Consider the following 165,482-nt stretch of genomic DNA (forward strand, 5'->3'; position numbering starts at 1 on the left):
AGGGACTTTGATTGTTTTTTATCAAATTACAGCATTCAATTTTATATACCAAAAACTAGTGGCTGTTGAATTCTGCATATTAAAATATCAGATCTTTTTTCTATAAAAGAAATTCAACAGAAATTCTACTCGGCAGTTTTCTTGATTTTAACCATTATATAAATGAATGAAACGTGTATGTTTACTACTGTTTGATAATATAAATACAATTTTTAGTTAAAAAAATACAAGTAATTGTAAACTGCTTATTACTCATTAATTTATAGTTCTTTATGTTTTGAAAATCCCCATAAAACAAAAGAATTATAGCACTTATTAACTCATTTGCAAAGATATTTTAAAGAGAAAATAAAAAGAAAAAAAAGGAGAAATTCTTTTATGTGAAAAGAGAATAAATTTTGTGTACATTATAGATTGTGATAAAGTTAAGAATATAGATATACATAGATTGAAGAAATAAATGGAGTGATGAGAAGTGGAATATCAATACCCTATCTCCCTTGATTGGAGTACAGAAGAAATTATTGATGTAGTGAAATTTTTTGAAAGCATTGAACGTGCTTATGAAAAAGGTATTGAGCGTGATAACCTAATGGCAGTCTATCGCCGATTTAAAGAAATTGTGCCAAGTAAAGCAGAAGAAAAAACAATCTGTAACGATTTTGAAGACCAAAGCAAATACTCTTCTTATCGAACGATTCAAAAAGCAAAGGCTGCTTCTTCTGGAGACATTATAAAAATGTAAAAAATGGAGCCAAGCTTGGCTCCATTTTTTTATATCAATTCGTTAAAATTATGCATATGCTTTTTTAGTTAGTTCATATAATGGAGTTACCGTATGAAATGTTTGTTCAATACGAGCTATCCATTCTTCGCCGTTCATTGCAATCGCTTCTTCTTTTGGAATCGTAATGCCGCATAGGATCTCAGCTTTTTTAACCGTCTCTAGACGTTCAAACAAACTCTCTAAGTCTTCAGAAGATAAGTCGCCCATTTTTTCACTATCAGGTTTTGTATGATCTTTCGACCAAACAAACGAGGCTGGGATATCTTGACGAATCTCCTCAATGTTTTGTTTTAGCAGCTTTCCAAATTGCTCTTTAATAGGTGATTCGTAAATGACGGCGAACCACACAAAGACGTGTGTTTCCCAAAGGCCAATTTGAAAATGAGGGAGCTTTTTATACCCGCGTTTACTGTTAGCAAAGGCTACCCACGTATCTGCTGGCGGGTTAACTGTTCTTCGTGCATGTTTGGCAATGTGTACGAACATTTCATCTCCACAAAGTGAAGAAAGAGTAGGAGCAAAATGATTGCTCAATTGTTCAAATTTTGGGCGTATCGTTGTCTTGATGGCTTCCATACGTGCATCAAGCCCCTCGATACGGAATACGTTAAAGTCATCTTGTGAAAATCCTGAGAATGCCATGTGAAACCTCCGTTTTTTAGTGAATATGTATAGCTGCTGTGCATCTATGCAAGTAAGTATGATTTACGCGAAGATTCTACCACATGAAAAGCATAAACACCAATTAATTCGCATATGCTTGTCAAAACGTGTCTATCATTTTTTTATAGGTAATCACACAATTTAGTTACATGAGATTAGGTTTCGACATAGACTATATCAATCAAAATATCTGAAAATTTAGTTTTCTATAAGCAGGTTCAATAATTTGAGAGGGGTGTTTGAAACATGAAACAAGTGGTGAATATGTATAAGAAGAATGATGGACAAAAAAGATTAGGTGTAATTCGTTTGGAGTTAGATTACGAGTTAGCGACGTTATATGAAGCCATGATGGAGAATAATGAGGAACAAAAACAAAAATGCAAGCGAAAGCTCGAGAAACTTCGTGAAGAAATGATATCTCTTCAGTAGCAGATACGGGAATAAAATAGAACAAATAAGGGTAAACTGTAAAAAAGGATTAAACTGAATGAGCAGATTCATAAGTGGTAACAGAGCACGTGGGAGAAGAAGCGGCAGTTCTTCTCCCACGTGCTCTGTTAATTGACATCTTGCAGAGGTTTTTTTAAGCTTAAATAAGAGACGTATTTTTGAGGGGGAATTGAGATGACGCAACGCTGGAAAGAAATTGATACATACGTTAAAGAGTGGCTAAAAGAAGCTGGACAAAAAATTCAACAGTCGTTTAGTAAAGAACTTCTCATTCAAACGAAATCGAATCCAAATGATTTAGTAACAAATATGGATAAAGAAATTGAACAGTTTTTTATCTCAAAAATCAATGAAACCTTTCCGGAACATCATATTCTCGGAGAAGAAGGATATGGGGAAGAGCTTGAATCAGAAGAAGGAACGATTTGGATTATCGATCCCATCGACGGTACGATGAACTTTGTTCATCAGCAGCGAAATTTTGCTATTTCCATCGGTATATTCGAAAATGGTGTAGGACAAGCAGGTTATATTTATGATGTTATTCATAATGAGCTGTATCATGCTTTAAAAGGACAGGGCGCGTTTATGAATGACATCCAATTGCCGAAACTTGAACCTGTACCAGTTGAAGAAGCTATTATTAGCTTAAATGCAACGTGGGTGACGGAGAACCGCCGTATTGATCCTTCCGTATTAAGTCCGCTTGTACGTAAAGTAAGAGGGACCCGTTCATATGGATCCGCAGCTATTGAGCTTGCTTACGTAGCTGCTGGACGCTTGGATGGATACATTACTTTACGCTTGGCTCCATGGGACTTTGCTGCCGGTAAAGTATTGATTGAAGAAGTTGGAGGAGTTATGACGGATTTAGAAGGAAAGCCGTTAGAGATTCTTGAAAAAAGCAGTGTATTTGTAAGCAAACCAACATTACATGACGAAATCTTTCGTACGTACCTTGAAGGAAAGTGGAATAAATAAAATAGAAGTGAAGACTTACGTGTAGTCAAAAAATTTTGTGATGAAAAAACGTCATGAACCATTTTGATGTTGCAAATGGCCATGACGCTTTCAATCATCGCAAAAAAATTACAGCTGCCCTTTTTCTCGCATTTTTTTCTTAGTCGTAAAGCCAAGGCCCATTACAACAATTAAAGCTGCGATAGCTAAAATGACCCCGAGAGCGCTTCCTTCTCCGATAAATATGCCGATTGACATAATTGCCGCAGTTGCGATAAATGCATATAAAACAAATACCCACTTAATGTTTCTCATGTTGATTCCTCCCATTTATAACGGATATTTATAGTGTACAACAAAATCATTCTGCAATTCTAGAGTTAGTGTGATATAATAGCTTAGTTATTACAAGCATAGGAGTGAAATGCGTGAACATTCGTAAAGATTTACGTAATATTGCCATTATTGCCCATGTAGACCATGGGAAAACAACGTTAGTAGATAAATTATTACATCAGTCCGGAACATTCCGTACTAATGAGCATGTTGAAGAACGTGCGATGGATTCAAATGACCTTGAGCGTGAGCGTGGAATTACAATTTTAGCGAAAAATACAGCTATTAATTATAAAGATACGCGTATCAACATTATGGATACGCCAGGACATGCTGACTTCGGTGGAGAAGTTGAGCGTATTATGAAAATGGTAGACGGTGTTCTACTTGTAGTAGATGCATATGAAGGATGTATGCCTCAAACTCGCTTTGTATTGAAAAAAGCATTAGAGCAAAACTTGACGCCGATTGTTGTTGTTAACAAAATTGACCGTGACTTTGCTCGTCCAACTGAAGTAGTTGATGAAGTAATTGACTTATTTATTGAACTAGGTGCAAGCGAGGAACAAATTGAGTTCCCTGTTGTTTATGCTTCAGCAATCAACGGAACGGCTAGCACGAATCCTGAAAAGCAAGATGAGAACATGTCATCTCTATTTGACTCAATCATCGAGCACATTCCAGCACCAGTAGACAACAGCGACGAACCACTTCAATTCCAAGTGGCAATGCTTGACTACAATGACTATCTTGGTCGTATCGGTGTAGGTCGCGTATTCCGCGGAACAATGAAAGTAGGCCAGCAGGTTGCATTAATGAAGCTTGACGGTACGGTAAAACAATTCCGTGTAACAAAATTATTCGGTTTCCTAGGCTTAAAGCGTGTTGAAATCGAAGAAGCAAAAGCGGGAGACCTGATCGCTGTATCAGGAATGGAAGACATCAACGTAGGTGAAACCGTATGTCCGTTTGACCACCAAGATGCACTGCCAATTTTACGTATTGATGAACCTACTTTACAAATGACGTTCTTAGTAAACAATTCACCGTTTGCTGGCCGTGAAGGTAAATTTGTTACATCTCGTAAAATTGAAGAGCGCTTAATGTCTGAACTTGAGACGGATGTAAGTTTACGCGTGGAAAATACTGATTCACCGGATGTATGGGTCGTTTCAGGACGTGGAGAGCTTCATTTATCTATTTTAATTGAAAACATGCGTCGTGAAGGATATGAGATTCAAGTATCAAAACCTGAAGTAATCGTTCGTGAAATTGATGGCGTTCGCTGTGAGCCAGTTGAACGTGTGCAAATCGACGTGCCTGAAGAACATACGGGTTCTATTATGGAATCAATGGGTGCTCGTAAAGGTGAAATGGTTGATATGATTAACAACGGCAGCGGTCAAGTTCGTCTGATCTTTATGGTTCCTGCACGTGGTTTAATCGGTTATACAACTGAGTTCTTATCGTTAACTCGTGGATTCGGTATCATTAACCATTCATTTGATAGCTACCAACCAATGCAGCAAGGTCAAGTTGGAGGTCGCCGTCAAGGTGTACTTGTTTCTATGGAAAGCGGTAAATCATCTACTTATGGAATCCAAGGCGTAGAAGACCGCGGTACAATTTTCGTTGAACCAGGTACAGAAGTATACGAAGGTATGATCGTAGGAGAACACACTCGTGAAAATGATATCGTTGTTAACATCTGTAAAATGAAGCAAATGACGAATATGCGTTCTGCTAATAAAGATCAAACAACAGGTATGAAAAAACCTCGTATTATGTCTTTAGAGCAATCACTTGAATATTTAAACGAAGATGAATATTGTGAAATCACACCAGAATCTATTCGTCTACGTAAAAAAATTCTTGATAAAAATGAACGTGAAAAAGCAGCGAAAAAGAAAAAATACGCTGACACGAAATAATAAAAAAGTAAGTCGTTAGCTTTATTTGCTAGCGGCTTGTTTTTTATCTATTATATCAGAATTTTCTATTTTTTGAAAGCGTTTTATAAAGAAGGAATTTGGAAAGGAAAAAGGTGGCTTATATCGAATAATGTAAAGTAAGGAATAGGGGGAAGAATTATGGATGTAAAAGAACACCTTTCATTTTTTGCTGCTTTGTATCAAGTAGATGAACATGCAAAAATAGGAATGTGGCTGTTATACTTTACCATTTTAGGGCTATCTGTTCTCGTGTACAAACTTGGATTTGCAAAGAAGCTGCCGCTTTTAAAATCTGTTGTTATTTATCTATTTTTAGCTTTTGGATGTACGATCTTAACGTTTTTAGGCATTTTTTTACCTGTAGCTGAAGGGCTTGTGGTTGCAGCGCTTGTATTAATTATTTATAAAATACGGCTGTATCAGGCTAAAAAGCAAAACTCCACGTTGGGTTCATAAAAGACTACATAAAAAGACGCTTGTAGCTACAAGCGTCTTTTTAGTATGATATAGCCGAAGACAAGAGCGGCTGCGAAAATTAAATGGCCCGCTGTCCAATAAAAAATCGCTACTGCATCATCCACCGCAGGCGTAGGCTTGAGCGCAAGCAGCGTCAACGGAAAATACAAAGGAATGGTTGGAAGTGTTAACAAAAAGGAACACAATACGATTTTTCGAATAGACATATTGTTTAATTTACCTACTATGTAAACAAAAACGATCCCAATTACAAAGGCAATGAGTAAATGAAAAACAAACTCTACCCATTCACGCCATTGAATAAGGCCAATGATAGGAATAAAATCAACATTTAATAAAAGGGTATAAACTTGTTTGCCGGTTAGCCATTCTATCCATTTTAAACATAACCCAAGGATAATCCCGCTTAACATGCCAATACTTATTCCTAATCGGAGCACCTTACCAATCCTCCTCTGTCTTTTTCGACTCATATAGTTTAAAGTTACCGGTAGCTATGCGTTCTTTTGTTCGTTTTTCAATCCGTTCAGAACATTCATTGCACATATATGTATGGATAGGACGGTTGCGCAGTCGTTTTGCTACGAGTGTTTCATCCTCAATCGTTTCAATTTTATCGCACATGACACATTGTACTCTCATTTCTATCACCTCAACTTCTCTATACATCATTCTAGCCGAAAATTCTTGTTTTATAAAGTTTTTTTGCGGTGCTATCTCTCAGTAGAAAAGGAACGATAGGAAAACATTCCTAAAGAAGCAGGTAATTTTGCTTGTTAGCTCGAAGATAGTAACTAGTAAGTACATAAACAGTAGGAGGGATGAAAATGGCCAACGAAGTCGAGACTCAATTAGTAGATGCATTATACGATGAGCTACAGACAGAGAGATTTGCAACCATTTCAACTATTGATTTTGAAACAAACGCTCCAAATGTTAGTGCCATTTCGTGGTTAGTAGCTCCGACTAAACAAAAAATTCGATTTGCCGTAGATGTCAAATCGAGGATTGTAGAAAACATTAAACATACGAATAAAGCAGTGGTAAATATTCTTGCTAATGAATCATGCTACTCAATCAGCGGAATAGCTGAGGTAGTGCAAGAAAAGTTAGAAGGGGTAGCTTTAAAGCTGACGCTAATTGAACTAGATATTAATGAAGTAAGAGATGTCATGTTCTATGGTTCTAAGATTTCAGTAAACCCTTCATATGAAAAGACCTATGATCCAGTAGCAGCCGCTAAACTTGATAAGCAAGTAATTGAAGCGATAAAAAAAGCTTAGCAGCAGCCTGCCGCTAAGCGACTTTCTTATTCATTTTTTTGAAGATGATTATTAGATTGTTTTTCCTGCTCATTCTTTAAATTTTGCTCTTGTTTATTATTTAATTTTTGATTGTTTGTATCTGTTGAACTAGGATTTCGGCGAATTTCTTCTGCAAATTCAGGCATCACCCGGTTTACAATGGCCGCTAATTCATCTAAAAATCCTGTGACCGGCCGACCTTTGCGAATTTCATTTCCAATTTGTTTTAGCCGAGCCACCGTATCAGGATCTGCAATAACAACAGAATTAGCGCCGTACGGATCAGCTTTCAGACCTTCGGCAACTGTATATTTGATTGAACTTACTTCTGAACGATCAATATTTTTGCCGACGTCAATGCCTACGATTGCATACTTACCGAGCACAATGGCAGTAGCATCATTTACATTCGGAACGCTTGAAGCCAGTTCAACTAAATGCGCTGATATTTCATTAGCAGTACGCTTGTGAGAGCGTTCAGGAGATGAATTTTTGACCTGTACAATTCGATCTGTTTTTTGCCCTTCTTCAACGTCTGCTTGGTTATTATTGCAGCCGGTTAGTGTAATAAAACATAAGCTAATGGATAGAAAAAATTTGTTCATGTGGGAGACTCCTCCTTATGAATGACTCATTTTTTGTAGTAATTTGTATTTAGTTTCTAATAGTTCTTCTATCTTTATACACGTGTTCATATATTTAAAGAAAATGGTCCGTCCATTTAAGGTCACTTCACACATGTGCGTTACATAGTATATAAATGGATGGGTGCCTTGTTTCACTCCTTACAGGAAAAACAATCGGAGTAGGAGGCTGAATTATTGGGAAAAATTTATGTATTAGATACGAATGTTTTATTACAAGATCCGCATTCAATTTTTTCATTTGATGATAACGAAGTAGTGATTCCGGCCGTTGTACTAGAAGAAGTTGATTCGAAAAAAAGAAACATGGATGAAGTCGGACGAAATGCAAGGCAGGTATCCAAACTCATTGATAACTTAAGACAACATGGAAAGTTATATGAGAAAATCCCTTTAGAAAATGGGGGCCATTTGCGAATTGAACTCAATCATCGCTCTTTTCAACAGCTTCAAGAAATCTTTGTGGAAAAAACAAATGATAATCGAATTTTAGCTGTTGCTAAAAATCTATCTCTTGAAGAGGAAACAAAAGAAGATGGACGTGAAGTGATACTAGTGAGTAAAGATGTGTTGGTACGTGTGAAGGCTGACGCAATCGGCTTAAGAGCAGAAGATTTTTTAAGTGATCGAGTAGTGGAATTCAATAGTATTTATACAGGCTTTTCGGAAGTCTATATTGCAAAAGAACTGCTGAGTCAATTTTACGAAAAAGGAGAGCTGCTAACGTCTCAAATTGCGAACCACTCCTTTTTTGCAAATCAATTCTTAGTGATGAAAGATGCATTTGGGGGATCCGGATCAGCCATCGGCATTGTCGATCAAACAACAACAAAAGTAAAAAAGCTTTTATTTGAATATGATCATATCTGGGGAATCAAACCTCGAAATGTTCAGCAAATTATGGCTTTAGAACTTCTTCTTAGAGACGACGTTCAACTGGTCACGTTAATTGGAAAGGCAGGTACGGGTAAAACGCTGCTTGCTTTAGCTTCAGGACTTATGCAGACGGAAGATCTAGGATGTTTTAAAAAGCTGCTTGTAGCTCGTCCAATTGTTCCTTTAGGGAAAGATATTGGATTCTTGCCAGGAGAAAAGCAGGAGAAGCTTCGTCCATGGATGCAGCCAATTTATGATAACTTAGAGTACTTATTCAACACTAAAAAACCTGGAGAACTGGATGCGATTCTAGCGGGGCTGAGTTCAATAGAAGTGGAAGCCTTGACGTATATAAGAGGCCGAAGCATTCCGGAACAGTTTATTATTATTGATGAAGCGCAAAATTTAACGAAGCATGAAATTAAAACAATTTTAACAAGGGTAGGGGAAAAGAGTAAAATTGTGCTTATGGGAGATCCGGCTCAAATTGATCATCCTTATTTAGATGAGTATAACAACGGATTAACGTACGTAGTTGAAAAGTTTAAAGAGCAAAAAGTATCGGGCCACGTTCGGTTAATCAAAGGAGAGCGCTCCGGGCTGGCACAATTAGCAGCTGATATTCTTTAAAAAAAAGGGGGGTTCCTTTTGGAACCCCCCTTTTTTTATTATGTAACGATGATTTCTTCCACATATTTAATAGGGTTATTTCGGTTAGATCCGTCCGGTAAATAGACATAGATAGGCCCGTCTTCTCTAAGAGGCTTTCCGTCTTGGCTGAAACCAAAGATTAGTTTTTGCGCTTCTTCTAATGAAAAAGAAATCAGCGCGTCTTTTGTTTTAAATGAAACGTTGGTAGCGTCTTCAGTAGGTGAAGCGTTTGCTAGAAAAGGTGCAAATAAAATGCCAAATGTTCCATTTACTAGCTCCTGTTTTTTGAATTTCTTTTCGGTTTTTAACGTAGGAGGAAAGACGGCTCCTTCTTGAATTTCACGGTCCCAATGCTTCGAAACAGCCTTTGTGTACGCTTCTGTCTCGTCTTTTTGCTCGGGTGGATGTTCAAAGAAAACGTCCATATCGAGCTTGCGGTCATCGAAAATCCACACGCTTGGGTCGAGTGTCAGCGTATATTTTACTTTTCCTTTTAACATAATAATTGAATTCATCATAAATGCCCCCTTGCTAAAAGTATAAGCGCTTTCTCCTTATTTGTCACTTTGATGAAAAAATTTAGTTGAGAGTGATTCTCGTATGATATAATGTAAGAGTCAACGAAAGTGCGAAATTTCCTACATCTATGGTAACGGTTTTGAGAAAGTAACAGTATAAAAAAGACGGCCAGCCTCACGGACATGTTTATCCTTGCTTTTTTGGAGCATAGCCTTTAAAATTGAGAGATAGATTAGGTAATCGCTCGCGAACGGAGGGATTGAGTTTGACGCCTGAGACAATGATAGATCATCGTGAAAAAGCGTATGCGTTGTTAAAAGCTGATGCAGATAAGATTTTGCAATTAATTCAAGTTCAAATGGATAACTTAACAATGCCACAATGTCCTCTTTATGAAGAGGTTTTAGATACACAAATGTTTGGTTTATCAAGAGAAATTGATTTTGCAGTTCGTCTTGGTTTAATTGATGAACGTGTTGGAAAAACATTGCTAGACCGCCTCGAGCGTGAACTTTCTGCACTGCATGAAGCGTTTACAAAAAAATAAAAATCACGCGATCGAAACTCAAACTATATACAAACGTAGTTTGAGTTTTTTATTACAGGTGGTTGAAATTTCCTAATTTACTCAAATTTGTACATAAAAGATGAAACGAAACAGAAACACGTCATTTTTAAAGGAAGAGGGTTATGGTAAAAAAAATATTTAGGCATTTTGACTATTCAATTGTAATTCCAGTGCTGCTTCTTTGTGCGGTTGGACTAGTTATGGTTTACAGTTCAAGTATGATTGTAAGTATTACAAGATATCATACGTCAAGTGATTTCTTTTACAACAGACAAAAAATGTGGCTTGCTTTTACGCTTGTATTGTTCATTTTAACAATGCTAACACCTTACAAGCTGTATCCTAAAATACTGCCTTATGCGATTCTGGGCATTTTTGTACTGCTTTTGCTTGTGTTTGTAATGGGGCATACGAGTAACAATGCGCAAAGTTGGCTGCAGCTTGGCGGGGCAAACATGCAGCCGGCTGAGTATGCCAAGCTTGTTGTCATTTTATACTTATCGTATGTTTTGTCTAAAAGGCAAGAGTATATTGACAATATCAAAAAAGCTTTTTTTGGACCTATGGGTCTTGTATTTCTAATATTAGGCTTTGTAGCGATTCAGCCTGACCTTGGAACGGGCTCAATTATTTTTGCTATTGCCGTTACCATTATGCTATGTTCGGGAATCTCTAAAAAAACCTTTTTCCGCATGCTAGCACTAGGTATCATTTTGCTTACGGTTATTATTACGATTGGTTTTTTTACAGGGCAGTTTACTCCCAATCGAATCGGCCGTTTTACCGGTGCATCAGATCCGTTTACCAATGCTCAAGGAACCGGTTATCAGCTGGTTAATTCATATTTAGCAATAGGTACAGGAGGCTTAAAAGGCCTTGGTTTAGGAGAAAGTGTACAAAAGTATGGTTATCTTCCGGAGCCCCATACCGATTTCATTATGGCTATTATTGCAGAAGAATTAGGGTTCTTTGGAGTTATGCTCGTGCTGGGCCTTTTAGGCTTCTTAATTTTCAGGATTTTAATGCTGGCTAAAAAATCTCAGGATCCGTTTGCCAGCATGATTTGTATTGGAGTAGCCAGTATGATAGGTATTCAAACAGGCATTAACCTTGGAGGGCTTACGGGACTCATTCCGATTACCGGCGTCACGCTTCCGTTTATCAGTTACGGAGGGTCTTCGCTGCTAACGCTGATGGTATCTATGGGAATTATTGTAAATATTTCGTTTTTCGTAAATTATCAAAATAAAAAACAGAAAAATACGGAAAATATTGTGCTACATCCGAACAATACATCAACAACAAGCGATTGATTTTCGTGAAAAAATTGTGTAAAAAAAGCAAAAATTTATTGGAATTTTATTATTTTCCATTGATTTTTGCTTTTCTTTTATCCAATTTTGCTATATATTGAAGTTTATACGAAATTGAGAGGAGATTAGCAACATGAGTTTTGTAACTAAAAAAATCAAAAAAGTATTAGTAGCAAACCGAGGAGAAATTGCGATTCGTGTATTTCGAGCATGTACTGAACTGAATATTCGGACTGTTGCAATTTATTCGAAGGAAGACGCAGGTTCTTATCACCGTTACAAAGCGGATGAAGCCTATTTAGTAGGAGCGGAGAAAAAGCCGATTGATGCTTATTTAGATATAGAAGGCATCATCGACATTGCTAAGTCTCATGATGTAGATGCTATTCACCCTGGCTATGGTTTTTTGTCAGAAAATATCCAATTTGCGAAACGTTGCGAAGAAGAAGGCATTATTTTTATTGGCCCAAAATCCAAGCATCTTGATATGTTTGGCGATAAAGTAAAAGCACGTCACCAGGCTATTCAAGCAGATATTCCCGTTATTCCTGGTACGGATGGTCCTATTGATTCAATTGACGAAGCAAAAGAATTTGCTAATCAGCATGGATATCCTCTAATGATCAAAGCGGCTTTGGGCGGAGGCGGTCGAGGCATGCGTATCGTTCGCGATGCAGACAGCCTGAATGAATCTTATGATCGTGCCAAATCAGAAGCAAAAGCGGCTTTTGGTAATGATGAAGTGTACGTCGAGAAACTAGTTGAAAATCCAAAACATATTGAAGTGCAAATTTTAGGTGATGAACAAGGAAATGTTGTGCATCTTTACGAACGCGACTGTTCTGTGCAGCGTCGTCACCAAAAAGTAGTAGAAGTAGCACCAAGTGTTTCTATAGATGAAGACTTACGTCTCCGCATTTGTGAAGCAGCTGTGCAGCTGATGGAAAAAGTGCAGTACATAAATGCTGGTACAGTAGAATTTTTAGTATCAGGAAACGATTTTTATTTTATTGAAGTAAATCCACGTGTTCAAGTAGAGCACACAATTACTGAAATGATTACAGGTATTGATATCGTTCAATCGCAAATTTTAATTGCGGACGGTTACGCACTTCACAGCAAGGAAGTGTCTATTCCTGCACAAGATCAAATTCACGTACATGGATATGCAATTCAATCTCGTGTAACGACAGAAGACCCGTTAAATAACTTTATGCCGGATACGGGTAAGATTATGGCTTATCGTTCTGGTGGCGGTTTTGGCGTACGTTTAGATACGGGAAACAGCTTCCAAGGTGCTGTGATTACGCCGTATTATGATTCACTGTTAGTAAAAGTAACAACATGGGCCTTAACATTCGATCAAGCCGCATCAAAAATGGTACGGAACTTAAAAGAGTTTCGTATTCGTGGAATTAAAACCAATATTCCGTTTCTTGAAAATGTAGTAAAGCATGATAAGTTCTTAACAGGCGCTTATGATACATCCTTTATTGATACAACGCCTGAACTTTTTGTCTTCCCTAAGCGAAAAGACCGAGGAACTAAAATGCTTACATACATTGGGAATGTTACGGTAAACGGATTCCCAGGTGTATCCGAAAAGAAAAAGCCAATCTTTACGAAACCGCGTGTTCCTAATGTCGATATAAAACAACCAATTCCAAACGGAACAAAGCAGATTTTAGATGAAAAAGGCGCTGAAGGGCTAGTAAATTGGGTGAAAGAACGCAAGGAAGTGCTATTAACGGATACAACTTTCCGTGATGGCCATCAGTCTCTTTTAGCAACGCGTATTCGTACAAACGACTTAAAACAAGTAGCTAACCCAACTGCACGCTTGCTTCCAGATTTATTTTCTATGGAAATGTGGGGAGGAGCAACGTTTGATGTCGCTTATCGATTCTTAAAAGAAGATCCGTGGGATCGCTTGCTTACTTTACGTCAACAAGCGCCAAACGTTCTTTTCCAAATGCTTCTTCGTGCGTCAAATGCGGTTGGATATAAAAACTATCCTGATAATGTAATTAAGGAATTTGTTGAAAAATCAGCTTATGCAGGTATTGATGTTTTCCGTATCTTTGACAGCTTAAACTGGGTGCAAGGAATGACTCTTGCAATTGACTCCGTTCGTCAAACAGGGAAGATTGCAGAAGCAGCGATGTGTTATACAGGTGATATTTTAGATCCGACGCGCCGTAAGTATGATTTGGATTACTACAAGAACTTAGCAAAAGAGCTTGAGCAGTCTGGAGCACATATCCTGGGCATTAAAGATATGGCGGGTCTTTTAAAACCACAGGCAGCTTATGATTTAGTATCGGCTCTAAAAGAAACGGTTGATATTCCAATTCACCTTCATACGCATGATACAAGCGGAAACGGTGTATACACGTACGCAAAAGCAATTGAAGCAGGTGTAGACATTGTAGACGTAGCCGTAAGCTCAATGGCAGGCTTAACGTCTCAGCCAAGTGCTAACTCTCTTTATTACGCATTAGAAGGTGCGGACCGCAGACCAAATCTGGATATTAAAAATCTAGAACAGCTTTCGTACTATTGGGAAGACGTGCGAAAATATTACCAAGACTTCGAAAGCGGCATGAACGCTCCTCATACGGAAGTGTACGAGCATGAAATGCCAGGCGGTCAATATAGCAACTTACAGCAACAAGCAAAAGCAGTTGGTTTAGGAAACCGCTGGGATGAAGTAAAAGATATGTATTCACGCGTGAATTTGTTATTTGGTGATATTGTAAAAGTTACGCCATCATCAAAAGTAGTTGGAGATATGGCATTGTTCATGGTCCAAAACAACTTGACAGAAGAAACGCTGTTTGAGCGCGGTGAAACGCTTGACTTCCCGGATTCAGTTATTGAATTGTTTGAAGGGTATTTAGGACAGCCTCACGGGGGATTCCCTAAAGAGCTTCAGCGCATCATTCTAAAAGGCAGAAAACCGATTACAGTTCGTCCTGGAGAACTGTTAGAAGATGTGGACTTTGATGCAGTGAAAGAAAAGCTGTTTAAAGACTTAAATCGTCAAGTAACGAGTTTTGATGCCATTGCTTATGCGCTGTATCCAAAAGTATTTATGGATTATCACAAAGCAGTCGAACAATACGGGGACATTTCTGTTCTTGATACACCGACTTTCCTATACGGCATGCGTTTAGGAGAAGAGGTGGAAATTGAGATTGAAAAAGGAAAAACCTTAATTGTCCGCCTTGTATCCATTGGAGAACCGCAGGCAGACGGTACGCGAGCGGTATACTTTGAATTGAACGGTCAGCCTCGTGAAGTCGTGATTAAAGACGAAAGTGTCAAAACAACCGTTACGGCAAAACAAAAAGCCGACCAAGGAAATCCAGCCCACATCGGCGCTTCAATGCCTGGAACCGTTATTCGAGTAGTAGTAGAAAAAGGCGATAAAGTCTCAAAAGGTGATCACTTAATGATCACAGAAGCAATGAAAATGGAAACAACCGTGCAAGCACCATTTGACGGCGTGATTAAACAAGTACACGTGTCGAATGGAGATGGCATCCAGCCGGGAGATCTATTAATTGAATTAGAAAGCTAATTAAAAAAGGTACGAGCTCAGAGCTCGTACCTTTTTTGATCAATTATGTGTATGACGCGTTGCAAGTAAGGTTAAGTAGCTTAATACACCGAATAGGAAAGAGATAATTAAAGAATGCGCAAGCGCGAGCTCTAGCTGCAGACGTGTGACAACAACAAGCATACCGGAAACCGCCTGAAAAATAACTAGAATGAGAGCGGCTAACCATCCGTAAAAAATATTTTGTTGATGGCGATAATATTTAACTGCATGGATAAAGGCAGCTAAAATCCATACAAACGTTAAAACAGCAGCGAATCGATGTCCCATTTGAATCCACTGATTCAAATCAACAGGTAGCCAACCGTTTCCATTTGAACAAAATGGAACGTCTGAGCAAGCCAAGCTAGCTTCTTTATGGCGAACAAGAGCGCCCGTGTACACAACAGCATATGTGTACAAGATAACCCCGTAAATATGTTTTTTCATTTTAGAGCCTAGCTGTATATTAGTTGAGTCGAGCTTTTGATCCACTTCAAAGATAATGAGTGTTAACAGCAGCACCGAAGCAAACGAAATAAGGGAAATACCAAAATGAAGAGCAAGCACTGCGTCTGATTGCCCCCACATAACGGCAGCAGCCCCAATTAATGCTTGCAGTACTAGGAAGAAAAAAGAGATAAATGCTAAAGGTCTAACTTCTTTTATATGTCCTAGTGAAATCCATGCCCATACGCATAAAGCGAGCACAAGAAAGCCCGACACGCCAGAAACTAAACGGTGGCTTAGTTCAACAACGGTTTCAAATGTTAAAGGGTCAGGAATGAGCTGTCCATTACACAGAGGCCAAGAATCTCCGCACCCGTCTGCTGAACCAGTTTTCGTGACAAGGGCACCGCCAAGCAGAATAAGTAACATGGCCATGGTCGTCACAACGGATAAAAACTTTAATCCAAGTCGCACAATAATCACCATCCTAAAAGCAAAGTAAGTAAGATAACGAGCTAAACAATTTATCCTAATCTTTTTGTATATTAAACATAAATTTCATTTATTCTCCATAAACTTGATTGAATTTGTTATAATGGTAGAAAGTGTAAGGTTTGTTCATGAGTTTGACTCTGCAGATATGTAAAAGGTACCGTACCGAAAACTATTTTACTTGCACAAATATCTTTTAACAAGTGACAGGGACATGCATTTAGCTCATGACAAAAAAAATCCATATTTTTTTCATGAATTCTTCACAAAGTAACGGCAAAATATGGTTTAATAAACATGAGAAATAGATATTTCTCTACTGTTTTATCGTTTGCATGTGAAGCTTTTAAGTAGCTTTGGTGAGAGGAATATGACTTCTTTGTGAACAAAGAGGAGATTTTTGTAAAAATATGTTGAAAACGCCTTCATTTATAGACTCTTTATTTACTAGATAAAAGTCTGTGGATGAGTAAAGGAGGAAGCGCCATGGAAGATTCAAAAATGGTGGAAGATTCAACGCTTTCTGCATCGCCTAACACAGCTCATGTAAGCGAAAATAGTTCCGTTTGGTCAGATTTTTTAGCTACGATTAAAATTGGAATAGTCAACTCAAATTTCATCACCACCTTTACTGGTTTTTGGCTAGCTCTTTTCTTCAACGAACAACACTTCTTAGAAAACCTGGATAAAGCATTTTTTACTTTAATAGGTTCTTCACTTATCATCGCCGGTTCATGCAGTTTGAACAATTACATAGATCGTGACATTGACCCTCTAATGGAACGAACAAAGGGACGACCTACAGTGACAGGGAGTTTTACACCTTTGACGGTCCTTGGGATTGGGATCGGTTTCACGTTAACCGGCTTGCTTATGCTACTAGTTGTTTCTTCCGTAGCCGCCCTCATTGGATTAGCAGGAATACTTACATATGTAGTTCTTTACACCATGTGGTCCAAAAGACTATACACAATTAATACAGTAATCGGAAGTATATCAGGCGCTGTCCCGCCTTTAATTGGATGGGCCGCTATCGATCCCAATTTACATGTAGTAGCTTGGGTATTATTTTTAATCATGTTTATTTGGCAGCCGCCTCATTTTCTAGCTCTTGCTATGCGAAGATGTGAAGAATACCGGGCAGCGGGAATCCCTATGTTGCCTGTTGTACACGGGTTTGAGCTTACAAAACGACAGATTCTCATTTGGATTGCTTGTTTGTTGCCATTACCTCTTTATTTATACGAATTAGGCACTCCATTTCTAATTTTGGCCACTGTTTTAAACATAGGATGGCTATTTTTAGGATTTGCTCAATACAATAAACAAGAAGATACAAAGTGGGCTAGCATGATGTTTGTCTACTCACTAAACTATTTAACTATTTTATTTGTCTCAATGATTGTCGCAACGCTTTTTGCCTAGATAAAATCTTTCACTGAATGCGACACTGCACAAGGGGGATTTCTTCTACATGTAGAATTCATTATAGAAGGAATAAGTTTTATGCTCAAGAGGGCATAGATGAAATCACGTCAATGAAAGAGAGGTTGGGGAATGGTATGAAAAAATGGCGATTGAACTTTCGTGTTTTGTCGTTATTTACGCTGCTTGCATTCGTGTTATCGGCCTGTGGAAAACCGTTTTTGTCAACACTTAAGCCTGCAGGTGAGGTAGCTGAAGAACAATATTCGCTTATGCTGCTTAGTACAGCCATCATGGTTTTAGTTATTATTGTTGTCACCATTATCTTTATATTTGTTATTCTGCGCTTTCGTCGTCGCAAAGGCGAAGAAAATGTGATTCCAAAGCAAGTAGAGGGGAGCAGAAAGTTAGAAATTATATGGACAGTGATTCCTATCTTGCTGCTGATTATTTTGACTGTTCCAACGGTCATCTCAACATTTAAGCTAGCGGATGTAAAAGGAATGAAGGACAAAGATGCTGTCGTAGTAAATGTGCGCGCTAACTTGTACTGGTGGGAATTTGAGTATCCTAATCAAAAAATTATTACATCGCAAGATCTAGTTGTTCCAACGGATAAAAAAGTCTACTTTAACATTAAAGCTTCTGACGTCAAGCACTCATTCTGGATTCCTTCAGTTGGAGGAAAGCTCGATGCTAACACAGAAAATGATAATAAATTCTGGCTAGTGTTTGATTCTAAAAAATCGAAGGAAGCTAACGGGGTTTTCTACGGAAAATGTGCTGAGCTTTGCGGTCCATCTCATTCTCTTATGGACTTTAAAGTACGGGCTGTATCAAGCGGTGAATTTGATACGTGGGCAAAAGATTTGAAAAAGGCAAAGCCTGATGTAGAGACAGCATCCGCAAAAGCTGGTCAAGAGGTCTTTAATGAAAGCTGTATCGGATGTCATGCTGTTGACGTTAAAGACAATCGTCCAGAGCAAGCTCGTCAAGCACCAAACTTAGCCGGTTTTTCTGAACGTGAGCGTGTAGCTGGGGTGCTTCCTCACAATAAGGAAAATATCAAAAAATGGTTAAAAGACCCTGAAAAAGTTAAGCCGGGTAATAAGATGAGTGGTACATATCCTGACTTAACAGATGAACAAGTGAATGAGCTAGCAGACTATTTAATGAGTTTAAAAGAAAAATAAACGTCCAGTCGTTTTTAAAAGGGGAGGTTTAGCGATGAGTACACTCAGTCAAAAGAAGGGTGTAGGTGGAACAATTTGGGACTTTATGACAACCGTTGACCATAAGAAAATCGCCATTCTTTATTTAATTGCCGGCGGTATCTTTTTTCTAGTCGGAGGAGTGGAAGCGCTATTTATACGTATTCAGCTGGCTATACCAAGCAATGACTTTGTCAGTGCAGGAACGTATAATGAAATTTTAACAATGCATGGAACAACAATGATTTTCTTAGCCGCAATGCCGCTTCTTTTTGCCATGATGAATGCAGTTGTTCCGCTGCAAATTGGAGCTCGAGATGTAGCATTTCCATTTTTAAATTTGTTAGGTTTTTGGTTGTTTGCCTTTGGGGGACTCTTTTTAAATCTAAGCTGGTTTTTAGGAGGAGCACCTGATGCAGGTTGGACATCATATGCTTCGCTGTCTATTGCATCACCTGGTCACGGAATTGATTTTTATGCGATAGGTTTGCAGATTTCCGGAGCCGGGACATTGATTTCAGGTATCAACTTTCTCGTGACAATCATTAACATGAGGGCGCCAGGTATGACTTATATGCGTATGCCGCTGTTTACGTGGACGACGTTTGTTGCATCAGCTCTTATTTTGTTTGCGTTTCCAGCACTAACGGTTGGATTGTTTTTAATGATTTTTGACCGCTTATTCGGGGGAAACTTTTTTGACGCCACAATGGGTGGGAACACCATTATCTGGGAACATCTTTTCTGGATATTCGGTCATCCGGAAGTATATATTTTAATTCTTCCAGCGTTTGGTGTTTTCTCTGAAATTTTACCTACTTTTTCAAGAAAGAGATTATTCGGGTACTCGTCGATGGTTTTTGCTACCGTATTAATCGGATTTTTAGGGTTCATGGTGTGGGCTCACCACATGTTCACAACCGGACTTGGTCCAATTGCAAATGCCATTTTTGCTGTAGCTACGATGGCTATTGCCGTTCCAACTGGAATTAAAATTTTCAACTGGCTGTTTACGCTTTGGGGAGGAAGTATTGAGTTTACGTCTCCAATGCTGTATGCTGTCGCCTTTATTCCATCATTTGTTATCGGGGGAGTAACAGGAGTTATGGCAGCTGTAGCACCTGCAGATTATCAATTTCAAGATTCTTATTTTATCGTTGCCCACTTCCATTACGTTATCGTAGGCGGTGTCGTATACGCTATATTAGCAGGTGTCACATACTGGTGGCCAAAAATGTTTGGGAAGATGTTAGATGAAAAGTTAAGCAAAGCAACGTTTTGGCTCTTTTTGATTGGTTTCCACTTAACGTTCTTTATTCAGCATTTCTTAGGCCTAATGGGGATGCCTCGCCGTGTATGGACGTTCTTGCCTAATCAAGGTCTTGACCTTGGGAATGCAATCAGTTCATCAGGAGCTGCTTTCATGGCGGTTGCTACGCTCATTTTACTGGTTAATATTATAAAAACAACTGCCAAAGGACAAAGGGTAGGAGGAGACCCTTGGGGAGACGGACGTACATTAGAATGGGCTATTTCATCTCCGCCTCCAGAGTATAACTTTAAACAAACGCCGCTTGTACGCGGGTTAGATGCATATTGGATTGAAAAAATGGCAGGAAATAAAGAAATGACGCCAGCCGAACCTCTTGGTGATATTCATATGCCAAACTCGTCGTTTATTCCATTTATGATATCGCTTGGAATGTTTATTGCAGGGATTGGCTTTTTGTATCGAAATGATCATGCGTGGGGAGATATTGTAGGGATTATCGGAATGATCGTCATGTTTTTATCAATGTTCTTCCGTTCATGGATTGATGATCACGGCTTTCATATTCACAAAGAAGACTTAGTTGATGATGACAGGGAGGCGAAGATGTAATGGAGACTGAACAAAAGCTAACTGCTGAAACTTTCCCTGCTTCGCCTGAAAAAGCAACGCTTGAAGGGAAAAATAAATTTACTGGCTTTTGGCTCTTTTTAGGCGGAGAGACGGTTTTGTTTGCTTCACTTTTTGCTACTTATTTAGCGTTACGTAATTCAACGATGTCAGGACCTAAGCCAGAAGAATTGTTTGATATTAAGCTTGTTTTTGCAGCCACCATGATTTTATTAACAAGTTCACTAACAAGCGTATATGCTATGTATCATATGAAAAATTTTGAATTTAAAAAGATGCAGCTATGGTTAGGCGTTACGTGGCTTTTAGGTTTAGCGTTTTTAGGGCTAGAAATTTATGAGTTCAGGCATTATGTTCATGAAGGGCATACGTTTACAAGCAGCGCATTCGGTTCTTCGTTCTACGCGCTAGTTGGGACACACGGAGCCCACGTAACGTTCGGATTGCTTTGGATTGGTTCTTTGATGATTCGAAATGCGAAGCGGGGGTTAAACTTATATAACGCTCCTAAATATTATGTTGCAAGTTTATACTGGCACTTTATCGATGTTGTGTGGGTCTTTATTTTCACGGTTGTATATTTAATGGGAATGGTGGGATAAGCTGATGACGACAAATCAATCAAACTCAGATAACCCAAGGCTCAATTTAGATTATCGTAAAAAAAGAAACGCAGAAGATATGAAGATGCAAGTTATCTCTTTTGTGATGATGTTGTTTCTAACGCTAATTGCTTTTTTTGCGGTTTATCAAGAGTTTAGCGGATGGTACATTATGCCTGTGATCGTGCTCTTGGCCGTTGTTCAAGTCATCTTTCAACTTTATTATTTCATGCATATGAACCACAAAGGACATACCATACCAGCATTTTTCTTGTATTCAGGCGTATTGGTAGCTCTTTTAACCATTTTAGCTTTTGTAACCATTATTTGGTGGTAAAGAGAAGGGCTGGCATGCGCCAGTCCTTTTCATCATCTGTAGAAGGAGGAATAGACGTTGATTAACAATTTGCAGATGTTTGGTTTTGAAGCACTTTGGAGTCCTTACTATTTTTTAACCATTTGTCTGGTGACCGTCTTATATTTTTTCATCGTTGGTAGATGGAGAGGGAATTTTATAGGAGCGGTGGCCGTAAACAGAAAAACAAAAGCGTATTTTGTTATTAGCATGGTTCTTTTATATATATGTAAAGGAGGACCTGTAGATTTACTAGGGCACTTTATGTTTAGTGCTCATATGACGCAAATGGCAATCGTTTACTTGGTGATTCCTCCGCTTTTTATTTTAGGAATTCCGCCGTGGTTAGCTCGTTCTGTTATTTATGTAAAAGGGGTTAAACCTATTTTTAAATTCTTTACAAAGCCCTTAATTGCGCTACTATTATTCAATGGGTTATTTTCTTTGTATCATATTCCGCTGCTTTTTGATGTTATTAAAACGGATATGATGCTCCACGGAATCGTGAGTGTTGTATTATTTATCGCTGCATTTTGCATGTGGTGGCCACTCGTTAATCAGCTAGAAGAAGAACAAACGCTAAGTTCTTTAAAAAAGCTTGGCTACATTTTTGCAGATGGCGTACTCCTTACTCCAGCGTGCGCGCTGATTATTTTTGCAAATCATTCTTTATATGCGACATATACAGACTCAAGCGCTTGGGTACAAGCTCTTTCTCTTTGTGTACCGCCTTCTATGATTGCCAGTTTAGGGCAGCTTGCTCCCGAGATGTTTAATACGCTGCCGCCTGTGGAAGATCAGCAGCTAGGCGGCGTTATTATGAAGATTATTCAAGAAATTGTGTATGGAACGGTTTTAGGATTTATTTTTTTTCAGTGGGCTCGAAAAGAACGAGAGAAAGATACGTACATGCCCGATTTTACTGAGCCTCAAGATATAAAAACAAAGGAATTTCCGTCTACTCCTCCTTTGAATTAAAAAAAGCGCAGTCTGATTACTGCGCTTTTTCTAATTCTATAGCTGAACGGTTTCAAGCTGTGATTTGATTTGTGTTAATATCTTTTCACACTGTTCTACAAGGGATGGCGGAAAATATTCGCCGTCTCCATATTCTACACCGTGAGGATAATAATGTTTGCCTAGTAGAGGTGTCATAAGATGAATAACAGCATGCCTGCCCCCTACGTCGCCTGAAATAGCATGTCCTTGGACTCGCAAATAGAAGGTATCTCGCTGAAACTCGAATTTTCGATCGTACGTGACGCGTTCATAATCCCATTGTCCGGCGCGGACCAGACCAAATTGATGCATAATCTCATCTAATAAATCTAAATCAACCTTTAATGAATCAAATTTTGCATATTCAAATTTCATATGAACTCCCTCCCAAAACAGATATACCCCAATTAAATCATAAGCTGAATGGATAAAACTTGCAATATCTAATAAGGAAAAATGTAAACGTTATCTATTTTTATTTAAACGTTTTAAATGCGAAAGTTTACTAAAAAGTTGGTCACACTATAAAACGAGCACACGATGTAAAGGAGGATAAAACAATGAAAACTGTACAAGAGGTAATGACAGCTGATACGGAAACATGCACCACGCTTGATAACGTATATGAAGTAGCAGTGAAAATGAAGGAATGGAATGTAGGAGCAATTCCAATTGTCGATAGAGATCAGCTAGTAGGAATGATTACAGATCGAGACTTAGTTATAAAAGGCATTGCAGAAAAGAAGCCGAATTCAAGTAAAGTAACGGATGTTATGAGTGAAGAGCTTATAACTATTACAGCGGAAGCCTCTGTAGAAGAAGCTTCTAAGCTTATGGCTCAACATCAAATCCGTCGTCTTCCCGTTGTGGAAAATCAAAAGCTAGTAGGGATTGTATCGCTAGGTGATTTATCAACGTTTCGCTATGCAAATGAACGTGCAGGAGAAGCGCTCTCAGACATTTCACAACAAACGCATTAAAAAGCGAAAGTCAACTGTTTGCAGTATATTCGTAAATAGTTGGCTTTTTCTTTTGTTTCCTCCATACCGATAGCTATTTTTTTTTGAATGCATGTATAATAGAGATAAAAATAAGTTAAACAGGTAAAGAAAACAGGTGTAAGGAGAGGAAGAAAAGCTGAAAAAAGTTATTTTTATTCTCGTATTAATAGTGGCATTTGTATACGCGGAGGATTATTTACCTCAGCTAGAAAAATATCTAACGGGTCAAAATATTGAGCAAAACCAAACGGATTCCAAAAGTCAGCCCACACAAGAAGTGGCTTCTTATGAAAAACAAAGTGAAAATATGATGAGACTCATTGGAGATCATTCAGAACAGTTAATCGGAATGCTTGGAGAGCCGGATCGTATTGATTCTTCTGCATATGGCTATGACTGGTGGATTTACAAAAAGAATCGTCAAACGTATGCGCAGGTAGGAGTAGAAAATAATCAAGTCGTATCTGTATACGTCATTGGCTCAAAAACAAATACAGATCCTTTTGAGATTGGTGAGAAGCGAGAGGAAGTAGAAAAAAGAGTTTCACTTTCATCCGAACTCACGCTTCAAAAAGACGGAAATGAATACCGATTTCGTCTGAGTGAAGAGGATATGAAAATGCGTCCCATTATTAAATATGGAGATGTATACGTCCAACTATATTTTGATCAGTTCCTTAATACAATCTCAAGTATTCGAATTATGGACATGGACACGCTATTAAAACAGCGTCCGTACGAAATTGTTTATCGCGGCGAGCTTCCCACAGCTCCGTCATTGACATCGGAGGAGTGGAAAAGCGTCCAAGAAGGAGAAGAGCAGCAAATTATCGATATTACAAATGTAATTCGAGACCGGTTTCAGCTGTCACCTTTAGCTTGGGACGAAGCCACTGCCGGAGTAGCTTATTTACACAGCAAAGAAATGAGCGACTTAAACTATTTCTCTCACGTTTCACCAGCACAAGGTGATTTAGGCAACCGTCTGCAAAAAGGTGATGTAGTATACCGTATCGCGGGCGAAAATATTGCCTCGAATTATCAGGATGGAATCGCTGCGGTTGAAGGGTGGCTTAATAGTGAGGGACATCGTAAGGCTTTACTCAATAAAGAGTTTACGCGTCTTGGTGTAGGTGTATATGAGAAATATTATACGCAAAACTTTATCACTCCGATGAATGAATAGTAAGTTTAAAACTTCCTTTTGAAAATAGGTCTACTCTTGTCCTCTTTCTCATAAGTTTTAGTAGAGGTTAGAGGAGGGACGAGAATGAAAGGAAGAATAGTAGGAATATTGCTCGTACTTTTCTTTGCATATACGACTACTGTACATGCAGCTGAAGGGCAGTGGGAAAAGCTTGATAACTTATCTGATCAAACGCTATCGCTTGTAGAGCAAAAGGAGTATAAAGCAGCCCAACATTTGTTCAGAAACTTTTCGAATGAATTTACCAGTCTCAATACAGCTTCTTTGGGCGTATCGGCCGAAGATATACGTATTTTAACTCTTTGTTATGAACAGGTAGAAAGGTCTCTTTTATCTTCTGATTCCAGTGATGAAGAACGTCTTCAAAAAGCTACTCAATTTCGATTATTAGTCGATGCGCTGCACAGCAAGCATCAGCCTATGTGGACTGAGCTCGAAGGCAGTATGCTAGCAACATTTAAAGAGATGCGAAATGAAGCGGTAAAAGGAGAACAAGCGGCTTATGAAGCGCAGCTTAAGCAATTTTTGAAGGAATATGATATGATCTTACCGAGCGCGCAGGTAGACGTGTCGTCTCCCTACGTACAGCGTGTGAGCGCGGACGTTCACTTTTTACAAACTGAAGAAACGCTCAGTGAGATTAACGATGAGCAGTTTAACCAAATGGAACAAAACTTAAAAGATTTTTTTGAACAAGTAAAAGAAAATCGTACAGACCCGTCTTTTATTTGGGTTACAATTACCACCGGAAGTATTATTATTGCTACACTTTTTTATGTAGGAGCGCGAAAATATTTCGCTGACCAGAAAAGAAAGTCAGCTAGAGGGCGTAATGATTGACGTAAAAGCGCAGAATTGTCTAAAATAAAAGAGTAGTCAAACACATAATGAAAGGTGTGGGTAAATGAGCTTTTTGATTTATTTTCTCATTATTATCCTTGTGCCAATTTGGGCACAGTTTAAGGTGAGAAGTGCTTACAAAAAATATTCACAAGTAAGCAACTCATCAGGAATGACAGGCGCAGAAGTAGCAAGAAAAATTTTAGATGAAAACGGGTTGTACAACGTTCACGTAGAGCCTGTAGGCGGATTTTTATCGGATCACTACGATCCTCGTTCAAAAGTCATTCGTTTGTCAGAAGACAACTATTACGGAACGTCTGTCGCAGGCGCTGCCGTTGCGGCTCATGAAGTGGGACACGCGATTCAAGACAAAGAAAACTATTCGTTTTTACGTCTTCGCCACTCGCTTGTACCGGTGGCAAGCCTTGGATCAAACGCTTCTTGGATTTTAATTATGATTGGAATTATCGCGTCGATTAAGCCGTTGCTATTGTTAGGTATTATCTTCATGGCAGCAGCGGTCGTATTCCAAGTTGTAACACTGCCTGTTGAATTTAACGTTTCAAGCCGAGCGATGACGCAAATCGTCTCAGTCGGAGCGATTCGAAATGACGAAGAGCGCGAGACGCGCAAAGTGCTTAACGCAGCGGCTTTAACATATGTAGCAGCCGCAGCAGTAGCAGTTCTTGAGTTGGTTCGTTTAATCATGATTTATACAGGAATGAATAACGACGACTAATAAAAAAATACCGCATTAGCGGTATTTTTTTATCTTTCAAGCGGTTTTTTATTTTCATCAAGGGTAAATCCTTCGCCTAAGACATCATGAACATCCGTAACTGCAACGAATGCGTGTGGATCTACAGAAGTAATAACTTGCTTTAAACGGAAAATTTCATTTTTACTAACCACGCAGTATAGCACGTTGGTATCTTGCTTAGAAAAAGAACCTTGGCCTTTTAAAATCGTCACGCCTCGATCCATTTCTTTCATAATTTTATCCGATATGGCTTCGTTATGATTTGAAATGATCGTTGCTCCTTTTGCGGCATACGCGCCGTCTTGCATAAAGTCAATAACCCGTGCAGCGACAAAGACTGCAACAAGTGTGTACATAGCTTCTCGATAGGATAAATAAATGAGAGATGCACTAATCACAATAAAGTCAAAAAGAAACATCGTTTTCCCCATATTCCACCCGATATATTTTTGAACAACACGTGCGATGATATCGACTCCTCCTGTTGTTCCTCCAAACCTGAAAATAATACCAAGACCCACTCCAATAAAAACACCGGCAAAAAGAGCTGCTAGAGTCATATCATGACGCAGGGGCATATTCACCGGGAAGCGCTGGAATATCCATAAAAATAGGGATAAGCTGACGACTCCGAGCATGGTATAAATAAAGGCTGTTCTCCCTAATAGTTTCCACCCTACAAAAAACAAAGGAATATTTAACACTAAGTTAGAATAAGAGGGATCAATGTTAAATAAGAAAAATAAAAGCAGGGTAATGCCTGTGAATCCACCTTCAGCTAAATTGTTTTGCATGTTAAAATTAACAAGTCCAAACGCAAATATGGCAGCACCAAGCAGTATAAAAATAATATTTTTTAATCTGAGACCTTTCATACTTACAAACCTCCTATGACCGTTTTTGCACTACCTTATCATAAAGGAATATATTTCATTTCGTAAATAACTATCGAAAAGATTTTTGAAAATAGTAAAAAGTGATGATGTTTCTTCTAGTGCTATGTATTAGTAGTATCCTCAATTCGTAAAATATAGACAGATTTTTGAGAATTAAGGGAAACGTGAGGAATATCGTGAAAGAGCATCTGATAAAGGCTTGGTAAGAAGAAGTAATTACACTAAATAATTTGAAGTAAAGATGTTATAATAGTAAGCTGAGTGTACTTCTAAAAGAGGTGAAATAAAAAGATGTCAAAAAAAACGATGGAGCAAATGCAGCAAGAAGTTGATGCATATATTAGCCAATTTAAAGAAGGATATTTTAGTCCTCTTGCTATGCTTGCGCGCATGTCGGAAGAAGTGGGCGAATTATCGCGCGAAATTAACCACTATTATGGTGAAAAGCCGAAGAAAACGACTGAAGCAGAACGTACGGTCGAAGAAGAAATGGGCGACATTTTATTTGTATTAATTTGCTTTGCAAATTCATTAAATATCGATTTACAAGAAGCGCATGATCGCGTTATGAATAAATTTAATACGCGTGATAAAGATCGCTGGACGAAAAAAGAAGACTAAGGAGAGAAAAAGAATGGACAAAATTCGAATTGTACTTGCGGGACCAAGAGGTCGTATGGGAAAAGAAGCTGTGTTATTAATAGAAGAAACAGAGCATTTTGAATTAGTAGCAGCGGTAGATCGTATCAATGAAGGAAAATACATAAGTGATATTGAAGGAATGCCAAATGTACAAGCGCCAATCTACACGGATATTGAAAAATGTTTTCAAGACGTTAAGGCAGATGTTTTAGTTGATTTGACAACACCTGAAATTGGGCGCGTTCATACTAAAACAGCTCTAACATATGGAGTAAGACCTGTTGTAGGAACAACGGGCTTTTCAGAAGAAGATTTAAAAGAATTAAAGCAGCTTGCTGAAGAGAAGGAACTTGGCTGTATCATTGCACCTAATTTTGCGATTGGCGCTATTTTAATGATGAAGTTTTCACAAATGGCAGCTAAATACTTTGATGATGTTGAAATTATTGAAATGCATCACGATCAAAAGTTAGATGCACCATCAGGAACAGGCTTAAAAACAGCGGAGCTTATCAGTGAAGTTCGTGAAGCAAAAAAACAAGGTCATCCTGAGGAAAAAGAATTGCTAGAAGGGGCGCGCGGTGCAGATTATGAAGGAATCCGCCTACATAGCGTACGCCTGCCAGGACTGATTGCTCACCAAGAAGTGATGTTCGGAGGATTTGGACAAACATTAAAAATCCGTCATGATTCATACAACCGTGCTTCTTTTATGTCAGGTGTGAAGCTAGCCGTTGACACAGTTATGAACGTAGACACACTTGTATACGGGTTAGAAAATATTATTGACTAAGGAGCGAGAAAAATGAAAATCGCCTTAATTGCACATGATAAAAAGAAAAATGATATGGTACAATTCACAACAGCCTATCAAGCGATTTTACAGGAACATTCGCTGTTCGCAACAGGAACAACAGGAACGCGTATTTCAGAAGCAACAGGTTTGAAGGTTCACCGCTTTCAATCAGGACCGCTTGGAGGAGATCAGGAGATAGGCGCTTTAATTGCTCAAAATGAAATGGATATGGTTATTTTTTTCCGCGATCCGTTAACAGCTCAGCCTCATGAACCTGATATTTCAGCTCTGATGCGTCTCTGTGACGTCTATGCGGTTCCTCTTGCAACAAATATGGGAACAGCAGAGATTTTAATTCATGGACTTGAACGAGGCGATTTGCATTGGCGTTCAATTATAAAAAAATAGGGTGAAGATAATGAAAGAAACAATAGATATCCTTGCCTTTGGTGCTCATGCCGATGATGTAGAAATCGGCATGGGTGGAACCATTGCAAGAATGAGTGAACAAGGTTTGAAGGTAGTTATTTGCGATTTGACGCAAGCTGAACTTTCTTCAAATGGAACGGTTGAAATTCGAAAACAAGAAGCGTCCAAAGCTGCTGATGTCTTAGGTGTTCATGAGCGAATTCATCTTCATTTGCCAGACAGAGGTTTGGTTTTAAAGGCAGAGTATATAGCTGAAATTGCATCAGTCATTCGCATGTATCAACCAAGGATTATATTTGCTCCTTACTTTGAAGATCGTCATCCTGATCATGGGAATTGTGCAAAGCTTGTAGAAGAAGCCATGTTTTCCGCTGGCGTTAAAAATTATATCGATTATAAAAAGCAAAAAGCTCATCGTGCTGAGTCTCTTTATTTCTATATGATAAATGGATTTCATAAGCCAGATTTTATCGTAGATGTATCAAGCACGTTTCAAAAGAAAGTAGCTAGTCTAGAGGCTTATGAAAGTCAATTTATAAAAACAGCAGATACGTTTGATACGCCGCTGGTAAACGGATATATTGAAACGGTAGAGAGCAGAGAGCGATTATTTGGCAAAGAAGTCGGGGTAGCATACGGTGAAGGTTTTTTATCTAAAAAACCGATTTTGATGTACGACGATTTAGTAGGTGGAAAATAAATGAAGTTAAAAATTGGTATTACATGTTATGCTTCCGTTGGAGGTTCAGGAGTGGTAGCAACGGAGCTAGGGAAGCTGCTGGCTGAAAAGGGGCACGAAATTCATTTTATTTCCTCTAGCATGCCTTTTAGATTGACGAAAGTATATCCAAATATTTATTTTCACGAAGTAGATGTAAATCAGTACTCCGTCTTTAAATACCCTCCGTATGATCTTGCTTTATCCAGTAAAATGGCTGAAGTGGCTAAAAGAGAAAAGCTTGACATTATTCATACGCACTATGCAATCCCCCATGCCGTTTGCGGGATTTTAGCTAAACAAATGGTGGAGCACGAAGTGAAAATTGTGACGACTCTTCATGGGACAGATATTACGGTTCTAGGAGAGGATCCATCGTTAAAAGATTTAATTAAATTTGGAATTGAGAAATCAGATGCAGTGACGGCTGTATCTCAGTCACTTGTTGATCAAACTCACCATTTAATTAGTCCAGATAAAGAAATTGAAACGATGTATAATTTTATTGATGAACGAGTTTATCATAAAAAAGAAGTTCAGTATTTAAAAGCGGAGTATGGCATATTAGAAAGTGAAAAAGTCGTTATTCATATTTCAAACTTTCGTCAAGTCAAACGAGTTACAGATATAGTCAAAACGTTTGCTATTATTAATAAAAAGCTTCAGTCTAAGCTGCTGCTTGTAGGAGACGGCCCTGAAATGACGGTTGTGTCTCAATTAGTAAGAGAGCTAAATCTTCAAGATTCTGTGTTATTTCTTGGGAAACAAGAAAATGTAGCAGAATTATATTCGATTAGCGATTTAAAATTGTTATTATCTGAAAAAGAAAGCTTTGGGCTTGTACTTTTAGAAGCTATGGCTTGTGGTGTTCCATGCATCGGAACAAATATAGGCGGAATTCCTGAAGTAATTGAACACGAAAAAACAGGATATATTTGCGAAGTGGGAGACGTCGAAGAGGCAGCGAGCAAAGCAATTCAGCTACTTGAAAATGAACAGCTGCATCACCAAATGAGGGAAGCGTCTCTAAGCGCAGTTAATCATAAATTTCATTCAACAGAGATTGTGAGTCAATATGAAAAACTTTATTATAAATTGGTACAGGGTTGAAGAATGGAGGACGTTATGAAAGAACCGTTCATTCATCCGCTTTATATTATTGAAAAACTGGAGACAGCCGGTTACGAAGCGTATTTTGTTGGAGGAGCGGTCCGGGATCTCATTTTAAATCGGACGATTGGAGATATTGATATCGCTACGTCAGCTAGGCCTGAACAAGTGATGGAACTCTTTCCTAAGACGATTCATGTAGGAATCGAGCATGGTACGGTTGTCGTTGTCCATGAGAACGAGACCTATGAGGTAACTACTTTTCGCTCTGAGGGAGAATATGATGATTTTCGTCGTCCCTCGTCCGTTACGTTTATTTCGTCTCTGATAGAAGATTTGCAGCGTCGCGATTTTACAATCAATGCAATGGCTATGAATGCAAAAGGAGAAATCATTGATCCATTTAATGGAAGAGAAGATTTACGAAACCAGTTAATTCGAACTGTCGGAAATGCTAAAGAACGCTTTCATGAAGATGCTCTTCGTATGATGAGAGCCGTTCGCTTTGTCAGTCAGCTGGCGTTTTCGCTGTCTGATCAAACTAAAAGAGCCATTCAACAATACGGTGAACTGCTGAGGCACGTTTCTATTGAACGCATTACAGTTGAATTCGAAAAAATGCTGAGTGGAAAGCGTCCGTCTTTAGCATTAGCACTTGTAGCAGATACGGAGCTGTATCGCTACTTACCCCAATTGAATGTAGATCCGCAAAAATTCCGATCTGTTTGTGCACACGATTGGATGATGCTTCAGCGAGTATCGGAGTCATGGACACTTCTGGTACATCTACTCGACATTCAAGACAAGCAGGCATTTTTTAAAAGCTGGAAATTATCTAATAAGCAAATTAAAGATATTCAGCTTCAGTCTATTGGTCTTCGAGACGTTTTGGAAAATGGATGGTCAAAACGCATCATGTATACAATTGGAGAGCAGGCCAGCGTAAGCGTGAATCGTATTTTACAACTTCTTCGAAGCAATGAGCACATGAATGAACATGAGCTTCTTTACATCTATAGCGAGCTGCCTATTCATTCTTTAAAAGATTTAGATATAAATGGTCAAGATCTTTTAGTGTGGACAGGTAAAAAGGGTGGTCCATGGGTGTCTCAACTGTTAAAAGAAATTGAGGAGAAAGTTCTATACAATGAGTTAATGAACACGAAATCTTCAATAAGAAAGTGGGTGCAGTCTTGCAGTCAGATATAAGAAGAACGCTGCTTGAAATGTTTACGAACGCAGATGGGGACTATGTGTCCGGCCAAAAGATCAGCGATTTATTAGGCTGTTCAAGAACAGCTGTATGGAAGCATATCGAAGAGCTGCGAAAAGACGGCTATGAACTTGAAGCTGTTCGCAAAAAAGGCTATCGCATTGTTGGGAAGCCGAACAAAGTAAGCAGCAACGAGCTTTTATTAGGGCTCCAAACAACAAAAATCGGTCAGTATATTCATTATGAGGAAAGCGTACATTCTACTCAAAAAATTGCTCATCGAATTGCTCAAGAAGGAGCCAAAGAAGGAACGGTCGTAGTTGCTGAAGAGCAAACGGCAGGGAGAGGAAGACTTGATAGAGCGTGGTATTCCCCAAAATATACTGGTGCCTGGATGAGTATTATACTGCGTCCTTCTATCCCTCCGCAGCAGGCTCCTCAGCTGACTCTACTATCAGCAGTGGCTGTCGTACAGGCCATTCAAGAAGTGACGAACCTTTCTCCAGACATTAAATGGCCTAATGATGTTTTATTAAATGGGAAGAAGCTAGTTGGGATCTTAACAGAAATGCAGGCAGATTTTGACCGGATTCATTCGGTCATCATTGGAATCGGCATCAATGTGAATCAGCAGGAAACGGATTTTAATGAACAAATCAAACACATTGCCACATCTTTACGTATTGAAAAAGGTGAAGAAATTAATCGTGCAGCTTTGATGCAAGCGTTTTTCTTAAAGTTAGAAACCCTTTATGAAGAATACTTAAAAAATGGCTTTGGCTTAATTAAAGTTCTTTGGGAAACGTATGCGATCAGTATTGGCAAGCGAATTATAGCGCGCACGATGACTGCCGACATTGAAGGCTTTGCAAAAGGTATAACAGACGAAGGCGTTTTATTGATTGAAGATGATGAAGGAGTTATACACCGAATTCATTCAGCAGATATTGAGCTCTCTGCTAAAAAATAGTAGAAAAACAAAGAAATTTTTATTATAATACGAGTATCAAGGTAGTATCGTAAGAACTTCACTTGATACTCGTTTGTTTATTTTTAATACGACAATAAATCTGCCTTGATCCATTAAGGACTAGGACAGAGGGATGACGCGTAGGTAAGCACATTAGGTAAAGTGTGCTTTTTATAGATGAAGTCTGTCAAAGTCCTTCTTCCTTTTATAGGTAGAAGGGCTTTTTGTGTGCAGACGTGCGCTCATCTCCTCTGAGAAGGAGGAGAAAGTTAGTGAAAACAAAATTAGATTTTTTACGTATGAAACAAAACAATGAACCAATTGTGATGCTGACTGCGTACGATTATCCGTCAGCTAAGTACGCTGAGGAAGCAGGGGTAGACATGATTTTAGTAGGCGATTCTCTAGGAATGGTCGTTTTAGGATATGATTCGACGATTCCTGTAACGGTAGATGATATGATTCATCATACAAAAGCGGTTAAAAGAGGAGCTGCTGATACATTTATCGTCACCGACATGCCATTTATGTCCTATCACGTGTCGAAAGAAGACACGATGAAAAATGCTGCTCGCATTATGCAGGAAAGCGGAGCTCATGCTTTAAAAGTAGAAGGTGCAAACGATGTTCTTTATACAATTTCAGAATTGACGCAAGCTGGTATTCCAGTTGTTGCACATCTCGGGTTAACACCTCAGTCTGTCGGTGTCCTGGGCGGCTATAAAGTGCAAGGGAAAGAAGCGAAAGAAGCCAAACAGCTAATCCAAGACGCGATCAAGTGTGAGCAGGCGGGAGCTATTGCTGTTGTATTAGAATGTGTTCCTAAACAAGTAGCAAAACAAGTAGCTGAACGCTTAAGCATTCCCACAATCGGAATTGGAGCAGGAGCTGATACGGATGGTCAAGTACTTGTATACCACGATGTATTAACGTACGGCGTAGAGCGTGTGCCAAAATTCGTTCAGTCATTTGCGAAAATAAATGAGCCTATTTTACAGGGGCTTTCTCAGTATGTAAGTGAAGTGAAAAAAAGAGAGTTTCCGAAAGAAGCCCATACTTTTTCAATGAAAGAAGAGCAGTTAACGGCGCTGTACGGAGGAAAATAAGATGAAAGTCATTACAACAATTAAAGACATGCAGCAGGAGATGAAAAAAGAAAAGCAGCTTGGACGTTCAATTGGATTTGTCCCGACGATGGGCTATTTGCATGAAGGCCACGCTACTTTGCTTGGAGCGGCTCGCACAGAAAATGAAGTAGTGGTGCTAAGTATTTTTGTGAACCCGACTCAATTTGGACCAAATGAAGATTTTGATACGTATCCAAGAGATTTTGAACGCGATGAGCGCGTGGCAAAAGAAACTAACGTCGACTATTTATTTTATCCTTCAGTAGAGGAAATGTATAAGTCAAGCCGTTCAGTTGCTATAACCGTGACCGATCGTGTAGACGTATTGTGTGGACAGAAGCGCCCCGGCCATTTTGACGGAGTAGCCACGGTCCTAACAAAGCTTTTTCACATTGTAACACCAGATCGTGCATACTTTGGTAAAAAAGATGCGCAGCAAGTTGCTGTGGTAGATGGCTTAATTGAAGACTTTAATTTTCCTGTGGAGCTTAGAGCAGTAGATACGGTGAGAGAAGCAGATGGATTAGCTAAAAGTTCTCGTAACGTATATTTAACAGATAAAGAAAGAGAAGAGGCACCTGTTTTATTTAAGAGTTTACAAAACGCTTTGCAGCTTCTTGAAAGCCGAGAGAAGCAAGTAGAACTCCTTAAAGAGACCATTCGAAAAGAAATTGAGCAACATACGAGCGGTAAAGTGGATTATATTGATGTTTATACGTATCCAGAGCTAAAAACGATTAAGCAAGCCGCTGGAAAAATCATTATTGCTTTAGCTGTTCAATTCTCTAAAGCCCGTTTGATTGATAATGTAATTGTAGACGTACAGGAGGATAACTAAATGTTTCGCACGATGATGAATGCTAAAATACACAGAGCTCATGTAACTGAAGCCAACTTAAATTATGTTGGCAGTATCACCATTGATGAAGATATCATCGACGCAGTAGGAATCGCAGCAAACGAAAAAGTCCAAATTGTAAACAATAATAACGGAGCTCGCTTGGAAACGTATGTGATTCCCGGCGAACGCGGGAGCGGCGTAGTTTGTTTAAATGGAGCTGCTGCAAGACTCGTGCAGCCTGGAGATATTATCATCATTATCTCTTATGCGCTCGTGGCCAATGAAGAAGTAGCCCACCATCATCCAACCGTAGCGATTATGAACGAGCAGAATAAAATCCAACAATTGCTTAAACAAGAACCAGCTGGTACAATTCTATAAGAACAGTCCCCCTTTATGAGGGGGATTTTTATTTGAATACATACGCTAGTAAGTGAACGGTATAAACCTCTATACACACTAAAGTAAAACTTCTATGTATGAAAGCCTCTCTGTTTTTCACGAGAAGGAGTTGCGCTTTTAAAGCATATAGAGCAGGCTTTCACTTTATACTATAAAAAGACAGACTTGCGAGGTGTTGACCGTGAATAAACGCTTTGTTGTGGTAGATCTTGAAACGACGGGACATTCTCCAAAACAAGGAGATAAAATGATTCAATTTGCTGCTGTCATAGTAGAAGACGGCAAAATTGTTGAACGTTTTTCTAGTTTTTTAAATCCTGGTATGGATATTCCGCCTTTTATTACACAACTAACTAACATTCAAAATGATATGGTGAAAGATGCGCCTTTATTTAAAGAAATTTCACCTAAAATTATAGAATTGCTAGATGATGCTTATTTTGTTGCACATAATGTGGCATTTGATTTAACTTTTTTACAAGAAGAACTCTATCAGTGCGGAAGGGAGACGCTTTATAATTCAACCGTAGACACCGTCGAACTGGCCCGGATTCTGCTGCCTACAGTTGATGGGTACAAACTTAGCCAATTAGCTGAGTATTTACATATTGAACATGAAAACCCTCATCAAGCAGATAGTGATGCAGAAGTAACGGCACGTATTTTACTGTTACTAATTGAGAAATTAAAGAAGCTGCCTCTAACAACCTTAAAGCAGCTGTATGCGCTAAGCTTGCACTTTAAAAGTGAAATTGGAGAACTGATTCAACAAGTTATAGATGATAAAAGTTATGCTGAGGATGATTCTTATGAATTTATACATGGGATTGCGCTAAACAAATATCAGCCGCATTCAGCTAATGAAAAGCAGCACTCTCATACGTACGAAATATTTGAAACTGAAAAGCAAAAGCTGTTCCATCAGGCTCTGCCATTGTTTGAAGAACGAAAAGGGCAGTGGGAGATGATGAACTTTGTACAAGAGTGCTTTGCAGGTAATGAGCATGCTTTAATTGAAGCCGGGACCGGTATTGGTAAAACCTACGCTTATTTAGTTCCTGCCGTGTTTTATGCTTCTGTTCATCATCACCCAGTCATTATCTCAACCAACACGGTAACGCTTCAGCAGCAAATCATCGAAAAAGATGTGCCTATTCTAGAAAAGATTGTTCCATTTCCTGTTACAGCAGCTGTTTTAAAAGGAAGAGAACACTACATTAGTATAAGAAAATTTATTCAGCTCTTAAAAGAGCGCAATAATAATTACGATGCAATCCTCACAAAAGCGAAGCTGCTTATTTGGCTGACGGAAACGGAAACGGGCGACAGCGATGAAATAAACCTGCCTTCTGGCGGCAAACTTTTTTGGGAACAGCTAAATGAAAGCAATCCGTCTCCAAGTGACTTTAAGCATCCTTGGAAACTTTATTCTTTTTATGAACGAGCGCAGAACAGAGCGCAAAATGCCCACATAGTAGTGACAAATCATCGCTTACTGTTGATGGATGTGATGAGTAATCATGAGCTGCTGCCTGAGTATGAACAAATTATTATTGACGAGGCTCATCACTTAGAAGACATTGCTGGAGAAGAGCTGGGGGAGCGCTTAGATTATTTTGCGGTTCATGCACTATTAAACCGAATCGGCACCATTCAAGACAAAGGGCTGTTAAAAAAAGTTCATCATACCTTTGTAAAATATAGCATCGAGCTTAACACTGAACTTCTTCAAAACCTGTTTGTGCAGCTTCATTCTGAGTGCGATGACTTATTTCGTTTGATTCATTCTTTTGTCCAAAAAAGAATCGGCAATCAGCAGGGCGAGATTGGAAGAAGCAGCTATCGATATAAAGTGGAAAAAGAGCATGGGCATTACTGGACGGCTATTCAAGAAGCAGCGTCGCGCATTCGTTTTTTAATTCACGATCTTTTTACATGGAATGATGGGGCAAGACATTCCTTTGACGAACTATATGACAAAGTCACAAAAAATGAACAGTCGTCTCTTCATGAATTTCAAACGGCTGTTAAAGGATTTGAGCACATATCTCAGCAAATAGAAAAGCTTTTGTTCAAACAGCAGAGTCATCACGTAACGTGGTTTGAGATTGAACCAAAAGGAGCAGCGAATGCTACGTATATCTATAGTCAGCCTACTTCCATTGCCGATACGCTAGCTGATGAATTTTTCGCTAAGAAACAAAGCGTTATTTTAACATCGGCTACATTGACGGTGAATGGAACATTTGATTATTTAATTCAAGAGCTAGGGTTATATGACTTTCAGCCTGCTCAACTCATTCTCCCTTCCGAGTTTGATTATGAGAAGCAAGCTAGAGTCTATATTCCTCAAGATATGCCTGCTGTTAACGAAGTATCATTATATGAGTATAGCGCTATGATGGCAGAAAGTATTCTTGACGTAGCTAAAGTAACAAATGGTCGTATGCTGGTGCTTTTTACTTCATATGACATGTTGAAAGCTACGTATGGTTATTTAAAAGAGTTAAACGATCTTGAAGAGTTTGTACTGCTCGGTCAAGGAGTCACAACTAGAAACCGTAATAGACTGCTAAAAGACTTCAGCCAGTTTGAGCATTCCATTCTATTAGGTACAAACAGCCTGTGGGAAGGAATTGATCTGCCAGGAGATTTATTATCATGTCTCGTAATTGTCAGACTTCCTTTTTCATCTCCAAATCAACCTCTGCTGACAGCTAAATTTGAGCAGATGAAAAAAGAAGGAAAAAGTCCTTTTATGAATTATTCACTTCCTCAGGCCGTTATCCGTTTTAAACAAGGATTTGGACGGTTAATTCGTTCCAAAAGTGACCGAGGAGCTATATTTATTTTTGATAATCGTATTACGCGCACAGCATATGGATACCATTTTCTTCATTCACTTCCAAAAGTCAAGGTTGTTCAAAAGACGTTTTCGAATATCTTACTGGACTACAAAGAATGGTGGAATGAAAAGACTTGAGCATACGCTTAAGTCTTTTTTTTATGCATACTGTTTCTTCACTTGAGAGACGATAGTAATATACTATGATAAGCAAATGAGGACAGTGTATGATTAAAATATTGCTAAGTGCTGTACTGCTTTTTAGTTTTATGAACTGTTCGGTTTCAGCAGCCGTCATTAAAAACGTAGATTTTGGTTTGCAAGCTGATGAAGTAGTGATTACCTTTCTACCTCTTTCAGCTGGAGAAGCGAGTCTGATTCAAGATGGAAGCGGTAAGACTATTTTGATAAATACCGGTAATGCATCTTCCTATCACGAGCTAAAGAAGTGGTTGAAGCGATATAAAGTAAAAAAAATCAACCAATTAGTGATTACAAAACAGCAAAAGTACTATGATTCAAATGTTCAGCGAGCTGTGAATGATTATCATATAGAGCGTATTATTGTCCCAGCTCAGTACCAGGCGGAATTTCAAACAGAGAAGTGGAAAGAAAATGATTTATTTCAGTTAACAAATAATATACACGTTGATGTCTTGCATGCATCGAAGCAAAAAACAGCGGCTATGGACCTATTATTTACGATTGGAGAACATCGGATTCTATATGCAATGAGCAGCTCAGATGAAGTAGAAGAAAAGTTTTTACGCATTCCTCTTACCCATGTAGATGTATTGAAAATTCCTAATTTTGGAGAGGGAACGTTTTTTTCGAATGCATTTTTGAAGCAATTAGATACACAGCTTGCGGTTGCGTTTACGAAACCAGGCCGTTCCTATTCCCCTCGACTGCTTTCAAATTTAACAGCTGAATGGATTGAATTATATGACGTAAGAGAGGGGAGCGCTTACTCTATTAAAATGTCGCTAAAATCCTATGATGTGATGAAATTTTCTGCAAAATAAACAAATTTCCTTTTGCAAAAAGAGGTAAATTCCTTATAATATTATATATGTTTACTTATTTATTCGGTTTTTACGCAAAACGTACAGACGGGATTGATGAGTGAAAAAGATGACGATGGTTTTTGATACCTGTTATAATACGGATATCGTCATTTTTGCGTCGTGATAGACGAGCTAGGAGGTTTACAATGGAAAGTAGGATTGAAGTATTATCAACTGTCCGCGTGGAAAATTCCTCGGATTTATATAAAATTGTTGATAGTTTGAATCGCACGTTGAAAAAGCAAGATTTGATGTTCGGATTAGCGTTAGATGAAGAAGATCAAAGCAAAGCTGTATTTACAATTTATCGTACATAAGTAGGGATTTTATGAAAAAGTTAATTATTGTAGCCGTAGCTGCTGTGCTTTTAATTATCGGGGGCATTTCTTTTAGCATTTATCACTCGTCCGTGAAGGATGTTCAGTCTGCTGAGGAAAAAGCAGCATCCCAAGCAAAAAAAGAATTTAATTTGAAATCTGTCACAAGCACCCAGCCATATTTCGGCAATCATGCATTTTATGTAGTAGAAGGTACAAACCGAAGCAATCAAAAGGTAATTGCTTGGATGCCTAAAAGCAAAAAACAAACAGCAGTTTTAAAGAAAGCAAGCAGCGGGATCACAAAAGAAAAAGCCATTTCCATTGTGAAAAATGATAAAAACCCGCAGGAAATTAAGTCGGTGCGCCTAGGCATTGAAAATAAAAAGCCGCTGTGGGAAGTAACATATGTGGATAAAGATAAGAAACATTTAACATACTATTATCTTGATTTCTCTAGCGGTGAATTTATAAAACGATACAGCTTATCTCAATCATAAATCGTTTATACCATATGAAATACCATATGTGTCATAATATAAGATTTCAGCGCTTTATGAAAATGAAGCCAATTTTTTATCTATAATCAGCCCGCGGGCTGATTATAGCTTTAGTTCATAGGGGGAGATTTTAGTGAAGTTAGCAAAACGTGTATCAGCATTAACGCCATCATCAACATTAGCGATTACAGCAAAAGCGAAAGAATTGAAAGCGGCTGGTCATGATGTGATTGGACTTGGAGCAGGGGAACCTGATTTTAATACGCCGCAACACATTTTAGAAGCGGCTGTTACAGCAATGAATGATGGTCAGACAAAATATACGCCAGCAGGCGGCCTTGCACCATTAAAAGAAGCGGTAATTGAAAAATTCAAACGCGACCAAGGCCTGACGTATTCACCTTCTGAAATTATTGTTTGTACAGGTGCTAAGCACGCACTGTATACGTTATTTCAAGTTCTGTTAGACGAAGGTGACGAAGTGATTATCCCAACTCCTTACTGGGTAAGTTATCCTGAGCAAGTAAAGTTAGCAGAAGGTACACCAGTATTCGTTGAAGGTTCTGAAAATAACGAATTTAAAATCACACCTGAACAATTAGAAGCGGCTATTACTGCTAAAACCAAAGCTGTTATTATCAATTCACCAAGCAACCCAACAGGTATGATTTACACAAGAGAAGAGCTACAAGCTTTAGGAGAAGTTTGCTTGAAGCACGATATTTTTATCGTATCAGATGAAATTTATGAAAAGCTTGTGTATGGTCAAAATGAACATGTATCGATTGCACAGCTTTCACCAGCGTTAAAAGAAAAAACAATTATCATTAACGGTGTTTCTAAGTCACATTCCATGACGGGCTGGCGCATTGGATATGCAGCTGGTGATGCTACAGTTATTAAAGCGATGACAAACCTAGCGAGTCACAGCACGTCAAATCCAACATCTATTGCTCAATATGCAACAATTGCTGCTTATAACGGCACTCAGGAGCCGGTGGAAATGATGCGACAAGCTTTTGAAGAGCGTCTAAACGTGATTCATGAAAAGTTGATTAACATTCCAGGGTTCTCATGCTTAAAACCACAGGGTGCTTTCTACTTATTCCCTAACGCAATTGAAGCTGCAAAGTTAACTGGCTTTGATACAGTTGATGCTTGGGTAGAAGCTATTTTAGAAGAAGAGAAGGTAGCCCTAGTTCCTGGATCAGGATTCGGTTCACCTGAAAATGTACGTCTTTCTTATGCTACATCACTAGATCTGCTAGAAAAAGCAGTGGAACGCATCCATTCATTTATGACTCGTCATATGAAATAAAAAAGATTATATTTAAAAACAAAGGAGCCTTTTAGCACAAATCACACGTGTTAGAAGGCTCTTTTTGTTTGTTACTTGTTATTATGTTTGTCGAAATGTATAATAGGATGGCATACATAATTACGAAATGTAAGTTTTTTGGAGGGATATTAATCGTGAAAATTACGATTTCAGAAGCAAGCAAGCATGTAGGAAAAGAAGTAACAATGGGTGCTTGGTTAGCGAATAAACGTTCAAGTGGTAAAATTGCCTTTTTACAGCTGCGCGATGGATCTGGATTCATGCAAGGGGTAGTTGTAAAAGCTGAAGTAGAAGAAGAAACTTTTAAATTAGCTAAATCTATGACGCAAGAATCATCACTATATGTAACAGGTGTAGTACGTGAAGATGAGCGCTCACCGTTTGGCTATGAGTTAACAGTTACAAGTCTTGAAGTTATTCATGAAGCTGTTGATTATCCAATTACGCCAAAAGAACATGGCACAGAGTTCTTAATGGACAACCGTCATTTATGGCTGCGTTCTAAACGCCAACATGCTGTTATGAAGGTTCGTAACGAAATTATTCGTGCAACGTATGAATTCTTTAACGAAAACGGGTTTACAAAAGTAGATCCGCCAATCCTAACAGGAAGTGCTCCTGAAGGAACAACAGAATTATTCCACACGAAATATTTTGACGAAGATGCATATCTTTCTCAAAGTGGCCAGCTTTATATGGAAGCAGCGGCAATGGCGCTTGGAAAAGTATTTTCATTCGGTCCAACGTTCCGCGCTGAAAAATCTAAAACACGCCGTCATTTAATTGAGTTTTGGATGATTGAACCAGAGATGGCTTTCTACCAATTCGAAGATAACTTGAAAGTACAGGAAGAGTATGTGTCTCATGTTGTACAGTCTGTTTTAACAAACTGTAAGTTAGAGTTAAATGTACTAGGCCGTGATACATCTAAGTTAGAACAAATTAAAGCGCCATTCCCTCGTATTTCGTACGATGACGCTCTTAAATTCTTACATGAAAAAGGATTTACAGACATTCAGTGGGGAGATGACTTTGGAGCACCGCATGAAACGGCTATCGCAGAAAGCTATGACAAGCCGGTATTCATTACACACTATCCAACGTCATTAAAACCATTTTATATGCAGCCAGATCCAACAAATGAAGACGTAGTATTATGTGCAGACTTAATCGCACCAGAAGGCTACGGAGAAATCATTGGAGGCTCTGAACGTATTCATGATCAAGAGCTTTTAGCTCAGCGTGTAGAAGAGCACAAATTAGATACTGAAACGTATAAGTGGTATTTAGAGCTTCGTAAGTATGGCTCAGTTCCACATTCAGGATTTGGTTTAGGCCTTGAGCGTACGGTAGCATGGATTAGCGGCGTAGAACACGTTCGTGAAACAATTCCATTCCCACGCTTATTAAACCGTTTATACCCGTAAGGAAGTGAAAAAAGTATTCTGACTCTTGTAGTCAGGATACTTTTTTAGCTTTTTTTATGAATCATAAAAAGAAAAGATAAACGAGGCTTTTACTTATATCATAAGGAAACAAAGGCAAACATAGAAAAGAGTCTAACTTAAAAGGGAGTTGCAATTCTCGAAAAAATAAGTTAGTGTAATATTCTTGGAAGGAAGTCATCGTTCGTATATATTTTATATGTGCAGAGCAATGGTACGGTTTCAGCGGAAAGTTTTACATAGAAGCTTTTTTAGCTTCGAATAATTATTACTTTGACTATAAACTTCATGATATACTAACTACTGAGGTGTTCGGATATGAAAAAAGAAACGTTAATTGAATGGTTTGAACAAGGCACAGTTTCAATTCCGAAGCTGCTGTTTAATCACTATAGCGATTTGGGAATGAACGAAACGGAATTCATGACGTTAATGCATATTTATGTTTCCATTGAAGGCGGTGAAGGTTTCCCGACACCTAACGAATTGGCGGCAAAAATGAGTATTTCAAGTGCTGTCTGCATGGATACGCTGCGAGCATTAATTCAGCGCGGCTTTTTATCTATTGAACAAGATCAACAGCAAAACGCCCTTATTTGTGAACGTTATTCATTAAAACCGCTTTGGGAAAAGCTTATTCATCATATGATGCAAGAAACAAGAGAAGTAGAAAAAAACGAAGAAGAACAAGAAGAGCTTAATTTATATACAATGTTTGAAAAAGAGTTCGGCAGAGCATTGTCTCCGTTTGAATGTGAAACGCTAGCGATGTGGATTGATCAAGATCATCATGATCCCATTATTATTAAAGCGGCACTAAGAGAGTCGGTGATGTCTGGGAAATTAAACTTCCGGTATATTGATCGTATTTTATTTGAATGGAAGAAAAATGGTATTCGGACCATTGATCAAGCCCGCAAGCATAGCCAAAAATTTCGTCAAAATCAACAGCCCAAAAAACTATCTTCTGTTAACCCTTCTCAGTCTACATCAGCCATTCCTTTTTTTAACTGGCTAGAGCAATGACAGGATAAAAAGCTGCTTCAAGATCCAAGTAATTGAATCTTGAAGCAGCTTTTTTAAAAGAATATGGACAAGAGTAGCATTTGACAGGAACCCTATTGTAAAATAGGAGGGAACTACCTGTAAGAAGAAGGAGAACTAGTATGTTAACGTTAAAACAAATCAGACAGTGCCTAGATGCTATGGCAGAAATGTTTCCTGACGCTCACTGTGAGTTAAATCATCGGAATCCCTTTGATTTAGTCATTGCTGTAGCGCTATCTGCTCAGTGCACAGATGCTTTAGTCAACCGCGTAACAGCGGATTTATTCAAGAAATATCAAACGCCTGAAGACTATTTAGCCGTTTCGTTAGAAGAGCTGCAGCAAGATATTAGATCAATCGGCTTATATAGAAATAAAGCTAAAAATATTCAAAAGCTCTGCCGTATGCTCATTGATGAATACGGAGGAGAAGTTCCAAGAGATCGTGATGAGCTGACCAATCTTCCAGGAGTAGGGCGTAAGACGGCTAATGTTGTTGTATCCGTAGCTTTTGGAGTACCGTCCATAGCAGTAGATACGCATGTAGAACGTGTAAGTAAACGCCTTGGGATTTGCAGGTGGAAAGATTCCGTTTTGGAAGTAGAAAAAACGCTGATGAGAAAAATTCCGAAAGATGAATGGTCCGTTACGCATCATCGACTTATCTTTTTTGGACGCTATCACTGTAAAGCACAGTCTCCTCAATGTCATGTCTGCCCGCTTCTTGATCTTTGCCGAGAAGGAAAGAAACGAATGAAAGGAAAAGAGAAGAAGACAGATGTTACCGATTGAAGTACCGTCACATTTCATATGCGAACCATTCTATTCAAAAGAAGATCGAGTTCTTGAATTAGATGAAAAAAATGGAAGAAATTATTTTGCTTATGATATTTTATACGATGTACATAAAGAAACGAAAACACCTTGGAGGGATGTTCAAAAGAGCATACGGCCATTTTTTGAAAAGTGGGAAACTCAAAGGGAAGAACTGTATACGCTTTTTTCTCAGCGAAAAGCAAAAGAAGCAGCCCCTTGTATGAAACAAGCTGCTGCTATGTATATTAGTTTACTGTTTTGGATTAATGGACAGCCCGTTCGGCGTTTAAATCGGCTGCAAGCAGACATAGCGGACCTAACCTATAAGCCTATTAACTGTGCTGAGAGACTTATGTTTTTGCTGCAGCGAGTTTCTTCTTATCAAGCGTATATTCAGCTGACAGAATTATTTAATGAGCTGCGTAAGCAGTATGCAAAAATGCTTATTCTTCACAAGAAATAAAGCCCCTACACGTGTAGGGGCTTTTTACTGCTACGTTAATTTTCAGTTGTTGGCTCTTGCTGCGGTGTAGCAGGTGTTGACGGCGTCGATGGTGTAGCAGGAGTTTGTGGTGTTTGACTTCCTGAGTCACTTCCACCGTTGTCTGCTGGAGGAGGAGTTGTGCCTCCGTTATTATTGTTGTTGCCGCTATTACCATCGTTAGCATTGCCGCTATCATTATTGTTATTATCGGTATTGCCGCTATTGTTACCGCCGCTATTGCTTCCGTTATTGCTGTTTTGGTTATCATCCGGCTGAGTAGATGAATCGTCACCTTGATCAGAGCCGTTGTTTTGATCAGTGTTGCTATTGTCTTCATTTTGATTATCGTCCGTTGTTCCGCCATCTTCAGGCTTAGTAGAATCATCTTCGGTAGCTTGATCTGATGAATCAGGGACTTTTACAGAAGAACTAGCGCTTTCGCCCGTATTTGTTGTTACGGTGAAACTATACGTTGCGCCTGGTGCTGGGTTGGAAATTGTTTTTCCACCGGCTCCTGCCCCAGATGCGAGTTGTTCAGAACCGTTAGGAGATGACATTGTGACTGTAAAGGTCGTATCACTGGCTGCGTTTGACGCTGACCAGTTAACTGAAATTGCTCCTCCGCTATACGAAGCAGTAATTTTTGGCTTCACATCTTTATTGTCTTTTTTCTCTTTTTTGTCCTCTTTTTTATCTTCTTTCTTTTCTTCTTTTTCTTTCTTCACAAACGTTTGAGATACTTTTGTCGGTGCAGTACCGCGCACAAAGTATTCTTTAGTAATTAAGCTCGAAGGAGTAGAGCCGCTTGGGCGTTTTAAGTCTTTGCCCGTTGGTTTTTCCACGGAACGTTCAACTACGCTGTCCGGCTGCTTGAAACTTCCTTTAGGTTTGCCTTCAGAAATATGAGTAATAACATGCTTAAAGATATTTTTTGCCATGCCTGTTTCATTAGCACTTAAAATATAGCCGTCTTTAGCAGTTTCATAGCCTGTCCATACGGAAATCGTATAGTTTGGCGTAAACCCATTAAACCAAACGTCTTTTTCACCAGCGTCTGGAATATTGTATCGTTGCTTTTCTGCAGCACTAAAGTTCGAAGTTCCTGTTTTACCCGCAATTTCTAATCCTGGTGTACGAACAGCACGAGCTGTACCATATGATTCGTTTACAACAGATTTCATCATGTCCGTCATCATAAATGCCGTGTAATCTTGCATTGCGCGTTTTGGTTTTGGCGTTAAATCAATTTCTGTTCCATCAGGGAATTTTACCTTTGTCACTGTATGCGGTGCATTGTACATACCTTCATTTGCAAAAGCACTATAGGCTCCAGCCATTTGTAGAGGTGTAACACCTGTACGGAAGCCTCCGATAGAATAAGATTCAGAATAAGCTTCGCCGTCTTCTTCATCTAATTTTAGCCCAAGGCCTGTAGCGAACTCTTTTGCTTTATCCGCACCGGTTGCTTGAAAAGCTTTTAAAGCAGGGATGTTCAGTGAACGTCCTAAAGCTTCACGCGCTGAAACCCACCCTTTGTAGTTGCGTCCAAAATTTCGGATTGGCGTGCCGTTTGAATAATGATATTCTTCATCTTTTATCGGTTGTCCAGTAGACCACTTTAAGTTCTCAATCGCTGGACCGTAATCTAAGATTGGCTTAATTGTTGAGCCGGGCTGACGTCTCATATTTGTTGCAAAGTTTAAGCCGCCTGATACACGATTACGTCCGCCTCCAATTGCTTGAATACCACCTGTTTCATTATCTACAACGACAAGACCTGCTTGGAATTTATCGTTCGGGAAGTTGACTACTTTGTTATTCATCACATCATCCACATAGTCCTGAGCATTAGTGTCAAGCGTTGTATAAATTTCTAAGCCCGCAGAAAATGGATCCGCGTCTGTTTTCTTTTTTACTTCCTCGATTACTTGATCAATAAATACATCGTACTTAGATGTTGATTCAGTTTGTTTAGCTAAATGAGCCTGTACATCTACTTGTTTTGCTTTGTCGGCCTCGGCTTGTGTAATGAAGCCGTTTTTAGCCATTAAGTTTAATACTGTGTTACGGCGTTTAGTAGCATTCTCTGGGTTTGTAACTGGATTATAAGTAGTTGGCGCTTTTGGTAAGCCTGCCAACATAGCAGCTTCATCAAGAGTTAAATCTTTTACGCTTTTAACTCCGTAAAATTTCTCAGCTGCTCGTTCAATACCGTATACTTCACCTGATGCGAAATATATTTTGTTTAAATACATTTCAAGAATTTGTTGCTTCGAATATTTACGCTCAAGCTGGTAAGCTAACCACATTTCTTGTACTTTACGTTTAACCGTCTTCTTTGGTGATAAGAACGAATTCTTTACCACTTGCTGAGTAATCGTACTACCGCCCTCAGCACCGAAACCGTTTTTAAAGTTCGCCATTAATGCTCCGCCAATTCGGTAAAAGTCGACGCCGTGATGTTTATAAAAACGAACGTCTTCCGTAGCGATAAATGCGTTTTTGACGACTTGAGGGATTTCATCGTATTGCACATATGTACGTTTTTGAGCTCCAATTTCTTTTACAACTGTCTTTCCATCGTTTGCATATACTTTAGATGAAAAAGAGTTTTTTAATACCGAGTCATCAACTTTTGGAGCATCGCTTATCATAGCAAAAAAAGTTCCCACTCCGGCAATGAGCCCGATGATTCCTATTAGTAAAACCGCGGCAACAATTTTACGAAATAGGCCTCCTTTTTTCTTCTTTTTCGGTTTTCCTTGAGATTTACCTTCTGGTTTGTTGTCATTCATAGCTCTTCGTCGTTCTTCACGAGAGCGATAATTATCTGACATAAAAACTCCTACCTTTCAACGCATTGTAAGAGAATGATTTCCGTAAACATATATATCATACTCTTAAAAGTATAATTTATCTATAGTTTTTATGTAATCGATTCTCGGATGGTAACCAAGTTCGATGAAATGTCCTTTTTTTTCAATATCTGCCTTAGGGATTGATTTTCGTCCATCTTTTTTCATGGCATCCCAATAAGGAAAAAGGAACTGTGCTTCGAACAAGTATATTTCTTGTAAAGTAGAGAACATTAATATAACGAAACAAATCCCGTTTTGTTTCACAATTTGCTTCATATGTTCAATTTGATGTTCATGAAAATTACGCAGCGGAAATGAGGTTTTATTTCTCGTTTCTTTTGCTTCAAAGTCAAGGTGTTTTCCTTTATAGACTCCATTATAGTCTGTAGTAGAAGCCTGTTTAAAATAAGCTTCTTTGATAACAGCGGCACTTCTCTTCGGATAGTCTACTTTTACAATTTGAACAGGGGTTGGTTTTTTGTGAACAATGGCTATTCCTTTTGAAACATAGTATTCGTTTGTTTCGTTTAAATCGTCCTCCAGCGTCATACCACGATTGCTATAGCTAGCTTCTAGCTTTTTAGGGGAAGGACTGCTGGTATTCAATGGCTTATAGGCCTTTCCGTTAGGATAGCGAATCATAACCATCACTCCTTTAATGTAAATCTATTAAACAAACAAATTCTATTATACCAAATCCTACAAATAAAAATAGATGAAAGAAGATGAAGAGATGTCACTCAATAGTTCGGAACAAGCGCTGTTGACGGCGATTAAAAAAACCACAGACAAGCTGAATATTGATAATATATCAAGAACCCAGGCTTATGCAACTTTTTATCATAGATATCCTGAAGTAAAGTGGGCATTTCTCGCAAGTATGGTATCACGAAACGCAGGATGGAATATGTGTGATTTGCAAGGGGAAAACATGAAAAAAGCGTTATCAAAGCAAACGCGTGATTTATTATTTTTGACGTATGAAAGAGCAAATTGGCTTATTTTTAAAGATGCCTTCCCGCAATTACTATTGTATGCTGTTTCGCGTAAAAAACATGTCTCTTACGTTCATTTACTTCCCTATTTAAACGTTTCATCTTTTATCGAAGAGAAGTGGAGACAATTTATGCAGAGACCTTGTGAACTGCAGCTTATTCATGCGTTAATTGTGAATGAGCAGCATGTTATTCAAAATCCCGTTATTGAACAGCCTTTTTATCAAGATAAGGTATTTAAAAGTATGCTGTTTTTTTTTCAAGATATATTCCACTTTAGTTCCGTCCTTTTTCCTACTACAAAAGGGGAATTATACGGTTGTTCTGTTCATGATTTTACAAAAGTAAATAATCGAATTGATTTAGGGAAGAAATTAGCGGCTTTATTATTTCATAAAAAGTATCATCCCTTGTTTTATGAATTTTCTTTGAAAACAAAGCACACGGGTTCAAGATACGATTATGAGCAGTATTTTATGAATGAAACTAGCTGCCGTACACCTGCTCTTCGAATGGTGTATCCGGCTATTAGACATCATGAAAAGAAGAGAGAAGAGTGGTTTTTAACGAAAAAAGAGGAACGAAAGCTCATGAAAAAGCCGCCTTTTCCAAAGAAAGTTCATTTTACAAAGTGGTATCTTCAAAAGCAAAAGCAGCTGTATATATTAATGAAAGTAGCGCAAGTGTTTAATGTAAATAAAAACGGTCACAAGTGACCGTTTTGTTCTTAAGTAGAAGGCTGGTTAGGACCGTTTAACTTTTTAGGATCACCGTAGGTTTTTGTTTCAGGCTTATTTTTAGGCTGTGATTTTTGCTGTTTGTTGGCCATATCTAGGCACCTCCTATCATGTTGTAATAAACGTTCAGCAGCGGAATGTATCTGCTTAGCTGAAATGTCTATACTAGTGTTTTCAATATGCTCACTTTCGATTCACCATAAATGAAAATGTCGAAAACATCTTTCTTTGACGAATAGAAACTAGTTTTGTCATGTGTGAAGGGACAATGAAGAAAAGAGAGAATAAGTTATGCAAAGGAAAATTTGGAGGGATGGCGATGAAACAAAGTATGGTTAAAACAAGCGAAATGATGACTTTATTAGATAGCTTACTAGAGCAAGTAGATTTAGTGGATAAAACGATGTCTACATCTATAAATGAAGCATTTACACATTGTGAAGAAACATATATGGAACAAGTTCATCGCATTGACCAATCACTGCAAGAAATTGAAGTAGCTGTGTATGAAAGCATGCCTTCTGAAACAGAATGGAATAGAAGCCGAAGAGAAATGGTTCTTCATACAGTATAAAGACTGTTTATGTTACAATAGTCATCGTAGAGGTGACGAATAACGATGAATGAAGATGTGAAAAAAAGCACGGAGATCATGTTTCAATATAATGAAGTAGCTGTAGAACGATTAGCGTCTATTCAACAGGAAGAAAATTATGAAGTGAAATTTTTTGAAGAAGTAAAGCCTTATGGAGATATTTTCTTCAAAGAACTTGATGAATGGGCTAGTCTCGTAACGGAATGGCTGAAGAAAGAGCGACCAAAATATATTCATGTTAATCAAGTAGAGACGTTAAAAGAAAATTTACAAAACGTTGTACTACAGTCATTTTATCCCGAGACGCGAGAAAAGCGATTTAAAAAGATGTATCACTCAAATAAGTATGTGCTCGAGTCGATATTGAATAATTAATCCCGGCCTTCCGTTAAGATCTACAAGGTGGGGATTTTCTATGTGTGAGATTGTGACAAAAGTATTTTACACGAATTGAAAAACGAACTATCGATCAAAATTTTTGATTCGTAGTTCGTTTTTTTGATGAGAGGCATAGGTTTCATTTGTTTTGTTCCTTCTAGCAGTTGATTGGAGGGCAAGGCGAAGACTCCTGCGGGAAAAGCGGAACAGATGAGACCCCGCAGAGCGAAAGCGGCGAGGAGGCTCAGCGGCCGCCCGCAGAAAGCGAAGCCTTGCACGGAGGTCAACTGCGGTGTCATAAGCGGTTCAGCTCATGTATCCCATTTGTTCGTCTCTAGATTGGAATCATTTTGTTACGTCCCAGCCTCTTTTTATCATATCAATCAAAAAGTTAATCAAAATCTTTTTGAGATTGGATAGAAACAGCTGGGTGATCTTGTGAAGCGACTGTATCGATATGATAATCAACTTTTTCAGTATGTTTAGAAGCAACGGCGTTATTTGTTTTAGTTACTGCGCTTTGTCCTTGCTTTTTATGATCAAAATGTTTTCCGCGACTCATGAGATAGACCTCCTTTATTGAATACTACGTTAAAGCTTTTATAGTATAAACAAGTCAAAAAAGAAGTATGTGTCCACTTTACAGGAAATAAAGAAACCACCGATTTCTCGGTGGTAGTAAAAAAATTAATCGTCTTGTGCACTAAAATCGGGCTTAGTAGCTCCAATTTGTTCGAGTTCACGTACAGCGGCTTTGTAATTCATAGGAGTTAAAAAACCTTTTAAATACTGCTGCTGAGCAAAATCGAGTAATTCATTACTTGACTGCGGCTCATACTGTTTCACCGCAATAAAAGCTTCTTGAAGTTCGTTCACATACATGTAAATTCCCTCCTAATCCCCATTTGTGCCACTACGTATACGTAGTATCACTTGTTCTTATCGTACCATATATTTAAATAATCTCGTTTTTTTGAAAAATTTAAACTTTCGACAGAAACCTACATATTTTTGAATGTGTTCTCCAAAAGTACAAGTAGACGAACGTCACCTCTTATTTCTGCATACATACTATATATTATGTAATATTAAAAAGGAGGTATTGATTTTGCATGTATACAAGTAAGCATTATCCGTATTATGAGCAACATCAACCAGAACGTTTTGATTTAAGTCAGGTACATCCTTTTCCGCAGTATCATCAGCAGCCATGGACGGAAGCTTATATGCCGCAACATCCGTACGCTCAGCAACAAATGCCTTTTGGTCCTCAGCAAATTCCCTATATGAACGGAATGTACCAGCAGCCCATGTACAATAATGCAGGTGCGCCTTTTAATCCATACCCTAAAGCTCAGCAACAAAAGCCTCAGCCTTCTCAATTTCAGTCATTAATGTCTCAGTTTAAATCGAGTGATGGCAATTACGATATGAACAAGATGATGAATACTGCGGGGCAGATGATGGGAGCCATGAACCAATTAACATCCCTCGTAAAAGGGTTTTCCGGGATTTTCAAAGTATAGGGACTAGAAGGTATTTTCTAGTCCCTGCTTATTATTTTTTCTTTTGATTTTTCAAATAGGTCTCTCCAAGAAGTGTAAAGACTTCATTGTAAGTTAATCCAGACTTAGCATTTAAACGTTTGACTTCTTCGACATCTGTTGTTGATGAAGTTGAAATTTGATGCTGGCTTTTTTTCATAAAACCTCTCCTTCTCTATGTAAAATGAATAACATCCCATCTTAGTATATTTCCAAATGTGCTCCTTCTATAAGTGGAAAAAAACGCCGAAGACACTCATGGTTCTTCGGCGTTTTTTTGCAATAAAGATGGGTGTTTAGAGAAATTAAGAGCGACGTGAACGACGTGAACGGCGAGTAGAACGGCGAGAGCGGCGAGTAGAACGGCGAGAGCGGCGAGTAGAACGACGAGAGCGGCGAGTAGAACGGCGAGAGCGGCGAGTAGAACGGCGAGAGCGGCGAGTAGAACGACGAGAGCGGCGAGTAGAACGACGAGAGCGGCGAGTAGAACGACGAGAGCGGCGAGTAGAACGACGAGAGCGGCGAGTAGAACGACGAGTGCCACGAGTAGAACGGCGAGTGCCGCGAGAAGAGCGACGAGTGCCGCGAGAAGAGCGACGAGTACCGCGAGTAGAACGGCGGCTACTGCGGCCAGTGCTACGAGAAGAGCGACGCTTTCTTGTTAGTGGACCAGCAGTTGGCTCTTGAAACATAAAAGATTTTAATTCTGTACATTCTAGAGCTTCAGCAGCCTCTTTAATTTTTTCAGGTGTAATATGCAATATAAAAACCTCCTTGGCAATTGGACTAGGTCTTGCATTAATAGAATACGCGCTGATGCTTGTCCTTGATATGAGTCAAAAGTGGAGTTTGCGCAAATAGTTGATGCAGTGGGGTATCATGGAGAATTTACCCTTCATATACTTTAATAATTGAAGAAAGGTGGTCGAATAATGAATCAAAAAGAAATCCCTCAATACGCTCTGTTTGTGAATGTAAAAGATTTAAAGGAAATGCAAAGAGATATTTGGTCAGAAGAGGCGGTTCAGGCAACGATGAAGTTTAACAAAAAACGCTACGATATTGATTTGCTGCTAAGAGGCTCCCACATTCGGAAGATGAAGAAAAAGTCATATTATATTGAATTTTATTCTCCAAAAATATTTCAGCGTGCCAAAGAAATACACCTGAACGCTGAATATAAAGATCCATCGCTTATGCGCAATAAATTGTCCCTCGATTTTTTCTCCTCTTTAGACGTTTTATCTCCTCACTCTCAGTTTGTCACTCTTAAGATTAATGGGAAAAATGAAGGAATATATCTTCAGCTCGAATCGGTAGATGAACTATTTTTGAAAAAAAGAAATTTAGCGGATGGATCCATATTTTATGCAGTGGACGGAGATGCTAATTTTTCTTTGATGAGCGATTTGGATAAAAGGCCGAAAACAACTTTGTTATCTGGATATGAAGATAAAGCAGTAAGAGAAGGGGATGAGGAAAAATTAGAAAAGTTTATATTTAATCTTAATACGTGGACAAATACAGAATTCGAACAGAATATTGAGAAGTACTTGAACGTCGACCGCTATTTATCTTGGCTAGTCGGTATTATTTGTATGCAGAATTACGACGGTTTTGTCCATAACTATGCCCTCTATCTAAATCATGAAAGCGGACGCTTTGAACTGATTCCATGGGATTATGATGCAACTTGGGGAAGAGATGTAAATGGAAAAGTAATGGAAGGAGACTATGTCCGCGCACAAGGATTTAATACGCTTACAGCTCGCTTACTGGCGGTGAACAGCATTAAAAAGCGATATATTCAAAAAATGAACAATGTTCTAAATAATCAATTTACAATAGAATACATGAAACCAATCATTTATCAACTGCATGAGTATATTGCTCCTTATGTATTAAAAGACCCTTACGTAAAAGATAACTTGGAGCAATTTTATAAAGAACCCGAATTTATGCTGTCTTTTATAAAAGAACGAACAGCGTATATTGAAAATAACCTTTTGACTCTTTAAAAAGAGATAGATTTATAGGCAATTTATAGGCAACAGTGGATTTTGCTAATAATAGGCAAATGCAGGAAATCAATAGCTGTACATGATACGTATATATACAGTATGAATGACCAATAAGGATAACTAATAAGGAGGAAAAACAATGAGTAACTATTACTATGGCCAAGAACAAGGGCAAAATCAAAATCCACGCCAAAAATCAAGCCAAAAACGCAGCCAAAATGTACAAATGCCTGATAAAGGCTATTCTTCTCACTTCAAACCCCTAACAGGAAGAGTGGTGACCGTTTATCGTGGAGGACCTGAATCTAAAACAGGTTATTTGGTTGACGTGCAGTCAGATTATTTAATTTTAGCGGTAGAAAGCAATAATAACAATAATGGTGAAAATAACAACCAAAACAACCAAAAAAACCAAAACAATCAAAACAATCAAAACAATAATCAACAAGAATATACCCTTGTATATTATAACTTAGCGCATGTAAAGAGTATTACTGAAGATACTATGTCAAATTCAGCGCAAACCTTTACAGGGTTTAACGAAGAACTAGAATTATATCGAGGAAAAACTTTTGCTACAACTTTATCATTAATGAAAACTAAATATGTGCAGGTTAATCAAGGTGGACCTGAGAAAAAAGCAGGTCAGCTTCTTGATGTCTTAGGTTCATTTGAATCTGCTTATATAGTATTACTCACAGAGGACGACGGTGTCATTTATATTAATACTGAACACGTTAAGAGTGTGAGTGAATATCAAAACAACAATGGAGATCAAGCTAATCAATCTGCAAATGAACTCTTAGTGAGCCAAGAACCAGAATATATGAAATCCAAAAGCTTTAACGATCTTTTTGCCCACCTTTCTCATAAATGGGTATCAATCAATAATGGAGGACCTGAAGCTGTAGAGGGCGTGTTAGTACAAAGCCGAAATGGTACATTTACACTTGTGCAGAATAATCAAGTATTACGCTTACAGCCAAGACACGTTAAAACCATTTGTGTAGGAGCAAAAGGGGCTTTTAAGCAAAACGATAACAATCAAAATAATAATGAAGAAACAGAAGAAAATGGAGAGACTGAAGCTGCGAAGTCTACAGAAGAACGTACAGGAGAACGTACGGGAAGCCGCACAGGTGGACGTACAGGACGCCGCACGGGTGGACGCACAGGTGATCGTTCTCGAGGACGCCGCACGGGTGGACGTACAGGTTCACGCTCTTCAACACCGGCTGAGAAAGTTATTAAAACGAAAAATTATCGTTGGAAAGCATGATGAAATGGAACATAAAAGGTGCTTATAAAGCACCTTTTCTATCATATAGGAAAAAGGAGGAGAATCAGAATGAGTATGAATCATTATATCAATAAAATTGTGGAGTTAGATATTTCAGGAAAAACGACATTTGTTGGCAGACTTATTGATCTTGGATTAGATATTATGGTTTTGTATAATGGACATGATTATTTGTATATTCCTCTTTTACACATGCATCGTTTGCGGGAAGTATCGGAAGAAGACTATACGGTTTTACGTGAAATAGAAGAGAATTTAATAGAAGAAAGTCAGCGGATTTCTTATCGGAATATTTTACAGCAGGCAAAAGGGAAATTTATTGAAATTTATGTAACGGGAGGGAAATCATTGCATGGCTATATCACAAGCGTGCTGAATGATTATCTTGTGTTTTATTCTCCAGTGTATAAAAATGTCTTTGTTTCTCTGCATCATTTGAAATGGCTTACCCCTTACAGTAATGAGTTAACCCCTTATTCTTTAAGTGACAAAGAGCTCCCAGTAAGGCCCGCCTCTGCACCTTTTGTCAGAAACTTTGAAGAGCAGCTTAAAAAATATGAAAATCAACTGGTCGTATTAGATTTAGGGGATCAATCAGAAAAGATTGGTGTACTTAAAGAAGTTTCTAATAATATTGTTGAACTAATTACGGCAAATGGAGAAAGTATGTATTGGAAGTTAGCTCACGTAAAAGCTGTACACTTGCCTTAGAAAAAGAGACCTCCCTGTCGTCTCTTTTTTTTATGTGTTTAGCAAGACAAGTATATTGAATAAACAAATGAGATGATTTGAATTTTTTAGAAAATTATGTTGACAATAAAGAAAATCTTTATTAAAGTTAGTAACAACAAACGTTAACCACCAACAATTATATAGAACTCTTATCAAGAGTGGCGGAGGGACTGGCCCTGCGATGCCCGGCAACCATCAAATGAAACATTCATTTGAACGGTGCTAATTCCTGTGGAACATCAGTATTGTTCTAACAGATGAGAGAAATCGTGTATAAACGAACACTCTTCCATCTGTGAAGAGTGTTTTTTATTTTGAGTTAAGGAGAGAAATAGATGAAAATTGAAACTTTATTAGTTCGTTCAGGAGTAGGTCGTGATCCTTCAACAGGTTCTATTACAACACCCATTTACCAAGCATCAACATTTGCTCATCCTGCTTTAGGGCAAAGTACAGGATTTGACTATGCACGTACGGCAAATCCTACTCGTACAGCATTGGAAGAAGCAATTGCTGCTTTAGAAAAAGGAGAAGTAGGAGTAGCATTCGCTTCAGGAATGGCGGGTGTAATGGCAGTTTTAGCACTATTTAAAAACGGAGATCATTTAATTGTATCAGAGGATTTATACGGAGGAACGTACCGAGTACTAAATGAAATCTTTTCAGAGCAAGGAATTACTGTTTCGTACGTCAACACAGCACATCTCGAGCAAGTAAAAGATGCGCTTCGTCCCAACACGAAAGCTTTATTTATTGAAACACCTACGAATCCAATGATGCACGTGACTGATTTGCCAGAAGCAATTGCGTTAGCTAAACAGCATGATTTGCTTACCATCGTTGACAATACCTTCATGTCCCCTTATTATCAGCGTCCTTTAGAGCTTGGAGCAGATATTGTAATACATAGTGCAAGCAAATACATTGGGGGTCATAATGATGTAGTTGCTGGTCTTGTAGTGGCTCGATGTAGTAGCTTAGGAGAGAAAATTCGTTTTTATCAAAATGCAGCTGGGGCAATCTTAGGGCCACAGGACAGCTGGTTGTTATTACGCGGTGTTAAAACGCTAGCGCTTCGTATGGAAAAGCATAATGAAAACGCGCTGAAAATTGCAAATTGGCTTACTGCTCATGATCTCGTGGAAAAAGTGTATTACCCTGGTCTTGAAACACATCCAGGCTATGAAATCATGAAGAAACAAGCAACTGGATTTGGAGGCATGATTTCTTTTGCTGTCTCACACCCTGACATCGTGTCAGTACTTTTAGAAAATGTCAAAGTTATTACATTTGCAGAAAGCTTAGGAGGCGTAGAAAGTTTAATGACATTCCCAGCTCGTCAAACACACGCTGATATTCCGGAGGAAATTCGAAATCGTGTCGGAGTAACAAACTGTTTACTGCGGCTATCAGTTGGAATTGAGCACGCAGATGATTTAATTAAAGACTTGAAGGAGGCATTTGATGCATACCAACAATAATAAACATAGATTTGGTACGAACTTAATTCATGCAAATACAGGAATTGACGGTCATTTTGGAGCGGTTAACGTACCTATTTATCAGGTATCTACATTTAACCAAGAAGATGAGACGAACAACGGCCGTTATGACTATTCTCGTTCAGGAAATCCAACTCGTGAGGCTTTAGAAAACACCATTGCTCAGCTAGAAAATGGATACGCTGGTTTTGCTTTTTCATCAGGTATGGCTGCTATCTCATCGGTGTTATCTATTTTTGAATCAGGGGATGAAATTTTAGTTTCACACGATACGTACGGCGGGACATATCGTGTATTAACACGATTATTTTCAAAGTTTGGTATCAAAACAACTTTTGTTGATACAACGAAGGTTGAGAAAGTAGAAGAAGCTATCACAAAAGATACGAAGGCTATTTATATCGAAAGCCCTTCAAATCCATTTTTACAGGTAACAGATATTAAAGCAGTAGCAAGTTTGGCGAAGGAGCGCAATCTTCTTACAATTGTGGATAACACGTTTTTAACGCCTTATCTACAGCAGCCAATTGACCTTGGTGTAAACATTGTGATTCATAGTGCTACAAAATATATCAGCGGCCACAGTGACGTCATTGGCGGTTTAGTTGTAGTAAGCGATGAAAAGTTAGCAGAAGAAGTAAAGTTTGTGCAAAATGCTTTTGGTGCTATCTTGGGACCACAGGATTGTTTTTTACTGCTTCGGGGAATTAAGACATTAAAAGTTCGTTTAGATCAGCAGTTAAAAACAGCGCTGCAGTTTGCAAAATGGCTTGAAGAACAATCTCTAGTGAGCCGTGTATACTACCCGGGCTTAAAAAGTCATCCAGACCACAAACTGATTTCAGAACAAGCAAATGGATACGGAGCTATGATTTCTTTCCAAGTACAGGATGAAAAAGTAGCACGACATATTTTACAAGGAGTCAAATTAGCTTCAATTGGCGTTAGTCTAGGTGCAGTTGAATCCATTCTAACGCATCCTGCAACAATGTCTCATGCAAGTATCCCAAAAGAAGTACGTGAAGAAAAAGGAATTACTGATTCACTTCTTCGTCTTTCAGTAGGGTTAGAGGAATTCGAGGATTTAAAGCAAGACTTTAATGCTGTTTTTCAAAGCTTAGAAGAAAAGGCGTTAATTAAATAAAGAAAAGAGACTGGGACAAAAGTATTCTAGTTAAAGTTAAACAAGAACTATTAATCAAAATTACTGATTAATAGTTCTTGTTTTTTGTTGTCACGGTGAACGTAGGTTTCATCTATTTCGTTGCTTCTAGCGGTTGATTGGAGGGCAAGGCGAAGACTCCTGCGGGAAAAGCGGAAGGGATGAGACCCCGCAGAAGCACAAGCGACGAGGAGGCTCATCGGCCGCCCGCGGAAAGCGAAGCCTTGCACGGAAATCAACCGCGGTGTCACAAACGGTTCAGCTCCTTTATCCCATTTGTTCGTCTTTACACTGGATTGATATCCGTTATATACAGCTATCTAAAAGGTTTGTGTATAGGGACGTAAGCGCAACTTTTTCATCAGAGGAAAGACTGCTGTTTAGAATTCTTTTTATGCCAAGATGATATTTTACATACGGTGTTTGCCGGACGCGTGGATGAGTCATTTCATCTTTTAAATCTTTCATAATGGCTTCGTGAAGCTGATCTTCACTTGTCATGGCTTGTTTAGAAGCAAACGAACGGTTTAACCATAGGGTTTGATAAGCTGCTAGTAAATGTTCAGAAGTCATTGTGCAAAGAGCTCCTTTAGATTAGTTTCTTCATTAGAATAGTCTATAGTTTACCACAAGTATTAATACGTGTACGTAACTTTTACAGAAGCAGATACAGTCAAGGACTGAGCTTGAATAGGGGGAGAGGCCGCTAATAACTTAGGCGAGGAGCCAGATGACTGATAGACGGGGCCTTCTTCGATTAGAATGGGGGTTTGGTTAATAGGGAGCTGAAGCGTGTTGGCAATGGTAAAGGCCTTTTCTTTGGCATTCAATAAAGCTTTACTAATTGCTTCTTGTTCATATTTATCATCATTTGTAACGTGAAATTGAAGGTCTTGCGCTACGTTTGCTCCGCTTGAAAACGTAGCGTTATAGACATCGCCCGCTTGTTTTACATCTTGTACTCTTACTCTAAATAAGTGCTGTACTTCGTATCCTGTAAGAGTCGATTTTCCATCGCTGTAATCATATTTAGGATTTATGGTGAATGAAGCTGTTTCAATTTGCTGGTCGTTGATTCCAAGATTTTTCATCTCTTGCAGCAAAGTGTTTGAAACAGCTGAATTTTCTTTTAAGGCTTCTTGAACGTCTCGGTTTTCCGTACGAGTTCCAATCGTCATGGAAATTTCATTTGGAATGGCTGAAGCAGTTCCTTCACCAATTACTTTAATTTCTCTATTTTGTGTATCTACGCGCAGTTGTTGTGTAGGTTCATAAGGCAAATAAGAATGTTGCATACAAAAACCTCCTTTATTGATCTTTAATATATATATGATAAGCAAAGGAGATTAAAAACAAAAAGAGGTTGAGACATAACTAAATCAACCGCTAGACGCAACTATATACATGAAACCTATATTCACCATACCAATAAAAAAATCCGAACGAATTTGATTCTCCATCAAGAATCTCGATTCACCGTTCGGATCTTCCTTCAATTAGCATACTTTTTTTCAGCTTCTCTTTGTTTATTTCGATTCTTTTATTAAGATTTCTTTCATTTCAATGAATTGATTTTGAACATCGTTTGACGGTTTCTTTGTTAGTAAACTTACAATAATAACAGCTAATAAGCTTAAAAAGAAACCAGGAATCATTTCGTAAAGAGCATCCTTAAACGGAGTATTTACCCAAATTAATACCGTAACAGCACCTACAATCATCCCTGCAAGTGCTCCCCATCGAGTCATACGCTTCCAGTAAAGACTTAGTAAAATAGCAGGACCAAATGCAGAACCAAATCCAGCCCAAGCGTATCCAACCAGCCCTAAAATCGTATCACTAGGTTTTAAAGAAAGCAAAATAGCGATAATTGCAACACCTAAAACCGCAGATCTTCCGACCGTTACAAGCTCTTTGTCAGAGGCTTTGCGTCGGAAAAATGTTTTATAAAAATCTTCTGTAACAGAGCTTGCCGTTACAAGCAGCTGAGAAGAAATCGTACTCATAATTGCTGCTAGTAAAGCTGCATATAAAAATCCAGTAATTAACGGATTGAAGAGTATATCCGCAAATTTAATAAAAATAGTTTCAGGGTCTGCTAGTTTCATACCCGTTTTTTCTACATATGCAATTCCAACGAGCCCTGTCAGCATAGCACCAATAATAGAAATAATCATCCAGCTCATTCCAATACGGCGTGCGGGTTTTAATTCCTTAACAGAAGAGATAGCCATAAAACGGACGATAATATGAGGCTGGCCGAAATAGCCAAGTCCCCAGGCTAAGAAGGATATAATACCTAAAACGGTCGTACCTTTAAAAATGTCCAGATATGCTGGGTTAATGTCCTGTACAATATCCATTGTTGTGTTAACGCCTCCAACATCAGTGAAAGCAACAATGGGTACTAAAACTAAAGCAAGAAACATAATAACGCCTTGAACAAAATCTGTTAAACTAACGGCTAAAAATCCACCGAAAAGAGTGTAGGCAATAACAACAGATGCTGTTACAAATAAGCCAATTTGGTAATGTAAATCAAATGCTGACTCAAATAACCGTCCGCCTGATACCATACCAGCTGAAGTGTAAAGAGTGAAGAAAATAAAGATGACGATTGCTGATACTGTTCGAAGAATCTTGGCGTGGTCGCCAAAACGATTTTCAAAAAAGTCTGGGATTGTAATCGAGTCATTCGCTACTTCCGTATAAGTGCGAAGACGCGGAGCGAGGATTAAATAGTTTAAATAAGCACCTATAGACAATCCCACCGCTAGCCAGACGCTAGAAAGGCCAGTCACATACATGGAGCCAGGAAGCCCCATTAACATCCATCCACTCATATCGGAAGCGCCAGCTGAAAGGGCGGTAACGGCTGGACCTAGTCCGCGTCCTCCTAACATATAGCCAGCTACATCTTCAGTGGTTTTTCTATAGGCATACCATCCTATTCCAAGCATTCCCACAAAATAAATGCCGAGTGAAATATAAACTCCAATATCCACCAAATCTCCCCTTTATGCATTTTTTATGCATGAAACGAGCGCTGCTCGTCACGCAAACATCTTATGGTTTCTAAAACTAACAAACTTTTCCTATACTATCAACCCACAAAAACGTAAATTACCTAAGTCTAAAATCCCCTAAACCTTTATATTATAGAAATGAAAACGTTTTCAAAATAAAGTAAAATAAAAATATTCAGAAATTTATAAGAGCGCTTTTTATGCAATATTTTATGCAAAAAATAAAATAAAAAGAGCATTTTGTAAAATGCTCTTTTGACATTCATGTATATTAGCGTGAGTTCGGGAATACGCGGCGAACAACTTCTGAAAACTCGTCAAATAGTCCAGAAACTGGTTTACCCGTTTGAAGCTTGTCTACATATCCGTTCATACGATTCACAAAATCAGGGTTTGTTGATACAAACACTCGATGAACACTGCCATCAGCTTTTCTTACTTCATGTGCAATCTTATGCTCCATATCTTTTGTGAGATTGCCTTCTTTGTTATCGTCTAATACGGCTGCTACATAAGCTGTATGGTCGGTTACGATTACGTTAGCATCTTTTACGTTTTTTAACGCTACGATACGATCAGCTGCCACATCGGCTACTCTCATTCCGCCGGACTGATTGTACTGTTCTTTTTCATTACGCTGTACGTCTTGCGTATCGTTTACATCATTCATTTTCGTTTTATTGTTTCCATTTTCATATGTGACGTTGCGGACTGTATTATCGTCAATGACGCCATCTTTACCTTGATCTGCTGTGCTGCAGCCGAATAAAGAAAGGGTCGTCATGCAGCCTACAACAAACAAAAACGATTTCTTCATGATAGTATCACTCCTTATAAGTTTTAACCTTTCTTATAATTTGTTAAAAACGTGTGAAGCATACATGAAAAATATAAAAAAGCCTATACTATCGAAAAAGGAGGAATATGTATGAGTGGAATTCAACAAAGCATATTTGTGCTTCATACAAAAGAAGAAAACCATGAAGAAACAACAACGTTTGCACTGACTTCAGAAGAAGCTAAGTTATTATTTGAGACCCTGCAAAATAAACGAAAAGAAATTATCGACGCCCACATTGATAACATGTTGACGTAAGGAAGATAAATATTTTGCAAAACGGATGAGCCATATGTTAAGAATGGCTCAATATTTGCATTCTACATATAGGTATAGTATAATGTAAACGCAACCAAATTTAATAAATGTAATGAATACTACGTTTGAGCATACACTCGAATTAGATTTAGTGAAAATTCACTTGTTATAAAGGAGATCTACTTCGCGTAGGTCTCTTTTATAATATGTGAATTTTTTATTTACGGTATAAATGTAAATATAGAGTAACATATTAAAATTTTTACATTTTTTGGAGGTTTTTTACATGGCTACTACAGGTACAGTAAAATGGTTTAACAGTGAAAAGGGCTTCGGTTTTATCGAAGTACCAGGCGAAAATGACGTATTCGTTCATTTTTCAGCTATCCAATCTGAAGGCTTCAAAACATTAGAAGAAGGCCAAAAAGTTGAATTTGAAATCGTTGAAGGTCAACGTGGACCTCAAGCGGAGAATGTTGTAAAATTATAATTCAACGCTACATATGAAAGCTGCCGATAGGCAGCTTTTTTTATACAAATTTGTTTTATTTGTATGATTAAGAAAATAGATTAAAGTAGGGGAGAAGGGAAGGCATGAGTTCATTTCATTGCTGTGCCACATGTCAACATTTTCAAAGCATTAAATTGGATAAGGGAATGAAGTATCGATGCAAAAGACTAGGCTATGAAACCCGTCCTTCTTATCGGTTTACATGCTGGGAGCCAAAAGAAGTAGTTAAAAAGCTAATGGAAAAACGAAATCAAAAATGAGGCTGGGACATAACAAAATCAATTCAATCTACAGATGAACAAATGAGATAAACGAGCTAGTAGGGGGAATCGCTTATTACTTCCGTGCAAGACTTCGCTTTCCGCGAGCGGCCGGTGAGATTCCTCGTCGCTTTTCCCCACAGGAGTCTTCGCCTTGCCATCCAATCACCAGCTAGAAGCAGCTGCATACATAAAACCTACGTTCACTCGTTCAGATTTTCCTTCAACTAAAATACTTTGGTCCCAGCCTCTTTTAATTATTCCTCGTTATTTGTACCTTCCTCTGAAGGCAAATGCTTCCCGCAAAACTCTTTTACAGCTTCTTCTTCCTCTTCTTCAAGGTCGAAGTCTAATACTTTATTTGTTGAAACTTCGTAGAAATGAGTTTGGGCAATAGAAGTGTTATCGTCGCCTTTAATATATACTACGCGTAGTGCTAGGTCGTTGCCCGTATATAATTCATCATCTTCTTCTACCTCAATGTATAAATGAAATTCATAGCGTTCACCTAGAAGGAGACCAAATGGATCCTGCAATTGTTCAGCTGTATATTCTTTAATTGTAAACATATGTACGTCCTTTCCATATATCAGTAAAATACTTGCATCATCTATTATAGTTTTTCTTTGCAAAGAAAGAAAGTGCACGCGTAATTCATGCACGGATTTATTCCTTGATCATTCTATTTAGCGAATCTACCTGATGCGATGGCGCAAGGACTTCGATGATTTACTTAAAGGCGGAAGAAACGCGCGTATGTTTTTGCTTATACATGGCAGCATCTGCTTTTTGAATTAATGTATCTAGGTTGGTATCGTCTGAAGGCGCACATATAATAAATCCGTAACTCGCAGACAGTGCATACGGCTTGTTAAATTCTTTCTTTTTATCTTCTAGCTGTTTATTAATATTTTGCCACAGCTCTTGTACGTATTCTTCCGTTTGTTCAGGAGCAATTAATAAAAACTCATCGCCTCCGTAGCGAAAGAGCGTATCATCTTTGCCAATATAACCACTAATTGATTCTGCTATTGTTTTAATAAGCCAGTCGCCTTCTCTATGACCGTATTGATCATTTACTAGTTTTAAAGAATTAATATCGATAAAACATAATAGAAAAGATGCATGATTGGTTTTAGCTCTCAGCAGTTCCAACTGCAGCTTTTCCATTCCGCTTCTTCGATTTAAAATTCCGGTTAGCATATCAGTTGAAGCGTGCAAGCTCAATTCATGCTCAACCGCTTTTAAATCGGTTATATCGGTAATACCTGCGAGTATGCAGCTTTCGCTTTGATACTCTAGTAATTCATAATTGATCATAACCCACTTAGAATCTCCATGTTCACGTGCTTCTAGGATGTAGTTTTTTACATATTTCTCTTGTTGAAGACGTTTTAAAATCTCCTCTCGATCTTCATCGGTAGGATAGATTATAAATCCGTCTATTTGATCAAGATCTTGAGAAGCAAGATTGTAAAAATGAATAGCTTTATTATTAATGAGCAGCACTTTGTGGTCGGATAATCTCGTTAATAGTAAAGGATAGGGGTTAATTTTGAACAGCGTAAAAAAATTACGTTCGCTTTCTTTTAGCTGTAGATGATTCATATATTCTTTGTGACGGTATGTATAAAGAATGTATGAAATAAGTAAAGCGATAGCAACTGCTGCAGTTGTATTGATCTGCTTTGAAATAAGGGAAAAAGAATCTGGTACATATCGTGATAAGCCGTATAGTAAAAAAAGATGGTTAGGAATAAAAATGATGCACAGATGTTTTAATTTCATAGGACATAAAACAGCTGTGGAAATCAAAAGCATCATATACACGTCTACGCGACCTGTGAAAAGCTGACTGTTAATAGTAGAAAGTGCTGCAGCAAATACGTAATAAAATATATAGCCATATACAATGGTGCTTAAGTAGTTAGCAAACCGTTCTTTTCTCTTACTAAAATAATAGAACAATAAATAAAGAGAGGAGAGAGCAAAACTAGTGAAATGAATACCAATTAGTGTATGTCTAAACTGAGATGTCCCCGCATGTTGAAGTAAAGAAAAACCTATATAAATATAAATAGGATAGGAAACTACAAGAGCAAGTGAAACTAGCTTGACTCTCTGTTGAAGCATTTCTACATTCGTTTTATCGGACATTGTATCTTCATTAACTTCTCTCCCTGAAGGAAAACGAAATTTCTTCAAAAAGGAGAAAGGTAAAAGCGAAAGAAGAAATGACATGACCATCATCTCCATATCTTTTTTAGGTATTTTAGCATGTTTGTATAAGAAAAGACATGAATTTTTTAGATGAAAATGTCTGCTTTTCCATCAAGAAAAAGCATAAAGATTTATATGATTAAAGGTGAGGACAAAGAGCCTCACCTTTTTTATTGAAGTTTATTCGATTCAGCATGCCGTACAAACATGGTCTCATCTTCTACTAAGCCGCAAGCTCCGCACTGAATGCGTTTTTGCGGTCCGTTATAAGCAGCGTGAAAGGCATCGAGCGTATCGTTTGTGTATTCTTCTACGACGTCTCCGCTTCTTGGATCCATTTTTACAGGTTTTGCATTTTGTTCAATGATATTAAAACGCGTTCGATTTGTTTTGCAGCTAGGGCAAAGATAAGGGCTTCCCATTTTTAACATCTCCTTGAAAAATTTACTGTATTAATACCATGTCCGAATCCACCAAAAACATGCAAAAACTTATGGTTTTCTATCGAACGTTCATTCGTTAAAATAGAAGCAGGTGATGAAAATGAGAATACGAAAAAACTTACAAGAAGTAATGGATATTTTGCAAACGAATCCGTCATATCAGCAAAATATCGTTCATTGGCATACAATCGAAGAGAAAGAAGCTAAAACTGCGCCATTTCCAGCTTCTTTGCATACGAAACTGCGGGAAGCACTTGAGAAAAGAGGAATTGGTTCACTTTATACGCATCAAAAAACAGCATTTGATTTAGCAGCAGATAAGAAAAATGTTGTGGCCGTGACGCCGACAGCGTCGGGGAAAACATTGTGCTACAACTTGCCGGTACTACAAAGCATTATGGAGAATGATCAGGCTAGAGCTCTTTATTTGTTTCCAACAAAAGCGCTTGCCCAAGATCAAAAAAGTGAATTAAATGAACTCATTGAAGAAATGGAAGTGCCAATCAATAGCTATACGTATGATGGAGATACTCCGGCAAATATCCGCCAAAAGGTAAGAAAAGCAGGTCATATTGTTATTACGAATCCAGATATGCTTCATTCAGCTATTTTGCCTCATCATACGAAATGGGTATCACTGTTTGAAAATCTAAAGTACATTGTGATTGATGAACTTCATACGTACCGCGGTGTTTTTGGCAGCCACGTAGCCAACGTTATACGCCGGTTAAAGCGAATTTGCCGCTACTATGGAAGCAATCCTATCTTTATTTGTACATCAGCGACCATCGCTAACCCAAAAGAACTTGCTGAACATTTAACGGGAGCTCATGTTATTTTAGTAGATAACAATGGAGCGCCTAGCGGCCGCAAACATTTTATTTTTTATAACCCGCCTATTGTTAATAAACCTTTAAACATTAGAAGAAGTGCTACGCTTGAAGTGCGAAATATTGCAGGAGAGTTTTTGAAAAATAAAATTCAAACGATTGTATTTGCACGAAGCCGAGTACGAGTGGAAATTATTTTAACGTATCTGCAGGAGCTCGTGAAAAACCAGCTTCAACATAAGTCTATTCAAGGGTACCGCGGAGGATATTTGCCGAAGCAGCGACGCGAAATAGAAAGAGGACTTCGAGAGGGAAGTATTTACGGGGTAGTCAGTACGAATGCTTTAGAGCTAGGAGTGGATATCGGGCAGCTGCAGGTGTGTGTGATGACAGGCTATCCAGGCACGGTTGCAAGCGCTTGGCAGCAAGCAGGACGAGCAGGGAGACGTCACGGAGAAGCCGTCATTGTGATGGTCGCAAGTTCAAGCCCGCTTGACCAGTATATGATTCAGCATCCGGATTATTTTTTTAGCAGAAATCCAGAAACAGCTCGAATTAATCCTGATAATCTTGTTATTTTAGTCGATCATTTAAAATGTGCGTCCTATGAGCTGCCGTTTAAGCAGGGAGAAACATTTGATGGAGTAGAAATTGAAGACGTGCTGGAGTTTTTGCAAGAAGAGCGAGTGATTCATTTTAGCGGAGACAAATGGTACTGGATGAATGATTCGTTCCCAGCTCATAATATCAGTCTGCGCTCTGCATCCCAAGAAAATGTTGTCATCATTGATCAATCGGACGTTGCAAATGTGAAAGTAATTGGAGAAATGGATCGCTTTAGTGCCATGACGCTTCTTCATGATGAGGCGATTTACTTGCATCAAGGCATTCAGTATCAAGTAGAATACTTGGACTGGGATGAGAAAAAAGCGTATGTTCGTGAAGTCGATGTAGACTATTTCACCGATGCAAACTTAGCGGTTAACTTAAAGGTTCTAGAAGCTGATAAAGAACGACTGGAAGGGACATATTCAATCGGTTATGGCGATGTAATGGTCAGCGCCATGGCTACGATATTTAAAAAAATAAAGTTTGAGACGCATGAAAACATAGGGTCAGGCCCCATTTCACTTCCGGAAGAAGAGCTTCATACAAATGCCGTGTGGCTAAGCTTTGAAAAAGAACAGTTTTACGAATCTGAAGAACGATTGGAACAAGCGCTCATTTCTGTGGCAAATGCCCTTCAGTCAATTGCACCGCTTATGGTGATGTGCGATCCGTCTGATTTACATGTAGTGCCTCAGATAAAAGCGGTGCACAACGAACAGCCGACTATCTTCTTATATGATCGATACCCGGGAGGCATTGGGTTAAGTGATAAAGTATACGAACAAATGAATGATGTGCTAAATCAAACCAATCAATTAATTATAAATTGTTCTTGCGAAAGCGGCTGTCCGTCTTGTATCGGTATGGAAGCACAGGGAGAGCACGCAAAAAGCGATGCGCTCGTGCTGCTACAACAACTGCAAAGTAGGTGAACTCTTGTCTTTTAAAAATAAATTAAACCGTATGAAAAAGCATCTTCATGTTACAGAAGCAAAGCCGCCGGTTGAAAGTAACCCGCAGCGACCTAAGAGCGCATCTATTCCCTATGAACAGGAATGGAAGGGAAATCATTCTGTGCCTTACTTTGCGGAAGACAGCTACTGTATGATTAGAGAAGTGGTTTACCCGCTCGACTACAAGCATGGACATTATGAATTTAATGAGCTGAAAAAAGTAGTGGAAGTATGGAATCGGTCTACAGTTGCTCATCCGCTTTCATCAAAAGGCCACACTTATTCAGATTTATTTTTCTTTGATACGGAAACGACAGGGCTTAGTACAGGTACGGGAACGACTATCTTTTTGCTAGGATATGCAAGGGTGCTAAAAGATTCCGTCGTTTTTCGTCAGCATATATTAACGGAGCCAATTGGAGAAGTAGCATTTTACGAAAGTTTTTTAAAAGAAGTAGACTATACGACGCTTGTGACTTATAATGGGAAATCTTTCGATTGGCCTCACGTGAAGACTCGCCATACGCTATTGAGAGATCATTTGCCCAAGCTGCCTAAGTTCGGTCACTTTGATTTGCTGCATGCGTCAAGAAGGCTGTGGAAACACAAAATGAGTTCGGTTAAGCTTGCGAATGTCGAAAAAGAAATACTTGGAATTGAACGAGTTGATGACATTCCAGGTTTTTTAGCTCCCATGATTTATTTTGATTTTATTGAAACGAAAAATCCAAGAGGCTTATTCGATATTATGAAACATAATGAACATGATATTTTATCGCTTATTACCTTATACATTCATTTATCAAAGCATCTCCTTACTAGTGAGGAGTTTACAGAAAAAGAAACGTACGAAGTAGCAAGGTGGTACGAGCAGTTAGGGGAGAACAAGCACGCTTTCTCTCTTTATCAGGGCGTAGCAGAAAAAGAAAAAGAAGAGCATGAAAAAGCTCAGCTAGCGATGGCTTATCATTATAAAAAAGAGAAGAGTTGGAAAGAGGCAGTGGACATGTTTGAACCCTTGGTTCAAACATGTGAAGGTGACGTCGCTATAGAAGCATTGGTTGAGCTAGCTAAAATTTATGAGCATCGTCTCAAAGATGTTCATCAAGCACTTCTATATACTGAGCTAGCCTCGGAGAAGTGGAATCAACTCAGAGGAATGACTAAAAAAACGTCGAAGGAAGCGCTTGAAAAAAGACTTCTTAGACTAAAAAATAAATCAGCTAAAGCTTAGACTTCAGCTGGTTTATTTTAAAAAATTCAGAATTATTATTCTTTTGTTTTTGTGGATGTTTTATATTGTTCTATTTTTCAGTCATTGATAAAATTAGTCAATGTAAGACTTATTCTTACAGCTTAAAAACAGAACTTTGGTGAGATGGAGAGAGGCCCCATGAAAAATGTGATTTTAGTATCATTTTTCGCATTAATTTGTTTAACAGTAATTGTCTTAAGCAGTTTGAAAAATTCGTATAACTCCTTTATGTAGGTCAAAAATAGGTGTCTGTCTTAGTACATGTACACTGCCCTTCACATATTGTAATAGTGTAATAACTAAACAGTGAAAGGGGAAAAAGGATATGTATCCAAGACCAACAAAATGTATGCCACCAATTGTGCATCCAACAAAATGCTGCACGCAGTTTACTTCTCAGGAGGTAGTAGTACCTCACATTCATCCAAGTCATAATACATTGGTGAATCATACAAATGTGAAGCACGTACATTACTTCCCGCAAACGCAATCTGTTGTAAATGAAACTTCAAACCAACAGTTTTTTGGCGGCGCGCAGCAATATCCAACTCAAGTAGGAGGAGCAGGCTATCCAGGTCAAATGGGAGGCTATCCAAGTCAAGTAGCAGGTGCTGGTTACCCAGGTCAAATGGGAGGCTATCCAGGCCAAGTAGCAGGTGCTGGTTATCCAGGTCAAATGGGAGGCTATCCAGGTCAAGTGGCAGGAGCGGGCTACCCAGGTCAAGTAGCAGGTGCTAGTTATCCGGGACACAAAGGCTGCGGCCAAGGAAGCTGTCATACAAAAGGCGCGCATCAAGGACCAAATTCAGGGTATTTTAGATAATGTACGCTAATAGGAGCTGATTTCATCAGTTCCTATTCTATTTTGTTATAAAGGAGTTATATAATGAAGGTGCTAACAGTTACCGGTTATAAGCCATTTGAACTTGGCATTTTTAATGAAAAACATCAAGGTATTACATATATAAAAAAAGCGCTCTATAAAAAATTACAGGAATTAGTAGAAGATGGATTAGAATGGGTATTGATTAGCGGCCAGCTAGGAGTAGAAATTTGGGCAGCAGAAGTGGTATTTGACCTTCAGCTCGATTATCCCGAGCTTCAGTTAGCTGTTTTAACACCGTTTTTGGAGCAAGAAGAAAAATGGAATGACGTCAATAAAGAATTGTATGAATTCGTCTTAAGTCAAGCAGATTATGTAGATAGCATCACAAAAAAGAAATATGAAAGTCCAGCACAGTTTCGGTTGAAAAATCAATTTTTAGTAGAAAAAAGTGAAGGTATTTGTTTAGTTTACGACGAAGAGCACGAAGGAAGTCCTAAATATATGTTAGAAACGGCTAAAAAACGTGCTGAACGAGAAGAATACCCTATTATAATGGTGACGTCTCACGACTTACAGGATATCGTGGATGAAGAAAAATTTTCGTCTTTTTAATGCCACTTGGCGAAACATTTTAAAAGATAAATTGACATTTGAAGCTATTTTTGAAAAAATGAATTATAATAAAGATAAGGTTTATCGTATTCGAGGTGATAGAGATGTTAGCTGATAAAATCCGTTTAACGGCCAAAGAAATTTTAGAAAAAGAATTTAAAACAGGCATGAGAGGCTATAATCAAGAAGAAGTAGATAAGTATCTAGATTCTGTTATTAAAGATTATGAAGCATTTCATGAAGAAATTGAAGCATTACAAACCGAAAATTTACGCTTAAAAAAGCAAGTAGAAGAGTTATCTAAAAAGCCGCAACAACCTTCGTTTACCCCGCCGCCGGCTCAACAGCAGCAGCAAGCGGGTACGACAAACTTTGATATTTTAAAACGTTTGTCGAACTTAGAAAAACATGTGTTTGGAAGTAAATTATACGAATAACCTAAAAATAGGAGTTGCATTCAACTCCTATTTTTATTATACTAAGGAAAGTCGTTATCAATAACGTTCGGGTAATTGCTGCATCACATATGAGGATGTAGAGGAAAGTCCATGCTCGCACAGACTGCGATGTCTGTAGTGTTCGTGCCTAGCGAAGTCATAAGCTAGGGTAGCTGTTAAAAGCTAACGGCGGGGAAAAAGCCTAAGTCTTTTTAAGATATGGCTTGACTACTCTGAAAGTGCCACAGTGACGAAGTCTTATCAGAAATGGTAAGAGTGGAACGAGGTAAACCCCTCGAGCGAGAAACCCAAATAATGGTAGGGGAACTTTCTGGAAGGAACTGAACGGAAGGAAGGACAAAATGGTTACATTTTGTAGATAGATAATTGCCACCGGAGTACGAGGTAGCTAGCCGCTTGCAGTACAATGGTACAAAACATGGCTTACAGAACGTTATTGAAAAGCAATCGACACTTGTTGTTATACACTATATTTTAATCCAACCCAGCTCTTCGTATAACGGAAGAGCTTTTTTTATGTCAAAATGACAGCTTATCATAAGCTGTCATTTTTTTTTGTACAATCAGACTGAGCTTGTTGTAAGCCTCAGGTCTTAGGAGAAAATAAAGCTCTAGCTCGTTTTGAAAAAACGTCATAATCCTTAAACTAAGTATATAGATAAGCGAAAGGAGGAGACAAAATGAAAAAAGTTGGTTTGTTTTTGATTGGAGCGGTAGCTGCTATCGTTCTTCTTGCAAATGCCGGTCCGATGGTAGGACTTGCACTTGGCTTAGTTATTTTGTACGTAGCATTTAAAGGGTTTGTTAAAGCAGAGACCCCCTTTAAAAAATGGCTCTGGGGGTTTATAGGTGTTGTCGTACTCTTAACAACCGTTTCAAACCTCCCGGCCCTTGCTGGTATCATCGCAGCAGTCGTACTTTACATTGTATATAAAAAGTGGAACAGCAGCAGCCCTATAAAAACGGAAAAAGAAGATCCGTTTAAGCATTTTGAACGTCAGTGGGCTGACTTAAATCAAAAATAATAAAAGTTTACTTTATTATCTAAGGAGATGAACAAAATGAGAAACTTATTTACTCGAATGAAAGAAACGATTTCTGCAGACCTTCATCAATTACTTGATCACAAAGAACAAAAAAATCCAATTGCTGCACTAAACCACTATTTGCGTCAATGCGAGCAGGAGACCGAAAAGGTAAGGCAGCTTGTTGAGCGACAGCACACGTTAAAAGAACAGTTTAATCGCGAATACCATCTGGCCCTTGACATGATGAAAAAACGTCATGAGCAAGCACAAGTAGCACAAGCAGCTGAAGAAACGGAATTACATGAATTTATTTTAAAAGAACATGCTCACTACGAAGAGAGAGCGAAGCGTGTAAAAGAATCTTATGAAGATGCATCCAAGCAGTTAGAAGAGCTTGAACAAAAGTATGAAGAAATGAAGCATAAGGTAAAAGATATGCATATTCGCCGTATGGAACTAATGGGGCGCGAAAATATTGCTCGTGCGCATCATCGTATGAATTCAGTAATGAAAACAGAAGCATCTTATACGTCCTACAGCCAGTTTGACGAAATGGAAACCTATATTGACCAGCTTGAAAATCAAATTAATACAAATTACTATAGACAAACGGTAGACAGCAAGATTGCTGAATTAGAAAAAAGAGTAAAATCATCGTAAAAAATCAGTGTTTCTGCATAAAACATGGTATTCTAAAAAAGGCGTAGGTTTCTGCGTCTTTTTAAGGTGAGAGAAGATACCTGCAGCATCCAAAGAACGCTATGTCGTCTACGAGAAGAAAGGAGAGAGAGCTGTGCAAAGCGTAAACAAAACAGAATCTCTTATGTTCATTTTTATTTGCAGTTTATTTGTCCTGTTTATTGAAATTATGTTTTTTCACAGCGGCTTGATCTTTTCTGTATTAATTGCCGGTGCGTTCATGTATATTGGGCGAAAAAAAATGAGAAGAAAACTAGGGCGCATTTTATTTTGGATTGGCGTTATTGGGCTGGTGTTGAATATATTTAATACGGTTGCCTTTAAGTTTTTAGTTATTGCTCTTTTTCTGTATTTTTTACTTAGATTTATTCAATCAAGAAAGCATCCGGTTGAATTCAGACCAACTGACGAATTTACCCACCAGCCAAACCAAAGTTTGGTGCAGGTCCGCCCGGTTTTGACGAATAAACTTCTTGGTAGTCAAAGAACCGAAGATTCCGTATACGAATGGGATGATATTAATATTCAAAGCGTATGGGGAGACATTGTGGTTGATCTAAGCAATACCGTTCTGCCAAAAGGCGATGCGGTTATTTTTATTCGTCAAGTGTTTGGAAATATTAAAGTGCTCATTCCTTACGAAACGGAAGTATCTGTGAATCATTCTAAACTGGCAGGAAACGTAACGGTTTTTGGAAATCAGCGCGGCTTTTCGTTCAATGAAAATTTGTCTATCAAAACAGAGGAATTTGATCAATCTGCTCATAGGGTGAAGATTGTTACAACTGTTGTGATTGGAGATTTAGAGGTGCAAAGGATATGAGTATTCTTCAACGGCAGTTATTATGGGGGATTTTCTTAAGTTTTTTTGTATTTGTATCCGTGCTCCTTACCGTGTTTTTTGCATATCCTGTTTTTCAACTTAGCGACTTATGGAAAACAAGCGTATTTGGCATGCCTTTTGTGCTGTTTTCCTTCAGCTTAAGCCTGACGATTGGAAGCGTGATTGGAGGAATCATGGGGTTTATGTGGAGACAGCAGTGGACATATGTTGAAAACCGATTATATGAAATAGAAAATGGCCACCGGCATATGTCGGCAAATAAACCGCTTATTCAAGAAACGTCTCGAATTATAAGCCGTTTAAACAAAGTAGATCATAAAATGATTCTTCAAGCACAGCAATCCCAAAAGATGGCAACGGAAAAAGTGGAAAATCAGCAAAAGCAAGTGCAAGAAATTGTTTCTCAGGAACGAAATCGGCTTGCTAGAGAACTGCATGACTCCGTTAGTCAGCAGCTATTTGCCGCTTCGATGCTTATGTCTGCTATTACGGAATCCAATCTTACGCTACAAGATTCTGAAGCTAAGCAATTAAAGATGGTTGAAAAAATGATTAATCAATCACAGCTTGAAATGAGGGCTTTGCTTCTTCATCTTCGTCCTGCAGCATTAAAAGGAAAATCGCTGCAGGCTGGAATGAAAGAACTGATGAATGAGCTTGCTCAAAAAGTACCGCTTGAATTAAATTGGAAAATAGAAGGTTTTGAACTTGATAAAGGCATTGAAGACCACTTGTTTAGGATTTTGCAAGAATCCGTATCAAATACGCTGCGTCATGCCAATGCAACAGCTTTAGATGTGCTGCTGATTAAACGTGACTTTTCCATTATTTTACGTATCGTTGATAATGGAGTTGGTTTTGATGTGGAAAAGGAAAAAGTTGGATCGTACGGCCTTCAAAATATGTACGAACGCGCAGTTGAAATTGGAGGCCTATTAAAAATTATTAGTTTGCCCGACAAAGGAACAAAGCTAGAAGTGAAAGTACCGTTAGTAGAAAGAGAGGAGAAGCAAAATGATTAATGTACTGTTAGTAGATGATCATGAAATGGTTCGTATTGGCGTAGGAGCGTATTTGTCTGCTCAAGCAGACATTCATGTGATAGCTGAAGCAGCAAATGGCCAACAGGCCGTTGAATTAGGGCTTCAGCTGCGCCCGGATATTATTTTAATGGATTTAGTCATGGAAGAAATGGACGGGATTGAAGCAACAAAACAACTGATTAAACAGTGGCCAGAAGCGAAAGTGATCATTGTCACTAGCTTTCTAGATGACGAAAAAGTATATCCCGCTCTAGAGGCAGGGGCAACAAGCTACTTATTAAAAACGTCTAAAGCAGGAGAAATTGCAGCTGCTATTCGTCGTACATATGAGGGGCAATCTGTATTAGAGCCCGAAGTAACCGGTAAAATGATGTCTAAAATGAGAAAACCGTCGTTACCTCATGAAGAACTGACAGCTCGTGAAATGGAAATTCTACTGCTAATGACACAAGGCAAAACAAATCAAGAAATTGCAGACGAATTATTTATTGCGCTAAAGACGGTAAAAACACATGTGAGCAATTTATTAAGTAAGCTGGATGTACAGGACCGGACTCAAGCCGTGATCTATGCCTTTAAACACAAATTAGCGCAGTGAGAATCGTTATTCAAAAGAGAATAACGATTTTTTTTGTGAAAAACCTATTTTTTTGCATGTATTCATTATAAAATAGCGATATGCGTAAAGGCGAACGCTTACGTAAAAGCACTATTTTGAGGGGTTGAGCACATGGAAAAGAAATGGTGGAAAGAAGCTGTTGCGTATCAAATCTACCCGCGAAGCTTCATGGATTCAAACGGCGATGGAATTGGTGACATTCAAGGGGTTATTTCAAAATTAGACTATTTATCTGATCTTGGAATTGATGTCATTTGGATTTGCCCGATTTATCAGTCTCCTAACGACGATAATGGCTACGATATCAGTGATTATAAAGATATTATGAAAGATTTCGGAACAATGGAAGACTTTGATGAGCTGCTAGATGAAGTTCACCATCGCGGAATGAAGCTGATTATGGATTTAGTTATTAATCATACTTCAGATGAACACCCTTGGTTTTTAGAATCCAGGTCTTCTAAAGAGAATCCATATCGTGATTATTATATTTGGCACGAAGGTAAAGATGGCAAAGAGCCAAACAACTGGGAATCTATTTTTAGCGGATCAGCTTGGGAGTTCGACGAAAACACAAAAGAATATTACATGCACGTATTTTCTAAAAAACAGCCCGATTTAAACTGGGAAAACGAAAAAGTACGTCATGAGCTTTATGAAATGGTTAACTGGTGGTTAGATAAAGGAATTGACGGCTTTCGTGTAGATGCTATTTCGCATATTAAGAAAGTGGCCGGCTTCCCAGATCTACCGAACCCTGAAAAGCTAGATTATGTCCCATCGTTTGAAGGACATATGAATCGACCGGGAATTCAAGAACATTTAAAAGAGTTAAAAGAAAATACGTTTGCCAAATACGATATTATGACGGTTGGAGAGGCAAATGGTGTAACATCGAACAGCGCAGATGAGTGGGTAGCTGAAGATGGCGGAAACTTCAATATGATTTTTCAGTTCGAGCATATGGGACTGTGGGATAAAGGAGAAGAAAAACCGCTTGATTTAATCGAGTTAAAAACGATTTTAACTAATTGGCAAAATGGTTTAGAAAAAATCAACGGCTGGAACGCTTTATATTTAGAAAATCATGACCAAATTCGTTCTGTAAATAAATTCGGCAGCACAGCTTACCGAGTGGAAAGTGCAAAGTGCTTAGCTGCACTATACTTTTTAATGAAAGGAACACCGTTTATTTATCAAGGACAAGAACTTGGAATGACCAATGTTAAGTTTGATTCTATTGACGATTATGATGATGTTGGTATGATTAACTACTACCGTATTCAGCGTGAAAAAGGCGATTCACATGACGAGATTATGAGAGTGATTTGGGAAACAGGCCGCGATAATTCAAGAACGCCAATGCAGTGGAATACAGAAAGAAATGCAGGATTTTCTACTGGTACCCCTTGGATGAAGGTGAATCCAAATTACGTAGATATTAACGTAGAAGAGCAGAAAAGTGATAAGAATTCGGTACTGAATTTTTACAAACAGCTCATTAAAATCAGAAAACAGCATGATGTGCTGGTGTATGGAACTTATAAGCTGTTGGCAGAAGAAGATACCGCTATTTACGCGTATACGCGAACATTAGAAGGTAAAACAGCTGTTGTTATTTGTAATATGTCACCGAAAAATCAAACGTTCGAGTTTCCTTCAGAGAGCTCATTTGCAAACAGAGAAGTGCTGATTCATAATTATCCGTTGGATAAAAACGAAACGCTTGAAAAATGTACGCTGCATCCATATGAAACACGTGTATACTTACTTTCATAAACAAGTTGAGCAACCGATTGCGCAACTTTAAAGTGAAAAGCTTTTAAAAACGAATTTATATGCGACATAGGTGAAGAAACTGCTGGCTCTGTCAAGAGCGAGCAGTTTTTGCATTTTAATAAAAAGACGGAGAAAGCTTTGACTAAGGCGCATGTATATGGTACTTTTACACTTAGTGTAGATAATTAGAAACAAAATGAGGTTGAAAAATGGCGAAATATAAAATTATTGCAACAGCAGCAATGGGAATTGAAGCACTGGTCGCTAAAGAAGTGCGTGCTTTAGGATATGACTGTGAAGTAGATAATGGCAAGGTTATCTTTGAAGGAGACGAGCTCGCAATTGCTCGCTGCAATTTATGGCTTCGTACAGCAGATCGAATTAAAGTGCAGGTTGGACAGTTCAAAGCTCGTACGTTTGATGAGCTTTTTGAACAAACAAAAGCATTAAATTGGGGAGATTATTTGCCCGTAGATGCACAGTTTCCTGTATCAGGAAAATCAGTTAAATCTAAACTTTTCAGCGTATCAGATTGTCAAAGTATTGTGAAAAAAGCAATTGTTGACAGCATGAAAAAACATTATAACAAAACAACAGGCTGGCTCGAAGAAACAGGGTCAACGTTTAAAATTGAAGTAGCGCTATTAAAAGATGTTGCTACATTAACAATTGATGCAAGCGGTGCAGGACTTCATAAGCGCGGTTACCGCGTAGGACAAGGGGAAGCTCCTTTAAAAGAAACGCTGGCAGCGGCTTTAATTATGCTAACGCCGTGGAATGCGGATCGTCCGTTTGTCGATGTTTTTTGCGGTTCTGGTACAATTGCTATCGAAGCAGCGCTTATCGGTCAAAATATCGCACCAGGGTTTAACCGTGACTTTTTATCAGAAGAGTGGCCGTGGATGTCAGCAAGTATTTGGGACAAAGCGCGCGAAGAAGCAGAAGACTTAGCGAACTACGACCAAGTGCTAGATATTGCTGGTCATGATATTGACCATCGTATGGTAAAAGTAGCGGAGCAAAATGCATTTGAAGCTGGACTTGGAGATTTAATTCAATTTAAACAAATGCAAGTGCGCGATTTTACGACGCCGAAAGAATATGGAATCATTATTGGTAACCCTCCGTACGGCGAACGTTTAAGTGATCGTCCTTCTGTTGAAAAAATGTACGCTGAAATGGGCGAAGCGTTTTCTAAGCTTGATACTTGGTCGATTTATATGCTTACATCTCATGAACAGTTTGAACAGTATTACGGTAAAAAAGCGACGAAAAAACGCAAATTATTTAACGGATTTATCAAAACAGACTACTATCAGTACTGGGGACCTCGTCCTCCACGCAACGACCAATAATAAAAAGCCAAGCGGTGTAGAAACCGCTTGGCTTTTTTACGTTATTTCTTTTTTAAACCGCGATAAGCTAGCATTCCAAACATGCCTATCCCGAGCACGACAATTAATAAAATAAACCAGAACGTGGCATTAAGCAGGTATTTGTATAGTCCGTCATAATAATCATGCATGTACTCACCCCATTATGTTTTTTTATAGTATGGGCGAGTAGCAGGGCAATATATGTATTCATTTCTTTTCAATAGCAGGCTTAAAACGAGAAATGATTAGCTTATTTCTAACATATTTACGAAAGGAAAATCTCATACTAAAACCTAAGAGGTGATAACTAAGAGGTGATAAAATGAGAAAAAATCGATCAGCACGGGTTTTTGGCGGGATGATGCTTCTTTCATGGTTAACCATCCCTTTTATAGGACGACAGCATATTAAGCGTTATTTATCATCTACTATGTTTATTTCCTTTTTGATTATGGTTGAAAGCTATATTGCTGAAAAAAAGAAGTGGTGGATATTCCCTAATCCTCCTCATCCATATCTAACAGGTGAAGCTGCTTTACTTTTAGGTCCATTTTTAGCAGGTTCTTTATGGATTAAAAAGTTCACATACGGCCATTTTGGAAGGTATATGTTATTAAATGCAATCGTAGATACATTTTTTGTTTATCCTTTTCAACGAGCTATGAGCCGTGCAAAGCTTTTTAGGCTAGGCACATTTAAAGAGTACCATTTGCTAGGTATCTTTCTATTGAAAGCTGCTTTAATGTACGTTTACCAACATCTAGTAGTAGAGAAACCAAAACCTCAGCGTGATTTAAAAAATAATCCTATAGAATAAAGGGGCAGGCAGGGAAGCGTGATTTTCTTGCCTGCTATTTTAATGCCCCAGATGTCATTCCTGAAATGAAATGCTTTTGTAAAAACACGTACGCAATCAATAATGGAATAGAAGAAAGAACGACTGCTGAAAACAGCATAGGGTAATTAGTCAAAAATTCCCCTTGAAAGTCCAATAGTGCAATAGGCAGCGTTTTTACTTCTTTAGATTTTAACAATAGCAAAGGGAATAACAAATCATTCCACACAATCACAAACGAAAAAATTCCTACTGTAGCCATTGATGGTATTGAGAGTCGAAGAGCGATTTTTGAATATATTTTCCACTCTGACGCTCCGTCCATCCGAGCAGCTTCGAATAGTTCCTTTGGCAAAGTTTTCATAAACCCCGTTATAATAAAGACACCGATGGGAAGCAAGAAACTTATGGAGACGATAATGACGCCTGTTAGTGTATTGACGAGCCCAAGCTTATTCATCAGCAAAAAGACAGGAATCATATTGACTTGAGTAGGAACAATCATTCCGCAAACAAAAAAGCCGTATACAATCCATCCAAGCTTTTGAGGCAGCTGAATAATAGCGTAAGCAATCATGCTTGAAAACCATAGAATAAAAAACGTGCTAAAGACGGTAACAATCACGCTATTTTTAATATAGCCAAAGATGGGTTCATTGACGAGCAGCTGTTTATAATTTTCAATATTCCAGCCTGCTGGTAATCCGATTGGGTTGCTGTAAAGCTCGGGCGTTGTTTTAAAGGTTGTTAATACAACCAAGCTTAAGGGCAACAGAATGATTAAACCGTATATCCCTAAAATCAGTTGTCTGAATGGGTTTTGTTTCATAAAAGAATCTCCTTTTACATTTTGGTCAAACGAAGTACGCGAAATTGAAGAAACGTTAAAAGAGCAATCACAATCATAAATACAACTGAAATGGCAGAGGCATAGCCGAAACGAAAATTAATAAAAGCTTCGTGATAAAGCAGTGTCGAAAGAATTTCAGTTGAGTTGGAGGGACCTCCATTTGTCATTGCAATGATTAAATCAAATGCTTTAAAACTTTGTATGGTTGTATAAGCTACAACCATTGTTGTAGCTGGAGCTAAAAGAGGCCATGTAATGCGCTTGAATTTTTGCCATCTTGTTGCTCCATCAATACTAGCAGCTTCATATAACTCACTGGGAATAGCTTGAATTCCAGCTACAAAAATAATAAGCATTTGACCAGTATGTGCCCAAAATTGTACAAAAGCCAAGCTGTAAATGGCGATATGTCCATTTCCAATCCAAGACTGGGTCCAATGCTCAAGGCCTATTTTACTTAAAAATAGGTTAACTCCTCCAATGTTGGGGTCATACATAAAGTTCCACGTGAAGGCAATCGACACGGACGAAATAATCGTCGGTACAAAAAAGAGTGAACGATAAAATGTATTCCATGCAGAATTTTTATAAAGCAAAAGTGCAAAGCCTAAGCTCAATAATGTTTGAAAGATCAGCACGCCAATTGTGAACTTTAAGTTGTTTGTAAGAGACTGCGTAAAAATAGCATCGTTTGTTAAAATTTCTTTGAAGTTTTGAAACCCTACAAATGAGAACTGAGAAGACAACCCATCCCAATCAGTTGTGCTTAAAAATAAAGCAGAAAGCGTTGGCAATGCAAAGAAAACAGTATATATGATAAAACCGGGAAGTAAAAACAACCATAGATGCCTGCTTTTAGAGATACTTTTAAATGAAAAGAGAGGAAAAGAGAACGAAGGGGTTCTCTTTTCTTCTTCTTGAATAGACGTATTAGTTTTTAGCGACACGTTCTACCTCTCCTTGTGCTTTTTCAGCAGCTTTTTTCGCTGACATACCGGATAGTACGTCCTGTACAGATGTTTCAACAGCTTTTGATACGCGCTCATTTAAAATTGTAAATCGAGGTTGGAAGACCGTTTTTTTGTCTTTCCATTTTGCGCTTTCTTTGAGCTCAGGTGAATCATATTTCACGTCTTTGACCGTTAATAACTGGCCAGTAGCATTCGCATACTCAGAAGAAATCTTTGGATCTGCAAGGAAAGTTAAAAATTTCTTAGCAGCTTCTTTGTGTTTTGATTTTTCAGCAACACCTAATAAGAATGTCGTGGTATGAACACCTTCGTATTTTGCTTTATCTTGATCCACTGTAATCGGTGCAAGCAAACCTTGATCAATCTTCGGATTTTGCTGTTTGACTGTAGCCATCATATAAGAACCTTGAGCAAGCATTGCACCTTTTTCCTGAGCAAAAAGTGCTGCAGCACTTTCTTTTTTCGTACCAAGAGCATCTTTTTGGAAGTAACCCTTGTCATTTAATTCTTTAATTTGAGATAGGGTTTTGATAAACCATTCATCCGTTAGCTTGCGCTTGCCCGTTTCTACTTCGTGAAGGGCGTTGTTCGTAGGTTCATTATTCATAATCATTGGATTAATAAATTGAGAAGGACTTACGTCTCCAGAAAATAAAATCGGCGTGTATCCATTTTTCTTTAATGTTTCAGATGTTTTTAAAAAGCTATTCCAATCTTTAGGAACATCTAAATTTAGTTTTTCAAAAATCCCTTTGTTATAGACAGGGATGTTATAGACTAGCTGATAAGGAAGAGCATATTGCGTATTATCCGCTTTACCCGCTTGGATTAGCTTTTCGTCAAATTTGCTGAGTAAATTTTGGTCGTCCAGCTTTGCAAAACCGTTTGCTTTGCGAATCGTTTCAAATTGACTTCCTGGAAAACTAGCAAATACATCGATACCTTCTCCAGATAATAGAGATCCTTGAATTTGTGATTGATAGGAATCAGAAGGAAAGACGGTCATTTCTACATGGATATTTGGATTTTTCTTTTCAAATTGTTCAATGATAGAATCAAAAGCTTTCGAATCTTCTCCTCGCCAATGCGTAAAGTTAATGGTTACTTTTTTAGAAGAGTCGCTGCTGTCGCCGCTTGTTGAACTGTTTTTGCTGCAGCCGGCGATGATCACGGTGAGCATTGCTAACAAAATTAATAATTTTTTCATTTTAGTTCCCCCATTTATAGAATTCTCTTTAGATAGTTATTGGTCAATTTTGATACGGTTGGTAGATGCTTGCTCAAAGAAATGAGCATGATTCATTTGAAAATGAAATGGAAAGTGCTGATGAACTTGAATATGTTCATCCCCAGGGATTTTAGCCACAAAGAGCTGGTCTCCTAAACTGCTGTATAGTATGTACTCTGCTCCTAATAACTCAGACACATCTACCGGTAATGAAATATGAGGAGCATCAGAAGAGGCCCGCGTAATATGCTCAGGTCGAATTCCTATAGTAATGAACTGATTATTGTAGCCTTTTTCATGTAACGAATGCATTTGATTTTCTGTCAGTTGAAACTCATGTTCACTGATGTGCAGTTTGCTGTTCACCACTTTTCCTGTGAAAAAGTTCATTCCCGGTGATCCTATAAAACTGGCTACAAACGTATTCTCTGGAGCATTATATACTTGCATAGGTGAACCTATTTGCTGAATTTTTCCGTCTTTCATAACTACAATTCTGCTTGCCATCGTCATCGCTTCTGTTTGATCGTGGGTTACATAAATAATGGTCGTCTGCAGCCTTTGATGAAGCTTACTGATTTCAGCACGCATTTGTACGCGAAGCTTCGCATCAAGATTAGATAAAGGCTCATCCATTAAAAAAATTTGGGCATTCCGTACAATGGCTCTTCCTAAAGCCACCCGCTGACGCTGCCCTCCTGATAACGCTTTTGGCTTGCGTTTTAAATAGGGTTCTAAGTCCAAGATACGAGCCGCTTCACGAACGCGATCATCAATTTCTTGTTTTGGGACTTTGCGGAGCTGCAACCCAAATGCCATGTTGTCGTAAACTGTTAAATGAGGGTAAAGCGCGTAGTTTTGAAACACCATTGCAATATCCCGGTCCTTAGAAGGTAAATCGTTTGCACGATCTCCATTAATAAGCAATTCTCCTTCTGTTATCGATTCAAGGCCGGCGATCATTCGGAGGGTAGTGGATTTGCCGCACCCTGAAGGTCCTACAAATACAATAAATTCTTTGTCTTGAATACGAAGATTGAAATTATCAACTGCAAGACTATCTTTTCCGTATTTTTTATACACATGCTGTAACTGCAGTTCTGCCATTTTTTCTCCTTTCAGCAGGCTTTTAAAATAATAAAAGCCTCTAATTGCACAGACGGATTGTACGTGTATCTGGCAATTAGAGGCTATCGGTTGACCGGTAAGCCTGTATTATGTAGTTTTGAGTGATTGAATCTGTAAGTAATTTTAAAATATATTATTCCTATAAGTCAAGTGAGAATTGAAATATTTTAATAAGTTCGATTATTTTCTTAAATGAAAGAATCCATTTATTAAGCCAGAGATGCTGGTTTTGAGAATAAAATAAACAGCTGGTGTATAGAATGATAGTATTCACTTTTATAGTAAGCACTACAGAGAGAGGATGTTTATAAATGGATAGAAACACGCAGTTCACTATGATTCGGCAAGCGTTGGAAAACAGCTATCATTTAATGCAGCAGGGAATAGAAGTGAGCGGAGAGACGCTTACTCAGCTGGAACAAGCAAAAGCCGAGTATGAAGCGGCCTTTTTATTGTCTCAGTCCACGGACTCAAAATTCCGCTGTAATTAATTTTTTAATAGCACTTATTCCGTTTGCGTTCTATACACTCAGCTTTTATACAAAAAGGTTCTGTCCTTACAGGCAGAACTTTTTTATGTTCAGCTCTTTTTATTGACATTTTAGATAAAGTAGTCAATAATTAAGTTTTGCTTACATGAGAAATTTACTAGATAAAAAGAAGTGAAGCTAATTTTTATTGATAGATATTTACATAAATAAAGGAGTCAGTATCGATGATGAGAGAGCGGTTGCCTTTTACAATTGAGCGGGATGAAAACTTTTTTGACAAATTAAATGAATGGATAGGTGATGTTTTTTACGATCATCTTCCAGACGCAGGGTTAGAACTTCGGGATGAACAAATTTTTATGGCTTTTCAAATCGAACGAGCTTTTAAAGAAAAAAATGTAATTTTTGCAGAAGCAGGTGTAGGAACAGGGAAAACTATTGTGTATTTACTGTACGCTATTTGTTATGCAAGGTATATTGGCAAGCCAGCTATTATTGCCTGTGCGGATGAAACATTAATTGAACAGTTAGTAAAAGCGGAAGGAGACATTGCCAAGCTCTCTGGTATTTTAGATATTAACATGGATGTTCGCCTAGCAAAATCTCAAGATCAGTATCTGTGTTTAAAGAAATTAGATGCTGTGACAGCACGAACGGATAATGAAAACATTGAAGAAATTTACGATACGCTTCCTGATTTTGTTCATGATCATAGCGGTATGCAGTCGTTCTATCACTACGGAGACCGTAAAGAATATCCTCATTTAACGGATGAGGAATGGAATCAAATTAACTGGGATACGTTTCAAGACTGCTCTTCCTGTGAGCAGCGTCATAGATGTGGCTTAACGCTTTCACGTGAGCACTATAGAAAAGCACATGACTTAATTATTTGCTCTCACGATTTTTACATGGAACACATTTGGACATATGAAGCCCGCAAGCGTGAAGGACAGCTTCCGCTTCTTCCTGAAAGCAGCTGTGTTGTATTTGATGAAGGTCACCTGCTGGAATTTGCTGCACAAAAGGCTTTAACGTATCGCATTCAAGAAGATACGTTAGAAAACTTGTTAACGCGTCTATTAGAAAATGACGTGCGAGAAGAATTTGCTGTGAAGATCGAGCACGCTATCGATGTGTATGCAATGTTCTTTGACCGTTTAAGTGAAGCAAGCACAGAAATCGTTGGTTCTAGCCGTAAAGAAGTAGCCCGAACAAACGGATTACAAAGTGTAGGAAAAGAACTTTTATCGTTGCTTGAACATATCGGAAACGAGCTTGTGTTTGAGAGTGAGACCTATACAGTAGACGAATATACGCTGCGAATTGTAGATGAGTATCTAGATCAAATTGATTATTCGCTGCGCTTATTTATGGACAACGAAAATGCCATCTACTGGGTAGAAGAAAATAACTGGCAGCTGACGTTGGTTATTATGCCGCAAGCAGTAAAAGACGTCTTAAAAGAACGAGTATTTGCGAAGAAAATACCTTATATTTTCACTTCTGCGACTCTTTCAGATAACCAATCGTTCGATTATTTAGCATATAGCTTAGGAATTGCAAAGCCGCTTTCTTTTTCCGTTGAATCGCCATTTGATTATGATGAGCAAATGAAAATTGCGGTAAAAAATGTTTCGGATGATCAAGAAGAAGCGTTTGCTGAAAAATTTGCCTTTGCTGTTGCACAGCTCGAAAAAACGAACGGACGAGCACTTTTACTGTTTAACAGCAAAGAAGAACTAGAGATGTTCAAAGAAGTTTCCAAAGAGTTAAATCAGTACACATTTTTATTTGAAGGCGATCAAGAAATCAGTAAATTAGTATCTCAGTTCCAAAGGGAAGAAGAAACGATTTTATGCGCTGTTCATTTGTGGGAAGGATTGGATATTCCTGGACCTTCGCTATCTAATGTAATTATTTGGTCTCTGCCGTATCCGCCAAATGATCCGGTCTTTGAAGCAAAGCGCAATCAAGTAGTCGATCCATTCTGGGATGCAGATATGCCGTATATGCTTCTTCGCTTAAAGCAAGGAGTTGGAAGACTGATTCGTTCTCATAACGATAAGGGTCTAATCACGATCTTTATGCCAAAAAGCACAGATTCAAAAGTGCGTTCAATCATTGAACAAAATGTCCCAACGAAAATAGAAAACATATAAAAAAGCGCGGTTGTAGCCGCGCTTTTTTATATGTATAATAGATTGAATATTCAGTTATATACATGCCGTTACTATTATGATAAAATAATTTATGGTGAAATAAGGAAAGTAAGGAGGAAAAACAATGAGAGAAGACATACAGAAAATTGAGAAACAGTTTTATGAATACATGAATAAAATCAAAAGTTATCACGAGGCAATCGGAGTGATGTACTGGGATTTGAGGACGGGTGCTCCAAAAAAAGGGGCGGATCAGCGTTCTGAAGTTATTGGCATGATGTCATCAGAAGCGTTCAATCTTTCGGTTTCTGATGACATGGCAGGTTTTATTGAGAAATTAACGAACCCTGAGTCACAGCCTTACATAAACGATATTACGAAAAAAGCAGTGGAAGAATGTAAAAAAGAATATGACTTAAATAAAAAGATTCCTCCGCATGAATATAAAGAATACGTTACATTAACTTCAAAAGCTGAGTCGGTTTGGGAAGACGCAAAAGAAAAAGCAGATTTTGCTTTATTTCAACCGTACCTCGAAAAAATTGTAGCGTTCAATCAGAAGTTTGTGGAGTATTGGGGGTATGAAGGAAACAAATATAACCGTTTACTGGACCTTTTTGAACCGGGGATGACGGTTGAAATTTTAGACGAGGTGTTTGGAAAGCTACGGGAGCATATTGTGCCTCTTGTTCAGCGAATCGCCGGGTCAAATACAAAGCCAAATACGGAATTTTTATTCCGTACTTTCCCAAAAGAGGCGCAAAAGCAATTTAGTCTAGACGTGTTAAAAACACTTGGCTATGATTTCGAAGCGGGGCGCCTTGATGAAACAGTCCATCCTTTTGCTACTGGCTTAAACCCGGGAGATGTGCGCATCACGACTAAATATGCTGAAAACGATTTTCGAACGGCTATTTTTGGAACAATTCACGAATGCGGCCATGCTTTATATGAGCAGAATATTTCAAAGGATCTTGTCGGTACAGTTCTATGTGAAGGTACTTCAATGGGAATTCACGAATCACAGTCGCTGTTTTTTGAGCAGTTTGTCGGTAAAAATAAGGCATTTTGGCAGCATCATTACGACGTACTAAAAAAGCATGCGCCGGGACAATTTGACGATGTAGATTTAGAAGATTTTTACCGAGGAGTAAATGAGGCGAAACCGTCTCTTATTCGTATTGAAGCAGATGAGTTAACGTATCCTCTTCATATTATGATTCGCTATGAGATTGAAAAAGGGTTAATAAACGGAGAATATAAAGTTGCAGATTTACCGGAAATTTGGAATGAGAAATACGAAGAATATTTAGGAGTTCGTCCAAGTCACGATGGAGAAGGCGTGCTTCAGGATGTACACTGGGCCGGAGGAAGCTTTGGGTATTTCCCTTCCTACGCTCTTGGCTATATGTACGCAGCGCAGTTTAAGCATACCATGTTAAAAGACTTGCCCAATTATGATGAACTCCTCGAAAAAGGAGAAATTTCGCCGATTACAAATTGGCTAACAGAACATATTCATCAGTACGGAAAAATGAAAAAGCCTCTTGAAATTTTAAACGATGTAACGGGAGAAGGCTTAAATGTAGATTATTTAATTCAGTATCTAGAAAAGAAATATGGAGAAATTTATCACGTATAAAAAGCGCTATAACCGAATATTATGTTTTGTATCACAAGTAAATGTTCGAAAATATCGTTTTTAGATATTTTCAAATAAAAGATTTGCTGATATAATACAATTAACTCAATAACGCACTCATATAATGACGAGAATAAGGCTCGTAAGTATCTACCAAACTACCGTAAATAGTTTGACTATGGGTGAGCGATGAAGTTTGTTTTTCACTTTTGTGCGTAAAAGCTCAAAGACATTGCTCTACTCATATACGAGTGCAGCTATGTTTTTGAGCTTTTTTAATACAAACGTTGGAGGAACGAACTATGAAAGCTTTGCAAAACAAAATTTTAACAGATGGTATCGTATTATCAGACACGGTTTTAAAAGTAGACACATTTTTAAACCACCAAATGGATCCTGTATTAATGAAAGAAATTGGAGAAGAATTTGCTTCGCGTTTTGAAGATGCAGGAATTACGAAGATTTTAACGATTGAATCATCAGGAATTGCTCCAGCGATTATGACCGCATTGAAGCTAAACGTTGAGATGGTGTTTGCTAGAAAAAGAAAATCTTTAACACTTCAAGACGGACTCATTACATCAAAAGTATATTCATTTACAAAAAAAGAAGAAAATGAAATTTCAGTTGCTGATAAATTTATTCAAGAAGATGACGTGATTTTAATTATTGATGACTTTTTAGCAAACGGCCAAGCTGCATTCGGCTTGATGGATATCGTGCAAAAAGCAGGTGCTAAAGTAGGCGGCATTGGTATTGTTATTGAAAAAGCGTTCCAAGATGGAGGAAAACAAATTCGTAAATCAGGCGTTAAAGTAGAATCATTAGCACGCATTCAGTCTTTATCAAATGGTAAAGTGACATTTGTTGAAGATAAACCAACAGTGGAGGTTTAATATGAATAAAGGAAAAGTCTTTTCACTTGGTTTACAGCATGTTTTAGCTATGTACGGAGGTGCGATTGTTGTTCCGCTTATTGTTGGAGGAGCCATTGGCTTGACTCAGCAGCAGCTTACGTATTTAGTGGCGATTGACTTATTTATGTGCGGTGTGGCAACGCTGCTGCAAGTGTGGAAAAATCGTTTTTTTGGAATTGGTCTTCCAGTTGTATTAGGGTGTACGTTTACTGCCGTAGGACCTATGATTTCAATTGGAGGTTCTTACGGCGTTTCCTCCATATATGGTTCTATTATCGTCGCTGGTTTACTCATTGTCCTTCTTTCTGCTTTTTTAGGTAAATTGGTTAAGTTTTTCCCTCCTTTAGTTACGGGTTCGGTTGTAACGATTATTGGAATTACGTTAATTCCTGTAGCGATTAAAGATTTAGCCGGAGGAGAAGGAAGTAAAGATTTTGGCAGCTTGAGCAATTTAGGTTTAGGTTTTGGCGTTTTGCTATTAATTATTGTTTTGTATCGATTTACAAAAGGATTTATGCGCTCCGTCTCTGTGTTATTAGGATTAGTTGTTGGAACAATCGCAGCTTCTTTTATGGGAAAAGTCGATTTTTCCGGCGTAAAAGAAGAAGCGTGGGTTCATATGCCACATGTGCTGTACTTTGGGATGCCAACTTTTAATATTATGGCCATTCTGACAATGTTCCTTGTTTTACTTGTTGGTATTGTCGAGTCAACAGGCGTTTATTTTGCTGTTAGTGATATTTGTAAAAAAGAAGTGGATGAAAAAGATTTATCTAAAGGCTATCGTGCAGAAGGACTGGCGATTTTATTAGGCGGATTTTTTAACGCATTTCCTTATACAGCGTATTCTCAAAATGTAGGACTTTTACAATTGTCAGGTGTTCGCACAAGAAATGTTGTATTTGCAGCGAGTGGAATTTTAATCGTTTTGGGTTTTCTACCTAAAATCGCAGCGGTGACGACGGTTATCCCGAGCTCTGTCCTTGGTGGAGCAATGGTAGCTATGTTTGGAATGGTAATCTCTTCAGGTATTAAAATCCTTAGTCAAGTTGATTTAGCAAAACAAGAAAACCTTCTTGTGATTGCATGTTCGGTTGGCATGGGTCTAGGGGTGACGGTTGTACCTGAACTCTTCAAAAACTTACCAGAGAGTCTTCAAGTTCTTACTGGAAGCGGTATTGTAATGGGGAGTTTTACAGCAATCTTTTTAAATATTGTCTTTAATATGATGAAATCACCACGTACGCAAGTTGCAGAAACAAAGTTAACAAATGAAGTAGTATCGAAATAAAAAGAGGCTAGGACAAAAATATTTTAGTTGAAAAGATCCGAACGATTAATCGTTCGGATCTTTTCATTGTTATGGAGAACATAGGCCTAATTTGGTCGTCTTTTCTATTAAGACCGTGTTTTAAAAAACAGTGTATAAAGCATTTTCCCCACATCAGGGTTTTTTGCCACTAATGAAATTTCTCTTTTGAATTTGAAGTCTGTAATAGGTAACGCTTTAATGTTTGAGCTTTGTAAATGGCGCATAAAAATTTCAGGGAGAATTGAAATACCTAAATTAGCTGAAATAAATCCCATAATACTTTGAGCAAATTCAATTTCATTGGCAATGGAAATTTTTAAGTTATGACGATTGTACGCTTTTTCTACTAGTGTCCGAACATCGCACCCTGGGGGGAGAACTACAATGGGTTCTTCTTTGAAATCTTCAAATGATACGCTTTCTTTTTCGGCTACCGGGTGCTGATCATTCACAAATAAATAAAAGTCTTCTTTGAACAATAGTTTTGACCAGTAAGTATGTTGAATCTCTCGATCATCAAATAAAGCCCCGTCAATTTGATTGCTTTCTAACTGCTCTAACAAATCATAATAGTGATGCGAGGTTCTTATATCAATATGGCGATTGTGGTCTTTAGCAGAAGCCAGTTGATAAGGTAAGTAAAAAGCAGCCATACTCTGCCACGTTCCGATAGTTAAATCACAAGCTTCTTGCGTAGACACTAATTTTTTTTGAAGAGCATGAACGCTTGAAAGTATGGATTCACCTTCTTGTAAAAGAATTTCACCTGCTGAGGTTAATTCTACTCCTGTAGCGGAGCGAATAAATAATGTTACTCCTAAATCTTCTTCTAGTTTTCTCATTTGCTTACTGAGCGCGGGCTGTGTCATATGCAGCTGTTCGCTTGCTTTGCTTAAGCTTTTTGTTTTGGCTGTTTCAATAAAAGACTCAAGCCATTCTGTTTTCATATTTATCACCTATAACCTTTTGTTATACCCATAGTATAGAAGGGAAGTTCTCATAAATCAACGAAGATGCTAGTGTATATAGTGTAGTTAACACAGCACAAAGAAATTCACACAACTAGGAGGATGAATGATGTATCCAAACAAACTATATATTAACGGTGAATGGACAACAACGGAAGAGAAAATTGATGTGATTAATCCAGCAACAAAAGAAGTTATAGGGAAAATTCCAAAGGCAGGCGCAAAGGAAGCAGCACTTGCGGCTGATGCAGCGGCAGCGGCTTTTAAAACATGGTCGAAAAAAACCGCTCAAGAGCGCAGTGCTATTTTAATGAGATGGCATCAACTAATTGAAAATCATAAAGATGAACTAGCAGAAATTATGACAACGGAACAAGGCAAACCATTTGCAGAAGCAAAAGGTGAAGTGCAGTATGGCAATGATTATATTGCTTGGTTTGCTGAAGAAGGAAAGCGTGTATACGGTGAAACGATTCCAGCTCATCATACGCATAAACGTATTACGGTTAAAAAACAGCCTGTTGGCGTTGTAGCAGCTATTACACCATGGAACTTCCCTGCAGCAATGATTACGCGTAAAGTGGCCCCGGCTCTTGCAGCAGGATGTACAATTGTTTTAAAACCATCTGAAGAAACACCTTTTACAGCATTTCGGTTAGTAGAGCTCGCAGAAGAAGCGGGAGTTCCAAAAGGTGTGATCAATGTTGTTACTGGAGATGCAGCAGCTATTGGCGACACATGGCAAAAAGACGGACGTATCCGAAAATTAACATTTACTGGTTCAACAGCGGTTGGTAAACATTTAATGCGCGGTGCCGCGGATACTGTGAAAAAATTATCGCTGGAATTAGGTGGTCACGCACCGTTTATCGTAACAGAAAATGCAGATTTAGACGCTGCTGTAAACGGCGTAATTGCTTCTAAGTTTGTTAACGCAGGTCAAACGTGCATCTGCACAAACCGCGTATATGTACAAGAATCCATTGCAGATGCTTTTGTTGAAAAATTTGCAGCAAAAGCGGCGGAATTAACAGTAGGAAATGGATTAGAAGAAGGTACACAGGTTGGACCGTTAATTAACGACAAAGCGGTTGAGAAAGTAAAAGCACAAATTGCGGATGCAAAAAGTAAAGGAGCTAAAGTTGTGGTTGGCGGACAAGCTATAACAACTAAAAACGGTTTCTTTATGGAGCCGACAATTATTACAAATGTAACTGATGACATGAATTGCATGTTTGAAGAAACGTTTGGACCATTGGCACCTGTATCAACATTCAAAACAATAGAAGAAGCCGTAGAACGAGCAAACAATAGCCCTTATGGTTTAGCCGCTTACGTATTTACAGAAAACATTAAAGAAGCAACGTTTGTATCTGAAGAGTTAGAATACGGCATTGTAGGAGTAAATGACGGCTCTCCATCTGCAGCTCAAGCTCCATTCGGCGGCTTTAAAGAAAGTGGTCTTGGACGCGAAGGAAGTCATTACGGCATTGAAGATTATTTAGAAGTAAAATATATCTCAATGGGACTTTAATCAAAAGTAGAGGGACAAAAATATTTTAGTCGAAGTGAAACACGAACTAGCAACTAATAATCAAAATTATTGGTTGTTAGTTCGTATTTTTTTGTTGTGAAGACGGACGTAGCTTTCAGGTGTTTCGTTGTGTCTCAGCTTTTTTATGCACTTTTGTAAAGAAAATTTGGAATAATAGTTCTTTCACGCAATTAATTGCATTTCTAGGATGTCTGTGCAAGAATAAATATTTCAAAAATGGTTTAGCTTTGTTTAAAGCGTGGGTAATACAACAAATGCACATGATTGCTTGTTAGATGAAATGAAAAGCAGAACTTTACCACTGATAAATTACGCAAGCTAGAACCAAAATAGTAGTACTGAATGGTGAAAAATATAGGAGTTGATATAGATGATTACAGCAGAGAAAGACATAGTGAAATTTAAAGCAAAAGACGGACGTGAAGTCACTATTCGCCCTGCACAGGCAAGTGATGCAGAGCATATTACAACAGCGGTAAAAGAAATTATTGAGGCTGGGGAATTTATTCAAAAAGATGAGCCGCGCACAGTTCAAGAAGAGCAAGATTTTATTGCATCAGTAGAAAAGAACAATCACATGTACGTTGTAGCTGAAGTCGAAGGTGAAGTGCTTGGAATTGCACGTGTTCTTAGAGGCGAAATTAAAATGAAGCGCCACACGGGGCTCTTCCGTACATGGCTTATTTCAAAAGCACAGGGAATGGGAATAGGAAAACAATTTATGAATTATACGCTAAACTGGTGCAAAGAAAATAATCTTCATAAACTTTCTTTAACTGTGTTTGCTTCGAATAAAGTGGCATACGAATTGTATAAAAAGGTAGGATTTGAACAAGAAGGCGTTATGAAAGAACAAGCTTATTTCAACAATGAATATGTAGATGAAATCTATATGTCCATTTTCTTTTCATAAAAAATAAGCACTTATTTTCATCAATCCATAAATTGTATCTGTACATTCAGATTATTTGCGCTATAATAAAAGTGCACAACAAACATACACTTCTTCAAAACGTAGACTTTCCTGAGTTACAGGAAAGTTTTTTTATGTTTCGCCTCCATTCCACTAAAAAAGAATTGAATAAATCCCCAGCTATTACAAATGTTAAATGTAACGCAATCAAAGAGGTGAAGTGTATGCCAAAGATTATCTCAGTTGGATTTGGAGTTCCTCCTTATGAATTAACTCAGCAAGACACGCTGTTATTTGCAAAAGAACTTTTTTCCGAATCGTTTAAAGATATTAATCGTCTGCTAACCGTTTTTCAAAATGGTCAAATTGAGAAACGTAATTTTGCCAAAGATTTATCTTGGTTTCAAGAAGACCATACATTTGAAGAAAAAAATGATGCTTTTATAGAATCTGCTGTTGAATTAGGTACAAAAGCAATTGAAGACTGCTTAACAAATAAGAACTATGTAAGTACTCCTTTGCCATGTGGAGAAATTGAGGCTATTTTTTATGTTTCAACAAGTGGTTTAGCTACGCCTAGCATTGAAGCACGAATTATGAATAAGCTTGCGTTCTCAGATCATACAAAAAGAATTCCTATTTGGGGATTAGGGTGTGCTGGAGGAGCGTCTGGGCTTTCAAGAGCTTATGAGTATTGCAAAGCCTTTCCGCGCGCTAAAGTCCTTGTTTTATCTATTGAGCTTTGCAGTTTAACTTTTCAGCGAAATGATCGTTCAAAAAGCAACTTAATCGGTACATCTTTATTTGCAGATGGAGTAGCGGCTGCTTTAGTCGCAGGTGACGAAGCTGATACCACTTTTGCCCTTGCAAAAAGCTATCCTTACATTTTACATACACAATCGACGCTCATGCCTAATTCAGAAGATGTAATGGGATGGGAGATTAAAAATGATGGACTATTTGTGGTCTTTTCAAAAGATATTCCCACGATTATCGATTCGTGGTTAGGCGGAGAAGTTGAGTCATTTTTACAAACTCAGCATTTGACCAGTCGGGATTTAAAGCATTTTGTTGCTCATCCTGGAGGGAAAAAAGTGCTTGAAGCATATGTATCAACGCTGTCGCTAAACGAAAATATGATTGCTGATTCTCTAGATGTACTTAAAAACCATGGAAACATGTCTTCCGCAACCGTTTTGTATGTATTAGACCGCTTTATGAAGAAAGAAATTTCGAGTAAAGAATACGGTTTATTAACAGCTCTTGGCCCTGGATTTAGTTCTGAAATGCTTCTATTAGAGTGGAGGTAAAGCGATTGTTTTTTTATAGCTTTTTTGTATTTATTATCTTACAGCGTCTATGTGAATTGGTTATCGCCAAAAGAAATGAAGCTTGGATGAAGAAGCAGGGAGCATACGAAGCTGGTCAAAGTCACTACAAATGGATGGTAAGCATGCATGCCGCTTTTTTTGCTGCTCTTTTTACGGAAGTGTATGTATTAAAAGATGGAATGTATCACTTTTCTTTTTTGTTGTTTAGTTTTTTTGTGCTTGTGCAACTTGCAAGAATATGGGCTATTTCTTCGTTAGGAAAGTATTGGAATACAAAAATTATCGTTTTGCCTAATGCAAAGGTTGTGCTAAGAGGTCCTTATCGTTTTATGAAGCACCCTAACTATACAGTAGTAGCGGCAGAATTGGTGTTAGTTCCGCTTATGTTTCAGGCATACTGGACGTTAGCTGTTTTTTCTGTTTTCAATTTGTGTATATTAGCCGTCAGAATTCCCTTAGAAGAACAAGCGTTAACGAATGAAACAAATTACGGCGAAGTGATGCAAAACAGGGGACGTTTCTTTCCTATAAAAAAATCTTAAAACTAATTGAAAATGATTATCTTTCATGATAAGATGAAACAAATGATAAAGATTATCAATTTCATCAAGTAGAAACGGTGGTGGACGTAATGGTTAGTCTTTTTGTGATTGGAGCACTTGCTACATATGTTGGCGTCACAACGTATGTAATGAAAAATATTGAAAAAGCCCAAAAGGCGTAACATACATGCGATGAATAAAAAGTACGATGCAAAGCTGTCAAATTATTGACAGCTTTTTTTATTGTTTTTGTAACTAAAAATTCAGTTTTTTATGGGAAAATGCATGCGAATCAAGTAAAATAGAGAAAGAATAAGCAGAAGTGAAGCTGGATAGAGAACATTTAAATACAGTCTTGAATGAGGCAAAAGGGGTAGAGTAATAATGGGTAAAGTGAGTGTGAAACATCAAGAAAATCTCCGATTGGAAGCATCTCTTTTTCATTTACATAAGCAATTTCAAGCAGCTGGAGATGAACAGCAGGCAGCAAAAGCAATACAGCTGTTAAAAAAGTGGGTGAACGGTGAATTTGTTGTAGCATTTTGCGGACATTTTTCGGCTGGAAAATCGAGCATGATTAACGAATTGATGGGGCAAGCAATTTTGCCTGCAAGTCCTATTCCAACAAGCGCAAACTTAGTATCAGTAAAAGCTGGGGATGAGCATGCAACCGTTTATTACCGCAAACAGCCGCCGGTGCGTTATGAAGCGCCTTATGAGTATGAGCAAATTAAGCAGTTTGCTGTCGATGGAGATGAAGTAGAGTCCATTCATTTATCGATAGATACAGAGGCTATTCCTAAAAATGTTGTGGTGATGGACACACCGGGAATTGATTCAACAGATGATGCGCATCGTGTATCGACCGAGTCAGCTCTTCACTTAGCGGACGTTATTTTCTACGTGATGGATTATAATCATGTGCAGGCAGAATTAAATCTTCAATTTGCAAAACAGCTGCAAGAAGCTAATAAAACGCTTTATTTAATTGTAAATCAAATCGATAAACACCAAGAAGATCAGCTAACATTTCAAGCATTTAAAGAATCTGTAGAAACGTCATTTTTAAAGTGGAATGTGAGACCAGAAGGAATCTTCTATACGTCGTTAAAAGAGCCAACCAACCGTCATAACGACCTTTCGTACGTAAAATCTCTATTACTTGCTATGATGACGGAAAAAGAAAACCGACATCAGCATATTCAACATGCGATGCAAATGTTAATTGACGATCACCTTGCCTTTATTGAAGACCAAGAAGAAGAAAAGTTAACGATTCATGACGATCTGCGCCATAAGCTTACGCTTGAGAACCATGAAATGAATAAGCAGCAAAAAGAGCAGCTTCTCGAAAAAGAAGCTGAAATGAGGCGTGCTGAAAAGCAGCTAGCAGAAACGTACCAACAAGAAACAGGTAAGATACTAAGCAACGCCAATTTAACACCATATGAAATGAGAGAAAAAGCTAGGCTGTTTTTAGAAACGACAAAGCCTGATTTTAAAGTGGGTCTTTTATTTGCTAAGAAAAAGACCGAGGAAGTAAAAAAAGAGCGGCTGACGTTATTTTTTGATGATATGAAAGAACGAGCAGCTTCTCAGCTGCAGTGGCACTTGCAGCAATATGTGCAAGAGCTGGTGAAAAATCAAAATCTTACCGATCCGGATCTTATACGCCAGGTTCAGCAGTTTGAAATTCCGTTAGAGCCGCATGATTTAATTGAAACGGTAAAGGCAGGAGCTACGATTAATGGTGATTATGTTTTAACGTACGCAAAAGATGTAGCCGATCATATTAAGAAAAAAGCGACGCGATTATTATATGAGCTTTATGCGCAAATCGAACAGAGCAAAATCGAGCAAGATGAAGTAAAGCGTGAAAAAATTTATCAGCACTTGCAGGAATGTGAGGCATTTGAAGAAGCGTATACATCCCTTCAAGAAATGAAAGCAAAATTGGCACGTACAAAAGCTTTGCTTCAATTTTTACAGCACACTGACGACGACCTAACGGCAGAAGATACGAACGAGTTGTCATATATGTTACAAGAAGAATATGAAACGGGCATCATGAAAGCTGAAGAAAAGCAAGAAGCTGTGAGTGAGCAGCAGTTAGTTTCACAGCCTGAGGAAGCTGTGCATGAAACAGGAACAGAAAAGGTTCTTCAAGATGTATCAGCTGTTCTCGAACAGCTCCGTTCATTTGGAAAGTTAGACCGCTTTATTAACAGGCTTCAAGAAAAGCGTAAAAAGCTATCAAATCAAACGTTTACCGTAGCTTTGTTCGGAGCATTTAGTGCCGGTAAGTCATCTTTTGCTAATGCGTTGATTGGAGAAAGATTACTTCCAGTATCTCCGAACCCAACAACAGCAACCATCAATAAAATTATGCCTCCAACAGAAAAACGGCCGCATAAAACAGCTGTTGTGCAAATGAAAACAAACGAGCAGATGATCCAAGATTTAAATGGTGCACTTAAGCTGTTTCATCATGAAGTAGAATCAATTGACGAAGCGCTAACAATTATTCCAACCCTGCAGGCAACAGAAGAGCTGCAGCTGCATTTGTCGTTTTTACAGGCAGTAGAAAAAGGCTACGGCGAAGTCAAGCAGCATATCGGTTCAGAAGTAGTAGTAGATACAGAAGGATTTCATGATTATGTAGCCAAAGAAGAAAAAGCGTGTTTTGTTCAATTTATTAACCTGTATTATGACTGTGAATTTACTCGCTTAGGCATTACGCTCGTTGATACACCCGGAGCTGATTCAATCAATGCGAGGCACACTGGAGTAGCGTTTGAGTATATCAAAAATGCAGATGCCATTTTATTTGTAACGTATTATAATCATGCATTTTCAAAAGCTGACCGCGAATTTCTTATTCAGCTTGGCCGTGTAAAAGATGTATTTGCGCTTGATAAAATGTTTTTCTTAGTAAATGCAGCGGACCTAGCCAGCTCGGATACAGAGCTGCAGTTAGTTCAGACGTACGTAAAAGAGCAGCTTGAACAGTATGGTATACGCTTTCCGCGCTTATACCCGGTATCAAGCTTGCAGGCTTTGCAAAACCACGAGGATAAAATGTTTCTGCCATTCAAAAATGCGTTTTACCGCTTCATAAATTATGAATTACCAGAGCTTGCTATCCAAAGTGTCTATGCAGATTTCGAACAAATTTTAGCAGTTGCCAATGAAATGAAACAGGTGCAAACAAAATCAGAAGTAGATAAAAAGCGATACATTCAATCTCTTCACATAAAGAATGAGCAGGTAGCAGCAAAACTGCATGAAATTCATTTTGAATATGAACAACAGCAGTTTGACCGCGAATTAGAAGAGCTTTTATTTTATGTGAAAAAACGTCTGTTTGTGAGGTATGATGACTTCTTTAAAGAAGCATTCAGTCCGGCAAACCTAAGGGATGATCGAGGTGAAAAGCAAAAGCAGCTGCGCCTGTGTTTGCAGGAGTTGTTAACGTCTATTTCCTTCGACGCAACGCAAGAAGTGCGTGCGACCACTTTGCGAATCGAAAAATACATCGTAAAATTAATCGAAGACTGGCATCGAATGATCATTACAAAGCTACAGCGCTATGAACCGACGTTTACTCCAACGTTGAACTCGTTAGAGCCTCCAAATGGCAGTGAAGTTGTGACAAGTCATCAATTTGATGAGAATGAATCGTATCAAAAAGAGCTTTCACTGTATAAAAACAATAAAAGCTTTTTTGAAAAAAATGAGAAAGTAAAGCTTCACGCTGCTTTACTAGAACGTATTAAGCCCGATGTTAATCACTACATTGCGAAAGAAGAAGCCGCTCTTCATTCACACTATACCCATTTAGTGAATCAGTACGTCTTAGCGCATAAACAGTCTGTATCTGAAGAATGGTATGATTATTACAAACAGCTGCAAGCAGCGGTGTCTGAAGAATTTCCAATTCAAGAATTGGTAAGTACAATGACGGTGCTAGAACATGTATTGGAGGAAAGAAAGGGTCATTAATTTTTATGTCTACACACATAAATAAACGTTTACAGGAAATTGAAAAAGAATATAATGTAGAAATTTTGTTTGCATGTGAATCAGGCAGCCGTGCTTACGGACTCGACACGTCAGCGAGTGATTTTGACGTTCGCTTTATATACAAATATAAAGCATCACGCTATCTTCATCTCAATAGACCTCAGGAGGTCATTAATGTAGCAGAAGGCAATTATGATATGCAAGGGTGGGATTTGTACAAAACCATTTATTTGTTTACAAAATCAAACCCTTCGCTTTATGAGTGGCTATGGTCTCCTCTTGTTTATTATCAGAAGCCATCGTTTGCTGAGCCACTGCGGCAAATGATGGCTCAATCATATTCCTTAAAAGCATTGGGATATCATTATTTTAAAATTTTAACGATAAATAGTAAAAGAAATCTGACATCTTCTGTTACAATAGAGGATATAAAAGTGATGCTTCAACTGATTCGTGCATTTTTATCACTGAAAGTAGTAGTAAAGCAGCGCAGTTTCCCTGTCATTTTATTTGCCGATTTACGTAAGCAGGCAAATCTCGACGATAGGCAGCAATCCATCATTGAGCAATTTGTACAGTGCAAGATAAGCGGGAAAGTTGCTTTTAATGAAAAGATGAAAAACTTTTTGGACAGTATTAAGAAAGAAGCTGCAGCGATAGAAAGAAGCTTAAAAGAATTACCGGAAAAGCAAATCAGTTATGAGGACATTAACTTATTTTTACTAACTCAGCATAATATAATGGAGGAACGAACATGAGTGTACATAAAGAAATTTCAGCCCATTCTAAAAAACAGCACGAACTAGTACGTGCTTTTGCCAGCTTAGAAGCTCGACGCGAGCAAGCTATTGAGGCAGCTGTGCTTCTTTGCAAAGAAGGGAAACCCTTTTCTGTAGACGGCATTAATGCTGCAACAGCAGAAATTAATGAGCTGTCTCAAAAATATACCATCATTCCAGGCCGTAAAGTAGTGACAGAAGAAATGGTTAAAGAGTACGTAGCAAGAATATAAACGTGCTAAGCTCTGGTGTTTTTACCTTAATTTGAACAGGATATGACGTGCCGCTTGATCCATACTAATAGTGTACCAACGAGGTACAAATAGGAGGAGATAGCGATGGGTCGTCAAAAATTAGGTAATAAAAATGCGCAAGCGAATAACAATGCAAAGCATAATTATAACCAAGAGTTCTCTTCTGAGTTTAAAGCAAATCAGGCTCAAAAAGCAAAGCGTGCAAAAAGTGCAAATGACACTTATGCTGGGGAGTTTGCTTCTGAGTTCAACGTGCAACAAAACCAAAACAATTCTGTTAACAAGAAGTTAGAAGCTAATAAAAGTGCAAATAATCAATATGGCCAAGAATTCGGCTCTTATGCTGAAGTTGAATCTGCCAAAATGAATAATGCTGCACAAAAAAAGCGTAAAAAATAACAGAACTGTTTCCAAAAGCGCCGGGATTAGCCTGCTCTGTCAGCAGATTAGCCCGGCGTTTTTTGTTGGGCAATATTTGCTTGGGTACGAGATGTCAATCCATCGCAAACTATAGATGAGGTGAAGCAATATGAATAAAGGAATTGTCATTGCTCTTTCATCAATCGGTTTAGCCCAAGCGTTAAAAATCCCAATTAAAAAGTATCAAACAGGAAAGTGGGATATGCGGATGATTGCTGCGTCGGGTGGAATGCCAAGCTCTCATTCAGCAGGCGTATCTTCTTTGGCTACCTATGTAGCATTAAAAAGAGGTGTTTCTACGATTGACTTTGCGTTAGCATCTGTTTTTGGAATTATTGTGATGTACGATGCACAAGGAATTCGAAGGCAGACTGGCGAAATTACTATTAAAGTGAATACGTTAGATGAAGAAATTGAAAAGCTTGCGGGTCTTCCAGACGGAGGCTTTCACGATTTGACGGAACAGCGCTTGAAAGAAATGCTTGGGCACCAGCCCGAAGAAGTGATTGGCGGAGCCATTTTAGGAGTAGCACTTGGAGCAATTGGCTATTTTTTAGAAGGGAAATCATAGTCAAATAGCCAAAAGTAAGCTAAGATAAAGAAGAACCTTCACAAAAGGATGGGACGAAAAAGTGACAAAAACAGCTCAAACCGTTGAAGAGTATCTTCTTTATCTTGAAGAAAAAGGCTTTCATTTAGCAGAAGATGCACGTGGATTTATTTCATTTGGTCAGCAGTATACGCGTGCAGCTGACGAGATGGTCATATTTACAATTGAATGGACACTAAAAGTACAAAAAGAATTTGACGGCAGTTTTTTTGTATCGCTCCTCGAGAATTTGACATCAAATCGTATTAGCAATCAAAAACAAGCCATTCAATATTTAAAGTCATCAGGTATGATTTAAGCAGGATTACATTCCTGCTTCTTTTTGATTAATGGCTTGTCTGGCCAGCTGATCAGCACCTGCATTTTGAGAGCTAGGGATCCACTTTATAAAAAATAACTCAAATTGACTGGACAATTTGAGGGCTTCTTCCAGTAAAGGAGCGAACGCTTTATTTTTAACGTATTCTTGGTTCATTGCGCGGTCTACTAGCTGAGAGTCCGTTCGAAAAGATACGCTCGTATACTTGTTTTCTAAACAAATTTTTAATGCATGAAGAAGTGCATGGTACTCTGCTTCATGATTCGTCATTGTCCCAAGAGCAATAGCGTAACGATGATGTTCACCATTTCCTTTAATTAAAATACCAGCTCCAGAAGGACCAGGGTTGCCAGCAGTGGCTCCGTCTATATAAACTTCAATCATCATACAGCCTCCTTGTTAAAACAATATAAGCTTAAACCATGTTTTTTCATCAATAGTATTGTATCATAAGTACTTCAGCTATTTTATATTAGCACGTATAAACGCTAAAATCCGCTTATTAGGTAAGAAAACTGTCATGAAAAGACATAATAGAAGATAAAATACAAAAAAGCAGAAAAAGTGTTGAATTCAAAATTGCTGATGAAAGGAATGCTCGTTATGAATTTCCAAATTGAATGGCATTATAAATCCTCGAAACATAAACAGTTAATTTTCACATCCGATTTTACAGATGCGAATGAGGCGCTAATGATTGTGGGTGATTTAGAAAAAACAGGTCGAACGAAGGAAATTTTTCTACTTGATGAGCAGCAGCAAAAATGGACTGTAAAAGAAGCGAAAAAGCTCTTACAGGAAGTACAGACAGAGCCTCACGATATTGTGGCATATTTTGACGGAGGCTATGAGCATGATACGCTCTTAGCGGGGCTTGGGGTTGTGATTTATTTTAAACAGAACAACAACTCTTACCGAATACGACGCAACTCAAGGCTGCAAGAGATTGAATCAAATAATGAGGCAGAGTATGCTGCTTTTTATTATTTAATACAAGAGCTTGAGGAACTTGGTGTTCATCATATACCGGTAACGTTTAGAGGTGACTCTCAGGTTGTATTAAATCAGCTGGCTGGGGAGTGGCCCTGTTTCGAAGAAGAGTTTAATCGGTACTTAGATCGAATAGAAGATAAAATGCAGGAACTTGGTATCCGACCCGTATATGAGCCTATTTCAAGGAAGGAAAATGAAGAGGCTGACCAGCTTGCTACTCAAGCTCTTCAAGGGATACCAATTGCTAGCAGGAAGCAAGTGTAACACACAGAACGAAATGGAGATGAACGAGAGTGGAACGTAAACAATTATTAGAAGAAGTAACGGAGTTATTGGATTACTACTGTAGTGATTGTTTTGTAAAAAAAACGTTTAATAAAGAAAAGGGCAAAACATACGCTCAGACGTTTTGTATTAAAGAGTGTACCGTAGGAGAAAAAATTAAGCAGTATGGAGATTTGCTGACTAAAAAGTAAGCGTGTATAATTTGCCGGCAGCAGCTTCATTCTATCCATATGGAGGTGTTTTTTCAATGGATAAGTTTTCAAATGAAGAAGTAACAACAGGATATAATGATTTAAAACAAGTAGAAGTGTCTATTCAATCTGCTCAAAAGATGATTGGGACGGCTACGATGAGTATGAGTCCTCAGCAGCTTGAAGAGGCAACGAATGCGCTTAATGATGCAAAAGTACAGCTTCAATCTGCCAAAGCTCATGGCACAGGAGTAGACGAGCAATTTCTTCAGCAGTGCATGCAGTCTATTCAAACATGTGAACAGCAGCTTACTGAGGCCAAACGCTAGTATAACAAAAAAGAGACTCGGAAAAGAGTCTCTTTTACTATAAAATAAAAAGATCTATTTATGATAGCTTAGTGACATTAGCGGCTTGCGGGCCTCTATTGCCTTCTACAATTTCAAAAGATACCTCTTGTCCTTCTTCCAAGGATTTATAACCTTCGCTTTGGATGGCAGAAAAATGTACAAATACGTCGCTGCCGCCTTCAACTTCAATAAAGCCATAGCCTTTTTCATTGTTGAACCATTTTACTTTACCATTTTGCATAACTTGAATCCCCCTAGTACTGTGCAGCCTCATGCTGCTGAAACTCGAATTATCATTTCCAATAGAGGTAAATGATTGTTTATATTATATAATAAGAAGAAATAAAATTTCAACATAAAAATTTAACTTTTCTGAAAATTAAATTTTTATTTAACGTAGACTTAGACGTAGCACAATTATAACTAAAAAAATTTCTTATAAGATGAAAAATAACTGAAAATTTAGTTTATAATAAAAGTATAGTCAGCATAATTTTAACGCGGTGATAAGGAGTGGGTCGTGTATGTATCGTACACAAGTAAATGGAAAAGAAATCATTTTGTTATTTTCAACGCTCGAAGCAGCAAAGAGCCGCAGCAACCTAGAGAAAGAGCAAATTTATAAGCGCGTATTGCATTTAAATGAGCAGCTGCTAATGTTTCAAAATGGAACAAGCTTCACCATTGGCGATCCGTTAGGATTAATTGTAGCTCAAGTGAAAAAAAGTGATTTGACAACCATATATATCGAACATATCATTGATAAACAGTTTATGTATGATGGAGATGGTCATCGAGGTGAAGTAGTGTAACAAGATGACACCTATATATGAAGAAGCGTACGTAGATACTCGTACGCTTCTTCATATATAGGATTAAAAATATGTGATTTTACAAGTATTAACAGGGATAAAGAACAAAGTTCAATAAATTAAAGAAGAACAGTGAAACCATGAATAGCAATCACCTTTTTAGCTAAAAAATATAGATACACATCATCTTATGTAATGAGATAGTTAAGCTTTAAAATCAATGAACACGAGAAGTTTTATAAAGCTTAAATTGAAAAACGTGTGATTGTGACGTTAATTAGAAGTAAGGTTTGGAGGACGCTATGGAAAGTAGAAAAAAATTGGATTTACTTGCTCTTGCTTCTGTGCCACTTATCATGACCCTCGGAAATTCAATGTTAATTCCGGTGTTGCCGGTGATTGAAAAACGTCTACAGATAAGCTCGCTGCAGGTATCCATGATTATCACGGTCTACTCAATTTTCGCTATTTTTTTAATCCCGATTGCTGGTTATTTATCAGATCGATTTGGCCGCAAGAAAATTATTATTCCTAGTTTGCTTCTTGCTGCAGTAGGAGGGGCTTTAACAGGCTGGGCTTCATGGCAAATGGCCAATCCATTCTGGGTTATTTTAATTGGCCGTGCGATTCAAGGAATAGGTTCAGCAGGAGCTATGCCTGTTGTGATGCCTTGTGTAGGAGATATGTTCAAAGACGAGCAAGAAATTACAAAAGGACTAGGTTTAATTGAAACAGCTAATACGTTTGGGAAAGTACTAAGCCCAATACTGGGAGCTTTTTTAGCGGCTATGATTTGGTTTCTTCCTTTTTGGTTCATTCCTATTCTTTGCCTTATTTCGATTCTTTTAGTTATCTTTTTAGTAAAAGTTCCGAAAAATGATAGTTCTTCTGAATCTGAACAAAAAAAGAAAAGTATTACGCGATTTTTGAAGGATTTGAAGAAGACGCTCAAAGAGAATATTGGATGGCTTATGGCTATTTTTATTTTAGGCGCCATTATTATGCTTGTATTATTCGGGGTTTTATTTTACCTATCGACCATACTAGAAGAGCGTTATCATATTGTGAATACGAAAAAAGGTTTAGTAATGGCTATTCCCTTGCTCGCTTTATCTATTTCTTCTTTTGTGGCGGGGAAAAAAGTTGGCAACAATAAAATCGTTATGAAGTGGTCTGCTTTTTTTGGCTTTTTATTGTTAACATGTTCTTTCATCATTTTATTTTTTAATACGTCTCTTTTTAGTATTTTACTCACTTTAGTGCTTGGTGGAATTGGAATTGGAGCAGCTCTTCCCAGTCTTGATGCGCTTATTACAGAAGGAATTGAAAAGGAAGAGAGAGGAACCATTACGTCTCTTTATAGTTCGATGCGCTTTGTCGGAGTAGCAGCTGGGCCTCCTCTTTATACATTGCTTATGAAGTGGTCGGACATGGCTGTGTTCCAAACGTCTCTAGGGGTTAGTGCAGTAGGTGCCATTTTAGTTTTAAAAGCTATCAAACCAAAACCTGAAGGCGGCGTAAAACTGAAGAAAGCTGAAGTGTGATTTTATGGAGCTGTCTTATGATAAAAGACAGCTCTTTGCTATTTAAAGACCCGTCAATATGCTTAAATTTATATTGTGTCTAGAAAAAATCCTTGAAATTTCTTATACTTCAATTTATAGACAGCAGATGCAATAGTTCTTATTTTATTGAATAAGGTGGTTTTGAATTGAGTATAAATTATCAGAAATTAAAAAGCATGGTGGATCATTATCAAATATTTGATCTTGTAGCGTATATAACAGAAGAAGTACAAAGCCTTCAACCAAAGAGCCTCGCGGGGATTGTGAAAGAATGGTTAACAAACTTACAAACGGAAGAAGAGCTGTACGAGCTTATACGCTTTTGTGATGAAGCTTTATTAAATCGTTTAAGTCGAATGTTAACGACATATGGCTATCGTCGATTTGGCTCGATTCGAATGGTGACTCTTTATTGTGATGATCTCCTGCGAGAAGGCAAGATACTCGACGCTGATGATAGACTTTCTTTATTAATTTCTCAGCTGGATACGGAATCAGTTAAACAGGAACAGCTTGAGAAAATCTATTTTTTAAAGGTAAGAATTCTTTTAGAAATGAAACAAGTGGATGAAGCTTCTAAGTGGATGAAACAAGTAACGTCATATAATCAAAAGGGTATGGCTGACAGATGGGGCTATTTTTATTTGCAGCTCAACGACAGAATGAAAGCTGAAGCCTGCTTAAAAGAAGGGACAGCATATAAGGAAAATGGAGCTTTTTGCTATGCAATGCTCGCAGACTTATATGCGTATGAAGGGAAGCATGAACAATCGCTTGAAACAATTAACGAGGCTATTGTCCGCTATCCACAGCTTCCGTCTTTATATATGGATAAAGTGATGCGATTAAAAGATTTAAAAGAGTATTCTCTCTTGCTTGAAACGATTGAATTTATCGACTCAAAGTTACCCTATCACGATTATCAAGATTTTTTTACGCTGCTGCGCGCGGACATTTATTTTGAACAGCAGCAGCAATCTCAGCTTACGCATCTGCTCTCGACCAAGCGATGTTTAAAAGATTCACCTTATCAAAAATTAATCGGAAAGCATACAGACGATAAATGCAGTACAATCAAGCTTCCTATTGTACCAATTGTTCAAAAAGATAATTATTGCGTGCCAGCCAGTATGAGTATGATGTTAAGGCTTTTACATACCGAAAAAACACAGGATGAGATTGGAACTCGTATTTACGGAGGGTTAGGCTCCAAATTATCAACAGCGGTGAGCTACTTTGAATCTCTTGGCTTTGCAGCGATGTTTTTTACCGGCACAGTTGAACAGTTTAAAGAACTATTAGACAAAGGGCTGCCTATTTTGGTCAGTCTGGAATTTGAACAAGCTTCCCACGTTCAAGTTGTATTTGGCTATGATGATGAACTTGAACTTTTTCATGTACAAGATGCTAATTTTCTAAGTCCAACTTATGTAGAATATAAAAATTTTGATCAGCATTACGCTAATTCGGGGTTTTTATCAATTGTTGCTTCTAAAACGGCAGCGGATCTCTCTTCACTTTCTAAAGAGCAAGATGTGTTTATTCGTCAGCTGTATGACTTAATCGAACTAGTTGAAGCGGATGAAGAGGCACACATTAACCATCTCGTTTCTTTATTAAAAGCAAACGAGCATGTTCCATTTGCCGCTATTTACAGTATGAAGCATTTGTACAGAAAAGAGCATGAAGCCTATATTCGTACGTGTATTAATCATGTGTTAGAGAAATATAGCAATCATGATTATCTTAAGCTTCACGCCGCATATGCCTTTTTTAAACTTGACGACAGTAAGGGAGCATCTTCCTTGTTACACCACATAGATAACAAAAAGCATAGCTCTTTTTATCACTATCTTAAAGGGAGAATTGCGCTGGATGAAGAGAAATATGATGAGGCTGTTGAAGCACTGCGCAGCTCGCTGCAATTAGACGTAGAGCAGCATTTGAACTGGAGCTATTTAGCACTTGTATATATGTACAAAGGAAACCTCGAAAAGGCTTTTGAATGCTCGACTATTTCCTTAAATATGTATGGCGATGAATCTTATACACAAATCAATCACGGACTTATTTTAATGGAGAAAGAAAGATACGCGGAAGCCAGAAATCTTTTCGACGCGTTATTAAAAGAAAACCCAAAAGATGCGCACAGCTGGTTTGAAAGAGCCCGTTGTGATGAACATTTAAAAAAATTTCGTAAAGCTTACCGGGGATTTCAAGTAGCTAAACAGCTTTTGCCGACTGTTCCTTATCCATACCTTTCGATAGCTGATTTGCTACAATATCAACTAGAAAAAACGGACGAAGCTGAAAGTTATCTTAAAGAAGGCATGAAGCATCTTCCGAGCGACATGACAATTCGAGGAAGACTAGGCGATTTATACGTCGCGAATCAAAGGTACGAAGAAGCTATTGCTCTGTATAAAGAAGGCTTAAAAATAGAAGAAGATGCTCTTATGTATTTGGGCTTATCTTATGCGTATCTAGAAACAGGTGAACATTTAACGGCCGTTGATACGCTCACGCTTATTGCGCAGAAGTTTTCATCGAACAGCGACGTCCTGTTGGATGCAGGCAGCATGCTTTTAGATGCAGCAAAACAACAGGAGCTAGACAACCAAACGATAGAGTTTGGATTTGCTCTTTATGAAGAAGGAATTCATTTTGCTCAAACAGCGTTAGGTGAAGTGTTAGAGGCATATACGAGTTATTTAGAAGACACAGCTTTACTGACTCGTGGAATTAAGTTTTTAACTGCAGAACATCAAGAGCACCCTAATGAGATTTTGTACATGTGCTATTTAGGCATATTATACGAACAAGCCAAGCAGCTAACAAAAAGTGAGAAACTTTATCAACAAGCGCTTCATATCAAGCAAGATGCTTTGCCATATTATCGGTTAGGTGAAATATATCAATCAATGAATCGCACTGCTGAAGCAAAAGAGGCCTTCAAAAAATGCTTAACTCTTGATAAAACATTTGAAGCCGCTTGTATGAAGCTTGCCGAAATGGCTTGTGAAGAACAAAATCGTACGGCTGAAAGAAATTGGCTGCTTCAATGGATACAGCTGAATCCTATGGAAGTAAACATTGAGCACGTAGCTTCACTTTGTGAAACAGAGAAAGAGTATGGAGAGCTGTTAGAGGTATTAAAGAGCGTAGAGGAAGTCGTGCTACCCCAATGGCTCGCTGACAGCCATGCTCATGTGTATCGCCTAAAAGGAGATATTTCACAGGCTGAAACGTATCTAGAGAAGGCCCTTGAACTAGATCCACAGAATTCTGCTATTCGCCATCATCAGGCAAAATGGCTCATCATGGAGCAGAGATATGAAGAAGCTAGAAAAATTCTTACAGAGTTACTAAGTGAGGATCCGGAAGATTACGCTCTATTTCAAACGTTCATGTCTAGCTTTCCAAATGGAAAAAAACTGTCCGGGCTTACGGCAGATTTAAAAAAGATGAAAATGGAAAAACAAAGCAAAAGCTTGTTATTTAAAAACGCAGCCGAGGCTTTAAATGAGTATGCCGATTCGATCGTAGAAGAGCAGCAAGGATCTATCTTCAAACGAAGCTTAGCAAAGTTCAAAGCAAAAGCAAAAACGGTTACGCTGCTTGGCTTAACGATTGAACTGTATGAACTTGCTATAAAAACGGATCGGAATAATAAAGAGGCTGTGCATGCATTTGCGGCTTTTTATGAAGAGAAAGGATTAATTGAAGATAGCATCACCGTGCTGAAAAAATCTCTGCATCAGAGCTGGGATTTTGATGTTGCCTATCATTTAGCCAATATACTCGTTAACATCCATGAAAATGAACAGGCTGCACATGAAGCGCTAAACTTAGTTCAAAAACTTCTTGAACAGCAGCCATATCATATAGATTTGCAGATATACCGAGCATTTATTTTGAGTAGCCTTGAAGAGGTAGAAAAATCGGAGGCAGCTTTTCAAGAATTACTTCAGCAGGAGATTTATCAGCCTGACATATATGCAGGACTAGCAAAACTGTATAATAAAACGGAACGCTATCATAAAACTGTTCAGCTTCTTCAAAAAGCAATTGAACAGCGTCAAGAGTATGAAGGGATGTATACCGATTTAGGTATCGCGTATCATTTAGAAGGTGAAACGGAAGCAGCAGCTTCGCTTATGATAACCAGAGTAGAAAGTGGAGACGAAGATCTTTTTATTCGCTATAACTTGGCATGCTATCTAGCTGTTCTTGGAAAAACTGCTTCTGCTCAGGAAGAGTTGGATTATGTTTTAGCGCACGATGAAACGGGAGAATTTTATGAAATGGCTATGGAAGACGATGAACTAAAAGGATTAACGGTAAGAAGGTAAAAAAAAGAAGCTGAGTTTCAGCTTCTTTTTTTATCCCTCTTTTGCACCTTGTCTTTTCAAAGAAAGTGATTCGGAAATTTCCAGTGCAAGAATGATAATGGTGCCAAGAACTAATCCGTTGCTTAAAAACGTAGTAACTAAAGGTGGCAGTGTTGAAAAAGCTTGAGAAGGCAAAAACATAACCCCTATCCCCGACAGCAACGCAATACCGGCTTTTTTCATTGCTTTTTCGGGCTGTTTGGCATGCTTGAATTCTCCAATTCCAAGAGCCATCATCCCTGTAAAAACAGGAAAGATTGCCGCGTATCCGACTGCAGGAGGAAGAGCGGACATAATGGACGTTAAAGGAGTAAAGATACTCAGAAAAAGCAAAAGACACGATGCTACAATAAAAGGAACTCGGCTATAAAGATTTGTAGCTGAAATAAATCCACCGGAACCGGAAATAGGAACGGCACCGACACCTGAAAACAATCCTCCAAGCAGCTGACTTATACCCGAAACCATCCCGGAACGCTTAATATTGTCTTTTTCAACTTTTTCTCCTTTGTGTTTATAAACAGACTCAACAACACGAATAGAAGCGAGCATGTTTGTAATTAAAATGAGCGTCACAAAAAAAGCAGTAACAACCATATTCCATTCAACGCGAGGAGCTCCAAATACGAACACTTTAGGTATGTAAAATAACTGCGCCTGAAACTCGATAGGTTTAGCTAACCCTAGCATTGCAAATACTCCCCAGCCCACACCAATACTAATAATAATGCTGAGCTTATTTAACGTCCGGTGCGATAATAAATAAAAAGTCAGCAGCAAAATTGCAGCTGAAGCCAGCGCAATTGGAAGTTTAATAGCTGAATTCGTTTCTGTAATACCAAACATTCCTTTTAAAAAGGAACCGCTTAGCTGCGTCACTAATAAAATTAAATATGTACCGGTAACTGTCGGTGTAAAGTATTTTGCTAGTTTATCAATGAGACCAAGCAGGCTCATCAAAATAGCAATTATCCCGCTTATAAGGAGGGTGAACTGCAGCACGCGGAGCGTTTCAGAGTGAGAACCAAACAGAACGGTTCCAAGGCTCGCATACAGAGAAAAGACGCCCCACCAAACGCCAGCTGGTCCTTCCATGATTGGGTATTTATGCCCTATAAATACCTGCAAGAGCCCGGATAAAGCTAAAATAAATAACGTTCGCTGTAAAAATTGAATAGAATCCGCTGCGTTTAAATGAAACTGAGAAGCAATTACAATAGGAACAATCATACTATTAGAAATCATAAATAAAAACCATTGTAGTGAAGCAATGGAAACTCGAAACATTCTTAACACCTCAATTAATGCCGACGAGCGGCTGAATGAACCAACAGGCTACTCTATTATTTTACCATGGGATTTCCAATTTGTAAGCGATATCTTGTTAAAAGGAAGATGAGTAAAGTGTCAAAAAATTCAATATATTGTTGTAAAAAGAAGAAAGGTAATTTATAATTTTCTTACAATTATAAATTATAAACATAAGAATAATTTATAATGAACTGACTAACAGTCAAGGAAGGAGGAGGAATAAGACAAATGAAACTATACCTGTCGGTTGATATGGAAGGAATTACGGGACTCGTCGATCACACAAATGTTCTGCGACAGAAAGAAAATTATGAAAGAAGCCGCAAAATAATGACGGATGAAGCAAATGCAGTAATTTATGCAGGATTTAGAGAAAAGTGCTCAGAAGTTGTGGTAAATGACAGTCATTCGAGTATGAATAATCTCCTTGTTGAACGGCTTCATCCAGAAACTCAGCTTATTTCAGGGAGCGTAAAACCATATTCAATGGTACAGGGATTAGATCAGACTTTTGATGGTGCTATGTTTCTAGGGTATCATGCTAAAGCATCCATGCCTGGTGTCATGTCTCATTCGATGATATTTGGTGCTCGCAATATGTACATAGACGATACGAATATTGGAGAGTTAGGCTTCAACGCATACGTCGCAGGCTATTACGGCGTGCCAGTTTTAATGGTAGCCGGTGATGACCAAACGGCGCTGGAAGCACAGCAGCTTATTCCAAACGTGACGACCGCTATCGTCAAACAAGCCATTTCACGTTCTGCAGCCAAAACATTAACCCCTAAGAAAGCAGAACAATTACTTCAAGAAAAAACAGCCGCAGCTATTCAACACAAACACCTTATTAAACCTTTAATTCCACCTAAACATCCAACCTTACGAATAGAATTTGCAAATTATGGTCAAGCAGAGTGGGCGCATTTAATGCCGGGAACAGAAATTGAGCCTGGAACGACGACCGTTCGGTTTCAAGCAAAAGATATTTTAGAAGCTTATCAGGCCATGCTTGTTATGACTGAATTAGCTACGCGCACAACATTCTGTTAGAAGGTGGGATAAAGGTGAAAAGTTATATTCTGAAACGATTTTTATCCATGCTTGTTACGCTGTGGGTAATTGTGACCTTAACCTTCTTTTTAATGCATTCGATTCCTGGATCTCCATTTAATGAAGAACGAGCGACAAGCGATGCAGTTCAAAAAAACCTGGAATCATTTTATCACTTAGATGAGCCGCTAGCTGTGCAATATATTCTTTATTTAAAATCCATTGTTACCTTTGACTTTGGCCCTTCCATTAAACAGCCGTCTCAAACGGTTAACGACCTTTTAGGAAGAGGGTTTCCCGTATCATTTGAACTTGGAATGGTGACGTTAATTCTTGCGGTGATTTCCGGTATTACACTAGGCATTATCGCTGCTCTTAGAAGGAATGGAATAATTGATTACATGGCGATGAGCATAGCAGTTATCGGATTATCGGTTCCAAATTTTGTTATGGCCACGTTGTTAATTCAACAGCTTTCAGTTAATTTGAAAATTTTACCTGCCGCTACGTGGACGAGCCCTTTACATATGATTCTTCCGACTCTAGCTCTTGCCACAGGTCCTATGGCTATTATTGCACGTTTGACTCGCTCAAGCATGATAGAAGTACTAACTCAAGATTATATTCGAACAGCGCGTGCAAAAGGGCTTTCGCCAGTAAAAATTGTATTTAAGCATGCGCTTAGAAATGCTTTAATGCCTGTTATAACAGTTCTTGGAACGATTGCAGCCAGCGTATTAACCGGCACATTTGTTATTGAACAAATCTTTGCTATTCCTGGCATGGGAAAATATTTTGTGGACAGTATTAATACGAGAGACTACCCGGTAATTATGGGCACGACGGTCTTTTACAGTTCGATTCTCATCATTATGCTTTTTTTAGTAGACATTGCTTACGGAATACTTGATCCACGAATCAAACTGTATAAGAAGGAGGGATAACGTGCTGGAAAAACAGGAGTATAAGCAAATTCCTGATGAGTGGTTTACCCCAAAGAAAAAAAACAAGTCTGAAGCCGAAGCAGTTGTAAGGCCGAGCCTTTCTTATTGGCATGATGCTTGGCGCAGGCTGGTAAAAAACAAGTTAGCCATGCTGGGTCTCTTTTTTTTAATCATCCTAGTTGTGATGGCTATATTCGGCCCTATGTTTTCACCCTACAGTGTAACGAAAGCTTCTTTTACAGAGCAAAACCTTCCTCCTTCAGCTAGTCATTGGTTTGGAACGGATGACTTAGGAAGAGATATGTACACTCGGACATGGTACGGGGCTAGAATCTCTTTATTTGTAGGGCTGATGGCAGCGCTTATTGATTTTATCATCGGTGTCATTTACGGGGGATTCTCAGGCTATAAGGGCGGAAAAACAGATAATGTCATGATGCGCGTAATTGAAATTTTATACGGTCTTCCTTATTTATTAGTGGTGATTTTACTAATGGTAGTCATGGGCCCGGGGCTTTCTACGATTATTGTGGCACTTTCCGTTACAGGTTGGATCGGGATGGCGAGAATTGTACGGGGGCAAGTATTGCAAATAAAAAACTATGAATACGTGCTTGCATCCAAAACGTTTGGAACAAAAACTAGCCGTATCATTAAGCGGAACCTGCTTCCAAATACGATGGGACCGATTATCGTTCAAATGACACTAACCGTGCCAACTGCCATTTTTGCTGAAGCTTTTTTAAGCTTTTTAGGGCTGGGTGTACAGGCTCCTTATGCCAGCTGGGGAGTAATGGCAAACGATGGTTTATCAACGATTCTATCAGGCTATTGGTGGCGTTTGTTTTTTCCCGCTTTTTTTATTTCTCTTACCATGTTTGCTTTTAATGTCCTTGGAGACGGACTGCAAGATGCACTTGATCCGAAATTAAGGAGGTAAGCAAATGGAAAAAATGATCCAAATCAAAAACTTACACGTACAGTTTTCAACTTACGGAGGGCGAGTTCAAGCTGTAAGAGGCGTTAGTTTTGATTTATATAAAGGAGAAACACTAGCGATTGTCGGAGAGTCAGGGTGCGGAAAAAGCGTAACATCTCAAAGTATTATGAGGTTAATTCCGACACCTCCAGGCAGGATCACAAGCGGATCTATTTTATTTAAAGGCCAGGATTTAACGAAGCTATCAGAAAAGAAAATGCGAGACATTCGAGGCGCTGATATTTCGATGATTTTTCAGGATCCTATGACTGCGCTTAATCCAACTCTTCGCGTAGGTGAGCAAATTGCAGAAAATATTATGCAACATGAAAACATTTCAAAAGAAAAAGCCAAACAAAAAGCATTTGAAATGCTGGAGCTAGTCGGAATTCCAAATCCTAAAGAACGCCTAAAACAATATCCTCATGAATTTAGCGGGGGAATGAGACAGCGTATTGTCATTGCAATGGCTCTTGTGTGCAATCCCGAAGTGCTAATTGCTGATGAACCTACCACAGCCCTTGACGTCACGATACAAGCGCAGATTTTAGAGTTGTTTAAGGATATTCAGCAGAAAAAGGATGTCTCCATTGTTTTAATTACCCATGATTTAGGAGTAGTTGCTCAGGTAGCTGACCGTGTTGCCGTAATGTATGCAGGGAAAATTGTAGAAATTGGAACAAGAAGAGACATCTTTTATACGCCGCAGCATCCGTATACAAAAGGATTGCTGCGTTCAGTTCCTCGGTTAGATTTATACGAAAGTGAGCTTGTGCCTATTGCAGGATCACCTCCCGATTTATTTGCACCTCCATCCGGATGTTCGTTCGCGCCTCGCTGTCCTTACGTAATGGAAGTGTGTGATCGGATGTATCCTGCGTCGACGAAGCTGAAAGAAAGTCACCAAGTGCACTGCTGGCTTCAAGATGAGAGAGCCCAAAAATTTGTAACAACTATAAGCTAGATTTATAGATGAATAGAAAACTTATGAAAGAGGGGTAAATGATGAAAAAAATAGGGTCTTTACTAATGATGTGTGTACTTATATTTGCACTTGCTGCCTGTACGGCCACAAAAGACTCCGGCGCGGAGCCGGAAAAGAAGAGCAGTACAGCAAAAGAAGACGGTAAGGTCCTTTATATGAATAATGGCGCAGAACCTACGTCTTTTGATCCACCTATTGGATTTGATTCATATTCATGGAATATGCTTAATAACTTAATGGAGGGGCTGACTCGTTTAGGAAAAAGCGATGAGCCTGAAGGAGCAATGGCCGAGAAATGGGATATCTCTGAGGACAAAAAGGTCTATACGTTTCATTTACGAAAAAATGCTAAATGGTCAAATGGAGATGACGTGAAAGCAAGTGATTTTGTATTTGCTTGGAAGAGGCTGTTAGACCCTAAAACTGGTTCTCCAGCGGCATTTTTAGGTTATTTCATCCAAGGTGGGGAAGAATTTAATACGGGTAAAGGCAGTGCTGATCAAGTAGGGGTAAAAGCGCTAGATGACAAAACCTTTGAAGTTACGCTTAAAAGTCCTCAAGCTTATTTCTTAAGCGTAGTCTCCAATCCAGCGTTTTTCCCAATTAATGAAAAAGTAGCAACAAAAAATCCGAAATGGTTTGCAGAAGCAGATTCGTTTGTTGCAAATGGTCCTTTCAAATTAACTCAATGGAAGCATAACAGTAATCTAGTCATGGAAAGAAACGATCAGTATTGGGATGCTGAAAATGTAAAGCTCGACAAGGTAAAATGGGCAATTGTTGAAAATACAAACACAGAATATCAAATGTATCAAAATGGAGAACTAGATGTTTCTGAGATTCCATCGGATTTAAGTGAAAAGCTGTTGAAAGATGGAGATGTTCATATCGAAGACCAAGCGGGAACTTACTTCTACCGCTTTAACTTAGATAAAGAGCCCTTTCAAAACAAAAATATCCGTAAAGCATTTGCAATGGCTGTAGATCAAGATCAAATTGTTAATTTTGTTACAAAGAATAAAGAAAAACCAGCTCGCGGGTTCGTATCTTACGGATTTAAAGATGCAGATGGAAAGGATTTCCGTAAAACGGGCGGCGACTTATTAAAAACAGACGGCAAAGAAGCAAAAGCACTTCTGAAAAAAGGAATGAAAGAAGAAGGATATAAAAAGCTGCCAGCTATTACGCTAACATACAGTACAGACGATACGCATAAAAAAATAGCAGAAGCACTGCAGCAAATGTTCAAAGAAAATCTAGGCGTAGATGTGAAGCTTGCCAATATGGAATGGAATGTTTTCCAAGAAGAACAAAAAGCGTTAAAGTTTCAGCTGTCACGAAGTTCATTTTTAGCTGATTATGCAGATCCAATTAACTTTTTAGAGAGCTTCCAGACGGGTCATTCAATGAACCGTACAGCTTGGAGCAATAAAGAATATGATGAGTTAATTAAACAAGCTATGAACGAAACGGATAATAAAAAACATTTTGAGCTTATGTATAAAGCAGAAGGTATTTTATTTGATGAGATGCCGATCATTCCTATCCATTTCTACAACTATGTGTTTTTAATCAAAGATAACGTATCTGGAATTGTTCGTCATCCTGTTGGCTATTTAGATTTGAAGTGGGCAGATAAACAGTAAAGTGGAACTTTTCGTCAGAGGGGATTTCAATTCCCTTCTGACCCAAGTTTCACTTTCTTCATTTCTTTACACAAAAGGAGTGTCACAAATGATAAAACCAAAACCATTACAAAAAGGTGATACAGTAGCTGTTATTGCACCTGCTAGTCCGCCTAATCAGCACAATCTAAAAAAAGGAATAGAATATTTAAAGGAAATAGGATTAAACGTAGTAACAGGCGAGCATTTATATAAAAAAAACGGGTACTTGGCAGGGACTGATGAACAGCGAGCAGCCGATATACATTCGATGTTTGCCAATAAGCAAGTAAAGGCAATTATCTGTGCATGCGGCGGGTACGGGACTGCTAGGCTTGCATCGCAATTAAACTACGATTTAATTAAGCGAAACCCAAAGGTTTTTTGGGGGTATAGCGATATTACGTTTTTACATACGGCTATTCATCAGCGCACAGGTTTGGTTACCTTTCACGGGCCAATGCTTTCGTCGGATCTCGGAAAAGAAGATGTTCATATAGAGACGAAGCAAGCTTTTTATCAATTATTTTCTCACCGTTCTTTGTGCTATACGGATCAAATTAGTCCGCTCGACACTATTTGTGAAGGAGAAGCAACTGGTCAGCTGATAGGAGGAAATCTTACTTTACTCGTAAGCACGCTTGGCACACCATTTGAACTAGATACAAAAAATCGAATTTTATTTATTGAAGATATTGATGAAGAGCCGTATGAAATTGACCGCATGATGACACAGCTGTATATGGCCAATAAACTGCAGGATGCAGCGGGAATTATTATTGGAGATTTTCATAACTGCTATCCTAAAAAACGTACGGAGTCGCTTTCATTAGAAATGGCATTAACAAGTTACCTGACTTCTTTAAAAAAGCCTGTTATGAGAGGGTTTCGCATCGGGCATTGCTCTCCTCAAACAGCTGTGGCGATTGGAAGTTATGCCACGATGTCGACTTATGAACGAATGGTAGAATTCGAATCCGGTATTACATTACCAAAAGATAAAGTCGAACGCTGAAGGTTAAACCTGCAGGGAGGATAAATAAGTGGTGGATAAAAAAACGTATTACGTTTGTGTAGCTGTGGCGACTGTTTGGACTTCCTATGACTCTAGCAGAGAAATAGACGACAATGCAATAAGTTTCCCAGTAAAACTGGATAAATGGCTAGAACAATTAACGTATACACGTCGGTTGGAGCTTTGTGAGAAAAATTTAGTTCAAACGCAGCTGTTACTAGGAGAAGAAGTGTATGTAACAGAAATGAAAGGTAAATGGGCAAAAATCGTTATTCCTTCTCAGTTTTCTTCTAAAGATGAAAGAGGATATCCCGGGTGGGTTCCTTTCCACCAACTGATTTCTCAAGCTGAATATTCTCCATTGAATAAACCAACGGCAGTGGTATCAGCAGCGATTGCGACACTGCATCTAGCGGAAGAAGCCTTGCAAATTAGTTATCAAACGCACCTGCCTCTTTTAAAAGAAGATAAAGAATGGCTAGAAGTTCAAACGCCGGTTGGCAGTGGGAGAATAAAACGTCAAGATGCTGTTGTAATAGAGGATAGAAACCGTAAAGTAAAAGGAACTGGGGATATGATTATTGCAGCAGGAGAACAGTTTTTGAATCTTCCATATTTATGGGGTGGCATGAGTGCTTGGGGATATGATTGTTCGGGGTTTGCCTATGCTACTCATAAAGCAAACGGATATCTTATTCCAAGAGACGCCACCGATCAAGCAAGGCAAGGAAAAGAAGTAGGGTTAGACTCTATTCAACCTGGAGATTTGCTGTTTTTCGCTTATGAAAAAGGTGAAGGGTCTATCCACCATGTTGGTATTTATTATGGTAAAGGAAAAATGCTTCATTCACCTAAAACAGGTAAAACCGTTGAACTGATTGAATTAAAAGGAACGCTTTATGAAGAAGAGCTGTGCGCAGCCCGGCGCTATTATTAGGAGGTGGCAGTTATGACAACAAAGCATTTGTTAGAAGTAAAGCAGCTGAGCAAATATTTTCCGATTACGAATAAGCAGGTTTTGAAAGCAGTAGACGGGGTGTCTTTTCATATTTCAAAAGGAGAAACCTTTGGACTTGTTGGTGAATCCGGCTGCGGAAAATCAACTGCCGGGCGAACAATCATTGGGTTGTATAACCGCACATCAGGAGAGGTGCTTTATAAAGGGAAAAACGTGCATGAGCTATCAGAGAAAGAAAAATTCGCTTTTCATCGTAATATGCAAATGATTTTTCAAGATCCATATGCTTCACTAAACCCTCGTTCTACCGTGAAGGAGATTATCTCAGAACCAATGGAGGTTCATGGACTTTATTCGAATAAAAAAGAGATGCTGAACCGCGTGTATGAGTTGCTAGAAGATGTCGGGCTAAACCGTGATCATGCCAATCGCTATCCTCATGAATTCAGCGGCGGGCAGCGCCAGCGTATAGGGATTGCGAGAGCTTTAGCACTAAATCCAGAATGCATTATTGCAGACGAACCTATTTCTGCTTTAGATGTGTCTGTACAGGCTCAAGTAGTTAATTTATTAAAAAAACTCCAAAAAGAAAAAGGGTTAACTTATTTATTTATTGCACATGACTTGTCGATGGTAAAGCATATAAGCAATCGTATTGGAGTTATGTATTTAGGGCATTTAGTAGAATTAACAACAAGTTCGGAGCTGTATCAAAAACCGCTTCACCCTTACACTCAAGCTCTACTGTCAGCTATTCCTATCCCTGATCCTGACGTTGAGGATAATCGGAAGCGGATTGTTCTTAAAGGAGAATTACCGAGTCCAATTAACCCGCCTTCTGGCTGCGTGTTTAATACGCGCTGTCCTCTTGCAGTAGCAGCCTGTAAGACTCAAAAGCCAGAGTGGCAGGAAGTTGAAGACAATCACTTTGTAGCCTGTCACTTATACAATCAAAAGATAATGAGTAACAACTATATGGAAACAGCTGCGACAAAATGATGGAAAGAGCGAGAATGAAAATCGAAGATGCAGTTACTACATGGAAGCGGAGTAATAATGGACTTATACGTATTCATATTGAAGGAAAAGAATCCATACAGATTAATTCTTTTATCCAACAACGAGCAGCAAGTACAATCAAGCTGCTGGTTGCAATAGAAGCGTTTCGTCAAATTGATGCGGGCATCTTGGCTTTAACATCTGTCATTCAAAGAACGGAAAAAAACACGGTTGGCGGAGCAGGCGTACTTAGAGCTCTTCCGCGGTTAACATATATTAAAGTGGAAGAGCTGCTTACCCTTATGATAATTGTTTCTGACAACACAGCTGCAAATGAGCTCATTTCTTTAGTAGGATTTGAAAAAATTAATGAATGTGCTAAAAATCTAGGATTAAAGAAAACCGTTTTAAACCGCTATATGATGGACGAAATCGCTGTTGAAAAAGGGATTGATAATTATACATGTGCCTCTGACGTAGTAAAGTGTCTAAGGGAAATATACGAAGGAAACCTTTTGCAAAAATCTAGCCGCGAAAAAATAATAAGAATGTTAAAAATGCAGCAGTTTCAGCATAAGCTTCCAGCACGTATAGGATCAGTTTTTCAAGCTGTGAATAAGACCGGAGAACTAAAGGGAGCAGAACATGATAGTGCTATTCTCATGCGAGGTAACGAAACGTATTATGCCGTTGTTTTGATAGATGGACTAAGTGACAATGAACAGGGAAGGAGATTAATTGCTGATATTGGATACCTTCTGTCATCTAATATCTAAAAATCTTTTGACCATATACTTCAATAAGCGGAATTGGTTTGGTCCCGTTTATTTAATGTCTTCTATCAAAGAGAAACTCACATTTACTAATAATAAATGCTTGTCTTCTCAGATTTTAGCGAGACCCTTGTTTGCTGTGCTGGATTTGTGCTAGTAATAGATAAACATGTTCTTTTTCATAAAATTTTATGAAAAAATAATGATAAATCATTCATCCTATACCAACTTATTCATATTTTTTATATAATAGAATAATAGTATATATTTTAAACGAATAGTGAATGTCTATGCAAAGCAGCAAGGAGCATGAAATTATTCGATTCATAAATGGTGGTGTATGTATGGCAAACGAACATGTAATGATAGATATTATAAAAGCATTTAAACGTAATTCAACTGAATCCATTGCCATGGATTTAATTAAGGAAGTGCGAGGGACATTTAGTCCATTGCCTAAATATATAGCGGATTTAATTGATGAGCTGAGAAAATTAAATTTAAAAGACGAAGTGATCAGTGTAATCTTGTATCAATCTGTATATGTGGCAGATCATCAATTTAATATTAAAGATACCATTACCAATCGTCAGTTTGTAAAAGATACGATTGAAATGGGCAGAAGATGGGTGCATCAGTACGGCCGAATTGAGACAGTAGAAGAAGCGATTCATATTGCAGAGCAAGTGTCTACAAAAGAGGACTTGCCTCATCATTTGCAAACAGCAACAATTGACGAAAAAATTACGCTTGAGGTGCAGCTTGATCATCAAACGTATGAAATGTTAAAAAATATAGCAGTTTATTATGATCATCATTCCTATGAACAGTCAATGACCGTAGCAATTAATCGTTTATATACGCAGCTGCGCGATGCACAATCAAAAAATAGTTAAATGTCAAATCTCACATGTTCCGTGCACCATGTGAGATTTTTTAAGAGGTGAAAGAGGCGCAGATGAAAATGTCTTGCTCCATCATTCACCAAAAGGAGGGAGAACATGGATGAGGGTATATTTATCTCCTCTTCAAAAAAAAGATGCTTCTAAAGTTTTTGCATATTGGTCGGATGAAGAGGTTACTAGATATATGAATATTGAGCCCTTTACGACGCTTTATCAGGCGGAAAGCATGATTGCACTTCTCCAAAGTTTGACGAAAGAAGGGAAAGCAACACGCTATGCTATTCGATTAAAGACTTCCGATGAGATCATTGGAACCTGCGGTCTAAACCGTATTGATTATGTTAAAAAGCAAGCAGAGATTGGATATGATTTAGGCAGACCTTTTTGGAAAAAAGGCCTCATGACAGAAGCGCTCTGCCTTTTGCTAGAAAAAGCTTTTGAAGAGTTTCATATACAAGAAATTGAAGCAAAAGTTGATCCTAATAATAAAGATTCAATTACTCTTTTAAAAAAATTTTCGTTTCAACTAGAAGAGGGGTATGAGTCAGATGATTGTACTTGTTTATACACCGTCAACAAGGAAAAAGTGAGCGCGATATTGTCAGGACGTTCAAAAGGTAAGAAGTAAATCAAGCATAAGTTCTTTTGAAATAGTAAATATTTTTAGGCCTTAACCGATAACAAAGAAAAGAACGAATTGAAGGAAGGTCATGAATGAATCATCATACACATTTACTAGAAGGGACGTACAATGAGTTACTCGTTACACTCTCTTTCCTTATCGCCATTACTGCGGCGTACGCTTCTTTTGGGTTAGCTAATCGTGTGAAAATTTCCCGGGCAAAATTTATTCAGTTTTGGTTAATCAGCGGGGCATTTACATTGGGAATAGGCATTTGGTCAATGCATTTTATCGCCATGCTTGCTTTTCACTTGCCCGTAGATGTTTCATATAATTTATGGTTTGTTCTTCTCTCAATCTTGGGAGCGATAACGGGATGTTATATAGGCCTCTACCTCATTCACAAACAAAAGAAAAGTATAAAAGCACTTATCATTGCAGGGAGCTTTATGGGAGCTGGAATTGTTTTTATGCACTATTTGGGCATGATGGCTATGGAGCCAATTATGATTTCATATGATCCATTTATCGTTTTTCTCTCTATTCTTATTGCTGTTGCTGCTTCTAATACAGCTTTGTGGCTTGGTTTTTACTCAAAGCTAAATGAAGGGAAGCTTACCGTTTTTGCTAAGGTTATTTGTTCTACTATTATGGGCATTGCTATTGCTGGTATGCACTATACGGGCATGCAGGCAGCTTCTTTTTCAGGAATATCAATGTCTGAACACTCAAACGGTTTTGCCTTAAATCCAATATATTTATCCGTCGTTATTGTTTTTTTTATTGTCTGCCTATTTACGGCTGTGTTTTTAACCATCTTTATGGATCGACGCGTACAAAAACAAGAAGTTTTAAAATGGGCTTTTTTTGAATCCGCCCTGGATGCTATTTTGGTGATCAATGAAAAAAGACATGTTTTATCGCTCAACTATGCAGCGGAAACGCTTTTCTCTCTTAAAGCATCAGATGTAATTGGGAGTAATGTTGTTAAGCTGCTGCCCTTCTATAAATTTTCTTCTCTACAAGATGGACGAACTGAGCACTCCCTTTTGATAAGTAATAGAGAAGTTACGGTTGAAATAACGGTGATGGCGGTAGGAATTGAAGAGACGGTTGAGTATATGCTGTATATCCGCAATATGACGCAAGAGCGCGAAGCGGAAAAAACGTTGATTGAAGCAAAAAATCGCTATGAAAACTTGTTTTACTCCTCTCCATTGGCCATTATGGTTCATCGAGAAGAAGAGGTCGTGTCTGTGAATGATGCTATGATTCAGCTTTTAGGAGTAACGGAAGAGCAGCTCGTTGGTAAATCGTTATATGATTTCTTTTCATCTGAACAAGTTCCTGATATTAAAAAAGGATTGAAGGCAGTAAAGGATAGAAAAGATGAGCCAAGACCTCCATTAGCTCAGTTGAAAATGTTTAATGCGTTAGGTAAGGAACTCTTTTTAGAAGTAAAATCTACGCTCATTCAAATTAATGGAGAAACGCTATTTCAGACAGTAACTAGAGATGTAACGGAACAGAAAAAAGCTCAAGAATCGCTTCAATATATGGCTTTTCACGATATGCTAACAGATTTACCAAATCGAAGTATGTTTTCAAACATTGTAGAGAAATCCATTGATTCGGCAGCAGCTTCAGGAAAAAAGCTTCATTTCTTATTTTTAGACCTAGATCGTTTCAAACAGGTAAATGACACGCTTGGTCATCATGCTGGAGATCAGCTTATGCTTCAGGTTGTCGATCGAATGAAGAGCTGCCTAAGAAACCAAGATGTGCTTTCGCGTTTTGGAGGAGATGAGTTTTTAGTTTTACTGCATGATAGGACGGATGAAGAAGTGAAAAAAATCTGTCAATCATTAAATGACTGCTTATCCACTCCTTTTGTAGTGCTATCGAGAGATGTTTATTTAGGGGTAAGCATCGGAGTTAGTTTATTTCCTAAAGATGGAAATTCGCTTGAAGTGCTAGTTCGCCATGCTGATTTAGCGATGTATGAAGTCAAAAAACAAGGGCGTAATCATTATCTGTTTTATCAAAAAGAAATGCAGGTTCATACTACGCGACGAATGAGAATTGAAGATGGGTTACGCAAGGCTTTTGAGCTGGGCGAAATGGAGCTTCACTATCAGCCGAAAGTCAATATTCAAAGTGGCCATATTGTTGGAGTGGAGGCTTTAATCCGGTGGACTCATGCCGAGATGGGCGTCATTTCTCCCGCAGAATTTATTCCGATTGCTGAAGAAACAGGCGTTATTGTTACACTGACGAAATGGGTATTAAAAAAAGCGTGCCATCAAAATAAGTATTGGCAGCTTCAAGGACTTCCTCCCTTAAAAATGAGTGTGAACATATCAAGCGTGGATTTTGGTACAACTGATTTTGTTGATTATGTGTTAGGTGTCTTGCGTGAAGTAGAGTTAGAATCACGATATTTAGAACTTGAAATTACAGAAAGTGTTACGATGAAGCATGTTGAGCAAACAATCGAAAAGCTACAAATCTTAAAAGATGCAGGAGTATTTATTTCGATTGATGATTTTGGCTCAGGATACTCCTCGTTCAGCTATATTCAGAAGCTGCCTATTCATACGCTGAAAATTGACCGGTCTTTTATTAAAGATTTAGATCCTAATACAACGGAAGTATCGATTGTCAGAGCCATTATTACACTAGCAAAAAGTTTGCAGCTATCCGTCGTAGCAGAAGGTGTAGAAGAAGTTGAACAAGTAGAACTTCTTCATAAAGAAAAATGTGATGAAGTGCAAGGATACTATTTCTCCAAACCGATTTCAGCGGAGGAATTTTATGAGAAATTTCATAAAATCGAAGAGAAAATAGAATTTGTTCATTAAATGTAAAAAGCCGTTCTTATTTAAAAGAACGGCTTTTTACATTTAAGGTCAGAGCTAACAGTCTATACAATACATAGATTCCAAGGTATGCACCGGTTAATAAAAAAGCTGAATTTAAAAAGATTGCATGAATGCTCGTCATAAAAACAGTATGGTTTTTTAAGATACGATAGATAGAAGCAGCAGCTATATTTCCAAATACTAGCGCTGAAAGAAGGGCTAGTGTATTAAAAACTAGCTCTGCTCCTTTCCATTTGAGTGAGAAAAAGAGCATGATAATAGGAACAATAATACTTCCAGAAACCAGTAGGAAAATCAATGGACCATCTCCAATACTTTATCTTATTACAGTTACATAAGATAATGTTTTTGCTTATTTTTAGATAGTCTTCCCTTTTTATAGTCTGTTAAGCTTTTTTCTTCCATTTTTTACTTATATAAAAAAGCGAAAAAATGGATAAAACTACTAAAATGATTTTGCCTTGCATAGATCCTTGTGAAATATGATAAACCGAATAAACTTCAATAAAAAGCGCTGGAATTTTTCCAAGTGCGCTAGCAGAAATGAATACCGCAAAGGAGCCTTTTCCTACAGCGCTGAAGAATGTAACGAGGCCTGACGGAACAAAGGGAAGTAATCGCAAAGAAAGAATCAATATAAAACTCTCTTTCCCTTGTACGCGCAGCAGCTTTAGCCACTTGGATTGAGAAGGTGTTTTTGTATGAACAAGTGTACGGAAACCTTTTCGATACAGCCAAAAAGAGAGAGCTGCACCTAAAACTTCTCCAATAAAAGAAAGTAAAAATCCGTTCCAAAAACCAAATAACTTTACGTTTACGAACGTAAGGGGTGCGCTTGGAAATACGCCCGTAATGCTAATAAGAATGTTCAAGGCAATGCTAATAAGCTCTGCTGCTTCTAAATGTTCAAGCAGAAATGTTTGAAGATAGTCAGTCATGGTTATACTCCCATTTATGTTTTACCTGTAGGGCTATTTTAGTTGTTTTTCTACTATTATATAATTTTTGGCATGAAATAAGTAGGTAAGCAGTTTATAAAAAACGAAACAGGGTAACTACTTACTAATGAAAGATGATTTACTGATTTGAAGGGATGGACAACTCATGTTGAAATTTTTGCTTATTATTGTAGTCGTATTATTAATTATTATGATTTTTAAACGCTTTATCCGAAAATAAAAATGCTAACTAAGCAGCTCGTGAGATCTTTCTCACGAGCTCTTTTGCGGAGCTATTCAGTAGCTCAACAATACACTTTTTACCTGTGATGAATATCACTGCAGCTAGAGAAATGAAGGGGTAAGATAGAAATGGGAGGGAGGTATATGGAATTATTAGTCTATCTCAGCGCTTATTTATCAGGGGGAGCTATCGCACTATGGCTAATTAATGCAGCATTTAATGGATTATTAAAATAACAGAGGGAGAGAAAATGAACGATTCTAAAGGTATATTTAACGATAAAGAAAGAAAGCTTGCTCGCTATTTGGAGATGTACACAACTGAGCAGATTTTAACTGAAGCAGGCATGTCTTCGTCTGCTGCGCTATATGAGTTGAAAAAAATAAGATTACCGCGGGCAGTTGCTAATACGATTGTTTATTACGTACTGGCAACAAATAATCAAAAGCTGGTTATGTACAAACTGCTCATGTTAGCTGGCGTTTGTAAAAAGCTTGGCATTCAAGATGCACAGGCAGCCCTCACTTTTATCAAAAAATATTACGTTTGTCATCAGCATTTACACTAAAAAGTACATCTGTCTGAGGGGGAAAAGAGATGAATATTGTCCCGTTTAAGCAGCGTTCGTCTGCAAAAAATGATCAAGGCAGAGAACAGCCGTTTCAATGTTTCATTGAGGGAGATCGATTTCAGTTAGATTTGTATATGACATATTTATTTCATCGCTGCCATTCTAGCAGGTATAGATATAGCCGTGCTAACAGAAAGGGTAGGATGTAATGATAAGATACCAGTGGTAAGCGGCTTCATTTTTCCTGATGGAATAATGAAGCCGTTTGTTGTGTTAGAAAGAATGATTTACTATGATGTAGTTAATGATAAAAGAAAAAGGAAGGGAAGGAATGTAATGAATTTACATAAGTGGGAATATTGGATTTCAAAGCTCGAGCTTCAGCCTCATCCAGAAGGAGGGTTTTATAAACAAACCTATCGCTCCAATGATGAAATTTCTGATAAAGAAGTGTCATCGCAGTTTGATGATAAACGATTTCTATACACGAGTATTTACTTTTTATTAAGGTCTCAAGATGTATCGCATTTCCACCGGCTGCAATCAGATGAACTATGGTACTATCATGGGGGAAGCCCTTTAACCATTCATATTATTTACCGCGATGGAACCTATCAAGAAGTAAAACTAGGTACAAACTTAGAAAATGGAGAAGTTCCTCAATTTTTAGTTCCAAGAGATACGATTTTTGGTTCCTCTGTGGCAAATGAGAATACGTTTTCTCTCGTTGGATGCATGGTCGCACCAGGTTTTGATTTCCGTGACTTTGAATTATTCACAAAACAGCAGCTGCTTGATGAATTCCCCGAGCATGTTGTGATCATCGACAAATTAGGGTACGATAAATTGCCAAATGATTAAAAAGCATGCATCTCGGTTTGATGCATGCTTTTTTCATTTGAACCAGCCTTTTTCCTTAAAGCGAGTAATGGCTTCAATGCGGTTCTTTACTTCGAGTTTGTCCAGAATGGTAGAAATATAATTGCGCACCGTTCCAGTCTTAATAGATAGTTCGTCAGCAATTTCTTTTGTGTTTTTTCCATCAGCTACTAGAGCTAATACTTCTTTCTCTCTAGCTGTAAGAGGACTGGTAGATCCACTATATAAGTCATCCACTAATTCTGGAGCATAGAGGCGTCTGCCTGCCATCACGCTTCGAATGGAATTTGCGAGTTCTTCACTTGGGCTATCTTTTAGCAAGTATCCGCTTACGCCTGCTTTCAAAGCTCTTTGAAAATAGCCAGAGCGAGCGAACGTTGTCAAAATGATGACTTTGCAGTTTAAATCTTTCAGCTCCTCTGCAGCTTCAAGCCCAGTTTTAAGAGGCATCTCGATATCCATTACGCATATATCTGGCTGGTGCTGCTTAGCAAGTGATACCGCTTGTTCCCCATTTGAAGCTTTTCCGACAACTTCCATGTCATCTTCTAAATTTAACAAAGAGCCCAAAGCCCCTAACATCATTTGCTGATCTTCGGCAATGACAATTCGAATCATAATTGTTCCTCCTTAATATGTTTGACGATGTTTGGAACTGTAATATGAATAATCGTCCCCCCTTGACTGGAGATATCAAGATGGCCGTTTACAAACTCCAGCCGTTCTTTCATTCCTAAAAGACCGTTTCCTTTCCAGCAGGTTTTCTTCGTATTAATACCAACTCCATTGTCTTCTACCGTTATGCCAACTTCTTTTGCAGACTGATGTAAAGTAATCGTGCAAACGGTGGCTTGACTATGTTTGACCACATTGGTTACTGCTTCTTTTAAGCACATGCTAAGAATATTTTCAATGAGCAACGATACATTCTCTAATGAAATGGCCTCTTCTCCTACAAACTTAATTTCGGCAACTTCTAAAAGCTCTTGAACGCGTTTTAGTTCTTCACTAAGGCGAATTCCACGCATTTGAGAAACCATGTTTCTCACTTCATTAAGAGCCGTGCGCGCTGTTTGCTGGACATCTTTTAATTCTGATTTTGCTTTTTCAGGATCTTTTGTAATAAGTTTTCTTGCTAAATCACTTTTTAGACCGATAAGAGACAGCTTTTGTCCTAACGTATCGTGCAGATCGCGAGCTATCCGCTGGCGTTCTTCCTGTTTTACAAGCTCAGAAATACGTTTATTTGCATCTTCAAGCTGTTCTTCCAGCCGGTCTCGCTTCTTCCGATTATAAATGCTAAATGGCAGTACAATCACACTGATGGAAATTACAAAAATGAAAGGCAGCTGTTTTAAAAAGATCTCTTCTTGCATAACAACGTTAAAGTTTACCGAAATAACGGTGCTAATTAAATGAACAGCATACAAAGTGAAGAAAGCGAGCCGTTTTTGGATATTTCCAATAAAATAAGCGATAAAAAAAGCAAAGTAAAAGGCAAAGTAAATATAATTAAAAATAGTTGTGAGGGCTAAGGAAATAACGATTAACAAAGCCGTCCATACGTAAACGGACTTGTCTGTTGAAACAAATGCAAAACGATAGAAAATAAAAAATAAGATGGTGAGTAACGAACCAACAATAATGTGATTCATGGATGAAGACTGTAAAATAAAATAAAATGGTAAAATGGCGAATACCGTCCATATGTAAGGAGATAGCCCAGTGATTTTTTGGAAAAACGTATATTTTTTCATAAAGAACCTCGTTTATTTGTTAAAATACACTATTAGTTTACCACAAAGTAGAATGAAATAAATTTAGAGAGATAGATAAAACAGTCAAGCTTTTGAAAGCTTGACTGTTTTGTTTTATTAAAGTTCTGCTTTTGTTTGAGATGAAATTCTGCTTGCTTTTGGTGCAGCTGAGCGTGTTTTTATTTCTTTAAAGCTCACAAACATTTTGTTTTCTTCATCCCATAGACGGAATCGAAGAGAGCGAAGGCTTGTTGCGAGCGTAATGGTTGGTACATTTTGAAGAGGCTGTGTGTGTTGATGAACAGCTTCAAGCTTATAGTTGGGCACTCTTGGACTTAAATGATGTACATGGTGAAACCCAATGTTGCCTGTCAGCCATTGCAATAGTTTTGGAAGCTTGTAAAATGAACTTCCTTCAACGGCTGCTTTTACATAATCCCAGTGCTCATCTTCTTCAAAATAAGAGTCTTCAAACTGGTGCTGTACATAAAATAGCCAAATTCCAATTGAACCTGAAATGAAGAAAATCGGTCCTTGAATTAATAGAAACGCCTGCCAACCTACCAACCAGCAGGTCGCTGCCGCTAATGCAACGATCAATACATTTGTAAGGTACGTATTCATTCTTTCATTTTTCTTCGCATTTTTTTGATTGAATCGGTTTGTAATCAAAAATACATATATAGGTCCCACGCCGAACATAATGAACGGGTTGCGGTAAATTCGGTAAGCGATTTTTTTCCAAATAGAAGCTTCTTTATATTCTGTTACGGTTAACACCCAAATGTCACCCGTACCTCTTTTATCTAAGTTGCTGCTTGTTGCATGATGAATTGCATGGCTATGTCCCCATTGACTATAAGGAAACATCGTTAAGACACCGGTAATTGTTCCGAGAATTTTATTGTGTTGTCTACTCTTAAAGAAAGAGTAGTGACAACAGTCATGAAAAATAATGAATATCCTTACTAAAAACCCTGCTGCGATAACAGTTAGCGGAAATGCTAAAAAATAAGAAATTGAAAGGCTCTCATAAGCGAGAAACCACAGTGTGAAAAAAGGTAAAAAAGTATTGATCAATTGTCTTATGCTGTCTTTCATTACTGCTTTTTCAAAAGGTGCAACTTGTTTTCGTAAATTCTTTTGTTTTTGTATAGTCATATGAAATTCCTTTCATCACCGTATATTATCCTCAGTATAAAGGGATTTTTCTGACTATTTAAGACATACGTGTCATATAGAAACTATGACAGTTGTCATATATGCGTAGGGGGAAGTTGTAAAAAATGAAAAAAAGCGGTATTTAACAGTCTGCGGTTCTGATAAAATTATATAGTGAAGGCTTATTGTTACGAAGGATTTAAGAAGAAAAAAGGAGTTTGAAATGAATAAAAGAAATAGATGGGTATATCTGCTTCTAGCTATTGTTATCATGGGAGCAGGCCTTTTATCAAGAAAACTTACCGCGTATCTTCCTCACATCGTAAATATATATGCAGGAGATTCGTTATGGGCCTTAATGATTTTTGTCAGTGCGGGTTTTTTGTTTCCTGCATGGAAGACAAAAATGATTGGTATGTTTGCTATAGTGTTTTGTTACTTCATTGAATTTACACAACTGTATCACGCTCCGTGGATTGATAACATAAGAAAAACTGCGCTAGGAGGGCTCATTCTCGGGTATGGCTTCTTATGGAGCGATATACTAGCCTATTCGATTGGAGTCGGGGCAGGAATGAGCTGTGAGTATTATAGATATCGATTTAAAAGATCCGCCTAGCAAATAAGGTTCAATGAATCTTAGAACTCAGCTGAGGATGGAATAAGCCGTAGGGTTATGAAGCAGGATGTATGTACATAAAAATAAACTTGTGCATAAAAAATTTTCATTTAAAACCTATTGTCTATTTGTTGAACGAGAGGAAGAGAGGGGATTACTTGAATTTAATAGCCTGGATGATTATTGCATGTGAAATCGTTTTTTGGATAGTCATCATTTTAGGATTAGCAACAAGGTATATGTTTAAAAAACAAAAGCTAAGTTTTTTTATTTTAGCTCTAACACCTGTTGTTGATTTTGTTCTTCTGATTGTGACGAGCGTAGACCTTTACCAAGGTGCTACAGCGACCTATGCTCACGCTATTGCAGCCGTGTATATTGGAATTTCCATCGCTTTTGGAAAAAGTATGATTCAATGGGCAGACGAACGCTTTCAATATTATGTGATGAAAAACGGAGAGAAACCTCGTAGGCGCTATGGAAAAGAATATGCAAAGCATTATTTTAAGTCATGGATACAGCATCTCGTTGCTTACGCTATTGGGGCAGCTCTTTTAGCGGCGATGATGTATATAGTACCAAATGGAAAAACTAACGTGCTGCAAAATGTAGTGGAATTTTGGACAGTTATTGTAGGAATTGATTTCTTATTATCTCTTTCTAATTTCGTTTGGCCTAAAAAAGAAAAAGAGTCTGGTTATACCAACTCATAAAAAGGCATCGATGCTTGAAAAGCCAGTGAAAAAACCTCCCTGTAAGGAGGTTTTTTGTTTTACCATCCAGGGTATAGGTATATGAATGATGCTTGTCTGAGGTAGTTCAGTTTAGTTGCTTAAGCGGCTAAACTGCTTTTTGTGCAAATATATGTACATTTTATGTGGCATGCATGATAAGAATTCTGTGTATTCCATATACTACCTCATATGAAAGATAGGCAAGTGATACAATACAGTTTGTTTTTAGGAGAGCTTTTATGAAAAAACGCCGGTTGGACTTTATTTTTTTATTTATTATTTTACTTTCAATTTATGCTTTCTTTTTTACCTCTATTGATATTCATTGGAAGTATGCCTTAGTTGGATTATATGGTGTCATCATTTTCATTTGTATGTATTCACTTATGCTTGAAAATCGAACGCCTGAAAGTACGTTGGTTTGGATGTATGTCCTCTTTTTCTTCCCTGTTGCAGGCTTTTTCTTTTATTTGTATTCAGGACAGCTCTATTTAAAGGGGCATATGTTCAAAAAAAAGCGTATGCATAACCGAGAGATGCTTAGAAAGATGGCAGATAAAGAAACGACGCCTGATCTATCGACGCTTCAATCTCATCAGCGTTACTTTGCTCAGTATCTTCAATGTGTATCTTTGACAAAGATGAATGTTCATACAAAAACCTACGTCCTTAAGAACGGGCAAGAAACGTTTAATGAAATCAAAAAGCATTTGCAATCAGCCAAACATTTTATTCATATGGAATACTATATGTTTCACTCAGATTCTCTAGGAAAAGAAATCATTGATATTTTAATTAAAAAAGCAAGCGAAGGTGTAGAAGTACGCTTTACGTTTGATACAATGGGAAGCTTTACATTATCGGGTTCAGATATTAAGCGAATGAAGAAAGCGAATGTTAAAGTGCATCCTTTCTTACCTATTAAGTATGGATTTTTTAATCAAAAATTCAACTTTCGAAACCACCGTAAAATAGTTGTAATTGACGGGGAAGTAGGTTTTGTAGGAGGACTAAATGTAGGCGATGAGTATTTAGGGAAAAATAAAAAAATCGGTTTTTGGCGAGATACCCACCTGATGTTAAGAGGTGAATCTGTTCAAACGCTGCACTCAATTTTTATGTTTGACTGGGAATACGTTTCTGGAGAATGCTTAATTAATAATGAAGCGTATACAAAACCTCATCGTGTTGAAGGGGAAGGGTTCGTTCAGGTAGTGGCGACGGGGCCAGATACGCAGGAAAATATGAGCGACTATTACTATACAATGATTACAAGCGCGACGAAGTCAATTTGGATTTCTACCCCATATTTTGTTCCAAACGAAGCTATAAGAACTGCTCTTCGTATTGCGGCTAGAAAAGGTGTAGAAGTACGAATTATGGTGCCGGAAATTAATGATGGCTTTCTGACTCAATATGGAACGAGATCATATTTTGCTGAACTTCTTCGATGTGGAATTGAAGTATATTCGTATCGAAAAGGGTTTTTGCATCAAAAAATTGTGATTATCGACGGAGATATGGCTTCGGTCGGTACTGCAAATATGGATATGAGAAGTTTTCATCTGAACTTTGAAGTGAATGCATTTTTAATTGAGGGAGAGACGATTCAAACGCTCATGAAAAATTACGAAGAAGATATGGAAGACAGTCATTTGATCAAGCCGGTAGCATTTTACAAGCGAAGCTTAGTAGAACGTTCGAAAGAGTCATTTGCTCGCTTATTTTCAGGTGTTTTATAAAATAAAGTTTGTTTTCAAAAAGCAGGAGGAAACGTATGGGTGAATCTCCATTTGTTAAAAAAGATACGTTTTGTCGAAAGTTACATCGCTTAAAAGAACGTACTAAACCATTTGTCGTGCGTTTTTCACGGTTTGGTCATGTAGCTCAAGGTGTGGTCTATTTTGTCATCGGTATATTAGCGATTCAGACGGCTTTCGGATTAAAAGGCGATTTAGTTACTTCTCAAGGAGCCCTACACACAATTGCAAAGCAGCCGTTTGGATTTTTAATTTTAATCGTTTTGGCAGTAGGTTTAAGTGGATATGCGTTTTGGCAAATCATTTCTGCTATTTTTGATCCTCACCACGTTGGGCATGGTGTAAAAGGCATTTTTACTCGTTTAGGCTATTTAGTTGTAGCTACGTTTTATATTAGCCTTTGTGTGAGTTCGGTAAAAATTTTGCTTCATGCTCATGTTCATACGTCAGGTAAGCATTATCAAACAGTATCAGCCAAGCTGTTATCTTATCCCTTTGGGCAAACCATCATTGCGCTTACAGGTATCGGCGTTATTATCTTTGGGATTGGACAAGTATATTGGGCTCTTTCAGGACGCTTCCTAAAAAAACTAAAGAAAAACGAAATGTCAAAAGAAGAGTGGCGATGGAGCGGGCATATTGGAAAAGCGGGTATTATTGCTCGAAGTATCGTCTTTGGCATTATTGGCTTCTTTCTTATTCGCACGGCTCTTCAAGCGGATCCAGACGAAACGAAAGGGTTAGATGGAGCCCTTGCTGAAGTAGCGCAGCGTCCTTTTGGGTCTGTACTGCTGGCTATCGTATCAATCGGACTTATGGCATACGGAGTATATATGTTTGCAGAATCAAGGTATAAACGAATTGATCCTTAATAAAATTAAAAAGATGAAAAAGCTACTTTTTGGCCTTCTGCTCATATCCTATAGCAGATAGATAGTGAACAGGAGGAGAGGCAGATGCCATCGGTAGTAGGAGCCGTAAATATCTCGAATGTATTGGTTTCATCTTCAGTGGAGTTTGGTGATTGTCTGGCTATTAAGCCAAAAAGCACAGCTTTTACAACAGTCGGTTCTGGTAGCGGGAACACGGGGAATTTTATGAATATTACAAGCAGTGCTAGTACGGCTAATACAATTGATATGGATATTAAGGATCAAAATGTAGTGGGAAATGCATAAGAAACGAAAGCTTATCGTCATCGGACGGTAAGCTTTTTTATTTGAGTTTGACGTATACCCAGACGTTTCTTTACCACAATGTACCTCTAGGATTCTATCTTATAGGAGTAGTAAACTAGACAGGTGATGTCAAAAAGTGGGGAGTCGAGATTATAAAATGAAGAAAATATGTATGAGCCTACTTATTCTCTGTCTTTTCAGTGGAGGATTGGCCCCAATAAGTAAAGGAGACGCTGCTTCTTCAGTAGGCACTGTCAAAGGTGATAATGTAAACGTGTATCGTTCTCCATCTTTACATTCTTCGGTTGTTCAGACAGTGAAAAAAGGAGAAGAATTTCCTGCTATTTCATCTGACGCGGGAGATGCAGCTCAAGTTATCACCCATAAAGTAGTGCCAGGAAATACACTATGGTTACTAGCTAAACAATATGGTGTAACAGTCAGCGAGCTAATAAAACAAAATCAGCTAAAAACAACGGAGCTAACTCCGGGGCAAACGCTGAAAATACCACCAAAAGGCTTGTTACATAAAGTAGTCTCAGGAGATACGCTTTGGAAAATCTCTGTAAAGTACGGTGTAAAAGCGACTGAATTAACAAAGTTAAATCAGCTATCATCAACAAATATTAAGCCTGGACAAATGCTTATTATTCCTGATTACTATGTACAAGTACAGCTTTTGGAAGGGAAAAAGGGCTGGATCAAAAAATCTGATTTAGCACAAAAGAAGCATCAGCCCGTAGTTATGGGCTGGAGCTTTAATGAAAAAACAGCAGGCTATGCAGAATCGATGAAACAAAAGAACTTAGACGTTGTTTCACCACGCTGGTTTACGCTAACGCGGAGTGACAAAGTTGTTTCATCTTCTATAAATCCATCGTATGTTCAAACGGCTCACAAAAACGGCAAAAAAGTCTGGCCGCTCATCGGTAACAATTTCGATGATGTGCTGACAAGTGACGTCCTAGGCAATAAAGCAAAGCGGCAAAAGCTTGTATCGTCAGTCGAAAGTTCGCTTGTGAAAACAAACAGTGACGGTATTAACGTTGACTTTGAAAATATTAATATCAAAAACAAACAAGATTTTGTTTTATTTATTAAAGAATTAAAAGCAGCGTTAAAGCCTCATGGTATGACCGTTTCAGTAGACGTAACACGAGAGAATAATGATCCGTTTTGGTCAGGAAGCTTTGATCGAAAACAGATTGGTCAAGTGGCAGATTACGTCATTATGATGGGTTATGAAGAACACTGGGGAGGAAGTCAGGTTCCAGGGTCTGTGGCTTCGCTGCCTTGGGTGAAAGAAGGAACAGAACTTCTTATGAAAGATGTACCTGCACATAAAATCCTGCTGGGAGTTCCTTTTTATACGCGAGAATGGAAAACGAATCTATCGACCAAAAAAGTTGTCACAAAAGACTTAACGATGAAAGAAGCTGAATCTGTTATCTCTTCTAAAAAGCTGACCAAGAAATGGGATAGCCAAGCCTCTCAGTACTATGTAGAATACACCGAAAATGGTACGAAGCATCAAATATGGCTCGAAGACAAAGCATCTATGCAGCGCCGAGTTAATTTGATTAAGGACTATCATTTAGGCGGAGCGGCAGCTTGGTATATTGGTTCAGAAACATCAGATATATGGGAGTTATACAACTTCTAAATAAAAAACACACCTCATGCTTAATGTAGCTGGGTGTGTTTTTTTGTTCGAATCATGTGTAAAGCGTATACATCTATTTACAAACAAGATAAATTTTACAATATTTGTTTTTCTTGAGTTAATTTATAACTATATTCCAAAATGAGCCTATTTAACCTTTTTTTAGTTGAAAACGCTTAATGACTTTACGGTAAAGATAATTTATAGTAAATTCAGTTTCTATACAATAAATTTACTAAATGAATAATTAAGTCATTTAATAATTAACTAAGTGAAAGGAATGAATGTTATGGGAAATGTATTAGTAATAGGCTTTCCAGGTGAAGGGCATGTGAACCCTTCTTTAGGAATTGTAAAGGAATTAATTGCTCAAGGGGAAAAGGTCGTCTATTACGGCATTGAAGACTACGCTGAAAAAATTCAAAAATCAGGCGCGGAATTTCGTGAATACGAAGATTTTCGTCCAAGTCTTGATATGAGCAATCGAATGACCAAAGAAGAGTCTTATGATGGCTATGAAGTAATGAATTTGTTTTTAAATGAATCGGAGAATATTATTACTAAAATCATGAGTGAAACAAAGCATGAAACATATGATTATGTACTTTACGATTATCACCTTTTAGCAGGTTCCGCTGTGGCCGACCTTCTTCAGCTTCCGAAGGTTTCTCTTTGTACGACGTTTGCGTTAGATAAGGAGTTAGCAACTTGTATGATGCCAAGTGGTCAAACAGAGCCTGACCAATCTTCCTTTTATCCTCAATTCGAAAAATCATTAAATAAGTTCAACAACCAATATAATACTGAGTTAAAAGATTCCATGGACATTATGTCGAATCCAGGGGATATCACGTTAGTATTTACGTCAGAATTCTTTCAGCCACACGTATCTGAATTTACGAGTGAGTACAAGTTTATTGGTCCTTCAATTGTTAAAAGATTAGACATTGAAGATCCTTCTTACTTACAAAATGAAAATGAAAAGATTATTTTTGTTTCTATGGGAACTATTTTTAATCAGCAGCTAGAAATCTATAACTTATGTGTAGAAGCATTAAAAGATTTTGAGGGTAAAGTTATTTTATCTATTGGTAAAAATACAAAACCTGAAGAATTAGCACACATTCCAGAAAACTTCGTTGTGAAACAATATGTGCCGCAGCTGGAAATTTTAAAACGTGCGGATTTATTTATTACTCACGGCGGAATGAACAGCAGCAGTGAAGGTTTATACTACGATACGCCGCTTGTCGTTATTCCAATGGCAGTGGATCAATTTATGGTAGGCGATCGCGTACAGGAGTTAGGAGCAGGCGTGAAATTAGATAAAAATAATGTATCTGCTGAGCTCATCAAAAATACAGTTAACGACGTTTTAACTACTCACACATATAAAAAGCATGCACAACAAATCGGAGAATCACTTCGCTCAGCGGGGGGATACAAGCAAGGTGTGAAAGAAATTTTCAAGATGGTGCCTGTTAAAGCGTAATAGATGTAAGACAGCTAGATAACTAAAAGAGAGGAGTAAATCATATGCAGACTATAAAAAAAGCAGTTATACCAGCAGCAGGGTTAGGTACTCGTTTTTTACCTGTTACAAAATCTATCCCAAAAGAAATGCTTCCAATTGTAAATAAGCCCGTCATTCAATTTATTGTAGAAGAAGCCTTAAAATCAGGAATCGAAGATATTTTAATTGTTACAGGAAACGGGAAACAAGCAATTGAAAATCATTTTGATCATAATATTCAACTAGAACACTTGCTTCATCAAAAAGGAAAAACTGAACTATTAGAAGAAATGGAGCATATCTCTGAACTAGCGAATATTCATTACGTGCGTCAAAAAGAAATGAAGGGCCTTGGCCACGCGATTAACTGCGCTCGACAGTTTATTGGAAACGAACCGTTTGCAGTTTTACTTGGAGATGACTTAACAGACCCAGACCAGCCTTGTTTAAAACAGCTGATTGACCAGTATAACCAAACGGGATCGTCGGTTATCGGCGTACAGCGCGTAGAGGAAGAATCCGTTCATCGTTACGGGATTATAGATCCAAAAGTAAATAAAAACCGATTATACGAAGTGAATGGTTTTGTAGAAAAACCATCAGTCGAAGAAGCTCCGTCTAATTTAGGAATTATTGGACGCTATGTATTTACACCTGACATTTTTGATTATCTTGAAACGCAGGAAGCTGGAAAAGGCGGGGAAATTCAGCTAACGGATGCTATTCAGCGTATGAATATAGACCGTTCTATTTATGCTTACGAATTCGAGGGCGAACGTTATGATGCAGGGGAAAAATTAGATTTTATTTTTACGACCCTTGCTTTTGCATTAAAAGATGAAAAATTAAAAGCACCTCTTTTGAGCAAATTCAAAGAACTTATCAGCAAAGAAGAACAAAAAGAAAAAATCGCTGTGCAAATTGGAAAATAAGCTTTATTTACACACCTTTCTTCTACTTTTTCTTGAAGAAAGGTGCATTTTTTTGCGAAAATGGAACGTTTGACAGCTGGATAGAAAGGGTTGAAATGAGTTTATGTCGAAAGCAGAAAATTCGTTTGTATCAGGCATAAAGATTGTATTTACAGACCGGGATTTTCGAACGATTTTTATTTCATTATTTATTATTGGGTTGTCTGTTGGGAGCTTTATGCCTTATTTAACGGTTTGGGCAACAAATACATTGCACGCCACTTCGTTTCAAGCAGGATTTTTATTTGTCCCAATGAGCATTCTTGGTTTAATCGTCTCGTTTTATTTGGCTTCTTTATCAGACAAATGGGGAAAACGAAAGCCATTTATTATTTGGGCCTTACTGATTGGAACCATTTCAAGAGTTCCCTTAGCGTTTACGCATTCTTATACAATAGCACTCATTTTACTTGCTATAGGAGGGTTTAATGCGTTTTCTTTTTTCTTTGCTCTGCTGAATGATTTTATTGTTAAAAAGGAAGAAAGTAAATCGCAGGCAGGTACGATTACCGGTACTGTGCGAATGGCATTTTCACAAGGCTATATTTTTGGACCGATGCTCGGAGCTTTAATCATTGACCACGGAGGGTATACTCTTTTATTTTTACTATCAGGATTGTTATCTCTGGCAACTTTAGTGTGGGTTCTTTTTGCGCTTAAAGAAGACAGTATGCCTCAACCTTCAGCACATGCATCTTCAAAAGCGCCAGCTGGTATACCTTCTGTATTAATAGCTGTATTCGTAGCAGCTCTTTTCATTTTTGCGGGTGATTCCGGGCGTTCTATGTATTTGCCGCTCTACATAACGGATACGTTAAAACAATCCGTTTCGATTGTAGGGGTTCTCTTTACCGTTACATCTGTCTTTGAGCTAGTATTTATGCCGTTAGGGGGCTATTTTTCTGATAAGATCGGAGTTAAACGATTCTTTATCATTGGAATTGCTTGCCAAGTGCTTTATTTTGTTTTAACGAGCCTTCATTTACCGCTTAGTGGATTAATTGCGCTTCAGGTATTTTATGCCTTTATTCTATCCGCTACGATGGGAGTTGGAATGGTGTATGCTCAGTCACTGGCCCCACGTCAAATTGGACTAGCCACAACGGCATATATGACTGCTATACAAACTTCAGCAGTTGTCAGCAGCTTAGCTATGGGGTCACTAGTCAGCGTGATTCCGTTGCCTTCTACTTTTTACATTTTAGCTGTTTTTGCAGTTATTTCAGGTGTGATGTTTCTATTTATGAAGCAAAAATCAGCTGAGGAAATGAGTTGAAAAGTTAAGAAGAGGGTGAAAAAAAGTAGTTTCATTAAATAAAAACACGAACTATCTATCAAAAATGGATAAATAGTTCGTGTTTTTTTATAATCATGATGAACGCAGGTGCTTTTAGCTGTTGGTTGGAGGGCAAGGCGAAGACTCCTGCGGAAACAGCGGAACAGATGAGACCCCGCAGGAGCGCGAGCGACGAGGAGGCTCATCGGCCGCCCGCGGAAAGCGAAGCCTTGCACGGAAATCAACGGAGGTCGAGCAAGCAGTCCAGATCATGTATCCAGATTGTTCGTCTTTTGGTTGGATTTATTTCGGTATGTCCCAGCCTCTTTTTTATGAGGCTGTTTCTTGAATTTGTTCGCTGGGCTTTTTATTTAAAATTTTGCGGTAGCGGTAATTAACAAAAGCCGCCGCCGCCATACCTACTACTGAAAGCATCGCATCAAAGATAAAGATAATTGAAATATGTCCCGTTTTAGACATGAGCCCTGTTGCTAAAGGCAATAAAATTGCAGCTAATCCAGCAGCGGTCGCTACAATTCCCGTAACCGTTCCCTTTTTGTTCCAGAAAAGCTCGGTCATAACGGTAATCGCTAATTGAAAGACCCCAGCTGTAGAAAATCCCATGAAGAAAGCAGCTGCAATTGCGATAGCAGGTACTTTAACAAATAGAAGCGTAAGTACAGCGATAAGGGTAATCATCGGGTAAACGAGAATAACCGTTACAGGACGAAGCACTTTGCTTAATAATACGGCTAATACTAAAACAGAGATTAACGCTCCGATGCTGTAGTAGCTTAAAAGGCGAACCGAGCTGCTTTCAGCCATACCTAATACTTGTTGACCATAAGTAGGAAGCCAAATTTGAGCCACTGTAAACAGAGCTGTAGAAGTAAATCCAATCACAACAAGAGCGATCCCTTCTTGTTTCATGTTAGGGGGAGAGATAAATTTATTCTCTTCTGTACTTTGCTGTTGAACTGTATTCTGTTCGCGTTTATGATTGGGAAAAGGCAGTTTGAACATAAAAATCATATTTAGTAAATAAATAAGAGCGGGAAGGAAAAAAGCATACCCATAAAACAAATCACGATTCGCAAAAAAGGCAATCATAAACGGCAGAAGTGCTGCTCCAGCTGATATAAATGCTTTTACAAGAACACTGGCTGAACCTGAAGATTTAGGAAAAACTTCAATCAAAGCAGGGTATGTTCCAGCGTCCATAGCAGAGTTTGCAATACCAGCAATAATGGCAAAGATAAAGGCTGTTTGATAATTTGGCGATAATGGAATGCCAATTAAGAAAATAGCCATTGTCAGAGACGAAACAATAATCAAAGGTTTTCGTCCGACTTTATCAGACAAGATGCCTGATAGAGAATACGAAAGTAATTTTCCAATTCCGATAGCAGAAATGATATAGCTGATTCCAGCACCGTCGGTATTTAATTGTTTTGTCAAAAATGACATATTTGATGCAAGCATGATATTGACCATGCCAAGTAGAAAATAGTTAATATACATACCTGAAGCTGACAGCATGTACTTATTTTTCATCGTTTACACATCCTTACGTAAAAAAGCTTATATGAAAGGGATAAAAGTAATCACCCAGCCCTCCTTTTTTCAGCGTTATTTATAAACCTACTTCCATGATAAGTTTATGAAGACATTACCTTTACCTTTTATCATTGGATTTATTCAGTTCTTTTTAGTATGCGACTAAATGCGTGCATCTAGTGCTTCAAATCAATATGAAATCTATTCTAACATGTTTTTAGCGCTTTAAACCAAAAAAGTGATATTTTATAAAAAAATCCTGTCTTCTTTCGCGGCTTCACAAAAGAACCCCCACAAAAAATGTTCGCTTTAAAGCCAGGCTGCACAAGAAGTGCCTCCCAATGGTGGTTATTAAAAATGAGAAAAGGGTATTTAAAACTAAGGAAAAAGAAATAAGGGAAGAAAGGTGGAAACAATGAAGCACAAAGTATTTTTTGATGCGGAATGTCCTTTATGTTACAACGTAAAAAAAATAATTAAAGCGCTGGACTGGACGAACCAAATCCAGTGGATTCCAGTTCAATACATTGAACGAACGGAGTATAGCTACTTAAAAGAAGAAGGAAGAGACTTATATGATCAAATTCATATGGTCACCAAAAAAGGGGAAGTTCTAGCAGGATTTGAAACGGTCAGACGGCTTTTAACTGTTTTGCCTCTTACATGTCCAATCGGTGTGCTTCTGCATTTACCATTAATGAAAAAAGCGTTTAGTCCGCTATATAAATGGATCTCCACAAACAGGTACGACTGGTTTGGACGCTACGATTCACCGCGGACCACATGAACATACAAAAGGGACAAGCTTTGAAAAAGCTTGTCCCTTTTGTTTTGAAGACATTATAATTTATACATACTTTAATTTTTAAAAAACGTATGTGACTGAGACGCGTAAATTCTAGAAAAAAAGCTATAGCTGAAAGGGAGAACTTTATATGACACCAAAATGGACAGCTGAACAAATGTCCGATATGACGGGAAAAACAGCCCTTATAACGGGAGGAAACAGCGGTATTGGCTTTGAAGCTGCAAAGGCTCTAGCAGCTCGCGGAGCAGAAATCATTCTTGCTGTGCGTAATGAGGAAAAAGGGAAAGAAGCTGAGAAAAGAATTAAAGCGGATAACGGAAATGCTAAAGTGACTATTATGTCATTAAATCTTAGTGACTTGAGCTCTATTCGGCATTTTACCAATCAATTTCTTCAACAATACTCGTCTTTGGATCTTCTCATTAATAATGCAGGCGTGATGGTTCCGCCTCACAGCAAAACGAAAGACGGATTTGAACTGCAGTTTGGCTGTAATCATTTAGGGCATTTTGCACTTACCGGTTTGCTGCTTCCTTTACTAATGGCCACTCCACATTCAAGAGTCGTAACGGTAAGCAGTATAGCTGCTAATTCTGGAGAAATCTATTTTGATAATCTAGACGGGGAAAAAGGCTACAGTCCAATGAAGTTCTATAGGCAAAGTAAACTCGCCAACCTATTGTTTGCTAAAGAACTGCAAAACCGCTTAGAAGCAGCCGGATCAACGACAATTAGTGCCGCTGTACATCCGGGTATTTCAAATACAAACCTATTATCACGCGGTTCAGGTAAAGAGCCAAACGGCTTGCTGAAATTTTTAGTCAAGCTATTTAGTCAATCTGCAGAAATGGGCGCGCTGCCTACTCTTTATGCAGCCACTGAATCAATAGAAGGGGGTACATATATTGGGCCAGACGGAAAAAATGCTAAAAAAGGATATCCTGTAAAAGATAGGATGGGAGATGTTTTATTTAAACCGGACGTAGCGGAAAAACTATGGAGCGTATCTGAGAAATTGACAGGTGTTATGTATTCGTTCCGTGCGTAAGGTAACAAAGAGGTTGAGACATAACGAAATAAATCCAATTGAAAGACGAACAAATAGAATACATAAGCTGAACCGCTTGTGACACCGCCGTTGATTTCTGTGCAAGACTTCGCTTTCCGCGGGCGGGCGCTGAGCCTCCTCGTCGCATACGCTCCTGCGGGGTCTCACCTGTTCCGCTTTTCCCGCAGGAGCCTTCGTCTTTCCCTCCAATCAACTGCTAGAAAGACTTACACATATTAAACCTACGTTTACCATAACCAACAAAACGAACCACGAATCAAACATCTTGATTAATGGTTCGTTTTTTATTTCGTCTAAAATTCTTTTGTCCTAGCCTCTTTTTTGTTGTCCAAAAGCTGTTTGTCAAAGTCTTAAATAAAAAAAAGAATGTTGGATAGCATAATGATAGGTAAATGTACAATGAGTATGCTCTCTTTTCAAAGAAGCAGACGTACTCAACAAAGCTGAAGAAGTGGAGGGAAGTAACAGTGCCTGACAAACCTAGTATTACCTCAAGCGAAATTGGGACGCTGTGGATGACATATCAGCAGAAAACGTTAATTATTTGCTTGTTAGATTATATGATTGAACATGCGGATGATGAAGATGCTAAAACAATTATGACGGACTTGCGTGAGCAGCTTATTATATACATACGAAAAATAAAGACAATATTTGAAAAAGAAGGAGCGGTAGTGCCAACGGGGCTTTCATCTCAAGACGTAAATGTACAGGCTCCAAAACTATTTACTAACGGATTTGATATTATGTTTCTTCGTGTCATCAAAGAAATTAGTATGGGGATGTATACATTAAGTTTAGGCAAGGCCTACAGAGAAGATGTGGTGAAATTTTATCAAGATTTAACAAAAATTACGCAAGAGTGCTACGATTCCTGTACGCAGTACTTATTGAGAAAAGGAATTTTATCACGCCCACCCTATATTCCAATGCCAACTACCGTTGAGTTTGTTTCGGATAGAAAATATCTGAGCGGCTTAAATGTATTTGCGGACAAAAGAGTACTAAATACGATGGAGCTAGCGCAGATTTATCATGGAGTCGAAACAAACATTGTCGGGATGAAGTTAATGAAGGCTTTTTCTCAAACGGCCAAAGATACCGAAGTGAAAAAGCATTTTTTGAAAGGAAAAGAGATCAGTAAAAAAATTATTACGCGACTTGAAGAAATAATTATACAAGACGATATTTCACCTTCTGTTGCCTCAACAGGAAGCATAACGACTTGTGAAACGCCTGCTTTTTCGGATCGTTTGATGCTGACATGCGATATTTTACTAAGTAACTTCAGTATCGGAAGTCAGGCATTCGGAGCAGCATTTAGTTTTCGAAGAGATATTGTGGCTAAAATGATGCTGATAGGAGAAGATGCGTTTCAATATGCAAGCGAAGCAACAGAAATTATGATCAAAAAAGGGTGGCTTGAAGTTCCGCCAAGTATTAATTAGCTAAGAGGAAAGCCTCTTTCATGCATTGTAAATGGAAGTTTATATATCTTTACACACCTTTAACCTTTTATTTAAGTTGATTTAACAGACTGCGTGTACAGTTAAGTTATGTCAATAATAAACAGTAAAGGGTGTAAAAAATGAAAAAACGTGCAATTGGAGCGGCAGTATTATCAGCGGTAACTGTAGCAGCGCTGGCATTTGGAACAAATTCACCAACAGATGCTAAAGCAGCTAAAGGCGTAAATAACCAAAAAGCTAAAAATGTTATTCTTTTTGTTGGAGACGGTATGGGTACTGATCACCGTGACGCGATTCGATTAGCATCTGTAGGAGCAAACGGGAAATTAGCAATGGATGATATGCCGGCAGTAGGGAGAGTCCATACATCTTCAGGAAATTCATTTGTTACGGATTCCGCTGCAGCGGCTACAGCTATGGCTTCAGGAGTTAAAAGCTATAACGGTGCGATCAGCGTAAATATGAAAGGAAAGCCTGTCCAAACAGTTTTAGAAAAAGCAAAATTAGCAGGGAAGACGACGGGGCTTGTGACAACAAGTCAAGTAACAGACGCAACTCCAGCTGCTTTTGGCGCACATGTTAAAGATCGAAGTGCTCAAAGTGACATCGCGAAGCAGTATCTTGAAAATAGTAAAGTAGATGTGATTCTAGGTGGCGGAGAAGATTATTGGTACCCAAAAGGAAACAAAGGTGCACACTCAGATGCCCCGCCAGAAGATAAAACTGAAGGAAGCAAAGGAACCCAAGGGAACTTAGTAAACAAAGCACAAAAACTTGGGTATACGTACGTTAATAACGAAAATGAATTAAAATATGCTAAAGGGACAAAATTGCTTGGTCTGTTTGCTAATGAAGAAATGTTTCAACAAGCTCCTGAAGGCCAAGGTGATGTGTACAACCCTCGAGTATCTCTAAAAAACATGACAAAAAAAGCAATCGATACGCTATCACAAAATAAAAAAGGGTTCTTTCTTGTAGTAGAAGAGGAAGGCATTGATGAAATGGCTCATAATAATAATGCTGAACTTATGATTAAAGCGGGTAAGCAGCTTGATGGTACAGTGAAGATGGCAAAAGCGTATGCTAAAACACACCCAGACACTCTCGTATTAGTAACAGCTGACCATGCAACCGGAGGTTTAGCACTTGAAAAAGTAGACAATAAAGATAACGGTGGAGATGAAGCATCAAAAGAAGACGGGCCATTTGCAATCGCTCATTCAAAAGAGCAGTTCGTTGCGGATTGGACAACTGAAGAGCATACGTCATCAGACGTTCCTTTAAATGCAATGGGTGCCGGCTCAGAAAGATTTACCGGAGTATATGAAAATACGTATTTACATGATGCTCTTCTAAAAGCAATGAATTTAAAATAAGTGAGATAAAAACACGGTGTTGATTTAATGCACTTAGTATGTATATCAACACCGTGTTTTTGCTTTGTTTGAGCAAGTTATGATGGAAATTCTTCAAAGGTATGCTACGATAAGAATTATCTTGAATTGAAGAGGTGTCACGATGAAAATAGAAGTTTGGTCAGATTTTGTCTGTCCTTTTTGTTATATTGGAAAGCGTCGATTAGAGCAAGCGCTTCAGCAATTTGCACACAAAGATGATGTGCAGGTTGAATTTAAAAGCTTCGAGCTAGATCCGAATGCCCCAGTTAATACTGGTAAAACGATTAATGAAGCTCTTGCTGCTAAATATGGAATGACCATTGAACAAGCAAAACAAGCAAATGAAGGTATCGGACAGCAGGCAGCTAGTGTGGGCTTATCCTTTAATTTTGACGATATGAAGCCAACTAATACATTTGATGCTCACCGCTTAGCTAAATTTGCAAAAGCTCAAGGAAAAGAAGCAGCCATTACAGAAAAACTCTTATATGCATACTTTACTGAATCAAAACATTTAGGTGAAGAAGAGACGCTGGTTGCTGTTGCAGAAGATGCAGGTCTTGACCGAGAAGAAGCACGTCAAATTCTCGCGGATAAAAACGCATATGCAAATGAAGTGCGCAGTGATGAAGCAACGGCTCAGCAATATGGCATTAGCGGTGTTCCATATTTTGTTGTTAATCAAAAATATGCGATTTCAGGTGCACAGCCAGTCGAGACATTTGTAGGGGCTCTCCAACAAGTATGGGAAGAAGAAAATCCGACTCCCGCTTTGAAGAGTCTTTCTCCAGAAGGCGCAGATGATGCCTTTTGTGCAGATGGTCAATGTGCCGTTCCTGATTCCTCTAAAAACCAACAATAAATAAAAAGCAGAGGCGGAAATTTCGCTTCTGCTTTTTGTTTATTTGCAAAAAAAATTTACAAAAACACAAACATGTGTTCTGTTTTTATGTTATAATAATTTTAGAAGCAACAAACCTCGATGAGTAAGCTCCAAAAATAAGCGATTAAAAGTGATCCCACCATGAACTAGCTTCCATTTAATCCTGCAGGAGGAATCTGAATGAAGAGCAAAGTGCGCATTATTCCATTTCAAGTAGTTGAACAATTGAATCAATTTAATGAAGTCCCAGAAGGAGTCGCTCTAATTGGAGCAGAGCAAGCATGGAAGCAAACAAAGGGACGGGGAATAACCATAGCGGTTTTGGATACTGGCTGTGATGTTACACATCCAGATTTGCAGGAGCGAATTATTGGAGGAAGAAATTTCACGCACGATGATCAACAAAATCCTGATGTTTATCAAGACTATAATGGTCATGGTACTCACGTAGCAGGCACAATTGCAGCAGCTCATAATGGAACGGGTGTTGTAGGAGTGGCGCCGGAGGTAAATTTACTTATCCTGAAAGTACTTGATGGTAATGGTTCAGGTCAATATGAGTGGATTATTCAAGGTATTACCTACGCCATTCAGCAAAAAGTAGATATTATTTCAATGTCACTTGGAGGTCCGGCAGACGTGCCTGAGCTACATGAAGCGATTCAGGATGCTGTTGATCAGAATATTTTAGTTGTCTGCGCAGCGGGAAATGAAGGAGATGGAGAAAGCTCCACAGATGAGTTTGCGTACCCAGGCTCATATAATGAAGTGATTAGCGTAGGAGCGGTTGATTTAGAGAAACGTTCTTCGATATTTTCCAACTCGAACAACGAAGTAGACGTAGTGGCTCCGGGAGAGAGGATCGTATCAACTTACTTGAATGGAAAGTATGCCGCACTGAGCGGAACCTCTATGGCAACGCCTCACGTAGCGGGAGCTTTGGCATTGATAAAAGTTCTTTCAAATGAAATGTTTGGAAGAGAACTTACGGAACCAGAGCTTTACGCACAGTTAATCAGAAGAACACTTCCATTAAATGAATCACCAAGAGAAGTAGGAAACGGGTTTGTGCACTTGACCATTGTTGAAAAGCTATTGCGTGAAGTTCAACGTCAAAGGACTTCAGAGGTGATGGGATGAGAAGCAGTTTAGATATATTAATGGTGGAAAAACAGCAGGCAAAAGCCCTTTATCAGCAATACGTAAACAACCGAAGCTATTATGATGAAAAGACGGATGAAGAGAGTAAAAATCTTTATTATCGAGGTACTCCCTTTGAAAGAGAAGCCATGCAAGCTTTGTTAACGGAAACGCATCAGCATTTGCTGAGTTATTCGCCGCATAAATATGTATATCCATGGGTGGATCTACAGGAGAATGGAGAGCTGAAGAGTCTGTATTCAGGGAAAGGTATGGATCCGTTAGAAACGATACAACAAGATATTGATGCACTTCAGTCGCTTAGTAACTTATCTGTTTCAAGCAATGATATACTGCTAAACTGTGAGCACGTTGTCCCGCAATCTTGGTTTGGAAAACAAGAGCCTATGAGAGGTGACCTGCATCATTTATTTGCGTGTGAACCTTCTTGCAACAGTCGACGAGGTAATTCTTCTTATATTGACTTCCCGGATTATACACCGGAAGTTAAGCAATCAGATGTGAAAGAAGGGTGCGGCAAATCAGAAAAAGGTAAGTTTGAACCCGAATATGGAAAAGGAATTGTCGCTCGAGCTACGCTTTATTTTTTAATTCGCTATCATAATAAAATTGACTCTTCACGAGTAGATCTTCCTCTTTTACTAAAATGGCATGAAGAATTTACCGTTTCACTTTATGAAAAACATCGCAATGCAGCAATTTTTGAATTGCAAGGCAACCGAAATCCTTTTATCGATTTTCCTAACAAAGCAGCTACATTAATGAATTCGGCTTTCTAAAATAAAAAAGAGCTCCGTTTCCATTCGAAACGGAGCTCCTTTAGGTATCCTAATATGAAAATCCATATTTATCGCTCAAAAGGGCATCCATTTTATTTAATAAGCGAAAATATTCTTCTTGTTCTTCTACAGTTAGAGCTGCTAGCATATCTTTTAAAAATACATTTCGCTTCTCTGTAATCATTGAAACAAGTTTCTTTGATTCATCGGTCAATGAAACCCACACGACTCTCCGGTCTTTTTCGTCTCGCACGCGCTGAATGAGAGATTCTTCTTCCAATTGATTTAATAAGCTAGTTGTAGCGCCCGAGGTTAAGTGAAGTTTATTTGAAATATCTGCTACCATATACTTTGTGCCGCTGGCAATGTAGTTTAATATATAAAACTTAGTGGGTGTTAAGTGATAAGGCTGTGTTTTTAATGTTTCTTCGACTAAATGTCGCATATATTGAAAAAAAGATGTGTTAATTTGGTAAAGGTGCTCAATTTTTGACTCTAAATTGTTATCCATGCTAGCTTCCATCTCCTTGTACACTACGGACATATATAAACTAACTCTAAAATAAAATGAAACAATTGTAAAGGATGGCAATGATTATCTTTAACCATCGTTATTATTTTTAAATTAATATCTTTACGAAAAAATATCTTTATGATAAAGTTGTTTAGGTGGTTAACCAAATAGATGATTATAAAGAAACATATCTCCTAATAGATGGAGATAATATCTTTATGAAAAAGCTATATAAAAAAGTAATTTTATTAGTGAAGTATTAAGGAGGAGTAATGAATGTCTAGAAGTCGCTTAATGGTAACAAATTTTATTGGAATTATCGTTATTTTAGCTTTATTAATTGGAGGAGGATATTATTACGTTCAAAAATCGAACTATATTACAACGGATAACGCTAAAGTATCTGGAGATGTATACAATGTAGTTGCACCTGCAGCAGGTAAAGTAGCAAGCTGGACAGTAGAAGAAGGAAATGATGTATCAAAAGATGCTGAAATTGCTAAGATTCAAGCTGAAAAAGGCTCTGTAGCTGCTACAGTACCAGCAGATGGCAAGCTTATTCAAACAAATGTAAAAGAAAATCAAATGGTTCAAGCTGGACAGCAAATTGCAACCGAAGTAGATATGAAAGACCTATTTATCGTAGCAAATATTAAAGAAGATCAGCTTAAGGATATTAAAGAAGGCGACGATGTAGATGTAACGGTAGACGGAGATAGCAGTGCAAAAATCGACGGCAAAGTCGAAGAAATTGGATATGCAACCAATTCACTTTCATCTTTAACATCGAACTCAAGCTCAGATGGAAACTACACAAAAGTGTCTCAAACGGTTCCTGTAAAAATTTCTATTTCTAATTATTCAGAGCATGTACTGCCAGGTATGAACGCCGAAGTGAAAATTTCGAAAGACTAATTCTTACTACAACAGTTCAAGAAAGGAGGAAATATGATGACAGCCAGTATAGAAAACACAAGTGATGGATCCATCAAAAAGCATATTCCGCTATTGATTGTGTTAATGCTTGGTTTGTTTCTTGCGATATTAAACCAAACGTTACTGAACGTAGCCATCCCGCATTTGATTACTGAGTTTGGCGTAACGGCAAATACAGCTCAGTGGTTGTTAACAGGATATATGCTTGTGAACGGGGCGTTAATTCCGCTTTCAGCTTTTTTAATTGAACGATTTGGTGTGCGTCGCTTGTTCTTATTTGCAATGTTTTGTTTTACAGTAGGGTCATTGATTTGCGGAATTGCACCTACATTTTCGATTATGCTTACAGGCCGTTTAATTCAAGCTATTGGCGGAGGTGTCTTATCACCTCTTGTTATGACCATTATTGTGTTTATTTTCCCTCCCCACATGCGAGGGAAAGGGATGGGGATTTTTGGTTTAGCGATGATGTTCGCACCGGCTATCGGACCAACGTTATCTGGATGGGTTATTCAAAACTACGACTGGCACATCCTTTTTAACGGCATGGTACCATTAGGTGCCATTGTATTAATTATTGCTTTCTTTCAATTAAAAGACATTCAGCCTCCAAAGGATGTAAAAGTTCACATGCCTTCTGTTGTGACATCACTTGCAGGTATGGGATTATTGCTTTACGGATTCAGTGAAGCTGGAAATGACGGCTGGACGGATTCAGTTGTTCTTTCTACAATCATTGGCGGGGCAGTTCTTTTAATTATATTTGTTCTTCAACAAATTAAATCTGAAAAGCCGCTATTGGATATGCGTGTGTTTAAATATAATATTTTTTCACTATCAAATATAATTAGTATTGCGATTACAATCAGTATGTACGCAGGTATGTTCTTGCTTCCAATTTACTTGCAAAATATCCGCGGATATTCTGCTTTTGATTCAGGACTGCTGTTGCTTCCTGGCGCACTTGTTATGCTGGTTATGTCGCCGATTTCAGGTACATTGTTTGATAAAGTGGGACCTCGTCCGCTAGCAATCGTTGGTATGCTCATTACATCTATTTCAACGTTTGAATTTACGAAGCTGACGATGGATACACCATTTAATCATATTTTAGCGATTTATATTATCCGTTCGTTCGGTATGTCACTGTTAATGATGCCAATTATGACAGCGGGTTTAAATCAGCTTCCGCAGCGACTAAGCAGTCACGGAACGTCAATGTCTAATACGCTTCGTCAAGTAAGTGGTTCAATTGGTATTAGTTTAATGACGACCATTTTTACGAACCGTACAACGTATCACGTAAATGAAATCAGCAGTTCCATGAATACGTCTGATCCATTCTTTATGAATAGCTTTCATTTATTTGTACAAAAAGTAGCTGCTACTTTGCATTTATCACAAGATCAGGCTCAGCAGCAAGCGCTGACAATTTTATCTGGAAAAATGACGCAGCAAGGTACGATTCAAGGTATTAACGATGCCTTTTACTGGGCAACAGCGATTTCTGTTATCGGTTTAATTTTAAGTTTCTTCCTTCGTGATGTACGTAAAGATAAAGTAGTCGAAGAAAAGAAATCAGAAGCTCAAGAGGAAGATATTCGTATGCTTCCAGCTCCGAAAAGTATAAATTCATAAGGAGCTATAGAAATCTAAAGTTCATCATAAAACATGTTGGAGAGAAAGGGGGCAGTGAGGTGGATGGATTCATTGACATTTGGTGAAGAGATTCAAAGAATTTCAGTATCTTTAAACAAAAAAGTAATGACAAATGTAAAAAGCCTTTTACAGCATTACGGAATTACCCCTTTTCAATATCATATTTTACTGATTGTTGAACGTGCAGATACAATGCCTGTCACCAAAGTGGCAGACGAGATAAAGGCGAGCCCAAGTGTTATTACAGCATCGATTACACGTTTGTATGAACTGAATCTTGTGGAGCGCTACCATTCAAAAAGAGATCGGCGTAAAGTTATGGTCGAGCTTACAAACAAAGGGAAACAAGTGATTCAAGCTGCTGAAAAAGACATGCAGCAAGGGGTTGAAAAACTGTTTGCTTGCTATAAAGAAGAAGAACAGCAGCAATTTCTCACGCTCTGTCGGCAGCTAGATGAACATGTGACTTGAACTTGAGTAGAAAAAAGTATATTGAGTTAAGCGGAGTGAGTGTAAATGAATAAAGAAACGGTAAAAAACATTCGGAAAAACTACAATATGAATCAGCGAAACTTCGCTCAAGCAGTGAACTGCAGTTTTTCTTTAATTGCACTGGTTGAAGTGGGTAAGCGAAGAGTAACAAAAAACTTGGAAGACAAAATTAAGCAAGCATTTCAATTGAACGATCATGATTTAAAAACACTGCAAGGGTAATATAAAAAGTAGGTGTGAAACGAGCGCACCTACTTTTTTTCGTCTTGTTTTTTTGTAAGTGGATCTACCGTATGTTTGTAATCATAAGCTTTCGAAGTGGTAACCACGCACAGCAGTAAAATAACAAATACAATGATAATAGAGAGCGTAATAATGATGATCATATAAAACGTCCTTTCTTTTTCTTATTACGTATGCCTTCGGTCTTATTGGTAAAATTCCTTCTTTCTCCACATAGTGCAGAAACGACAAACGCATACTATTAACAGTCTAGAATAAAGGAGTGTTCATAATGAATGAAAAAGAGTTGAAAAAACAATTAAAAAAGGTAGCGGATTATCCTGCGTCTAAAGCAGATGGAGTAGATGAAGAGTTTTCTCGTGAATTAGCAGACCAAGACGATTTAGAAGCACAGGCTAGAGCGAACGCTGCAGATGAAAGACAAAAAAAATAATAACTAGACGCGCTTCTTCTAAGAAGCGCGTCTGTTTATTATTTTTTAAAAAGCAAATAAACAAAGTAAGGAGCACCGATTACGGCGGCAATAATTCCTGCCGGTATACCGTTGGGATCGGCAATGTTATGTCCTATTGTATCTGCAATCAGCAAGAGCCAGCCGCCAAGTAAAATGGCAACGGGAATAAAAAGCTGGTTTCTCGGTCCGACTAAGCCTTTGGCAATATGAGGAGCAAGAAGCCCAATAAAGGCAACGCCGCCTGTAACTGAAACTGCGGCTGCCGCTAATGCAACCGCGGCTAGAAGCAATGTGATACGCTCTTTCTCCATAGCGATGCCGACTCCAATAGCTGCAGCTTCATTTAAGTTAAAAATGTTTAATGAATTTGCTTTGTACAATATAAAAGGAATCAAGACAAGAAGCCAAGGTAGAAGTGCCCATATAAAAGGCCAGTCTGTCCCCCAAATGTTTCCTGCAATCCATTTAGCAATAAAATCAACTTTAGCATGATCAGCTGATGACATCATCACCACCATCATTCCAGAAAGAGCCATCAAAAAACCTACGCCTGTTAAAATAAGCTTTACAGGCTGCAGCCCTTGGCTTTTACTATATGCACAAAGATAGATAAGGCCAGCTGTAAACAAGGCGCCGATGAACCCTACTAACGGAAGAGCATACACGAAAGAGCCAGCTTCAATTGGAAAAAATAAAAAGAATACAGCAATTGCGACGCCTGCTCCTGAATTAATCCCTATAATTCCAGGTTCTGCTAAATCATTGCGCGTAACACCTTGTAAGATAGCGCCTGATAAAGCTAGAGCCATTCCTGCTAAAAGAGTAATGATAATTCGCGGAAGTCGAATTGAAAAAAGAACAAACTCATCCGCAAAATTCCCTTTGCCAAAAAGAGTAGGAAACACTTTATTATAAGGAAGGGAAGCATCACCAAGCCCCACTCCTATCACAATCGTTCCAAGAATCAAAACAGTGAGCAGCATCATAATTATTCGTTGTTTTCTGATAAGCGCTGGGTGGATCATGAGAATGCTTTTCCTCCTTTACGAACAATGACTAAAAAGAAAGGTAAACCAATCATGGATACAACTGCTGCTATCGGTGTTTCATAAGGCGCACTTACGGTTCGGCCCAACGTATCAGCGAGCAGCATAAACGCTGCCCCAGTGATAGCGGACATAGGGATAATATAACGATAGTCGGTTCCTACAATTCCTCGTACAATATGAGGAATCATCAAGCCGATAAACACCATGTTTCCGACTAGGGCAACAGAAGCACCTGCAAGAAGAACCATGACAACAAATAAAATGGTTTTGACCTTTGTTGTTTGCTGACCTAACCCCACAGCGACTTCTTCATTTAAGCTTAAAATAGTAAGCTGCCGAGAAAGCAAAAGGGCAATGAATATACCGCCGAGGATAAAAGGAACAATGATTTGAAGCTGTTCCCAAGAAGTGCCTACCATTCCGCCAGCAGTCCACATCGATACATCTTTTGAAATTTTAAAATAAATACCGACGCCTTCTCCAATCGCATAAAGAAACGCTGAAATGGCAGCCCCGGCTAGTACAATTCGAAGCGGAGAAAAACCACCTCTTTTTAGAGCAGCAATTCCAAACACCAAAATTGCGCCAACCGCAGCGCCGATAAAGCAAGCAATCGTAATACCTAAATAATTTACAGAAGGGATAAAGGCAATGGTTACAGCTAAAGCTGCATTTGCGCCAGAAGTTAAGCCTAAAAGTCCTGGATCTGCAAGAGGATTTCTTGTCATACCTTGCATAATCGCCCCTGAGACTGATAAAGCAGCGCCAACAAAAACAGCGGCGATTTCACGAGGTAAACGAATATCTCGGATAATCGAAATCTGTTCGTTTACACTGCTTGATGAAAGTGCTAGCCACACATCTTTTATCGATATGTCAGCAGCGCCAAAAACCATGGAAGAACCAAACATTACGATGAATACGAGCAGCATACCTATTAATTTATATAAAAAAGGAATGAAACGCTGATTGTCTATTTTCATAAAACACCCATCTTTTCATGTAAGAATAAATGTAGTAACACAAAGCAAGAGGAATTCTAAAAAGAATTCCTCTTGAATGAATTACTTGCCAAGAAATTTTTGAGTAAAGAAATTCAGTTGATAATCTAATGTGATTGGGTCATTAAAATAAAATTCTTTTGCATTTGCTTCAAATACGTGATGGTTCTTTACAGCAGGAATATTTTTGTACGTATCTGTTTTCTCAAATGATGTATCTCCATCTTGGTTTTTGCTAAAGATTAAATAATCTCCGGCATATTCAGGAAGAACTTCTGGTGAAATTGCATAGTAACCATCTTTCAAAGCCATGTCTTTTACTTTCTCCGGCATTTTTAATTTCATTTCTTGATAAAGAATTTCCGTTCCGCGCCCCCAGTTATCGCCAAACACATACAACTGCTTATCAAAGTTCTCAATAACTGAAACCGTGGTATCTTCGCCAATTTTAGCTTTGATGTCAGAACCAGCTTTTGCTGCACGCTTTTTAAAATCGTTTACCCATGACTGTGCTTCTTTTTCTTTATTTAATAGTTTGCCGATTTCTACATGCTGAGTAAGGTAATCTACTTTATCGTATGTATACGTAACGGTAGGAGCAATTTTTTTCAATTTATCAACGTTTTTTGTAGTAGATAAGCCAATAATTAGGTCAGGCTTTAATTTAATGATTTTTTCTAAATTTTCATCTGATACTTCTTCAACGCCTTTTAATTTCTTTTCAAAGCGGGGATTCATTTTAGACCATGAATCCACTCCGACAATATTGACACCTAATGACATGACGTTACCTGCGTAGGAGCCTAACACTACAACACGTTTCGGGTTAGCCGGAACTTTTACAGGACCGTCTTCCGATTGATATGTGATTGTCTCGGATCCGCTGTTTCCTTTATTAGAAGCGTTTTTGCTTTCAGTTGAACCGCTGCTGCAGGCACTAATAAGTAGTACGAATATGAGCATGAATGGAAGCAGTAATTTTTTCATTTAGTTATCTCCTCTTAATAAGTTATACGTGATGCACATTGGTTTATTGGTTCTCGGGTCTCGTCCGATTTCAGCGTCGATATGAAACACTTTTTTTAGAACGTCATGCGTAATGACTTCGTCACACGTTCCGGCTTTAACAATTTCTCCATCTTTTAAAGCGATAATATAATCTGCAAAGCGAGCGGCTTGATTTAAATCGTGAAGCACCATTACGACGGTACGTTCTTGCTCTTTGTTTAGCTTTTGAAGCAGCTCAAGCACTTCTAACTGATGAGCCATATCTAAGTAGGTAGTCGGCTCATCGAGGAATATAATATCGGTTTCTTGAGCTAAAGCCATTGCAATCCACACTCGCTGGCGCTGACCGCCTGAAAGAGAATCTACAGGACGAAACGTATAATCTTTTGTTCCGGTTACTTCAAGCGCCCAGTCAATCGTTTGATAATCTTCTTTTGATAGACGCCCAAACCCCTTTTGATAGGGAAATCGCCCATAAGATACAAGTTCTCCCACCGTTAAGCCTTTAGCACTTTCAGGGGTTTGAGGGAGAATAGCCATTTTTTTAGCGAGTGCTTTTGTATGTTCTGTTGAAATGTTTTCACCATCTAAAATAACGGAACCGGATTGATGAGAAATAATGCGGGTAATGGCTTTTAAAAGCGTTGATTTGCCGCATCCGTTTGAACCAATAATTGTGGTAATCTTTTGGTCTGGAATGTTAACGCTTAAATTCTTTACTATTAGACGTTCACCATAACTAATATGTAATTTCTCTGTATATAGGCGAACCATATCTGACCCTCCGTTTACATTTAATACAACAAATACTTGATAATGATTATCAGTATCGTTTACTTTACATACTATAATTCGAACGTTTCCGGATGTCAATAGTTATTTTTATTGTCAAAACGTTGAAGAAGATGTATATTTAAATGAGAATGATAATCAATAACAATTGATTACGAGGAGTGAACGTGCATGATACACAATGAACTTTTTGATGTGACAATTATAGGCGGGGGACCGGCTGGCCTTTATTCTGCCTTTTATAGCGGCCTAAGGGAAATGAAAACAAAGCTGATTGAATATCAGCCAAAACTAGGCGGAAAACTTCACGTTTATCCTGAAAAAATGATTTGGGATGTAGGGGGCCAAACGCCTATTTCCGGTGCGAAGCTTATTGAACAGCTTGTGGAACAAGGGCTGACGTTTGATCCAACTGTTGTTTTAAATGAGAAGATTGAATCCATTTCTCGCTTGAAAGATGGTATTTTCCAGCTGACGGGTTCTTCAGGTGAACATCATTACTCTAAAACCATTATCCTTGCTGTTGGAGGAGGTATTTTAAATCCGCAAAAGCTCAAAATTGAAGGGGCAGAACGATTTGAAATATCAAATTTAAACTATACGGTTAAATCTTTGCAGCATTTTAAAAATAAAACGGTGATTGTTTCCGGGGGAGGCAATTCAGCCATTGATTGGGCAAATGAGCTAGAGTCTGTTGCTAAAAAAGTATATATTACGTATCGAAACAGTGAACTAAACGGTCATGAAGCACAAGTGAGACAATTAATAAATAGTTCAGCTCGGTGTCTGCTTAACACATCTATTACAAAATTAGTGGCTGATGCGACGCATGAATTTATTGAAAAAGTTGAGCTGACTAATCATCAAACCGGTGAAATTTCTTATTTACCGATTGACGAAGTCATTATTAATCACGGTTATGAAAGAGATACAGAGCTGTTAAAAAACAGTGAATTACATATTAAAACCATTGATGACTGCTATATTGCAGGTAACGCAGCAAGCGAAACGTCTGTAGAAGGCGTGTATGCAGCGGGAGATATTCTCATGCACGAAGGAAAAGTCCATTTAATTACAGGTGCTTTTCAAGACGCTGCTAATGCCGTAAACAAAGCAAAACAATTTGTTCAGCCCTCGGCGGCTAAGACAGCTATGGTTTCTTCTCATAATGAAGTATTCAAAAAGCGCAATTCAGCACTAATTAAACAAATGATGACGTAAAGCGAGGTGCAGTGTGCATGTCGCTTCTTTTTCTAGGATGGAATTATCTAAGCAGGGAGGCAGGGAACGAAAAAAGAAAAGAGAAATATAATAAAAGAAAACGCTTACATTTTTAAAAAAATGACATAGTGCTTGTGTGCATAAGGGGGAAGCCGTATGAACGAAAAAGAGAAATATCAGTTTGAAACAAAAGCCATTCACGCAGGGTATGAATCAAAACATCATTTTGATAGCTTAGCTCCGCCTATTTATCAAACGTCTACATTTACATTCTCATCTCTAGAACAAGGTGCAAGCCGTTTTAGCGGAGCAGAAGATGGTTATGTATATTCCCGGTTATCGAATCCAACGGTCACCATTTTAGAAGAGCGTATGGCACAGCTTGAAGAAGGAGAAGCAGCTTTGGCATTTGGATCGGGAATGGCTGCAGTATCGGCTGTATTGATTGGACTTACAAAAGCAGGCGATCATATTTTGTGTTCTAAAGGAGTGTATGGATGCACGTTTGGTCTCTTAGAAATGCTTGAGGAAAAATATCAAATCCATCATTCTTTCTCCAACTTGGAAACTGAAGAAGAAATTCTTGCTGCTATCAGAAAAGATACAGCATGTATTTATATTGAAACACCGATTAATCCGACTATGACTTTAGTAGATTTAGAGTTAGTTGCTTCTATCGCCAAACAAAAAGGAATTCCTGTGGTAGTAGACAATACCTTTTCAACTCCTTATTTGCAGCAGCCGCTGAAGCTTGGATGCGACTTAGTCATTCATAGCGCAACAAAATTTATTGGTGGACACGGAGATGTTGTTGCAGGAATTGTAGTAGGGAACAAAGAGGTTATTTCCGTACTGCGCAAAACGACGCAAAAAGATATCGGAGGCATTCTTTCCCCGTTTGATGCGTGGCTGTTACTTCGCGGGTTAAAAACACTGGCCGTTCGGATGGATCGTCACTGTGAAAATGCTGAACACATCGCAAAACAATTAAGTCTTCACCCCAAGGTGAAAGCCGTTTATTATCCGGGTGATAAAAAGAGCACTGCTTATTCTCTCATGCAAAAGCAAATGAAAAAAGGAGGGGGGCTTCTCTCTTTTGAAGTGGAAGGCGGTTATGAAGAAACCGTAAAAGTGGTTAATCAGCTTAAGCTCATTTCCATTGCGGTGAGCCTTGGAGATGCTGAAACACTTATTCAGCATCCTGCCTCGATGACGCACGCAGTCGTGCCGGAAGAAGCTCGAAAAGAAATGGGAATCTCAAATGAACTCCTTCGCTTATCAGTTGGACTGGAAGCATGGGAAGATATTATGAGAGATTTACAGCAGGCATTAGATAGTATATAACAAACGCTCAAACAACGCTTGAAGTATCTTAAGGATATTTCAAGCGTTGTTTTTTGAATATCAACTGCATGTCATCACTCATAGATCTTTTTTTGCGAGTGGAACTTTACCTACATCTTTAGACAAATGTCCTAGACAGAAGAGATGCCTTTCAATAGACTAAAGGTTATCTGTAAAAATACAATATTTAGGTAAGGAAGGTGCTCTGCTATTATGCTTCATAATCCAACTGGAAAAAAACGTCTAGGATTGGCGTTTCTCCTCAGCACGCTTGCGATATTAGGTCCGCTTAATATCGATATGTATTTGCCAAGTTTCCCTGCTATTGCTGATCATTTAGATGCGCGAGCTTCACTTGTACAGCTTAGTTTAACATCATGTTTACTAGGCCTTGCCATTGGTCAAATCGTGATTGGTCCAATCAGTGATGCGAAGGGACGAAAACGACCTTTACTCATTTCCATCTCTTTATTTATGATATCGTCATTGCTCTGTGCTTTGGCTCCTACTATTACAGCTTTAGTCATCGCACGCTTTTTACAAGGGTTTACCGCTTCGGCAGGAGTTGTTCTTTCTCGCGCGATTGTCAGAGACGTTTTTAGTGGAAGAGAGCTTACGAAGTTTTTTGCTCTGTTAATGGTTATTAATGCCTTTGCACCAATGATAGCACCAATGGCCGGAGGTGCTATTTTGCTTCTTCCTTTTGCAAGCTGGCATACTATTTTCTTGTTTTTAAGTTTAATAGGCCTTTTAATTGTTTTAACAATTTCAATGCGTTTAAAAGAAACTTTGCCAATTGAAAATAGAACGCCAAGTTCAATTGGTCATTCCATTCGCACAATGGGCAGTTTATTACAAGACCGTTCTTTTATTGGGTATGCCTTAATTGTCGGACTGGTCCACGGAGGAAGCTTTGCTTATGTATCAGGCACTCCATTTGTCTATCAAGGGATCTACCATGTTTCTCCGCAAGTTTTTAGCATTTTGTTTGGCATTAACGGCTTGGCCATTGTGACTGGAAGCTTTATTATTGGGCGCTTTAGCGGAATTCTTCATGAAAGAAGCCTGCTTCGCATTGCCGTGATTACGGCTGTAAGTGCTACTAGCGTACTTCTTATCATGACCATGCTTAAAGGGCCGCTGGCTACGATTGTTATTCCCATTTTTATTTACATGATCTCTATAGGAATGACGATCACAGGCTCGGTGACATTGGCAATGAAAAATCAAGGACATAGAGCAGGAAGTGCGAGTGCCGTGTTAGGCATGCTTCCACTAACTTTAGGATCCATTGTTTCTCCTTTAGTGGGTATTAACGAAACCACAGCGATTCCGATGGCTGCTATTTTATTTAGTACGGCGCTTTTAGGTTTTGTAGCTTTCTTTACGTTAACTAAAAACAAGAAAGAAACAGAAAAGTGCGAAGTTAACGAGTTTAAAACGGAGGTCTCTCCGTAATCACTTTTTTGAATGTTTGAAAGCATCACTCCTTTGTAAAAATGAGTGATGCAAATTTATTCAAGTATTGGATAATATATGCTAACCTTAGGGCGTGATCGAAAGGAGTGGATAATAATGAGTAAAGTAATTCCTGAAATAACCCTTAATGACGGGGTAACCTTGCCTGCTATAGGTTTTGGTACATACAAGCTTAACGGAAATGAAGGAGTCAACGCTATAACGAGTGCGATTGATGATGAATAGCCCACAATTTAAAGGGAATATCCTCATATCGCCAATAAGCCACTCCTGTTGGGCTATTCTTAGCCTCATGGTCTAAGCTTACCTTCGCCAGTAAGAGATTAGGGCCTATGCCTGCCGTAGCTGTCAGGCGTGTCTTATGATAAATTTCGTCGATAATATTGTGGGCTAATTCTTCTGGTGTACGAGCGAATAGATGCAACGAAGCTGTTGCATCAATAAACAACTCATCAATACTATAGGCATGAAAATCCTCAGGAGCCACATACTGTAACACCAAGCTCGAAATATAGGTCGAAGCCTTGATATACCTCTCAATGGATGGATTCACCACATGGATATCTTTCCTTTTAGGAATGTCGAAAAGATGACTTCCTGTTTTGACCCCTTCTTTCTTTAATAAGGGTGTGGCAGCTAATACAACGGATCCCGACCGTTTGATATCTCCGACTACCGCAAGCTTTGTTTTCAACGGGTTTAATCCTCTTATGACAGAAGAAACTGAAGCATAGAACGCCTTCATGTCGATACATATAATGATTCTGTTTGGTAACTGTTCATCCTCCATTGAAAATACTCCTAAGATAAAAACTCTACATTTTCCCAATCATTGCTATCACTTGCATAGGATTTATTGTTACATTAACAGAAGTAACTACTACATAACGTAATGGTAAGAGTTCAAAAAGACTAAACCCTAAAGGGGGATAAATGTTGAAAAAAGAATATTTTGTGCAATATTCAGACCAAAGTATAATTGATAGTTTTGACTTTCCAGAAGATAAATTTGTATCTATTACTGTAGGGATTAGGGACATTAATCATGATCTGATCATCTCTTTAGTTCGAAAAATGTTTGGTTTACCTGTTTTTTTTGTTTTAGACTCAATGCTCTCTGGACATGAAAAAGAAACATTGATTAAAAATAAAACTCCTTTTTATGAGCATTCATCAGATGGTGCTATTATTAAAGTTGATTCTGAAAAAAAATTGAGCCATGTTAGTGGATTAGCAGAAGAATTAGTTAAGAATGGGCTCAGTATATTCATTTTCTACGGAGAAGGTATTGTAGAGCAGGATTTAATTCCTTCGAGACAATGGAATAAACCTATAGAATTTAAAAATGTCGATATAGATAAAGTCGATACATTTGTGGATGTGGAAGAGGTTGGATTTACGATATTCAGTAAGAGTGATCTATTTAACTCACCTGGAAAAGTCAAAAATTATATACCTCGTAGCTACTCACTTGATATTAATAGCAGCAATATTTAACATTTCTAAATTAAAAGGAGGAGGGTTTGTAGTCAATGAAGTATAAAAATAATAAGAGTATACTAAAAATGTTAGCTATCATCCTTCTTTCTATAGATCTATTCTTTTATCTTTTAGCACTAAAGAGCCTATACGTTTTCTCTTCAAAGGTTTCGATATATTTTCTGATATTTGTTCTACACTTTATCTATTTATACATAGTCCTTATAACCGTTAGCAAAACAAAAGAGTCTAAAGTTTTTTGGGGAGTAATTGGGCCGTTTTTTATTGTACCTATAGCAATCGTTGGGTGGTTCACGTTCTTTTATACTAATAAAGTTGACTATTATGATCTAAGTTCCCCTAAGAATACCCAAAAAATTATTATTGGTTATTCCAATTGGAGTCTTGGAGAAACTAACCATTACTATGATTTTTATAAACAAACGGAATTCCCTTTGGTGAAAAAACGAATAAATCAAGAACCTCTTCATGTCATGACACGAAATACGGATATGAGCGATTTAAATGTTTTAGGAGCTCATGATGCACAATGGGGAAATGAACAAACAGTAACTTTTACATCTCCATATCTAAATAAGGAAGTAACCTTTAATTTAAAGTAAGTACTTTTTTCTACTTAAACAACAGAGTTGAGAAAAAGCCTGTATCTAAGGAGATCCAGGCTTTTTATTTTCTAGTTTAGTTACGTCGGGTAGGCAGGCACTCTCACGAGCGCCCGCCCCCCTAAGAACCGTACGTGACAGATTTCCCGTCATACGGCTCAAGCCTTCTTTTTATCAAAACAACTTCTTTATTTAATACATGGTACATGTA

Annotated in this window: 171 protein-coding genes, 1 other RNA gene, 3 pseudogenes and 2 riboswitches; of the genes and pseudogenes, 130 read left to right on the plus strand and 45 right to left on the minus strand. The window is 38.3% G+C overall.

The window, feature by feature from the left end; genetic code table 11:
• The first annotated feature begins 475 nt into the window (after positions 1-475).
• Complete coding sequence (locus tag MMB68_RS15030) at positions 476-745, plus strand: UPF0223 family protein (protein ID WP_014460994.1); 270 nt, start codon at positions 476-478, stop codon at positions 743-745.
• 48 nt (positions 746-793) lie between these two features.
• Here the strand turns inward: MMB68_RS15030 and MMB68_RS15035 are convergent, their stop codons facing one another.
• The gene (locus MMB68_RS15035; protein WP_014460993.1) at positions 794-1,429 is read right to left on the minus strand and encodes a YktB family protein; all 636 of its coding nucleotides are present in this window, start codon (positions 1,427-1,429) and stop codon (positions 794-796) included.
• A gap of 267 nt (positions 1,430-1,696) precedes the next feature.
• Here MMB68_RS15035 and MMB68_RS15040 point away from each other — a divergent pair, with 267 nt between their 5' ends.
• A complete protein-coding gene (locus MMB68_RS15040) occupies positions 1,697-1,882 on the plus strand; it encodes a hypothetical protein (protein ID WP_013056063.1) in 186 nt (61 codons plus the stop codon).
• Positions 1,883-2,077: 195 nt separating this feature from the next.
• Positions 2,078-2,884 (plus strand): inositol monophosphatase family protein, encoded by an 807-nt coding sequence (locus tag MMB68_RS15045; RefSeq protein WP_014460992.1) that lies wholly within the window; start codon positions 2,078-2,080, stop codon positions 2,882-2,884.
• A 108-nt stretch (positions 2,885-2,992) separates the two neighbouring features.
• Here MMB68_RS15045 and MMB68_RS15050 read toward each other — a convergent pair whose 3' ends face one another.
• Complete coding sequence (locus MMB68_RS15050) at positions 2,993-3,178, minus strand: YlaF family protein (RefSeq protein WP_016763441.1); 186 nt, start codon at positions 3,176-3,178, stop codon at positions 2,993-2,995.
• A gap of 113 nt (positions 3,179-3,291) precedes the next feature.
• On the opposite strand from MMB68_RS15050, the gene typA reads away from it, so the two are divergent.
• Both typA and MMB68_RS15060 read left to right on the plus strand, forming a co-directional pair.
• Positions 3,292-5,130 carry a translational GTPase TypA gene (typA, locus tag MMB68_RS15055; RefSeq protein ID WP_013056066.1) on the plus strand — a complete coding sequence of 613 codons (1,839 nt, stop codon included), beginning with the start codon at positions 3,292-3,294 and terminating at the stop codon, positions 5,128-5,130.
• 159 nt (positions 5,131-5,289) lie between these two features.
• The gene (locus tag MMB68_RS15060) at positions 5,290-5,607 is read left to right on the plus strand and encodes a YlaH-like family protein (RefSeq protein WP_013056067.1); all 318 of its coding nucleotides are present in this window, start codon (positions 5,290-5,292) and stop codon (positions 5,605-5,607) included.
• A 26-nt stretch (positions 5,608-5,633) separates the two neighbouring features.
• Here MMB68_RS15060 and MMB68_RS15065 read toward each other — a convergent pair whose 3' ends face one another.
• Positions 5,634-6,068 carry a hypothetical protein gene (locus tag MMB68_RS15065; RefSeq protein WP_277448377.1) on the minus strand — a complete coding sequence of 145 codons (435 nt, stop codon included), beginning with the start codon at positions 6,066-6,068 and terminating at the stop codon, positions 5,634-5,636.
• 1 nt (position 6,069) lies between these two features.
• Positions 6,070-6,270: a YlaI family protein gene (locus MMB68_RS15070; RefSeq protein WP_013056069.1), complete on the minus strand. Its 201-nt coding sequence runs from the start codon at positions 6,268-6,270 to the stop codon at positions 6,070-6,072.
• A gap of 185 nt (positions 6,271-6,455) precedes the next feature.
• Between MMB68_RS15070 and MMB68_RS15075 the strand changes: the two genes are divergently transcribed.
• On the plus strand, positions 6,456-6,911 hold the full coding sequence (locus MMB68_RS15075) for a pyridoxamine 5'-phosphate oxidase family protein (RefSeq protein ID WP_028414102.1): 456 nt from the start codon (positions 6,456-6,458) through the stop codon (positions 6,909-6,911).
• A gap of 26 nt (positions 6,912-6,937) precedes the next feature.
• Here the strand turns inward: MMB68_RS15075 and MMB68_RS15080 are convergent, their stop codons facing one another.
• Positions 6,938-7,537: a YhcN/YlaJ family sporulation lipoprotein gene (locus MMB68_RS15080; RefSeq protein WP_074678412.1), complete on the minus strand. Its 600-nt coding sequence runs from the start codon at positions 7,535-7,537 to the stop codon at positions 6,938-6,940.
• Positions 7,538-7,753: 216 nt separating this feature from the next.
• Here MMB68_RS15080 and MMB68_RS15085 point away from each other — a divergent pair, with 216 nt between their 5' ends.
• A complete protein-coding gene (locus MMB68_RS15085) occupies positions 7,754-9,082 on the plus strand; it encodes a PhoH family protein (RefSeq protein WP_013056072.1) in 1,329 nt (442 codons plus the stop codon).
• A 38-nt stretch (positions 9,083-9,120) separates the two neighbouring features.
• Here MMB68_RS15085 and MMB68_RS15090 read toward each other — a convergent pair whose 3' ends face one another.
• Positions 9,121-9,621 carry a hypothetical protein gene (locus tag MMB68_RS15090; protein WP_014460988.1) on the minus strand — a complete coding sequence of 167 codons (501 nt, stop codon included), beginning with the start codon at positions 9,619-9,621 and terminating at the stop codon, positions 9,121-9,123.
• 281 nt (positions 9,622-9,902) lie between these two features.
• On the opposite strand from MMB68_RS15090, the gene MMB68_RS15095 reads away from it, so the two are divergent.
• From MMB68_RS15095 to pyc, 3 genes are all read left to right on the plus strand, one after another.
• On the plus strand, positions 9,903-10,169 hold the full coding sequence (locus MMB68_RS15095; RefSeq protein WP_370506486.1) for an Fpa/YlaN family protein: 267 nt from the start codon (positions 9,903-9,905) through the stop codon (positions 10,167-10,169).
• A gap of 143 nt (positions 10,170-10,312) precedes the next feature.
• Positions 10,313-11,503, plus strand: coding sequence for an FtsW/RodA/SpoVE family cell cycle protein (locus MMB68_RS15100; RefSeq protein ID WP_016763444.1), 1,191 nt, complete (start codon positions 10,313-10,315; stop codon positions 11,501-11,503).
• Between the two features lie 133 nt (positions 11,504-11,636).
• Positions 11,637-15,086 carry a pyruvate carboxylase gene (pyc, locus tag MMB68_RS15105; protein ID WP_221785651.1) on the plus strand — a complete coding sequence of 1,150 codons (3,450 nt, stop codon included), beginning with the start codon at positions 11,637-11,639 and terminating at the stop codon, positions 15,084-15,086.
• A 39-nt stretch (positions 15,087-15,125) separates the two neighbouring features.
• Here the strand turns inward: pyc and MMB68_RS15110 are convergent, their stop codons facing one another.
• Positions 15,126-16,028 carry a COX15/CtaA family protein gene (locus MMB68_RS15110; protein ID WP_264409018.1) on the minus strand — a complete coding sequence of 301 codons (903 nt, stop codon included), beginning with the start codon at positions 16,026-16,028 and terminating at the stop codon, positions 15,126-15,128.
• Positions 16,029-16,532: 504 nt separating this feature from the next.
• Here MMB68_RS15110 and cyoE point away from each other — a divergent pair.
• The 6 genes from cyoE (at position 16,533) to ctaG (ending at position 22,517) form a co-directional block, all read left to right on the plus strand.
• Positions 16,533-17,471 carry a heme o synthase gene (cyoE, locus tag MMB68_RS15115; RefSeq protein ID WP_016763447.1) on the plus strand — a complete coding sequence of 313 codons (939 nt, stop codon included), beginning with the start codon at positions 16,533-16,535 and terminating at the stop codon, positions 17,469-17,471.
• A 137-nt stretch (positions 17,472-17,608) separates the two neighbouring features.
• The gene (gene coxB / locus MMB68_RS15120; RefSeq protein ID WP_013056079.1) at positions 17,609-18,664 is read left to right on the plus strand and encodes a cytochrome c oxidase subunit II; all 1,056 of its coding nucleotides are present in this window, start codon (positions 17,609-17,611) and stop codon (positions 18,662-18,664) included.
• 34 nt (positions 18,665-18,698) lie between these two features.
• On the plus strand, positions 18,699-20,564 hold the full coding sequence (ctaD, locus tag MMB68_RS15125) for a cytochrome c oxidase subunit I (protein WP_221785649.1): 1,866 nt from the start codon (positions 18,699-18,701) through the stop codon (positions 20,562-20,564).
• A complete protein-coding gene (ctaE, locus tag MMB68_RS15130) occupies positions 20,564-21,184 on the plus strand; it encodes a cytochrome c oxidase subunit III (protein ID WP_013056081.1) in 621 nt (206 codons plus the stop codon). Before ctaD ends, ctaE begins: the two co-directional genes overlap by 1 nt.
• 4 nt (positions 21,185-21,188) lie before the next feature.
• Positions 21,189-21,521, plus strand: coding sequence for a cytochrome c oxidase subunit IVB (gene ctaF / locus MMB68_RS15135; RefSeq protein ID WP_195780784.1), 333 nt, complete (start codon positions 21,189-21,191; stop codon positions 21,519-21,521).
• A gap of 57 nt (positions 21,522-21,578) precedes the next feature.
• Positions 21,579-22,517, plus strand: coding sequence for a cytochrome c oxidase assembly factor CtaG (gene ctaG, locus MMB68_RS15140; protein ID WP_221785648.1), 939 nt, complete (start codon positions 21,579-21,581; stop codon positions 22,515-22,517).
• A gap of 36 nt (positions 22,518-22,553) precedes the next feature.
• Here the strand turns inward: ctaG and MMB68_RS15145 are convergent, their stop codons facing one another.
• Positions 22,554-22,913, minus strand: coding sequence for a YugN family protein (locus MMB68_RS15145; RefSeq protein WP_013056084.1), 360 nt, complete (start codon positions 22,911-22,913; stop codon positions 22,554-22,556).
• A gap of 185 nt (positions 22,914-23,098) precedes the next feature.
• Here MMB68_RS15145 and MMB68_RS15150 point away from each other — a divergent pair, with 185 nt between their 5' ends.
• From MMB68_RS15150 to MMB68_RS15165, 4 genes are all read left to right on the plus strand, one after another.
• Positions 23,099-23,518: a CBS domain-containing protein gene (locus MMB68_RS15150; RefSeq protein WP_013056085.1), complete on the plus strand. Its 420-nt coding sequence runs from the start codon at positions 23,099-23,101 to the stop codon at positions 23,516-23,518.
• 190 nt (positions 23,519-23,708) lie between these two features.
• Entirely contained in the window at positions 23,709-24,725 is a 1,017-nt protein-coding gene (locus MMB68_RS15155; RefSeq protein WP_029325123.1) for a CAP domain-containing protein, read from the plus strand.
• 84 nt (positions 24,726-24,809) lie between these two features.
• A complete protein-coding gene (locus tag MMB68_RS15160) occupies positions 24,810-25,586 on the plus strand; it encodes a sporulation protein YpjB (protein ID WP_221785647.1) in 777 nt (258 codons plus the stop codon).
• Positions 25,587-25,650: 64 nt separating this feature from the next.
• On the plus strand, positions 25,651-26,328 hold the full coding sequence (locus MMB68_RS15165) for a zinc metallopeptidase (RefSeq protein ID WP_277549145.1): 678 nt from the start codon (positions 25,651-25,653) through the stop codon (positions 26,326-26,328).
• A 29-nt stretch (positions 26,329-26,357) separates the two neighbouring features.
• Here MMB68_RS15165 and MMB68_RS15170 read toward each other — a convergent pair whose 3' ends face one another.
• Positions 26,358-27,224 carry a YitT family protein gene (locus tag MMB68_RS15170; protein WP_013082317.1) on the minus strand — a complete coding sequence of 289 codons (867 nt, stop codon included), beginning with the start codon at positions 27,222-27,224 and terminating at the stop codon, positions 26,358-26,360.
• A 312-nt stretch (positions 27,225-27,536) separates the two neighbouring features.
• Between MMB68_RS15170 and MMB68_RS15175 the strand changes: the two genes are divergently transcribed.
• The 19 genes from MMB68_RS15175 to MMB68_RS15265 all read left to right on the plus strand — a co-directional run bounded on the left by MMB68_RS15175 (position 27,537) and on the right by MMB68_RS15265 (position 45,331).
• On the plus strand, positions 27,537-27,866 hold the full coding sequence (locus MMB68_RS15175; protein WP_013056090.1) for a nucleotide pyrophosphohydrolase: 330 nt from the start codon (positions 27,537-27,539) through the stop codon (positions 27,864-27,866).
• 13 nt (positions 27,867-27,879) lie between these two features.
• Positions 27,880-28,680 (plus strand): 4-hydroxy-tetrahydrodipicolinate reductase, encoded by an 801-nt coding sequence (dapB, locus tag MMB68_RS15180; RefSeq protein ID WP_013056091.1) that lies wholly within the window; start codon positions 27,880-27,882, stop codon positions 28,678-28,680.
• Positions 28,681-28,692: 12 nt separating this feature from the next.
• Positions 28,693-29,091 (plus strand): methylglyoxal synthase, encoded by a 399-nt coding sequence (mgsA, locus tag MMB68_RS15185; protein WP_013056092.1) that lies wholly within the window; start codon positions 28,693-28,695, stop codon positions 29,089-29,091.
• Positions 29,092-29,101: 10 nt separating this feature from the next.
• Positions 29,102-29,812: a bacillithiol biosynthesis deacetylase BshB1 gene (gene bshB1, locus MMB68_RS15190; protein ID WP_221785646.1), complete on the plus strand. Its 711-nt coding sequence runs from the start codon at positions 29,102-29,104 to the stop codon at positions 29,810-29,812.
• Positions 29,813-30,940, plus strand: coding sequence for an N-acetyl-alpha-D-glucosaminyl L-malate synthase BshA (gene bshA, locus MMB68_RS15195; RefSeq protein WP_277549146.1), 1,128 nt, complete (start codon positions 29,813-29,815; stop codon positions 30,938-30,940).
• Between the two features lie 15 nt (positions 30,941-30,955).
• The gene (locus MMB68_RS15200) at positions 30,956-32,149 is read left to right on the plus strand and encodes a CCA tRNA nucleotidyltransferase (RefSeq protein ID WP_028407961.1); all 1,194 of its coding nucleotides are present in this window, start codon (positions 30,956-30,958) and stop codon (positions 32,147-32,149) included.
• Positions 32,134-33,123 carry a biotin--[acetyl-CoA-carboxylase] ligase gene (locus MMB68_RS15205; protein ID WP_221785645.1) on the plus strand — a complete coding sequence of 330 codons (990 nt, stop codon included), beginning with the start codon at positions 32,134-32,136 and terminating at the stop codon, positions 33,121-33,123. Before MMB68_RS15200 ends, MMB68_RS15205 begins: the two co-directional genes overlap by 16 nt.
• A 272-nt stretch (positions 33,124-33,395) precedes the next feature.
• On the plus strand, positions 33,396-34,229 hold the full coding sequence (gene panB / locus MMB68_RS15210; protein WP_025749372.1) for a 3-methyl-2-oxobutanoate hydroxymethyltransferase: 834 nt from the start codon (positions 33,396-33,398) through the stop codon (positions 34,227-34,229).
• 1 nt (position 34,230) lies between these two features.
• Positions 34,231-35,088 carry a pantoate--beta-alanine ligase gene (gene panC / locus MMB68_RS15215; protein ID WP_269871850.1) on the plus strand — a complete coding sequence of 286 codons (858 nt, stop codon included), beginning with the start codon at positions 34,231-34,233 and terminating at the stop codon, positions 35,086-35,088.
• On the plus strand, positions 35,089-35,472 hold the full coding sequence (gene panD, locus MMB68_RS15220; protein ID WP_013056099.1) for an aspartate 1-decarboxylase: 384 nt from the start codon (positions 35,089-35,091) through the stop codon (positions 35,470-35,472).
• A gap of 202 nt (positions 35,473-35,674) precedes the next feature.
• Positions 35,675-38,476 carry an ATP-dependent DNA helicase DinG gene (gene dinG / locus MMB68_RS15225; RefSeq protein ID WP_221785643.1) on the plus strand — a complete coding sequence of 934 codons (2,802 nt, stop codon included), beginning with the start codon at positions 35,675-35,677 and terminating at the stop codon, positions 38,474-38,476.
• Positions 38,477-38,565: 89 nt separating this feature from the next.
• Positions 38,566-39,363, plus strand: coding sequence for a ComEC/Rec2 family competence protein (locus MMB68_RS15230; protein WP_277549147.1), 798 nt, complete (start codon positions 38,566-38,568; stop codon positions 39,361-39,363).
• A gap of 188 nt (positions 39,364-39,551) precedes the next feature.
• Positions 39,552-39,722, plus strand: a complete 171-nt coding sequence (locus MMB68_RS15235) for a YpmA family protein (RefSeq protein WP_013056102.1) — start codon at positions 39,552-39,554, stop codon at positions 39,720-39,722.
• A gap of 11 nt (positions 39,723-39,733) precedes the next feature.
• Positions 39,734-40,222, plus strand: coding sequence for a cell wall elongation regulator TseB-like domain-containing protein (locus MMB68_RS15240; protein WP_013056103.1), 489 nt, complete (start codon positions 39,734-39,736; stop codon positions 40,220-40,222).
• A 133-nt stretch (positions 40,223-40,355) separates the two neighbouring features.
• Positions 40,356-41,540, plus strand: coding sequence for a pyridoxal phosphate-dependent aminotransferase (locus MMB68_RS15245; RefSeq protein ID WP_013056104.1), 1,185 nt, complete (start codon positions 40,356-40,358; stop codon positions 41,538-41,540).
• A gap of 155 nt (positions 41,541-41,695) precedes the next feature.
• Positions 41,696-42,988 carry an asparagine--tRNA ligase gene (gene asnS / locus MMB68_RS15250; RefSeq protein WP_277549148.1) on the plus strand — a complete coding sequence of 431 codons (1,293 nt, stop codon included), beginning with the start codon at positions 41,696-41,698 and terminating at the stop codon, positions 42,986-42,988.
• A 336-nt stretch (positions 42,989-43,324) separates the two neighbouring features.
• Entirely contained in the window at positions 43,325-44,032 is a 708-nt protein-coding gene (locus MMB68_RS15255) for a DnaD domain-containing protein (RefSeq protein ID WP_028407970.1), read from the plus strand.
• Positions 44,033-44,172: 140 nt separating this feature from the next.
• On the plus strand, positions 44,173-44,844 hold the full coding sequence (gene nth / locus MMB68_RS15260) for an endonuclease III (protein ID WP_195780770.1): 672 nt from the start codon (positions 44,173-44,175) through the stop codon (positions 44,842-44,844).
• Positions 44,831-45,331: a YpoC family protein gene (locus tag MMB68_RS15265; RefSeq protein WP_221785639.1), complete on the plus strand. Its 501-nt coding sequence runs from the start codon at positions 44,831-44,833 to the stop codon at positions 45,329-45,331. The genes nth and MMB68_RS15265 overlap by 14 nt, the downstream gene beginning before the upstream one ends.
• A 35-nt stretch (positions 45,332-45,366) precedes the next feature.
• On the opposite strand, the gene MMB68_RS15270 is transcribed toward MMB68_RS15265, so the two are convergent.
• Together MMB68_RS15270 and recU are read right to left on the minus strand one after the other, a co-directional pair.
• Positions 45,367-48,189, minus strand: a complete 2,823-nt coding sequence (locus tag MMB68_RS15270) for a PBP1A family penicillin-binding protein (protein WP_277549149.1) — start codon at positions 48,187-48,189, stop codon at positions 45,367-45,369.
• A gap of 63 nt (positions 48,190-48,252) precedes the next feature.
• Positions 48,253-48,852: a Holliday junction resolvase RecU gene (gene recU, locus MMB68_RS15275; RefSeq protein ID WP_014460963.1), complete on the minus strand. Its 600-nt coding sequence runs from the start codon at positions 48,850-48,852 to the stop codon at positions 48,253-48,255.
• A gap of 73 nt (positions 48,853-48,925) precedes the next feature.
• Here recU and MMB68_RS15280 point away from each other — a divergent pair, with 73 nt between their 5' ends.
• Positions 48,926-49,921, plus strand: a complete 996-nt coding sequence (locus tag MMB68_RS15280) for a DUF2515 family protein (RefSeq protein WP_221785637.1) — start codon at positions 48,926-48,928, stop codon at positions 49,919-49,921.
• Between the two features lie 11 nt (positions 49,922-49,932).
• Here the strand turns inward: MMB68_RS15280 and MMB68_RS27540 are convergent, their stop codons facing one another.
• Complete coding sequence (locus MMB68_RS27540) at positions 49,933-50,034, minus strand: hypothetical protein (protein ID WP_016763465.1); 102 nt, start codon at positions 50,032-50,034, stop codon at positions 49,933-49,935.
• 227 nt (positions 50,035-50,261) lie between these two features.
• Here MMB68_RS27540 and MMB68_RS15285 point away from each other — a divergent pair, with 227 nt between their 5' ends.
• From MMB68_RS15285 to MMB68_RS15295, 3 genes and pseudogenes are all read left to right on the plus strand, one after another.
• Positions 50,262-50,516, plus strand: coding sequence for a hypothetical protein (locus MMB68_RS15285; RefSeq protein WP_013056112.1), 255 nt, complete (start codon positions 50,262-50,264; stop codon positions 50,514-50,516).
• Positions 50,517-50,561: 45 nt separating this feature from the next.
• Positions 50,562-50,912, plus strand: coding sequence for a YppE family protein (locus MMB68_RS15290; protein ID WP_013056113.1), 351 nt, complete (start codon positions 50,562-50,564; stop codon positions 50,910-50,912).
• 167 nt (positions 50,913-51,079) lie between these two features.
• Positions 51,080-51,253: pseudogene (locus MMB68_RS15295) on the plus strand (hypothetical protein).
• Between the two features lie 53 nt (positions 51,254-51,306).
• On the opposite strand, the gene MMB68_RS15300 reads toward MMB68_RS15295, so the two are convergent.
• Together MMB68_RS15300 and MMB68_RS15305 are read right to left on the minus strand one after the other, a co-directional pair.
• Positions 51,307-51,477 carry a hypothetical protein gene (locus MMB68_RS15300; protein ID WP_013056114.1) on the minus strand — a complete coding sequence of 57 codons (171 nt, stop codon included), beginning with the start codon at positions 51,475-51,477 and terminating at the stop codon, positions 51,307-51,309.
• Positions 51,478-51,602: 125 nt separating this feature from the next.
• Positions 51,603-51,797, minus strand: a complete 195-nt coding sequence (locus MMB68_RS15305) for a YppF family protein (protein ID WP_013056115.1) — start codon at positions 51,795-51,797, stop codon at positions 51,603-51,605.
• Between the two features lie 230 nt (positions 51,798-52,027).
• Between MMB68_RS15305 and MMB68_RS15310 the strand changes: the two genes are divergently transcribed.
• The gene (locus MMB68_RS15310) at positions 52,028-52,441 is read left to right on the plus strand and encodes a YppG family protein (RefSeq protein ID WP_013056116.1); all 414 of its coding nucleotides are present in this window, start codon (positions 52,028-52,030) and stop codon (positions 52,439-52,441) included.
• A gap of 31 nt (positions 52,442-52,472) precedes the next feature.
• On the opposite strand, the gene MMB68_RS15315 is transcribed toward MMB68_RS15310, so the two are convergent.
• Together MMB68_RS15315 and MMB68_RS15320 are read right to left on the minus strand one after the other, a co-directional pair.
• Positions 52,473-52,619 (minus strand): hypothetical protein, encoded by a 147-nt coding sequence (locus tag MMB68_RS15315; RefSeq protein WP_277549150.1) that lies wholly within the window; start codon positions 52,617-52,619, stop codon positions 52,473-52,475.
• A gap of 145 nt (positions 52,620-52,764) precedes the next feature.
• On the minus strand, positions 52,765-53,220 hold the full coding sequence (locus MMB68_RS15320) for a CotG/ExsB N-terminal domain-containing protein (protein WP_277549151.1): 456 nt from the start codon (positions 53,218-53,220) through the stop codon (positions 52,765-52,767).
• A gap of 168 nt (positions 53,221-53,388) precedes the next feature.
• On the opposite strand from MMB68_RS15320, the gene MMB68_RS15325 reads away from it, so the two are divergent.
• The 6 genes from MMB68_RS15325 to MMB68_RS15350 all read left to right on the plus strand — a co-directional run bounded on the left by MMB68_RS15325 (position 53,389) and on the right by MMB68_RS15350 (position 59,582).
• Entirely contained in the window at positions 53,389-54,477 is a 1,089-nt protein-coding gene (locus tag MMB68_RS15325; protein ID WP_221785686.1) for a CotH kinase family protein, read from the plus strand.
• Positions 54,478-54,619: 142 nt separating this feature from the next.
• Complete coding sequence (locus MMB68_RS15330; protein ID WP_221785634.1) at positions 54,620-55,759, plus strand: spore coat protein; 1,140 nt, start codon at positions 54,620-54,622, stop codon at positions 55,757-55,759.
• Between the two features lie 69 nt (positions 55,760-55,828).
• A complete protein-coding gene (locus MMB68_RS15335; RefSeq protein ID WP_221785633.1) occupies positions 55,829-56,491 on the plus strand; it encodes a DUF2642 domain-containing protein in 663 nt (220 codons plus the stop codon).
• Positions 56,492-56,658: 167 nt separating this feature from the next.
• Positions 56,659-56,776, plus strand: a riboswitch (SAM riboswitch).
• 71 nt (positions 56,777-56,847) lie between these two features.
• Complete coding sequence (locus MMB68_RS15340) at positions 56,848-57,993, plus strand: trans-sulfuration enzyme family protein (RefSeq protein ID WP_034653411.1); 1,146 nt, start codon at positions 56,848-56,850, stop codon at positions 57,991-57,993.
• Complete coding sequence (locus MMB68_RS15345) at positions 57,977-59,158, plus strand: trans-sulfuration enzyme family protein (protein ID WP_014460952.1); 1,182 nt, start codon at positions 57,977-57,979, stop codon at positions 59,156-59,158. The genes MMB68_RS15340 and MMB68_RS15345 overlap by 17 nt, the downstream gene beginning before the upstream one ends.
• Before the next feature lie 133 nt (positions 59,159-59,291).
• Positions 59,292-59,582: a hypothetical protein gene (locus MMB68_RS15350; RefSeq protein ID WP_277549152.1), complete on the plus strand. Its 291-nt coding sequence runs from the start codon at positions 59,292-59,294 to the stop codon at positions 59,580-59,582.
• Between the two features lie 229 nt (positions 59,583-59,811).
• Here MMB68_RS15350 and MMB68_RS15355 read toward each other — a convergent pair whose 3' ends face one another.
• The 3 genes from MMB68_RS15355 to MMB68_RS15365 form a co-directional block, all read right to left on the minus strand.
• Positions 59,812-60,471 carry an SIMPL domain-containing protein gene (locus MMB68_RS15355; RefSeq protein WP_264409022.1) on the minus strand — a complete coding sequence of 220 codons (660 nt, stop codon included), beginning with the start codon at positions 60,469-60,471 and terminating at the stop codon, positions 59,812-59,814.
• A gap of 231 nt (positions 60,472-60,702) precedes the next feature.
• Positions 60,703-62,181, minus strand: a complete 1,479-nt coding sequence (gene putP / locus MMB68_RS15360; RefSeq protein ID WP_221785631.1) for a sodium/proline symporter PutP — start codon at positions 62,179-62,181, stop codon at positions 60,703-60,705.
• Positions 62,182-62,473: 292 nt separating this feature from the next.
• A complete protein-coding gene (locus MMB68_RS15365; protein WP_014460948.1) occupies positions 62,474-63,019 on the minus strand; it encodes a YhcN/YlaJ family sporulation lipoprotein in 546 nt (181 codons plus the stop codon).
• Between the two features lie 111 nt (positions 63,020-63,130).
• On the opposite strand from MMB68_RS15365, the gene MMB68_RS15370 reads away from it, so the two are divergent.
• The 3 genes from MMB68_RS15370 (at position 63,131) to MMB68_RS15380 (ending at position 64,069) form a co-directional block, all read left to right on the plus strand.
• Positions 63,131-63,298: a hypothetical protein gene (locus MMB68_RS15370; RefSeq protein ID WP_013056129.1), complete on the plus strand. Its 168-nt coding sequence runs from the start codon at positions 63,131-63,133 to the stop codon at positions 63,296-63,298.
• Positions 63,299-63,584: 286 nt separating this feature from the next.
• On the plus strand, positions 63,585-63,788 hold the full coding sequence (locus tag MMB68_RS15375; RefSeq protein WP_013056130.1) for a cold-shock protein: 204 nt from the start codon (positions 63,585-63,587) through the stop codon (positions 63,786-63,788).
• A 104-nt stretch (positions 63,789-63,892) separates the two neighbouring features.
• Positions 63,893-64,069: a hypothetical protein gene (locus MMB68_RS15380; protein WP_162871410.1), complete on the plus strand. Its 177-nt coding sequence runs from the start codon at positions 63,893-63,895 to the stop codon at positions 64,067-64,069.
• Positions 64,070-64,326: 257 nt separating this feature from the next.
• On the opposite strand, the gene MMB68_RS15385 is transcribed toward MMB68_RS15380, so the two are convergent.
• The 3 genes from MMB68_RS15385 to MMB68_RS15395 all read right to left on the minus strand — a co-directional run bounded on the left by MMB68_RS15385 (position 64,327) and on the right by MMB68_RS15395 (position 66,711).
• A complete protein-coding gene (locus MMB68_RS15385) occupies positions 64,327-64,638 on the minus strand; it encodes a DUF6509 family protein (protein ID WP_057242050.1) in 312 nt (103 codons plus the stop codon).
• Between the two features lie 160 nt (positions 64,639-64,798).
• Positions 64,799-66,310 (minus strand): sensor domain-containing diguanylate cyclase, encoded by a 1,512-nt coding sequence (locus MMB68_RS15390; protein WP_277448385.1) that lies wholly within the window; start codon positions 66,308-66,310, stop codon positions 64,799-64,801.
• 149 nt (positions 66,311-66,459) lie between these two features.
• Positions 66,460-66,711, minus strand: coding sequence for a hypothetical protein (locus tag MMB68_RS15395; protein ID WP_013056134.1), 252 nt, complete (start codon positions 66,709-66,711; stop codon positions 66,460-66,462).
• A 121-nt stretch (positions 66,712-66,832) separates the two neighbouring features.
• Here MMB68_RS15395 and MMB68_RS15400 point away from each other — a divergent pair, with 121 nt between their 5' ends.
• From MMB68_RS15400 to MMB68_RS15460, 13 genes are all read left to right on the plus strand, one after another.
• Positions 66,833-69,103, plus strand: coding sequence for a DEAD/DEAH box helicase (locus tag MMB68_RS15400; protein ID WP_269871674.1), 2,271 nt, complete (start codon positions 66,833-66,835; stop codon positions 69,101-69,103).
• Between the two features lie 4 nt (positions 69,104-69,107).
• A complete protein-coding gene (locus MMB68_RS15405) occupies positions 69,108-70,358 on the plus strand; it encodes a ribonuclease H-like domain-containing protein (protein WP_277549153.1) in 1,251 nt (416 codons plus the stop codon).
• 346 nt (positions 70,359-70,704) lie between these two features.
• Positions 70,705-71,202 (plus strand): spore coat protein, encoded by a 498-nt coding sequence (locus MMB68_RS15410; RefSeq protein WP_043979458.1) that lies wholly within the window; start codon positions 70,705-70,707, stop codon positions 71,200-71,202.
• A gap of 63 nt (positions 71,203-71,265) precedes the next feature.
• Positions 71,266-71,817, plus strand: a complete 552-nt coding sequence (locus tag MMB68_RS15415; RefSeq protein WP_028414057.1) for an SLOG family protein — start codon at positions 71,266-71,268, stop codon at positions 71,815-71,817.
• 104 nt (positions 71,818-71,921) lie between these two features.
• Entirely contained in the window at positions 71,922-72,254 is a 333-nt protein-coding gene (gpsB, locus tag MMB68_RS15420) for a cell division regulator GpsB (protein WP_013056140.1), read from the plus strand.
• A gap of 63 nt (positions 72,255-72,317) precedes the next feature.
• Positions 72,318-72,706: RNase P RNA component class B (gene rnpB / locus MMB68_RS15425), an RNA gene on the plus strand.
• A 249-nt stretch (positions 72,707-72,955) separates the two neighbouring features.
• Positions 72,956-73,300: a lmo0954 family membrane protein gene (locus tag MMB68_RS15430; protein WP_014460940.1), complete on the plus strand. Its 345-nt coding sequence runs from the start codon at positions 72,956-72,958 to the stop codon at positions 73,298-73,300.
• A gap of 36 nt (positions 73,301-73,336) precedes the next feature.
• Positions 73,337-73,963, plus strand: a complete 627-nt coding sequence (locus MMB68_RS15435) for a PspA/IM30 family protein (RefSeq protein ID WP_057241820.1) — start codon at positions 73,337-73,339, stop codon at positions 73,961-73,963.
• 133 nt (positions 73,964-74,096) lie between these two features.
• The gene (gene liaF / locus MMB68_RS15440) at positions 74,097-74,825 is read left to right on the plus strand and encodes a cell wall-active antibiotics response protein LiaF (RefSeq protein ID WP_269871672.1); all 729 of its coding nucleotides are present in this window, start codon (positions 74,097-74,099) and stop codon (positions 74,823-74,825) included.
• The gene (locus MMB68_RS15445; RefSeq protein ID WP_098248335.1) at positions 74,822-75,868 is read left to right on the plus strand and encodes a sensor histidine kinase; all 1,047 of its coding nucleotides are present in this window, start codon (positions 74,822-74,824) and stop codon (positions 75,866-75,868) included. Before liaF ends, MMB68_RS15445 begins: the two co-directional genes overlap by 4 nt.
• Complete coding sequence (locus MMB68_RS15450) at positions 75,861-76,487, plus strand: response regulator (protein WP_013082360.1); 627 nt, start codon at positions 75,861-75,863, stop codon at positions 76,485-76,487. Before MMB68_RS15445 ends, MMB68_RS15450 begins: the two co-directional genes overlap by 8 nt.
• Before the next feature lie 132 nt (positions 76,488-76,619).
• On the plus strand, positions 76,620-78,287 hold the full coding sequence (locus MMB68_RS15455; RefSeq protein WP_277549154.1) for a glycoside hydrolase family 13 protein: 1,668 nt from the start codon (positions 76,620-76,622) through the stop codon (positions 78,285-78,287).
• A gap of 209 nt (positions 78,288-78,496) precedes the next feature.
• Complete coding sequence (locus MMB68_RS15460; protein ID WP_025749346.1) at positions 78,497-79,642, plus strand: THUMP domain-containing class I SAM-dependent RNA methyltransferase; 1,146 nt, start codon at positions 78,497-78,499, stop codon at positions 79,640-79,642.
• A gap of 41 nt (positions 79,643-79,683) precedes the next feature.
• Here the strand turns inward: MMB68_RS15460 and MMB68_RS15465 are convergent, their stop codons facing one another.
• On the minus strand, positions 79,684-79,812 hold the full coding sequence (locus MMB68_RS15465; protein WP_013056148.1) for a hypothetical protein: 129 nt from the start codon (positions 79,810-79,812) through the stop codon (positions 79,684-79,686).
• A 173-nt stretch (positions 79,813-79,985) separates the two neighbouring features.
• Between MMB68_RS15465 and MMB68_RS15470 the strand changes: the two genes are divergently transcribed.
• Positions 79,986-80,480, plus strand: a complete 495-nt coding sequence (locus MMB68_RS15470) for a hypothetical protein (RefSeq protein WP_277549155.1) — start codon at positions 79,986-79,988, stop codon at positions 80,478-80,480.
• Between the two features lie 34 nt (positions 80,481-80,514).
• Here the strand turns inward: MMB68_RS15470 and MMB68_RS15475 are convergent, their stop codons facing one another.
• The 4 genes from MMB68_RS15475 to MMB68_RS15490 are packed head-to-tail and all read right to left on the minus strand — an operon-like array spanning position 80,515 to position 84,654.
• Positions 80,515-81,327: a carbohydrate ABC transporter permease gene (locus MMB68_RS15475; RefSeq protein WP_221785626.1), complete on the minus strand. Its 813-nt coding sequence runs from the start codon at positions 81,325-81,327 to the stop codon at positions 80,515-80,517.
• Between the two features lie 14 nt (positions 81,328-81,341).
• Entirely contained in the window at positions 81,342-82,295 is a 954-nt protein-coding gene (locus MMB68_RS15480; protein ID WP_277549156.1) for a carbohydrate ABC transporter permease, read from the minus strand.
• Positions 82,279-83,526: an ABC transporter substrate-binding protein gene (locus MMB68_RS15485; RefSeq protein ID WP_277549157.1), complete on the minus strand. Its 1,248-nt coding sequence runs from the start codon at positions 83,524-83,526 to the stop codon at positions 82,279-82,281. Before MMB68_RS15485 ends, MMB68_RS15480 begins: the two co-directional genes overlap by 17 nt.
• 36 nt (positions 83,527-83,562) lie before the next feature.
• Positions 83,563-84,654, minus strand: a complete 1,092-nt coding sequence (locus tag MMB68_RS15490) for an ABC transporter ATP-binding protein (protein WP_277549158.1) — start codon at positions 84,652-84,654, stop codon at positions 83,563-83,565.
• Between the two features lie 332 nt (positions 84,655-84,986).
• Here MMB68_RS15490 and MMB68_RS15495 point away from each other — a divergent pair, with 332 nt between their 5' ends.
• The 5 genes from MMB68_RS15495 to MMB68_RS15515 all read left to right on the plus strand — a co-directional run bounded on the left by MMB68_RS15495 (position 84,987) and on the right by MMB68_RS15515 (position 91,178).
• A complete protein-coding gene (locus tag MMB68_RS15495) occupies positions 84,987-85,166 on the plus strand; it encodes a hypothetical protein (protein ID WP_013056154.1) in 180 nt (59 codons plus the stop codon).
• Between the two features lie 224 nt (positions 85,167-85,390).
• Positions 85,391-87,328, plus strand: a complete 1,938-nt coding sequence (locus MMB68_RS15500) for an ATP-dependent DNA helicase (RefSeq protein ID WP_025749341.1) — start codon at positions 85,391-85,393, stop codon at positions 87,326-87,328.
• 124 nt (positions 87,329-87,452) lie between these two features.
• The gene (locus MMB68_RS15505) at positions 87,453-88,970 is read left to right on the plus strand and encodes a carboxypeptidase M32 (RefSeq protein WP_277549159.1); all 1,518 of its coding nucleotides are present in this window, start codon (positions 87,453-87,455) and stop codon (positions 88,968-88,970) included.
• Positions 88,971-89,067: 97 nt separating this feature from the next.
• A riboswitch (purine riboswitch) is annotated at positions 89,068-89,169 on the plus strand.
• A gap of 103 nt (positions 89,170-89,272) precedes the next feature.
• A complete protein-coding gene (locus tag MMB68_RS15510) occupies positions 89,273-89,866 on the plus strand; it encodes a xanthine phosphoribosyltransferase (protein WP_116515516.1) in 594 nt (197 codons plus the stop codon).
• A gap of 1 nt (position 89,867) precedes the next feature.
• The gene (locus tag MMB68_RS15515) at positions 89,868-91,178 is read left to right on the plus strand and encodes a nucleobase:cation symporter-2 family protein (protein ID WP_013082372.1); all 1,311 of its coding nucleotides are present in this window, start codon (positions 89,868-89,870) and stop codon (positions 91,176-91,178) included.
• Between the two features lie 107 nt (positions 91,179-91,285).
• Here MMB68_RS15515 and MMB68_RS15520 read toward each other — a convergent pair whose 3' ends face one another.
• Positions 91,286-92,146, minus strand: a complete 861-nt coding sequence (locus MMB68_RS15520) for a LysR family transcriptional regulator (RefSeq protein WP_277549160.1) — start codon at positions 92,144-92,146, stop codon at positions 91,286-91,288.
• A 130-nt stretch (positions 92,147-92,276) separates the two neighbouring features.
• On the opposite strand from MMB68_RS15520, the gene MMB68_RS15525 reads away from it, so the two are divergent.
• The 10 genes from MMB68_RS15525 to MMB68_RS15570 all read left to right on the plus strand — a co-directional run bounded on the left by MMB68_RS15525 (position 92,277) and on the right by MMB68_RS15570 (position 102,892).
• A complete protein-coding gene (locus MMB68_RS15525) occupies positions 92,277-93,701 on the plus strand; it encodes an NAD-dependent succinate-semialdehyde dehydrogenase (RefSeq protein ID WP_277549175.1) in 1,425 nt (474 codons plus the stop codon).
• 391 nt (positions 93,702-94,092) lie between these two features.
• Positions 94,093-94,635 carry a GNAT family N-acetyltransferase gene (locus tag MMB68_RS15530; RefSeq protein ID WP_264409033.1) on the plus strand — a complete coding sequence of 181 codons (543 nt, stop codon included), beginning with the start codon at positions 94,093-94,095 and terminating at the stop codon, positions 94,633-94,635.
• A 224-nt stretch (positions 94,636-94,859) separates the two neighbouring features.
• The gene (locus MMB68_RS15535) at positions 94,860-95,945 is read left to right on the plus strand and encodes a type III polyketide synthase (protein ID WP_013056163.1); all 1,086 of its coding nucleotides are present in this window, start codon (positions 94,860-94,862) and stop codon (positions 95,943-95,945) included.
• 5 nt (positions 95,946-95,950) lie between these two features.
• Positions 95,951-96,508 (plus strand): isoprenylcysteine carboxyl methyltransferase family protein, encoded by a 558-nt coding sequence (locus MMB68_RS15540; protein WP_221785620.1) that lies wholly within the window; start codon positions 95,951-95,953, stop codon positions 96,506-96,508.
• Positions 96,509-96,892: 384 nt separating this feature from the next.
• Complete coding sequence (locus tag MMB68_RS15545) at positions 96,893-100,510, plus strand: dynamin family protein (protein WP_277549161.1); 3,618 nt, start codon at positions 96,893-96,895, stop codon at positions 100,508-100,510.
• Positions 100,511-100,515: 5 nt separating this feature from the next.
• Entirely contained in the window at positions 100,516-101,289 is a 774-nt protein-coding gene (locus MMB68_RS15550; protein ID WP_277549162.1) for a nucleotidyltransferase domain-containing protein, read from the plus strand.
• Positions 101,286-101,543: a DUF2533 family protein gene (locus MMB68_RS15555; RefSeq protein ID WP_050690753.1), complete on the plus strand. Its 258-nt coding sequence runs from the start codon at positions 101,286-101,288 to the stop codon at positions 101,541-101,543. The genes MMB68_RS15550 and MMB68_RS15555 overlap by 4 nt, the downstream gene beginning before the upstream one ends.
• Before the next feature lie 105 nt (positions 101,544-101,648).
• Entirely contained in the window at positions 101,649-101,963 is a 315-nt protein-coding gene (locus tag MMB68_RS15560; protein ID WP_013056168.1) for a hypothetical protein, read from the plus strand.
• 130 nt (positions 101,964-102,093) lie between these two features.
• On the plus strand, positions 102,094-102,555 hold the full coding sequence (locus tag MMB68_RS15565) for a divergent PAP2 family protein (RefSeq protein ID WP_013056169.1): 462 nt from the start codon (positions 102,094-102,096) through the stop codon (positions 102,553-102,555).
• Between the two features lie 61 nt (positions 102,556-102,616).
• A complete protein-coding gene (locus MMB68_RS15570; protein WP_013082383.1) occupies positions 102,617-102,892 on the plus strand; it encodes a DUF6123 family protein in 276 nt (91 codons plus the stop codon).
• A 6-nt stretch (positions 102,893-102,898) separates the two neighbouring features.
• On the opposite strand, the gene MMB68_RS15575 is transcribed toward MMB68_RS15570, so the two are convergent.
• A complete protein-coding gene (locus tag MMB68_RS15575) occupies positions 102,899-103,297 on the minus strand; it encodes a reverse transcriptase-like protein (protein ID WP_264409232.1) in 399 nt (132 codons plus the stop codon).
• Between the two features lie 219 nt (positions 103,298-103,516).
• On the opposite strand from MMB68_RS15575, the gene MMB68_RS15580 reads away from it, so the two are divergent.
• From MMB68_RS15580 to MMB68_RS15590, 3 genes are read left to right on the plus strand one after another with little or no spacing between them, the layout of a single operon-like run.
• Entirely contained in the window at positions 103,517-104,170 is a 654-nt protein-coding gene (locus MMB68_RS15580) for a ribonuclease H family protein (protein ID WP_016763503.1), read from the plus strand.
• A 29-nt stretch (positions 104,171-104,199) separates the two neighbouring features.
• Positions 104,200-104,382 (plus strand): zinc-finger domain-containing protein, encoded by a 183-nt coding sequence (locus MMB68_RS15585; protein WP_013056173.1) that lies wholly within the window; start codon positions 104,200-104,202, stop codon positions 104,380-104,382.
• Between the two features lie 56 nt (positions 104,383-104,438).
• The gene (locus tag MMB68_RS15590) at positions 104,439-104,711 is read left to right on the plus strand and encodes a DUF2564 family protein (protein ID WP_075420590.1); all 273 of its coding nucleotides are present in this window, start codon (positions 104,439-104,441) and stop codon (positions 104,709-104,711) included.
• A 58-nt stretch (positions 104,712-104,769) separates the two neighbouring features.
• Here the strand turns inward: MMB68_RS15590 and cspD are convergent, their stop codons facing one another.
• Positions 104,770-104,973 (minus strand): cold-shock protein CspD, encoded by a 204-nt coding sequence (gene cspD / locus MMB68_RS15595; protein ID WP_013056175.1) that lies wholly within the window; start codon positions 104,971-104,973, stop codon positions 104,770-104,772.
• A 283-nt stretch (positions 104,974-105,256) separates the two neighbouring features.
• Between cspD and MMB68_RS15600 the strand changes: the two genes are divergently transcribed.
• The 3 genes from MMB68_RS15600 to MMB68_RS15610 all read left to right on the plus strand — a co-directional run bounded on the left by MMB68_RS15600 (position 105,257) and on the right by MMB68_RS15610 (position 111,461).
• A complete protein-coding gene (locus MMB68_RS15600) occupies positions 105,257-105,544 on the plus strand; it encodes a hypothetical protein (protein ID WP_013056176.1) in 288 nt (95 codons plus the stop codon).
• Between the two features lie 302 nt (positions 105,545-105,846).
• Entirely contained in the window at positions 105,847-107,088 is a 1,242-nt protein-coding gene (gene bcbE / locus MMB68_RS15605; RefSeq protein ID WP_221785617.1) for a bacillibactin exporter BcbE, read from the plus strand.
• A 167-nt stretch (positions 107,089-107,255) separates the two neighbouring features.
• Positions 107,256-111,461, plus strand: a complete 4,206-nt coding sequence (locus tag MMB68_RS15610; protein WP_277549163.1) for a tetratricopeptide repeat protein — start codon at positions 107,256-107,258, stop codon at positions 111,459-111,461.
• Positions 111,462-111,491: 30 nt separating this feature from the next.
• Here the strand turns inward: MMB68_RS15610 and MMB68_RS15615 are convergent, their stop codons facing one another.
• Positions 111,492-112,787, minus strand: a complete 1,296-nt coding sequence (locus MMB68_RS15615) for a purine/pyrimidine permease (RefSeq protein WP_221785615.1) — start codon at positions 112,785-112,787, stop codon at positions 111,492-111,494.
• Positions 112,788-113,039: 252 nt separating this feature from the next.
• On the opposite strand from MMB68_RS15615, the gene MMB68_RS15620 reads away from it, so the two are divergent.
• The 12 genes from MMB68_RS15620 (at position 113,040) to MMB68_RS15675 (ending at position 126,569) form a co-directional block, all read left to right on the plus strand.
• Positions 113,040-113,864: a M55 family metallopeptidase gene (locus tag MMB68_RS15620; protein ID WP_221785614.1), complete on the plus strand. Its 825-nt coding sequence runs from the start codon at positions 113,040-113,042 to the stop codon at positions 113,862-113,864.
• Positions 113,865-113,878: 14 nt separating this feature from the next.
• Positions 113,879-114,808 carry an ABC transporter permease gene (locus MMB68_RS15625; protein ID WP_013056182.1) on the plus strand — a complete coding sequence of 310 codons (930 nt, stop codon included), beginning with the start codon at positions 113,879-113,881 and terminating at the stop codon, positions 114,806-114,808.
• A complete protein-coding gene (locus MMB68_RS15630; protein WP_221785683.1) occupies positions 114,792-115,748 on the plus strand; it encodes an ABC transporter permease in 957 nt (318 codons plus the stop codon). The genes MMB68_RS15625 and MMB68_RS15630 overlap by 17 nt, the downstream gene beginning before the upstream one ends.
• A 4-nt stretch (positions 115,749-115,752) precedes the next feature.
• Entirely contained in the window at positions 115,753-116,751 is a 999-nt protein-coding gene (locus tag MMB68_RS15635) for an ABC transporter ATP-binding protein (protein ID WP_221785613.1), read from the plus strand.
• Positions 116,752-116,792: 41 nt separating this feature from the next.
• Entirely contained in the window at positions 116,793-118,418 is a 1,626-nt protein-coding gene (locus MMB68_RS15640) for a peptide ABC transporter substrate-binding protein (RefSeq protein WP_277549176.1), read from the plus strand.
• Between the two features lie 88 nt (positions 118,419-118,506).
• Entirely contained in the window at positions 118,507-119,451 is a 945-nt protein-coding gene (locus tag MMB68_RS15645; RefSeq protein WP_264409038.1) for a S66 peptidase family protein, read from the plus strand.
• A gap of 31 nt (positions 119,452-119,482) precedes the next feature.
• Positions 119,483-120,388, plus strand: coding sequence for a C40 family peptidase (locus MMB68_RS15650; protein WP_264409233.1), 906 nt, complete (start codon positions 119,483-119,485; stop codon positions 120,386-120,388).
• A gap of 12 nt (positions 120,389-120,400) precedes the next feature.
• Positions 120,401-121,408, plus strand: a complete 1,008-nt coding sequence (locus MMB68_RS15655) for an ABC transporter ATP-binding protein (RefSeq protein ID WP_264409039.1) — start codon at positions 120,401-120,403, stop codon at positions 121,406-121,408.
• A 14-nt stretch (positions 121,409-121,422) separates the two neighbouring features.
• Entirely contained in the window at positions 121,423-122,184 is a 762-nt protein-coding gene (locus MMB68_RS15660) for a serine hydrolase (RefSeq protein WP_277549164.1), read from the plus strand.
• 341 nt (positions 122,185-122,525) lie between these two features.
• Positions 122,526-123,077 carry a hypothetical protein gene (locus MMB68_RS15665; RefSeq protein WP_013056190.1) on the plus strand — a complete coding sequence of 184 codons (552 nt, stop codon included), beginning with the start codon at positions 122,526-122,528 and terminating at the stop codon, positions 123,075-123,077.
• A 109-nt stretch (positions 123,078-123,186) separates the two neighbouring features.
• Complete coding sequence (locus MMB68_RS15670; RefSeq protein WP_221785609.1) at positions 123,187-123,714, plus strand: GNAT family N-acetyltransferase; 528 nt, start codon at positions 123,187-123,189, stop codon at positions 123,712-123,714.
• Between the two features lie 86 nt (positions 123,715-123,800).
• Entirely contained in the window at positions 123,801-126,569 is a 2,769-nt protein-coding gene (locus tag MMB68_RS15675) for a bifunctional diguanylate cyclase/phosphodiesterase (RefSeq protein ID WP_277549165.1), read from the plus strand.
• A 16-nt stretch (positions 126,570-126,585) separates the two neighbouring features.
• On the opposite strand, the gene MMB68_RS15680 is transcribed toward MMB68_RS15675, so the two are convergent.
• Positions 126,586-126,888, minus strand: a complete 303-nt coding sequence (locus MMB68_RS15680; RefSeq protein WP_153253493.1) for a transposase — start codon at positions 126,886-126,888, stop codon at positions 126,586-126,588.
• An 88-nt stretch (positions 126,889-126,976) separates the two neighbouring features.
• Positions 126,977-127,528, minus strand: a complete 552-nt coding sequence (locus MMB68_RS15685; RefSeq protein WP_221785607.1) for a TVP38/TMEM64 family protein — start codon at positions 127,526-127,528, stop codon at positions 126,977-126,979.
• A gap of 494 nt (positions 127,529-128,022) precedes the next feature.
• Between MMB68_RS15685 and MMB68_RS15690 the strand changes: the two genes are divergently transcribed.
• Positions 128,023-128,340 (plus strand): hypothetical protein, encoded by a 318-nt coding sequence (locus MMB68_RS15690; protein WP_221785606.1) that lies wholly within the window; start codon positions 128,023-128,025, stop codon positions 128,338-128,340.
• A 339-nt stretch (positions 128,341-128,679) separates the two neighbouring features.
• Positions 128,680-129,204, plus strand: a complete 525-nt coding sequence (locus MMB68_RS15695) for a cupin domain-containing protein (protein ID WP_221785604.1) — start codon at positions 128,680-128,682, stop codon at positions 129,202-129,204.
• Positions 129,205-129,237: 33 nt separating this feature from the next.
• Here MMB68_RS15695 and MMB68_RS15700 read toward each other — a convergent pair whose 3' ends face one another.
• The 3 genes from MMB68_RS15700 to desA form a co-directional block, all read right to left on the minus strand.
• On the minus strand, positions 129,238-129,840 hold the full coding sequence (locus tag MMB68_RS15700) for a response regulator transcription factor (RefSeq protein ID WP_221785603.1): 603 nt from the start codon (positions 129,838-129,840) through the stop codon (positions 129,238-129,240).
• Positions 129,837-130,979 carry a sensor histidine kinase gene (locus MMB68_RS15705; RefSeq protein ID WP_221785602.1) on the minus strand — a complete coding sequence of 381 codons (1,143 nt, stop codon included), beginning with the start codon at positions 130,977-130,979 and terminating at the stop codon, positions 129,837-129,839. Before MMB68_RS15705 ends, MMB68_RS15700 begins: the two co-directional genes overlap by 4 nt.
• A gap of 117 nt (positions 130,980-131,096) precedes the next feature.
• The gene (gene desA, locus MMB68_RS15710; protein WP_269871659.1) at positions 131,097-132,140 is read right to left on the minus strand and encodes a Delta(5) desaturase DesA; all 1,044 of its coding nucleotides are present in this window, start codon (positions 132,138-132,140) and stop codon (positions 131,097-131,099) included.
• Positions 132,141-132,363: 223 nt separating this feature from the next.
• Here desA and MMB68_RS15715 point away from each other — a divergent pair, with 223 nt between their 5' ends.
• The 10 genes from MMB68_RS15715 to MMB68_RS15760 all read left to right on the plus strand — a co-directional run bounded on the left by MMB68_RS15715 (position 132,364) and on the right by MMB68_RS15760 (position 142,203).
• Complete coding sequence (locus MMB68_RS15715) at positions 132,364-132,759, plus strand: ribosomal maturation YjgA family protein (RefSeq protein WP_269871658.1); 396 nt, start codon at positions 132,364-132,366, stop codon at positions 132,757-132,759.
• Positions 132,760-132,917: 158 nt separating this feature from the next.
• Complete coding sequence (locus MMB68_RS15720) at positions 132,918-133,472, plus strand: hypothetical protein (protein WP_221785600.1); 555 nt, start codon at positions 132,918-132,920, stop codon at positions 133,470-133,472.
• 260 nt (positions 133,473-133,732) lie between these two features.
• Positions 133,733-135,235, plus strand: coding sequence for a cardiolipin synthase (gene cls, locus MMB68_RS15725; RefSeq protein ID WP_221785599.1), 1,503 nt, complete (start codon positions 133,733-133,735; stop codon positions 135,233-135,235).
• Positions 135,236-135,270: 35 nt separating this feature from the next.
• Entirely contained in the window at positions 135,271-136,125 is an 855-nt protein-coding gene (locus MMB68_RS15730; RefSeq protein WP_277549166.1) for a DUF1206 domain-containing protein, read from the plus strand.
• Positions 136,126-136,209: 84 nt separating this feature from the next.
• A complete protein-coding gene (locus MMB68_RS15735; RefSeq protein ID WP_045294391.1) occupies positions 136,210-136,431 on the plus strand; it encodes a spore germination protein in 222 nt (73 codons plus the stop codon).
• Between the two features lie 208 nt (positions 136,432-136,639).
• Complete coding sequence (locus tag MMB68_RS15740) at positions 136,640-138,094, plus strand: LysM peptidoglycan-binding domain-containing protein (RefSeq protein ID WP_260506951.1); 1,455 nt, start codon at positions 136,640-136,642, stop codon at positions 138,092-138,094.
• Positions 138,095-138,383: 289 nt separating this feature from the next.
• Positions 138,384-139,586: a macrolide family glycosyltransferase gene (locus MMB68_RS15745; RefSeq protein ID WP_277549167.1), complete on the plus strand. Its 1,203-nt coding sequence runs from the start codon at positions 138,384-138,386 to the stop codon at positions 139,584-139,586.
• Positions 139,587-139,630: 44 nt separating this feature from the next.
• Positions 139,631-140,539 carry a UTP--glucose-1-phosphate uridylyltransferase GalU gene (gene galU / locus MMB68_RS15750; protein WP_269871657.1) on the plus strand — a complete coding sequence of 303 codons (909 nt, stop codon included), beginning with the start codon at positions 139,631-139,633 and terminating at the stop codon, positions 140,537-140,539.
• A gap of 103 nt (positions 140,540-140,642) precedes the next feature.
• Positions 140,643-141,854 carry a sugar efflux transporter gene (locus MMB68_RS15755; protein WP_269871656.1) on the plus strand — a complete coding sequence of 404 codons (1,212 nt, stop codon included), beginning with the start codon at positions 140,643-140,645 and terminating at the stop codon, positions 141,852-141,854.
• Positions 141,855-141,975: 121 nt separating this feature from the next.
• Positions 141,976-142,203 (plus strand): hypothetical protein, encoded by a 228-nt coding sequence (locus MMB68_RS15760; RefSeq protein ID WP_277448401.1) that lies wholly within the window; start codon positions 141,976-141,978, stop codon positions 142,201-142,203.
• Here MMB68_RS15760 and MMB68_RS15765 read toward each other — a convergent pair.
• The gene (locus MMB68_RS15765; protein WP_269871654.1) at positions 142,185-143,408 is read right to left on the minus strand and encodes an MFS transporter; all 1,224 of its coding nucleotides are present in this window, start codon (positions 143,406-143,408) and stop codon (positions 142,185-142,187) included. The genes MMB68_RS15760 and MMB68_RS15765 overlap by 19 nt on opposite strands.
• A 418-nt stretch (positions 143,409-143,826) precedes the next feature.
• Here MMB68_RS15765 and MMB68_RS15770 point away from each other — a divergent pair, with 418 nt between their 5' ends.
• Together MMB68_RS15770 and MMB68_RS15775 are read left to right on the plus strand one after the other, a co-directional pair.
• Positions 143,827-144,198: a thiol-disulfide oxidoreductase DCC family protein gene (locus MMB68_RS15770; protein ID WP_221785592.1), complete on the plus strand. Its 372-nt coding sequence runs from the start codon at positions 143,827-143,829 to the stop codon at positions 144,196-144,198.
• A 148-nt stretch (positions 144,199-144,346) separates the two neighbouring features.
• Positions 144,347-145,267 carry an oxidoreductase gene (locus tag MMB68_RS15775; RefSeq protein ID WP_264409044.1) on the plus strand — a complete coding sequence of 307 codons (921 nt, stop codon included), beginning with the start codon at positions 144,347-144,349 and terminating at the stop codon, positions 145,265-145,267.
• Here MMB68_RS15775 and MMB68_RS15780 read toward each other — a convergent pair.
• Positions 145,245-145,481 carry a hypothetical protein gene (locus MMB68_RS15780; protein WP_269871653.1) on the minus strand — a complete coding sequence of 79 codons (237 nt, stop codon included), beginning with the start codon at positions 145,479-145,481 and terminating at the stop codon, positions 145,245-145,247. The genes MMB68_RS15775 and MMB68_RS15780 overlap by 23 nt on opposite strands.
• A gap of 274 nt (positions 145,482-145,755) precedes the next feature.
• On the opposite strand from MMB68_RS15780, the gene MMB68_RS15785 reads away from it, so the two are divergent.
• The 5 genes from MMB68_RS15785 to MMB68_RS15805 all read left to right on the plus strand — a co-directional run bounded on the left by MMB68_RS15785 (position 145,756) and on the right by MMB68_RS15805 (position 150,977).
• Positions 145,756-146,736, plus strand: a complete 981-nt coding sequence (locus MMB68_RS15785) for a DUF3231 family protein (protein ID WP_221785589.1) — start codon at positions 145,756-145,758, stop codon at positions 146,734-146,736.
• A 140-nt stretch (positions 146,737-146,876) separates the two neighbouring features.
• Positions 146,877-148,133: an alkaline phosphatase gene (locus MMB68_RS15790; RefSeq protein WP_277549168.1), complete on the plus strand. Its 1,257-nt coding sequence runs from the start codon at positions 146,877-146,879 to the stop codon at positions 148,131-148,133.
• Between the two features lie 142 nt (positions 148,134-148,275).
• Positions 148,276-149,016: a DsbA family oxidoreductase gene (locus tag MMB68_RS15795; RefSeq protein WP_034653288.1), complete on the plus strand. Its 741-nt coding sequence runs from the start codon at positions 148,276-148,278 to the stop codon at positions 149,014-149,016.
• A 201-nt stretch (positions 149,017-149,217) separates the two neighbouring features.
• Positions 149,218-150,177 (plus strand): S8 family peptidase, encoded by a 960-nt coding sequence (locus MMB68_RS15800; protein ID WP_269871651.1) that lies wholly within the window; start codon positions 149,218-149,220, stop codon positions 150,175-150,177.
• Positions 150,174-150,977, plus strand: coding sequence for an endonuclease I family protein (locus MMB68_RS15805; RefSeq protein ID WP_269871650.1), 804 nt, complete (start codon positions 150,174-150,176; stop codon positions 150,975-150,977). The genes MMB68_RS15800 and MMB68_RS15805 overlap by 4 nt, the downstream gene beginning before the upstream one ends.
• A 49-nt stretch (positions 150,978-151,026) precedes the next feature.
• On the opposite strand, the gene MMB68_RS15810 is transcribed toward MMB68_RS15805, so the two are convergent.
• The gene (locus tag MMB68_RS15810) at positions 151,027-151,488 is read right to left on the minus strand and encodes a MarR family winged helix-turn-helix transcriptional regulator (protein ID WP_014460864.1); all 462 of its coding nucleotides are present in this window, start codon (positions 151,486-151,488) and stop codon (positions 151,027-151,029) included.
• Between the two features lie 279 nt (positions 151,489-151,767).
• On the opposite strand from MMB68_RS15810, the gene MMB68_RS15815 reads away from it, so the two are divergent.
• The 4 genes from MMB68_RS15815 to MMB68_RS15830 all read left to right on the plus strand — a co-directional run bounded on the left by MMB68_RS15815 (position 151,768) and on the right by MMB68_RS15830 (position 154,800).
• A complete protein-coding gene (locus MMB68_RS15815) occupies positions 151,768-152,406 on the plus strand; it encodes a biotin/lipoyl-containing protein (protein ID WP_014460863.1) in 639 nt (212 codons plus the stop codon).
• Positions 152,407-152,439: 33 nt separating this feature from the next.
• Entirely contained in the window at positions 152,440-154,065 is a 1,626-nt protein-coding gene (locus tag MMB68_RS15820) for a DHA2 family efflux MFS transporter permease subunit (RefSeq protein WP_045291503.1), read from the plus strand.
• A 63-nt stretch (positions 154,066-154,128) separates the two neighbouring features.
• Positions 154,129-154,557: a MarR family winged helix-turn-helix transcriptional regulator gene (locus MMB68_RS15825; protein WP_221779537.1), complete on the plus strand. Its 429-nt coding sequence runs from the start codon at positions 154,129-154,131 to the stop codon at positions 154,555-154,557.
• A gap of 45 nt (positions 154,558-154,602) precedes the next feature.
• The gene (locus MMB68_RS15830) at positions 154,603-154,800 is read left to right on the plus strand and encodes a helix-turn-helix domain-containing protein (protein WP_013082432.1); all 198 of its coding nucleotides are present in this window, start codon (positions 154,603-154,605) and stop codon (positions 154,798-154,800) included.
• A 29-nt stretch (positions 154,801-154,829) separates the two neighbouring features.
• Here MMB68_RS15830 and ytzI read toward each other — a convergent pair whose 3' ends face one another.
• Positions 154,830-154,964 carry a YtzI protein gene (gene ytzI, locus MMB68_RS15835; RefSeq protein WP_082178527.1) on the minus strand — a complete coding sequence of 45 codons (135 nt, stop codon included), beginning with the start codon at positions 154,962-154,964 and terminating at the stop codon, positions 154,830-154,832.
• A 128-nt stretch (positions 154,965-155,092) separates the two neighbouring features.
• On the opposite strand from ytzI, the gene MMB68_RS15840 reads away from it, so the two are divergent.
• Positions 155,093-155,254 carry a YfhD family protein gene (locus tag MMB68_RS15840; protein ID WP_074894520.1) on the plus strand — a complete coding sequence of 54 codons (162 nt, stop codon included), beginning with the start codon at positions 155,093-155,095 and terminating at the stop codon, positions 155,252-155,254.
• A 38-nt stretch (positions 155,255-155,292) separates the two neighbouring features.
• Here the strand turns inward: MMB68_RS15840 and MMB68_RS15845 are convergent, their stop codons facing one another.
• The 4 genes from MMB68_RS15845 to MMB68_RS15860 all read right to left on the minus strand — a co-directional run bounded on the left by MMB68_RS15845 (position 155,293) and on the right by MMB68_RS15860 (position 159,107).
• Positions 155,293-156,300, minus strand: a complete 1,008-nt coding sequence (locus tag MMB68_RS15845) for a FecCD family ABC transporter permease (RefSeq protein ID WP_277549169.1) — start codon at positions 156,298-156,300, stop codon at positions 155,293-155,295.
• A complete protein-coding gene (locus MMB68_RS15850; protein ID WP_269871648.1) occupies positions 156,297-157,307 on the minus strand; it encodes a FecCD family ABC transporter permease in 1,011 nt (336 codons plus the stop codon). The genes MMB68_RS15845 and MMB68_RS15850 overlap by 4 nt, the downstream gene beginning before the upstream one ends.
• A gap of 81 nt (positions 157,308-157,388) precedes the next feature.
• Positions 157,389-158,312 (minus strand): iron-hydroxamate ABC transporter substrate-binding protein, encoded by a 924-nt coding sequence (locus MMB68_RS15855; protein WP_269871647.1) that lies wholly within the window; start codon positions 158,310-158,312, stop codon positions 157,389-157,391.
• Positions 158,313-159,107 (minus strand): ABC transporter ATP-binding protein, encoded by a 795-nt coding sequence (locus MMB68_RS15860; protein WP_277448410.1) that lies wholly within the window; start codon positions 159,105-159,107, stop codon positions 158,313-158,315. It lies immediately after the preceding gene.
• Between the two features lie 189 nt (positions 159,108-159,296).
• On the opposite strand from MMB68_RS15860, the gene MMB68_RS15865 reads away from it, so the two are divergent.
• From MMB68_RS15865 to MMB68_RS15880, 4 genes and pseudogenes are all read left to right on the plus strand, one after another.
• Positions 159,297-160,346, plus strand: a complete 1,050-nt coding sequence (locus MMB68_RS15865; protein WP_277448411.1) for an NAD(P)/FAD-dependent oxidoreductase — start codon at positions 159,297-159,299, stop codon at positions 160,344-160,346.
• Between the two features lie 156 nt (positions 160,347-160,502).
• Positions 160,503-161,690 carry a methionine gamma-lyase gene (megL, locus tag MMB68_RS15870; protein WP_102813269.1) on the plus strand — a complete coding sequence of 396 codons (1,188 nt, stop codon included), beginning with the start codon at positions 160,503-160,505 and terminating at the stop codon, positions 161,688-161,690.
• Between the two features lie 213 nt (positions 161,691-161,903).
• The gene (locus MMB68_RS15875) at positions 161,904-163,148 is read left to right on the plus strand and encodes a Bcr/CflA family efflux MFS transporter (RefSeq protein WP_043979293.1); all 1,245 of its coding nucleotides are present in this window, start codon (positions 161,904-161,906) and stop codon (positions 163,146-163,148) included.
• 117 nt (positions 163,149-163,265) lie between these two features.
• A pseudogene (locus MMB68_RS15880) lies at positions 163,266-163,385 on the plus strand (aldo/keto reductase); the annotation flags it as partial.
• A 4-nt stretch (positions 163,386-163,389) separates the two neighbouring features.
• On the opposite strand, the pseudogene MMB68_RS15885 reads toward MMB68_RS15880, so the two are convergent.
• A pseudogene (locus tag MMB68_RS15885) lies at positions 163,390-163,959 on the minus strand (Y-family DNA polymerase); the annotation flags it as partial.
• A gap of 143 nt (positions 163,960-164,102) precedes the next feature.
• Between MMB68_RS15885 and MMB68_RS15890 the strand changes: the two are divergent.
• Positions 164,103-164,666, plus strand: coding sequence for a hypothetical protein (locus MMB68_RS15890; protein WP_235568729.1), 564 nt, complete (start codon positions 164,103-164,105; stop codon positions 164,664-164,666).
• Positions 164,667-164,701: 35 nt separating this feature from the next.
• Positions 164,702-165,271: a hypothetical protein gene (locus MMB68_RS15895; RefSeq protein ID WP_060746756.1), complete on the plus strand. Its 570-nt coding sequence runs from the start codon at positions 164,702-164,704 to the stop codon at positions 165,269-165,271.
• The last annotated feature ends 211 nt before the right edge of the window (positions 165,272-165,482 follow it).

The sequence above is a fragment of the Priestia sp. Y58 genome (assembly GCF_029522095.1).
Classification (GTDB): domain Bacteria; phylum Bacillota; class Bacilli; order Bacillales; family Bacillaceae_H; genus Priestia; species Priestia megaterium_E.

Excerpts from the sequence above, each read along its gene's own strand:
- cls (WP_221785599.1), top strand. The coding sequence starts at position 133,733 with ATGAAAAAACGCCGGTTGGACTTTATTTTTTTATTTATTATTTTACTT.
- MMB68_RS15300 (WP_013056114.1), bottom strand. The coding sequence starts at position 51,477 with ATGAGTCGCGGAAAACATTTTGATCATAAAAAGCAAGGACAAAGCGCA.
- MMB68_RS15505 (WP_277549159.1), top strand. The coding sequence starts at position 87,453 with ATGAGAGAAGACATACAGAAAATTGAGAAACAGTTTTATGAATACATG.
- MMB68_RS15475 (WP_221785626.1), bottom strand. The coding sequence starts at position 81,327 with ATGAAACAAAACCCATTCAGACAACTGATTTTAGGGATATACGGTTTA.
- MMB68_RS15790 (WP_277549168.1), top strand. The coding sequence starts at position 146,877 with ATGAAAAAACGTGCAATTGGAGCGGCAGTATTATCAGCGGTAACTGTA.
- MMB68_RS15340 (WP_034653411.1), top strand. The coding sequence starts at position 56,848 with ATGAAAATTGAAACTTTATTAGTTCGTTCAGGAGTAGGTCGTGATCCT.
- MMB68_RS15455 (WP_277549154.1), top strand. The coding sequence starts at position 76,620 with ATGGAAAAGAAATGGTGGAAAGAAGCTGTTGCGTATCAAATCTACCCG.
- panD (WP_013056099.1), top strand. The coding sequence starts at position 35,089 with ATGTTTCGCACGATGATGAATGCTAAAATACACAGAGCTCATGTAACT.
- MMB68_RS15375 (WP_013056130.1), top strand. The coding sequence starts at position 63,585 with ATGGCTACTACAGGTACAGTAAAATGGTTTAACAGTGAAAAGGGCTTC.
- bcbE (WP_221785617.1), top strand. The coding sequence starts at position 105,847 with ATGGAAAGTAGAAAAAAATTGGATTTACTTGCTCTTGCTTCTGTGCCA.
- MMB68_RS15635 (WP_221785613.1), top strand. The coding sequence starts at position 115,753 with ATGGAAAAAATGATCCAAATCAAAAACTTACACGTACAGTTTTCAACT.
- MMB68_RS15620 (WP_221785614.1), top strand. The coding sequence starts at position 113,040 with ATGAAACTATACCTGTCGGTTGATATGGAAGGAATTACGGGACTCGTC.
- MMB68_RS15095 (WP_370506486.1), top strand. The coding sequence starts at position 9,903 with ATGATAGATCATCGTGAAAAAGCGTATGCGTTGTTAAAAGCTGATGCA.
- MMB68_RS15310 (WP_013056116.1), top strand. The coding sequence starts at position 52,028 with ATGTATACAAGTAAGCATTATCCGTATTATGAGCAACATCAACCAGAA.
- MMB68_RS15550 (WP_277549162.1), top strand. The coding sequence starts at position 100,516 with ATGTCTACACACATAAATAAACGTTTACAGGAAATTGAAAAAGAATAT.
- MMB68_RS15655 (WP_264409039.1), top strand. The coding sequence starts at position 120,401 with ATGACAACAAAGCATTTGTTAGAAGTAAAGCAGCTGAGCAAATATTTT.
- MMB68_RS15660 (WP_277549164.1), top strand. The coding sequence starts at position 121,423 with ATGAAAATCGAAGATGCAGTTACTACATGGAAGCGGAGTAATAATGGA.
- MMB68_RS15450 (WP_013082360.1), top strand. The coding sequence starts at position 75,861 with ATGATTAATGTACTGTTAGTAGATGATCATGAAATGGTTCGTATTGGC.
- MMB68_RS15895 (WP_060746756.1), top strand. The coding sequence starts at position 164,702 with ATGAAGTATAAAAATAATAAGAGTATACTAAAAATGTTAGCTATCATC.
- MMB68_RS15080 (WP_074678412.1), bottom strand. The coding sequence starts at position 7,537 with ATGAACAAATTTTTTCTATCCATTAGCTTATGTTTTATTACACTAACC.
- MMB68_RS15815 (WP_014460863.1), top strand. The coding sequence starts at position 151,768 with ATGTCTAGAAGTCGCTTAATGGTAACAAATTTTATTGGAATTATCGTT.
- MMB68_RS15805 (WP_269871650.1), top strand. The coding sequence starts at position 150,174 with ATGAGAAGCAGTTTAGATATATTAATGGTGGAAAAACAGCAGGCAAAA.
- MMB68_RS15515 (WP_013082372.1), top strand. The coding sequence starts at position 89,868 with ATGAATAAAGGAAAAGTCTTTTCACTTGGTTTACAGCATGTTTTAGCT.
- MMB68_RS15890 (WP_235568729.1), top strand. The coding sequence starts at position 164,103 with ATGTTGAAAAAAGAATATTTTGTGCAATATTCAGACCAAAGTATAATT.
- MMB68_RS15145 (WP_013056084.1), bottom strand. The coding sequence starts at position 22,913 with ATGAAATTTGAATATGCAAAATTTGATTCATTAAAGGTTGATTTAGAT.
- MMB68_RS15700 (WP_221785603.1), bottom strand. The coding sequence starts at position 129,840 with ATGATTCGAATTGTCATTGCCGAAGATCAGCAAATGATGTTAGGGGCT.
- MMB68_RS15390 (WP_277448385.1), bottom strand. The coding sequence starts at position 66,310 with ATGTCATTTCTTCTTTCGCTTTTACCTTTCTCCTTTTTGAAGAAATTT.
- MMB68_RS15840 (WP_074894520.1), top strand. The coding sequence starts at position 155,093 with ATGAATGAAAAAGAGTTGAAAAAACAATTAAAAAAGGTAGCGGATTAT.
- galU (WP_269871657.1), top strand. The coding sequence starts at position 139,631 with ATGCAGACTATAAAAAAAGCAGTTATACCAGCAGCAGGGTTAGGTACT.
- MMB68_RS15365 (WP_014460948.1), bottom strand. The coding sequence starts at position 63,019 with ATGAAGAAATCGTTTTTGTTTGTTGTAGGCTGCATGACGACCCTTTCT.
- bshB1 (WP_221785646.1), top strand. The coding sequence starts at position 29,102 with ATGAAAGAAACAATAGATATCCTTGCCTTTGGTGCTCATGCCGATGAT.
- MMB68_RS15565 (WP_013056169.1), top strand. The coding sequence starts at position 102,094 with ATGAATAAAGGAATTGTCATTGCTCTTTCATCAATCGGTTTAGCCCAA.
- MMB68_RS15535 (WP_013056163.1), top strand. The coding sequence starts at position 94,860 with ATGCCAAAGATTATCTCAGTTGGATTTGGAGTTCCTCCTTATGAATTA.
- ctaF (WP_195780784.1), top strand. The coding sequence starts at position 21,189 with ATGACGACAAATCAATCAAACTCAGATAACCCAAGGCTCAATTTAGAT.
- MMB68_RS15775 (WP_264409044.1), top strand. The coding sequence starts at position 144,347 with ATGACACCAAAATGGACAGCTGAACAAATGTCCGATATGACGGGAAAA.
- MMB68_RS15500 (WP_025749341.1), top strand. The coding sequence starts at position 85,391 with ATGATGAGAGAGCGGTTGCCTTTTACAATTGAGCGGGATGAAAACTTT.
- MMB68_RS15470 (WP_277549155.1), top strand. The coding sequence starts at position 79,986 with ATGAGAAAAAATCGATCAGCACGGGTTTTTGGCGGGATGATGCTTCTT.
- MMB68_RS15075 (WP_028414102.1), top strand. The coding sequence starts at position 6,456 with ATGGCCAACGAAGTCGAGACTCAATTAGTAGATGCATTATACGATGAG.
- MMB68_RS15615 (WP_221785615.1), bottom strand. The coding sequence starts at position 112,787 with ATGTTTCGAGTTTCCATTGCTTCACTACAATGGTTTTTATTTATGATT.
- MMB68_RS15280 (WP_221785637.1), top strand. The coding sequence starts at position 48,926 with ATGAAAGAAGATGAAGAGATGTCACTCAATAGTTCGGAACAAGCGCTG.
- MMB68_RS15520 (WP_277549160.1), bottom strand. The coding sequence starts at position 92,146 with ATGAAAACAGAATGGCTTGAGTCTTTTATTGAAACAGCCAAAACAAAA.
- dapB (WP_013056091.1), top strand. The coding sequence starts at position 27,880 with ATGGACAAAATTCGAATTGTACTTGCGGGACCAAGAGGTCGTATGGGA.
- MMB68_RS15040 (WP_013056063.1), top strand. The coding sequence starts at position 1,697 with ATGAAACAAGTGGTGAATATGTATAAGAAGAATGATGGACAAAAAAGA.
- MMB68_RS15820 (WP_045291503.1), top strand. The coding sequence starts at position 152,440 with ATGATGACAGCCAGTATAGAAAACACAAGTGATGGATCCATCAAAAAG.
- MMB68_RS15370 (WP_013056129.1), top strand. The coding sequence starts at position 63,131 with ATGAGTGGAATTCAACAAAGCATATTTGTGCTTCATACAAAAGAAGAA.
- MMB68_RS15860 (WP_277448410.1), bottom strand. The coding sequence starts at position 159,107 with ATGGTTCGCCTATATACAGAGAAATTACATATTAGTTATGGTGAACGT.
- MMB68_RS15845 (WP_277549169.1), bottom strand. The coding sequence starts at position 156,300 with ATGATCCACCCAGCGCTTATCAGAAAACAACGAATAATTATGATGCTG.
- gpsB (WP_013056140.1), top strand. The coding sequence starts at position 71,922 with ATGTTAGCTGATAAAATCCGTTTAACGGCCAAAGAAATTTTAGAAAAA.
- MMB68_RS15465 (WP_013056148.1), bottom strand. The coding sequence starts at position 79,812 with ATGCATGATTATTATGACGGACTATACAAATACCTGCTTAATGCCACG.
- cyoE (WP_016763447.1), top strand. The coding sequence starts at position 16,533 with ATGGAAGATTCAAAAATGGTGGAAGATTCAACGCTTTCTGCATCGCCT.
- MMB68_RS15770 (WP_221785592.1), top strand. The coding sequence starts at position 143,827 with ATGAAGCACAAAGTATTTTTTGATGCGGAATGTCCTTTATGTTACAAC.
- MMB68_RS15580 (WP_016763503.1), top strand. The coding sequence starts at position 103,517 with ATGAATTTCCAAATTGAATGGCATTATAAATCCTCGAAACATAAACAG.
- megL (WP_102813269.1), top strand. The coding sequence starts at position 160,503 with ATGAACGAAAAAGAGAAATATCAGTTTGAAACAAAAGCCATTCACGCA.
- MMB68_RS15435 (WP_057241820.1), top strand. The coding sequence starts at position 73,337 with ATGAGAAACTTATTTACTCGAATGAAAGAAACGATTTCTGCAGACCTT.
- MMB68_RS15850 (WP_269871648.1), bottom strand. The coding sequence starts at position 157,307 with ATGAAAATAGACAATCAGCGTTTCATTCCTTTTTTATATAAATTAATA.
- MMB68_RS15445 (WP_098248335.1), top strand. The coding sequence starts at position 74,822 with ATGAGTATTCTTCAACGGCAGTTATTATGGGGGATTTTCTTAAGTTTT.
- MMB68_RS15875 (WP_043979293.1), top strand. The coding sequence starts at position 161,904 with ATGCTTCATAATCCAACTGGAAAAAAACGTCTAGGATTGGCGTTTCTC.
- MMB68_RS15855 (WP_269871647.1), bottom strand. The coding sequence starts at position 158,312 with ATGAAAAAATTACTGCTTCCATTCATGCTCATATTCGTACTACTTATT.
- MMB68_RS15050 (WP_016763441.1), bottom strand. The coding sequence starts at position 3,178 with ATGAGAAACATTAAGTGGGTATTTGTTTTATATGCATTTATCGCAACT.
- MMB68_RS15395 (WP_013056134.1), bottom strand. The coding sequence starts at position 66,711 with ATGGGAAGCCCTTATCTTTGCCCTAGCTGCAAAACAAATCGAACGCGT.
- MMB68_RS15240 (WP_013056103.1), top strand. The coding sequence starts at position 39,734 with ATGAAAAAGTTAATTATTGTAGCCGTAGCTGCTGTGCTTTTAATTATC.
- panC (WP_269871850.1), top strand. The coding sequence starts at position 34,231 with ATGAAAGTCATTACAACAATTAAAGACATGCAGCAGGAGATGAAAAAA.
- MMB68_RS15045 (WP_014460992.1), top strand. The coding sequence starts at position 2,078 with ATGACGCAACGCTGGAAAGAAATTGATACATACGTTAAAGAGTGGCTA.
- MMB68_RS15545 (WP_277549161.1), top strand. The coding sequence starts at position 96,893 with ATGGGTAAAGTGAGTGTGAAACATCAAGAAAATCTCCGATTGGAAGCA.
- ctaE (WP_013056081.1), top strand. The coding sequence starts at position 20,564 with ATGGAGACTGAACAAAAGCTAACTGCTGAAACTTTCCCTGCTTCGCCT.
- ytzI (WP_082178527.1), bottom strand. The coding sequence starts at position 154,964 with ATGATCATCATTATTACGCTCTCTATTATCATTGTATTTGTTATTTTA.
- MMB68_RS15685 (WP_221785607.1), bottom strand. The coding sequence starts at position 127,528 with ATGACTGACTATCTTCAAACATTTCTGCTTGAACATTTAGAAGCAGCA.
- MMB68_RS15645 (WP_264409038.1), top strand. The coding sequence starts at position 118,507 with ATGATAAAACCAAAACCATTACAAAAAGGTGATACAGTAGCTGTTATT.
- MMB68_RS15670 (WP_221785609.1), top strand. The coding sequence starts at position 123,187 with ATGAGGGTATATTTATCTCCTCTTCAAAAAAAAGATGCTTCTAAAGTT.
- MMB68_RS15705 (WP_221785602.1), bottom strand. The coding sequence starts at position 130,979 with ATGAAAAAATATACGTTTTTCCAAAAAATCACTGGGCTATCTCCTTAC.
- MMB68_RS15285 (WP_013056112.1), top strand. The coding sequence starts at position 50,262 with ATGAAACAAAGTATGGTTAAAACAAGCGAAATGATGACTTTATTAGAT.
- MMB68_RS15560 (WP_013056168.1), top strand. The coding sequence starts at position 101,649 with ATGGGTCGTCAAAAATTAGGTAATAAAAATGCGCAAGCGAATAACAAT.
- MMB68_RS15345 (WP_014460952.1), top strand. The coding sequence starts at position 57,977 with ATGCATACCAACAATAATAAACATAGATTTGGTACGAACTTAATTCAT.
- coxB (WP_013056079.1), top strand. The coding sequence starts at position 17,609 with ATGAAAAAATGGCGATTGAACTTTCGTGTTTTGTCGTTATTTACGCTG.
- MMB68_RS15825 (WP_221779537.1), top strand. The coding sequence starts at position 154,129 with ATGGATTCATTGACATTTGGTGAAGAGATTCAAAGAATTTCAGTATCT.
- MMB68_RS15715 (WP_269871658.1), top strand. The coding sequence starts at position 132,364 with ATGAATAAAAGAAATAGATGGGTATATCTGCTTCTAGCTATTGTTATC.
- MMB68_RS15675 (WP_277549165.1), top strand. The coding sequence starts at position 123,801 with ATGAATCATCATACACATTTACTAGAAGGGACGTACAATGAGTTACTC.
- bshA (WP_277549146.1), top strand. The coding sequence starts at position 29,813 with ATGAAGTTAAAAATTGGTATTACATGTTATGCTTCCGTTGGAGGTTCA.
- MMB68_RS15530 (WP_264409033.1), top strand. The coding sequence starts at position 94,093 with ATGATTACAGCAGAGAAAGACATAGTGAAATTTAAAGCAAAAGACGGA.
- MMB68_RS15575 (WP_264409232.1), bottom strand. The coding sequence starts at position 103,297 with ATGATTGAAGTTTATATAGACGGAGCCACTGCTGGCAACCCTGGTCCT.
- MMB68_RS15380 (WP_162871410.1), top strand. The coding sequence starts at position 63,893 with ATGAGTTCATTTCATTGCTGTGCCACATGTCAACATTTTCAAAGCATT.
- desA (WP_269871659.1), bottom strand. The coding sequence starts at position 132,140 with ATGACTATACAAAAACAAAAGAATTTACGAAAACAAGTTGCACCTTTT.
- MMB68_RS15810 (WP_014460864.1), bottom strand. The coding sequence starts at position 151,488 with ATGGATAACAATTTAGAGTCAAAAATTGAGCACCTTTACCAAATTAAC.
- MMB68_RS15305 (WP_013056115.1), bottom strand. The coding sequence starts at position 51,797 with ATGTATGTGAACGAACTTCAAGAAGCTTTTATTGCGGTGAAACAGTAT.
- MMB68_RS15600 (WP_013056176.1), top strand. The coding sequence starts at position 105,257 with ATGTATCGTACACAAGTAAATGGAAAAGAAATCATTTTGTTATTTTCA.
- MMB68_RS15160 (WP_221785647.1), top strand. The coding sequence starts at position 24,810 with ATGAAAGGAAGAATAGTAGGAATATTGCTCGTACTTTTCTTTGCATAT.
- MMB68_RS15290 (WP_013056113.1), top strand. The coding sequence starts at position 50,562 with ATGAATGAAGATGTGAAAAAAAGCACGGAGATCATGTTTCAATATAAT.
- MMB68_RS15060 (WP_013056067.1), top strand. The coding sequence starts at position 5,290 with ATGGATGTAAAAGAACACCTTTCATTTTTTGCTGCTTTGTATCAAGTA.
- MMB68_RS15315 (WP_277549150.1), bottom strand. The coding sequence starts at position 52,619 with ATGAAAAAAAGCCAGCATCAAATTTCAACTTCATCAACAACAGATGTC.
- MMB68_RS15695 (WP_221785604.1), top strand. The coding sequence starts at position 128,680 with ATGAATTTACATAAGTGGGAATATTGGATTTCAAAGCTCGAGCTTCAG.
- MMB68_RS15765 (WP_269871654.1), bottom strand. The coding sequence starts at position 143,408 with ATGAAAAATAAGTACATGCTGTCAGCTTCAGGTATGTATATTAACTAT.
- MMB68_RS15270 (WP_277549149.1), bottom strand. The coding sequence starts at position 48,189 with ATGTCAGATAATTATCGCTCTCGTGAAGAACGACGAAGAGCTATGAAT.
- MMB68_RS15730 (WP_277549166.1), top strand. The coding sequence starts at position 135,271 with ATGGGTGAATCTCCATTTGTTAAAAAAGATACGTTTTGTCGAAAGTTA.
- MMB68_RS15800 (WP_269871651.1), top strand. The coding sequence starts at position 149,218 with ATGAAGAGCAAAGTGCGCATTATTCCATTTCAAGTAGTTGAACAATTG.
- MMB68_RS15525 (WP_277549175.1), top strand. The coding sequence starts at position 92,277 with ATGTATCCAAACAAACTATATATTAACGGTGAATGGACAACAACGGAA.
- MMB68_RS15555 (WP_050690753.1), top strand. The coding sequence starts at position 101,286 with ATGAGTGTACATAAAGAAATTTCAGCCCATTCTAAAAAACAGCACGAA.
- MMB68_RS15745 (WP_277549167.1), top strand. The coding sequence starts at position 138,384 with ATGGGAAATGTATTAGTAATAGGCTTTCCAGGTGAAGGGCATGTGAAC.
- MMB68_RS15510 (WP_116515516.1), top strand. The coding sequence starts at position 89,273 with ATGAAAGCTTTGCAAAACAAAATTTTAACAGATGGTATCGTATTATCA.
- recU (WP_014460963.1), bottom strand. The coding sequence starts at position 48,852 with ATGATTCGCTATCCTAACGGAAAGGCCTATAAGCCATTGAATACCAGC.
- MMB68_RS15255 (WP_028407970.1), top strand. The coding sequence starts at position 43,325 with ATGAAAAAAGAAACGTTAATTGAATGGTTTGAACAAGGCACAGTTTCA.
- MMB68_RS15200 (WP_028407961.1), top strand. The coding sequence starts at position 30,956 with ATGAAAGAACCGTTCATTCATCCGCTTTATATTATTGAAAAACTGGAG.
- MMB68_RS15690 (WP_221785606.1), top strand. The coding sequence starts at position 128,023 with ATGAACGATTCTAAAGGTATATTTAACGATAAAGAAAGAAAGCTTGCT.
- MMB68_RS15865 (WP_277448411.1), top strand. The coding sequence starts at position 159,297 with ATGATACACAATGAACTTTTTGATGTGACAATTATAGGCGGGGGACCG.
- mgsA (WP_013056092.1), top strand. The coding sequence starts at position 28,693 with ATGAAAATCGCCTTAATTGCACATGATAAAAAGAAAAATGATATGGTA.
- MMB68_RS15100 (WP_016763444.1), top strand. The coding sequence starts at position 10,313 with ATGGTAAAAAAAATATTTAGGCATTTTGACTATTCAATTGTAATTCCA.
- MMB68_RS15735 (WP_045294391.1), top strand. The coding sequence starts at position 136,210 with ATGCCATCGGTAGTAGGAGCCGTAAATATCTCGAATGTATTGGTTTCA.
- MMB68_RS15070 (WP_013056069.1), bottom strand. The coding sequence starts at position 6,270 with ATGAGAGTACAATGTGTCATGTGCGATAAAATTGAAACGATTGAGGAT.
- ctaD (WP_221785649.1), top strand. The coding sequence starts at position 18,699 with ATGAGTACACTCAGTCAAAAGAAGGGTGTAGGTGGAACAATTTGGGAC.
- MMB68_RS15330 (WP_221785634.1), top strand. The coding sequence starts at position 54,620 with ATGAGTAACTATTACTATGGCCAAGAACAAGGGCAAAATCAAAATCCA.
- MMB68_RS15335 (WP_221785633.1), top strand. The coding sequence starts at position 55,829 with ATGAGTATGAATCATTATATCAATAAAATTGTGGAGTTAGATATTTCA.
- MMB68_RS15795 (WP_034653288.1), top strand. The coding sequence starts at position 148,276 with ATGAAAATAGAAGTTTGGTCAGATTTTGTCTGTCCTTTTTGTTATATT.
- MMB68_RS15165 (WP_277549145.1), top strand. The coding sequence starts at position 25,651 with ATGAGCTTTTTGATTTATTTTCTCATTATTATCCTTGTGCCAATTTGG.
- cspD (WP_013056175.1), bottom strand. The coding sequence starts at position 104,973 with ATGCAAAATGGTAAAGTAAAATGGTTCAACAATGAAAAAGGCTATGGC.
- MMB68_RS15385 (WP_057242050.1), bottom strand. The coding sequence starts at position 64,638 with ATGTTTACAATTAAAGAATATACAGCTGAACAATTGCAGGATCCATTT.
- MMB68_RS15415 (WP_028414057.1), top strand. The coding sequence starts at position 71,266 with ATGAAGGTGCTAACAGTTACCGGTTATAAGCCATTTGAACTTGGCATT.
- MMB68_RS15490 (WP_277549158.1), bottom strand. The coding sequence starts at position 84,654 with ATGGCAGAACTGCAGTTACAGCATGTGTATAAAAAATACGGAAAAGAT.
- MMB68_RS15355 (WP_264409022.1), bottom strand. The coding sequence starts at position 60,471 with ATGCAACATTCTTATTTGCCTTATGAACCTACACAACAACTGCGCGTA.
- MMB68_RS27540 (WP_016763465.1), bottom strand. The coding sequence starts at position 50,034 with ATGGCCAACAAACAGCAAAAATCACAGCCTAAAAATAAGCCTGAAACA.
- MMB68_RS15460 (WP_025749346.1), top strand. The coding sequence starts at position 78,497 with ATGGCGAAATATAAAATTATTGCAACAGCAGCAATGGGAATTGAAGCA.
- MMB68_RS15235 (WP_013056102.1), top strand. The coding sequence starts at position 39,552 with ATGGAAAGTAGGATTGAAGTATTATCAACTGTCCGCGTGGAAAATTCC.
- MMB68_RS15495 (WP_013056154.1), top strand. The coding sequence starts at position 84,987 with ATGGATAGAAACACGCAGTTCACTATGATTCGGCAAGCGTTGGAAAAC.
- MMB68_RS15175 (WP_013056090.1), top strand. The coding sequence starts at position 27,537 with ATGTCAAAAAAAACGATGGAGCAAATGCAGCAAGAAGTTGATGCATAT.
- MMB68_RS15090 (WP_014460988.1), bottom strand. The coding sequence starts at position 9,621 with ATGATGAATTCAATTATTATGTTAAAAGGAAAAGTAAAATATACGCTG.
- MMB68_RS15485 (WP_277549157.1), bottom strand. The coding sequence starts at position 83,526 with ATGAAAAAATTATTAATTTTGTTAGCAATGCTCACCGTGATCATCGCC.
- MMB68_RS15170 (WP_013082317.1), bottom strand. The coding sequence starts at position 27,224 with ATGAAAGGTCTCAGATTAAAAAATATTATTTTTATACTGCTTGGTGCT.
- pyc (WP_221785651.1), top strand. The coding sequence starts at position 11,637 with ATGAGTTTTGTAACTAAAAAAATCAAAAAAGTATTAGTAGCAAACCGA.
- MMB68_RS15430 (WP_014460940.1), top strand. The coding sequence starts at position 72,956 with ATGAAAAAAGTTGGTTTGTTTTTGATTGGAGCGGTAGCTGCTATCGTT.
- nth (WP_195780770.1), top strand. The coding sequence starts at position 44,173 with ATGTTAACGTTAAAACAAATCAGACAGTGCCTAGATGCTATGGCAGAA.
- MMB68_RS15265 (WP_221785639.1), top strand. The coding sequence starts at position 44,831 with ATGTTACCGATTGAAGTACCGTCACATTTCATATGCGAACCATTCTAT.
- MMB68_RS15150 (WP_013056085.1), top strand. The coding sequence starts at position 23,099 with ATGAAAACTGTACAAGAGGTAATGACAGCTGATACGGAAACATGCACC.
- MMB68_RS15035 (WP_014460993.1), bottom strand. The coding sequence starts at position 1,429 with ATGGCATTCTCAGGATTTTCACAAGATGACTTTAACGTATTCCGTATC.
- MMB68_RS15665 (WP_013056190.1), top strand. The coding sequence starts at position 122,526 with ATGGCAAACGAACATGTAATGATAGATATTATAAAAGCATTTAAACGT.
- MMB68_RS15230 (WP_277549147.1), top strand. The coding sequence starts at position 38,566 with ATGATTAAAATATTGCTAAGTGCTGTACTGCTTTTTAGTTTTATGAAC.
- MMB68_RS15410 (WP_043979458.1), top strand. The coding sequence starts at position 70,705 with ATGTATCCAAGACCAACAAAATGTATGCCACCAATTGTGCATCCAACA.
- MMB68_RS15640 (WP_277549176.1), top strand. The coding sequence starts at position 116,793 with ATGAAAAAAATAGGGTCTTTACTAATGATGTGTGTACTTATATTTGCA.
- MMB68_RS15830 (WP_013082432.1), top strand. The coding sequence starts at position 154,603 with ATGAATAAAGAAACGGTAAAAAACATTCGGAAAAACTACAATATGAAT.
- MMB68_RS15590 (WP_075420590.1), top strand. The coding sequence starts at position 104,439 with ATGGATAAGTTTTCAAATGAAGAAGTAACAACAGGATATAATGATTTA.
- MMB68_RS15755 (WP_269871656.1), top strand. The coding sequence starts at position 140,643 with ATGTCGAAAGCAGAAAATTCGTTTGTATCAGGCATAAAGATTGTATTT.
- MMB68_RS15400 (WP_269871674.1), top strand. The coding sequence starts at position 66,833 with ATGAGAATACGAAAAAACTTACAAGAAGTAATGGATATTTTGCAAACG.